Below are 230686 nucleotides of genomic sequence, written 5' to 3'. Positions count from 1 at the left end.
AGTAGCAATGCCATGGCTGAAATGGGTGTGTATTGTGTCGCTCATCCCGACTCCTTAATGAAATTGCGTTGTTAGTATTAAAATTTGTAAATAAACTAAGGCAGACTGCAGAGGCAAGCGTTAAGGCGAGTCAGCTTAGTCAAGTTCAGTTGCATGTGGTAGAGTGCGCGCCACTCTGGGCTGATGGGAGGTTATGGGATGCAGGGATGGTCCTTATTACGTTTCTTAGGCCAGTTTCCAGTAATTTTCCTAGATTGATTAATGAATGAAGACGAGGTTTTTACTTTCTTTGTTTGTTTTCAAAGAGTAAAAGATGGCTTAATTCTTTTTGCATTCGTGATAAAAGTAGCTGTGCTGATATGGTGTTTTGCCTTGCTGGTTTTCTTTGGATGCTCTTGCATCGATTTAAAGGCAAATTTTATTGTTAGGTTCTTTGATTCCTTGGTCCGATGCGAATTATATTTTGGTCTTGTTTGTTGAGTATGCTGGCTTTGCCTGTTCGGGCTGAGCGTGTACTCATTCCCGGTGCAGAAATCACCTTGTCTGCAAAATACCTTCCCCCTCCTTTTCCTGATGCTGGGCCTGCTGCCGCGGTTGTGCTTTTGCATGGCTGCAACGGTATGGGGCAAACAACAGGGCTAAATCCAAGGCCAGAGCGGATGGCGAGCCTTTTGCAGGAAAAAGGCTACGCCGTCTTGATGCTTGATAGCTTTGGCGGGCGGGATTTGCTGGAGCTATGCAGTGTGCCGCTCAGTAAGCGCACCTTAAGCCCTAAAATGCGTGCAGAAGATGCACGGCATGCGTTGGAATGGCTAAAAACCCGCAAGGAAATTGATGGTGATCGCTTAGGCGTGATTGGCTGGTCGCATGGCGCTAGTGCTGTTTTATCTTTGCTAGGGCAAAAGCTGCCATCGGTTCGCGTTGGCGTGGCGTTTTTCCCCTCATGTAGCTCTTATTTGCTACGCGATAAATACCAAGTCACCGCGCCCTTGCTGATGCTGGTGGGGGAAGAGGATGATTGGACCCCCGCCGAGCCATGTCGAGCCTTAGTGGCAAAAGCAGATCAACCCACTTTTCGTTTAATCACTTATCCAGATGCTTTTCATGATTTTGACAACGCCAGCTTAAAGCCTGATGTGGTAAAACGGATGGTGGTGGGCGCATCAAGGGTAGTGATTGCGTTTAATCCCGATGCTAGCTCAGATGCATACAGACGTACCTTTAAGTGGTTATCGCCTTGGCTGGATTTAAATCGTATGCCGGTGGTCACACCCTCTTTGTTTCGCCATTCTGGTACGGGTGTAGGAAAAAACACTGGGCCTTAGTGATTCAATGATTTCAAATTATCTTAATTTACAGGGGTGAATATGAATTACTGCATGGAAGACTTAGCTTTAGGATTAAGTGCTGAATATCGTAAGACCATCACTGAAACGGATGTGGTTTTGTTCGCTGGTATTTCTGGCGACAATAATCCTATGCATATCGATGAAGAGTACGCGGTAAAAACACGCTTTGAAGGCCGGATTGCCCACGGCATGCTGAGTGCCAGTTTGATTTCTACCGTCATTGGAACGCGCTTGCCGGGTGCTGGGGCCATTTATATGGGCCAAAATTTAAAGTTTTTAAAGCCAGTTAAAATCGGTGACACAGTAACGGCTTTAGTGACTGTTTTAGAGTTGTTTCAAGAAAAACAACGTGTGCGTTTAATGACTGAATGTTGGGTACGGGGCGAAAAAGTGATTGATGGCGATGCCTTGGTGTGGGTGCCGCGTCGTCCACAGTAGCCACTGGCTATGGGCGTACTGAATAACAAGGAGTTTATCTATGCAAGCAAATCTGGCCACCTTGTTGGCGGCTATCCCTGAAATCAGTTTGTGTTCCTCGGTCGATTTATATGGGGGGAAGAGCCTGGCTTGCCATTGCTGCAAATTGAAGGTGAATTAGGCTCGGCAGTGATTGCTTTGCAAGGTGCGCATTTGCTGTCTTTTATTCCTAAAGCTAAAGGCGGGCGTGAGCTGCTATGGCGCTCACCCAAGGCGGTATTTGCACAAGGTAAAGCGATCAGAGGGGGGGTTCCACTTTGCATGCCTTGGTTTGGTGCTCATCCTTCCGGTTTGCCTTCGCATGGTTTTGCGCGGGTGTCTAATTGGGATGTGTTAGAGGTAGAAATCCTTAGCGATGGTGCGATTAAAATTGCGCTGGAGCTGGCTGACTCTGCCGCAACCCGTGCGCTATGGCCGCATGCTTGTTTGTTCCGCTTAGAAGTGATCGTTGGCCGCACGCTTAGTTTGCAGCTAAGTGTTGAAAATCGTAGTGATACCGCCGCGCTCTTTTCGCAAGCATTCCACAGCTACTTAGCCGTGCCTGATGTACAAGATGTTGTTATTAGCGGCTTAGGCCTGTGCACTTACGTGGATACCTTGCTAGATGGCCGGCCACGCTTACTGCAAGAGGGTGATTTAAGTGTGCAAGCGCTGACTGATCGGGTGTATCTAGATGTGCCTGCTGAACAAGTGATAAAGCATAGCGCTGGGCAGATTAAAATAGTCAGCGATACGCACTCGGCGATTGTTTGGAATCCTTGGGAAGGTGCCGCTAAAATGGCGGATGTAGGGGCCGAGCATTATCATGGTTTTGTTTGTGTTGAGCGTGGCGATGTTTTAGATAATGCAGTATCCATTGCTGCTGGCGGTGTTTATCGCGCCTCAATGACGCTATCCGAGTAGTGGCTGTTTTTTTATAGGTTTCTTTATGCAATACCGTGATCTGCGTGATTTTATTTCTCAGCTGGAACAAAGGGGCGAATTAAAGCGGGTTACCGTGCCGGTTTCTCCCTATTTAGAAATGACCGAAATTTGTGATCGTACTTTGCGCAGCGAAGGGCCAGCGATATTGTTTGAAAACGTACCTGGCCATAGCATGCCGGTACTGGCCAATTTGTTTGGCACGCCTACTCGGGTGGCAAATGGCATGGGGGCTGTGGATATTAGCGCCCTACGTGAAATTGGCAAAACCTTGGCCTATCTAAAAGAGCCAGAGCCACCTAAAGGCTTGCGCGATGCTTGGGATAAGCTGCCGCTCTTAAAACAAGTACTCAGCATGTCGCCTAAGGAAGTCAAGCATGGCCCATGCCAAGAAGTAGTTTGGGAAGGGGCTGATGTAGATTTAGCGCGTATTCCCATCCAACACTGCTGGCCAGAAGATGTCGCCCCGCTGATTACTTGGGGCTTGGTGGTGACGCGTGGCCCTAATAAAAAGCGCCAAAATCTAGGCATTTATCGCCAGCAGGTGATTAGTCGCAATCAGGTGATTATGCGCTGGCTAGCGCATCGCGGCGGCGCTTTGGATTTTCGTGAGCATGCGCAGCAAAATGCTGGCCAGCCTTTTCCGATTGCGGTGGTATTAGGCTGTGATCCTGCCACGATCCTTGGTGCGGTAACACCTGTGCCCGATACCTTGTCGGAATATCAATTTGCTGGATTGTTGCGGGGTTCAAAAACCGAGCTAGTGAAGTGTATAGGCTCTGACTTGCAAGTGCCTGCACGGGCAGAAATCATCTTAGAAGGGCATATTCAGCCTGCAGAGCTAGGCTTTAGCGGCGTGAGCGAAGCGGGTATTCCGCTAAAAGAAGTGGGTGGCTATTTATATGCGTTGGAAGGCCCGTATGGCGATCACACCGGTTACTACAATGAAAAAGACTGGTTCCCCGTATTTAGCCTAGAGCGCATCACCACGCGTAAAGATCCTATTTACCACAGTACCTATACCGGCAAGCCACCAGACGAACCTGCAGTGCTTGGCGTGGCTTTAAATGAAGTGTTTGTACCCATTTTGCAAAAGCAGTTTAGCGAAATTGCTGATTTCTATTTGCCGCCTGAAGGATGTAGTTATCGGATGGCAATTGTTTCGATTAAGAAATCCTATCCTGGGCACGCTAAACGGGTGATGTTTGGGGTGTGGTCGTTCTTGCGGCAATTTATGTACACCAAGTTTATTGTGGTGGTGGATGACGATATTGATATTCGGGATTGGAAAGAAGTCATTTGGGCAGTGACCACCCGTATGGATCCAGTTAGAGACACGACTTTGGTAGAAAGCACGCCGATTGATTACCTAGACTTTGCTTCGCCGATATCGGGGCTAGGTGGCAAAATGGGCTTGGATGCCACTAACAAATGGCCAGGTGAAACCAGCCGTGAATGGGGTAGAACGATTGCGATGGACGATGCAGTTAAATCACGTATCGATGCCATTTGGCCTGATTTGGGGCTATAACGTCTTATTGTTTTTAAAGAAATTAAGCTTAAAGGATGACCATGCTGCCTACACCTTCTCGTGAATTCCAATTTACGGAGCAAGACTTCGAAAAGGTGCGTAAGTTAATTTATAACTACGCAGGTATTGCCTTATCTCCTGCTAAGCAAGATATGGTTTACGGCCGTTTAGCCAAACGCCTACGGGCGTTGGGTATGCATACTTTTAATGAATATTTGCAGGTTTTAGAGCGCGGCAATAGCAAAGAATTTGAGCTATTTACTAACTCTTTAACAACTAATCTCACTTCGTTTTTCCGGGAATCGCATCATTTCCCGATTCTGGCTGAGCATTTATTGGCTCATCGTAGCGCTGGCACCTTAAATGTTTGGTCTTCGGCTTCCAGTACCGGCGAAGAGCCATATAGTATTGCAATGACGGCCTGCGAAGCGTTTGATAGCATGCATCCGCCAGTCAAAGTCATCGCAACCGATTTAGATACCAATGTGCTAGAAACGGGGCGCTTGGGGATTTATGTAGGGGAAGAAGTTGAGCGTTTAGGCCCACAAAGAGTTAAGCGTTTTTTTGATAAAATGGCAGATGGTCACTATCAGGCCAAACAAGAATTGCGCGATATGATTACATTTAAGCGGCTGAATTTAGTTGAAGCCACATGGGCAATTCGTGGCCCCTATGATGTGATCTTTTGCCGCAATGTGATGATTTATTTTGATAAGCCAACCCAGTTTAAAATCTTAGAGCGCTTTGCTCCGCAAATGAAATCATCGGGTTTATTGGTAGTAGGCCATTCGGAAAACCTATATCACGCTGCGCAGCTGTTTAAATTGCGTGGTAAAACGGTTTATGAGCTGGTGTAATGAGCGAAAACAATAAAAACCCACAAGCATGTTGTGGGTTTTTTTACGATGATTGCTTTAGTGTTGATATTACAGAAGGCAGCGCGGCCACAGCAAGCAATCCTCTGTACTAAAAATGCAATATGCATGGTTATTGTTCTAGGGTCTGTTGACGTTTCATTCGCGGCTGCGTTTGGCCCAGTTTTGGGGCTGAACAAGGAGAAAATGGCGACATGGTACGAGTACCATGAGCGATTTTTAACGCCGTGCAGCCCCAAAAATGGGCTAAACCCGAAGGGCTGAGCCGGAAAATGGCCATTCACTGCGTTATGCTCCTCGACAATAACCCGTTATTGCCTTCGTCACATGCCTTGTGCCTGGCCGTTTTCCGACTCAGCGCAATGGCGAATGAAACGTCAACAGACCCTAGTGTGGTATCTATTCGTGATTTTTATGTGTTTTGTGGGCTGTGCCTTATTTTATTTTGCTGCATAAATATACGTTTAATCAAATAGCATTTCTGTGCGCAGTGCTTGGGAAATGGCTTCGTCTTTAATTTGGCGGACCAGCTCAAAAGCAAATGCAGCAGCCGTACCAGGCCCGCGAGATGTGGTGATAAGACCATCTACAATGACATCGCCGCCACTAATGATGGCTCCTGCAGCGAGCAATGGGGCTTCGCAGCCGGGAAAACATGTGGCTTTATTTTCTCTAAGTAGGCCTGCTTTGGCTAACACCATTGGGGCCGCGCAAATAGCGGCAATGGGGCGGCCTGCGGCAAAATGGGCTTTAAGCCGGCTGATTAACTCTACAGAGGCCATCATTGCCTGTGTGCCAGGCCCACCGCCGGGTAGCACTAACATCTGTGTGTCATTGTCGGCTTGAGCCAGTGTTATGTCCGCTTCTAAGGTGATTTGGTGTGCCCCCATAACTGCGGTATGGTCTGCCACAGCAATTAGGCGGGTATTGATATTGGCTCTGCGTAGAATATCAACCACCGTTACTAATTCTATTTCTTCAAAACCTGGGGCAAGAAAAATATCGACTTGATGCATGGTTTTTTACCTTTATAGAAAATGTAAGTGCTCTGCTATTTGCTTGATCATCTTCCGCTTGCGCAGAACAAGGCGTGGGTTTTTAATATGGGATTATTTATGTTGCCAAGAATTGTATTTTTAGACAGAGATTCATTACCCCTCACTTTACTCCCCTTAAAAGCCAAACATCAATGGCAGGAATATGCCAATACGGCTGCTGCTGATGTGGCGGGGCGATTACAAAATGCAGAAATTGCGATTAGCAATAAAGTCCCCATTACGGCGGCAACGATTACAGCCTGCCCAAATTTAAAAATGATTGCGGTTGCCGCAACCGGTTATAACCAGATTGATTTGGCAGCGTGTAAAGCGCGGGGTATCCGTGTTTGTAATATTCGTGATTACGCTTTATCTGGAGTTCCTGAGCATGCCTTAATGTTGATGCTGGCCTTGCGCCGGCAATTACTCACTTATCGCATTGATGTACTGGCAGGTAAATGGCAACAAGCGCAGAGTTTTTGTCATTTTTCTGCGCCGATACAAGATTTGGCGGGCAGTACTTTGGTGATTGTGGGTTCTGGCGCATTAGGGCAAGCCATGGCGGGCTTGGCGAGGGCCTTGGGCATGCATGTGTTATTTGCCGAGAGAAAAAATGCGAGCGTAACGCGTGAGGGTTATATTCCCTTTAATCAAGCCTTGGGGCTGGCTGATATTGTTAGTTTGCATTGCCCGCTCAATACAGAAACACGGCATTTAATTGCTGAGGCTGAATTAGCGTTAATGAAAAACGATGCGGTATTAATTAATACCGCAAGAGGCGGTTTGGTGGATGAGGCGGCGTTATTAAAGGCTTTGCAGGCAGGATATATAGGTGGGGCGGGCTTGGATGTGCTGATTGAGGAGCCACCACGAAATGGTAATATTTTATTAGATATTGAGTTACCTAATTTAATTATTACCCCGCATATTGCATGGGCAGGGCGCTTTACCATGCAGCAATTGGCCGATCAGCTGATACATAATATTGATGCTTTTTTAGCGGGTGAGCCAAGTAATACTTTGGTTTGATTTTATTTTGCTATGGGGATTGCCATAGGGCAATCCATGCCAAAACTTTTTCTTCAGGGATAGGTCTGCTAATAAAGTAGCCTTGGGCAATATCGCAGCCCAAGGCGGATAATTGATTCCAATCTTCTTCTGTTTCAACGCCTTCTGCGACTACTTTTAGATTAAGGCGTTGGCTCATAGAAATAGCCGAAGTCAAAATAGCAAGTTTCTTTGGGCGATGTACTGTGTCATGCACAAATTCTTTATCAATTTTTATTTCGGTAAAGGGGCAGCGGGATAATTGTTTCATGGAAGAATAACCTGAGCCGTAATCATCCATCGCTACGCCAAAGCCTTTTATTCTCAGCCTTGCTAAAGCCCCTAGAGAGGTGGCTAGATTTGACATTAAAGTGGTTTCGGTGACTTCAACAATAATGAATCTGCTCTCAATGCCTTTGGCTTCAACAATTGACTGCATTTTATCTACCAGCTCTGGGCGATCTAATAAAGGAACGGGTAAATTAATAGAGCAATGAATGCCGCCGGCCACCGTATGCAATTTTTTTAACATATCGCAGCTTGCGCCGACTAAGTCATAAAAAAAGCGCAGGGCTAATTCTCCATGTTCCACATGATGAATAAAAGCAATCGGTGGCAGTACGCCGTGTATTGGATGTAGCCAGCGGGCCAGCGCTTCAAATCCTATGAGTTTTTTATTAACAATTGTGACCTTGGGTTGAAAATAGAAATGTAATTCGTGCGCATCCAGCGCAAGAGAGACTTCATCAGTGCTAAAGTTAAAAAGTGGCCAAATGGTGTTACTGGTTTGTAAGTTTGGGTTGGATTTTTTGAGTAGGGTACAGATCGATTCAGGCGTGAGCGGCTTTTGCATCACGGCTAATAATTCTAGGCTGGAGGCATCTGCAATGCCCTGCACGGTATCTAGCACATCGCGTGGTACTTCGCTCATCACAGAAATAAAATACTGTTTGGATGCCTTAGCCAAGCAGCCCAGAAATTCAATGCCATCCATGCCAGGCATTCTTAAATCGGTCAAAATAAAGTCAACATGCTCAATTGTTTGTAAGATATCTAAGGCTTCTTTGCCGTCTTGCGCAACATAGACGTGGGCAAAACCAATATCTGTGAGGTATTCAACGGCCGCCAGACAATGGCTTGGGGAGTCATCCACCACTAAGGCAATACGGTTACGCCATTTTTCTAAATGAGGCATGGTGGTGTTAACTCCGTTGCGCTGCCAGTGTTTGCCCAATTTGTGCTAGAGAAACAACTTCATCCACGCCGCCATGGGCAATGGCTTCTTTGGGCATGCCAAATACGACGCAAGTTTTTTCATCTTGGGCCAAGGTACGTGCGCCAGCATCGTGCATTTCACGCAGGCCGCGCGCGCCATCATCCCCCATCCCCGTCATAATCACTCCTAGGGCATTGCTGCCTGCGCTAATGGCAACAGAGCGAAATAGTACATCCACTGATGGGCGATGCCGAGAAACCAGCGGGCCGTCTTTTACCTCGGCGATATATTGTGCGCCGCTGCGTTTTACTAGTAAATGTCGGCCGCCAGGCGCAATCAATACAAGGCCAGGCATCAGTCTTGCGCCATCTTTTGCCTCAAGAACTTCCACCTCCGAAATACGGTTTAAGCGTTCGGCAAATGCACGGGTAAATTGCTCAGGCATATGTTGTACCACCACCATTGCAGGGCAATTGGTGGGTAATTTAGGGAGTATAAATTCCAGCGCTTGTGTGCCGCCAGTAGATGTACCCACTGCGATCAGTTTATCGGTAGTACGAAACATCGTTTTACCCGATGGTGCTTCCAGTATGGCATCCGCAGTGAGTTTTGGGCCGGGCATGGATCTATCATGCTGGGTCTTGAATGGCCGCATCGAGCTCATTCTGGCGGCGGCAGCGGCACGCACTTCTTGTACTAAATCATTGCCCGCACCTTGCAAAAAGGTTTTGAGATTAAGGGTAGGTTTTGTGACGATAGAGACTGCACCCGCTGACATCGCATCCATAGTGATATCGGCGCCTTGTTCTGTAAGAGATGAGCAGATCACAACGGGGGTGGGGCGCTCGCCCATAATGCGGCGTAGAAAGGTAAGGCCATCCATACGCGGCATTTCAATATCAAGCACAATCACATCAGGCCATTGTATTTTCATTCTTTGCATGGCAAAAATTGGATCTGGCACGGCGGCAAGCACCTTAATATCACTCGCAGCATCCAGCACCTGAGTCAGGATCTCTCGTACTACAGCAGAATCATCAACGATTAAAACATTAATGCCCATAGGGTCACCGGTGTGGGTTAAAAGGTTGATTTACGCAGTAACGTGAAGGGCCATCCATAAATAAGGGTAGTTCTTTATTACGTATTGTTTCAGCATGGCTAATTAATAAATGGCCGCCATTTATAATCTTAGGGCATAAATTGCCCAATACTTTTAATTTTGTCTCTTCATTAAAATAAATAAGCACATTACGTAAAAAAATAATATCAAACCCAGATTGCTGATACGCATCGCTTTGCAGTAAGTTTAGATTGAAAAAATTAATTCGTTTGATTAATTGGGGAACCATGCGAACTTGGCCGCTGTATTCATCGCGGCCACGTAAAAAATATTTTTGCCATAGATGAGGCGGGGTTTTCTTGGCGCGCTCTAATGGGTAAACGCCTCTTTTGGCAAACGCGGTAACGCGTGTGTTGATATCAGAGGCAAAAAGTTGCCAATTGCCATTGATGCCAAGTGCTTCGGCTAGCACGATTGCAATCGTATAGGCTTCTTCCCCTGTAGAGCAGGCTGCGGACCATATTTTAATATGCCGATTACCATGTTTGGATAGCTCAATAACGTGCTGCTGTAGCCAAGTGAAATGATCGGGTTCGCGGAAAAAATAAGTTTCATTGGTAGAAAGCAGATTAATGGCTTTTTGCCGTTCAGCTGCGCCACTGGGGTGTTGTAACTTTTGCCAATAAGCGCTGAAGCTATTGAGCTCTAGCTCGCGTAATCTAACCGCCAATCTAGATTGAATGAGCGCCCGCTTGCTGGGCGGCATATCAATGCCCGCCTCAGAAAAAATAAAGTGGCGAAATTGCTCGAACTCCATCTGATTAAGAGTAGGACCTGTATCAAATTGATGCTGGTCTTTCTTTGAAGCGGCATCTGTCAATTAAGCCACCTCGGTGTCATCGGCAAAATGCAGCTGCATTACGGATTCGGCCATGGCGCTCAGTTCGGCCACCGATAGCGCACGTTGCACATTCAGTAAAATGGCAAAACGCTCCTCAATGGTGGCGATGCCTTGAATAAAATCGCCACGAATGCGCGCGCCAAAAGTGGGGGTCGGGTCAATATCCTCCATAGGAATCTCTAATACCTCGCACACCGCATCTAGCAAAATGCCCACCTCAGAATAGCCTTCCAGCCCCGGTAAAGAGAGAATCGCCACGCAGGTAGAGGGCTTAAGCACGGTTAGCTCACGGCCAAAACGCACGGAGAGATCAATCACCGGCACCACCGAGCCACGTAGATTAATAATGCCCCTTACAAAATTAGGCATCATTGGGACGTGGGTAATCCCTTCAAATTCGATGATTTCACGGATGAAATTAATCTGTATCCCAAACAGATCTTCCCCCAAAATAAAGGTGACGCAGTGAAACTTGTTGGTGTGCTTTGCATCGTTAGCATCAAGACGCTCTTTCATGGTTCTTCTCCTCAGCCCTTCGGGTTTAGCCCCAAAACTGGGCCAAACGCAGCTGTGTATGAAACGTCAACAGACCCTATCAGCCTGTCGGACTTAAGACTGATCTACTACGGAAAAGCCGGATTTGGCCATATTTCACGCATTTTCTCGTTGAATAGCCAGCTATTCGCCTCAAAAATTCGCTAAATCTGTCTCAAACCGGTCTTTCCCTCGCTACGATCGCTTAAGGCCGACAGGCTGCTAGTATTTGCTGAACTTATCGTCATCTACATCATCATCCAAGTCTTCATCGTAGTGATTGGAAGGAATAGGTACGACCGCTCGACGGACGAGAGTGTGAGCGCTGCTACGCCGGGTACTTTTGCTGCCACGTAAATTAAATTGCTGTAGTAGCTCCTGCAATTGCATGGCCGTGGCGCTGAGCTCTTCTGAGGTAGAGCTGAGCTCTTCGGCGGAAGCTGCGGAAGATTGCATGCCGCCATTGATTTGGGTAACGGCCACATTAATCTGATCAATGCCGCCACGCTGCTCGCGCGATGCGGCGGAGATTTCCTGCACCAGTGTGGCTGTTTGATCAATACCCGGCAGCATTTCTTGCAGCAAAGTCCCTGCACGTTCGGCAACGCCAACGGATCTACCGGCTAAATCGCCGATTTCTTTTGCGGCCACTTGTGAGCGCTCGGCCAATTTACGCACTTCAACGGCCACGGTGGCAAAGCCCTTGCCATGCTCGCCTGCGCGGGCGGCTTCAATCGCGGCATTGATGGCAAGTAGGTCGGTTTTGTTGGCAATATCATTGATAACGGTGATGCGCGAGGCGATTTCCTTCATGGCGTGCACCATATCGCTAACGGCCTTGCCGCCTTCGGTGGCGCTACCGGCAGATTTAGAAGCAATGCTTTCCGTTACCCTTGCGTTGTCGGCATTTTGGGTAACGGTGGCGGTCATTTGTTCGATCGAAGCGCTGGTTTCTTCTACGCTTGCGGCTAGCTCGGAAGAGGTTTGCGATAAAGAATTGGCCGAGGATGAAACTTGTTCCGAGGCGCTGGTAATGGCATTGGCCATCGAGCCAATTTCTGTAAGCGTGCCAGATAGCCGGTGGGTCATGCCCTTGATGGAGGCCAGCAGGCTGGAATCATCATTGGCGCTTAGGCGGATCGGCACGGCTAAATCACCATCAGAAACACGGGCCACAATACCCATAGCGTAGGATGGATCGCCCCCCAATTGGCGCTGGATGCTACGGGTGACTAAAAGGGCTAGAAATATCCCAAGCAAAATGGCCACGCCAGAGACAAAGGCAATTTCCTTTACCGTGCCTTCAAAGGTTTTTTTGCTTTGGCCTAGTGCGTCGTCTGCTAGTTTTGAATTGATCTCCACCAGCTCGGTAAGGATGTCATCTGATTTATCAAATAAGGGTCTGGCTTTTTTGGTCAGGATATCAAAAGCGATTTTGTTTTCTTTGCCATCCCCGTTATCTGCATAGGAGTGTTGCATCACTTCTTTGGCGGCTTCTTTAGTGGGAGGCCATGAGGCATCAAAACGCTTCAGTGCATCGATTTCTATGGGGGTGAGCTCAGTCTTGCGGTATTTATCCAGCAGCCGAACCATCTCCGTTTCAAACTTCATCATGCGTGCTTCGGTGGCTTCCATATCGCTGCGGTTGGTTTCTAATACGTAGCGGTAAAGCGCGCGGTTGATGTAGATCGCCTGCATATTTGCATTGGCGATATCTTTAATGGGGGTGAGTTGATTGGCGTACATCTCGCCAATCAACTCGTTGGTTTTACTGGTGGATGAATAACCCAGAAACGCCACCCCCAGCAGTAGTGCTAGCACAGTAATAAATGAAACTATGAGCTTGCTGCTTACTTTCCAACTATGAAACCAGTTCATGATGATCTCCTAACGAGATTAAATAACGTGGGGCAGGGTTTAATGCTTTTCCAAAACGGCGGCATCGGTGTGTTGACGGATAAAGCGTCGCTCACGCCGCCATGCGTGTTGAATAAGTTGGGGGATATCCAGTACCAGTGCGGGTTTGCCACTGCCCAAAATGGTGGAGCCACTGATACCACGTAGCGATTTAAAAATATCGCCTAAGGGCTTGATGACGGCTTGTAGCTCGCCAATCAGGCGATCCACCACAATGCCCGCACGGTTTTCGCCGTAATGCACAATCACGATAAATTCTGGGGTATGCGCTGTGGGTAAGCCAAATAGCTCACGTAGTGAGATAAACGGCAGCCAGTCACCGCGTAGATTGATTTGTCTGGTGTTGTGATCCATGGCTTCTGGCGGTAAATCAACGCACTCAATCATCATATCTAGCGGCATGACTAGGGCTGAGTTCTCTACTTCAACGTGGAAGCCATCGATAATGGCTAAGGTGAGTGGCAGCCGCAGCCGGAAAGTAGAGCCTATTCCTGGGCGAGAATGGATTTCTATTTCGCCGCGCAAAGATTCGATATTGCGCTTCACCACATCCATGCCCACGCCACGGCCCGATAAATCGCTGACGGCATCGGCGGTTGAAAAGCCGGGTAAAAAAATCAGCTGTAAAATTTCTTGATCGGAAAGCTGGCGTTCATCATTGATGAGGGAGCGCTCAAGCGCTTTGGCGAGTACTTTTTCGCGATTAATCCCTGCACCATCGTCGCTGACTTCTACCACCACCGAGCCTGCATCGTGATAGGCATTGAGGGTGACCGTGCCTACTTCTGGTTTATTGGCGGCAAGGCGTTGCGCTGCGGGCTCCAAACCGTGGTCTACCGCGTTGCGAATAATGTGCATCAGTGGATCGGTGAGTTTTTCTACCATCGATTTATCGACTTCGGTTTCGGCTCCTTTGATTTCAAGATGAATGGCTTTGCCGAGTTGTTTGGAGGTTTCGCGCACCATGCGTGGAAAGCGGCTGAAAATCTCGTCAACCGGCACCATGCGTAAGGTCAGTGCGTCATCACGAATGCTTTCTACCAAGGTATTGATGATGGCAACCGATTCAATCAGCTCGGCATCGCCGCGTTGCTGTGCAATCAGCTTGGTGCCGGATGCGGCAATCACCAGCTCGCCTACGCGATTAATCAGCCGATCAAGCTTGGCGGTTTCAATGCGGATGGATTGGCTTTCGGTTTTAGGGGCTTTAGCGGTTTTGTTGTTGGTAGGGAGCTGGTCTGCGCTGCTGGATTTAGTTGGCTCTGCGCTGCTGGTATTCGCTTGCTCTGTGCTGCTATAGCTCGCAACGGGCTCTTCAGCGATAGCGAAGCTGCCACTGCGGACGTGTATTGCTTCTGTGTTATTTAAGGCCCCCCTTGCGCACCAGCGTGCAAGCTGATCGGCAATGTCTTCGCCTCTTTGTGCGTGCAGCTGCTCGGCCAGCTGACGATAAAGCGCTAATGGGGCGTGAGGAGGCAGGATGCCGATGAGGCTATCATCACGCACAAAATCAAAAGTGCCACTGATTTGATCGGCTGTGGCATCCGATTCCAGGCTGATTTCAAAACCAATAAAGCATTCTGTGGGGTCGAAAAGCTGCATGGCGGGCCAAGTACGCCAGACCGGTTCAATATGCTTAATTGAACAAAACCCTTGCAAGTAATGTAAAAAAGAAAGCGGGTCGAAACCAAATCGAAAGGTATCAGGATGAAAACGTAAAGAAAGCTGCCACAGCGGTGAAAGGGCATGGGGTGAGTTTTGCGGGGCAAGCGGTTCATTTGGAGGCGCTACGATCTCAGAAACGCTGCGGGCTGTGGGTTGTACGTCTTGATATTGATGCAGGCTTTCTAGCAGCGGTATGCCTTCGGGCAGATCCACTAAGGCCATTGCTTCACTGCCCGCGCTGGTTAACAGCAAGCGGCGTAGGTGATCATTGCTGGCGAGTAGGAGCGAAATTAACTCATCGCTTAAGGCCAGTTGATTACTACGTAAGCGCTCTAATACGTTTTCGACAACATGGGCAAATCTCACCAAGGCTTCCAGCCCAAAGATGCCGCCAGAGCCTTTAATGGTATGGGCGGTACGAAATAATAAGTTATAAGTTTCCGTGCTGGGTGGGTAGGCAATAGGATCGAGCAGGGCGGTTTCTAGCGCATCGCATAGCTCTTCAGCTTCTTCAAAAAAGATTAGCCTTGCTTTGCTAAGATCCATCATGGTGGGCCTCTGTTGGTAACTTTGAGCACACCATTACGCCTAGATTTTGGAAGGTGTGTTTCATGGCGGGGTCTAGGGTGAAGAGCGCAATACTTTTGCCTGTGTTTATCGCTTCAGCCTGCAAAATAGCCAGTAATTGCGCGCCACAGCTATCTAATTCACTGACTTCAGACAGATCAATGATCACTTCATCGTGATTGAGCAGGTTGAGTAAATCATCTTGGGCTTCGGCTACATTGAATATCGTAAGCTCGCCTTGTAGCCGTGCCAAAGTTTGGCCATTGTGGTGTTCTAGCAGCAGTGACATGGTGTGCTCGCTTAGGGTTGAATCAGCTTGGAGACCGCGTCGAGTAATTTGGCGGGTTCAAATGGTTTAACAATCCAAGCTTTTGCCCCTGCCTCCTTGCCTTGTTGTTTTTTATCATCGGCTGATTCTGTGGTCAGCATAATCACCGGCACATAGCGATGCGCCGCTTGCTCTTTTAGTTTTTTTAGAAAAGTGATGCCATCCATGCCGGGCATATTAACGTCAGAAATAATCAGATTGACGCGTAGCCCAGAGAGCTTGCTTAGCCCTTCGTTACCATCTTTGGCCTCAATCACCTCGTAGCCCGCTCCGTTTAAGGTAATGGAGACGGTTGCTCGCATGCTGGCCGAGTCATCCAGTATCAAAATCGTTTTTTTTGCCATGGTAGTTAAGCCATCGTAGTAAAAAGCGGGTAGACAAGATTGGTGTGATTGTATGTAAGCTTTATTTGGGCATGTATTCGTAAGTGCTTAAATAATCATTACATTGATTAGGTTTAGCACTTCATGAGCTTTGTTGCACAAATCAATTTAAGAACGATTAGCCCCAAACGCCATACGGATTTACGTCACGCACATCGTCAGTGGCATACCCAATTGCGTGAAGCGATTTAAGATCGCAACACGCATTGGTAGTTTTGCCATCCGCGTTTTTTTATTAGGAGTGCGTGCCATTGCATGTTTTTATCAAACCAAACCGGCAGTGAACCGCACAATTTAAGTGCGGCGTGATAGGCGTTCTAATGGGTGGGGTACTTGCTTGGTTCAGGCTTACTCATGCGTTTGTAGCGAGGTCTGGCTAATTTGTGCAACAAAGCCTCTGTCAATTAAGCCGCCTCGGTGTCTTCGGCCAAATGCAGCTGCATTACGGATTCGGCCATGGCGCTCAGTTCGGCCACCGATAGCGCACGTTGCACATTCAGTAAAATGGCAAAACGCTCCTCAATGGTGGCGATGCCTTGAATAAAATCGCCACGAATGCGCGCGCCAAAAGTGGGGGTCGGGTCAATATCCTCCATAGGAATCTCTAATACCTCGCACACCGCATCTAGCAAAATGCCCACCTCAGAATAGCCTTCCAGCCCCGGTAAAGAGAGAATTGCTACGCAGGTAGAGGGCTTAAGCACGGTTAGCTCACGGCCAAAACGCACGGAGAGATCAATCACCGGCACCACCGAGCCACGTAGATTAATAATGCCCCTTACAAAATTGGGCATCATTGGGACGTGGGTAATCCCTTCAAATTCGATGATTTCACGGATGAAATTAATCTGTATCCCAAACAGATCTTCCCCCAAAATAAAGGTGACGCAGTGAAACTTGTTGGGGTGCTTTGCATCGCTAGCATCAAGATGTTCTTTCATGGTTCTTCTCCTCAGCCCTTCGGGTTTTGCCCCAAAACTGGGCCAAACGCAGCCGTGTATGAAACTAGTATTTGCTGAACTTATCGTCATCTACATCATCATCCAAGTCTTCATCGTGGTGATTGTAAGAGGTAGGTACAACAACTCGGCGGGCGGGGGTGTGAGCGCTGCTGCGCCGAGTACTTTTGCTGCCGCGCAAATTAAATTGCTGCAGTAGCTCCTGCAATTGCATGGCTGTGGCGCTGAGCTCTTCTGAGGTAGAGCTCAGCTCTTCGGCGGAAGCTGCGGAAGATTGCATGCCGCCATTGATTTGGGTGACCGCAGAATTAATCTGATCAATGCCGGTGCGTTGTTCGCGCGATGCGGCGGAGATTTCTTGCACCAGCGTGGCTGTTTGATCAATACCCGGCAGCATTTCTTGCAGCAAAGTCCCTGCACGTTCGGCAACGCCAACGGATTTGCTGGCTAAATCGCCGATTTCTTTTGCGGCCACTTGTGAGCGCTCAGCCAATTTACGCACTTCAACGGCCACGGTGGCAAAGCCCTTGCCATGCTCGCCTGCGCGGGCGGCTTCAATCGCGGCATTGATGGCAAGTAGATCGGTTTTGTTGGCAATATCATTGATAACGGTGATGCGCGAGGCGATTTCCTTCATGGCGTGCACCATATCGCTAACGGCCTTGCCGCCTTGGGTGGCGCTACCGGCAGATTTAGACGCAATGCTTTCTGTTACCCTTGCGTTGTCGGCATTTTGAGAGACGGTGGCGCTCATTTCTTCGATCGAAGCGCTGGTTTCTTCTACGCTTGAGGCCAGCTCGGATGAGGTTTGTGATAGGGAATTGGCCGCAGATGAAACTTGTTCCGAGGCGCTGGTAATGGCATTGGCCATCGAGCCAATTTCTGTAAGCGTGCCAGATAGCCGGTGGGTCATGGCTTTGATGGAGGCCAGCAGGCTGGAATCATCATTGGCGCTTAGGCGGATCGGCACGGCTAAATCACCCTCAGAAACGCGGGCCACAATCGTCATGGCATAGAATGGATCACCTCCGAGCTGGCGTAAAACACTGCGGGTAATTAATACGGCGAGCAAGATGGTGACGGCTAGTGCTATTCCACCTGACAGCAGCATCAAACTACGTGTACTCACGGCGCTTGCTTTTGACTCCTTGCTAAGCGCCAGCATCCTTTCTTGTTGGAAGCCGCCAAATTCATTTAATGCTTCTGTGTAGGCGGTATTGCTAGGGGCAAATTCTTTAAGTAAAAAATCAATTGCGGGTTTGCGATCTTTTTGTGCTGCTAAGCCATAAAAGGTGGTGTACTTCTCATTTAATGTGTTTCTTTGTGCCATTATTTTGTTGTATCCCTCTCTCCCTTTTGTGGTGTTGATGGTTTTGTCTAGCTGATCAAGCAATGCTTTGTTTTCGGCTCGGCGTTTTTCAATATCAGCTTTGTGTTGTTCTTGCTGAGCAGGCTCGACCAAAACCATATTTCTAATTGATCGGCCGTTATTGAGTGTGTTGTTAATAATGCTATTAGACATATCAACTTTGGCGTATCGATCATCCACAATTTCTTGTGTTTGATCGCTCATAAGCCCCAAGCTACTGATGCCTACCCAGAGAATGCCAGCCATTAGCAGCAGAATGACACCATAGCCGATTGCAAGCTTGATTTGGATGCGGATGTTGTGGAACCAGTTCATTTTGATTTCCTTTTTGACAAACGGTGGTTGGTGCTAATGCTTATCCCTGACGGATGCTTCAGTGTGTTGACGAATTAGCTTACGTTCACGCCGCCACGCGTGTTGAATAGGTTGGGGGATATCCAGCACCAGTGCTGGTTTGCCACTGCCCAACATGGTGGAGCCACTGATATTCAAGTCGTGTAAAAAAGAAAGTGGGTAGAAATCAAATCGAAAGGTATTAGGATATAAACGTAAAGAAAACTGCCGCAGCGGCGAAAGGGTAAGCGGTTCATTTGGAGGCGCTACGATGTCAGAAACGCTGCGGGCTGTGGGTTGTACGTCTTGATATTGATACAGGCTTTCTAGCAGCGGTATGCCTTTGGGCAGATCCACTAAGGCCATTGCTTCACTGCCCGCGCTGGTTAACAGCAAGCGGCGTAGGTGATCATTGCTGGCGAGTAGGAGCGAAATTAACTCATCGCTTAAGGCCAGTTGATTGCTACGTAAGCGCTCTAATACGTTTTCGACAACATGGGCAAATCTCACCAAGGCTTCCAGCCCAAAGATGCCGCCAGAGCCTTTAATGGTATGGGCGGTACGAAATAATAAGTTATAAGTTTCCGTGCTGGGTGGGTAGGCGATAGGATCGAGCAGGGCGGTTTCTAGCGCATCGCATAGCTCTTCAGCTTCTTCAAAAAAGATTAGCCTTGCTTTGCTAAGATCCATCATGGTGGGCCTCTGTTGGCAGTCTTGAGCACACCATTACGCCTAGATTTTGGAAGGTGTGTTTCATGGCGGGGTCTGTTGATGTTTCATTCGCCATTGCGCTGAGCCGGAAAACGGCCAAGCACAAGGCATGTGATGAAGGCAATAACGGGTTATTGTCGAGGAGCATCACGCAGTGAATGCTCATTCACCGGCTCAGCCCTTCGGGTTTAGCTCCTTTTGGGGGCGGAACGAAAGTTAAAAATCGCTGATGGTACTCGTACCATGTCGCTAAGCTTTATTTGGGTATGTATTCGTAAGTGCTTAAATAATCATTACATTGATTAGATTTAGCACTTCATGAGCCAGTGTCAATCAGGATTTAATATTTGCTGTCAAGCTGCCGGATTGGTAAAGGGGCGTAGCAAGCAGCGCCCCTACATGGTGTGCGGTTTTATTATGTTTTGAGCGGTGGCCATCGAGTAAAACGGCACCATTGCAGTGCCGATAGCTTTAAAAGAACTCGGGCTCCCCTGCTGCTGTGCTCGGCTTGCTTGGTAAGCCGCCATGCAATGCCGCTTGCTCTTGAGTGGAGTAAGTGCTGCGTAATCGGGCTAGCCAGTCTGCTAGAGATAGCGGGGGTGGAGAATCGATGGGGGCACTGATTAGAGCGGCTAAGTAATCTTCTAGGTGGCTTAAGTCTTGTTCAACATGCGCCATCATCTGGCACACCCTATCTTGAAACTGAAGAGCAACTAAGGTTTGATTCAGCTCTTGTTCAACTTTATTGCCCTGAGCTTGTAAATTGCTATTGGTCTGTGCCATTTGCTGTGTGGCACTGGTGAAATCAGAAAGAGATTCATTGAGTAATTGCAAGGCCATCCCTATTTGCTGAGATTCGCTGGTGCTGATATTGGCGGCTTTTTGGCCTGCGTCCCGTAAGGCGTGATCGATGTCGGCTACTTTGATGGACATCTGCTTGCCAGTTTCAGCCGACATCGTAGAAAGCTTGCGAACTTCATCGGCAACTACGGCAAAGCCTCGGCCCGATTCACCTGCCCGCGCAGCTTCAATAGCGGCATTGAGTGCAAGTAAATTGGTTTGGTTGGCAATGACCGCTACGCCTTTTGCCATTGAATCTAACTCGGAGGAGAAATTGGCAAGACTGGTGACTTGGTTAATTAGCTCTTCACGGTGGCTAGATGTTTGCGCAAGGATGTGGGTAAGGCTGTTGGTGCGCTCACGTACATGATCAATCAATTGGCTCAAGTTGTGCTGGCCGTTGTGATTGTCGTCAGATTCTCCGCGTGATTCACGAATCGTGGCGCGTAAATCCACGGCTATATCTCTTAGTGTTTGGCCTAGTTGATTACCTGCTTCTTCAGATTGCCGCCTAGCTAGCTCGATATTGCCACGCCATATTGGGGCCACTGCGGTCAGCAATTGAGGGAGGGGCGCGGGTTCAGCATCGTCCTTTTGAGTGAGGGGCTCAATTGCAGTGGGTGGTTTGGCGTGGGCGAGGCGATTAAATAACATACCTATAGGGAAATAAAGGGCGGCTAGCCAAGGTAAATTGAGCATTCCTGCCATCACAATAGCCAGCGTTGCGCTGAGCAGATTGCACCCATTCCATAAATATCTGTGCGTTTTCATCGGTTAATGGCCTTGATATTGGACTTCCCTTAGAAATTCAATATAGGGCGGTGCTGTGTATAAAACAAAAAAGGACTTGATTATGTCGCTGGTTCCTTTTTTGTGGTGCGTCTGAGTTTATTCGCGTGAAGGGGAATCGCTTATAGGTGGGGCTGTTTGCTACGTCTCTATGGTATGGCGATGAAGGCGCGGAGGGGGCTGGGGTTTCTGTAAATGGATTAAATTTTTTGCTGGGCCTTAGTCTGTCTTTGATTTGGCAGGCTAAGGCGTAAGGTTTACTGGGCTTGTGTGAGTAAATCTCTTGCGTCACTCAGGGAGCTTAAAATCGGGATGTTGAGCGCTAAAGAATGCCGCGAAGGGGGGCGTAGATCGGGGATCATCATGACTTTGCAGCCAGCTTGATGGGCCGCTTGTACGCCAAAATCGGAATCCTCTAATACGAGGCACGATTCAGTAGGGAAATTAAATGCGGCAGCGGCTTTTTGGTAAATTTCTGGTGCGGGCTTAGGGTGGGTGACTTCATCCCCGCAGATGGCAAACTGAAAACGCGGCCAAAGGCCCGCTGCGCGTAAATGATGCTCTGCAATGCTACGCCGTGTGGATGTGCAAACGGCTTTAGGGATATTGTTTTCTTCAAGCCAGCTTAAAATATCATTCAGCCCAGGGCGGTGTGCTATTGGCGCTTGTGTGCGCTCCATATATAGCTTGTGGCAAGCTGTACGTAACTTATCTATTGGGGCTGCTGAGCCGAGATGCTCAAGGAGATAAGCGTCGGTTTTGCTGTAATGCATACCAATCATGCCAATGACTAGGGTACGTGGCATATCCACACTGAGCGCAGCCGCCGCTTCAGTCCAGCATTCAATACCGATGCTTTCCGTGTCTAACATCAGCCCATCCATATCAAAAAGGGCGGCAAGTGGTTTAGAAGTTAAATACATGCAGTGGCCGATAGAAGAGCTGAAAACGCTTATTTTACGCCATCGCCTCGCGTTGGTCGCTGCATTATTACGCTAAGTTTCATTCGCTATTGCGCTGAGCCGGAAAACGTCAACAGACTCTAACTTCAGTATGATGCGAGGCTTTCAAATGTGATGAGTGCAGGTGTGTGAATGCTAAAGAATAAGAGCTGCCCTTGTGAAAGCGGGCGTGAGTACGCTGATTGCTGTGCCCCTTGGCATGATGGCGCTGCGGCTACAACGCCTGAGCAGTTAATGCGCTCGCGCTACAGTGCTTTTGTATTTGGCTTGCATGATTATTTATTGGCCACTTGGCATGCTACAACGCGGCCAGAAGCCATGAGCGATGAAGAGCCAGTGCGCTGGTTGGGTTTAAAAATTAAACATGCGCAGGCGGCGGGTGTTAATGGCGAGGTGGAATTTATTGCGCGTTATAAAATAGCGGGCAAGGCTTGGAAATTACACGAAAGAAGCCGCTTTATTTATGAAGAGGGGCGTTGGTATTACTTAGATGGCGAGATGCTAAATAGTTAATACGCGAAGGACTTCAGCACAAAACAAGGGCTGAAGTGTTGCATTGTGAGGCGGAAGCTCTAGGGGTTTTCCTCTATTTTTACGTCTTGGCTTGACAATAAAGTCAACTTCTTATAATTTCAAACGGTCGTTTGAAATTGTTTTAAATCAACTACACCCAGCAGGAGTTGCAACGTGGTCGAATCGGTCAAGGCGCAAGATACAGCAAACCGCATTTTAGATGCAGCAGAGCCTCTTTTTGTGGAGCACGGCTTTGATGCCACCTCGATGCGCATGATTACGCAATCGGCCCGAGTCAATATTGCGGCAGTTAATTATTATTACCACTCTAAAGATGGTTTGTTTCGTGCGGTATTTGAACGCCGCGCCGAGCCATTTGCCAGATTGCTATTAGGCAAGTTAGAGGAATTAGAGCAAAGCGTCGCTCAGCCAACAGCAGATCAAGTAGCAGAAGCATTTGTAATGGCTTCTTTAGAAATGGGAAGAAATCCAGAATACGGTGGTTTATTGTTTGTTCGCTTAGTAGCTCGAACATTTGTTGAGCCGCATCCAGAATTAAAAGCGACTATGCCACAGCGATATGGTGAATTAACTCGGCGGTATTTAGCGGCATTAGGGCGGGCTTTACCACATCTGTCTGAATTAGAAGTGCAATGGCGTTTTCATTTTTTATCCAGTGCTATGTTTAATGCATTCGCTGGTAATAATGTTTTACGTTTATTTACCGAAAGCTCACTCGTCAATGCCCGCGATCCTGCATTGGTGGTTCGAATGTTAATGCCTTTTATCCGTGCTGGCTTAAATGCGCCAGCTGCCCAATAACTGGAGACGGTCATGACTAACGTATTGCTGCATATTTTGCCAATTTTTGGCGCGTTTTTGCTCCTCGCTTACTGGCGCGCCCCGCTTTGGCTTAGCTCCCTATTATTAGTAGTAGCGACAGCTGTTGGGGTTCAAACCTCCGCGATGCCTGCCAGTGTCTTGATTGTGGTTGTTGTACTGCTGGCTTTGATTAATATCAAGCCGATTCGCCGCGCTATTTTAACCGGCCCAATTTTTGGAGTGTTCCGCAAAATCACACCTGCCATGTCGCAAACCGAGCAAGAAGCGGTTGATGCGGGCACGGTTTGGTGGGATCGCGATTTATTTTCAGGTAAGCCAGATTTCGATCGTCTGCATGCGATTCCGCAAGCAACGCTAACTGCCGACGAGCAAGCCTTCCTAGATGGCCCAACAGAGCAGCTCTGCGCGATGCTGGATGATTGGAAAATATCTACCCAACATAAAGATCTGCCGCCTGAAGCTTGGCAATTTATTAAAGACCAAGGCTTCTTGGGCATGATCATTAAGAAGCAATATGGCGGTAAAGAATTCAGCAATACCGCTCATGCTCGTGTTGTGACTAAGATTGCGACGCGCTCCGGCTCAGCAGCGGTTTCGGTCATGGTGCCAAATTCACTCGGGCCAGGCGAATTACTGCAACATTACGGTACCGATGAGCAAAAAAATTACTACCTGCCACGCTTAGCTAAAGGGATTGATATTCCTTGCTTTGCATTGACTAGCCCTGATGCTGGTTCAGATGCGGGTGGTATTCCTGACTTTGGTAAAGTTTGTCGTGGCAGCTACACCGATCCGCGTACCGGTGTTCACCATGAAAATGTGCTGGGTATTCGCCTTTCTTGGGAAAAGCGTTACATCACATTGGGCCCAATCGCTACGGTGCTGGGTATGGCATTCAAGTTATATGACCCAGAACATCTTTTAAGCGATAAAGAAGACATCGGTATCACTTGTGCGCTGATTCCTACTGAGCACGAAGGCGTACATATTGGCCGTCGCCATTATCCGGGTACAGCGGTGTTCCAGAACGGCCCGAACTGGGGTAAAGATGTATTTATTCCTATGGATTGGGTCATTGGCGGTAAAGATTACGTGGGCCAAGGCTGGCGCATGCTGGTTGAATGTTTGTCGGTAGGTCGTTGTATTTCTCTGCCAGCGATGTCGGTAGCATCAGGTATGGTGTCTTCTTACACCACCGGTGCGTACTCACGGATTCGTAATCAGTTTGGTTTATCGATTGGCCGCTTTGAGGGTGTGGATGAAGCACTGGGCCGTATCGGTGGGATGACTTACCAAATGGATGCTGCGCAGCGTTTGGCTTTAGCAGGGCTGGATATGGGTGAGAAGCCATCCGTTTTGTCCGGTATCTTGAAGTATCACAACACCGAGCGTATGCGTAAGGTGATTAACGATGCGATGGATGTACACGGTGGTAAAGCGGTATGTACTGGCCCGCGTAACTATCTGGCTGGGGCTTACGGCGCAATTCCGGTAGCCATTACGGTTGAAGGTGCAAACATCTTAACCCGCAGCATGATTATCTTTGGTCAGGGCGCAATTCGTTGCCATCCGTTTGTACTGACTGAATTACGTGCGGCAATGAATAAAGATTTACCTGCTTTTGATACAGCAGTGATTGGCCATATTGGCTTTGCAATATCAAATGCGGTGCGTGCTTTTGTAATGGGCTTGACTGGCGCTAAATTAGTTGCCTCGCCAAAATCAGGCGCAATGGCTCAGCGTTATCGCAATGTGGTGCGTTTCTCTTCAGCTTTTGCATTCTTAGCTGATATGGGGATGGCTTCATTGGGCGGCAGCTTGAAGTTTCGTGAAAAACTATCGGCACGTTTAGGCGATATGTTGTCCGGTCTTTATATTGCGACGGCAGCGTTGAAGAAATTCAATGACGATGGTGCACCAAAAGAAGATTTGCCACTTGTGGCTTGGGCGGTTGATTCGGCGCTGTATGATTGCCAGGTAGCAATGGATGGCTTTATGGCCAATCACCCAAGCCGTGCGTTGGCCTTCTTGATGCGCGCTCTGGTGTTCCCATTGGGCTTGAGCTTAAAGGCTGCAACAGATACGGATGGTACAAAGATTGCACGTCTGTTGATGGAGCCATCGGTAGCACGTGATCGCCTGACGCAATATATGTATCGCTCTAAAGACGAAAATGATCCTGTTGGTGTGTTAGAGCATGCCTTGAAAGCGGTGATTGAAACTGAAGCGTTGGAAGGTAAGCTGCGCAACGCACATCGCCAAGGCACTTTAAAAAGCATCACTGCGGGTGAGCGTTTGGCTGAGGCACTGAGCACAGGTTTGATTACAACGGCTGAATTTGCTGCTGTAGAGCGTGCTCGTCGCTTACGGCGTGAAGTGATTATGGTGGATGATTTTGATGCCACGCTGACATTCTCTGATGACAACGCCATTCATCGCGATATTTTAAATCAGCCTAAAGCTTTGGATGTTGTGGCAACGGCCAAGGTGAATATGGTGGAAAGTGTAAAAATAGCAACAGAAACACGTCCAGTGTCATAAAAAAAGAGGGATTTCATCTGCGTGATGAAATCCCTAATGCGCTGAAACAGGTGTTTGAATAAAAATAAGCTTGCACCCACTTAGTATCCTAAAATCGATGAGGCCCAAATGCGCTAGATGAGTAAGGGCAGCTTACCATCTGCGAAAGTACCAAAGAGTACTTGGGGTTTGTTGCATTTTTATTGTTTAGGATAAAATCATAGGCCACTGGCCACAGTCGGAGATAAACGATGTCTGGAACTATCCGTATGGCAATTCGTACATTAGGTGTAGCAAGCTTATTTATTGCCGGTAATGCCCTTGCTTCTGGTTATCACTTTGGTGTGCAAAGTGTTAGCTCGCAAGGCGTTGCTAATTCAAACGCTGCCGAAGCAGAAGATGCATCTGTATTGTTTTACAACCCCGCAGGGATGACTAATTTACGGGGCACTAATATTTCGGGTGCTTTGGTTGTAGTCGATCCGCACATCAGCTTTTCTAATTTGAATGCGACCAATAGCCGCGGTAAGCCAGTAACAGGTAATGATGGCGGTACGGCGACTAAACCTGTTTTTGTTCCACAAACTTATATCACTCATCAAGTCAATGAGCAGTTATTTATGGGCTTGGCGATGTTTGTGCCATTTGGCGACAAAACCAATTTTGATGATAAATGGATTGGCCGTTACAACGGCACTGATCTTGAACTCATGACTTTGGCTCTAAACCCTTCGGTAGCCTACAAAGTTAATGAGCAGTTTTCTGTTGGTGCAGGTGTTACTGCCCAATATATGAAAGCACGCTTTAAGAAAATGATTGATCTGGGTGGTCAAGCAACTGTTGGTGGTAATTCAACACCGGCACTTGATGGCTCGATGGATTACGAGGGCGATAATTGGGCTTATGGTTTTAATTTAGGCGTGACTTGGAAAGTAGATGATAGTTTGCGTTTTGGTGCAGCATATCGCTCTAGTTTGAGCCATAGTCTGCAGGGGGATACCAAGTTTTACGTGCCAGGTGCTTTTCCTCCTGGCTTAGCTAATTTGAAGAAACTGCTTAATTCAAATGGTACAGTTGATTTAGAAACACCTGATTCATTTGCGATTAACTTTTATAAAAAGTTAAATGACCAATTCGCCATAACAGGCGATTGGACGCATACTTGGCATTCTAAGTTTCAAGATTTAAATTTGGACACAGACGCTGGTTTTAATGCAGATATTGAACAAAAGTGGCGCGATACCGATCGTTTCTCTTTGGGTTTGAGTTATCAATATAACGATCCTTTGAAATTGCGCTTTGGTTTGGCTTACGATCAATCACCGGCTGATGAGGCAAAATATCGTATTGCTAATTTGCCAGACAGCGATCGTTATTGGTTCTCGACTGGGTTTAACTATGCAATCGATAAAAATATGTCGGTTGACGTGGCTTATACCTATGTGAAATTTAAAGATTCAAGTATGTCGAATATTGATATTAATAGTAATGCTGTTACGACTAACGCAGATATTTCTGCTTACGCCAATGTATTTGGTGCGCAGCTGAATTACCGCTTCTAATTTTTTGTTTAACCCTCCCCCTTGCGGGGGAGGTTTCGTTTGACTCTGGGCGGCTCTCGCCGCTCTTCCTTTCCATTTAGCGAGGCTAAACATGGCCAATACCGTGCATATCCGTCAGGTTGCCGTTCTCGGCGCGGGCGTTATGGGAGCGCAAATTGCTGCCCATCTTGCCAATGCGGGAATTAAAACCGTTTTATTTGACTTACCGGCTCCAGCCAAAGAAGGCGATGCAAATGCCATTGCAACAAAGGCAATTGCCAATCTTAAAAAAATGAAACCATCGCCATTAGCCTCGGCAATGCGTGCGGATCATATTGAGCCAGCCAATTACGGTTCTGATTTAGAAAAATTAAAAGATTGCGATTTAATTATTGAGGCGATTGCTGAACGCCTTGATTGGAAACTCGATCTTTATGCCAAGATTGCGCCTTTTGTAGCACCACACGCTATTCTGGCGTCCAATACTTCTGGCCTATCCATTAATTCATTGGCTGGCGGTGTACCTGAGCAATTGCGCAGCCGTTTCTGCGGTATCCATTTCTTTAACCCACCACGCTATATGTATCTGGTTGAGTTGATTGCCGATTCCCAGACTGATCCTGTAATGATGGACGCGCTGGAAAGCTTCCTTGCTACCCGCATGGGCAAGGGCGTAGTACGCGCTAAAGACACCCCTAACTTTGTTGCCAACCGCATTGGTGTGTTCTCCATGCTGGCAACGATTTATCACGCCGAACGCCTCGGCATCCGTTTTGATGTGGTTGATGATCTGACTGGCCCACGCTTGGGTCGTCCGAAATCAGCGACTTTCCGCACTGCCGATGTGGTTGGTTTGGATACCTTTGCTCATGTGGTTAAAACCATGACTGAGCAATTGGCAGCAGATCCTTGGCATAAATACTTCACTGTTCCGGCTTGGATGCAAAAGCTGATTGAAAACGGTGCTTTGGGGCAAAAAACCAAGGCGGGCGTATTCAAGAAAGTAGGCCGCGATGTGTTGATGCTGGACCCAAGCACTGGGGACTATATTGCTGGCGGCCAGAAGGGAAGCGATGAAGTGAAAGCGCTGCTGAAAATTACCGATCCAGCAGCACGCTTTAAAGCCTTGCGCGAATCGGCTCACCCAGAAGCGCAATTCCTCTGGGCCTGCATGCGTGATGTATGGCATTACATCAGCTATCACCTCGATACCATTGCGGACAACGCACGCGATGTGGACTTTGCGATTCGTTGGGGATTCGGCTGGAATCAAGGCCCGTTCGAGCAGTGGCAAGCCGCGGGTTGGCAAGAGATTGCTGCGGCCATTGCTGCGGATTCAGCAGCAGGCCAATCCATGAGCGATGTGGCATTGCCAGCTTGGGTATCGGCGCGTGATGCTGTGCATACACCAGAAGGCTCGTTCAGCGCGGCAGATAATGCCCTGAAACAACGCTCTAACTTGCCAGTTTATAAGCGCCAGCTCTACCCGCCAACCGTGGTGGGTGATGCAGCGCCTCTTTATGGCGAAACGATTTTTGAAAATGACGGCGTTCGCCTCTGGGCGCAAGCCGGTGAAGATGTCGCTGTTCTAAGCTTTAAAACCAAAGCACATTGCATCGGCCCAGATGTACTGGCTGGCGTAAATCAAGCGGTTACGATCGCTGAAGAGCGCTACGCTGGTTTGGTGGTTTGGCATCCAGAAGCACCGTTCTCGGTGGGGGCAGATTTGATGAGCATGGGCCCGGCCTTTATGACTGGCGACTTTGCTTCGATCGAAAACATGGTGGCCGAATTCCAAAAAGCCAGTATGCGCATCAAATATGCAGCTGTGCCGGTAGTTGGCGCGGCTCAGGGTTATGCCTTTGGTGGCGGTTGCGAATTCTTAATGCACTGCTCACGCGTTGTGGCTTGCCTAGAGACTTATATCGGCTTGGTTGAAGTGGGCGTAGGCCTCTTGCCAGCAGGCGGTGGGTGTAAAGAATTTGCACTGCGTGCCTCGCAAGAAGCAAAAGGCGATATCGTTGGCGCGCTGAAAGACTACTATCTGTCGGTAGCGATGGCCAAAGTGGGTACGAGCGCGGAAGAAGGCCAGCAAATTGGCTATCTGCGTAGCTCAGATATTATTGTGTTTAACCCGAATGAATTGCTCTATGTGGCTAAAGCGCAAGTACGTGCCATGAGCGAATCAGGCTACAAAGCACCGCTTAAGCCAAAATCCTTTGCTGTAGCGGGCCGTGCAGGCGCTGCAACCATCAAAGGCCAGCTGATCAATATGCTGGAAGGCGGCTTTATCTCTAAGCACGACTACCTGATTGCTGGCCATATTGCCGAAATCATGACTGGTGGTGATGTCGATGCGGGTACGCTGGTGGATGAAGAATGGATCCTCAAGTTAGAGCGTGAGCGCTTTATGAAGCTGCTCAAAACCGGCAAAACGCAAGAGCGCATCATGTATATGCTGGAAAACAACAAGCCGCTGCGTAACTAAACAGAAAAGTTCTGTAGACACAGAGATCGGGGAGAACACAGAACATACCAAGTAAAACGAGCTAAGCATCGTCGCACTATCTCTGAAACTAAACCGCTACGTCATTCCCGAATGCTGTTATCGGGAATCCAGTGGTACTACTGGATCCCCGACAAAAACACTCGGGGATGACGGTTTTAAAGTTTTTTGAGCGGTTCAGTCTGTGACGTGACAATAGATATTATTGGCGTGTTTTTACTCTGGTTTTCTCCGTGCCCTTTATGTGCTTTGTGTCTACAGCTTCTTTTGGTTTACGGTTGATTCTTGGCTTTAGCGAATACCCCATATTTAGGAGCTCAAAATGAGCAGACAGATTCAAGAAGCTTATATCGTCGCTGCGACACGCAGCCCGGTTGGTAAAGCACCGCGCGGTATGCTGCGCAATGTTCGCCCGGATGATTTGCTAGCCCATGTATTAAGAAGTGCGCTGGCGCAAGTGCCTCAGCTTGATCCTAAGCTGATCGAAGACGTGATTGTGGGCTGCGCCATGCCAGAAGCCGAGCAGGGGATGAATATTGCTCGTATGGCTGTGCTACTGGCCGGTTTGCCAGATACGGTCGGTGGTGTAACCATCAATCGTTTCTGCTCCTCAGGCGTGAATGCCATTGCTATGGCAGCGGATAAGATTCGCTTGGGCGAAGCAGATGTGATGATCGCGGCGGGTACGGAAAGCATGTCGCAAGTGCCGATGATGGGAAATAAAATCTCCCTGAATCCTGAGATTTTCACTAAAAATGAAAACCTCGGTATTGCTTTCGGCATGGGCCTGACGGCAGAAAAAGTAGCGGATCAATGGAATGTATCCCGTGAAGACCAAGACGCGTTTGCAGTTGAATCAAACCGTCGTGCCTTGCATGCGATTGCCACGGGCGAATTCAAAGACGAAATCAGCCCGCTAGAAGTATTTGCACGCACGCCCAATTTAGCGACTGGTGAAGTTGAAGTCACCAGCAAGATTTGTGATACCGACGAAGGCCCGCGTGCTGGCACTACGATGGAAGGCTTGGCTAAGCTTAAAACCGTATTCGCGGCTAAGGGCTCGGTTACTGCCGGTAATAGCTCGCAAATGTCCGATGGTGCAGGCGCGGTGATTTTGGTTTCCGAGCGTATTCTGAAGCAATTTAATCTGGTGCCTTTGGCGCGTTATGTGACCTTTGCCGTAAAAGGCGTTCCGGCACATATCATGGGGATTGGCCCGAAAGAAGCGATTCCGGCGGCACTGAAGTTAGCAGGTCTGACGCTGGATGATTTGGGTTGGATCGAGCTGAACGAAGCCTTTGCCGCGCAAGCACTGGCTGTGGCGCGTGATCTTAGTCTGGATATGAGTAAAGTTAATCCACTAGGCGGCGCAATTGCTTTGGGCCATCCACTGGGTGCAACCGGCGCGATTCGCGCGGCAACGATCGTGCACGGTATGCGCCGCCACGGTATGGCAGGCAAGTACGGCATGATCTCGATGTGTATCGGTACAGGTATGGGCGCTGCAGGTATTATTCAGTCGTTGTAAGCCTGTAAACCATCTCTCCTTTAAACCCACGGCATAGTCTGTGGGTTTTTTCGTAAGGAATACCATAGTGAAAAAGCTCTTAATGACCGCCTCTTTTGTACTGGCCACTCAAAGCTGTATGGCTTTGGAAGTGGCGGGGGTTAGCTTAGCTGACCGTACTGAATTATCCAGCCAGTCTTTGGCGCTTAATGGTGCGGGGGTGCGTAAAAAAGTGTTCTTTGATGTGTATTTGGCTGCGCTGTATGTGCCAAGCAAAACGCAAGATGCGTCAGCGGTTGTCAATGCGGTGTCGCCACGCCGGATGGAACTGCGGATGCTGCGTGAAGTATCTGCTGCGGCTATGCACGAGGGGTTTGTTGATGGTTTAAAAGCCAATCAGAGTGAGGCCACTTTAGCGACACTCTCGCCAAAAATTATTGAGCTGGAGCAGGTATTTAAACAAGTTAAAACTGCTGCTAAGGGTGATGTGATTCAGCTTGATTTTATGCCAGGCCAAGGTACGCGGGTTACAGTGCGTGGAAAGACTTACGCAGTGATTGCTGGGGATGATTTTGCTGCGGCGATGCTATCCATCTGGCTAGGGCGTGTGCCAGTAAATGACGGTTTAAAAGCGGCACTATTAGGTAAGTAAGTAAATAGTTTTAAAGCATTTAAGACAAGCAATAGACGATATGTAAATGGGCCTTGGTTTTTTGGTCGTTGTGTATGGTTTATTGCTTTTTTTTGTAGGCTGCAAATGCGTGAAGGTGTTTTTTTTGTGTAGTATTACTACTTGTTGATTTTATTTTTTTAAATTTTATTACACGTTAATCTATTGATATTTATAATATATTTATTATTAAATGTAGTTGTTTATTGTGTTTTTTTGTATCTATCGAGTAGTTTTACTACAAATGTACTTGCATGCGTTTTGTAGTTTTGTTAAAGTATCGTCATTGCTTCATTGGGGGTAGATGCCTAACCTCGCTCACTAAGGCGCTTGTTATGCGTACCTTGCAAAGTATTTTTAAGAACATCGAAGCTGCTCAAAACTTGTTGATGAAGTTGCAAGGTTTGATTCGTTGATCTAGTGGTTTAGTAGTATGTAGTTGTTGTGGTAGTAAGTTGTTGTGTGTGTAGTGTGTTTTGATTCTTCATCTAGTCTTTTTTTGCCCAGTTCTGTTCTGCGTTTTTGCGCAGCAGACTGGGCTATTTTTTTGCCTACAATTTGGGCGTTTTATCTTTGTAAAAATACACCTAGGTATTTTTTGCTTGATCTCATGTCTGAAACAAATGCCATCAGTGCTTGCCATGCGGTAAAGTAGCGGCCTTGATCCTATTGAATATTTTGCTTATGTTTGCTCGTTCATTGTGTGCTTTAGCTCTTGTTGTTCCCGCTGTGGTATATGCCGACGTGGAAGCGCCTGCTGAAGCAGAGCAAAACGTCTCATTTCCCTACGTTTTAAAAATAACCACTACCAATAATTTTCATGATTTGCTAGAAAAAAACTTAGATTTAGCGCGTTGGCAGCGTGAAAGGCGCGTTACCCGAGAACAGCTTGAGCGGCTTTTGGATTCGGTTGCGGAATCGGTATCGGGCTTGCTGGCTACAGAAGGGTATTTTTCGCCGGTGGTGAGTGCCAAATTGGATGAAACGGTGCAGCCTGCCGTGGTGAGCTTAGATGTTAAAGCCGGTGAACCAAGCCGCGTGCGCGATATTGATGTGAATTATATGGGCGCGATTGATGAAGATGAGGTGCGAGTACAGCGACTGTTTGAGCGGCGTGAGCAAACGTGGTCTTTGCCAGTAGGAAGTATCTTTAAGCAAAGTGCTTGGAATGATAGTAAGCGCCGTGCATTAAGCGCTTTGCTTAACCGCCGTTACCCAGCGGCTAAAATGGTTCGCTCTGAAGCCAGTGTAGATCCGCAGGCTTTAACGGTGGATTTAAGTATTGATTTGGATAGTGGCCCTGCTTATACCTATGGCCCATTAGAAGTGAGTGGATTATCCCGCTTCACAGAAAAGCTAATTCGCAATAATGTTGAATTTCATGAGGGGGAAGAGTATCGCCGTAAAGATCTAGTTGACCTGCAAACCGATTTACAAAACCTACCGCATTTTTCTTTGGTCTTGGTGGATGTAGATTTACCTACAGATCCGCCTTTTATTGCGCCGGTAAAAGTTACAGTACAAGAATCTCCATTAAGCAAAATTAGTACGGGTTTGGGCTACAGCACCAATACCGGTGTACGCGGCTCGTTTAATTATCGCTACTTAAATTTAATGGATAGGGCATGGGTTTTTGATAGTAGTTTGCGCTTAGAACAAAAAGAGCAGGCGCTCAGTGCAGGGGTTACCTTCCCTCGTTTTACCTCGGGCTATGAGCATAGGGTGTATGCCAGCTATACCCGTGAAGATATTCAAAGCTTAGCCATTGATAAATGGAAGACTGGGGTTTCTAGAAGTATCACATCAGAAAACATTGATCGCTTAATTAGGCTGGAATACCAAATCGAGCGTAGTGAACTCAATGATGGCACGGTGTTTGATCCACAGTCTTTAACCGCCAAATATCAATGGGTGAGACGCAATGTGGATCGCCTCAGAAACCCTCGTTCAGGTAATGTGATTACCTTGGAGGGGGCGGGGCAATTAAAGGGGTTTTATCTGATGAAACCTTCGCACAGCTTTACGGGCGCGGTGTGCAATATTTTCCGATTGGCAAAAAAAGCGTGTTTGTTGGCCGCCTAGAGCTAGGTCAAACGTTTACTAAAGAAGTGACAAATGTGCCAACTGATTGGTTGTTTCGTACTGGTGGTTCATCTTCAGTGCGAGGTTATGATTATCAAAGTTTAGGTATTTCCTTGGGCGGATCAACGGTGCCTGGGCGAGTGTTGGCCGTGAGTTCTTTAGAGTATCAACAGCCAATCTACAAAGATTGGTTAGGGGCGGTGTTTGTGGATCATGGTGGGGTGGCGGATCAGTGGAAAGATTGGAAAGGTTCTACAGGGGTCGGTGTGGGCGCGCGTTGGGTGAGTCCTGTTGGCATGATCGGTATAGACGTGGCCCATGCTATTGAAGCGAAGCAATTTCGAGTGCATTTCACGATGGGAGTGACATTCTAAATGGAGCCCAATAGCCCCGAGCAGACTGCTCCCGCTGAAATCCCAAAATCTAGATCCTCATTATTACGTAGATTAGTTGGTCTGTTGTTATTTGCTCTCATTGTGCCAGTCTTTGTGTTAACGGCAACTTTGGCCTTCTTTGATTCACAAATGGGCCGTGATTGGCTGGTTAAGCAGGTGAACCACAGTGGTGTGGTCAAGTTGCATGCCATTGATGGCTCTTTATGGTCTGATTTTGCCCTACGTGGTTTGGTGGTTGATACCGCAGAGATGAAGCTGGCGATCGATAAGGTAAGCTTCGCGTGGAGCCCGTATAGCTTATTGGCGCGGGATTTATCGCTGGATGATTTAACCATTGGGCATTTGGAGCTGAATATAAAGCCTAGCCCGCCAGATAAGCTTCCTTCGCCTCCACCCGAGAGTATGACTCTGCCGATCGGCTTACATATTGAGCGGGCCAGTATTGATCGTCTAAGTATAAAGGGCTCACCTGACATCGAAAAAATCCGTTTAAAACTAGCCAGTAATGGTCGTTTTCATCAGCTTTTTTTGGATCAGCTTCGGCTGAAATTACCGCAGGCAGATGCCACAATAAAAGGCGATTTAGCCTTGTTAGGGACTCAACCTTTTACGACTTCAGGGCAATTGTCGCTGCAGGGTAAGGTTGAAAATAAGCCTTTGAATTCGCAAGTCAAACTCAGCGGTGAGCTGCGTAAATTGCAATTGCAGGGTGACATTAAAAGTGAGCAACTTAAAGCGCTGATTAATGCGCGTTTAGACGTGTTTGCGCCTTACACCTATCAATTACTCAGCGAGGGCAAAATTGAGTTGCAGCAGCTTAATCCTGCGGCGCTTATGCCTAGCTTGCCTAAGGCAATGCTGGATGTGTCTTTGACGATGATTCCGCTGGGGGAGCAGGCGGGTAGTGGCGTGCTGGAAGTAAAAAACGCCATGCCTTTGACGATCGATCAAGGGGGACTGCCTTTTACTCAAATTAGCAGCAAGCTAAGCTATTTAAAAGAAGCGCTGACTATTAAATCTGCGGTACTTAGCTTACTGGGGCAAGGCCAGATTAAGGGCTCAGGGCTGGTGAGCCAAGGGCAAATGAAGCTGCAGTTTGAATTGGCCAAAATCGACCCAGCAAAACTATGGTCGCACCAGCCCCTGCGTCTTTAGGTGGGACAATTCAGCTGCACGGGCCCTGGTTGGCCCCTGATGTGCTGGCAAAATTGGAAGACCAGCAGCGCAAAGTGGCGTTTGATCTGAATATGGGCTGGTTAAATCCTAAGCACGAGCGCCGTATTGCACTGCGTAGCGCTAAATTATCCCGCGCTAATAGCCGCGTATCTTTACAGGGGGAGTTTGGCTTATTAGATAGCAAAGGCGTTGCCAGAAACGATTTCAAACTCAATGGTGAATTTGCTGGGATTAATCCTGCTGAATTTGTGAATAGCCCTAAGGGTGTGATCACTGGGCAATTTAAACTAGCGGGTGCTTTGCTGCCGGTGATGCGGGCGGATGTGGATTACAGCCTACAAGATAGCCGTTTTAACGGTGAAGTATTGAGTGGAAAAGGGCAATTAAGGCTAGAAGAAACCCGCGTCTCCAATGCCGATTTATGGTTAGCATTGGGCACAAATCGAGTCGATGTCGATGGGGCTTTAGGGCGCGCTAATGACACACTTAAACTTAAGCTTAACTTGCCACAACTCCAGCTGTTTGGCCCTGGTTTTGCGGGTAAAGCCAGTGGCGATGCGCAGTTAAAGGGCGAGCTACTTAATCCGCAGATTGCTGCGCAGTTGTCGCTGCATAGCTTGCAAACGCCATTTGGGGTGTCGGTTAACCAAGCTCAGATCGATGCGCATTTGCAATCTGATCTAAAAGGCCCATTTCAGCTTCATGCCGAAGTTATTGATGCTAAAGCTGCGGGTGTGCTGCTACAAAAGCTCAGCTTTAAGGTGGATGGAAGCCGTGCTAAGCACCATGCCACTTTGCAGGTACAGGGCAAAAAAGAAGAGCAACTGATTGATCTTTCCACCACCTTAGATGGCGGGGTAAACGAGCAGTGGGCATGGCGTGGCATGATGCAGTCTTTGCAGGTAAGGCAACCTCTTGAGGTGAATTTAGCTGATCCTCTACCTTTAGAGGCGGGCGCAGGCTTATTGCGTCTTGGTGATGCTCGTTTACTCATGGGGGATACACGCTTACACCTGCAACACTTCTCTTGGAATGATGGCGCTTTGGATACCGCAGGCGATCTTGAGCAGCTTTCTGTAGGGCAATGGTTGCCGTTACTTGGGCAAAAAGACCTGATCGGTAATTTAATGCTGGGTGGGCGTTGGAATCTACAATCCAAGGGGGGCCTCAATGGGGCGCTGGAAATCCACCGCCAATCGGGCGATTTAAAATACGTCAACGCGAGTATCGTGCCACAAAAATTTCATTTGCAAGATTTTAAGCTCCAAATCAATGCTAAAAAATCTGTGATTAAGCTGGAAAGTAGTCTTAGCTCAGACCGTTTTGGACAGGTGCAGGCCAGTGGCAAAGCGTTAGTGGATGCGGTGAATTGGCGTTTGGTTGAGCACTCTCCCGTTGATATTTTAGTGAAAGGTGATTTGCCTAAGCTGGCCATGCTTGGCCCCCTACTTGGGCCTGATTTAAGCTTGGGCGGTAAGGGGAGCTTTGAAGTGCGCCATTCTGGTTTGCTCGTAGATCAGCAGTGGGCGGGCTTTGTGAATGGCGATAATTTATCGATTCGCGACTCTGCAACAGGCCTTGCCTTGCAAGACGGTAAGGTGAGAGTCGCTCTGGATAAGCGGCAGATCGTTTTGCAGCAATTCCAATTTAAAGGGGGGCAAGGCAACTTAGAGGCTAAGGGGAGCTTTGATTTATCTGGTCCTAGCCCAAGTGCTACGGCACAAGTGACTGCTAATAAGCTCACTTTGATTAGCAAGGCTGATATGTTGGTGGTGATGTCAGGTCAAGGCGATATTAGTCTTAGAGACAAAGCACTGAGCGTGAGCGGTAGGTTAAGGGCAGATGAAGGTGATATACGCTTTCAATCCAATGATGTGCCGCGTTTATCCGATGATGTGGTGATCAAGGGTAGGGCAAAAGCGCCGGTTGAAGCAGGGCCTAAGCTTACGCTGCAGATGGATCTTGATCTAGGTAATAGCTTTCGCTTTCGCGCCTATGGCTTGGATGCCCGCCTAACAGGTTTGCTCCGTTTGCGCACACAGGCCAATCAAGCACCAACGGCCACTGGCGTGGTGCAAGTGGCCGAAAATAGCGGCAATGTGCATAGCACTTACAGCGCTTATGGTCAGAAGCTAGATATTGAGCGCGGTATTCTCGCGTTTCAGGGGCCAATCGATAACCCTTCCCTTGATATTCTCGCTATGCGCCGTGGGCAAGAGGTTGCCGCAGGGGTGCAAGTATCTGGCTCCGCGCTAAGGCCACGGGTACAGCTCTATTCAGAGCCAGGCATGCCAGATAATGAAAAACTAAGCTGGCTCTTGTTTGGGCATGGCTCAGATAGCATGGAGAAATCAGATAGCGCTCTTATGCTGCAAGTGGCCAATGCCTTACTCACCTCTGGCGATGGTGGTCCTAGCTTTACCGAAGGGATTTTAGGGCAGGTTGGCTTGGATGCTGTGGGCTTTAGTAGTCAAAAAGAAAAGGATGGTACCTCTACCCAAGTGGTGTCGGTGGGTAAACAGCTCGGCAAAAACGTAAGGGTCTCGCTAGAAAAAAGCGTGAACGGCCTACGTGATGCGGTGAAGTTTACTTGGCAGCTCTCTAAAGGCTGGTCCTTGGTGTCTAGGGTGGGAACAGATGAAACAACCGGTGATGCTTATTACACCTTTACGTTTGATTGAGGTTTAAACGGTGTTTTTTTAAAGCAAAGGCCACCTACATTAAAGATGGAGGTGGCCTTTGCTTATTGCCAGTTAAAATAAGTCTGCTTTAATTTTTAGGGGTGATTTAGGTTAATCCGTTTAAATTTTGTGTATGTAGGTTAAATTAAATGCCTAAGACAGCACTTATATTTTTTTTAGCATAAGATATTCCTCGCTCCCCTTGATATTTTCTACAATAGCTTCTCTTTCCATGCCTTTGCTGAGTTGTGTTTTATAGTGAACAAAGCCGTCGTGGTCTGGTTTTCTTTTTAGTAATTGCATAAAAGCGGAAAATAAGAAGTCGTCGTCTTTTTCAATATCAATTAGGCCATCGTGTGTAGGGTTTTGAGTTTTGATGGCTTTAACATTAAATAACCAACCGTCTAGAGGTTCTAAGCTGGTGGTGGTAAAGCCTGCATCAAGTAGAGCACTTTTTATGGTGATTTCAGTGAAGCCAATAAAGTGAAAGTCGCCGTTATAACACTGTGTGCCAAATAGGCAGCGCAATAATTCTTCGTGTTTTTCAAGCGTTTGATTTTCTGGCTTTTTGAGTAGGCTTAATAAGCCGATTACATCTGGAATCTGTAACTCTAGCGTGCCCCCGATATTTAGTAATCGGCTCCATTCCCTTAGTGTGCTGCGGGTTTTTAAACGAGGAATATGCTCGAGTATGTCATTAGCTAAAATATACTGATAATAGCCGGTGGGTAGACATTCAAGCCGAGTACAGTCGGCAACTAAATCAGGCTGGTGATAAGCGTTTAAATCAATATTCAGAAAGCCAATTTTTAAATCATATCCACAGCCGATATTGATTTTATTGGGATATTTCTGGTAATCAAAATCCATACTGCCTCCTTAATGCGGAAGAAAACGTATAGTGTCTTATCGGATAGAGTGCTTTTTTTATCAATTTAAGATGGAAGCATCGTTAGTAGTATGGGTAAGAATTGCTTACCCTACCAACACTTAAACGGCAGGATTGACAGCGTGCTCTATACGCTCAAAGATTCATTATAGGAAAGTTTTTTGTGTGATTCTGACTATTTTGCTGCAGTGCAGAATGTTAGTCACTGCTGGTTTTATATTCGCCATTTCAAGGTAAATACACCAGCAGCTTAATCCTAGCAGCCTGTCGGACTTAAGACTGATCTACTACGGAAAAGCCGGATTTGGCCAGATTTCACGCATTTTCTCGTTGAATAGCCAGCTATTCGCCTCAAAAACCCGCTAAATCTGTCTCAAACCGGTCTTTCCCTCGCTACGATCGCTTAAGTCCGACAGGCTGCTAGGGTCTGTTGGCGTTTCATTCGCCATTGCGCTGAGCCGGAAAACGGCTATGCACAAGGCATGTGACGTAGGCAATAACGGGTTATTGTCGAGGAGCATAACGCAGTGAATGGCCATTTTCGGGCTCAGCCCTTCGGGTTTAGCCCATTTTTTGGGCGGAACGAAAGTTAAAAATCGCATGGTCGAGACCAGATTTTTCCGGATTTGCAGCGCCAATAACGAGTTATTGGTCAAAAATCTGGTGAAATATAGGCCGATCAGGTGATTTTGCAGCTGACTGATGCTAAGTCCGACAGGCTGCTAAGGTTTAAGGATAAATGTAAAATCGTCCCGCTCTAGCATGGTGTCGTTAAATACCGCCAGCAGCGCTTCGTAATCTTCCCTTCCCAGCGCCACTTTTGCTTCTTCTCCATCTTGCCAAGTGATTTGGATCGGGCCTTCTAGATTGCCACTTAGCTCGTCGTAAAGCGCATCAAGGTTGTTCACAAAATCAGTAGGGAAATCGAGCTGCTCGGCCAGTTGCTGATAAACATCGGCCTGCTTGCTGAGATGCTTGAGAACGACTTTCTGAGTTATTGACATGCTGCCACCTCGGTAAAGGTTTGATAGTGATCGACGGTAATAAAACGCGGGCCGTTTTTGTTGAAGACAATCCGCTTAGCGCCGCGTTTACCGCCTTGATAGTCTAAATCTGCTTCTTGATACTGGCTGCGTGGCAGACGATTTTCACGGTTACCAAAGCGGTCCCCGCCGATCGATTTGCCAGGCAGGCTTTGCCAGAGAGAAGAGCCTGGCCGCCAGCCAGCCGCTTGAGCATCTCTTTTTTTAACAAATTTGGCGGGTAGCTGGCCGGTTTGATTGAGGCTTTTTAGGATGTTGGTGAGCTCGTTAGCGTTGGTTGCTGGGCGTAGCTGGCGGTTTAAATTTTCTGCCACACTCTGGCAGGAAGCCGCGTTAGCCAGACCACAGCTCAGTAGCAGCAAGGCTATTAATGATCGGTGCATTAAATTTCCTTTTCAGGGTTAAATTTTAATGTGTTTATTTAAACTGCATCAGCATAAGTCTTGCTTACGCGGTTGTGGCAAAGTGCCTTCTATGCTAGTTTCTTAGGCCCTGACTTTTTTGATGATTGCCATGGCTCAGACACTTTATGACAAACTTTGGCACTCGCATGTCGTTCGCACTGAGGACGACGGTACTTGCCTTATCTATATAGATCGTCACCTGGTGCATGAAGTGACCAGCCCACAGGCTTTTGAGGGCCTAAAGTTAGCGGGTCGCGGCCTGTGGCGCAAGTCTTCTATTGTCTCGACTGCTGATCATAATACGCCAACTAATGACTGGGATAAGGGGATTCAAGATCCCATCTCACGTCTACAGGTGGAAACGCTGGATGCCAATATCAAAGAATTTGGCGCGTTGGCTTATTACCCGTTTAAAGATCAGAAACAAGGTATCGTGCACGTGGTTGGCCCAGAAGTTGGCGCAACCTTGCCAGGCATGACCGTGGTTTGCGGCGATAGCCATACCTCTACGCACGGCGCATTTGCCGCCCTTGCACACGGGATTGGTACTTCTGAAGTTGAGCATGTGATGGCCACCCAAACGCTGGTGGCTAAAAAATCCAAGGCCATGTTGATCCGTGTTGATGGCATGCTGGGCCGTGGTGTCACAGCAAAAGACGTGGCGCTGGCGGTTATCGGCAAGGTGGGTACGGCAGGTGGCACCGGCTATGCCATTGAATTTGGTGGTGAAGCGATACGCTCCTTGTCGATAGAAGGCCGTATGACGCTATGCAATATGGCGATTGAGGCCGGTGCGCGTGCCGGTATGGTGGCCGTGGATGTAAAAACGATTGATTACCTAAAAGGCCGTCCTTATTCGCCGAATGCCGAGCAATGGGATGCCGCTGTGGCACACTGGAAAACACTGGTGTCGGATGAAGGCGCAGTGTTTGATGCGCTCGTTACACTCGATGCCGCCGAGATCGAGCCGCAGCTGACATGGGGAACCTCCCCTGAGCAAGTATTGGGCATTTCTGGCCGTGTGCCAGATCCAGCAAATGAGCCTGACTTAGTTAAGCGCGGTAGCTATGAGCGCGCGCTGCAATATATGGGCCTTGCTGCCAATACGCCGCTGACCGATATTCAGATTGATAAAGTATTTATCGGCTCCTGTACTAACTCACGCATCGAGGATTTGCGCGCCGCCGCAGGCGTGGCCAAGGGTAAAACCAAGGCTGCAAATGTCAAGCTGGTGCTGGTCGTGCCAGGTTCGGGACTTGTTAAGGCACAGGCCGAGGCCGAAGGGCTGGATAAAATCTTTATTGCGGCAGGTTTTGAATGGCGAGAGCCAGGCTGCTCAATGTGTCTTGCAATGAATGCTGACCGCCTAGAGCCAGGTGAGCGCTGCGCATCCACAAGCAATCGCAATTTTGAAGGCCGTCAGGGCCAAGGCGGTCGTACGCATTTGCTAAGCCCAGAAATGGCGGCAGCGGCGGCGATAGCTGGTCATTTTATTGACGTGCGCCAGCTGGCTTAAGGAGAAATCACCATGAAACGAATCACAACGCTGCTATTGATGTTTCTTATGCTTGGGCTGACCGCATGTAATACCGTGTCGGGTATGGGTAAAGATATTAAAAAAGGTGGCGAAGCCATCGAAAAGGCGGCCAATAAATGAAAGCATTTACGCAACTAAATGGTTTAGTTTGCCCGCTGGATCGGGCTAATGTTGATACCGACGCGATTATCCCCAAGCAATTTTTAAAATCGATCAAACGCTCGGGTTTTGGCCCAAATTTGTTTGATGAATGGCGCTATTTGGATCACGGCGAGCCGGGTATGGATAACAGCCAGCGCCAACTTAATCCTGAATTCGTGCTGAACTACCCGCGCTATCAGGGTGCAGAAGTACTGCTGGCTAGAGATAATTTTGGTTGCGGATCAAGCCGTGAACACGCACCGTGGGCGATTGATGATTACGGTTTCCGTGTGGTGATTGCTCCCAGCTTTGCTGATATTTTCTTTAATAACTGCTACAAAAATGGCCTACTGCCGATTGTACTGGATGGCGCGTTGGTGGATCAGTTGTTTGCTGAAAGTGAAGCCAGTGTAGGCTATCGCTTAAATGTGGATTTACAGGCTCAAACCGTAACTAGCCCATCTGGTCAGGTGTTTAGTTTTGATGTGACTGGCCACCGTAAGCATTGTCTGCTGAATGGCTTGGATGAAATTGGTTTGACTTTACACCATGCTGATGAAATTAAAGCCTTTGAGAATCAGCGCCGTATTGATCAACCTTGGTTATTTGCCTGATTTATTGCTTTTGGCATGCTTTACATCAACAACTGCCATCAATCTGCGTATAGTATCTAGGGTCTGTTGGCGTTTCATTCACCATCGCGCTGAGCCGGAAAACGGCCAAGCACAAGGCATGTGACGAAGGCAATAACGGGTTATTGCCAAGGAGCATAACGCAGTGAATGGCCCTTTTCCGACTCAGCCCTTCGGGTTTAGCCCCTTTGGGGGGCGGAACGAAAGTTAAAAATCGCTCATGGTACTCGTACCATGTCGCCATTTTCTCCTTGTTCAGCCCTAAAACTGGGCCAAACGCAGCCGTGAATGAAACGTCAACAGACCCCAGGTTGTTTTACTTATTTCGGAATACCTACAATCATGATTTTGCATAAATTTAAAGATCAAAGTGAATTAAACCGCGTTGGTGCAGATTTATTACTGTCTGTTGTGCGATCAAAGCCGAATGCTATTTTGGGAATGGCAACGGGCAGCACCCCGGTAGGTATTTATCAGGAAATCGTAAAAAGCTACCAGAAAGGTTTGGTCAGTTTTAAGGAGGTGACAACCTTTAATCTGGATGAATACGCTGGCTTGCCAGTGACGCATCCAGAGTCATATCGTAGCTTTATGCAAAGCCATTTATTTAATCATATCGACATTAAGCCAGAAAATACCTATGTGCCAAATGGCAATGCTGAAGATTTAGATGAAGAGGGTCGTCGTTATGATGAGCTGATTTATCAAAAAGGCTTGGTTGATATGCAAATTTTGGGTATTGGGCATAATGGGCATATTGGTTTTAATGAGCCAGATGAAGCTCTATCTCGTTTTACCCATAAAGTGACTCTAATGCTAGAGACTCGTGAAGCAAATAAACGCTTTTTTAATAGTATTGATGAAGTGCCAACCCACGCATTAACTATGGGTATGGGCTCTATTTTGCACGCAAAATCAATTCTATTAGTGGTAAAAGGTGCTGAAAAAGCGGATATCCTTGATCGCACTTTAAATGGCCCAATCACAACCCAAGTACCTGCTTCCTTTTTGCAGACGCATCCACGGGTAATCGTATTAACGGATTGCGACGTGCATTATAAGCGTTCACATTCTTAATTTTGTCGTAGTCTGGTATATAAAACACCAAGGGTTTTAGTCCTGAGGTGTTTTTTTTATTTGAATGTGAATGGAATAAAATATGCAGGTGGTTTCTTGCAACTATGCTCAACATGCAGAGCAAATACTGAATATTTTTAATGAAGCTATTGCAAACTCTACGGCGCTGTATGATTACACGCCAAGACCATTGGCCAGTATGGTGGCTTGGTTTGAGGATAAACAAAGTAACCAATTGCCTGTGGTGGGAATTGAAAATGATGCGGGTGTTTTAGTTGGATTCGCGTCATATGGTGCATTTCGTGTACGCCCCGCCTATAAATACTCGGTTGAGCATTCCATTTATATTCACCCAGAGCATAGAGGGCAAGGCCTAGGTAAAAAACTATTGCTGCTTATTATTGAACAAGCCAAAGCTCAGGGATATCACACCTTGATTGGCGGAATCGACAGCGATAATGCCGCTAGCATTGCTTTGCATGTGCAGCATGGTTTTATTCATGCGGGCACGATTAAAGAATCTGGTTTTAAGTTTGGCCGTTGGCTAGATCTGGCATTTTACCAACTTATTTTGGCAACACCGGAATATCCTATTGATGGTTAATCAAGGGAGGGGTTGAGTTTGAAAAAGATTCTATTGCTGGCGATTATATTTTTAAGTGCGTGCAGTAGCACGCCACAAAAAAATAAAACGGCTTATCCCGTATCTAAATCACTGAATAATATTCAAGCGCAAGGTGCTGGATTGGAAGTGGTGATGTATGCCTTGGGCTTATTAGATGTGAATTATCAATTTGGTGGGAATAACCCTGAAGCAGGTTTAGATTGCAGCGGCATGGTGAGTTTTGTGTATAAAAATGCCGTGGGTGCAGTGCTGCCCCATAATGCTGCACAAATTGCGAATTTAGCGCGCCCAGTTGCCATAGATCAATTGCAAGCAGGGGATTTGGTGTTTTTTAATACCTTAGGAAAATCTTTTTCACATATGGGGATTTACTTGGGGGATGGTCGCTTTATTCATGCGCCATCATCCAAGGGGAAAATCAGAGTGGAATCTTTATCTAGCCCGTATTTTGCTCAGCGTTTTGAAGGTGGGCGTAGCTTGCTGGCGCAAAACTAGCATTGTAATGGCTGCTATGCAGTATCGCGCCGTTGGCCTTGGGGCAAGGCTGTGAGCTTGCCATCTGGTGAATACAGCGGGCTATTGTGGCTGGCTTCAAGTAGCTGCTGCATAAAGGCATTGATTAGATGCTGACGGGTTTCTATAAGCTTGCCATTGCTGCTATTAAAAGCTGAGGCTTGGCGCGAGGTTTCTATCAAGGCTTGCCACTCAATTAGTGCGCTAGGCAGTTGCGTGCTAAACCATGCGCTTATATCACTATTTGGGCTAAGGCCTTGTTTGGCAAAAAAATGGCTTAGCGCTAAGCCGGCTTGCTCAGCCTCGAGTGCGGTGCTTTGTTTTTTTTGGGTGAGTGACATCAACTGATCCAGCTGATTGCCAATCAAAAATTCTTGCTCTTCTTTCAGTAGGCCAAGCATTTCTTCCATGCTGCACTTTGCCTGATCCAAAAGTGGGATCAAGGTATCTAACGGCAGTGCCGTATTTAATGTCATTTTACTTGCCTAGTAGTTCTTGTGCGCTCTGAATGATTTTGCCAGCAATCGCTTCGGTACGCACGGTAAAACGCCCTTCACTAATTGCTTTTTTGAGCGATTCAACGCGTTCCGCATCAAAAGAGGGCTTAGCACTTTGCTCAATTTGACTCAGCTTTGCCGCAAGTGGGTTGATTGTTACGTTATCTACACTTGCGCTATGCTCTGTACTACCCGCTCCGCTATTTGGAACGCGATCATTATTGCGGTTGAGTGCTGGGTTGAGTGGTTTTGATGAGTCGATTTTCATGGTATGTCTTCCTTCGTCACCGGCCAGTGTGACTTGCTATTACTGTCATTATGCCTAGTATCGACGCAAATCGTAAAAACTTTAGTAATCTTCCTGCATATAAGGCGTCTCTGATGTATTTTTATTGTTTTTTATTGATTATCTTTCACGTTCGGACAGGCTTAGGGCATTATATGCTTTAGATTACTTAAACTAATTATCATGCAAAGCTTTTAAATAAGCCGATGTGTCCATTGATGGGGATTTTGAATGAAACGAAAATTTGTTTTAACCCTTATTGCCGCCGCTTTGGCATTCGGTGCACAAGCAGCATCTCGTTCTGGTTTGGATGTTGAGCGCTTTGATAAAAATGTCCGAGTGCAAGATGATTTGTATCTTGCCGTAAATGGTAATTGGTTAAAAAATACTGAAATTCCTGCGGATAAATCATCACATGGTTCTTTTTTAATTCTAAGAGACCTTGCTGAATCACAAGTTCACACTGTTGTAGAAACGGCCTCAAGCCAGAATGGCGCAGCCGGATCTGCCGTTAAAAAAGTGGGGGACTTGTATCAAAGCTATATGAATGAAACGCTTATCGAGCAGCGTGGCTTAGCACCATTACAAGCAACCTTATCTATGGTTGATGGTGTTAAAAGCCATAAGGAGTTAGCCTCAGTATTTGCGTCATTTACATCCTTGGGTATTGGCACGCCTATTGCTTTATATATTGGGCAAGATGAAAAAAACTCAGCAAACTACATTGTTAATGTCAATCAATCTGGATTAAGCCTACCAGACCGTGATTATTACTCCAAGCCTGATGCTAAGTTTGTTACAGCACGGGCTGCACTAAGCCTTTATGTTGAAAAATTACTGAAATTATCGGGTGAATCAACGGTTGATGCGACAGCTTTATTGGCGTTTGAAACTGAATTGGCACAAGCGCAATGGACTAAAGTTGAAAATCGCGACCCTCATAAAACCTATAATAAAAAAACGCAGCTTGAATTAACTCAGCTTGCCCCTCATTTTGCATGGGTGGAGTATTGGCAGGCGATGGGCGTGACAAGTAAAGCAGAGGCTGTCATTGTTTCTCAGCCTAGCTATATTAGGGAAATGGGTGATATTTTAGCTAATACACCTATTGCTACATTAAAGGTTTGGTTGAAATTTAAAGCATTAGATCAATATGCCAATGCCTTGCCAAAGGCCTATGCGGACTTAAACTTTGATTTTTATGGTAAAGCATTATCAGGGGTGCCAGAGCAAAAGCCTCGTTGGAAAAAAGCCATTGCGGCCACCAATAGCAGTTTGGGTGAGGCTGTGGGTGAGTTATACGTCGCTAAATACTTTAGTCCTGATGCCAAAGCTAAAATGGATGTGATGGTTAATAATCTGTTGGTCGCTTATCGTAATTCTATTAAAGATCTCACTTGGATGAGCCTGGCAACCAAGGTGAAAGCTCAGGAAAAGCTGGCTAAATTTACGGTGAAAATAGGCTATCCAGAAAAATGGGTCGATTACTCCAAGCTAGAAATTAAAGCCGATGATTTGCTGGGTAATTTGCAACGATCACAACGTTTTGAATTTGCGCGTAAAATTGCAAAACTAGGTAGGCCTATTGATCGTAAAGAGTGGGGGATGACGCCGCAAACGGTAAATGCTTATTACAATCCAAGTATGAATGAGATTGTATTTCCTGCGGCCATTTTACAAGCGCCATTTTTTAATTTTTTCTCCGATGATGCGGTTAATTACGGTGCCATCGGCGGCGTCATTGGACATGAAATTTCGCACGGTTTTGATGATCAAGGTAGCCAATTTGATGGCGATGGTAATTTAGTCAATTGGTGGGGAAAGCAAGACGGTGATGCTTTTAAAGCGCTCACCAATAAATTAGTGGCTCAATACGATGCCTACGAGCCTATTGTAGGTAAGCACGTGAATGGGCAACTTACCTTAGGTGAAAATATTGCCGATCTATCAGGCTTGGCAGTGGCATATAAAGCTTATCAGCTGTCCTTGGGGGGCAAGCCCTCACCTAAACTTGAGGGGCGTACTGGTGAGCAGCGTTTTTTCCTAGGCTGGAGTCAAGTATGGGCTAGCAAAATGCGTGAGCCGATGACTTTGCAATTACTTTTGAGTAACCCCCATAGCCCTGGTGAATTTAGAGCCAATGGCGCAGCAGTCAATAGTGATGCTTTCTATGAGGCATTTGGTGTGAAAGAAGGTGATGCGATGTACAAGCCAAGCTCGGAGCGGATCCGCATCTGGTAAAAGTAGATCAATAAGGCATCAGAATTCTAGAGGCCTTATTGATGGGGGATTAGATGTTACTGCGGCGGCAGATCCTGTTTTAAAAACAGGACCTGCCGCCGTTTTTATTGCTTAAAAAAATTGCAGCGTGCGTTGTTGTATTCTGGCTGCCTGCAGTTTTTTTACAATTGATTAGCCTTGAATGCGGAAAGTACGGGGGAAAGGAGTGCTAGTTTGTGGCCCAAACCAGCGATTAAAGATTTGCTCTGCTTCGCCGGTTTTTTCTGACTCAATTAATAATTCGTTCACGGTGTTCATTAGGCGTTTTTCTCCTAATTTAGTCGCAATGGCTAGAATTTCGGTGGCGTTAGAGAAATTTGAAATCTCGTACTGCGATCTGTTTGGCATTTTGTTTAATGCCGCAGCCAAAGTTGGCTCGTCATTCATGACTGCGTCGATAGTGCCTTGATCTAGTGCGCGAGTAGCCTCAGGTATGTCCGCAAAAGTGGTCATGCTGGCATTAGGGTAAAGCTTACGTGAGATGCTTTCGCCTGTTGTCCCTTTGGATGCGCCAAGGCGGGCATTGGCAAGGGAGTCGGACGTTGGATACCGGCCTTTACGGATTAATGCTTTTTGTGCAGCTACAAAATAGCCCAAGCTGCAACTTACTTCGCGCTCACGCTCAGGCGTTTTAGTAAAAGCAGCGACTAAAATGTCTACTTTGCCAGCTTTTAAGCTTGGTATGCGATGGCTAGGGTCTAAATCCAGTACTTGTAGTTTAACGCCCATTTTTTTTGCAATGAGGGATGCATAATCAATGTCGTAACCGGAAAAGGTTTGATTGTCATTTCGTCTGGCAAAGGGAGGGTTATCAGGCAATATACCTACGACTAAAACCCCACGTGTTTTGATGGTGTCGAGCAAATCGGCATGGGCCATCAGGCTGATGGCGCTTAATAAACTTGCGATAAATATACGTAGCATAAATAACCTTGATCACCGTTTATTGAGTCAGCGATGATATTTTTCAAAAGTTGAATGGGCCAATAGTAGGGAAATGGCCATATTTATTTAGAAAAACAGTGAGCCATTAGGAATGACAACTTGCTTATCCTCTGAGAACTCTCTCATTTTATACATGAATTGGTAAAAAAATGAAGGTTTATCTTGTTTCTTTGATGCGCATGTGATTTTTATTGCACACAACTTGTGTTTGTTTAAAGGTAAGGCATAAATGATTAGGTTTGCTTATCAATTGGGTTGTTTTTGCGGTGATAATTACGCTGTTGCCGTTCAGCGTTCCATCTATGCTTGATTGATGGGGTGATGTAAGCAATGAGGCTGTTACCAATGGCGAGTAAGCTTTATTTGAATGGCATGTTGTGGTGGCGTTTTCTTCTTGAAAGGAAAATATATTATTGAGGATCGCTGTCATTGGTGCTGCTTATATAAAGATGACTTATAAAGAATAAGCCACTACCTCGCCTGTAATAAGCACTTGCTTCCGGCTCAGCGCAATAGCGAATGAAACGTCAACAGACACTAGCAGCCTGTCGGACTTAGACGGTCGAAGCGAAAAATCGCCTGATTGAGACCAGATTTTGCCGGATTTGCAGCGCCAATAACGAGTTATTGGTCAAAAAGCTGGTGAAATATAGGCCGATCAGGTGACTTTGCAGCTGACTGATGCTAAGTCCGACAGGCTGCTAGTGTCTGCCCTGCACTATGTAATGCGCAGACCTCTCAATATAATGGTTGCTAGGGGTAAGATGGCAGAATAAACCAGCGTAGTTACTGCGCTGGTTTTTGCTATGTAGGTCTATTTTTTAACGTCATATAGGTTGAGATCATGCAAACATTAAACACGCGTTTTGGCGAGATAGATATCGATCCGGAAACGGTGCTGACTTTCCCTCAAGGTATGCCAGGCTTTGAAGATTGCACACGCTATAAACTGCTACATGAAGAACAGCCCAATCCTCGAGTACGCTGGCTGCAGTCTTTGGATGACGCGGATTTAAGCTTTAGTTTGGTGCAGGTGGAGCATCTTGGCCTGAATTATGAGGTAGAACTGAGTGATGAAGAATGTGCTTTGATTGAACTTGAGCATGCTGAAGATGCGATCTTACTATTATTATTGTCTCGCCCGTTTGAAGAAGGGCGTGAGATCACGGCTAATACCCAGGCGCCGGTGGTGCTTAATATTAAAAGTCGTAAAGCACTGCAGAAAGTCGGCATCCGGGCGGATATTGTATTTCGCAGCTGATTTGTATAGCTCTAAACGCTTGTTTGGGCGCTTAGAACTGGCCAATATGATGCATTAGAGCTTTGATTTGCAGATGGATTTTATGAAAGCAAGGCGATTTATTCCTAAGCTGGTCTAAACAAAGTTGCTATATGAAACAAAGGACTAGCGCGGATGTGATGAATTCAGAAAATATTCGGGGCGCGAGCATCTTGGGTGCTTGCTCTGCTTGCTGTATGATCCACGAATTTTTTCGGTAGCCTGTTAATTAAGGCTGCATTAGTCGCGCGCAGCAGGAGAGCAGCATGAAAACGACCTTTCTCGATTTCGAGCAGCCGATCGCGGAGCTTGAGAACAAAATCGAAGAATTGCGCTTCGTTCAAGACGATTCCGCCGTTGATATCTCTGTAGAGATTGGCCATCTTGAAAAAAAGAGCCAGGAATTAACCAAAACGATTTATTCGAAACTGGCTTCTTGGCAGATTTCGCAAGTGGCCCGCCATCCGCAGCGGCCATACACGCTTGATTATATTAAGGCGCTGTGCACAGATTTTGAAGAGTTGCACGGTGACAGAAGTTACGCCGATGATGCGGCGATTATCGGCGGTCTAGCTCGATTTAATGGCCAATCGGTGATGGTCATTGGGCATCAGAAAGGCCGTGACACCAAAGATCGTCAGTACCGTAATTTCGGTATGCCACGCCCAGAAGGCTATCGCAAGGCTTTGCGTTTGATGAAGCTGGCGGAAAAATTTAATATCCCGCTGATTACCTTTATTGATACGCCAGGTGCATATCCTGGGATCGGCGCTGAAGAGCGCGGGCAATCCGAGGCGATTGGCCGTAATTTATTTGAAATGACCAAGCTGCGAGTACCGGTGATTTGTACGGTGATCGGTGAGGGCGGCTCAGGTGGCGCTTTAGCGATTGCGGTGGGGGATGTGGTGCAGATGTTGCAATACGCTACTTACTCCGTGATTTCGCCAGAAGGCTGCGCGTCTATTTTGTGGAAAACCGCAGAAAAAGCCCCTGAGGCGGCTGAAGCTTTAGGTATTACCGCCAACCGTTTAAAAACGCTGGGTATTATTGATAAAGTGATTACTGAGCCTTTAGGTGGTGCGCATCGTGACTATCAGCAAATGATGGTGACCATGAAGAAAAACCTCACCGATGCTTTGAAGCACTTGCAATCTAAATCTCTCGACGAGTTATTGGACGCAAGGTTTGAAAGAGTGATGAGCTATGGCAAGTTTAAGGAAGAGTCTGTTTCCTGATGCGTTGTCTCTGCGGGTAGAGCAAATACTCGAACGCCGTTTGTTTTCTATGAGCCCATCTGATAAGCCCATTCTTTGTGTGGGTTTGTCGGGTGGGCTCGATTCCGTTGTGCTATTGCATTTGCTTGCTGCCGTATGCCGCGAGCGTTTTCTGCTGCGCGCCATTCACGTACACCATGGCTTATCGGTCAACGCAGATGCGTGGGCACAGTTTGTACAAGTGCTATGTAATCGGCTGGGGGTGGAGTGCGCGGTGGAGCGGGTTACACTCTTGCCTTATAAGGGGATGGGCGTGGAGGGCGCGGCGCGGGCCGCAAGATATGCTGCATTTGAGCGGCAAGCTTGCGATGTGCTGCTTTTGGCTCAGCATAAAAATGATCAGGCAGAAACGGTGCTCCTCAATTTGCTACGCGGGAGTGGCTTGCGTGGTTTGGCGGCTATGCCTGAGTGGCGCATGCAAAATACTCAGATGGGCATTTTGCGGCCTTTATTGGGCTCTACTCGTCAGGATTTAGCTGATTACGCCAAGCAGCATGATTTGGAGTGGGTTGAGGACGAGAGTAATCAGGATTCGCGTTACGACCGAAATTTCTTACGCAATCAAATTATTCCCCAGCTAGAAACAGTTTGGCCTAGTGCAAATGCTACGTTGACCCGTGTGGCGTTGCATGCGGCAGAGGCCGATGATTTGCTACAGGAGCTTGCTGCTGTGGATTTAGTGCATGCCGTGCAGGATGATGTATTTGATTTGCGCGTGGCTTTATCGCCGCTGCGTTTACGTAATGTTTTACGGTATTGGCTGGCTCGCTACGGGCTGCAGCTGGATACGCGGGCGTTTGAGGAATTACTGCGGGTGGCGTTTGATGCCGATGAGGATGCTCAACCCGCTTTACTTTGGCGCGATCGTGCGATTAGGCGCTATCAACACCAGCTCTTTATCACACCAGCGCAAATTCTAATGGGTCAGAGGCTTGCATTGCCTTGGGTCATGGAATCTAAGGTGGATGCGTGGCATGGGGTGCTTAGCTGGCAAGCAAGTGAGCAGGGCATCGCGGCAGAACGGCTTAGTCAAGCGATGTTGGAATTACGCCCACGCGTGGGAGGGGAATCTTTGCGCCTAGTTAAAGATGGTCCAAGCCGCGCATTAAAACAGCTTTATCAAGAAGCAAAAGTGCCGCCATGGCAAAGACAGGCTTGCCCGCTTATTTATTTGGATGGGGTGTTGGCTGCGGTGCCCGGTTTGGGTGTGGCCAGCGAGTTTAAGGCCGATAAAGGCGAAGCTGGGTTTCTTCCTTTGTGGCGTGAGCAGCAATGAAAGATCTCAAAAAAGCCCTAAGTGTTTAAAGACGTGGGGCTTTTTTGAGTAGATACGATTTAAGTGGCTGCGCCTTCAAAGATAATTTTCCACGCGCCATCCTCTTGTTGCCAGTATTGCCGCTTCTTCATCTGATTATCTAGGTTGTTGCTGCGATAATCTTGCTTAAAGCTGGTGGTTAAGCGCGGATTAGGGCCGCCGCTAGTGAATATGCTGAGCTCATCAAGGTGGACTTTACTCCAGCGTTTGCCTGCACTTACCAAGGTTTTTTGGTGGCTCCAAGTGGCAAGGTCTTGCCCATCATCACTCTTAAATTGCTTAGCGTAGCGGTTTAAATAGGGCTGAGTTTTAAGTGATTCCCATTCTTCGCGCCAGCCGTCAATCAGGCTAAGCGCGGCATCGTGCCTTGATTGCCATTCCACTTTACTTACCCATTCTGCTTTGGGAACGATCACCACAGGTGTTTGGCCAATTTGAATGTATTGTGCAATATCGAGCATTTCTTCATTGGTCATGGCCACACAGCCATTGGATGCCCAAGGCGCACGTGCGTAAGTATTGGCGGGAACGCCATGCAGCCAAATGCCAGAGCCCGTGCGGCCTTCGCTTTTATCGATCTCATTAGGGAAAGAAATAGGCCAAGCGCCTACACCATATAAATCAGCCTGAGCGCCACGGGTTTTATCCAAATATGAGCGGGTAAGGTGGCTAGTCACAAAGTACACGCCAAGTGGTGTGCGCTGGTCGCCTTCTTTAAATTTATCCGCACCTAATTTGCCAATGGTGGCGTAGTGATCAGTCACGTAGCTAGGCACGCCATCGACATTTTTAAATACGTAGATACGAGATGCTGCAGCATCAACCAAAATGGCGTATTGCTGACTAGGGGCAAATACCAGTAAATGAGCGGGTAACAGTGCTTGAGGCTCTTTAGTTTTGCGATTGGTTATTCGTGCAAGCGCTTCTTTGCGCAGATCGTTAAGCTGATCCGTCGCAAGCTTACCCGACCCTGCGCCAATGTTATTCAGTGGCATGGTACGCATCGCGTATAGATCGCCAGAAAGCAGGTGGGCGAGGCGATAATTGGGCTGTTCTAGTAGTAAAGCATTGACGGTAGCGCGGGCATCCGCAAGTCTGCCATTACGAATATGGTCTATCGCGGCCAAAATCCTTTGTTCAGGTGAGCCAATGCTCGCGCTACCTATTTTCTCTTCCAAAAATTGGGGTTTGGCTGGGTTAGAAACAATGGGGCGAGCAGGGGGAGCAAGCATCAGTAGGGCAAGTAGGCAAGTACTACGCTTGCCCCAGATAAACAAACTACGCATACGTGATTAGGAGCCTGTTCGCTCTTCTCGGATTAGCCAGCGGCCACCCGATTTTGCAAGAATTAAAGTTTTACCAGTCGTGCTAGATAAGTGACTGGCCTTATATGACTGGCGAAAGCGTGCTTTTGCTGTGTTGTCAGCATTGATTTCTATTTTTAAATCTGAGATTTTGACTTCGATCGATTTAGGGCTGCTAATGCGATTATGGCGTTCTTCGCCCCATGTGCTAAATTTTTGCCCACCAGGGGTTTTAAAATCACTACCATAAGCGGCGAGATAGCCGTTTACATTTTTTTTACTCCATGCCTGCGCCCAGCTTTCAACTGCAGCGGCAACTTGTTGCTTGTCAGTATCATGTGCTTCTGGCTTAGGAGCTGGAGTAGGTGCCGGCGTGGCTTTAATGACAGGTGCAGGCGTGGCCGTGGGGTTGGTTGGGGCAGGGCTTGGCGTAGCCAATGTTTTTGAGGTTGGCGTGACTAAAGCAACGTTTGCTGGTTTAGTCGTTGGAGTGACTGTTGCTACTTTTACGGTAGAAGCTTTGTTTGGGGCAATTGGGGTGCCAAAGAGGCTGCCAACCATTTTTAATTTGGTTTGTACGGCTGGATTGGCACCCTCTAATTGCAGTGCTTTATCGTAAGCTTGAGAGGCAAGACGAGCGTATAAGTCACCCAAATTTTCATGCGCAGTGGCATAGGCTGGGTTGGTTTGTATGGCCATAAGTAGTGCCGCACGTGCTTTATCTAATTGGTTTTGCTGAGCGTAAATCACGGCTAAATTATTATAGGGCTCAGGGAGCTGTGGATTGTCTGCAGAAAGCTGAGTAAAGGCCTTGATGCCTTCATCGGTTCTGCCCATTTCTGTCAGAATAATACCGCGCAAAAAGCGAATGGATGGCTCTTTGGGGGATTTAGCAAGGGCTTTGTCTGCACGATCTAGCGCTTGTGGTAGTTGCTTGGATTTAAGTAACTGCTGAATATCCTCAGCATCCCCAGCGAGTACGTTTAGAGATAAAAAAAGAGGCACAAGGGCTAAGGCAATGCTACGCAGTGTCATATGTGTGTCCAAAACAGTGAGTCAGGCGCTAACTTGGGCGAGTTTAACAAAAAATGAGCATCCTTGCCGTAATGAACCTGCCCCTATCTATTATATCTATCCTGCTTTTGATTCTATCAATCTGCTCATGACAGTAGCGAGCTAAGCATATTTGAAATACGCCCACAGCAAACATTGGTTATTGGCGGTGCTGTTGAGTTTAGGATCGCTTTATTAGAATATTTATTACTGGCGGCCAGCTCATCGAATCGCTCTTGGTGTTTACTTTTTGCTTTGGCTGCAAATTACTCAAGAAAATATGAGTTTATTGGTCTTTGCCTCGGTTCTGTATTTTTTATGAATCAAACACTTATGCTGGATTGTCTGTGGATGAGATTGTGTTTATTAGGGATAGTCTATGTTATGTTTCGTGGTGCTTGATAGGTCCATATTTATTGTTTGATATTAAAGCCTAGTGGAGTGAAACGATTTATTCTGTATGCAAGTTGTATTTTCACCGATGCGCTTTTGTGTAAGGAGCGCTACACTGAAATGTTAATATTTGTTTTTTTGGGCGTCGTCATGCAAATTACCGTTGTAAAACATCCCTTGGTTCAACATAAACTGGCTCTGCTTCGTGCAGAAAACGTCAGTACAAATAAGTTCCGATTACTTACAGAAGAGCTGGCTCGTTTATTAGCCTATGAAGCAACGCGTGATTTGCCATTAGAAACCACCATGATTGCCGGCTGGTGTGGCCCTGTAGAAGTTCAGCAGGTCAAAGGTAAAAAGCTCACTGTTGTACCTATTTTGCGTGCTGGAATTGGTATGCTCAATGGTGTACTCGATTTAGTCCCTTCAGCCAAAATCAGTGTAGTTGGTTTGGCGCGTAATGAAGAAACATTGCAGCCTGAGCCATACTTTGAAAAATTTGTAGGCAACCTAGAAGATCGCCTTGCTTTGATTATTGATCCCATGTTGGCAACGGGTGGTTCTTTAGTGGCGACCATCGATATGCTTAAACGCAATGGTTGTAAAGATATCAAAGCGATTGTAATGGTGGCTGCCCCTGAGGGCGTGAAGCTGGTCAATGATGCTCACCCTGATGTAGAAATTGTGGCTGCTTCTTTGGATAGCCATTTAAATGAGTTGGGTTATATTATTCCGGGCCTTGGGGATGCCGGAGATAAGATTTTTGGCACAACAAAGTAGTCTGAATTTTAAGTTTTAAATCATCCCCCTCGAAGAAGGGGGATTTTTGTATCTAGGGGAGCAGTTTTTATGTGGTTTGCCTTAAAGCAGTTTGTTTCGGGAGCACAGATTTTATTTGTAGCCTTTGGTGCTTTGGTCTTGGTGCCTTTACTAACTGGCCTTAACCCAGCGATGGCCCTATTGGGCGCTGGTGTAGGGACTCTCGTTTTTCAGTGGATCACTGGCCGTAAAGTGCCTATTTTTTTGGGCTCTTCCTTTGCATTTATTGGGCCGATTATTTTTGCCATGCATACCTGGGGGCAAGCTGCGACTCAGTTTGGCCTGTTTGCGGCTGGTTTTATGTATTTTGTGATTGCGGGTTTGATTAAATGGCGTGGCATGGGTTTTATCCATAAATTGCTACCACCGGTAGTGATTGGCCCCGTAATTATGGTGATTGGTTTATCGGTTGCGGTGGCGGCGTCGGGTATGGCGATGGGACAGGGTGGCGGTAAGCAGTTGGTTGCGTACAACACGTCTTTATTCTTGGCGGCTATTTCTCTGGGTACAACGATTATTGTGTCGGTCTTTGCTGGTGGAATGTTGCGTCTAGTGCCGATCTTATCTGGCGTAGTTGTGGGTTATATTTCCGCTGTTTTTGTGGGCGTGATTGATTTTACGGCGATTGTTGCTGCGCCATGGTTTGCTATGCCGCATTTTGTTACACCAGAAGTAAACTGGGCTGCGGCGTTATTTATGCTGCCAGTAGCAATTGCACCAACGATTGAGCATATTGGTGCGGTGATGGCGGTAGGGCAAGTGACGGGGGATGATTATACAAAATCACCTGGTCTGCATCGCACTTTGGCGGGGGATGGTTTTGGTGTGTGTTTTGCTGGGCTAATTGGTGGCCCGCCGATTACAACTTATTCAGAAGTAACCGGCGCGCTGATGATTACCCGAAACTTTAACCCGGTCATCATGACTTGGGCAGCCATTTTGGCGGTGATTTTGGCGTTCTTCGGTAAATTTAATGCGCTGTTACAGTCGATTCCGCTACCGGTAATGGGAGGGATTATGGTGCTTTTATTCGGTACGATTGCGAGTATTGGCCTAAAAACCTTGATTGATGCAAGGCTAAACCTGATGGCTCCGCGCAATTTGGTGATTGTGTCCGTGGTGCTGACTTGTGGAATTGGTGGCTTGATGCTGAAGATTGGTGATTTTAATCTGGCAGGGGTAGGTTTGGTGAGTGTCTTGGCTATTTTGATCAATTTGCTGCTGCCTGCTGAGCAAGAGGCGATTACATGATAGGGGCATAAAAAATTGGCGTGGGCTTGGGGCCCACGCTATTGATTGTTACAGATTTGAATGCAAGCTGTGTCGAAGTTTGATGGCCGCTTCTACGCCTTCTTCAAGCTCGGGGATGGTGTCAAACTGGACTACACAGTAAATTCTCCAGCCACCATCTCCACGCTTAACGTGATAACAGGTGCCGTATTGCCAAGGATCCATATTTAGTCGCGTAACTGACCAAATTAGGTTGACGCTGGCAAAATCATCGCTGATATAAAGTACATCTTTGATTTTATAGCTGGAGCTAAGAAATCCCTGCTGCTCAAACCAGTCTAGTAAGCTTACGGTTGCAGGGTGTAATAAATCCATTGTTTCCCAGACGGTGCCTTGGCCTTGATGAATCGTCATAAAGGGGAGGGCAAACATGGATGAGGTTGCGTTTGCATCTAAGGCTGAATAAGCCTCGCCATACCGTTCAAAAAATAGTTCTAATCCTTGGTCCACTTTCTACTCCGCAATCTGAATGCCATTGGTTTTATTATTCTATACATTACATAGCTCTTAAGATTGATATATTTTTTTTGTGTTGGATTTGAGTGGGGAAATAGTGCGCTTTAAAAGCTTTCTTTCCCCTTGCTTTCTTACGCAGCATAAATTAACGCACTTTAATGCTGGTCCAATATCGGCTTAATAAGCGACGTTCATTGGCATTATAAGCACGCATTAATGTCCATTTAGCAAAGTCTTGGGGTTTGGGGTTGAGTACGGGGTGTTGGCTGAGCTCTGGATCAAGGAAAGGCGCTGCAGTGCTTACGGGGCTAATGCCGCCGCTGGCTTTCGCTTGCGCCGCTGCCGTTTTGCCTTCTAGCAAAAAATCGATAAATTGATGGGCCAGATCTGGCCTTGGTGCATCGCGCATAATGGCGGTGGTATCCATCCACCATTCATTGCCTTCTTTTTGTGCGGTAAATTCCAGTTGAAATTTGCGCTTGGTTTCTTTGACTTCGCGGCGCGCCTGAAATAAATCTGAGCTATTCCCCATCGCCAACCAGATATTGCCATTGGCCAGCTGGCGGCTGTAACTATCATTATTAAATGCCGCCCAATATGGTTTGGCTTTGCGAATTACTTCGCTGGCGGCGGCAAGGTCTTCTTGCTTGCCAGAATTAGGGTCTTTGCCAAGATACATCAGCGCAGCAGCAAATAATTCGCGCGAGCTATCTAATACAGTCACTTTATTGCGGATTTTTTTGAGCTGCTCAGGGTCAAAAATAGCGGCCCAGCTGCTGGGGTCTACACCCGCTGCTTTGAGTTTTTCTGCGTTATAGCCCAGTAGGGTTACGCCTATCATAAAGGGCTGATGGTAGGTGTTGTTGTTATCGTAAGGTACGCGTAAAAAAGTAGGGAGGATATCTTTGCTGTGTGGTAGCTTGTTTTTATCCAGCGGCATGAGCTTATTGGGGCCAATCAGGGCGGGTAAAACAAAGGTGGAGGGAAAAATAAGGTCGTAGCCCTTAGCGCCAGCGGCCAGTTTTGCGAGTAGCTCTTCATTATCGCCATAAAAGCTTTGCTCTACACGGCATTGGCAACGTGCTTCAAACGCTTTGATGGTGCTGGTTGGCATGGAGTTGCTCCATACATAAATTGACAGTTTGTCTTCAGCATTTGCCCAGGACACATGCAGTAAAAAACCTAAAAATAACCATTTCCACATTGCTTTGATTCCTCTAAATGGAGTGAATGATGGGGCTGCTGCTGCCTTTATCCGAACTTGAGTGTGTTAGTTTTAATGAATAAGCAGCAAAAAGGGCGCAAAGATAGCATGCAAGTGGTAATCGTAGCACCCAGTACCGCTGCGGCTAGCAGCCTGTCGGACTTAGACGGTCGAAGCGAAGAATCGCATGATCGAGACCAGATTTTGCCGGATTTGCAGCGCCAATAACGAGTTATGGGTCAAAAATCTGGTGAAATATAGGCCGATCAGGTGATTTTGCAGCTGACTGATGCTAAGTCCGACAGGATGCTAGACCCCAATTAGCACGCGGTTACGGTAGAATAGAACTTGTCCAAATACCATTGAACCCTATTCAAGATATGAGCAAAGAAGCCTCGGTTCCTACTGTCAGTAATTTTATTCGTAGCACGATTGAAAGCGACCTTGCCAGCGGCAAGCATTCGTCGATCCAAACGCGCTTTCCGCCTGAGCCAAATGGCTATCTGCATGTAGGCCATGCCAAGTCGATTTGCTTGAATTTTGGCGTAGCTGAGGATTATCAGGGTCAATGCAATTTGCGTATGGATGACACCAATCCCGAAAAAGAAAATGAAGAGTTTGCTCAAGCCATCGCCAGCGATGTGACGTGGCTGGGCTTTGAGTGGGCGGGTGAAATTCGCCACGCTGCAGATTATTTTGACCAGCTTTACGCTTATGCGGAAGAACTCATCTTAGCGGGAAAGGCTTTTGTTTGTGAACTAAATGCCGAGCAAATGCGGGAATATCGTGGCAATTTTGAAGTGCCGGGTAAAGACAGCCCGCACCGCGATCGCTCGATTGAAAAAAACTTAGATTTATTCCGCCGCATGAAGGCGGGCGAGTTTGCAGATGGTAGCAAAACGCTGCGTCTTAAAATTGATATGGCTGCGCCTAATCTGAATTTGCGTGACCCGGTGATCTATCGCATCAAACGCGCGCATCATATCCGCACTGGCGATAAATGGTGCATCTACCCGATGTACGATTACACCCATTGTATTTCTGATGCGCTGGAAGGTATTACGCACAGCTTGTGTACACTTGAATTTGCCGATCATCGCCCGCTCTACGATTGGGTGCTGGATAACATCACCATTGATTGCCATCCACAGCAGATTGAATTCTCACGCCTAGAGCTGCTCTACACCATGACGTCCAAGCGTAAGCTGGCGGCGCTGGTAAATGAGGGCCTAGTTTCAGGCTGGGATGACCCGCGTATGCCTACCGTGGTCGGTATGCGCCGCCGTGGTTATACCCCTGAGGGCATTAAATTATTTGCCCAGCGCGTAGGCGTGTCTAAATCAGAAAACGTGGTTGATTTAAGTATTCTGGAAGGCGCAGTGCGCGAGCAATTAGAAAGTAGCTGCCCGCGCATTATGGCTGTGCTTCGTCCGCTGAAAGTGACGCTGACTAATTATGAGGAAGGCGTCACCGCTTCACGTGCCGCACCTTATCATCCACAGCACCCAGAGTTTGGCGAGCGCAATGTACCAATTAGCCGTGAGATTTGGGTGGAGCAAGATGATTTCGCCGAAGTCGCTCCAGCGGGCTGGCAACGCTTGACCGTGGGTAGCGAAGTACGTTTGCGCTACTCCTACGTGATGAAGTGCGATGAAGTAGTGAAAGACGCGAGTGGCAATGTGATTGAGCTTAAATGCAGCCTTGATCCAGATACGCTGGGCCAAAATCCAGTTGGCCGTAAGGTAAAAGGTGTGATTCACTGGTTGTCTGCCGAGTACGCAGTATCCGCTGAAGTGCGTTTATACGATCGCCTATTTACTGAAGCTCGCCCAGATGCAGTTCGTGGCGCAGATGGTGAGTACGTTGATTTCCGTCAGTTTATTAACCCAGAATCGCTGGAGGTGGTTACCGCTTTTGTAGAAACCATTGCGTGTGATTTGGCCCCAGAAACGCGCTATCAGTTTGAACGTTTAGGTTATTTTGTGACGGATCGCAAAGACCATATCGCGGGCGAAAAGATTGTATTTAATCGCGCCGTTACACTTAAAGACACTTGGAAAAGCGCATGAAAAAATGGTTAGTACTGCTTCTATTACTGTGTAGTGGCACAGTGTTTTCTGCTTCACTACCTGCGCCGGCTGCCGTCGTTTATAAAGGTGAAGCAGGCCAGCCTCCGGTGCAAGTGGCTTTGGCTTATCTGAAAGATAAAATCAGTAACCCTGCTGGGCAGTTTGAATATCAAGGTTTGGATATTAAGCAGCGCTCGCAGGGGGAGGATTTTTCCCATACCAAGCTAAGCGTAGAAATGAAAGGTTTGATGGACGATAGCGTGGCGAGTGAGCGCTATCGCTTTAAAATGGCGGTGGTTGATTCTGTGTGGGTGATTACGGCAGAGCAAAAAGATCAGCGCTGTCGTCGTGGCATAAAAGGCTATACCCAAAAGCTTTGCCCTTAAGCCTTTGTATTTTTGTGTCTTGTGGGCGGCCTTGCCCGCCCTATTCTTCTGCAAATAGCCTTAGCCGCCTGATGGGCTGCGAGGGCTATTGTGCTTTAAAGGAAGCCTAATTTAATGAGCCAATTACAAAACGATACGTTCTTACGTGCGCTATGCCGTGAGCCTGTTGAATACACCCCTGTTTGGCTGATGCGCCAAGCGGGGCGTTACTTGCCTGAGTACTGTGCCACTCGCAAAGTGGCGGGGTCATTTTTACAGCTGTGTAAAAATACTGAGTTAGCCACTGAAGTCACCTTGCAGCCGCTTGAACGCTATCCGCTAGATGCCGCGATTTTATTTAGCGATATTTTAACCGTGCCCGATGCAATGGGCTTGGGGCTATATTTTGCAGAAGGTGAAGGCCCTAAGTTTGAGCGCCCGTTGCGGGAAGAGCGCGATATTTTGGCGCTGACGGTGCCAGATGTGGGGACTGAGTTGCGTTACGTTACCGATGCCGTTTCGTCGATTCGTAAAGCTTTAAAGGGTAGCGTGCCTTTGATTGGTTTTTCTGGCAGCCCGTTTACTTTGGCTTGCTATATGATCGAGGGCGCAGGGTCTGCTACCTTTAGCCGCGTTAAAACCATGCTTTATGATCGGCCAGATCTCTTGCATCACATCTTGGATGTGAATGCTCGTACCGTGATTGATTACTTAAATGCGCAAATTGAAGCCGGTGCGCAAGCGGTGCAAATTTTTGATACCTGGGGTGGCGCGCTGGCCTATGGCAAGTATCAGGAATTTTCGCTGAACTATATGAAGCAGGTGATTGCAGGCTTAAAGCGCGAGCACGATGGCCGTAAAGTGCCGGTGATTGTGTTTACTAAGGGCGGTGGCCTGTGGTTGGAAGATATCGCCACCAGTGGCTGCGATGCGGTGGGCTTGGATTGGACGGTGGATTTGGCCGATGCACGTCGTCGTATCGGCAATAAGGTTGCTTTGCAGGGTAATTTTGATCCCAATGCGTTGTTTGCTAATCCAGAGGCGATTGAGTTGGAGGTCGATCGCTTGCTGGCGAGCTTTGGGGCTGGGGAAGGGCATGTGTTTAATTTAGGGCACGGCATTTCACAATTCACTAATCCTGAACATGTGACAACATTAGTTAATAGTGTACATAAGCTTTCACGAAGCTATCATAGAATAAGTAAATAAATCAAGGGCTTATGTCGGTGTTGTGTATTGATTTTATCGATATAAGCCTGAGTTATACACACGAAAATGGTTAAGAAGTACGGATTGTCAAGTGTTAAAGAAAAATTAATTCATTGTTGTGTGTTTTTGTAAGTCATTGATTTTAAATGAATTAATTTAAAGTTCAAAAAATAGGCAAGCTAAGCACATCCCCGATTCTATTGGGGTTTTGCCACTTATTCGCAGTTAATCCACAAAGTTATCCACACAATCTGTGGGTAGTCTTGTTTGGCTCATGTTTGCAGGATACGTATGACCGGAATATTAAAGAATAGTTGCTATTTAACGGTCGCTCTTGATGTTCCGCTTACACGTTTTTTTGAATATAGCTTTACAAGTGAGATTGTGCCAATGGTGGGTGATAGGGTGATTGTGCCCTTTGGCCCACGCAGTTTGGCTGGCGTGGTGCTGGGCGTATCGTCCGCAACTCAGTTGGATCGCAGCAAAATTCGCGAAATCACAGCCTTGCCTAACGATATGCCACCCTTGCCTGCCGATGTGTTGGCGCTGAGCCGGTTTTGCGCTGAGTACTACGGCCATCCCTTGGGGCAGGTACTTGCTACGGCTTTGCCAGTGGCTTTACGCCAAGCTAAGGTGTTTATTTCCCCAGAGCCTAGTGGTGTGTACCAAGCGAGCGATGTAGGGCTGCTATTGGCTAATATATCGGCTCGCGCACCTTTGCAAAGGCGGCTGGCCGAGATGCTGGCTCTGCCTATGGCGCGCGCCGAGCTAGCGGCAGTATCGCCAAGCGCCATGAAGTGGTTAAAAACATGGTTGGAGGCGGGCTGGGTAAGCTTTACTGCCGCCTTGCCTGATGCGATTCCTCTGCCGTTGGCGGCGGCACTTGCCAATAAGGATCAACAGGCTGCGATTGATCAGATTGTGGACACTGCAGGCTTTGCTGCTTTCCTTCTGTTTGGGATTACCGGTAGCGGCAAAACTGAGGTTTATTTGCAGGCGATTGCCCATTGCTTAGCGCAAAGTTGCCAAGCATTGGTGCTGGTGCCTGAAATCAACTTAACCCCACAATTAGAGGCGCGCTTTAGAGCGCGTTTTCCAACTGCTCGCATCGTGGCTTTGCATAGTGGCTTAAGCGATAAAGAACGGGTGGTGAATTGGCTTTCAGCCAGCCGTGGCGAGGCGCATATTGTGCTGGGCACGCGGCTTGCGGTATTCACCCCTATGCCAAGGTTGGGCGTGATTGTGGTGGATGAGGAGCACGATGGCTCGTTTAAACAGCAAGAAGGCCTGCGCTATTCGGCGCGTGATGCGGCGGTGTATCGTGCGCATCAACGGCAGGTGCCCGTGGTGCTCGGCTCGGCCACTCCCGCCTTAGAGACTTGGCATAATGCTCGCCAAGGGCGCTATCGCTTGATTACCTTGCAACACCGCGCGGTGGGTGGGGCAATGCCTCCGAAAATTGAAATTATCCCGATGCACCGAGCCAAAACGGTGGAAGGGCTGCATCAGGCCACATTAAATATTATGCGGGATCATTTGGCATCGGGGCAGCAGGTGCTGGTGTTTATTAACCGTCGTGGCTATGCGCCGGTATTGTCTTGCGGTGAATGTGGTTGGTTGGGGGAGTGCAAACGCTGCTCAGCTAAGCTGGTGTTGCACTTAAAAGAGCGCCGTTTGCGTTGCCATCATTGTGGTTATGAAGAGCAGATTCCTGCTGCTTGCCCAGATTGCGGTAATCAAGACTTACGCCCGCTAGGGCAAGGCACGCAGCGGGTAGAAGCGGCGCTAGAGGGCTTGTTTCCAGACGCCAAGATTCTACGTATTGATCGAGATAACACACGACGTAAAGGCAGCTTGCAAGAAATGCTGCGCCAAGTGAGTGCGGGCGAGGCTAATTTACTTGTTGGTACGCAAATGATGGCAAAAGGGCATGATTTTCCATCGCTCAATCTAGTTGTGGTGCTTAATGCTGATGCGGGCCTGTTTAGCGTGGATTTTCGCGGTGAAGAGCGTATGTATGCACAGCTTTTGCAGGTGGCTGGCCGTGCGGGGCGGGCGGGCACGCAAGGCCGAGTGTTGATTCAAACCGGCTATCACGATCATCCTTTTTACAGTCAACTTTTGGCACAGGATTATGCGGCCTTTGCCGATAGCCAGTTAGATGAGCGGCGCAGTATGCAGCTGCCGCCCTTTGCTGTCTATGCGCTGTTACGGGCTGAAGCGGAAGATGGAGCCTTGGCAAAGGCATTTCTTGTCGAGCTACAAAGCGTTTTAGCCGATGCACCCAGCGTGCAAATGTTTGAACCCATCGTAGCAAGCATGCAGCGCAAAGCGGGGATGGAGCGCTGGCAGCTCTTAGTGATGTCTGATACACGCCACCCTTTGGTGAATGCACTGAAGCGGGTTATGCCCATGCTGGAGACGCGCAATAACAAGGTGCGTTGTATTTTGGATGTGGATCCGATCGAGCTTTAAAAACCCCCAAGCTGTATTGAGCATGCTTACGTACAAAAGGCCTTCCACTGTGTGAAAAGCCTTTTGTAGCTGGGCTAGCAGTCTGTCGGACTTAAGACTGATCTACTACGGAAAAGCCGGATTTGGCCATATTTCAGGCATTTTCTCGTTGAATAGCCAGCTATTCGCCTCAAAAACCCACGAAATCTGTCTCAAACCGGTCTTTCCCTCGCTACGATCGAAGTCCGACAGGCTGCTAGGGCTTAATGAATGCCGCCGCTCGCTTGGAAGTGTTTCTCTAGTTTATTGACCCCTGCAGCCATAAGTAACGTAAGGATTAAATACAGGAAAGAAATGGTCAGGTATGGCTCCCAATAACGTGAGTAGGCCCCAGCCACGGTTCGGGCTGCATAGGCCAGCTCAGCAAGGCCAATGGCGGAAACCAGCGAGCTATCTTTAAGTAGCATAATCGCTTCATTGCCTAGCGGTGGCAACATGCGTCTAAAGGCTTGTGGGATAATCACAAAGCGCATGGTTTGCCAGTAGTTCATGCCTAAGGAGCGGGATGCCTCAAATTGACCTTTGGCTATCGACTGAATCCCCGCACGGAAAATCTCGGTGATATAGGCGCCAGCATTAAGGGTTAGCGCTACCAGGCCAGACATAAATGCGCCGTAATCTTGGCGCAAAGTAGAGGCTAAATCTCCACTAATAAGTAAGCCATCTGAGGGATGGACCAACATTGGCATAACGGCAAAGTGGGTGAGTAAAATCTGCACAAATAAGGGAGTGCCTCGAAAAAATGTGACGTAAGCGGATGACGGCCAGCGAATAAGGAAGCGCACTGGGTATTTCCAGATTCCATGTTTAACATCAGCAAGGCGGGCCATTCCTGCAAATAGGCCGATTAAAGTACCAAAAACCACCGCAATAAGAGTGATACCAATGGTCATTTGCATGCCATCGATAAACAGTGAGCGATATTCCCAAACAATCTGTAATTGAAAGTTAGATAGAAGGGGAACTGTGGTTTGCATCTGTTGCCAGAATGTTAGGAAGTCCATTGTCATGCCATATTCAGATTGCAGAATAAAAAAGCGCAAGCCCGCAGGATTGCGCTTCTGAAAGATATAAGCCCGATTTTAAATGATTAAGCTCAGTTTCCGAAGTACTTCTTGTGGATTTTGTCGTAAGTACCATCGGCTTTAATGGCAGCGATTCCTTTATTTAGCTTTTCTATCAGTTCTTTATTGCCCTTCTTTACAGCAAAGCCGTAATATTCTTTTGCGAAAGTTGCATCATCAATGATTTTTAGGCTGGATGATTTATTATTAGCAATAAAGTTAATCACCACGCCATTATCAGCGACTACAGCATCAACACCGCCATTTTGCAGCTCTTTAATCGCCAATGGGGTAGATTCAAAGCGCTTGATATTTGGATTTGTTTTGCCGAGCAGCTTTTGTACAATTTCGTCACCGGTAGTGCCCGTTTGTACACCCACTTTTTTATCTTTCAGTGCTGTAAAGTTAGTAATGCTACTTTTCTTGCTAACCGCGATGAGCTGTTTTGCTTCAAAGTAGGGATCAGAAAAATCCATACTTTGTTTACGCTCAGGCGTAATGGTTACGGCAGAGGCGACTAAATCACGATCGCCAGAGCTAAGCGTTGCAAAAATACCTTCCCAAGGGGTGTTATGCAGTTTAACTTCAATGCCTGCTTTTGAGGCTACAGCCTTGATCACGTCCATATCAAAGCCAACGATTTCTTTCTTTTCGTTTACAGATTCAAATGGGGCATAGGCAGCATCTGTTGCAACTTGGTAAACTTTGGCTGCGTGGGCTTGCGTTGAGAGGAGTGTTGCACTGGCAAGCAATAGAATTATATTTTTTTTGCTGAACATATTGTGATCTCTCTGCATTGAGTGGTTTGCCGATTCTGTGACGTAACGCATTCGGTAAGACAAGACTAAGTGCTGGGTTCTTATTTGAATATCAGGCTATTCCCGCATTTTAAACGGCATGAATAGCTTGTTTAAGTTTTGCTTAAAGGCAATAAAAAACCGGCTACGTGGCCGGTTTTTTATTGCCTTCTATGTCATTGATCGTATTAGGTGATCATTTCTTCCATGCCAGAACCAAGGTCATTGATTTCTTCTAGCTGCAGGCTGAATGCGGCTTGATCTATGCCTAAGTAGGCAAAGGATGTCGTCGGTAAACTTGCCATCCACTCTTCATTGGTGCTGATGTCGGCTTCTTTGTGGGCAATATGCAGGGCAATATGCAGCACATGGCTTAATTTAGAGGGTGGTTCTTGTGCATTGGGCATATTTTGGTATTTCACTGCCATCTGGATATCTACTGGAAAATTCCAGCGCTTAGCCAGTTCTTCGCCAACCATGACATAGTCAAAACCGATGTTGTTGGTTTCTAGTGCCACGCGATCAGCCGCACCATTTTCGACATATTGATCGATTTTTGCAGCTAACTCAGGTGCCACAATATGGATGAGCATTTCACCAATGCTATGAATCATGCCAGTGGTAAATGCAACCTCACCATTAAATTTGGCAGATTTAGAAATCCATTTTGCCAGCGTTGCCACGCGCAAGCTGTGTTTCCAAAATCGCTTGCGATCAAAGCCAGGCGTGGTAATGAAAGCACCCGTTACACCCGAGGCCACTACCAAAGTACGTACTGTATTAAAGCCGAGCACAACAACGGCATCGTTGACAGAAGCGATTTGTCTAGAGGCGCCAAAGTGCGCAGAATTGGCTAAACGTAGCACTTTAGCGGTGATGACTTGATCAAGTGCAATTTTTTTTGCAATTGTTTCGATATCAATATCATCTTTGCTAAAGCTATCAATAAGTTCTTGCACAACTTTGGGTATGGTGGGTAATTTGTGTGTTTGTTCGAAAACTTCTTCAAGTTTCATGCCGCTCTCCCGTATTCCCTGCATTTTATATTCATGCCGTCTTCATCCTAGAACAAGCCTAGGTTCTTCGCTAGCAGCTGCTTAGACTTAAACCGCGATTGCTTTGTCATTTAAAAAAGGCGACGTAAGGGTCGCCTTTTTTGATGACATCAAGATGAACGGTTAATGTTACTTAGCTTCGCCTGCCACTACTTCGATCACTTCCCACTTACCGCCCTTAACTTGATAGACCGTGATAGGGCCGTTTTTAATATCGCCTTTTTCATCAAAACTGATTACGCCGGTTACGCCTTTGTATTCAATTTTTTGCAATTCAGGTAAGTATTTGGCGGGCTCGGTAGAGCCTGCTTTTTTCATAGCCTCAATCATTACTTTGGTGGCGTCGTAATTGTAAGGAGCGTATAGATTCACTTCTACACCAAATTTAGCTTTAAATTTGGCTAAGAATTCCGCGCCACCTGGCATGCTTTCTTTGGATTGGCCTGGGCTTGAAGAAACCATACCTTCAGAGTCAGCGCCCGCTAATTTAATAAACTCTGGGGTTTGTGTGCCATCGCCACCCATGATTTTGGCTGAAATACCTAGTTTTTTAGCTTGTTTTTTAAGGGGGGCGGCTTGAGCATCCATCCCCCGTAAAACACTAGATCAGGTTTGGCACCTTTAATGCTGGTTAAAATAGCGTTAAAGTCGGTTTCTTGGTTGGTGGTGAATTCACGTTTTACTACTTCCGCGCCTGCGGCTTTGGCGGCTTTTTCAAACTCATCAGCGAGGCCTTGGCCATAAGCGGTGCGGTCATCAATGATGGCTACTTTTTTTGCGGCTAGCTTTTTAACTGCAAAGTCACCCAATACCTTGCCCTGCTGTGCATCATTGCTCATTACGCGAAATGCTGATTTAAAGCCTTGCGCGGTATAAGCCACAGCGGTGGCAGAAGGGGAGATTTGTGGGATGCCCGCGTCAGCATAGATTTTGGAAGCGGGAATGGTCGTGCCAGAATTCATATGGCCAATAATTCCTGCCACTTTCATATCGACAAAGCGCTGAGCCACGGTAGTGGCTGTTTTAGGATCGGCTTGATCATCTTCTGAAACCAATTCAAATTTGACTTTTTTGCCGCCAATATCAGCACCGCCTTCGGCGTTAATTTCGTCAATGGCCATGCGGGTGCCATTTTCGTTGTCTTTACCAAAGTGGGCGTTATTGCCAGTAAGCGGTGCAGAGTGGGCGATTTTTACGGCGTCGTCGCTGCTAGTGGTGGGCTTCGCTGTTTCAGCTGCTGCTTGGCTGGCGACTTCCTTAGGGGCTTCTTGTTTGCCACAGGCGCCTAAAGTCAAAATGGCTGCCGCGATAAGGCTGTAACGTGCAAAAGTCATATCATTTCTTCCTTGGTGTGAATGATTGCGTCGCAGGCCGATGCCTGCCTTATTAGAGGCTATTCGCTATTGGGCTCGCAATCGAATTTAGGTAAATAGTGGTGAGCTGTGGCTAAGGCGCAACAGATTTTTTTTGAGCTGTATTGAGATAGCCAAGAGCCTGTGTGCGCGGCGGGTGTAGGCTAAATATGGGGGCGGTGGGGGCTTAGGTATTGAGGTCGATTTGTTGCATGCTACCCCCTGTGCCGTTTTCTCTTAGGTATAAACCTGAGGCACGAATTTGGCCTTGTTGATTATTCTGCTGATCATTTAAGTCAAAATTGGCCTTGGCATTACCAAGAAATAGTGCGCCTATTCCTTGCTCGTTTAAATTGATGAGTTGATCGTGCCCAGCATCGTCTTTTACCCATAATTTGAGTTGGGAAAAAATGGAATCGTGCTCATCAATCCAGCCATTTTTGTCTTCATCAAGCTTGGCTAAATCAGCAAAACCATCTCCATTTTGTGTCCCAAATAACTCGCTTCCTTGTGTGATTTTGCCATCGTGATTGCGATCTAAGGCTAAAAAGGCACTGCCTGGCTTGAGTAGGCTGATTGGTTGTGGCTTGTCATTGCTGCCTAAATCGAAGCTAAATTTTTGTTGTGAAAGCGTGGCGGCGGGCGCTGCGTAATTAAGGACCAGTGGGTCTTTTTTTTGCTTGCCCACATTGCCAGAGTAAATTCCTTCTGTGAGGGCTAAGTGATAATTGCGGCTTAAAGACAACTCGGCTGAAAATTGAATTTCACGCCCATCGGCGGTTTTAACTGTGCCAGTGGCTTTAAATTGTGTACTTTCACTTTCATTATAGGTGAATTGTGATTCAATCGAAAAAGCTGAAGCGGGGTTGGGGCTATCTGTCTTGCTGGTGTTACTTGGGGTGGTACTGCTTTCTTCCTCAAAGCCCCAAAATTTAATTTTATAACCCAGCATGCTTTCTAATAAGCTTTTGATCAGTGCGGTGCGCTGATCGAGTTGGTTGTATTGCTTGAGCGATGCGGCAGAAAGACTTACCTGGGAGCTAGATGAGGGGGTATCTGGTGGGTTAACGCTAACTTTTAGTGATTGTTGTTGGTTTGAGTAGAAATGATGCTCAGCCAATAGGCTGACATGGCTTTGGGTGATATGCATGGCCGTTGCTCCAGAGTATGGCTCTGTTATCGACCCTGCGGTTTGCTTATTTAGAGTAGGCCCTGCTCTGCCATGGAAATGACCTGATGTGCGGCAACAATGCAGTGGTCGAGTAAGCTAACATCGATAATTTCTAAAGTATTGCGTAATTGTTGGGTGATGTGGATGTCCGCATCTGACGGCTTGGGGCTGCCTGAAGGGTGGTTGTGCGCTACGATCACCGCAGCAGCGTTTAGCGCCAACGCGCGCCTTGCCACTTCTCGTGGGTAGATTCGCGTTTCAGATAGTGAACCTTTAAATAAGGTCTCCGCACTGATTAACTGGTGGGCGGTATTTAAAAATAGGGCATGAAACTCTTCATGATCTAGCCCACGTAAACGCAGCTGCAGAAAAGCTTTGACCGATGCCGGCGAGGTAAATGCATCGGCCGTGCGTAGCTTTTCACTTAAAGCGCGTTTCGCCATTTCTAGCACGGCTTGTAATTGGCAGTATTTAGCAGCGCCCATGCCGTGTACTTGGCAAAGTGTATCTAGCGGCGCTTGGAATAGTTTTTCTAATGAGCCAACGTGCAGCAGCAAATCTCTGGCTAAATCCACCGCACTTTTGCCTTTTACCCCAACGCGTAGAAACAAAGCCAGTAACTCGGCATCGCTGAGGCTTTCAGCACCATGCGCTAAGAGTTTTTCTCTGGGGCGCTCATCTTCGGGCCAATCGGTAATTGCCATTACTCAAACGCCGTTATATCAAGCGCTTAGTGTAGTTGCTTAAATGAGTTACTGCGCCAGTGCTCTTTATCTAGAGTTGAGTATGCAGCGATCGTTAGCCTTTTCTATCACGTGCTGACTAAAGCTTTGCGTAGCAAAATATTATTACGGTTAATGTCATGGTCTATCCTCAGTTAAACTAATGGCTGTATATAATTGAATAGGTGCTTACTTATGAGCCAAAAACGCATCGTACTTGGGGTAACGGGGGGCGTTGCTGCGTATAAATCGGTTGAGCTGGTGCGCTTGCTCACTCAAGCGTCTTATGACGTGCAGGTGGTGATGACGGAAGCGGCAACCCAATTTGTGGGGCCAGTGACGTTTCAAGCGGTATCGGGCCGCCCTGTGTTTGTGGATTTATGGGATGGTCGTGTGCCAAATAACATGGCACATATTGACTTAACCCGTGGCGCGCACGCTATTGTGGTGGCCCCAGCGACGGCTGATTTTATGGCCAAGGTGGCGCAGGGCTTTGCTAATGACTTGTTGTCTACGATGGTGGCTGCAAGAGATTGCCCATTATTGCTGGCCCCTGCTATGAATCGGCAAATGTGGGAGAACCCACCTAACCAGCGCAATGTGGTGCAATTGGTGGCGGATGGCGTGCAAATTTTAGGGCCAGGAGAGGGCGAGCAGGCTTGTGGTGAGGTGGGGCTTGGGCGAATGCTAGAGCCTAGTGATTTGCTGCAGCATATTGAGGCTTTTTTTCAGCTTAAATTATTGGTAGGTAAGCGAGTGTTGATTACTGCTGGGCCTACGTTTGAGCGGATTGATGCAGTGCGAGGCATTACTAATAGCAGCTCTGGTAAGATGGGCTACGCTATTGCGCGTGCGGCTTGGGAGTCTGGCGCAGACGTGGTGTTGATTTCAGGCGAAACTGCCTTAGCTACGCCTTTAGGCTGCCGACGGATTGATGTGCAAAGTGCTGAGCAAATGCTGCAAGCGGTGGATGCTGAGGTGGATGAAGCGGATATCTTTATCAGCGTTGCGGCGGTATCTGATTACTATGTGTTAAACCCATCTGAGCAAAAGATAAAAAAAGACGCACATATCTTGACGTTGGAGCTAGGGCCAAACCCAGATATATTAGCCAATATCACTGCCAGAGATAATCCACCTTTTTGTGTGGGCTTTGCTGCCGAATCTGAAAACCTGTTGGAGTACGCTGAAGCTAAGCGTCGGCGTAAAAAGCTCCCACTGCTTGCTGCAAATTTAGTGCAAAACGCAATGGGTGCGGATGATAATGAAATTATTTTGCTTGATGATGACGGCGAAACCCGTTTAACTCGCGCCCCTAAGCTGGATGTGGCGCGTCGTTTGATTGCTCATATCGCACGGTTGTATCAAAAAAGGTAAAAACATGTCCGTTATCGATGTAAAAATTTTAGATGCGCGGTTGAAAGAAAATCTGCCGCAATATGCAACCAAAGGTTCGGCCGGTTTGGATTTGCGCGCTTGCCTTGATGTACCTATGGAGTTAGCGGCAGGTGCTACTCAGCTGGTGCCAACGGGTATGGCGCTTCATCTTGATGATCCAGGTTTGGCGGCAATGATTTTGCCTCGCTCTGGTTTGGGGCATAAGCACGGAATTGTGCTGGGTAATTTAGTGGGTTTGATTGATTCAGATTATCAAGGGCAGATTTTTGTCTCGGTATGGAATCGTAGTCAGGTGCCTTTCACTATTCAGCCTATGGAGCGGATCGCGCAGTTGGTGATTATTCCAGTGGTGCAGATGGATTTTAATCTAGTTGAAGAATTTGCCGAATCCGATCGCGGTGCGGGTGGTTTTGGTAGCACGGGTAAACATTAGTTTGTTGTGAAGCATAAAAAAACGGGCGCAAGGCCCGTTTTTTTATGCTTGAAAGGATGTCTTATTGCTGGGATTGCAAATAATTAGGTAGGCCAATTGCCTCGATTAGGCCTAGTTGTTGCTCTAGCCAATGCGCATGATCTTGCTCGGTATCATCTAAGAGCTTGATTAGCATATTACGGGTGACGTAATCTTGCTCTAGCTCGCAGATTGCGATAACGCGCTTGAGTGCGGTAGCTACATCGTATTCGGTGAGTAGGTCATTATGCAGCATGGCAGGTACATCTGCGCCAATGCGTAGCGCATCACGGCCTGCCACATCAGGGATGCCGCCTAAAAATAAAATACGAGCAATAAGCAGGGTGGAGTGGCCAATTTCGTCTTGGCGCTCGTGATCGATGCGCTCATAAAGCTTGCTATAGCCCCAGTTGTGATACATCTGGCTATGCACAAAGTATTGGTCGACGGAGCTGAGTTCGGTAACGAGCAGCTCTTTTAAGCCCGCGATTACATTTTTTTTCCCTTGCATGATGATCTTCCTTAGGCGTCGATTTGTGATTGGAGGTAATTTGCTAAGCCTAAAGACACTTGTAGTTCGGCTTGGGTTTCTAGCCAATCAACGTATTCTTCTTCATCTTCAAGGAGATCTTCTAGGATATCGCGTGAAACGTAATCTTGCTCTAGCTCACAGGTTTCAATGGCTTGACGCAAGGTGGTAAGGTGGGCGCTGACGAGTTTTAAATCACACGCTAGCATTTCTGGTGTATTTTCACCGATATAGAGTTTTCCAAGCTGCTGCAGATTTGGTAGACCTTCTAGCATCAGGATGCGCGTAATCAGTTTGTCTGCGCGTTTCATGGCATCAATCGATTCGTGATAGACGGCGTCATTGAGCTTTTTTAAGCCCCAGTTACGGTACATGCGCGCGTGTAAAAAAAATTGATTGATGGCGATTAATTCATTGCCAAGCACGCTATTGAGCGAGCTTAAGACGAGTTTGCTACCTTGCATCGTGTATTCTCCAAAGTATCAGATCTAATTAATTCTTAATTAGATCTGATTTGATTTTAGGGGTTTTCTCCCTTTTATATGAAATATAATTTTTTATATTTGTGTAGTTGGATAGCGTATTTTATTCTTTTTTTAGTTTTTTGCCACTGTTTATTGTGCCGTTAAGCTTTTGATTTATGTATTAAGAATTATTATAATTTGATATCAAAAAATAGTGGGTTGGGTCGTAAGTTATTAATTAAAAATTAAATAAGTGATGTTTAATTTTTTTGAATAAAAACCATTATTATTCCGGCATGGTTTATGTTATTTTTTGTGCCTACTAATGATTGCTTTGGAGTCGAGATGAGCGTGCCTGAAGAAATGATTGCTCTTGCACAGCAGTTGGCGGAGTTGAGTGCTGCGGTGATTCGCCCTTATTTTCGTCATGCTTTGGTTATTGATGATAAAAATGATCACAGCCCTGTGACAATTGCGGATCAAGAAGCCGAGCGAGTTATGCGTGAGTTGATTCAAAAAATACGCCCGCAAGATGGCATTATTGGCGAAGAGTTTGGTCGTGAGCGTGAAGACGCAGAATGGGTGTGGGTGCTAGACCCGATTGATGGCACCAAATCATTTACCGTGGGGCGAGCACTGTTTGTGACGCTAATTGGTTTGCTGCATCACGGTAAACCTGTACTGGGCGTGATTAATCAGCCTATTCAAAATGAGCGCTGGCTGGGGATTACAGCACAAGGTGCATGGTTTAATGGTGTGCCGGTGGTGGCAAACCAAACATCGCAGTTGCAAGCGGCAAGGCTAGGTACAACAGGGCCACAATATTTGGATGTGGGTGCGGCGGCTTTTGCGCGCCTATCGGAGCAATGTCGTTTTAGCACCTATGGCGGTGATGGCTATTTATATGCGCAGGTGGCCAGTGGCTGGTTGGAGCTGGTGGTGGAAGAGGGCTTAAAGCTGCATGATTTTGCGGCATTAGCGCCGGTAGTGAATGGCGCAGGGGGTAGAATGAGCGATTGGCAGGGTAAAGATTTGGATATTTATAGTGAAGGGCGGGTGTTGGCGGCGGCAAACCCAATATTACATGCGGCAGCGCTGCCATTTTTTCTGAACGCGGTATAATAGATATATCCGTCACACTAACGTGGATTACCATGTTTAAGAATACACAGTACGTTTCAGATTTTACGCAATTTATGCAGGGCTATTTGGGCGCTAATCCTGAAATTGCTCAGGGCCAGCTTGAAGGTCGTGCGCTCTTGTGGGACAAAGCACCATTGGATTTGGATGAGCGTGCGCGCTCTGCAGAATCTAAAGTGCAGCAAAAGCCTTATCCTTATCAGGCTGACTGATTTTTTAGTTTTAATAGCAAAAAACACCGCTGTTTGCATAAACGGCGGTGTTTTTTTATGGGAAAATATGCTGGAGATTAGGTGTGGTATTGGCTAATTAAAGAATTGAGCGTAATGGCAATCTGGCGCAGATCTTCGGATAAAACGCTGGTGCTGCTTGCCGTGGCGTGATTTTCTTCGCTAGCTTGGGCAATCTTCTCGATATTATTGGCAATATCTTGGCTGGCGGCGCTTTGCTCTCCAATGGCATCTGCCATCTGGGCAATATCGCTGACCGTGTTTTTGGATTGCTGCTCCAGATTTGCTAATGATTCCGCTACGCTTTGTGTGTTGCGTACGCCACTTTCAACCATTCGGCTGGCGTGTTGCATGCCCTCGGAGGCGGTGCCGGTGTCTCTTTGCACGGCTTCAATCTTGGCGGTGATTTCACTGGTGGCTTGCGTAGTGCGCTCGGCCAGTTTTCTGACTTCATCGGCAACTACGGCAAAGCCACGGCCTAAATCCCCTGCGCGTGCGGCCTCAATGGCCGCATTTAGCGCCAGCAGATTGGTTTGGTCGGCGATATCTTTAATCACCATCACGATGCTACCAATTTCACCTGAACGCTGGTTGAGTTGATCGATCACAGAGGCGGAGCGATTGATATTTTCGGCGATTTGCCGTATTTCATCTGCTGTGCGGTTGGCAGAAAGCGCGCCTTCGGCAGCGGTGGATGCGCCTTGTCTAGCCTCGGTGTTTAAGCCTTCTGCGCTGGATGAAATCATATTGACACTAACAGATAGCTCTTCAACTGCTGCGGCCGTTGCGCTCGATGCGGAAGATTGTACTTCAGACGATTCCGTCATTTTTTTGGCTGCGGTTGATAGCGTTTCGGCCGAGCTAAGTAGCTGGCTAGAGTTTTTGCGTGATTCACTAATCACTTTGCTCATATTGATAAGTAGACGATTAATCACTGTAGAAGATTGGCTAATTTCATCAATCCCTGCTTGATCAAGCCTGAGCGTTAAGTTGCCAGTTTGATCGATTTCTGTAATGGTTGCTTGTAAAGCCGCTAGGGGTTTGCGGATGCTACGAATAATAACAAAGGCGCTGGCTACACCAATTAATATGGCAATAAACATCAGGGTTATCGATGTGCTAATTGTGGCAGTGGTAATGGTGGCGAGTGTTTTTTCCATGCCTTTTGCTTTTGCGATGGCTTCATCAGCTAAGGTGGTTAGTCCTTCTTGCATGGCGCGAACAGGCTCTTTGTATTTTGAAAACTCTGCATTAATATCCGCAGCTTTTTGATATTTTTGTGCTTCTACGTCATCGGATATACGATTAAAGCCTTCGGTATACACTTTTAGGTGTTGTGATAGCTCATTTAATTTTTGTACATCCCCAGCGCTGGCATTAGCCGTACTGTTTTTGATGGCGGCATTCGCTTTTTCTAGTGCGCCATGCCATTTTTGATCGTACTCTTTAATTTTTTTAATATTTTCAAAATTCAGAAAAATATCTTTTTCATAACGCCTTAAGTCTGTGACTTGATGTCGGGCTTCGATTAGATCGAGTGAGTAGTTTAAATCATGTTGTAACATATTTTCGGTGAGGCTTGCTTCTCGATTAAGCCCCCATAGGCCGACCGCTCCCACGCCGATCAGTAAAAAAAGCAGTAGAGTAAATCCAGCTACGAGCCTTGCTGCGATTGTAAATTTAGATAACATGGGGAGCTCCAAAGCAATGCAGTTGTTTTAGATTGTAGAGCTGATTTAGCGTATTGCTAGAAAAAACAACATGAAGACGATAAATAATTAAAGCGGGTATTTTTTGTATTATTGAGCGTAAAGAAAAATACCGTATTCAATTGCTTGAATACGGTATTTGCAGAGGCGCACGGCGTTTATCGGGTGTTAATTGCAGATGAATCAATTAAATGGTTGTATTGCATGTTCGGTTAGTAATAGCTTGGATGGTTTTTGTTATTTATTACGCATAAAGTCGGCCGTTCGATAAAAGGCGTCTTCTAAGTGATCTCGCAAAGCGTCTTCCATCTGTGTCTCTTCCATCGCCTGAAACATACACATTAGCCACTGATCACGCTCCTCCTCGCCAATCGCAAAAGGCATATGGCGTGCACGCAGCATGGGGTGGCCGTATTTTTCAATAAAACGTTGCGGCCCGCCTAGCCAGCTAGATAGAAAATCAAAGAATTTATCTCGGATTGGGCCGCTGTCGTTTGCGTGCATGGCGCGTATGCCGCTGGCGCGTGGGTCGGTATACATAATGTCGTAAAAACGATCAACCAGCTGGCGCAAGACTGCATCACCGCCTAATAGCTGGTAGGGCGTTATGCTGGCTACTTCCTGCATGCTTTAACCCTTTACCGGTTTAACTAAACGGGCTGCCAGTTTGGCGCGCTCGCGTGCTTCATCTGTGTTTAATCCTGCAGCTAAAGCCACGCCCATGCGGCGGCGGGTAAAGCTTTCTGGTTTGCCAAAGAGTCTTAAATCTGCACGGGGCACGGCCAGTGCTTGCTCGATGCCTTCAAAGGCAATGCCGGCTTCTTCCAAGCCGCCATAAATGACCGCACTGGCTGCTGGCTCGCGAAGGTTAGCATCGATCGGTAAATTTAAAATGGCGCGGGCGTGTAGCTCAAATTCTGAAAAACGCTGGCTGGATAAGGTAACAAGACCAGTGTCGTGCGGGCGTGGGCTGACTTCAGAAAACCATACCTCGTCGCCTTTTACAAAGAGCTCTACACCAAATAGGCCACGACCACCTAGATCGGTGGTGATTTTTTGCGCAATATCGCGGGCACGCTCTAGCGCGAGTGGGCGCATGGCTTGGGGTTGCCAGCTTTCTACATAATCGCCATTTTTCTGGATGTGGCCGATGGGCTCACAGAAAAAAGTTTCGATTTCCCCGGATTGGCCTAAGGCGCGTACGGTCAGTAGGGTAATTTCATAATCAAAATCTACGAAGCCTTCCACAATGATGCGGCCTTGATTCACACGGCTGCCACTGGCGGCGTATTCCCATGCCGCATCGATTTCAGTCGCTTCGCGGATAAAAGACTGCCCCTTGCCTGATGAAGACATCACTGGCTTGATCAGGCAGGGTAGGCCGATTGCGGCTATGGCTGAACGCATCTCAGCTAGAGATGAGGCAAATTGATAGCTTGATGTGGGCAAGCCCAGCTCTTCGGCAGCAAGGCGGCGAATGCCTTCGCGGTTCATGGTGAGGTGGGTGGCACGGGCGCTTGGGATGACGGTGGCGAGGCCATCCGCTTCAATTTCAAGTAGGGCGCTGGTGGCAATCGCTTCAATTTCTGGCACGATTAAATGTGGGCGTTCAAGTTCTACCAGTGCGCGTAGAGCGATAGGATCGGCCATATTGATTACATGGCTGCGATGAGCCACTTGCATGCCGGGTGCATCGGGATAGCGGTCGACGGCGATCACTTCCACGCCTAGTTTTTGTAAAGCAATGATGACTTCTTTGCCAAGCTCGCCGCTGCCAAGTAGCATAACTTTAGTGGCTGAGGCTGAAAGAGGTGTGCCGATCCGCATGGTTTTTTCCAGAGCATTGAATGCGGCGGATTTTAGCATGTAGTGCTGTTTGGGGTGGTTTGGAAGTGGTGGTGTGTAGGTTAATGAGCTCTGACTAGCCTTCAATTATTCTTGGGTTTGAGTTGGTTTTTTGCTGTCATTGAGAATTAAAATGGCGCGTAATAAATAGGGTTATTAATTTATTGCAATTATTTTTATTTAATATTTGCATTAATTTTGATGTCATGTTATTGGTTTTTACTGAGGTAATAATCCACATTTCTTATGTTTTATCAATAAAATTCGCAGCAAAATCAATTAATCTGGTTTTTGAACGTATTTTATTTACTGGCGTAAATAAACTCGTTATGCTGCGCTTCCCTGGTTGGCTTAGGGGATGCGTATCTACAGATTCCTATTGAATTAATGATGAGCTTATTATGAAACTTCGCAATATCTTAGTCGGAGCCAGCATTTTGGCTACTCCTGCCGCCTTTGCTGGCAATGACTGGTCATTTAAAAATGTCAGTGTCAACTACTTAGACTGGTCTAATGGTACTGAGCAACGCACAAATGCAGGTGCATTTGCCGGTAAAAAAGACTTTACCTTGCTAGAAATTGAGGGTGGTTTTGGTGGCGATTGGGGCGAGGCATATGGTTTTTTTGATGTAGAAAACCCAACAAAGGGGACTGACGAAAGAGACTCACGTGAGAATCGTCGTCTTGTTGCAAAGGCAGTGGGTCGTTTTAATTTAGTGCAGTTAGGTTCAGTACCGCTTCAGGCTTACGTACATATTTATGATTTGCGTGATACTGGTTCATCATTCTTTAGCCAAAATCGCGTACTGGGCTTAGGAACTAGTCTTTCAAATGGCAATTTCTGGATTAAGCCGTTTATTGGTGGTCATCAGCAGTTTGAGAGCAATATTGGCGCGCACGCTAATGGCGTGATGGCGGGTTATGTTGCTGGCTATAGCTTTCAAATGTTTGGTCAATCATTTATGGCTACACAATGGCATGAAACAGAGTTTAATCGTGATGATAAATACTTGACCATGGGTAGCCCCGCAGGTGGCGTAACGAAGGGTAATGCGACCGGCCAAAATGGTGCGGTTTCACTTTGGTGGAATGTCAGTAAAGAATTTACCACGGGTGTGCAATACCGTTATGCCGATCAAAAGCTAGGTTCAGCTTCTTACCAAAATGCTATGATCTACACAGCAAAATACAATTTCTAATTCGTGTTATTGCAATAGAAAAAACCCGCTGCGGCGGGTTTTTTCTTGTCTAAATATAAAGAATAGCTGCTGTTTTTACTTAGAATGCCAGCGAAAGCGTGGAATGCGTTCACCATCAATGATCAGTATTTCAGTAAACATGGTTAAAGGCCGCACCCAAAGATCAAAGTCGCCATAAAGGCAGCGGTAAACCACCATTTCTTCCTCGGTTTCGCTGTGTTTAGCTAGGCCAATCACTTGATAAAGCGGGCCTTTATAATGCTGGTAAATGCCGTTTTCGATGTTGCTCATGATCTCTACTTTTGTTTGGTGCTTGTAAGGTGGCACGGCATGACTTCTTGGCGTGTCAGGGGATAGCAGGTAAGATCCAAGGCGAATCTTTACGCGTATTGTATTTCGCTTTGCTGCATTTGTAATTGGGCTTTATTTGCAGAATGCGGCAGTGGGGCAGGCGCAGGCCAGAAAATTGACGCGAATATTGGGTAGCGTTGATCATCCATTTAAATGATTAGCAGAGGTTGATTGTATGAAGATTGCAGTATTGCCAGGCGATGGCATTGGCCCAGAAATTATCAGAGAAGCCCGCAAGGTATTGGAAGTGCTGCAGCAAGAAGGCCTAGCGATGGAGCTGACCGAAGCGCCGCTGGGCGGTGCCGCCTACGATCAATACGGCTCGCCTTATCCAGAAGCCACCCAAAAACTAGCACGGGAAGCCGATGCGGTGTTGCTGGGGGCGGTGGGCGGCCCTGCTTACGACAATTTGGATCGGCCTTTGCGCCCAGAGCGCGGCCTACTGGCGATTCGTAAAGACTTGCAATTATTTGCCAATCTACGCCCAGCTATTTTGTACCCAGAGCTGGCGAATGCCTCTACGCTTAAGCCTGAAGTGGTGAGCGGCCTAGATATTATGATTGTGCGCGAGCTGACCGGTGATATTTACTTTGGCCAGCCCCGTGGTATTCGCACGAATGAAGCCGGTGAGCGTGAGGGCTTTAATACCATGCTCTATGCCGAGTCTGAAGTGCGCCGTATCGCGCATGTGGCATTTAATATCGCCATGAAACGCAATAAAAAATTGTGTTCGGTGGATAAAGCTAATGTGCTAGAAACCACTGAATTTTGGAAAGAAATCATGATTGATGTGGCCAAGGAATATCCTGAAGTTACGCTTACTCATATGTATGTAGATAACGCAGCTATGCAGCTGGTGCGTAATCCTAAGCAGTTTGATGTGATGGTCACCGGCAATATTTTTGGCGATATCTTAAGTGATGAAGCCTCTATGCTAACTGGCTCGATCGGCATGTTGCCTTCGGCGTCTTTAGATAAAAATCACAAAGGTTTGTACGAACCTAGCCATGGCTCTGCACCGGATATTGCGGGCAAAAATATTGCTAATCCACTGGCGACTATCTTATCGGTGGCCATGATGATGCGTTACAGTTTTAATCTGGACGCGGTTGCCTTAAGAATTGAAAGTGCCGTGAAAAAAGTATTGGCCGATGGTCTGCGCACGGCCGACATTTATGAAGAAGGCACCCGTAAAGTCAGCTGCTCAGAAATGGGCGATGCCGTGGTGGCGGCACTGTAATTATTTAGCACGCAGACGTAACGGCACAAGGCTTGTAAAATAGGCCGCTGGACGCATTTATAAGCAGGGCGCATATTGCGCCCTGTTTGTTTTATCAGAGCCATCACTGTCTTGCAGGGTGCTCATTAAGCTTTTGTAAATTAAAGGACTGGATCATGGCAACAAAACCACTTTCTCTGGCGGTCATCGGCGCTAATAGCACTTCAGGTGAAACCTTATTGGAGGTGTTGGGTGCAACGTCCCAGTCATTCTCTACTTTTTTCCCTTTAGCGCTTGAAGATGAAGGCGAGATGGTGGAGTTTCGCGGCCAAGATTTCCCTATCCTTGCCTTAGACGAATTTAACTGGCAAGTGCCAGATCTGGTGGTGTTTTGTGGCGAAGATACTGCTGCCGCAGCGCAATACGCCGCGATAGCGGCCGAAGCCGGTGCGGCCGTGGTGGATTTAAGCGGTGGCGCGGATGCGCCATTGGCAGAAGCAGATGCTCGATTAAAGAAAGGTGGCGTGGCACGTTTGCCGCATCAAGTCACCACCATTTTGTTGCCGGTGCTCAAAGCCTTGGCTAAAGCTGCTCCGTTCTCAGGCTTAACCGTTACGGCAATGCTATCGGTTTCTCAAGACGGAAAGCCTGCAATTGATGAGCTATCTGAGCAGACCCGCGCCCTGTTTGCCCAAAGTGAAGTGCAGAGCCATGTTTATCCAAAACGTATGGCGTTTAATTTGCATCCCGTAGCGGGTGCTGTCGATGAGTACGGCGCAAGTGTGGAAGAGCAGCGCATTATTAATGAAGTTGCCAGCGTTTTTGCTGATGTGCCAATGTCCTTAACTTGTGCCCGCGTGCCGATGTTTTTTGGCCACGGTATCAGCTTAAATGTACGTTTTGCTGAAGATATCAGCTTAAATGCCTTAAAAGAGGCATTAAGCAATGCAGAAGGTGTGTACTTCTTAGAAGCGCAGGGCGGCGCTGGCCTTGCTACACCACAGGACGTAATTGGTGGCGATAAAGTTTGGGTAAGCCGCGTGCGTGCCAGTGGTCAAGGGGTGTCCTTGTGGTTAGCTGGGGATAATACTCGTCTCGGGGCAATGGCAGTGCTGCGTTTATTAGGCGCAGCGGCTTAATTAAATGGATTCGGTATAAGGGCTATGTGTGCAGGCTTAGTCTGTTAGTTTTATTAGATCGCAGTGTCTCTTTATATGGCACTGCGATTTTTTTATATGAGTAGATGTGTTTGGATTTAAAAATAAAGATTTAGCCTGATGAATGGGGTAAAGCCATAGTGTACTTTGCTTGGGCAGCAGGCTTAATACCATTTGAAACTAGGAAGTTACTGATTTTATAGATTGAGTTTTTTAAAAAATAAACAGATAAAAATGCAGATAAATATATTGCTGTGAGTTTGTGAATTAAGTGGGATACTGATTTTCATGGATTTTAAAAGTAATTTATTAACACTTATACAAATAATGCCTCGGTTTATTTGGGTCATGTTGGCTGGGCTGATTTTTTATTCTTTGGTATTTAATGCGAGCTTGATTTTTAATAGATAAATTAACTGGATTCAACATGAAATTGCCACAGAATACGCTTTGCCTTAGTGCTTTGTTTTTTTCTACGGTGGCTTGCAGCAGCTTGGCTCAAGTTGAAGCAACAACGGTGGGTGATTGCAGAAAGATCACAGGCAGAGTAGAGCGCTTGGCTTGTTATGATTTATTAGCGGAGCGTTTTGATAAGCCAGAGGCTTCTGCTGCGGCTAGCTTAGTGCCTTCTTTAAATGTGGCGGAAGCGCCTAAAGTGGAGCTGAAACGCGCTGACCCAAGTGCCGTGTCAGCGATTGATGCCGCTTGGGGTTTTGATCCTTTATCTGACCCATATAAAATATCATTTTTTAGAGAGAATTATTTTCTGCTTGGGCGTTACTCAAATAACCCTAATAATGCTCCTTATCGTGCTTCTTTTAATGAGCAATATGATTTAGATCAGGTTGAAGCAAAGTTTCAGTTGAGTTTTAAAAATCGCATTTGGACGACGGACGATAGGCGTTGGGGTTTATGGGCGGCGTATACTCAACAAAGTCATTGGCAATTGTATAATAGCGAAGTTTCACGTCCATTTCGTGATAGCAATTATATGCCTGAATTAATTGTGAGCTACCGACCAAATCTAGATTTAGGTGCGGGCTTTAAATGGATGCTATTAAATGGTGGGGTTATCCATGAATCTAATGGCCGCTCAGACTCCGTTTCACGTAGTTGGAACCGGCTTTATTCTGAAGTGGGCATTGAAAAAGGCAATCTAGCTTTGTTTGGTACGGTTTGGTATCGGGTCAAAGAAAATGCTGATACCGATGATAACCCTGATATTGTTGATTATTTAGGGCATGGAAAACTAAGTGCAGTTTATCGTTGGCAGGGCAATAGTTTTACGGGTGAGCTGCGGGGCAATCTAAGTACCGGCAAAGGGGCTATTAAGGCTGGCTGGTTTACGCCTCCGGTGATTGGGCCGTTACGTGCTTATGTACAGATTTTTAGTGGCTATGGCGAAAGCATGATTGATTACAATTGGAAGCAAACCACAATTGGCGTTGGATTTGCAATTAATGATGGCTTTTAAACTCAATAATGTGGGTTTTAGTCCGCTGAACTAAAAATACATTAATCATTGCCTGATTAAATAGCGCCGCAAATAAACCATCGCTTGCAGCGCTATTTTTTTGCCAAAATTAGTGATTAGCACAACTTAAAGTAGCGGCAAGGCCAAGGGCTTGGCAAAGCACCATAAAGCGTTCGAGTTTATTGCTGCGAACCAGTAGGATTTGCATTTCGCTGCTGACGCTTTTGCTGAAATTAATCAATGTATAGGCTGGTGCAAGCTCGTTTTGGATGCGGTTAATTGCACCGGCTGTAGTCAGTGCAGTGAGTGCATCAGCGCTAAGTTCTAGCTCTCCTTCGCCAAAGGCATCTTCAATTTGCTTGTACAGTTGATCTGCTTGGGAAGCCTTAAAAATCAGACCATCTTCAAGTTGCTCAAGCAAGACCCATTCCCATACTGGAAGAGCAAATTCTTCTTTGTATTGACTTGCCGGATCATTGGCAAGGTAGGTCTGTGCATCGGCGTGCGCTTTGATAACTTCAGCGCTCATTGCGGCGATGTCGTTTGTTTCTAGGCCGCCGTCGGCGATGATGTCGAATAATTCAGTGATATGAGCGTGATTCATTGGGTAATCCTGATAAAGAAATACGGTCAAGCTAGTTTTTGTGGATGTTTACAACAGCTGCTAGGCACAGATTGGCTTTGACGCTTTGCGGCCAAGAAAAGCAAGGCTGCTATATGCGCTGGTGGCAGATGATAAAGGGATTTACCTGCCAGCGTTATCACTTATGTGTTTATTAATGCCGCTTGACTGGTGTTTGTGATGCTTTGATCTGCTTTAAAAGCGATTGGCCTTTGCCCTAAGCCATGTGTTGAACCGTTTAAGTCTTGGCTTTGGTCTGTGTCTGTATGCGTTAGCAGAATTTTTAAATACTAAATAAGAGAGCACGCGGTGATAGCCGTGCTCTTTCGCTGTTGACGTCATCTCCCTCGCTTTGCGCGAAAGATAGCTACTCCCCAATGGCAGGAAGGCAAAGCTGGGCAGATATGGTGAGGCTGAGCAAGGTGCTTGTTTACACTTTTTTGGCTCGGCGCTTTTTTACTACTGTTTAGTGTCTGGGCTTGATTTGCGGGCTGCAATCACGGGGCTTGAGAGTGAAATCATGCAGTTACTGTCTGTGTTCTGACTAATTTTCCATTTTTCGTTATTTTTTATGCATATCGTTTGTTTTTGTATTGTTGTAACATGAAATAATTTAGAAAGAATTATGCAAGTAGTGTGATCTCACTTAAAATAAAGGAAGTTAAATCTAGGAGCGTTATTTCATGAGTATTAAGACTGAATCCATAGGCAGTATTCCGCGGTCGGCCAAATTACAACGCGCTCTGGTTTTGCACGCTAAGGGTGAGCTGGGCGATGCTGAAATGGAGGTCTTTTACGATGAAGCCGTTAAAGAAACGGTGAAGAAGCTAGAGGCCATTGGCTCTCCTGTGCTGGGCGATGGTGAACAGCGTAAAACCCATGGTTTTGCCACATATGGGGTTGAGGGCAATGAAAATATGGCCCCAGATGGTTTGTGTATTCCTTTTCATGACGGGCACATTCGCCAGCTGCCACGCTTAACCCGTGGGCCTTTTCGTTTTGCGCGTTTTGCGCACGAAACCATCGCTCTGGCTCGTCAATATACTCAAAAGCCTTTTAAGCAAGCCATTATTTCGGCCTCGGCACTGAGCCTGCTTTATCCCGCTCAGGGGCTCGCTGATTACCCACGGGATGAGTTTGTAACTGATTTATTGGCAGAACAAGAAAAAGAAATTCGCGGCTGTTTTGCCCAAGGCGCAAGTAAAGTACAGCTTGATTTTACTGAGGGGCGGCTCTCAGTAAAGCTAGATCCTAGTGGGCATATTTTGCGTAGCTTTATTGATATCAATAATATGTTGCTTGATCGGTTTAGCCCTGAAGAGCGGCAAAAAATTGGCATTCATACCTGCGCCGGCAGCGATCATGATTCCACCCATAGTGCTGATGTGGATTACGCCGAATTATTGCCTGGCTTATTTGAAATTAAAGCGGGGTGTTTTTATATTGCGCTGGCTTGTGAGAAAGATCCTGAAAGAGTGCTGAAAATTATTCAGCAGTATCGTAAGCCTGATCAAGTGATTTTTGTGGGAGTGATCGATGTGATTGATCCGCAAATTGAAACCCCACAAATGGTATGCGACAGAGTCTTGCAAGCTGCGCGTTACATCCCGCACCCTTATCTGGCAACGACCGATGATTGTGGCTTTTCGCCATTTTGCGATGACATTAGCACCAGCAGGGAAACCGCTTTCGCAAAAATTGCCGCCCGTATTGAAGGCACCGCACTTGCGGCGCGTCAGCTAGGCTACGCCTGAGCCCATCGTGATTCTGCATAGCTATTCATTGTTTGATAAAGCCGGGCATTTGCAGGAATGGAATGGTGCGTTTGCCGAAGAGTTTTCCGCAGCACCATTGCACTCCGGCATGAGCATTGATGCCATTCTTACAGAGTGTCAAACTGCGGTTTTATCCAGTGATTTAGGCTCATTTTATTACGCCAATGCTTTGTTTTCAGCAGAAGGTGATGTGCAGCTAACAAGCAAGGGCCTATTTGTGCGCATGGCACGGTTAAGCCGAGTGATGGTGGTGGATGAAGTTAGTTTATTGCGCTCGGCCGCGATGCAAATGTCCAATACCATTGTGGCCGAACGGGCTAGTCAGGAAGAGGCTTTGCGGCGGGCCAAAAATGAGTCTGACGCGGCAAATCACGCAAAAAGTCAGTTTTTAGCCACCATGAGCCATGAAATCCGTACCCCACTTAATGGCATTTTGGGTATGGCGCAGCTGCTTTTGTTGGATGATCTGGATAAAGATGAGCGGCTGAGTTATGCGCAAATTATTTTAAAATCAGGTCAAAGCTTATTAACGCTACTTAACGATATTTTGGATTTATCTAAGGTAGAAGCGGGTAAATTTGAGCTTAATATGTCTTGTTTTGAGCCAGAAAAGCTCATAGACGATGTACTGTCTTTGTTCGCCTACAGCCTTACACAAAAAAATATCAGCGTGAGCCGCAGCTGGACTACGCCAGAGGATAAGCCCCGTTATCTGGGCGATGCATTACGTTTACGGCAGATGTTGGCTAATTTGCTGGGTAATGCGGTGAAATTTACAGAGTCTGGCACGGTGACGGTGGAGGCTTACGAAAGCCGCCGCGAAAACGACCGCGCCATGCTGATGTTTAAAGTTTATGACTCGGGTATTGGCATTAACCCAGAGCAGCAATTGGCACTATTTTTGCCTTTTTCTCAGATTGATAATAGCAATACGCGTAAATACGGTGGCAGTGGGCTGGGGCTATCTATCGTGCGTGAATTGGCTAGGTTAATGGAAGGTGAGGTAGGGGTGGAAAGCGAGCTGGGTAAGGGCTCTTGTTTTTGGTTTTGCATCCGAGTGGCGCTGGATTTTACCGAGCCCGCCAGCGTATCCCCTAAGGCGGGCCATGAAAGCCCTGCTGCAAAGCGCTCGCTGCCTATTTTGGTGGTCGACGATAACCCACTCAATTTAACCGTTATTAAAATGATTTTATCTAAGCTGGGCTTTGCGCTGGAGCTGGCTCAGAATGGCCGCGAAGCGATTCAGCTGCTTGCCGATGACGTGATGCCTGCTCTTATTTTTATGGATTGCCAGATGCCTGATATTGATGGCTTTGAGGCAACACGGCAGATTCGGCAAATAGAAATCGCGAAACATCGCCCCCGCATCCCTATTATTGCCTTAAGCGCGGGTGTGTTTGAGCAAGATCGCCAACAGTGCATAGACGCAGGGATGGATGATTTTCTTGCCAAGCCTATTAATATCGAGGCACTGCAAGTTACGCTCAAAAAATGGTTGACGGAATACTAGTGCGCTATTAAAAGCCTACTTTGTTTGATCAATTCATTTTAAATATGCACGGATTAATTCAGTTTTCTTTTGGAGGGGAGGTGTCTTTTTGCGCTCCTTTAGAGCTTTGAATTCTGGCGTAATTGGCGGGCAGCGTGGTATAAGCTCAATGATCATGATCTTACAGTCAACATAATGAATTTGCGGGAATTGGCTCTGCTATTGAACTTATCGCCAACAACGGTAAGCCGCGCCTTAAATGGCTTTTCTGATGTGAGCGAAAAGACACGGCAGCGGGTGACGGCAGCGGCGGAGCGGCATGGTTATCAGCCCAATAGCACGGCCAGAAAGCTGGCGCTGGGTCGCACCGATTGCGTAGGCATGATTTATCCGCTGCAACCTAATGATTTAAACGATCCTGTTTTTCACGCCATTGTTGGCGGAATGACCGATCAGTTTAATGATGCAGGCATCGATCTGATGCTGATTTCGGCAGATAACCACAATGAGCTACAAACCTACCAACGCATTACCGCTGGGCACAGGGTAGATGGGCTGATTGTGGCGCGTACCTGTGTATTTGATGAGCGATTACGCTATTTGCAATCGTGTCAGTTCCCTTTTGTAGCGCATGGCCGCTCGCAAATGGATACACCTTATCCTTGGTTTGATTACGATAATGATGCGGGCACGCGTGCTGCAGTTGAGCGCTTGCTGGCCTTGGGCCACAAACGCATCGCCCTGATTTCTGCACCCCTAGCGCTTAATTTTGCCATGCAGCGTAAGCAGGGCTTTGTGGCGGCGATGCAGGCAGCAGGGGTGACGGTAGAGGCCAGCTTATTGCAAGAAGGCGCGCTGACTGCGCAAATGGGCGAGGCGTTAATGCACCGTCTGCTTAAACAAAGCCTGCGGCCCACCGCCGTGGTGGTCGATAATAATCTAGCCGCGATGGGCGTGCTGGCCGCTTTGCGCCAAGCTGAACTAAGGGCAGGCACGGATATCTCCTTGATTGTATTTGGTGGCGTAGCGCCAGAGCTGGCGATGGGGCAAAACATCACTGCCATCCGCCAACCAGATCCACGCGAAGCAGGCGTCACGCTGGCCTCGTTAATGCTGGCGCGCTTACGGGGAGAAGACACTGCATCCTTACAAGTGCTCTGGCCAACGCTATTGCAACCGGGCACGAGCGATCAGGTTTGTTTGGTTTAACGCTGCCGTTAAACTCAAATCTTAAAATGCTGGGAAAACCACGCTGGAGTAAGGAATAAGAGGGTCGGGGGATCGCTTGGGAACGAGTAACGAGGCAATTGCTTTGCCGCTGACTCGATTGTCCGTAGCGAAGGGGGAGGCGTGTTTCGTGGGGTGGCCGTCTTTTCTTACTTTCTTGGCCGTTCAAGAAAAGAGTGCCCTCGCGGTGGCGACTGCTCCGAAATCAACGCGCCGAAGACACTGATTTTTTTGACTGTGCTTAGCAGGTATAGGGTGAAGCACGAGTATTTTTCAGCATCGCTAAAGGATTGTGGCTTTTTTGTGAATTGCTCCTAGTTCACTGGGTTTGTAATGTAAATCCCATTTTATTTTTTGCCCGTCTCTCTTGTAAGGAGGCGGGCATTTTTATTGCCTTGTGCTTACCTTCCGGTTTGAATGAATGGTCAGTTTGATGGTTTTTGAATATTGTAAATAGGGTTATCAATGTAGTTTACATCATGTAGTCCCGTGGATTAACTTACGAAAAACAAATCCAAACCGCTTTGGAAACTGTGGTTAGATTTGTTTTTATTGTCTTAAAACCGCTTAAAACAAATAAAAAAATGGATTGAAAGCGCTTTTGATCAGCCTTGGCAATATGATTTGCTATTTTGTAGCGATAAATTTATTTACTACAAGATGGCTTAGTCGTTTTTTGTCCTATTTAGGGAAGAGATGAGATGAAATTCAGATCAGTAAATCAGTTATTTGCACCGGCTCAAATAGCGCTAGCCGTTTGTGGCTTAGGTTTGGTGAGTAGTGCCATGGCCATGCCGGTGGATTTTCATGGCTATGCACGCAGCGGTATTGGCTCTAATGCTACGGGGGGTGGATCGCAATCTTGTTTTCAGCTGGAGGGTGCGGGTTCTAAATACCGTTTGGGCAATGAGTGCGAGACTTACGCCGAATTTGCAGTTGGCGGCAATGTGTTTGAGAAAAAAGAAACTGGCACGCGTTTTAGAATTGAATCGCGCCTCGCTGTTTCTGCCAAACAGTTTCAGGATTGGGAAAGTGATTCAGGCAAATCTGCCGAGTTTGCTTTCCGTGAAATGTATGTCACAGCCGAAGGCGTAGGCTTGGGTGAAAGTAAACTGTGGGCGGGTAAGCGTTTTTATGATCGCCAAGATGTACACATTAATGACTTTTATTTCTGGGATAACTCCGGCCCCGGCGCTGGGATTGAAAACGTAGACGTGGGTTTCGCCAAATTTGCCTACGCATGGCGTCAGAACACCGTAACCACATCCGACACTAGTGTTGAAAATCTGGATCGCAAAATCGGCGTATCCGGTCATGATTTCCGCCTCTCTGGCATTAAAGTGAATCCCAATGGTGAGCTGACGGTAGGTATTGATTTGCGCTTTGCCAATAAAGCAGACAAAGATCAGGGCAAGGCCACCGATGGCTTTGGTTTGAATCTGATGCACACCCAAAATGGTGTATTGGGTGGCTTTAATAAAATTGCCCTGCAGTACGCCAAGGGCAATATCTCTAGTTTTGCTGCAGGCTACCCAAATGTGAACGCTGATTCTGGCGATAAAGCCTACCGCGTGGTTGAGCAGCTGATGTGGCAGCCAGAAAACAGCCGCTACTCCGGCATGATGGCGGCCGTCTGGCAAAAAACTGATCCGGCTGCAACAGGCAAGGGGCAAACTTGGATGTCGTTTGGCGTGCGCCCAACGTATATGTTTACCGATAACCTGGGGGCGGCGATTGAAGTGGGCTACGACCGTGTTAAGCCAGAAGAAGGCGATGCACGTAATCTGTTAAAAACCACAGCAGCATTTTTGGTGCAGCCAGAAAAAGGCTTTTGGAGCCGCCCGCAATTACGCTTTTTTGCTACCTACGCCAAGTGGGATCAAGCGGCGCAGGATGCGGCTGGTCTAAAAGCGGTGAACAACCCGCTATCGGCCAATGGGCCGTTTGGTAATGACCGCAGTGGTTTCACCTTTGGCGCTCAGGCCGAAGTGTGGTGGTAAGTTGTGCTAGTGCAGTCTTAATTGATATTAGACAACCCAAATCTTGAAACACGCAGGCCACAGAGAACACAGAGTTTCACGGAGAAAAGCGTTTATAAATCTGGCTATTTAATTTAAGTTTTTTCAATTTAAAAATATAGATTTCAACCCCTGTCTAATATTAGACAAGGCCTACGAGCTAAGTCTCGAAATAACTTCCTGAAATGGTTCACACAATAAAATCGTCATTCCCGAGTGTTTTTGTCGGGAATCCAGTGGCTCTGCTGGATCCCCGATAAAACCATTCGGGGATGACGGGAGTGTTATTTCAGGAAATGAACCAAGAGCTAAGTTAGCCCAAGCGTTTATCTGCTGATGTTCAGGCTGGCTTAGCGTGTTTAACCCCTCTGGGCCTTGCCCATAATTTTAAAATGGATTGAGTCATGCTCAAGACAGATCGTGAATGGTGGCGTGGTGCTGTCATCTATCAAGTTTATCCACGTAGTTTTGCAGATGCCAATGCCGATGGCGTGGGTGATTTGCAGGGCTTGCTCGGCAAATTGCCCTATATTGCCGCGCTGGGGGTGGATGCGGTCTGGATTAGTCCATTTTTTAAATCGCCCATGAAAGACTTTGGCTACGATGTAAGCGATTATTGTCAGGTTGATCCGCTATTTGGCACGCTGGCCGATTTTGATGCCGTACTGGCAAAAGCGCATCAGCTGGGCTTAAAAGTGATGATCGATCAGGTGCTCTCGCACACCTCAGATCAAAACACTTGGTTTACTGACAGCCGACAAAGCCGCACTGGCGACAAAGCCGATTGGTATGTATGGGCAGATGCTAAGGCGGATGGCTCTGCGCCAAATAATTGGTTATCTGTGTTTGGTGGCCCCGCGTGGACGTGGGATACCCGCCGTTGCCAATATTATTTGCATAATTTCTTAAGTAGTCAGCCGGATTTAAACTTCCATTGCCCTGCCGTGCAGGACGCCATTTTAGAAGCGATTCGTTTCTGGCTGGCGCGTGGCGTAGATGGTTTTCGCTTTGATGCGTGTAATTTTCATTTTCATGATCGCAAGCTGCGTAATAATCCGCCCGCTAAAAGTAAAGATACCAAAACAGTTAGCCCGGATAATCCTTACGGCTTTCAGGCGCATGTGCATGATAAATCCCAGCCAGAGAATATCGACTTTCTAAAACGTGTGCGTCTGCTGCTGGATGAATACGGCGCAATGAGCGTCGGGGAGGTGGGGGACGACGATAGTCTGAAAGTGATGGCCGAATACACCACAGGCGGCGATAAGCTGAATATGGCGTATAGCTTTAATTTGCTGACTAAAGACTTTACGGCGGCGTATATCCGCAAGCAAATTGAAGACCTTGAAAAACGCATTGGCGATGGTTGGGGCTGCTGGTCGATTGGCAATCATGATGTGATGCGTGTGCTGAGCCGCTGGGGCAATAACAGCCAGAACCCACGATTTTCGCGCAGTATGCTGGCGATGCTGCTGTGTTTCAGAGGCTCGGCCTGCCTATGGCAGGGGGACGAGCTGGGCCTGCCCGAGGCCGATATTCCGTTCGAGCTATTGCAAGATCCTTACGGTATTGCCATGTGGCCAGAATTTAAAGGCCGCGATGGCTGCCGCACACCCATGCCTTGGCAGCATGATGCAGCGGCTGCGGGTTTTAGCAGCGGCGCACCTTGGTTGCCGGTGCCTGAATCACACCAGCAACTGGCCGTCAGCACACAAGAGCATGACACTAAATCCACCTTAAACTTTTATCGCCATTTTATTAGCTGGCGCAAGACGCAAGCCGTACTTTGGCAAGGTGATATTCAGTTTATGGATGCGCCTGAGCCGCTGCTAGCCTTTAGCCGCAGCCTGAATGGTGAGCGCTGGCTGTGCGTATTTAATTTATCTGAAAGTTGTCAATTGCTGCCGTGTAAAGAAAATCTCACGCTACTGGTTGATGCATGCCTGAGTGGTGCAAGCATTAAGTCAGGTATGATTGAGTTTGATCATTGGGGCGCGCTGATTGCCCGCGTAGAGGCTTAAGGTATGGCTACAGTTTCATTAAAAGGCATTAAAAAAGCGTTTTCTTCGGTATACACCCTGCACGGCATCGATTTAGAAATCAAAGATGGTGAATTTATCGTGTTTGTTGGGCCATCGGGCTGCGGTAAATCGACCCTGCTGCGCACTATTGCGGGCTTGGAAGACATTACTGATGGCGAAATGTGTATCGATGGCCTGCGTGTAAACGAGCTGCCGCCAGTAAAACGCGGTATTTCTATGGTGTTTCAGAGCTACGCGCTGTACCCGCATATGGATGTGTTTGAAAACCTCGCTTTTGGCCTCAAGCTGGCAGGCATGAAAAAAGCTGAGTACACGCCGCTGGTAGAGCGGGTGGCTAAGGTGTTGCAAATCGAGCCTTTATTGCGCCGCAAGCCGCGTGATATGTCGGGTGGGCAGCGGCAGCGGGTGGCGATTGGCCGCGCCATTGTGCAAAAGCCTAAGGTGTTTTTGTTTGATGAGCCGCTGTCTAATCTGGATGCCTCGTTGCGGGTGCAGATGCGTATCGAAATCGCCCGTTTGCACCGCGAGTTGGGCAGCACCATGATTTATGTGACCCACGACCAAACTGAAGCGATGACGCTGGCCGATCGGATTGTGGTGCTGCGTGCTGGGCAAGTTGAGCAGGTCGGTACGCCAATCGAGCTGTATTACCAGCCCGATAATCTGTTTGTAGCGGGCTTTATTGGTTCGCCAAAAATGAATACTTTAAGCGCTAAAATTACCGCCATTGAACAGGGCCGTGTAACGGTTGCTTTAGCCGATGGCAGCCAGATAGCGGTAACGGTAGAGGCGGCAAGTGCAAATATCGGTGATGAAGTCACACTGGGTGTGCGTCCAGAGCATTTAAAAATGTCATCTGTAGCGAGCACTAATGTGTTGGCTGGCATAACACTGGCGCTGGAGCATCTGGGTGAAGCGTCGATGTTGTATTTAGAAGTACCCGGTATGCGGGATACCTTTGTCGCCCGAATGCCTGCGCTGTTTAGCTCAAAACCGGGCGAGCGCAGTGTGCTGCACTTTAAGCCGGAGCACGGTTTTTTGTTTAATGCCGATGGCAGCGCAATGCGCCGTCTTCACCCACTGGCCGAATAATCATTTGGCTTTTTAAAAATTGCAGCTTTATTTTGCCTGCGCTGGGTATTTCTCTGGCAAGGGCTTTGCTCAGGTTTTTTTGGAGGGTTTATGAATACAAAACGCCGCCAGTTTGGCAAGTTTGTCGTTTCTTCCATCGCAGCAGCCGTCGCGATTTCTTTTGCTGGGCCTGCTTTTGCTGCGGATAAACTGGTGATTTGGGTGAATGGCGATAAGGGTTATAAGGGCATCGAGCAGGTTGGCGCTGCTTTTACCAAGGCCACTGGGGTAGAGGTGGTGGTAGAGCATCCCGAAGATGCGCCTTCTAAATTTCAGCAGGCGGCCGCTGCGGGCAAAGGCCCAGATATTTGGATTTGGCCGCATGATCGCCTTGGCGAATGGATGACAGCGGGCTTACTTAGCCCGATTACGCCATCCAAAAAAGTGCAGGCCGAGATCGACCCGCTGGCTTGGAAAGCTTTTACCGTGAATGGTAAGCAATGGGGCTATCCGATCGCCATTGAAGCGCTGGCGCTGATTTACAACAAAGACCTCGTACCCGTGCCGCCTAAGAGTTTTGATGATGTGATGGCGCTAGATAAAAAACTGGCCGTACAGGGCAAAAAAGCCATCCTGTGGGATTACGGCGAGCCTTATTTTAGCTGGCCATTGCTAGCAGCAGGCGGCGCGTATGCCTTTAAGCCTAAGGCCGATGGTACTTACGATGCTAAAGATGTCGGTGTAAACAACGCGGGAGCGATTGCGGGTTTAGAAACCATTAATAAAATGATTAAAACCGGTGTAATGCCAAAAAGCGCTACTTATGCCGATATGGAAGCCGGTGTAAATCAGGGCAAAATCGCCATGATGATTAACGGGCCGTGGGCTTGGGATAATCTGAAAAAGAGCAAAATCAACTGGGGTGTCGCGCCGATTCCATCGATTAATGGTCAGCCGGGCGCGCCATTTGTGGGTGTATTGGGTGCGATGCTGAATCGCTCATCCAAGAATAAAGAGCTGGCGGTGGAGTTTTTAGAAAACCATATGCTCACCGTGCAAGGCCTTAAAACCGTCAATGCCGATGTGGCCTTGGGTGTGCCTGCTAATAAAGCCTTTTTTAATGAGCTGAAGTCTAATCCGGCCATCAAAGCCTCAATGGAATCCGCTAAGGCGGGACAGCCTATGCCTAATATCCCCGAAATGGGCCGTTTCTGGGCTTCATTAAAATCAGCATTGCAAAATGTATCGCAAGGCCGCCAAACCCCTAAGCAGGGCCTGGATGCTGCGGCGGCACGGATTAGCAGTAAGTAAGGCGCTTTCCTCAAGTTAAACCTTGAACCACAGAGTAAAAGGAGGACACAGAGCTCCACAGAGGAAACCTAAAACATGCCTTTGGATTTTCTCTGTGGCCTCTGTGTTCTCTGTGGTTCGGGGTTTTGCTCTCTCGGTAGTTAATCTGATGGTATGAAGTGCCTGTAGGGCGGGTGAACACCGCCAGATTTTGGTATGCAACAGCATCTGGCAAAACGATAGAAAACGGCGGGTTTCACCCGCCCTACGATGATTCGATGTTTGAAATATCTAATAGCAAGGGCGCAGCCAGTTTATGCGACTAAGGAAAAATATGATGGGCGGATTTAATATGCGCTGGCTGCTGGTTACGCTAGGTGGGGTGCTGCTCATGGCGGGTTTGTGGCTGCTGCTTGGCGTTTATCAGGCAGGTCATACGCTGAGCGCAGTGGGTGGTTTGGTGGTGCTGGCCGCGAGTGCTTGGGTGTTTTTATCGCCCAAGGCTTACGCTTACCGCTATCTTTATCCCGGCGTGGCGGCTGTGCTGGTGTTTATTGTTTTTCCTGCTGTGTATACCGCAGGGATTGGTTTTACCAATTATAGCTCGACCAATCTGCTGAGTTTTGATCGGGTAACAGCCTATATGCTGAGCGAAACCACCACCGCCGATGGCCAAGGCATGGGATTTTCTTTGCATCAATCTGGCGAGCAGTATCGGCTTAAGTTAAGCGATGAAGCGGGCCAGAGCTGGGTTTCCCCACCGATTAAATTACAAGACAACAAGCCGCAGCCGCTGCAATTGCAAGCGCTGGGCACTGAAAACCTACCCGAAAAAGAATCTATCAAAACGGTGATTGCTAAACAAGCCGCTTTAAAAGCGCTGCGCCTGACTTTGCCCAATCAAGCACAAACTTGGCGTTTAAGCAGCCTGAGCCAGTTTTCGCCCACCCAGCTTTTATATCAAAAGAACGCCGACGGCACATTGCTTAATACCCAAGATGGCAGCCTAATTAAGCCTAATTTTAAAACGGGCTTTTATGAAACAGCTGCAGGTGAAAACTTGATTCCGGGTTTTAAAGTGAATGTGGGTTTTAGTAATTTCACACGGATTTTTGCCAGTGACGACTTCCAAGGGCCAATGTTTAAAATCTTTGGCTGGACGGTCTTATTCGCTTTTCTAACCGTGGTGTTTACCTTTGTGGTGGGCATGGTGCTGGCGGTGGTGCTGAATTGGGAAGCGCTGCGTTTTCGTGGGGTGTATCGCACGCTGCTGTTTTTGCCTTACGCCGTGCCGGGTTTTATTTCGATTCTGGTGTTTCGAGGCTTGTTTAATGAAAGCTTTGGTGAAATAAACATGGTGCTCAATGGCCTGTTTGGCTTGCGGCCCGCTTGGTTTTCAGACCCGTTTAACGCCAAGGCGATGATCTTAATTGTAAACACTTGGCTGGGTTACCCTTACATTATGCTGCTGTGCTCTGGGCTGATTAAATCGATTCCTAGCGATTTATACGAAGCATCGGCCATCAACGGCGCTGGCCCGCTGACAAATTTATTTAAGATTACCTTGCCGCTGATTCTTAAGCCGATGATGCCGCTGCTTATTGCCTCCTTCGCGTTTAACTTTAATAACTTTGTACTGATCAGCCTGCTCACCGATGGCAGGCCGGATTTTATTGACAGCAAAGTGCCTGCCGGTACTACCGATATTTTGGTTTCATACACCTATCGTTTGGCGTTTCAGGATTCGGGGCAAAATTTTGGTTTGGCCGCGGCTATTTCTACGGTGATTTTTGCGCTGGTGGCCGTGTTGTCGCTGATTAACTTAAAGCTCACCCGCGTCAATCAAGAGGAGAAACGATAATGGCCATGGTGCTGGATCGCTCACATAAATGGCGGGTGCTGGGCGCGCATCTTGCGCTGATCGCCTTTTTGTTACTGATTTTATTTCCGTTTTTTATGATTATTTCTATTTCGCTGCGGCCGGGCAATTTTGCGGCTGGCAGCCTGATTCCTGACACGATTAGTCTGGAGCACTGGAAGCTGGCGCTGGGCTTTAGCTATGTGGATGGCGATGGTGTGCTGATTAAGCCGCAATTTCCTGTACTGCTATGGCTGTTTAACTCGGTGAAAGTGGCCTTTATCAGCGCAGGGGTGATTTTGCTGCTGTCTACCAGCTGTGCCTATGCTTTTGCCCGGCTTAAATTCCGTGGCCGCGTGTTTGGCATGAATGCCTTGCTGCTCTTACAAATGTTCCCCGCTGTGCTGTCGCTAGTCGCCATTTACGCCATCTTTGATGAAATCGGCAACTATGTGCCGTGGCTGGGTATCGACACCCATGGTAGCTTAGTGCTGGCTTACGCCGGTGGCATTGCCTTGCATATTTGGACTATTAAAGGTTATTTCGACACTATTCCGGTCGAGATCGAAGAAGCCGCCAGAGTCGATGGCGCTACCGCGTTTCAATCTTTCCGTTACGTGCTTTTGCCGATGGCCGTGCCGATTTTATTTGTGGTGTTTTTGCTGGCCTTTATCAGCGGCATTATCGAATACCCAGTCGCATCTGTGCTGCTGCACGAGCAAAACAAAATGACGCTGGCGGTTGGCTCCAAGCTTTATCTATATACCCAAAATTATCTATGGGGTGATTTTGCCGCCGCCGCCATTCTTTCTGGCCTGCCCATCAGCTTGCTGTTCCTATTCGCCCAGCGCTGGATGGTATCCGGCCTGACTTCGGGCGGGGTAAAGGGCTAGATGTGGCAGGGTGGTGCAATCGTTCCTATCTAGCTTATGAGTAGAGAAGTTTTCTATTGCCCTATTTGAAAGTCCTATTTTTTGTGTTTTATCAGGCTACCTGAAGCAATAGGTGGCCTGTTTTTTTGATAAGTTACTAGGGTCTGTTGACGTTTCATTCACCATTGCGCTGAGCCGGAAAACGGACAAGCACAAGGCATGCTACTAGGCAATAACGGGTTATTGTCGAGGAGCATCACGCAGTGAATGGCCATTTTCCGGCTCAGCCCTTCGGGTTTAGCCCCTTTTTGGGGCGGAACGAAAGTTAAAAATCGCTCATGCTACGTGTACCATGTCGCAATTTTCTCCTTGTTCAGCCCAAAACTGGGCCAAACGCAGCCGTGAATGAAACGTCAATAGACCCTAGCAGCCTGTCGGACTTAAGACTGATCTACTACGGAAAAGCCGGATTTGGCCATATTTCACGCATTTTCTCGTTGAATAGCCAGCTATTCGCCTCAAAAACCCGCAAAATCTGTCTCCAACCGGCCTTTCCCTCGCTACGATCGCTTAAGTCCGACAGGCTGCTAGAGTAGCTATAAGAGGGTTTTCAAGACGTTAAATAATTGGGGGCGAGCGTTTGATTTCGCAAACTAGTTAAGATCAGTGGCTGATCGCCCCTCCACCTAACGTAAGCTTAGATATTGCGCCAACGATGGAGGTTAATTTACGTAAGCTTCAGCTTGGCCACGTTGATTTAGTATTGGGCGATTTATTTGCGACGCAGGCGGCGCTTTATGATTTAAAACTAGCCGACCAGATTGTACCTCTGGCTCAGGAATGGCCCACACAAGATGCCCACTTTGCCTTTTGCCGCATCAGCGTGGGCGAGCCGGTATTTCAGGCTTTTCAGCAGGCGCTCGATGGCATGATGAAAGACGGGGCTTTAAAGAAAATTCAGCGTCGTTATCATGTGAATACACGCTGATTCTGCCTTGGTTTACTCCAATTTAAATTGCGAAACAAGCCGGTCTAGCTCTACAGCGCTGCGTTGCAGATCGGTTGAGAGTGCTGCGTTCTGGTCGGCGCGGGCACTGTTGTCTTCAGCCATGCGGGCGATTTGCTCAACGCTTTGGGCGACGGTTTGGCTGGCTATTTTTTGCTCGGCCATGGCGGTATTGATTTCAGTGGCGGCATCTAGCTCGGCCTTACTGCTGTCTTTGATATGGGCAAAGGCTTGCGTGGCTTTTTCTACACGCTGGCTACCGCGCTCCATTTCTTGACGGGCAACATCCATGCCTTTGGCTGCGGCATCAGTATCGCGCCGGATGGTGGCAACAAGGGCGGTGATTTCACCGGTGGATGCGGCGGTTCTTTCGGCGAGTTTTCTGACTTCATCGGCCACCACGGCAAAGCCTCGGCCTTGTTCCCCCGCACGTGCGGCTTCAATGGCGGCATTAAGCGCTAGCAAATTGGTTTGTTCGGCAATTTCTTTAATCACCTGCACAATATTGCCGATTTCCCCTGAATGCACTTTCATGCTATCCACATTGCCACCTAGCGTTTCTAGATTGGCCGATAACTCGATAATCTCGTGTAAGACGTCTTGCATCAGCTGCTGGCCCTGATTTACTTCATCTTGGGCGGTGTGTGCTTGCTGCTCGGATGAGGCGGCATGCTCTGATACGGCAGAAATACTGACCGACATTTCTTCGATGGCGGCGGCCATTTCTCCTGAGGCATTCGCTTGGGATAGCGAGGCTTCAAGCATGGCGTTGGCGTTGCCATTGAGTTGCTGCGCGGCACTCGCTACGGCCTGCGTATTGTGGTGGATATGTTGAATAATCTGCCGCAGGCTTTGGGCCATAGTGTTAAAGCTGTCTCCAACTTCGGATAGCTCGTCTTTTACATCGAGTTGCACCAAACGGGATAAATCACCCCTAGCAAAAGCTTCGGCCTCGTGGCGCAGTTGTTTAACCGCACCGTGAATAGAGAGATAAGTGCCGATAAAAAGATAGACTCCAAAGATCAGCATAAATGTCGCAAGGCCGAGCATCATTTGTCGATCGGATTGAATTCTTTGCTCACGTTTGATTAATGAGGCTTTAATTGATTCGAAAATATGCGTGGTTACGCTGTTCATTTGCTCAATGGAGGCGGTCAGGCGGGCAAAGTGTGCTTTAGGCTCTACACTGATTTCGCTACTTGAAAATTCTTTGAGTAAATAGGCATGATCGGCGTGCATCAGCTCGGCCAATGCCTGACCCTCGGTTTGAAGGGCGGTTGAGCGGGTGCGGGCCAGTTTTTCTGTCATGGGCGTAGCCGTGAGCGCCACGATGGCACCCAGAGTATTCATTTGCGTGATCTCCTCTGCCTTTGCGAGCTTAGCCGTGGCCAGGCGCGCACCCATTCCCCTTGCCTTGGCGAGGGCTTCGGATGCAGGAATTAACTGAGAGAAATACACATCTTGCAGATAGTAGCTCTCTGCCTCTGGGTCGAGTGTTAGCCCGGAGGTATGGGCTAGATCGCCCGTGATTTTGATGGTTTGATTGATCGTCTCGGTATGGCTTGCAAAGTTTTCTGCGGGCTTACTTTGTTTCCAACCGCTGATAAGCGCTTCTAATTGCGATTTTAGCTGCGTCCAGGGGCTGCTTAAGCTAGGAAAATCGTTTTGTTTGATTAAGGCATCCGTGCTTTGAATGGCCGTGGTCAGTTTTTGTTCGGTGGCCTCAATATCAGGGCCAAAGTCTGTTTTGCCCTGCAAATAAGATGAGCTTAGGCCGCGATGGCTTTGTGCCAAGCTCATGACTTCCCGTAGTGCAGAGGCATATTGTAAGCCTAGATGCTCGGTGCGGGTGGTGGCGAGTTCTCGGTTAAAGCCCAGTACAATCAGGATCAGCATATAAATCGTGGGGATGGCTAGAACAAAAGCAATCAATGTAAACTTTTGGGCGAAGCGCAGTTTGGATACAAAGCGAACCACAGGTGTAAAAAGTGCTTTCATCGCAATGATCCCACAATAACAATATCTTAATTGTAGTTGACGAATTTGCTTGTAAAGCGGATGGTTTATTTTATTTTTTAAGATGTTTTATGTCAGTTTTGACGTAAATTGAGGTGGGGCAGGGCGTAAGCACATCAAATCAATTGATTGTAAAGCGATGATTTGCGTAGGCAAAAGGGGGCATGTCGGGTGAAGTGTTGCGGGCTTCACCCGGTTTGGAGTGTGATCAGGCTTGGCTTACTGTATTGCCTGATACTTTCATCTTAACGGTGGCACCGCCTTTACGGCTGGAGACTTTATTGGCTTCTGTGCGCAAAGAGGCTTTCATTTGACTCTCCATATGGCCGTTAACAATACCCAGAATGGTGCCGTTGGCCGAATCAAATAAGAGATTAAGCTGGGCATTGCCGCCAACGTGGATATGGTTGATGCCACTGGTGCCGGGGGCTGAACGCCCATCTGCGGTATTGTTAAAAACCATGCGCACCGCTTGGGCCATTTGAGGGCTGCTCCCTTCGATTTCTGCAACGGCTTGCGCGTGAACCTGCCCCAAAGATTTTACCGGCGCACGGTAAGCGTCACCCCATGGGGTGTCAACTTCTGTGGCAACCCACTTGATATTGTCTTCGGTGGCTCCGTCGGGATAGGCTGAGCGAATCGCTTGCTCTATTTTTAATCTGATGGTGTTCTGATGAATTGCACGGCTTGAGGTGGCATGCTGGCGTAGCCAATCCAAATTAGGATGATTCTTAAATCGATTAAACTGAGCGTGAGTAAATGCCATGGGAATAATTCCAGAAAGAAATGCAATTGAAACAGAGAAAAGTCATCAGTAAAGAGGTGGCTAATTACGCTTACTTGCAGGCTTTGCATGATTTAATGCATTTATTTTAACGGCTAGAATAATTTGATGTAATTAATGCCTTTTCGCTAGGGTTTTAATTTATTGTTTTTTAATGAAATAAAAAAGTTTTATTTAAAAAGAAGAACGATAATAAAATTATTAAATAAGACTAAATGAAATAAAAATGTAAGGCAAGGTGCAAATACTATTTTTACCGCTAAAGTAAAATGCCAATCCTCTCAACTGAAGCCGTTTAACTGAGCGAATCCCAAATCTTGAACCCGCGATGCCTTATTTTTTGCGCGTGCTTTTTTCTTACAGCATGAGGTATTTTTTATGCCTTGTGGATAAAGAACGACGCTATATTGGGGTAGGTGTTTTGTATTTGTAAAAAAATTGACTCTATTTAATGTAAGAAAATGGCGATGGCATATTGCTAAATGTAATGCAGATCCAGATCCTAAGAAATAAATAGCTAATATATTTTTGCTTAATTTAGAAAAATACCTTCATTCATCCACATTTTTGCCTAGGCTGGATGCTATGGCCTGATTGGGATTAAACGCATGGATCAACTGCACTTCTCGCACGCGAAAGCTTGTCAGCTTTTATATCTACACCATTTGCAAACGCGGCGCGAGGCTTGGCATGCGTTTAGCCAATCGGGGATAGGCTGGTTTATGTATCGGCGTGATGGCGAGGGGGTGATTCTTAATCCGCAGACGGGTTTGATCTGGCAAGAAATCACCGAGCTAGGGCCGCAGCTGGATTCATCACGCGCTCACGCTAAAGTGCGGCAGCTGGAATGGGCGGGGCTGGCCAATTGGCGTTTGCCTACTCGAGCCGAGCTGATCGATATTGCCTACGCGCCGGGCTTTCCGCTTTGTGAAGAACACGCTTGGTTTGATTGCCCGCTCTGGCTTTACGACAAAGGCTGTGTGTACCTTGATCAACCCGATGAATTTATGGGCCCGGATGGCGCGGCCAATATGATTGCGGTGGACGATACCCTTTGCGCAGATTGGCCGGGTAGCTATCCGCAGGGCTTGTTTGAGTTGGGCTGGACTTGGTTGGGTGCATGGACGAGTAATGCGCGTTTTCCAAAATCTAGCAAGTTTGATGCGGCGCTCACCGCGTGGAAAAGATGGCGTTCCTTAGCGTCGTCAGAAAACGATGGCTTTCATGCCGTGGATAGCAATGCCACCGATTGGCCTAGCTTATTGCGCAAATTAGATTACATCAGTACCCGCCTGCCGGATATCGATAGCAGTACTTTTACTGACGCAGCCAAAGGCTTGTGGGAGCTATGGCCGGTGTCAGATGCCAAACACGCCAGAAGAATCGCTTTAAGCAATGATGGGCAGATGCGGGCGCGTAACCCTGAGCTGGATATTCGAGACGCCAATGTGGCGATTGATTTTGGCACCAGCAGTACGGTGGTGGCGTTTAGAGAAGGAGCACATGACCGCCTGCTGCGTATTGGTGAAAGTAATTTATGGGAGCAGCCGCAGGCCAGCGATTACGAAAACCCAACGGTGCTAGAAGTCATGGATTGGCAGGCGCTGATGGCGGCATGGACATCCGAGGTGTATCGCCCCTTGGTGGATTGGCGTGATATTCATTGCGCCCACGAGGCGCGCGATCATTTGCGTGATAACCATACCGATCCCAAACGCATCGCCAGTATTTTTAGCCGCATGAAGCAATGGGCGCTGGATGAGTTTCCTACCCTGATCAGCGATCAAATCCATCAGGAAGAGCGCATTCTGCCGCCATTTAAGCAGTATCCAAGCAAAAAAGTGGACGATGTTTATGCCGATTTCAACCCGATAGAGCTATACGCTTGGTTTTTGGGAATGTTTATTAATTGGCGGCAACGCGGGATTTTTTTGCGCTATTACATGACGTTTCCGGTGAGCTTTCCGCATGACACCAAGGAAAAAATCCTTAGCGCTTTTCATCATGGCTTGCAGCGCAGCCTGCCCGAAAGCCTCGTTTACGGCCCTCATTTTGCTCAATTTAGGGTTGAAGAGCGTGGCTCAGAGCCTGCTGCCTACGCCGCGTGCGCGCTAAAAGCCTTGCAGTTGGCTCCCAGCGCGGCCGGTGTGGGGCGGGCATTTGCGGTGTTTGATTTTGGCGGAGGCACCACTGATTTTGATTTTGGCTATTACCGCCTGCCTGATAAGGCCGAAGCCGAGGCAGGTTGGGAAGAGGTGATCGAGCACTTTGGCGCGTCGGGGGACAGAATGCTGGGCGGCGAGCAATTGCTAGAAAATCTAGCTTACATCAGCTTTCGCCATAATCTGCCGCAGTGCCGAGAGCATAAAATCGCGTTTCTATTGCCGCAAGACGCCGAAGATTTTGCTGGCTCGGATATGTTCTTAGAAAAAACACGCTCGGCGCAAACCAATAGCATTGTCATGATGGGGCGTTTGCGCTCTTTTTGCGAAACCGGCAATTTGGAGGGGCTAGTGGAAGGCGATATTTGCAAAATGCCGCTGTTAAATCGGGACGGGCTAAAAGTGGATGTGGCGTTTCAGATCCCGCAAAACGAGCTGCGCGATTATCTGCGAGCACGGATCGAGCGCGGTGCAATGGCTTTTTTTGCCGCCATGCAAGCCGCATTTAAAAGCCACGGCGGCATGCCCGCTGCTGTGGATGTGTTGCTGGCAGGCAATGCCTGCCGATCGCCTTGGGTGATGGAGTTGTTTGGCTTAACAGGCTCGCCCATAGGCGCGATTATGGCGTTTGAGCAGTTAGAGATCGTAGTGCATCCGCCACTCTTGGCCGACCCAAGCAACCCATGGCGGCCCACGGCCAAAACCGGCGTGGCACTGGGTCTGCTGCGGCTTTGCCCAGGAGAGACGCTGAAAGTGATTAATCTATCCTTACTTAAAGACGACGCGCCGTTTTTATTCTCAGTAGGCAAATTGCTCAATGGCGAGTTCGACCCCTGCCTACCCTCGCATGGCTCTTATGGCCTGTGGCATGAAGTAGGACGTCCATTGGATGGGGTGTTTAATCTGGCCTATACCCACTCACCCCGTGCCCGTACCGATCAGCGTATGGACAGAAGCGACCCCGATTTACGCTATAGACGTATTGATTTTCCTGATAGCGGCGAAGGGCAAAAAGTTTACTCCCGCGCGATCGCCCCCAACCTCATCGAAATCTGTCTAGCCCATGATTTAAGCCTTACAGGCCAGCCAGAGCCAGCGTGCCATTTTTTACAGCTGGCACTGGCCTGAGGAGGAAATCATATCAATGTAAGCTCAAACCCATGATTTATAAACTATGAAAGCATGTGGTATTTTTTGGGGGTGGGGCTATCTTGTTTTGCTTGAGGGTCGAAGTAAATCAACGCTTTGCATCGTTCAGTCAGGGCCAACTTTAGTTGAGTAATCGCCCGTGGTTGAGTAGCACAGCAGGAAAACAGCGCTTTAAAATCGATAATGCGATTGATCTTGTAGCAACAATTATTATCTGCTGCTGAAGTGTAAACGCCTTTGCAGAAAAGAGCTGGCGAGCCTTAGAGAAGGCTTATTTGCTGACTATTTTAACCAAGTTGACTTGGTTATTGAGGTTGGCAAAAAAAGCCATTAATTCAGCGTGTACATTGCTGATTATCTTGTATTTATAAATCAGTGTGTTGTGATCGATTAAAGATATTGCCGCATGCCTTGAATAAAGGCATGCGGCTTAAGTTGATATGATTGGCTTTGGTGGCGTCATTTAACTTTTAAAAAATATATGTTTCTTTCTTGTTTAGATATTTAATTTTTTATCTAAACCATTTATATTTTTCAGGGATACTTGGCTGTGGTGCATTTTCTGGCAAGAGATTACCCTCGATTGGGCTGGAAGACCAAGCTGTTAGTGAACGCACGATATTTTCTAATGGCACTCCTAATTGATTAGCTGCACTAATTGAGTAAGGTAGCCATTCTATTAATGTTGAGCGTGGCGAGTCAGCCCACCAATAATTATTGTACATAAATACGTTGCCATAGTTTAAGTTTGATTTAGGTACAATATTACTACTAATTTCAGTACCTGCTGATGGGGTCCATAAAAAATCAGGATGGCGTTTTTGATGCCATTCACCACCAACTATTTTACCTGTTTGGCTATTTAACTCTAGATCATAATAATATGTTACTTGAGTGACTGCATCATTGGCTGCTGAGTCGCTATCTTTAGTTGATGGTTGTGTTTCTAAAACATAGTCCATGGTCATTTGTACACCAACGATGCTATCTCCTTGACTAGAACGATATTTTTTAAACTTATCTTTACTATGTTTTTCTTTTGAAATCATTACATCTTGAATTCGTTTGCTAACATTTCCTGTTTCTGGATTGAAGTATGTGATGTTATAGGCTGAAATAGGTTGATTCCAAACTTGATAGTCATAAGTAGCATCAAAAACAAGGCTACGTTTATTAATTCCAACTTGGTTGATTAGTGCTAAATGAAATGCCCCTGGATTATTATCATTACAATCTTTATCTAAAATTCTACCGTTTACATCGGTTTGAGGGTCTTTAATATTACAACGTCCACCAATAAATTTTGTCTTATAACTGAGGTTGGACCAAAGTAGAGTATTAAGTGCTTTGATGTCGCTGGGTTTAAAAGTGATGGGAGTGCCAGCCGCATTATATAGAGTAATGCTTCTAGATGGTCTTTGATACATATAGGCGGCAGGGGCCCAGCCATGGCACAGACCTTCCCAGGCTTCAGGGTTTGCATTTCTTAATCGTGTTTTTTCTAAAATTTTATTAGTGAGTGTGAAATTTTTATCATTCATTAATAAATCATACTTTTCAGATGGCGACATCAAATGCGTTTGTTTATTTTTTATTAAATTTATAGCAGGGTTTGTTTTGGTTAAATAGTTGTCATAATCTTTAAAGTTATTGGATCTTGGCATTTTGGTATCCGCATACCGGTGTGCGATAGATCCTTGGTAGGTGGGCCAATAGCTATCTGACCATGGCGAAAATGGTAATTTTGCTTGTGATAAATTCATTCTATCTAATTCGTAGATATTATCTTGAAATTTTTCAGGAAAATCCACTAAATTTCGTGGATTGTCATTGTATTCAATTGGTGATCTTTTTACTCGTGAATTTGAATCTTTTTTAGGAAAAATTTCAGACCTAGTTTGTTCTTTTTTGTAAATAAAATCTAGAGATTTTATTTCTTCCTCTGAAAATCTACTGGGCACATGATTGCCCTCAATTTTCATTTTTTTCATTGGAATTCTGTTCATCATTTCTTTTGTATTTTTATTAAAATCTGAAATGTATTGTTGTATTTGATTCGCATCATCAATGCTCACAGTTTCTGCATAAGCTGAATGACAAAGTACGAGCGAGAGCGAAATCATATTTATTTGAAAGTAACGCATAAAACCTCTGTAGTTTGTTTCTTGTTGTGTAATGTTTGAGTAACTTATTGTAATAAAACACCAGCTATTGAGTCAACGTATATTTTCATGGCTTTGTTGCATAAATCGGTACCGCCTTCTTGCGGTTTGAATGGTGGCATGAGCAAACTGGAACCGAGCAAGTACAAAACCACCTATTGGAACGCCTATCACGCAGCTCTGAAATCGCGCGGTTCACTATTGGTTTGATAGAACATGTAATGGCATGCGCCCTCAACAGGAAAACGGGGACGGCAAGCTGAATTAAGCGATGCGGTCATACAGTTTTGCTTAACATACAAGTGCCTGACTCCAGCAAGATCTGCCGACGAAAAGAACGCCTTAAGGCTGTCATCTCGGTACGAAAAAGCATGGGTGGTCTGCAATGATTGGTCGACAGTACGGGGATTAAGATAGGGGGCGAAGGCGAGTGGAAAACCAAAATAACATGGCGTTGAATATCGTCGAAAATAGCGCAAAGTCTACATCGGCATTGATGCTGAAATCCTTGAAATACGTGCTATTAAGGTGACGAGCAACGCCGAGGGCGATGCATAAGTTTTACCTGATTTGATTGAAGATACCGGAGGATGAAGTACTGGTTTCCGTGCATGCATACGATACAAAAGCTTGTTAAGCGGCGATAGCTTAACGCAATGCGGCCGCCATCATTCCGACGCAAAAAAACGAGCAACCGTGGAAAGAAAATAAGTCGGATGCAGGCGAGAAATGAGATGGTGCGCGCCACGAAGTACTTAGGCCGAACGCTATAGAAAACTGGAATGGCTATTATTGCCGGAGCTTGGTTGAAACCAAGATGCGCTGTTTCAAACTGCTTGGCGAGCGAGTGATGGCCAGAGATTTTGATCGGCAGGTGGCAAAACTACAAATGCGTGTTGCGATCTTAAATCGCTTCACGCAACTTGGCGCGTCAACGACGGTGCACTTGGCGTAAATCCGTATGATTTTTTGGAGGGAGGGACGCTTTAAAACTGATTTTTGCAACAAAGCCTGAGTAAGCATGAATAGTTTGTGGAGGCTGTTATCTAATTAAAAAACCACCAAAGATTCGTGGTTTTTAGGTTTAGCGATGGGCTTAGGGTGCTGTGTCAGGTGTTTCGTTGGATGATCCATTTGGCGCTGCATCAGGAGGCGATATTCTGCGGCTGGGGGCAGAAGCTTGGTTAGAATTGGGGTATCTGGGTGAGTCCGCCCTCATCTCTGGCACAGGAGGGGTACGTGCATCAGCGTACATTTTTGAGGTCTTATTAAGAGCGTTGTAATCAGACCACTTGGATATATCTCCCCATGTGGCAGTGGCCGCAAAGCTGGCAATCATGGATGCAATCAATAGATACTTGTTCATAGAGAACTTTCCTCGTGAGTAGAAAACCAATCAATTATTTCTCACTGATAGTATTAGCAAGTGTCGTGCCAGCTTGATGTTTTCAATTTATTCAATGACTTATGCTTTGATGGAGTAGTCGCTGTCTTTTATCTATTTTCTGAACTGCAGCCATAAAAAAACCACGAAACGTATTCGTGGTTTTTTTTATGGGCAGTGATGCGATTAAACAATACGGGCGCTGGCCGGTGCAGAGGCATCCGTTGTTGCATCAGCACGCAGGCTAGTTGGAGCAGAAGCATCGTTAGCATCAGCACGCAGGCTAGTTGGAACCGAAGCATCGTTAGCATCAGCACGCAGGCTAGTTGGAACCGAAGCATCGTTAGCATCAGCACGCAGGCTTGTTGGAACCGAAGCATCGTTAGCATCAGCACGTAGGCTAGTTGGAACCGAAGCATCGTTAGCATCAGCACGTAGGCTAGTTGGAACCGAAGCATCGTTAGCATCGGCACGTAAACCAGCTGGCTCAGAAGCATCGGTACCGGCAGGCGCAGAAGCGTCTGTGGAATTAGCCCACACAGCAGTTGCAGCGCAAGTAGCAAATAGGGCGGCGATAAGAAGATTCTTTTTCATGGTGTATTTCCTTTAAGTGGTGAGTCTGTTTTAACGATTTCTCGTTGGGCTTGACTACCATGTAGCAAACACCATGCCAGTTTGTTTATTTGTTTATATTCAATGACTTATGGTTTTGTTGCGGGAGTGTGAGAGTAGGTGTTGTCGCTAATTAACGACGTTAATGCTGTGGTTTGTGTAAGTGATTGATTTGTATGGATATATATTGTTGCTAAAACACGACGATTTGGCCTGTGCCCAGTTTGGCACTGTTATTTCAAGGCTTTACTGGCTAATTCCTAGTAAAAAGCCTAACGAAGGCGGGCTTAGTTAGGCTTTAGGCGTAATGCTGCAATATGATATTTAGTTAAGTCTTGCTTATGGAGCAAGACCCGTCTTAAAGGTGGCTGGGGCAAGATCGTGCTTTTGTAGTAGGCGATAAAACTCGGTGCGGTTGCGATCGGCAAGACGGGCGCAATCACTGACATTGCCTCCGGTAAGGCGCAAGAGCCGCTCTAGATAATCTCGTTCAAATAGCCGTTTGGCTTCTGCCAGCGTTAGGATAGCGGCGGCGTCGTTAAGCATTGCTTTTTGTACTTGGGCTAGCGTAATTATGGGGCCGGTGGCCAATACGCAGCATTGCTCAACCAGATTAGACAGCTGGCGAATATTGCCCGGCCAGTTGGCGGTGCTTAAGAAACTGAGTGCATCGGCGGCAAAGTGGCAATCGGTTTTGGCGTAACGCACCACCACTTGGGCTAAAAAATGGCGGGCAAGTAGCGGGATATCTTCACGTCGCTCGATCAGTGCGGGCAGGGCGAGCGACACTACATTTAGCCGGTAAAATAGATCCTCTCTAAATGAGCCGTCTTGCAACAAGGAGGCTAAATCTCGGTGGGTGGCGGAAAGCACTCGCACATTCACGGGGATGGCGCGTCCTGCGCCAACGGGGCGAATTTCGCGCTCTTGCAGCACCCGCAGTAATTTAACTTGCAGCGGCAAGGGCATATCACCGATTTCATCTAAAAAAATCGTGCCGCCATCGGCTTCTACAAACAAACCATTTTGCTTTTGGCTGGCGCCGGTAAATGCGCCTTTTTCATGGCCGAATAATTCGCTTTCTAATAAATTATCGGGAATCGCTCCACAGTTTACGGCGATAAATGGCTTAGCCGCGCGTAAGCTGGCGCGGTGAATTGCTTGGGCCAATACCTCTTTACCGGTGCCACTTTCGCCTCGAATCAGCACGCTAGCATCGGTAACTGCCACTAAGCGTGCTTCGGCGAGCAGCTCATCCATCACGGGGCTGCAGCTGATAAAACCTGAGCGCCAATCATCGGCATCGTGTTTTAGCGGGTTGGGAGGGCTGCTTAGTAGCAGCGCTTGGTTGACCTTATCTAGCAGGGCTTTGCCGTCAAAAGGCTTGATTAAGTAAGCAAACATGCCGTGGCTGATGGCCTCAATCGCATCGGGAACGGTGCCATGTGCGGTCAGCATAATCACTGGTAAGGCGGGGTAGCGGCGGCGGGCTTCTTCAAATAAAGCCATGCCATCCATGCCAGGTAGTTTCCAATCGCTCAGCATTAAATCGGCGCGTTGCACGGCCAGCGCGTTTAAGGCTTCTTCGGCGCTTTCTACCGCGATGACTTCAAAACCCGCTGCAATGAGCCGGATGGAGACGAGTCGTAAGAGATCTGGATCATCGTCTACGAGTAAGATTTTAGCACTCACGGTTTTTTACTCCTCTCTAACAGCTCTTTTTCCATTTCTTTTAAAGCGTCTAGCTTGGCGGCCAAATCATTGGCACGTTTTTGTTGCTCTTTGGTGGCGGCGGTTTGCTTATCTAGTAAGTTATTTAGGCGTTTACGCTCGCTTAGTTGGCTGGCCAAAATAAGGGCAAAGCTGCGGTTGGCTGGTTCTAACTCTTGCGCAAGCAGTGCATCGAGCTGGCTTTGTACGCGGTTTATATCGCTATGTGTATTCATCATTTGCTGGGCTAGATTCAGCAAGCGATCACTGGCGCAAGTGCTGGCAGTATTTGGGGCGCTGAATTTGCTGAGACCAACTGTTAGGCTACATACAGGAGTCTCAGGGCTTGGTGTAGCGGTAGGAGGGGCAATAGCAGGTACAGGGATGGCGACGGGTGGAGCGGGAAGGCTAGTGCAGGCGCTGAGCATAAGCGTTGCCATAGCCAACGGTTTTAGAGTGAATTTCATGGTTTGCCTTGTGCTAACTGCCAGTGCAAGCGAAAGCATGCACCGCTTGGGCAGGGAATAAGTTCAACATCACCTTGCATTAATTGGGCAAAACTTCTGGCCATGGTCAGGCCAATGCCCGATCCGGCGCTCTCACCTGCTGGCGCTGCGCCACAGTGAAAAGGCTCAAAAATAGCTTCTGCATCATGCTCGGCCACGCCTGGGCCTTGGTCTTGGATTTCTAACCAGCTTTGTGAGTGATCTCTGCCGTAGCGAATCAATAATTCGCCCTGTGGTGGGCTAAAGCGGATGGCATTAAGTAGCAGGTTGTCGAGAATAATACCCAGCTTGGCGTGATCGGCATAGCCAAACGGCTCTTGACCGGATTGCTTAACCTGTAGTGATTTTTTTTCGAGCAGTAAGCGCCACTGTTTTAGGCGCTGGGCTAAAAAGGTCTCTAGCACTAAGGGCGTGATTTCTAGCTCGGCCGAGAGCCAGCACCCTGCGTCGTGAGCCAAAAGCGCATCCACGCGTTGGCGTAAGGTGTGAACATTACTTTGCACCATGCTGCTGATTTCTTTTTGCTGGTTATTTAAGCTGCCCAGCACTTCTTCTTGTAATAAAGAGGAGGCCTCATGAATCACCGCCAACGGGGTTTTTAATTCATGCGATACATGGCGAAAAAACTGGGCTTTTTGAGCCTCTAGCTGCACCAAACGTAAATCCAGCTCTGCCAATGATTTGGCGAGCCCTTGTAAATCAGCAGGGCCAGCCATATGCCAGCTTTGGCTGCGTTGCCCCTGTGCCAGCAGAGTGATCTGCCGTTTAAGCTGCCCGATTGGCCAACTAAACAGCACCGCCATCAGTAGCGCTAAGGTAAGCGCGGCAATAGGGGATAGAACAGCCAGCAGATCAGCCTGCTTTTGCTTACGGCCAACTTGCTCTAGCCATTGCTGGCTTTGCTGGGCTAATTGCTGCTCGATTAAGTGTTTCTGTTCTTTTAACTTTGCATCCAGCTGTGAAAAAAGCTGGTTGAGTTGGGGCTTTTTTAAGCGAGGGCCTGCGTGGTTAAGTAGCTGGTAAATATTTTCGCTACTTTGCTCTAATGTGGGGTTTTTGCTTTGGCGCAACACGTCTTGTGACATAAGGAGCTGTGCTCTAGCGCTATGGGCGGCATTTATAAACGCGGTTTCCGGCAAAATGAGTAATTGTCGGCTGGCACGTTCAAAATACAAAGCCTGCTCTTGGGCATGCTGCGCCGCATTCGACCAATCTTTGGCTAAAACCTGCTGTTGTTGCGCCTTAATGGTGAGCTCGGCCAAATCATAGCGAAGCTGCACCAAAGCCGCTGAAGGCATCAAAGCCACTAAGGCAAAGCCAATCATCAATAGGGTACGGAAAGAAAAATAACGCAGCATGGGTCAGCAATCAAGCAAGGAGGAAGGGCTATCCTCCTTGGTAAAGGCCGTCAAATCAAAGTAATAAATTGGCGGGTGTAGGCTGGCAACAACATCCAGCACTAATGGGCCTTGAATTAAGCAAGGGTTAGGCGCTTGTCGGACTTAGGCGGTCGAAGCGAAAAATCGTATGATTAAAGACCAGATTTTGCAGCCGACTGATGCTAAATCCGACAAGCGCCTAGGGTTCAGTGATATGGATCAATGAGGCGGCTATTGGCATGGAGGAAAAGCTTATTTCCTCATGAAATATGACACTAAAGAGGCAGATGTTTTTGTGTCTTAGGTTTAAAAAAAGGGCAATGCTTAGTGATCTAAAAAGAGACTTTTTGCTACCGATTCATCAATCAGCTGGAGCCTGTAAATCTTTTTTTGTAAAAAAATAGATGTATTTTACGGAGGAGAACGAAAGTTTTTAAGATCTAGTGCTTTCGTTTTGGTTTCATTGTCATTGACTTTCATCTTTTTAGCTTAGCTGACAATTTATGTAGTTTTATTTCTTTTTTATATAAATATTTCCGTGATGTTCTTTGTTTTATTCATGATTTTTCTACTTTCCCCTTATTTTTCTGTTCTTTTTTACGTATTAATCCTACATTTTTTGTACTTTATTCACTATCCACCTTGCGATAACTAGAAAATATCCGCCTTTTAAGTCGCAAATTAATTGATTGACACGCTTTAGAGTGAAGGAATAGATTGTATTTGCTTTCTGCCTGATCTTACTTTTAGCCGCTCAGTAAATGGGCAATAGAGATTGCAATGTCGGATAAAAAAATACCCGTGAAACGGATGCAAACACGGCATGAAAAAATAGTGGATTTATTACGCAAGTACGCTAGCTGCAATGTCAGCGTGCTGGCCAATGAATTGGGTGTGTCAGCCGTAACCATTCGGCATGATTTAGATGAATTAGAAAAAAGTGGCTGTATTAGCCGTTCTTATGGCAGGGCAACGCTTTCTCATAATTTTTCTTTTGAGCTTGAATTTAGAGAGAAAGAAAATATTCGCTCAGAATCAAAACAATTAATTGCGAAAAAAGCAGCAGAGCTAGTGGAGGATGGCGATTCAATTATTGTGGATTCAGGCTCTACCGTGGCTTTATTAGCCCGCTATATTGCCAGCAATAAAAAAATTACTTTAATGACCAATGCTTTAAATCTGGCCAGTGAATTAGTTGCCGATACGCGTTTTACTGTCATGATGACGGGAGGCACGCTGCGGGCAGATTCTTATTCGCTATGCGGGCCAGAGGCTGAGCAGGCCGTTAGATTACATCACTTTAATAAATTATTTATTGGTGCAGATGGTATTGATTTTCTTGCTGGTGTAAGCACCACCAACGCTCAGGATGCGCAATTAAACCGCGCCATGTTGGCGGCTTGTGATCAGATTATTTTATTGGCGGATTCTAGTAAATTTGGCAAGCGTAGTTTTTGCGTCATTTGCAAAATGCCACAGGTGGATATTCTGGTTACAGATAATGGAATCAGCGATGAATACCGGCAGGCACTGATAAAAATCGGTGTGACCGTCATTGTGGCGGAATAAAGTTTTTTAAAGGAGTAAGCCTTTATGTCTTATTTAACAGAATTAATTAGTCAGCATGTTCACGCCGATTGAAATTTGACCCACCCTGCCGATCGAATTTTGACCCAGGGCCGAGCGTTGCTTTTTATCGGAGCAACTGTGCATAAGTCTAGCAAATAGCGGGCCACTCACCCGCTATTTTTACGCCTTCAGGTTCGGCTTAAAACCGCTCAGCCTCGGTACGCGCTTCCTCCTTTCTGCTTTGCTCCCTTTGTTTTATCTTCGTTTTTGCTGCTAAGCTGCTGTGCTGGAAACGGTAGGAGTCATTCCCCGTTTCTACAATGTGGCAATGGTGCGTCAGCCGATCCAACAACGCCGTCGTCATCTTGGCATCGCCAAATACACTCGACCATTCCGAGAAGTTCAGATTCGTGGTGATGATGACGCTGGTGTGCTCATAGAGCTTCGACAACAAATGAAACAGCAATGCGCCTCCGGCCTGACTAAAGGGTAAGTAGCCCAGTTCATCCAAAATCACCACATCCACTCGCATCAGCGCGAGTGCAATACGACCTGCTTTGCCTTCACGTTTTTCTTTTTCCAGTAAATTGACCAAATCCACGGTCGAATAAAAACGGCCGCGCTTGCCGTGATGCGTGATCCCGCCGATCGCTAACGCCGTGGCCAAATGTGTTTTACCCGTGCCTGGGCCGCCAATCAGTACGGTATTTTGTGCCGTGTCGGTAAAGGCCAATGTCGCCAGTTGATTGACCAGTGCTTGATCTGCCTTGCTCGCGCTAAAGTCAAATCCCGCTAAATCACGATGCACGGGAAACTTCGCTGCGCTCATTTGATGCTGAATCGAGCGCACCTTACGATCGCTGTGTTCTGCTTGCAATAAATGCTCAATCAGCCAGCCACACGTTTCCATACTCTGGCCGCCCTGGCTCTTCAGATCCAGCCAAGCGGCCGCCATCCCATGCAAGCGCAAGGCTTTGAGTTCAACACTCATCTCATGCATGGCTCGACTCCTCGTGGTCGCTGTCGAACTCGCTCGCTGCACGCAAGCCGTCGTAACGCTGGGTGTTCGCCTGCGGTTCTTCTACTAATTGCAGCTGCGTTTCAGCGCTAATAGCGGACGGTGGGTCATTCAATCGCGCCACTACATTTAAAATGTGTTCAATGCTGATGACGCCTGACTCCAGTACCAACTCAACCGCAACCAGTACTGCATCCAAACCCGCCACCGGAACCGTGGCCAGCACTTGCGCCATCACCTTGTCTCCCCGTTACGCCGTAACAACCTTTCCTTGAGCTGCAATAAGGGCGCAGGCATCGACGTAAAGGGCGCACCATTGCGTAAGGCCCCCGGCTTACGGGCAATCAGCGGAATATAGTGCAGCCAATCAAAGCTCACCTGCTGTTGCCCCGTCAGCCGCTGATGTCGGGCCATGATTTCATTATTCGCCACCACCACAACTTGCGTGGGATACAAGCGCACACTCACACGCTGCCGCGACCATTCACAAGGCACCGAGTAACGATTGCGCGCGACGGTGATTAAACAGGTGCTGGAAACCCGAGCCAGATGCTCAACGTAACCATCAAACGGGGTCGGCATCGGCATCATTTCTAAACGCTCTTGCTCCAACATCTCGGCAATGCTCAGACCTTTGAATTCGGGATGCCTGAGCACGCCCCATAAGACGCGACAACGCTCGGCCAGCCACGCATTCAATGCGTCAAAGGTACTGAACTTGATGCTTTGCGCCTCCAGCCAGATTCGCCGCCGACTATCTTGGACATTCTTTTCAACCACGCCTTTTTCCCAGCCAGAGGCGACATTGCAAAAGTCGGGATCAAACAAATAATGGGCGCACATCACCGAGAATCGGGCATTCACGATCCGGCCTTTGCCTTTCAATACCTTATCAACAGCGGTCTTCATATTGTCGTAAATGCCTCGGCGCGGCACACCCCCTAAAGCCGCAAAGGATCGAGTATGCGCATCGAACAACATTTCATGCCCTTGACTGGGATAGGCCACTAACCAGAAGGCGCGACTGGCACACAATTTCAGATGGGAAACTTGAATGCGCCGATAAATACCACCAATAAGTAGATGCTCCTCACTCCAATCAAATTGAAAGGCTTCGCCCAAAGCAAATTGCAAGGGCACAAAACCCTGTGGGGTCTTACCGGCTTTGCCCCGCCAAGCACGAACGAAATCAGTGACGCCACTGTAAGCCCCTGTATAACCCTCAGCTTGAATCTGCTCAAACAAGGCTTTGGCGGTGCGACGATTCTGCTTGGATCGGAAGGAGTCGGCAGTCAGGGCTTGTTCTAGAGTGGCATGATAGGGCGTCAGTTTGCCAGGCTTACGCTGCCGTACGTATTGCGGCTCAGCCTTGGCAGCGGGTTTGCGAACCCAAGCGCGAATAGTGTTACGCGCCAGCCCCGTGCGCTTGGTGATTTCGTGCAGCGACAGATTATCGCGAAAATACATCCTGCGGATTTTGCCCATCATTTCCATGGTGATCACCTTTTATCCTCTGCTCAAGAGTTAAGCAGAATAAGTAAAGCACCTGGGTCAATTTTGGATCGGCAGAACTAGCTGTGGTGGGTCAGTTTTCGGTCGGCGTCAACAGTCAGCATAAAAAAGGGCGGTTAAATGGTATTTACTCTATTTGCTCGGCCCACCCGCTGGTTCTAGAAGCGGCACTGCGCCAAGGCTTGCAGGACGATAGTTATATTTTAATTGAAGCCACTTCAAATCAAGTGAATCAATTTGGTGGCTATACCGGTATGAAACCGGCTGATTTCAAAGAATATGTATTTGCAATTGCTAATAAAGTGGGCTTTGCAAAAGCACGCATTATTCTAGGCGGGGATCATTTAGGCCCTAATGCATGGCAGAAAGAGCCTGCCGCGCAGGCGATGGCAAAAGCTGCCGAAATGGTCAGTGCCTATGTGCTGGCTGGCTTTCGCAAAATCCATTTAGATTGCTCGATGTCTTGCGCTGGCGATCCGGTGCCGCTAAGCGATGCCACGGTGGCAAAACGTGCCGTAGCTTTATGTCAGGTCGCCGAAGGCGCATGGCAAACAGCGGGAGGGGAAGCGCCTGTTTATGTGATTGGCACCGAAGTGCCCGTTCCGGGCGGCGCGCAAGAATCATTAGAGGGGGTGGAGGTGACTTCGCCTGCGGCGGCTGCGCAAACACTCAAGGTGCATCAGCAGGTATTTGCTGATGCAGGCTGTGCAGCGGCTTGGTCTAGGGTGATTGCCATGGTGGTGCAGCCGGGCGTGGAATTTGATAACCATAAAGTGGTGCGTTATCAGCGTGAAAGGGCCGCTGCGCTGAGTCATTTTATGACTACCCAGCCTATGGTCTATGAAGCGCACTCTACAGATTATCAAAGTGAAGCGTCTTTACAGGAGCTGGTGCAGGATCACTTTGCCATTTTAAAAGTAGGCCCAGGCTTAACGTTTGCACTGCGCGAAGCTATGTTTGCATTAGATGCGATCGAGCGTGAGGCGATCGGCGAGTTTGCTGCGTCGCACCTAAAAGACACGCTGAGCCAAGTCATGAAAGAAGAGCCAGATTACTGGCTAGCTTATTACGAGCAAGCTGGGCATCAGCAATATCTGGATCGCAATTACAGCTTATCAGACCGGATTCGCTATTACTGGCCGCACCCAGAAGTGAGCGCTGCCGTGGCTAAGCTGTTTGATAATCTGCGCCGCCAGCCGCCTCTGCCCACCCTCATCAGCCAGTATTTGCCCGAGCAGGCTAAAAAAATTAGCGCAGGATTATTATCGGCAAGCCCCGAGGCATGGGTGGTGGATAAGATTATGGAAGTCACAGGCCTCTATGCCCGTGCCTGCGGTATGGCGCAGGAGGTGAAGGCATGAAGTACCTCGCTTATGAGCAAAGTAGCCTTGCAGATCTTGGCGCTTTACATACCGCCCGTGAAATTAGCCAGCAAGCTAGGCTCTGGCGTGAGCTAACAAATGGGCTGATCCAAAGCAAGCTGGAATGGAAAAGCTGGATGTTGGATGTGCTTTCTACCCCTAGCCTGCGGATTATTTTATGTGGGGCGGGCACCTCTGCTTTTGCAGGCCGCGCTTTAGAGCCGTGGTTACGCGCCAGCTTTGGCTTGTCTGTGGAGGCGGTATCGACCACCGATATTGTGAGCAAGCCGCTAGCGTTTCTAGACCCCTCGCGGCCAACGCTGATGGTGTCTTTTGCGCGCTCCGGTAATAGCCCAGAAAGCGTAGCTGCCGTAAAGCTTGCCGATCAGTTGCTGCCGTATTGCCGCCATCTGGTGCTGACGTGTAATCCAGAAGGCGAGCTGGCGCGTTATAGCGAGGCTAATCCTCATGCTTATTGTGTGCTGATGCCAGAGGGCTCTAATGATCAGAGCTTTGCCATGACCTCCAGCTTTAGCTGCATGTTTGTGGCTGCTGCCATGATGCTTTCGCCAGGGATATTGCTAAGCCGGGCGAAAGAGCAAATTGAAAGCGTGGCGGCTTTTTGCGAAGCGCAGTTGGAAGGCTGGGCCATGCAAGCGAAAGCGCTAGCGGGTCAAGGCTTTAAGCGGGTGATTTATCTGGGCAGCGCCGAGATGGCAGGGCTGGCAGAAGAATCCGCGCTCAAAATGCTGGAGCTCACCGCTGGCCGTATTGCTACCCGCTTTGATTCCACGCTTGGCGTGCGTCACGGCCCTAAATTTATGATCGATGCCCAAAGCTGCGTGGTGATCTTTATGGCCCCAGCCCAATCGGAAACCCGCCGCTACGACGATGATTTGCAAACAGAGCTCATCACCAATGGTATCGCGCAGCAGGTGCTGGCTTTAGGGGCAAAAAGTAGCGCAAATCTGCCGCTGCTGGAAGTCGATATTGCTGGGCTAGATGATATTTATTACGCCTTGCCTTATCTACTCTTTGCTCAACTCTTTGCCTTTGAAAGCGCGCTGGCGCTGGGTTTAGCCCCAGATAATCCTTGCCCAACAGGTGAAGTCAATCGCGTGGTGCAGGGGGTAAAAATCTACCCTCATGCGGTCTAAAAAATCAGGAGAAAAACATGGCTGGGCCGAATATTTTACTAACCCGTATTGATAACCGTCTTGTACATGGCCAGGTCGGGGTGACTTGGGTAGGTAGCCTTGGGGCTAATTTGTTGTTGGTAGCGAATGACGCTGCGGCTACCGATCCTATCCAGCAAAATTTAATGGATATGGTGGTGGCAGAAGGGGTGCAAACCCGTTATTTCACGCTGCAAAAAACAATCGATGTGATTCATAAAGCGGCGAGTCACCAAAAGATTTTGCTGGTGTGTAAAACCCCGCAAGACGTGCTGATCCTGATTAAGGGCGGGGTGCCGGTTAGTGCGGTAAACGTAGGCAATATGCATTTTGCTGAAGGAAAACGGCAGATTCATAAAACAGTATCGGTCGATGATGCTGATGTGGATGCATTTCGCGAGCTTGCTGCGCGGCATGTGATTTGTGAGATTCGCCGCGTACCGGATGAATCAGGCGAACTTATTTCTAAGCTGCTGTAACCATCAGGGGATTGAAATCATGTTATTCGAAGCCTTATTGATTGCGCTGTTGGCAGGTGTGGCGGGGGTCGATTTATTCGATGGCCTGACGCATATGCACCGGCCTGTGGTGATCGGCCCCCTTGTGGGGCTGATTTTGGGTGATGTGCAAACGGGTTTGCTGGTCGGTGGGACTTTAGAGCTGGTTTGGATGGGCATGGTGCCGCTGGCGGGGGCGCAGCCGCCTAATGTGGTAATCGGCGGCATTATTGGCACGGCTTTCGCTATCTTAACCAAGGCAGAGCCAACGGTCGCAATTGGCGTAGCGGTGCCGTTTTCTATTGCGGTTCAAGGCTGTATTACCGTGTTGTTTACCGCCTTTTCACCAATGATGCATAAGTGCGACAAGATGGTGAAAGAGGCTAATTGGCGGGGCATTGAATGGGTGAATTACCTAGGTATGCTCACCCTGTTTGTCTTTTATTTTGTGATGGCTTTTTTACCGATTTACTTTGGCGCAGAAGCGGCCGGTGCCGTGGTGCAAAAAGCACCTAAATGGGTGCTCGATGGCCTAAGTGTGGCCGGTGGCATGATGCCCGCGATTGGTTTTGCACTGCTGATGAAAATCATGTTGAAAGTCAATTACATCGCCTATTTCATTATGGGTTTTGTGGCGGTGACTTACTTAAAAATGCCGATTCTGGCCGTGGCATTAGGCGCTTTCGCGATCGCAATGGCAGATTACTTTAATAATAATCGCGCACAGCCTCAGGCTGCCCGCAGTGTGGAGGTGGATGATGGGATTTAATGATACCGAAGCCGCCAGCGCGGCCAAAGCCGAGCTACGCATGCAGCAAGCGTTGGCCAGTAGCCATGTAGAGCGTGATGATTATATCGACACTACCCCCGCCGAGCCTTTAAGTAAGCGAGATATTAATCGCATGGCGTGGCGCTCCCTTGCTCTGCAGGCCTCTTTTAATTATGAGCGGATGCAGGCGGGTGGCTGGTTGTTCACGATTTTGCCCGCTTTACGCAAAATCCATAAAAACCCTGACGATTTGCGCAACTCGGCGCAAATGCATATGGAATTTTTAAATGTGCATCCCTTTGATGTGACTTTTTTATCTGGCCTTGTGCTGGCTATGGAGCAAAATAAGGAAAAAATCTCCACCATTCGCGCGGTTAAGGTGGCGCTGATGGGCCCCTTGGGTGGGATTGGCGATGCGATGTTCTGGCTGACTTGGTTGCCCATCTGTGCGGGGATCGGCGCAGCGCTGGCATTAGAGGGCAGTTTGTTTGGCCCTGTGGTGTTTTTATTACTATTTAATGCCCTGCACTTTGGCTTGCGATTTGGGCTGGCGCATTACGGCTACCGCGCTGGCTTGGGGGCGATCAGCGCCTTAAAAAATAGCACCAAAAAGATATCGCATGCCGCATCCATTGTTGGGATGACGGTGATTGGCGCGCTGGTGGCCTCTTATGTGCGGCTTGCTACCCCTTTAGAGATTCATGCGGGTAAGGCCAAGATTTTGCTGCAGACCGATGTGCTGGATAAGCTGATGCCTAATCTGTTGCCGCTGCTGTTTACTTTATTGATGTATGGCTTGATGAAAAAAGGTTATTCACCCGTGAAGCTGATTGGTGTGACGGTATTGTTTGGTCTGGCCGGTAAATTGCTTGGCTTTTTGTAATCGACGTTTGATCTAGGCGTTGGCTCTGTATGGGTTAACGCCTGCTTTAAAAGGAAGAGAAAATGATTGCCTTAATTTTAACGGGCCATGGCCGTATCGCCAGCGGCATGCAAGAAGCCATTGTTCAGGTATTTGGCGAGCAGGCGGCCTTATGTGCGATTGATTTTCCTGAAGGCAACAGTACGGCTGTGCTGGATGCAACGTTGAGGCAAGCCATCTTCAGTGTGGATCAGGGGGAGGGTGTGGTATTTGTGGCTGATCTGCTGGGGGGCTCGCCGTTTCGTATCGCGGCAACCATTGCTCAGGAACGCAGTGATATTGAGGTGGTGACTGGGCTTAATTTACAAATGTTTGCTGAAATGCTGTTTGAGCGTGATGAGATTCACGATGTGGCTGAGTTTCGCCAACGGCTGGTGGCAGCAGGAAAAAATGGCGTAACCAGCCTTGCAGAGCGCTTAGCCCGCAAACGGGAGGGGGCTGCTAATGCCTTGTAAAACGCAGCGTTTACGCGCGGCAAGGGTTTTAAGCGAGCACGGCTGGCTGGAAAACGCCGTGCTTGAGATTGCTGCCGATGGCAAGATCGCTGCCTTACTCACGGGGGGCGATTTTGATCTTGATCTGGGTGACAACTGGCTGATGCCCGCACTGATTGATAGCCATGTGCACGGTGCGGCGGGGTTTGACACGATGGATGCCAGCAGTCATGCGCTGGATGAAATCTCCATGCACTTTGCTCGCTTTGGTGTGGGAGCCTTTTTGGCCACCACGGTAACTGCGCCTGTGCCAGCCATTACTGCAGCTTTAACTGAAATTAGCCGCAGCCGCGAGCGGGGTTTGCCAGGGGCAGAATTACTGGGTAGCTATTTAGAAGGCCCGTATTTTACCGCCAAGTGCTGTGGTGCTCATCCGGTGCAATGGATGCGGTCCTTGGATATTGGCGAGTTGCAATCTTGGTTGGATATTGCGGGTGATTCCCTGCATACGGTTGCGCTGGCACCAGAGTTGGCAGGCTCAGATGAAGCCATTGCATGGCTGCGCCGCAAGGGGGTGCGGGTGCTGATTGGCCACAGCGATGCCAGCTACGATCAAACCCTGCACGCTTTGCAGGCTGGCGCACAGGGTATTGTGCATTGCTACAACGGCATGCGTGGCTTACATCATCGTGATCCTGGTGTGGTTGGCGCGGGGCTCACCACCGATGGCTGCGATGTAGAGATGATTGCCGATGGCCATCATGTGCATCCTGCGGCAGTTAAAATTGCCCTGTCTTGCTGTGGAGAAGAGCGCCTACTGCTGATCACCGATGCCATGCGCGCCACTGGCATGAGCGACGGCACGTATCAGTTGGGTGAAATGCAGGTGAATATGCAAAATGGCGTGGTGCGTACCGATGTGGGCGGGCTGGCAGGCAGCACCCTGCATCTGATCGACGCTGTACGCCATGCCCAAAAATGGTTGGGTTTACCACTGGAGCGCGCGTGGGCGCTTGCCAGCCGAAACCCCGCCAGATCACTGGGGCTGGCTGATCTAGGCAGCATCGCCATCGGCAAAAAAGCCAGCCTAACACTGATTAGCCCAGATTTAGCCGTGATGGGCACATGGGTGCAGGGGCGGCAGGTGGTCTAAAGCGGCGTGACGTCTGTGCTAGCCCGCTGCTAGTATAGTGATCTTGCAGTAAGCCAAAACCAGATTTAGGGTCTTGGCTTGGGTGACATGTAATCGTTGCAATGGAAAAGCGAGCAGGGGGCTGACTCGCCTGCTCCTTAATTCTATGTAATCTATTTCCGGTAAATTTAGCATCCCTGTATGGAAATTGTAGTCATACACCTCGCCATAACGGCCCCAATCCACAGCTACATCTAATACTTCGCGAGCATGGCATGAGACATTCGCTTATTTAACGTGATTGATGATTTTAATTGGGAAGGATTAGGTATTGAAGTCGATTTTTCTTTACCAGCAGAGCGCGTAATACGCAGCCCGAATCAAATCATTGAATGGCGCGGCAAACCTAAGAGAATTCAATCAGATAATGGGCCTGAATAATATTAGCCATCTGCCAAAGAATTGGGCAGAGCAACAATCGGTTGAATTGGCTTATATTTAGCCTGGCAATCCGCAGCAAAATGCATATATTGAGCGCTGGAATCGCACTGAGCTTTATGAATGGCTGGTCTGCGGTGATTTTTAAAGCCTTACCAAAGTGCAAGAAACCGCAACGCAATGGCTTTGGGCTTACGATAACGAGCGCACACACATGGGATTGGGCGGCATCACCCCGAAACAAAAATTGGCATTAGATGCCTGACCTCTACTTTTAAGTGAGCTTAAAAATGGGGTGCTCGGGGGATTGCCGTTAATGTATTGCATGCAATATATCAAAGGAGCCTAAAAAATAATTACTGCGCTCTTTTCACTGTAATTTGTAAATTTTTGATCCCATGTTTTTCCAATTCAGCATTACTTAATCCCCTCTCTACTGATCGAGTAGATCGAGTAGATCTCGTGGAGAGTGGGATGGATGGCCCATACACAATGGATGACCCATATGCTGAGTTTGCAGTAAAAACACCTGTTATTTTTACTTTCAAAGGTTGAATCACTTGAGCTAAAGTATTTTCAATCACTTTCTTACTGTAACGATCAATCATCCAACGCCAATCCCAATAGTCGCCCGTATCTCCTAAGCCTGGGTTGCTATACTGATAAACGAGGTTTGTCAGTGAATCACTGGCTCGACCTATCGTATATTTTTTATTGATCGTGGGCCGAGTTGGGTCATGGCTAAGCAAAGCATTTCCCTCCCACCGCATAAACCCAGAAAAGTTAACGTCATAACTCACATCCGCATCAAATGTATAGGGATACTCAATATTAGAAACATATGTTTCCATAAAAACTTCTATTTTACTGTGAGGGGGGACGGAAACAGAAACAGTATCTGTTACAGTTTTAGAATCGCCCCCCCTTTTAATGATGCCCAATTTTGGTTTGCACTAACCTCAATAGCAAGCTCAGTTTCACCAACAAATGGCCATTTAAATTTATTTTTTGATGTCACTTTCTGGCCATAAGCATATGAATCTGTTTTAGACCAATTTGATAAGACAATATAAGACAATGCGACTGTACTAGTTTGCTGAGTATCGGAGTTATTTGTTATAAAAACAGATTTACTTGCTATTCTCTTCTTCTCCGAAGCAGTAATCGAGCCAACGTTAAATTTACCCGAATCAATCAAGTAATTAAAATTATCAACTTCTATCGATAATCTGTCTTTACAGCGATAACCATCGCATGTGCCCTCATTATACCCTTTAATCAGATATTCACCTGGCTTAGTTGACCGACTAATAATCATTCCTTGACCAACTTTGTCTACATAATTTCCCGATGCCCAACCATATCCAAAGTAATGGGCCAATAGGGAGAGAGGCTTAAAAAAACTTTCTTTATTGACCAAAAACCACTCAAAAATAGCATCACTACTTTCAGGGTAAAATACCGGTGGGAGATTTGGAATCATAGGCTTTAATGAAGGGGTTACAGGTGTGCACCACGCTTGTATAGGAACAGTGTTGTCGACTTTAATTTGACCTTTATGTCCCGAACCACTAATAGTCCAACCATCAGCTAAAGCCGTAATCTCCCATACACCCATTCTATTTACCAACCAATTCTGCAATGCCCTTGCATTATCAGCGGTCAATAGCTTATAGCCGGGAAAGCAGTTTCTCGCAGGAAAAAATGGTTGCTGATACACTTCATACATATTAACATTTTCAGAAAAAACGTTACCTGCATAAATTGCCATTATCATAGATAAAATATTTTTTTTGATGTGATAAGCCAAAATATCCACCTTTCATTTAAAGTTAACAATATATAAATTAATTAACACCTACACTAATAAAAAATGTAATCACCTTGCAATAAAACATTAAAAATAATCTGATCATAATTCTGGCGCACTCAGCTCAAAATGCTAAAAGTGAGCGAAGGCTCTATCTATGGAGGATCATCATCGCATGCAAGCAAACTTAGATGTAATAACGCGAAGCAGATAGTCCTTTATTCACTCAGCGTACGCCTAGCAGGGGGGCTTTAGGTAAATAAGAAAAACTGCTTTTGTGACTTAGTGAAAATGTGTAATCACTTACCAGTCTGGGTGTAGTTTGATTTCGTAAGCGGCTTCTCATTTACCAGATTACCCCGTAAATTAACCATGTTTTATGGCAAGGCAGCGCTATCACTCTATTGTGAGGGGTTCATGTTTAAGTTTTATGGCTATTTGGTGATGATCCAAATAAACCTTAAAACGACAAGATTGTGCAAACCCTGCCCACAAGAAATAAAGGGGGTTAGATATCTGCCCAATGTAACCACATTGTTTGCTTATCTAAAATAAAGCCGCTCATTTTAAAATAAGCGGCTTTATTCTTCATACACGCAACTGGAAGCTTGAATTTAGATCAAATAGGTCCGTATAACGTCCTGGGGCAAAATAATGGGATTGGTCAGGTTTAGTGATTTGGAAAATATACCATTTTGAGTGTTTATTATCCGCAGGTTGAGTATGTTCACCCTGACGACATAACTTTCTAATGTTGTTAAAGCTTTCTTCAGAAATACTGAAATAGTAGAAGTAGGCACCGGAACTAGGAAACGCTCGTTCCCATGTTCCGGAAACCTGCACTAAATTTTCGTTTTTATCTTTAGCCCAATACCAATAATCGCCATCAGCTGCAGCACAAAAAACATTGGTGGTTTCTGCTTGAGCGCAGATTGCATATATAGAAAAAATAAGGGGGAAAATAATTTTTTTCATTTAGTTATCCTCACTGCTCTTAGCGCTAAAAGCTTAAGTCCAGTTTAAAAAGATCTATTCAACAGCCCAGAGTGAAAAATTGGGATGGACCATATTTTTTATTTAAAAGTTATATCATTTCGAGTGTTTATTGTCTGCAGGTTGAGCTGTTTCCCCCAAAAAGCATAGTCTTTGTGTGTTGTTAAAAAATTTCTGCAGAAATACAGAAATACAGAAATACAGAAATAGTAGATGTAGATTCTTTAGTGGTGAATGACAAGCTCCCACATTCTATAAACCTACATATTATTATTGTTGTGTACATCACAGCCCAATATAAATTGTTGCCATCGGGCGCATATGGAAAGCACATTTTGGCATTCTCTCTGAACACAGAATAAGCTGCCAGATATAATAAAAATGGCAAGTCAGCAACAATTTATTTCATTACATTTTCTTATTTATTTGTAAAGGGAATGGATATGACAAACAAGTTAGCACGATATATTGATTATCATCAACATATTTTTAATAAAATTAATTTTTTGTATTTAAAAATGGTTTGTAGGTAAATTTACTTAGGTAGATTTACTTAATTGATCTTCTTGTTAAATTTCAGCGTATTGCCTCCCATCTATACAAGGTTTTTCCAATATAATCATCTTAATGAGCCGAAATCATCAGACATAAATCCATTCACCGTTTAAAGCGGTATTGCGCCTAGTACGATATCCTACGCCCACATTTCCACCTACATGCTGTCTCTCGCTCTCAACAGGAAAACGGGGACGGCAAGCTGAGTTTAGCGATGCGGCCATTCAGTTTTGCTTAACGATCAAGTGCCTATTTAAGCTCCCGCTACGCCAAACAACAGGCTTTGTAGAAAGCTGGCTTCGACTCGCTAATTTAGATTAGAAAGTGCCTGATTCCAGCACGTTCTGCCAACGAAAAAATGTCTTAAGGCCGTCATTTCGGCATAAAAAAGCATGGGTGGTCTGCAAGTATTGGTCGACCGTATGGGCCTTGTCGACGTCATGTGAGCGCCTTTATCAAAATCCACCTCTGAATCGCACCGGGTTTCGCGGAGGCTGTTTGGTTTGAGTCAGACCAACATGGCCTGCTCGCTTTGATTACGATAATAATTTGCTTCTGCTTCCGCAGGTGGGATATGACCAATCGACCCAAGCAAACGATGGTGATTGAACCACGAAACCCATTCTAATGTCGCTAGCTCCACAGATTCTAGGCTTTTCCAAGGCCCCAAACGATGAATCACTTCCGCTTTGTAGAGTCCGTTAATCGTCTCAGCGAGTGCATTGTCGTAACTGTCGCCGGTCGTACCAACCGATGGCTCGATGCCTGCTTCAGTCAATCGCTCGGTATATCTAATCGATACATACTGCGATCCACGGTCGCTGTGATGAATCAGCGCTTCTCGCTCCGGTTGCCGCGCCCAAAGGGCTTGCTCTAACGCATCCAGCACAAACTCGGTTTGCATATTGCGACTCACTCGCCAGCCCACGATATACCGAGCGAATACATCAATCACAAACGCCACATACACGAAGCCTTGCCAAGTCGATACGTAGGTAAAATCCGAAACCCAGAGCTGATTCGGTCGTTCGGCGACAAATTGTCGGTTCACATGATCGAGTGGGCAAGCAACGGCAGGGTCTGGGCGTGTCGTGCGCACCGCTTTACCACGCGATATTCCGCGCAAACCTAGGCTGCGCATCAAACGCTCAACGGTACACCGCGCCACAAGATGCCCATCGCGCTTGAGTTGCCGCCAGACTTTGACGGCACCATACACCTGATGATTCTCTTGCCAGACGCGCGTAACTTCACCGCTCAGTTGCTCGTCACGAATGGCACGTTGGCAACGTAACGCGGGATTGCGCTGTCGAGCGACATAACGTCGATAGGCAGACGGAGCGACCTGTAACAGTTTGCAGATCGGCTCGACCCCGTGCTGACCACGATGGGAATCGATGAATGACCTTACGATTTCAAGCGGCGGTCGAGCTCCGCCTGTGCGAAATACGCGCTGGCTAGGCGCAGAATTTCATTGGCCTTTTTAAGTTCGCGTACTTCTCGTTCCAGCGCTTTGATTCGTTCGTTCTCTGCTGAATTTTTGTTGGCTTGAACGGTATCGCCGCCTTGTCGACGGCACCATGTGCGCAGTGTTTCGGGCGTGCAGCCTATTTTGCTGGCAATTGAAACGAGGGTAGCCCATTCGGATGGGTATTCAGCAAGGTGTTCAATGACCATGCGAACTGCTCGTTCACGGACTTCGGGGGAAAAGTGAGTTGATTTCTTCATGGCGCCATTCTCTCAAGAATTGGAGCCTCCGCGAAACCCGGTGCGATTCACCATAGCCGAGCCGGCTATAGAGCGCTTGCGCGGCTAAGTTTTGGCCGAAAACATGCAGGCCAATGCTGGCTAGGCCAAGATCACTGACGAGTACTTCTATCGCTTTGAAAGCTTGCGTGGCATATCCCTGACGACGATAAGACGCTTTGATCTCTAAATCATAAACAAAGGCGAGGCGGACCCCTTTATCTAGGACGACGGCAAACCAAATAAAACCCACGGTAGTCTGGTTATCGTTGCCGATGATTTCAAATAAATATTGATCGGGCGTGTCTGTGCCCTGTGGGAGGAGCTTGTGAAATTCATTACGAGATTGCTCAAGCGCATCTTCTTCACGCCAGCGGCCCGATGAGGTATTTGCTTCGGCATAGCTAAGGATGGACGACTCGAGGTAGGGCTCGTAAGTCTCTCTTTGCATAGGCAATAGGAAGGTCATGAGTTTGTATTTAATGGATTTGAGTAGTTGCTTAGCATATCTACTTTTTCGATTTTTATGGTGATTTATTGGCTCATAATGAAAGTAAATATGTTTTTTAAGCTAATTATTTTGATTAAGTAACAATTTTAGGCTGAAGGAAGATTTGAAAAATGGCGGTAATGCTCATGCTTTTTGCAGAAATAAGGGCACAAAAAAAGCCCAGGGAAACTAGCTCTCTGGGCTTTTATATATTTAATTGTGATTAAATACCGCGGAGTAATTCGTTGATGCTGGTTTTAGCGCGTGTCTTGGCGTCTACCTTTTTAACAATCACTGCGCAGTACAGGCTGTATTTTCCGTCAGCAGAAGGCAGGTTGCCTGATACTACTACGGAGCCAGCTGGAATGCGGCCGTAAGTGACTTCGCCGGTTTCGCGGTCATAAATCTTAGTGCTTTGGCCGATATAAACGCCCATCGAGATCACTGAGCCTTCTTCAACAATCACGCCTTCAACCACTTCTGAACGCGCACCGATAAAGCAGTTGTCTTCGATGATTGTTGGGTTGGCTTGCAGTGGCTCAAGTACGCCGCCGATGCCTACGCCACCGGATAAATGCACGTTTTTACCGATTTGCGCGCAGCTACCTACGGTGGCCCAAGTGTCGACCATCGTGCCTTCGTCTACATAGGCACCGATATTCACGTAAGAAGGCATTAACACCACGTTTTTACCGATAAAGGAGCCACGACGCGCTATAGCATTTGGCACAACGCGAAAGCCGCCTTCGCGGAAGTCTTCGGTGGTGTAATCGGCAAATTTTGAAGGCACTTTGTCAAAATACTGGGTGCAGCCGCCATCCATAGGGACATTGTCGTTAATGCGGAAAGACAGCAGTACGGCTTTTTTTAGCCATTGATGAGTATGCCATTGGCCATTGATTTTTTCCGCAACACGGTACTGGCCTTTGTCTAAGCCTAAAATCACGCTGTTGATGGTATCACGCAGCTCGGAAGTGACTGTGGCTGGGGTGATTTCAGCACGATTTTCAAAGGCAGTTTCGATGATTTGTTGCAGTTGGCTCATGGTGTTTCCTTTTCAGTTAAACAGCTTGGGACGTGCCCAGCGTGGCAGAGTGCTTACGACAAAAACGGACAATCCGCTCTGCGGCGGCAATACAATCATTTAAAGGGGCCACAAGGGCGATTCGAATATAGCCAAGACCTGGGTTTGCGCCATGGGCGCTACGCGCAAGGTAGGAGCCAGGCAATACCGTGACGTGTTCTTCTGCAAATAGTTTGCTGGCAAACTCGGTATCGTTACCGTTGATTTTTGCCCACAGATAAAATGCGGCATCGGGTTGGTGAACCTCCATTACGCTCTGTAAGAGGGGCGTTACTGTGGCAAATTTTTGCCTATAAAGTTCACGGTTTTCTTCCACATGCACTTCATCATCCCAAACTGCGGCGCTAGCGGCCTGCACCATCTGGCTCATGGCGCAGCCGTGATAGGTGCGATAGAGCAAAAACTGCGCAAGTAATTTAGCATCCCCCGCTACAAAGCCAGAGCGCAGCCCAGGTACATTAGAGCGCTTAGATAATGAAGAGAAAATCACCAAGTTATGATAGTCACGTCCTAGCTGGTTGGCCGCTTCTAGCGCACCTAATGGCTTTTCAGTGCCAAAGTAAATTTCTGAGTAGCATTCATCAGAGGCAATCACAAAGCCGTATTGATCGGAGAGGGTAAATAATTTTTTCCAGTCTTCTAAAGAGGCTACTGCACCCGTGGGATTACCTGGCGAGCAGGTAAATACCAGCTGAGTGCGCTGCCAGATCTCTGCAGGAACGGCACCCCAATTGGGCTGGAAACGATTTTCTGCATTGCAATTTACAAAATAAGGCTCGGCTCCAGCCAAAAACGCCGCGCCTTCGTAAATTTGGTAAAACGGATTAGGGGATAGCACAATGGGCTGGCCCTCGCTGTTATCAATAATGGTTTGCGCAAAGGCAAAGAGCGCTTCTCGGCTACCATTCACTGGAATAATTTCTGTGGCAGGATTTGGTGCCGTAATTGAGTAACGTCGTGCTAGCCAGCTGCTGATGCTTTGCCGTAAGTCATCAGAGCCTAGTGTGGCAGGGTAGGCGGATAAACCATCAAAGTGGGCGATCAGCGCATCGGTAACGAGTTTTGGCGTGGTGTGTTTAGGCTCGCCGATAGATAAATTAATATGTGCCAGCGCCGGATTGGTTATCACACCTGCAAAAAGTTGCTTTAGTTTTTGGAATGGATAGGGCTGAAGCAAGGATAGTTGCGGTGACATGGATATCCGAGGTGGCTGGGGAAAGCCCGATTATAGCAGCAGGCTTTCATACGCCCGTGCTTAGTAGATGTTTTTTTACGGTGCTAGGGTCTGTTGACGTTTCATTCGCCATTGCGCTGAGCCGGAAAACGGCCAGGCACAAGGCATGTGACGAAGACAATAACGGGTTATTGTCGAGGAGCATAACGCAGTGAATGGCCATTTTCCGGCTCAGCCCTTCGGGTTTAGCCCCTTTTGGGGCTGCACGGCGTTAAAAATCGCTGATGGTAGGTGTACCATGCCGCAATTTTCTCCTTGTTCAGCCCCAAAACTGGGCCAAACGCAGCCGTGAATGAAACGTCAACAGACCCTAGGGTAAGTTGTTTGCAACAACCACCAATGAGTAGGGCGCAGCAAGCAGCGCCTCTACTCATTGGTGGTTGTCTTAATTTGTGTGCTGCGTATTTTTAATCTTGCCGCGCAATATCGCTTACTTCAGCAGATTTCCATACTCTTGAACCAACTTACGTACTTTACCTGCTACAACGGCAGAGCAATAAGGCTGCTCTGGATTTTGCTCGAAGTAGTCTTGGTGGTAGGTTTCGGCTGGCCAATAGGTGACGGCAGGGGTGACTTCTGTGACGATAGGATCGCGATAGTCACTGGCTAAATCAGCAATCTTTTTGCGAGCGTCAGCGGCTTGCTGCTCGCTATGAAAGAAGATGCTGGAGCGGTACTGCGTGCCAACATCTCCACCTTGGCGGTTGAGAGTGGTAGGGTTATGCAGGGCAAAAAACAGCTCTAAGAGCGTGGCGTAGCTGATAATGGTGGGGTCAAAGGTAAGCTGAATCACCTCGGCGTGGCCTGTGTCACCAGTACATACGGCTTTGTAAGTGGGTGCTTCAATACGGCCTCCCATATAACCGCAATCCACTTGGGATACGCCACGTAAACGTGCAAAGGTGGCATCTAGGCACCAGAAACAACCACCCGCTAATGTCGCAATTTCACTCATTTTTATCTTCCGACTGTTTTAATTAATGCTTTGTTTGATGGGCAAAAACCTGTGGTGTAGAGCAGGGGAATATACCAGTGTGCACTGGGAAACTAAGTTACGAATTCATCTTTACATTCAAAAATGAGGTAGTAGAACATTTCTTTGCTTAGTGCGCGCTCTGATTTTTTCTCTGCTCTGTGTTTACAGATTTTTATCGAGTATTTATTTACTTGCGGGCTTATTGCCTTGCTCCACGTAAATTAGTCGGCAAGGGGGCGCTAAAATTACAGCGGTAGGGATTAATATCTAAGCCACCGCGGCGGGTGTAACGGGCGTAAACAGCCAGTTTCAATGGGGCGCAATCTCTTTGAATATCCACAAAAATACGTTCTACGCATTGCTCGTGAAATTCATTATGATTGCGAAATGAAATTAAATAACGCAGTAGCGATTCACGATTAATAGGCTTGCCGGTATAGCTAATCTGAATACTGGCCCAATCGGGTTGGCCAGTGACTAAGCAATTTGATTTTAGCAAATTAGATGTCAGCGATTCGCTAATGGTGGTTTCACCGCTATCGCACTTTAATAAGCCTGCTTGAGGCGAGTATTGATCGATTTCGATATCTAGATTGTCGATGCAATAACCGTCTAACTCAGCCAGACGCTGCTGATAGAATTGCTCTGGGCCAATGAGCTGAACGCCCACAGAGGCCCCAGCTGCCGCAGATAGATCGGCTTGCAGTACGTTTTGTAGGGCTTCACGTGTTTCTAGCTTGGTTTGGTTAAAGCTATTTAAATACAGTTTGAACGATTTAGATTCAATGATGTTTGGGCTACTAGCGGGAACAGTAAATACGGCAATGGCGACCTGTGGTTTGCCATGGCTATTGAGCCAAGAGAGCTCGTAGCCATTCCAGATATCGCTTCCCATAAAGGGCAGTGTTTCACTTAGGCCAATCTCAAGGCGTTTGCCTACGCGGGGAATAGGGAACAGCAGGCTTGGATCGTATTCGGTGATGTAACTGACCGTTTTGCCTAAAGGGGATAATTCAGCTTCGCTCACAAATGCTCCTTAATCAGGTTTGGATGCAAGGGGGAAATTGCCTGAGGCAAGTTGCAGCTCTTGATCTATTGCTTGCTATTTTATCTTTAAGCACCCATTTGATGCTTGGCAATTATCGGTATTTTCTGATGAGTCCAACCATTACGCCATAAATCTCTAGGCCTTCTTTAGGGCGAATGGGTTCGTAAGCGGGGTTTTGTGGCATCAATAGGTAGCCTTGTTTATCTCGGCTTAAGGTTTTAAGCGTGTATTCGCCGTCCACAATGGCAATCACTACATCGCCCACATTGGCACTGTGACGTTTCTCAACTACGGCAATATCACCATCGTGGATGCCCGCGTCAATCATGGAATCACCTTTAACGCGCACCATCACCGATGCGGATGGGCGATCAATGAGGTAGTCATCAATGCTAATAGCTTCGCTCATTGCATCATTGGCGGCGGCTGGAAGGCCTGCGGGCACGGGGAAATCAGCCAGTTCGCGCTCAAAAAAACGCTTGGTTGGGGCGAGGCGTTTATCTGGGGTGATGTCGACATAACCCGCAAGCAGCAAACGTTTAACCAGTGCCGAAACGGCTGATTTGGAAGCAAGGCCCAATAAATCTCCAATCACCGAATAGGAGGGTAGATTACGGTAGTCAGAGTAATAGTCTTGTAGCTTGCCTAGGTATTCGGTATCGCGATTGGGATGTGCCATTGGGGTAACCTTTTTAGAACAAACGTTCTACGCTAGCGTAGTGAACGCTCGTTCTGTTGTCAAGCGGTGGAGCCTTGGCTGTTGTTTTCTGCTGGATATACGGGATGAAGAGGGTGCAGCGCGCATGGGTTACAATAGCGGCCTTTCTGCTTTGGCTATATGAACTGTGAAGATTTTACTTGCCCCAATGGAGGGGCTACTTGATTTTGTGCTACGTGATGTGCTGACGCGGGTGGGGGGCATTGATATGTGCGTGACGGAGTTTATCCGCATCAGTGGTTCCTTATTGCCAAATAAAACTTTTCTGCGGATTGCACCAGAGCTGCTGAACGGCAGCAAAACGGTGGCTGGCGTGCCGGTTAGCGTGCAGTTGCTTGGCTCAGACCCCGTATGTATGGGGGAAAACGCAGCGCGCTTGGCCGAGCTTGGCCCTTATGAGATTGATTTAAACTTTGGCTGCCCGGCTAAAAGTGTGAATCGCCACCGTGGCGGAGCCGTGCTGTTACAAGAGCCCGAGTTGATCGAGCAGATTGTCGGTGCGGTGCGTCGTGCGGTGCCCGCGCATATCCCCGTGACGGCCAAAATGCGCCTTGGCTATAACGATAGTAGCCAAACGATTGAATGCGCACAGGCAATGGCCAGTGGCGGTGCAGCCCGGGTGGTGGTGCACGCGCGAACCAAGCTCGATGGCTATAAACCGCCAGCTTATTGGGAGCTGATCCCTAGCGTGCGTGAGGCACTGGCGGCATCAAACGTACCTGTGGTGGCAAATGGTGAGATTTGGACTGTGGAAGAATTTCACCGCTGCGCAGCAGTATCTGGCTGTGATCAAATTATGCTGGGGCGTGGGATTGTTTCAAATCCAAGTTTGGCGTTGATGGCCCAAACGGGCCAAGCACAGCTGCCGTGGGAAGCATTGCAACCCTTGTTCCTTTGTTTTTGGCAGCTCATTCAGGCGCAGCATATTATGCCTAAGCACCGTGCAGGGCGTATGAAGCAGTGGTTGACTTATTTACGTCGAACTTATCCCGAAGCGGAAGCATTATTTACGCAAGTCCGAACCTTAACGGAGCCTGCCGATGTGGCCGCGGTCTTGCTAGCAGCCAGTCGGACTTAAGCGATCGTAGCGAGGGAAAAACCGGTTTGAGACAGATTTTGTGGGTTTTTGAGGCGAATAGCTGGCTATTCAACGAGAAAATGCGTGAAATATGGCCAAATCCGGCTTTTCCGTAGTAGATCAGTCTTAAGTCCGACAGGCTGCTAGGGTCTGTTGACGTTTCATTTTCCGGCTAAACCCGAAGGGCTGAGCCGGAAATGGCCATTCACAGCCAGCGATAATAAAAGAAGAGGAACTATGCAGGGATATTACGAGAGACTAGCCGCAGCGCTTTTGCCCATGCTGGCAGATAGAGCGTTGATCCGCGATGCGATTATTTCTGCGGTATTTATTACAGTGTTAATGATTTGCCGGTCTTTAATGCGTCGCGCTATTTTACGTCGGCATGATTTAGGGCCAGAGGTTCGTCGTCGCTGGGTGGTTTATCTTAGGAACACTGCACTGGGTGTTTTTTTTCTCGGCATGATTTTTATCTGGGGGCATGAGATCCAGACCTTTGCGGTATCCTTGGTGGCGATTGCTGCCGCCATTGTGCTGGCAACGAAGGAAATGATTCTTTGCATGCTGGGATCTATTTATCGCAGTAGCAGTAATGCATTTACGGTGGGGGATAGGGTTGAGATTGGTGGCATCCGCGGGCAGGTGATCGATATGAATATTGTATCGACAACGCTAATGGAGTCTAGCCATGCTTTGCAGCATCAAGGCACGGTGGGGCGTAGCATTACAGTGCCTAACTCTTTACTATTAAATCAGCCAGTATTTAATGAAAGTATGTTGGGTGATTATGTATTGCAGACGATTCATATTGCCATTACTCGGGTTGATGATTGGTTGAAGGCGGAGCTGGTGTTGCTAGAAGCGGGGCAGATCATCGCCGCTGAATATGCGCTCGATTTATCTAGGCATGCCCGTGAGCTGGAGCGCCGCTATGCACTGGAGTCCCCCATGATAGAGCCACGTGTAAGAATTTTTTTAGATCGCTATGAAGAGATTGGTCTGCAGCTGCAAATAGCGGTGCCGCTGGGGCAAAGGGCTAAAATTGAGCAAAGGGTGCTGAGGATGTTTTTGCAGGGTATGGAAAAGTAAATCACGCGAGGGCGGGCTTTGCACCCGCCGCGCTCAAAATATTACGCTTACTGCAAGCCATCTTTCGATAGTCTTAATACTCGTCCGCATTTAGCGGCCAGATCTGGGTCGTGCGTCACAATCACAAAGCCTGTGCCTGATTCGCGGGCTAACTCCAGCATCAGCTCAAATACTCCCGCTGCCGTTTCCCTATCCAGATTACCCGTTGGCTCGTCGGCCAGCACGCAGGCGGGGCGGGTAACGAGCGCACGGGCGATGGCAGTGCGCTGGCGCTCTCCTCCAGACATCTCACTTGGTTTGTGGTGGCTGCGCTCGCTTAAGCCCACGCGCGCCAAGATGGCTGCTGCCTCTTTCAATGCAGCGGCCTTATCCATGCGGCGGATGAGTAGTGGCATGGCGACGTTTTCTACGGCGCTAAACTCTGGCAGTAGATGATGAAACTGATAAACAAAGCCCAGATGTTGATTACGCATTAGCCCACGTTCAGTTTCATTGCATGCCAGCGGGTTTTTGCCCATTAATTGGATTTGTCCGCTACTTGGTGCGTCCAGCGCGCCAAGGCAATGCAGCAGGGTGGATTTGCCAGAGCCAGAGGCCCCAACAATGGCCACTGTTTCGCCACGGTGTAAGGAAAAATCAATATGCGCTAAAACTTGGGTTTCAAGCGTGCCGGTTTTATAACTTTTACTTAAGCCTTGCGCCGCTAGTACAGGGGCTTGATCTAAATTACTCATAACGTAAAGCCTCAGCAGGATTGACGCGAGAGGCGCGCCAGCTAGGGTAAAGAGTGGCCAGTAAGGCGAGCAATAGGGAGATGCCCCCGATGCTGCTTACATCGCTCCACAACACGCGGGATGGCAACTCGGAAATCAGATAAATATCGGGGGATAAAATAGTGGTGCCCAAGATACGCTCAATAAAGGGCACAATCACATCCAGATTTTTAGAGACGAGAACCCCAGCTAATACCCCTGATCCCGTGCCAATCACACCAGATAAGGCCCCTTGAATCACAAATATTTTCATAATCGAAAACGGTGAAGCGCCGAGGGTACGCAAGATGGCGATGTCGGCTTGCTTATCTGTGACCACCATGACTAAGGTTGAAACAAGATTAAACGCTGCTACTGCTACGATCAGCGTCAGAATAATAAACATCATGCGTTTTTCGATTTCAACGGCACGGAAATAGGTTGGGTTTTCTTGTGACCAATCGGATGCAATCAGCTCAGGCATTTCTTGATTAATTTCACGCGAAACGCGGCGGGCTAGATTTAAATCATCCAGCTTTAGCCTTACTCCAGAAACGGCGCTGCCGGTGCGAAACAACGTCTGAGCGTCTTTGATATCTACCATCGCAAGGCCAATATCATAAGGCGCGTAATCTGCCTTAAATATCCCAGCAACAGTAAATTGCTTCATCCTAGGGATGAGCCCAGCAGGAGTGACTTGCCCTTGCGGTGTAATCATCGTGACCCGATCACCAAGGCGCACCGATAGCTCGTTGGCGAGTGAAATACCTAAGATAATCCCAAACTCACCTGAGCGTAAGGAGTGCAACTCGCCAGCCACCAGCTTGCCAGCCACTTCATTCACCTTGCTCTCTTGTTGTGGATCTATCCCGCGCACCAATGCGCCTTTAACTTGGCTGCCATTAATCAGTAAGCCTTGCCCCAGCACATAGGGCGCGGTGGCCAGTACATGTGGGTTTTTCTTGGCAATAGTGGCCGTTGTTTGCCAATCTTGCAGCTGATTGCCTACCCCGCTGATCTGTACGTGCGCTGCCATTCCTAAGATGCGATTACGCACCTCTGCCTGAAAACCATTCATCACCGACAGCACAATAATTAACGCCGCCACACCGAGCGCAATACCCACGACGGAGATCAGAGAAATAAACGAAATAAAACCATTACGACGGCTGGCACGCGTATAACGTAGGCCGATCAGAAGTTCATACATGGGAGGCAATATTCAGCAGGGGCAAAAGGGCGCTCAGTTTAGCATGCTTCATTTACGCTGGCGGCCTTGCTTATTAAAGATGTAATTATATTTGCTTTGATGGGGGCCTCCTCAGTATTGGAGAAGTGAAGCGTTGGTGCCAAGCGGGTCATTTTAGGCTCAATATAGGTCATGAAGGCTTGATAAGGCGGGGTTTAACCCGCCTTATCAAGCTCAGGCCTATTTTGATCAAGCGGATGCTCATTAACGCAGACACTAGGCAGACCCTAGCCTGCAATCAACAGGTAAATATTCCACGTGCCCTAAATTGTTCTCTTACACGCTTTACTAGCTCAGGGGGGGGAGTGGAGGTATCGCTTAGCTCGTATTTCATGCCCAGCTCAGCCCATTTGCTTTCGCCCATTTTATGAAAGGGCAGTACTTCAACGCGCTCGATGTTTTTCATTGGCTGTAGATAATCGGCCAGTTTTTCTACATCCGCAAAGTCGTCGCTGATGCCGGGGATCAGTACGTAGCGAACCCAGACCGGTTTGCCCATCTTTTGTAAGCGCTCGGCAAAGTCGAGCGTGGGTTGGAGTGGTTTGCTGGTAAGGGCTTCGTATTTGACCGGATCGCTGTGTTTGATGTCGAGCAACACTAAGTCCACATTATCAAACCATGCATCATCGAGGTGGGCGGCTAAAAAGCCTTGGGTATCAAGTGCCGTGTGTAGTTTCAGGTCTTGCTTGGCGCGGCGGAAAATTTCGCCTACAAAGTGCGCTTGCATCAAAGGCTCGCCACCGGAAATCGTGAGCCCGCCTGCGATACGCAAAAAGCTGGCATATTTTTTAAGCTCGGTCATGACTGCTTCAACGGTGTAGCTTTTACCGTTATGCAGCTTCCATGTGTCTGGATTATGGCAATACAGACAGCGGAATTGGCAGCCGCTTACAAAAAGGGCGAAGCGCATGCCGGGCCCATCAACGGCTGCACCGGTTTCAATGGAGTGTACAAATCCCTGTTGATGATGTTCGGTATCAAACGAGATCGGGATGATTTCCCCTAGTGGCTTGGTCGGTTTCATGTTTTTTCCAGTGGGGCTTATTTTATTGTTTTACGTTAAAACGGATCATTAGGCCTGCGCTTAATGATCCGTTTTGGGTGGTTCTACTTCGCACTAATGCGCAAAAGCTTACGTTTTTTCGTGGAAAGTACGGCTAATCACGTCCATTTGCTGCTCACGAGTGAGCTTGACGAAATTGACTGCATAGCCAGAAACACGCACGGTGAGTTGTGGGTAATTATCTGGATTTTCCATCGCGTCAATCAAGGTATCTTGGTTTAATACATTCATATTGAGGTGAAATAGTTGTGCCATGGGCTACTCCTTGGGTGAGTGTGCTCGTCAGTTTTTGATTCGGATTAATCTGCCAGCCCCTCAGGGCTGACAGATCACAAAGCATTACTTCTTAACACTTGCCGTGGAATGTGCGGCTGATCACGTCCATTTGCTGCTCACGGGTCAGTTTCACAAAGTTCACTGCGTAGCCAGAAACACGCACGGTCAGCTGTGGGTAGTTTTCTGGGTGTTCCATCGCATCGAGCAGAGTGTCACGGTTTAATACATTCATGTTTAGATGGAACAGTTGATCCATTGTTTCATCAACAGCATCTTTATCTAGGCAAGTAGAACATTCTTCGCCGTGAGGCCCAAACAAACCGTCGATCGAAGCCGCTAATGTTTTAACGCGATCTGCTGCGTTGTGACCCAAGGCATCTGGTGTCATGGAGGCTGTCCAAGAAACCCCGTCCAAAGCCGCTTCGTATGGGATCTTCGATACAGAGAAGCCCGCAGCGATAAAGCCATTGGTGTCACGGCCATTCATTGGGTTAGCACCTGGGGAGAATGGTGCGCCTGAGCGGCGGCCGTCTGGGGTGTTACCTGTTTTCTTGCCGTAAACCACATTAGAGGTAATAGTCAGTACCGATTGAGTTGGCATTGAGTCACGATAGAACACAGGCTGAGCCTTGATCTTATTCATGAATGTTTCTGTCAGCCAAACTGCAATATCATCCACGCGATCATCGTTGTTACCGTAAGCAGGGTAATCGCCTTCGATTTTGTAATCGACAGCAATACCTTTTTCGTTACGGACCACGCTCACTTTTGCGTGTTTGATGGCAGAAAGTGAATCTGCAGCCACTGAAAGACCTGCAATACCGCAAGCCATGGTGCGCAGAATGTCGCGATCGTGCAGCGCCATTTCGATGCGCTCGTACGAGTATTTATCGTGCATGTAATGGATCGAGTTCAGCGCAGTCACGTATGTTTTTGCTAACCAATCTAGCATCACATCGTATTTAGCCATTACTTCATCGTAATCGAGTACATCGCCTTTGAGTGGCTCAAAACCATTGGCCACAACTTTGCCGGTTTTTTCGTCCACACCACCGTTGATCGCATAGAGCATGGCTTTGGCAAGGTTGACCCGTGCGCCAAAAAATTGCATTTGCTTGCCAACGGCCATGGCTGAAACACAACATGCGATGGCGTAATCGTCACCCCATTTTGGATTCATCAAGTCATCGTTTTCGTACTGGATGGCTGAGGTATCAATCGATACTTTCGCGCAAAATTCTTTAAAACCTTGCGGGAAAGAAGTCGACCACAATACAGTCAGATTAGGCTCTGGAGCCGGTCCAAGATTGTACAGGGTATGCAGAACGCGGAAGCTGGTTTTGGTGACCAGAGTGCGGCCATCAAGGCCTGTACCACCAATAGACTCGGTTACCCATGTTGGGTCGCCAGAGAATAGGTCATCGTATTCTGGTGTGCGCAAGAAGCGAATAATGCGCAATTTCATGACCATATGGTCAATCAATTCTTGGGCTTGTGATTCGTTAATGCGACCTTCGACCAAATCGCGTTGGATATAAACGTCAAGGAAGGTTGAAGTACGGCCAATCGACATCGCCGCGCCGTTTTGCTCTTTTGTTGCAGCAAGGTAGCCAAAGTACAGCCATTGGATGGCTTCTTGAGCGGTAGTGGCTGGCTTAGAAATATCAAAGCCATAAGACTTAGCCATTTGTTTGAGTTCACCCAGCGCTTTGATTTGCTCGGACAACTCTTCACGCAGACGGATTACGGATTCAGTAAACGGAACATCATTGAGCTCTGTTTTTTCGCGTTTTTTGTCAACGATCAAAAAATCAACGCCGTAAAGTGCTACGCGGCGATAGTCACCAATGATACGGCCACGGCCGTATGAATCTGGCAGACCGGTAATGACGCCTGAGCTACGACAAGCCATGATTTCTGGTGTGTAAGCATCAAATACGCCCATATTGTGATCTTTACGATATTTGGTAAAGATATCTACAATTTGTGGGTTCATTTCAAAGTGGTAGGCTTCAAGGCCGTTTTGCACCATGCGTAAACCGCCGTTCGGCATAATGGCGCGACGCAGTGGTTTGTCGGTTTGAACACCGACGATGGTTTCTAAATCTTTATTAATATAGCCAGGGCCGTGCGCAGTAATCGATGCGCCAACATGGGTAGATACTTCTAATACGCCACGCTTACGTTCTTCTTTGAGCTGAGCAGATAGCTCGGTCCAAAGTTGAGTGGTGCGTTCGGTCGGGCCAGCAAGGAAGCTATCATCATCTAAATAAGGCGTGTAATTGAGCTGAATAAAGCCGCGAGTGTCGACTTTATCTTGCCATTCGCCGGTTTTAAACCCACGCCACGCGTCAAGTTTTAGGTGGTTTTCTGGTGCGTTCATAGCTGATGCTCCTATAGGCCTCATGGCCCTGTTGCCGTGCACTTTTTTGTGCACTTAATAGATAGGCAGATGTTGTTCTGCTTAGTTCATGCAACTATCGTAGTCTGATACGTTCAACAAAAACTTAATATAAATCAAATTCTTGTTTTTGTAGTTTGTATAAAGTGAACTACTTTTTTTACAAAAAAAAGAGCACAAATTACGAAAAAAAACAGCGCCATATTACGGCGCTGTTGGTTTGAATATTTACAAGGTAACTGAATGTTCCCTAGTTGCATGAAACACTATTTTGGGCCAGCGCTCCTGAGTGAGCTGTAAATTCACACGACTAGTGGCTAAATAAGCAAGGCTATTTGCTGCATCGCGGCCTAAGTTATTAATGAGTTGCCCTTCAAAATCGTCGAGCATCTTCTCATCATCGCAACTGACCCAACGGGCGGTGTATATAGTGGTTGATTCAAACACCGCTTCTACGCCGTATTCATTGGCAAGGCGCGAGGCTACAACCTCAAACTGCAGCACACCCACTGCGCCTAAAATCAAGTCAGAGCCATTCAGTGGCTTAAATACTTGTACCGCACCTTCTTCCCCCAACTGCTGCAAGCCTTTATGCAGCTGCTTTACTTTTAGTGGGTTTTTAATGCGTACGATGCGGAACATTTCTGGCGCAAAGTAAGGAATCCCAGTAAAAGCCAGTAGCTCGCCTTCGGAGAAGGAATCACCAATCTGGATATTGCCGTGGTTAGGTAGGCCAATAATATCGCCAGCGTAAGCTTCTTCTACTTGCTCACGGCCTTGTGCCATAAAGGTCACCACTGAATTGGCGGCAATTTCACGGTTTAAGCGCAGGTGCTTAAATTTCATACCACGGGTAAATTCACCCGAACAAACGCGCAGAAAAGCAATGCGGTCACGGTGTTTGGGATCCATATTGGCTTGAATCTTAAATACGAATGCTGAGAATTTTTCTTCTGTAGGGTTAATCTCGCGCACCGTTGCATCGGACGCGCCCGGAGCCGGAGCCCAATCTACCAGCGCGTTTAAGATTTCGCGAATACCAAAGTTATTAATCGCCGAGCCAAAGAATACTGGGGTTAAATCACCGGCAAGAAATTCCTCTAGCACGAATGGATGCGAAGCGCCGCGTACCAGCTCTAGCTCCATACGGGTATTGCCAATTTCCAGTGGGAAGAGGGTATCAAGGCGCGGGTTATCTAGCCCTTCGATTACTTCTACTTCATCTAGCGGGCCTTTACCTGGCGTAAACAGCAGCACGGTATCGGTGAGAATGCTGTAAACCCCACGGAAAGTCTTACCCATACCAATTGGCCAAGTAATGGGCGCGCAGCGAATCTTTAGCACGCTTTCAACTTCGTCTAGTAGCTCGAGCGAATCACGAACTTCGCGGTCGTACTTATTCATCAGCGTAATAATCGGGGTATTTCGCAGGCGGCAGACGTTGAGTAGCTTAATGGTTTGCTCTTCCACGCCCTTGGCCGCGTCAATCACCATTAAGGCGCTATCTACGGCTGTGAGTACGCGGTAAGTGTCTTCAGAGAAATCTTGGTGGCCGGGGGTGTCGAGTAGGTTAACCACATGATCGCGGTAATCAAACTGCATCACGCTGGACGCTACCGAAATGCCACGTTGTTTTTCGATATCCATCCAGTCGGACGTGGCGAACTTACCGCCTTTTTTACCTTTAACCGTGCCGGCGTTTTGAATGGCTCCCGAGAAATAAAGCAGCTTTTCGGTGAGCGTCGTTTTACCCGCATCAGGGTGGGAGATAATGGCGAAGGTGCGGCGACGGCCTACTTCGCGTGCTAAATCAGTCATGTAAGGGCTACAAAAAAAGCAAAAGAGGGATTTTACGTTAAATAGCCGCTATAAGCACGGCTGATGGGCTAGGGAGAAGGACTCAAAAACCCCACTTGAAGAAAAAGCAGTCACAAAATCTAACTTTTCATACTAAGCAAAGTATTTAAATCTCATTCTTAATGCGGCCAATGCTGCCGATTAGTCTTGAGTATTAGGGCTAAACATCTCAAAGGCGCGAGCGAAAATGAGTACTTGTTGTGGTTTTAAGTGCAGAGTCGTACTTAACGATCTTGAATGCGGTAAACATTTGATGAAAGCTGCAAAGTGGCGTCAAAGCTCACTGGCGGGCGATGCGGGTGAACTTTTAAAACGGCATCTACCCTAAAACGCAGATGGCGTTCAAGTTCTCTTGGCGCGTCAAGGCTGATGCGCACCCGAATCAGCCTTGGCTCGTGCCGCTCAATGGCGCGGCGCAGACGCTCCCGCAGCATTTCCCTATCATCCGGATTAAGCAGGCTAATGCCGGATAAGTCAGGAATGCCAAACTGCAGCATGGATTCGCTGGCCATGGGGTAGAGCTCAAATAACTCGGGCATATCCATAATGCGGGTGTTAAGCAGCGACTCTAAATCACGCGCCAGCGCCCGCCTAAACTGCGGCAGCTCATAGAGCATGGCAGAAGAGGCGCGGCTGATATCGGGCTCATCGTCTAGTAGACGATCCAGTACAGATGGCAGGGTGAGTGTCTGGCGGCGGGGCGTACTCATTAGCCAAGAACTTTGCTGATTTCCTGCGCTAGCAGTAAGCGGTAGGCAATGAAGAGCCCCGCGCCAACCAGTGCTAGTAGCGCAAAGTACAGCCAGAGTGGTAATTCATGTCTTACAAACGCCTGAAAGCGCTGTGGGAGCTTCCAGTTGGGCGCAAATTCTGCCTTGCCGCCGCGTACCTGCTGAATTTCTTGGCCAACACGGGCGGTTAAATAGCCCAATTTTTCTTGGCCTTCCAGTAGATACTTACCCTGAAAACCTAATAGTAGACAGGTGTGGAATACTTCCATCGGTTCAAAATTATTATTTGGATCGCGGCGTAGCACTTCCAAGCGGTCAAAAAAGCCTTCTCCAGCTAGATGCTCGCCAAAAATACGCAGCTGTAGCGGCATACGTTCCCATTCTTCGCGCAGGCTAAATTCGGATGAAAGAATAATTTCATCCATCAGCGCACAAAATGCGTATTTAGCTTCGCCTATGCCAGCGACTTCCTTGCCAAAATTGCGAGAGTTTTTTTCAAACTGTGCAAGAAAATGGTCAACACGGCGGTTAAATTCGGCTGCACTGCTAGGCGCGTTGCCGTCTTTGAGTAAAAACAGCAGGTAAACGCCGTCTTCAAGTAACTCGCGCAAGCTGGGCGCTGCCGGTTTGGCAACGGCCAGTGGATGGGCTTCGGTGGTTGTGGCTTGGTTCATTGTTTAACTCTCAGCGAAATACGGCAATTAGCTCAAGTTTTAAATCAGATAGCGATTGCGGGATGTAAATACAAATACTGCGCGACTGCAGCATGCGTTGATAAATCTCGCCGCGCGGTTCAAATGCAAAATAGTGATTGCCCACGCGGATCGGAATCGCAGAAGGCGTTTGTGTTGCATAAGATATGCTGACCCCGCGCATGGCTGAGTTCAAAATCTTATCTACATCATCGGGCGCACCAATTTTGAATTTCAGTGGAACGGTTTCGATAATGGCGGAAGCAGGCTGCTCGCTCTGAATCGACAGGTAGAAGTCGACATTGTCGAGGAAACGATCGCTTTCTAGTCGGCCAATGTGGAATGACGGCTTAGGTGATGTGAGCGGGATCACAGCATAACGCGCAGAAATCACGGTATCGAGCAACTCACGGATCTGCGTGTCCAGCACAATCAAAGAATCATGCAAGGATTCATGACTATAGACAGGAATATCGGCCAGTGTGTAAACCGAAGAAAATGTCTGTAATTCACCACAAAATTCGGCCAAAGAGCGATATAACTCTTCAGGGTGAAGTGGCTCACACTTCACCAAGTGATTGATGCGGGCAAAGTTGCGGTTTACGGTATGCAGTAGCCAAAACGAGGCAATATCGGTCGTGCCGTACTCCATTACATTTTTAGCGCGTTCGCGGTGAGCGCCAGCCAATGCTTGGCTTTTAACCAACAAAATATCCAGCAAGCGGCGTAGGTTTTGGCTGAGCTCAGGAATCGCGCTGACAGTAGTCGATGGTGGGTAGAAGCCCTTACTTACTGACCACTGGCCAGTAGCGTCCTTGCTTAAACGTCCCAGTGGTACTGATTCATAACCATCGCGGTTTTCTTCGTCCACCATCAGGCGAACATCCAGCTCTAGCGTGGTTAAATCCGCTTCTAATGCTTGGGTGAATAAATCGGCTACGCCGTGACTGGCGTTTTTGAAGCGAGTGGAGCGCGATGCTTGATTGTCATTATTTTGGGTGTTGCCGCCATAGGGCTGTAGCTCAGATAGGCATGCGTAGAGCGTGGTGCTCACCCCTAATCCAGGAATGTCGTTTAAATCACGGGAGAGGGGGAGGGGCTCGCACTGCGGAGCCTGAAATAAGCAGCCATCTCTAAATAATAGCGAAAGTGAGTCTAGCCTAACTTGACCGCCCCTGAGTGCTACTTCATCGATCTGAAACTTTTGTAGGCCCCAGCTATGGCGGCTGAGTAGCTGGCGGGTTTCTACCTGCTGATAGTCCTGCAATAACGACTGCTGCTGGAAGTGCTGCGGGCGAAGGAACATTCCTTCGCCCCATAAGACACGTTTGGCTTTCAACATTGATGATTACTCCGGCTTGGCTTTCGTCTGCAGCGCCGGGCGTCTACAGTGCAAGCTATGATTCATAACAAGGGGGGGTTATTTAGATTTTGGCGCGGCTTTTTTAAATGCAAAGCCGCAGTCTGCTTTAAACACAGCTGGCTGGCCTGGGATGGATTGTGTCTTGGGCTGAATCACCTGCAAAAAGCAATCTTGAGCTTTAAAGCTCAGCTCCTTGGCATCGCGGATATCTTCAGCGCTGACTAAGACGCGCCAGAACTGCGGATCAGGCTTGCGGAAAAAACCAACGATGCCAACGTATTTGGCTTCCTCAGCAATTTTGTCGTCTAGGGCCAGCGTTTTGCCAGGCAATAACATAAATTCATTTTGCGAAAGCATGGAGGTGCCGAGTAACTCTGCATCAGATTTGCCGCTGACCAGCGAGTCAAACGTGAGCCGGTTAAATTCATCCGGTGTTTTAAGCTGGTAGAGGCGAAGCACCAATGACAATGGTTTGCCACTGCTATCTCTATTCAAGGAAGGGTCTGCTTCGCCATGGATCTTAAATGGCTTAGGGCCGCTGCTGGCACAGGCGACTAGAAGGAGGGCGCATGATATCGCCATAAATTGCTGTGCGTGTTTCTTGATTGAATTGATCTGCATATGGCTTAATTTTTTAAAAAAACGTTTAAGAATAGGCTTAAATACAGAGGCGAACAAGGTGCCTCTCACCGCAGTTTATAATGAGATGTATAACACGAGAAAAGCCCTAGTGCATGGGGAATATGGCCGCTTGATAAAATTCACCCATGAGTTATGCTTTTGTTTTGCTTAAATGTAGAATAACTGGTTAGTAAGCATTCGGAGTTATTGTTTTGTTGGCTATCTACTTGATTTTATTGATTGTATTTTTGGTTTTGATGTGGATTGGATGGCGTTTTTTTGTCTATGTGCCCCGTGTTGAAGCGGTTTCTGACGAAAGTAAGATAAATGGCATAGGTTGTGTTGCAGCAACAAAAAACAAGAGAAAAGTTGCAGTAAGTGTTTTACCTAATCCTCCTGCAGATGGTTTTTCAATAAAACCATCTCCTTTTAAAAGTAAAAAATTAAAGCGGCTGCTATTGCCTCTGGCAAGTTTGTGTTTGGTTTTGCTGGTGGTAGGGGTAACGCTGCATTTTAATTCTTTGCATGTTATTGCGCCTTTCTTGCCTAAAGAATATAGCCAGGTTGCTCATATCCAAGGGACATTTACTGAGGCGAAACTTGAACCTCCACCTGCTTTACCTCCTGAGGTATTTATTAGTGCAGCTGCCATTGCAGCTCGCCCTGGTATCGCAACAGCAGATCGTGATTGGAGCAAGTTAGATCCTCAGTTTGTTCAGGTTGTATTACAGATCATGAAAAAAATGAAAGAGCGTGGTTATCCGATGGTTTTGCTAGAAGGGTATAGAAGTCCTGAAAGACAAGATGGCTTAGCTACGCAAGCAACGGTGGTTACTAAGGCAAAAGGCGGGCAAAGCAAGCATCAGTATGGCTTAGCGGTTGATTTGGCCCCGATGAAAGATGGAAAAATTATAATTTCTGAGCGCGATAAGTGGGCATTTGAAGCCTATCAGGCGCTTGGGGAAGAAGCGGTTGCTGCAGGTTTAACTTGGGGCGGTGTTTGGTCATTTAAAGACTATGGGCATATTGAAAAAGCAGGCTCGCTGGCTGCTTTGGTGCGAAGTAAGTAAATGCAAGATTTCAATTGGTATGGAGATTCATTTTCATGAAACATTGGCTGCGTAACGCCAAAGTCACATCAGCCATCGGGTTTTTGATCCTGATCGGCTTGATTTGGTTTTTAGGGCCGTGGTTTGGTCTGAAAACGGCTGAAGTCCGCTTTGGCTGGATCTTCGCTGTGATGTTGCTTTGGGTCTTTACCCTGATGGTTGGCAAAATTATTGCTAACCGAGCCGGTGGCTTGATTGAAAAAATGCTGCTAAAGCAGGCTGACGATGCAGTCATTGGTGCGAGCGTAGATAAGCGTGCTGAAGTAAATTTGCTGCGCCAGCGCATGCTGGGTGCCATTGATACGCTTAAAACCTCGCAAATGGGTAAGTCGCGAGGTAATGCTGCTTTGTATGAATTGCCTTGGTATATGATTATTGGCCATCCGGCGGCAGGTAAAAGTTCAGCTATTTTACAATCTGGTCTGACTTTCCCTTTTAGTGATAAAGCGGGTGTGCAGGGTGTGGGGGGAACACGTAACTGTGATTGGTTTTTCTCTACCGAAGGCGTGTTGCTCGATACCGCTGGCCGTTACGCTACACAGTCTGAAGATCGCATTGAGTGGCTGGAGTTTTTAAAGCTGCTTAAACGCCATCGCTCTAAAGCACCGGTTAACGGAATTTTAGTGACAATTAGTTTGCCAGAGCTTGCCCAGCATCATTCAGAAGGTTTTGCGCTCTATGCAAAGCAGATTCGTGAACGCATCCATGAAATTGAAGCGACCTTTGGTCTGCAAGTGCCGATTTATCTGATTTTTACCAAGCTTGATTTATTGGGTGGTTTCTCGCAGTTTTTTGAAGAAATGCCAGAAGAAGAGCGTCACCGTGTTTGGGGCGCAACGCTGAGCGCTGAGCAGGGCACAAGTTTTGATGCAAGCCAAGTTGTTAGCACGCAATTTGATGCTATGTATCGCGGCCTAGTGCAAATTGGTGAAGAAAAGCTGGCAGAGCATCGTGGTAATTTAAATAAGCCTGCCTTCTTTGCTTTCCCGATTGAATTTCATGCTTTAAAAGAAGCCGTTACTAAGTTTGTAAAACTGCTACAAGAAGAAGATCCTTATCACGCACGCCCTTTGCTGCGCGGCTTTTATTTCTCAAGTGCTTTGCAAGAAGGCATCCCAAGGATTGGGGCGGCAACGCATGTATCTAAGCAATTTGATCTAAGCCGCCCAGGCTTTGATGCTCGTCAAGTACCCGCCTCTTACAGCTACTTCCTGCGTGATCTATTTAGGGAAGTGGTTTTTCCAGATCAACATTTGGTTTCACGTCAAACTCGCCCAGCGGGCAGTCGTTGGCGTTTGGTTGGTATGCTGGCTGGCCTGTCTGCGATGGCGCTTTGCGCAGGGCTTTGGACCTGGTCTTATATTGGCAACCAAAAATTAATGGCCAATGTAGCGAGTGAGCGAGTTGCCGCCAAGAAACTAGCGTCGTCAGGTGAGCTATACGACAAGCTAATGGCGTTGGGTGTACTGCAAAAGCGTATCGAAGAGCTGCAGTCTTACCGTAAAGAAGGCCATCCTTGGCAAGTTGGCTTGGGCTTGTATCAGGGTAGAGAGCTAGAAGTAGCGCTGCGCAAAGAATATTTTGCTGGTTTGCAAGAATCCATGCTGGTGCCGGTTAAAAAGAGTCTTGAAACGTCGCTGACTCAACTTGCATCTAATCAGCCCGCAGACCCTGCACCTACTCCAGTGCCTGCTCCTGAAGAAAAAAAACCTGAGCCGACACCGCCACCTACGCCAGCACCAACCCCCTCGCCAGAGCCAGTTAAAAAGCGTGCCCCAGTGCCGCATAAAAAAGGCTTGCCGAATATCCAATTGGGTATGTGGCAGATTCCTCAGCGTGCAACCGCTCTGACTGTAAAAACCGAAGAAGCAGCACCTACTGGTAATGCTCAGCCTAAGCTCGATCATGGGTATAACGCGCTGAAGACGTACCTGATGCTGCACGATCGTTCCCGTATGGACGAAGCGCATTTGACGGATCAAATTCCCCGTTACTGGCGTAGCTGGTTGGAAGCTAATCGTGGCAATCGCAGTAACGAAGAAGTGATCGCTGCGGCCGAACGTTTAGTGGCTTTTTATGTGAGTCAGATTAAAGAGCCTGACCTGCCTTTAATTACTAATGATGAAAAAACCGTTGGTGCTGCTCGTGAAGTCCTACGTGCATCCCTAAAGCGTTTGAGCGCCACAGAGCGGGTTTATAACGAAATCAAAGCCCGTGCAAATACACGTTTCGTACCGCTTACTGTGCCACGCATTTTAAGTAACAAAAATAGCGACGTGATTGCGGGTAGCCAGATGGTGGCCGGTGCCTTTACCCGCGAAGCTTGGGACAAGTTTGTTCATAATGCGATTGACGAAGCCAGTAAGGGCGAAGTTAAAAGCGATGACTGGGTACTGGCCTCTTCAGTGCAGGACAACCTAGGGACAGATGGCAACATTGAAAAAAATCGCAACGACCTTGAAGCACTGTATCGAGTTGAGTACGCAGCTGAATGGAGTAAATTCCTGCAAGGCGTGGTGATCCGTGATTTCAATAATATCGCTTTTGCGGGGAATGCAGTCGCGCAGCTGGCTGATATGCAGAACTCGCCAGTGAAGCTGATTTTGGCCCGTGCTGCATTTGAAACGGCATGGGATAACCCATCTGAGTTATCTCGTAAGCTAGAAAATGCCAAGCAATCGGTGTTGGAAAAAACTACTGCGTTGTTAAAAGGAAGTAATCAGCCTGCTAACGCAAATGCTGCGGAGCTAGGAGAGGTAGGTAAGCAATTTGCTGGTGTTACTCGTCTTGTGCAGACTGATTCGGCGGGGTTTGCTCCGATTAACGCTTACCTCGAGCAGCTGGGTAAGCTCAAAGGCAAGATGAATCAAATTGCTAGTAGCGATGAGCCAGGTGCTCAAGCCCGTCCGCTGGTGCAAGCCACATTAAACGGCAGTGGTTCAGAGCTAGCAGATACCTTGCAGCAGGTTGATAACTCGCTCTTGAGTGCACTCACACCCGAAGCCCGTGAAATGATCCGCCCGATGCTGGTTCGCCCATTGATTCAGACTTACGCAGTGCTATTAGGGCCGGTGGAAAATGATTTAAATCAGGCGTGGCAAAAAGAAGTGTATGGGCAATGGAAAAGTTTATCGGCTAAATACCCATTTAGTGATTCCGCCAATGAAGCGCCTATGGCCGATATCGCTAAATTTGTTAAACCCAAGGAAGGGACTTTAGATAAGTTTACTGAAAAGTATCTAAATGGCTTGGTGACACAAAAGGGCGATAGTTTAACGCCACGCACTTGGGCTAATTTAGGTATCCGTTTTAATCCGGCCTTTCTAGCAGGTATGGGGCGTTTAAGTAGCTTGGCTACCAGCCAACTGGCGGATTCATCTAATGCTAAGTTTGAATTGCAGCCAATTCCTACGCCAGGTCTTTCTGAAATTGTGCTTGAGGTGGATGGGCAGGAAATGCGTTATCGCAACGGCCCACAACCTTGGCAGTCATTTAACTGGCCAGGCAATGGCAATACTCAGGGCGCACGCATTCAAGTAGTTGCGTTTAATGGGGCGAGTGCTGTGATCAGTAACCAGCAGGGCCGTATGGGCTGGATGCGTTTATTGGCTCAGGCGCAGCTTGAACAACATGACGGCGACTCTGCAACGCTGAGCTGGAAAATCCGCAAGGGTGATGCTGGAGATGCAGAATATGTTCGTTTTAATTTCCGTGCCGTCAGCGGTGTTAACCCATTGCAATTGTCGGGTTTGCGTAAGCTTTCGTTGCCGGACCGTGTGACAATGTAAGGTAGGCCATGCTAAATAATTTTAAACGCGCTCAGGATTTGCCACTCCAATTCGCTATTTTTGGCAAATTGCCACGGCGTGCAGATTTTATTCGTATCAATGCTACGCATCCCGTCGCCTTAGATATCGATCAAAAATTTGCAGATAGTCTGAAAATACTGGCATTTCAGCCCGACTGGCAGGATGCTTATATGCAAGCCTCCGCCAGCGAGTTTATGTTTCACAGCCGTGATTTACGCGGTGCGTTTTTGGGAGTGGCTTTACCTAGTCATGATGAGGCGGTGCGTTATTACCCGCTGGTGGCAGGGGTGTGTATTGCAAGTGATGTGCTGACGGGCAATGAAGCCGAGTTTTTGCTAGCGAATGAGTTGTTTTTTTCTGGTTTAAAAGATCAGCTTAAAAGCGCGGCAGATAACTCGGTAGAAATGATTGCCTGCCGGCAGTTTATGGAAGAACAGATGTCGTTTAGTAGCCGGGCCGTTGCAGATCTTGGCCTTGCTGCGCAGTTGCTAGAAAGGCATATGGCCAACACGCCTGCTGCAGTGCTGGAGCAAGCCTTGCAGCGCTGCGCAAAGGGAGATCTTGAATCAACCCTGCTGGCTTTTGCGTTTTATCTGCAACTGGCGCGTCGTTACGGCGGCAGCATGGCTTCTCAAGTGTTTTTATTGCCTTTGCCTACTGGTACAGGTGAAGAAATTCTTGGGGCGGCTGTTTGGTTGTCTTTATGTCGCGCTGCCATACATGCGCAGGGGGTGAATCAGATCCACTTTGCTTTTGTGAATCAGTCTGGTGTGCGTTACCTCGCGTTGTCACTTAATCCGTTTACGGATAAACAATTGACTATGCTGTGGGGGCAGACGATTGACCCAAATCAGCTGGTTAATGTTTGTGACTTGCAATCTCCGTGGCGCAGTCATCAATCTTATGCGGAGGCATCGTATATTTTAGGCCGACAATTAAGTGATCCTACATTGTCTTTATTAAAATTGCGTGAAATTGTCGTCAAAATTACTTACGGAATAAGTTAATTCCGTGTTTAAGTTGTGTAATTCATTTATTTAGGAATGGCCATGGGCAAGGAAAGTACTCAGAAAAAACTATCGCGCGTTCGTCCTCCTCGCGTTCAGATTACTTATGACGTTGAAATTGGCGACGCAATTGAAAACAAAGAGCTGCCATTTGTATTGGGCGTAGTGGGCGATTACACCGGCAATACGCCGCAGGCCAAATTGAAAGAACGCAAGTTTATTCAAATTGACCGCGATAATTTTGACGATGTACTCAAAGGCATGGCACCTAGCCTTGCGATGAAAGTAAATAACAAATTACAAGATGACGATTCGCAAATGTCGGTGTCTTTGCAATTTGAGTCATTGGCTGATTTCGAGCCACAGAATGTGGTCAATCAGGTCGAGCCATTAAAAAAACTGCTAGATGCACGCAGAAGACTCTCTGATCTGCGTAATAAGGTAGTGGGTAATGACAAGCTGGAAGAACTGCTGGATGAAGTGGTTCGTGATACCGAAAAATTAAATCAAATTAGCCAGGCTAGACCAGCCTCTGCAGAGGAGTAATTGCTATGTCAGATCTACAGAAGCAGGAAGCTGGCGTTGCCGAGCATAGCGAGGCCAGTAGCCTACTTGACTCGATTATCGATAACAGCCGTATTGCAAGCAATGAGCAAGAAAAAGACCGCACTCGCGATCTAATCAGTGAGCTAGTTGATCAAGTGTTGGCAGGTACCGTCACTATCTCACGCGATTTAAGCGCCAGCATGGACGTGCGTATTGCTGAGATTGATGCACTGATTTCAGAGCAGCTGAACGAAATCATGCACCACGCTGATTTCCAGAAGCTGGAATCCTCATGGCGCGGCCTGAAGTATCTGACCGCAGAATCAGAAACCAGCACCATGCTCAAAATCAAAGTGCTGAATGCGTCTAAGAAAGACCTGCTAAAAGACTTTAAAGCGTCGGCAGAGTTTGACCAAAGCGCTTTGTTTAAGAAAATTTACGAAGAAGAATACGGCACCTTTGGTGGCGCGCCTTATGCGGGCTTGGTGGGTGACTTTGAATTTGGCCGCCATCCAGAAGACTTCTACCTGCTGGAAGAGCTATCTCATGTGGCCGCTGCCTCGCACGCGCCACTGATTACTTCCGCCGGTGCAGGTTTATTTGGCCTAGAAAGCTTTACCGATATCGGTAAGCCACGCGATCTGGCTAAGATTTTTGATACCGTTGAATACACTAAGTGGAAGGCATTCCGTGAGTCCGATGATTCGCGTTATGTAGGTATGGTATTGCCACACGTATTGGGCCGCCTGCCTTATGGCCGCGATACCGTGCCAGTTGAAGATTTTGATTTTGAAGAAAACGTGGATGGCACCGATCACAGCAAATATTTGTGGACCAATGCCTCTTACGCCTACGCTGCCCGCCTGACTGCGGCCTTTGCTGAATACGGCTGGTTGGCTGCGATTCGCGGTGTAGAGGGCGGTGGCTTGGTAGAAGGTTTGCCAGCACATACCTTTAAAACAGATGACGGCGAAGTGGCACTGAAATGCCCAACCGAAGTCGCCGTAACTGATCGTACTGAAAAGCTTTTGTCTGACTTAGGCTTTATCTCGCTGGTGCATTGCAAAAACACCGATTACGCGGCGTTTTTCAGTGGCCAGTCTTCACAAAAAGCGAAAAGTTACAACACTGATTCGGCTAATGCCAATGCGCGTTTATCGACTCAGCTGCCTTATATTTTCTCGGTTTCCCGTATTGCGCATTATATGAAATCGATTATGCGCGACAAAATTGGTAGCTTTGCTTCTCGTCAGAATGTGCAGGATTTCTTAAACACATGGCTTGCACAGTATGTGTTGCTTGATGATTCCGCCAGTCAAGAAGCCAAGGCGAAATACCCATTGCGTGAAGCGCGGGTAGATGTGGTTGAAGTACCTGGTAAACCAGGTGTTTACCGTGCCGCCGCGTTTTTGCGCCCACACTTTCAGCTCGATGAGCTAACTATTTCCTTGCGTCTAGTGGCTGAGCTACCTAAGCCAACCCGTTGATGCAGTGAAGCGTAGCAGTAAATTTTTTAATAAAAGGAGTTCTGAATTATGGCTTTTGATGCATTCTTGAAAATTGATGGTATTCCTGGCGAATCAACAGATGACAAGCATAAAGACTGGATTGAAATCCAATCTTTCTCACACAAAATTGAGCAGCCAGCTCAAGCGACTGCCAGCTCTGCCGGTGGTGCAACTGCTGAACGTGTAAACCACGCTCAGTACGTTATTACTCACTTCTTAGATAAAGCTAGCCCAAAGATTTACGAAGCTTGCTGCACGGGTAAGCACATCAAAGAAATCACTATCGAACTTTGCCGTTCAGGTGGCGATAAAGTGAAGTACATGGAAATCAAAATGGAACAAGTTTTGATTTCTAAAGCAGAGCCACATGGTTCCGCCCAAGACGAAGGTTTCCCAAGCGAATTGGTTAGCTTTAGCTACGGTAAAATCAAGTGGACTTATACTCAGCAAAAACGTACCGATGGCGCTGGTGGCGGTAATGTGAGCGCTGGTTGGGATCTGACAGCCAACAAAACGATTGCTTAAGTGATTTAACTATCACCATTCGGGTGATGAGCAATAAGTAGCAAACTGATCTGCTGCAAGGCAGATCAGTTGTTTTAAAAAAAGGGATTTAACAATGATACGTTCAGGATTTGTTTGTGCTGCATTACTGGTAATTGCTGCTGGTGTAACTGGATGCGCTGAAAATCCAAGTGCAGAAAGTGCCACGCCTGCGACAACTGCGTGGAAATCTGCTCCAGTAGCTGCCACTTCAACAGCAACTAAAGCTGCAGAAAGCGCCGCCGCACAAGTTGTTGCGGATCCGGGCTTCCTTAAGTTTGACAAAATGTCCGCCAAGCTGACACCTGAGCATGAGGCACAGCTTTTGAGCCTTTTGCCTAAATTAAAAGATGCTAAAGCGATTACATTACGTGGTTTTTGCTACAAGAAAGATATCGGTAATGCCAAGTCTGCCGCACTGGCGCGCGCTGTAAGTGTTGAGAAATTCCTTGTTAAACAAGGCGTCTCTAAAAAGAAACTGAGCCGTCGCTACAATACCGAAGATGCGGAACACGCTGTGCGCGTTGAATTCAGCAATTAATTTGCATTTTGTCATTCACTCGCTTGACCTGGACTGCTCATGATTTTCCCTATGCCTTTGTCACAAATACTGAGCAGCTTTGCCGCTGCGTTTAATCAGAATCAACGATTAATCTCTTTACAATTAGGCGATGGATCAGCATGGGGTGGGCAGCTTTTACCACAGCGGGTGCTTGGCTCGGAAGGAATTAGCCAAGCTTACCGCTATCAAATTGAGTGTTTATCTGCCGATACGGCCCTAGAGCTTAAGTCTCTATTGGGCCTGCCGCTGGTCTTATCGGTGGCCGATGCGTCTGGCAGTGAAATTGAGCGCTGCGGGGTGATTACCCAGGTGCAGCTGATTGGCTCAGATGGCGGTTTTGCCCGCTACGTGCTGATTGCAGAGCCACCCTTTGCACTACTGCGTTACCGCCGTACTTCACGTGTGTTTCAGGACATCAGTGTTCCCGATATCATCAAACAGGTTTTAAGCGAGCATCAGGCAAAAAGCTCGGTGTTTGCTGCCGTGCAGATGTTGGATTTCAAACTATCCGGCCCGCACGCACCACGCTCTTACTGCCTGCAGTATCGTGAATCTGATTTTGATTTTTTAGTGCGCTTAATGCATGAGGAAGGCTTGGCTTGGCGCTTTGAGCATCTATCAGGTGATTCACCACAGGTGCAGTTAGTGGTATTTGATGATGCTTACGCCTTGCCCGAAGCCAGCGAAATGCAAGTACGCTTTCATCGCGCTGACGCTACGGAGGAGTCAGATGCACTCACCGAATGGACTAGCCAGCGCCAAGTGGGCAGCGGCAGTGTATCGCTCGCCAGCTTTGATTACAAAGCAACTAACACCAGCCAAAGTTTTGAGACCAGCCGGATCGATCAGGGTGATGGCGGATCGCAACTGCAGGCCAGTCTAGAAGACTACGATCCACAGGCGCATTATTACGCCAGCGATGCAGAAGGCCTTAGCCACTATGCACAGCTGCGCCAGCAAGCACACGACAGTCAGAAGAAAACGTTTAACGGCTCTGGCACCTTGCGTGCCTTACAGGCAGGGCAATGGTTCCGGCTAGAAGAGCATCCCGCCCATGAGTGGGACAGCGCTGAGCAGCGGGAATTTGCCGTTACTGACCTAAAATTTACAGCTAACAATAATCTGCCTGCTGATTTAACGCAGCAGCTGCTACAGATAGCGCCCAGCTTACTAGGGGCTGCGGGTAATGCAAGTGCTAAGAGCGATGCCGCACCCTATCAAGTAGAATTTACCGCCCAAAGACGTGGCCAGCCGATTACACCTCATTTTGCTCATGCAGCACACAGCAAACCCAAAAGTCGCGGCGTACAAACCGCCACCGTGGTGGGCCCCCAAGGCAGCACTGCCGACTCTAGCCAGCAAGCAGAGGTGCATACGGATGAGCACGGCCGCATAAAAATAGAATTTCACTGGCAGCGTGCCGCAGAACACCCAGAATTTGGCGCAAACCTCGATGATAAATCATCTTGCTGGATACGTGTTGCTTATCCATCGGCAGGCGCAAGCTGGGGCCACCAGTTCATCCCACGCATCGGCCAGGAAGTTTTAGTCGATTTTATTGAAGGCGACATCGACCGCCCCATCATCACTGGCGTAGTCCACAACGGTAGTCATCCTGTGCCAGCATTTAGCGGTGCAGGTGCTTTGCCCGCCAACAAAACATTATCTGGCATCAAAACCAAAGAATTTGAGGGCGGCCAATACGGCGAGCTGTTGTTTGACGATACCAAGGATGAAGTGCGCACCAAGCTATCCAGCGAGCACGGTAAAACCCAGCTTAATCTTGGCTATCTGATCCACCCGCGCACCGATGGCAAAGGCGAAGCACGCGGCGAAGGCTTTGAATTACGCAGCGACAAACAAGGAGCCATTCGCGCCAGCGGCTTGCTGATCAGCACCGAAGCCAAAGGCGGCGCTAGCGGCAAGCAGCTAGACCACAGCCCCGCCCAAAGCCAGCTTGAATCAGCATTTTCACTGGCCCAAAGCCTAGGCGAAACGGCCACCAACCAGCTTGCTGACAGCATCGAAACCGGCGGCGAAGGCAAAACCGTTGAGGCGGATAATAGCGCAGGCAGCGCAGCCAGCTCTGGCCATCTTTACCACCACGTGCACGCCAGTAAAAGCCTTGAAGCGGGCAGCAATACGGATAAAGACGGCAAAACAAAATCTAAAGACCAAACCGGCCAGCAAAAAATTATCCTGCTGCACGGGGAAGACGGCGTAGCCATCACCAGCCCGCAAAGCCAGACGCACACCGCAGGCACTAACTTAGATTTGGTCGCCCAAAGAGACACCAACCAAACCTCTGGCCGCCGCTGGATTCACAACGTAGGCCAGCACATCAGCCTATTTGTGGCAGGGGTAAAAGATAAAGTCGCGCTGAAGATCATCGCAGCCAAAGGCAAAATCCAGCTGCAAGCCCAAAGCGACGATATTGAAATCACCGCTGATAAAAACGTTAAAATCACCGCCTGCAAAGAAAAAGCAGAAATCGCAGCAGGTAATGAACTGCTCTTTACATCCGGCGGCGGCTATATCCGGATAAAAGACGGCAATATAGAAATTCATTGCCCGGGGGAAGTGAGTATTAAGGGGGCTAGTCATGAGTTGAGTGGGGGGCAAAAAATAAATTTCCGTATGCCAGAGTTTAAGTCCTCGTACTCAGGAATATTTCAACTTAAGGATGATCAAGGCTCTGCTGTGGCTAATCAGCCTTATATGATGGAATTTCCAAATGGGAAACAAATATTTGGGCGAACAGATGGAGAGGGGTTAAGCATGCCAGCTCACACATCAGAATCATCAGAAGTAAAGTTCACACCAATATTTATGAATGAGTGGGATGAAGATGAAGTAAATCTTGATCGCATTGGGGCTAATTTTTACTGGGAAGAAGAATGAAACTTGCACCTTTAGCTTTTCTATTAATATCTTGTGGAATATCTGCGGCTAATTTGCCTTGGCAAACCAAATCAAGTTGTGGTGGGCAGGAAGTAATTTATTCAGTTAGTTGCAAAGCGGTTCAAGGAGATTTGAATGAGTGTGTTTCAAAATCACAGGCTTTAAAATATGGTAATGTGGTAATGAAGTTGCCTTTTTTTAGTGAAAAAGATTTAGTCAATTATCGTAAAGCAGGAACAATTGAGGATCTTTTTGTAAAGGATTGGTCATGTGTTAAATACGAAAATAAGCATTATTTAAGAATTTATTATATGACTTATGGTGGCCATGGCGATTTTGATGAAAAAATAGATTACTTTGCTGATGGTGCTGTAGTAGAACACATTGCTAACAATAAGAATATACTAACTACGCTTGAACGCAGTTATGTTGTAGATGTGAAAAAATATAGTTTAAATGAAATTAATGGAAGATTTTCGATAAAATGAGTAATCTATTTGAATTGTTGCGTTGTAAAAAAGGGGCAGCATACAGAGAAGATCAAATTGTTGATACTTCATATCTAAGTGTGTGCCCAAATATAGATAAACCAATAGGGGCTTTAGCTGGACACTCACGCATTGTTGGTGATGTTAGCTTTGAAGTACAAAAGCGTATTATTGAAAAAATCATTGAAATTGGTGTTCGCTATCAATTATCTTATCACGATATAGCAATGTTACTGTTAATAGCTAAAGTGGAGTCTGGACTTAATCCTGATGCAGCCGCTGGTACAACATCTGCTGCTGGAATATCTCAATATGTGAATGGATTGGCCAATGATGTTGCTAAGGGGAAAGATGCAAATAGGATACTTGGATTTCCTTTGGACCTTATTTTGCCAAGAGACCGCTTTGATGCTGAGAAAGGAATATTTGGATTATTTGTTTCATATATAGTTTGTAAAGAAAAAGCTGCTAAGTTTGATGCAAGTAAGGCAAGTGAATATGCCTATATTTTTCATCATGACGGTTGGTTTTCTAATTTACATAAAAAAGGGCCAGAAGCCCGCGATAGCTATAAGATATATTTAAAAAAAATAAAACCTTTACTGCCTAAAGTAGAGGCAGCACTTAAAGTTAATGCAGGGCTTCAGTTTGAGCTGAAAGACGCAGATGGTGCTTTTAAAGCTGGGCAGCCATATGTACTTGTGCTGCCAAAAAAAAACTCTAGCCAGCATCCAGGAGTGACTCAGAAAGCTGACACTGTTCGGGTAATTAAAGGCGTAACAGATGGTCAGGGTCGAACTAAGCCAGTTCAAATTAGTGGAATTGGTGAGATTGTTTTAGGGATACTTAGCCCTTTTATAATTAGTAAATTAAAAGGAAAGAATGAGATAGATCGCGCCGAGAAATACACAGTTAAACGGGGTGATTCATTAGACAAAATTGCTAAAGCGAATAATAGTTCGGTTGAAGCTATTGCGAAAGAAAATAGTATTAAAGACATTAATAAAGTATTGGTTGGACAGGAATTAGTCTTGCCTGCTCGTCCTGTTAGTCGAAAACCAGATCAAAGTTTGATAGCGGATGTACTTTGTGCGTTAGGGCTTGATTATGCTGATGAACATGCACTTGAATATGTTCGTAGTCATGTAGTGCAACCTAAAGGGGGAGTTGTTCAAGCTAATGCAATTGCTCCAATTACCGCGCTCAAGAAGACAGTAAAGCCAGCGACCCCAAAGCCACAACCAAAAGAAACGCAAACATCGAAAGAAAAGCCTATTCCTAAGGTTGTTCCTGTTATTCGTACGAATGGTAAGGTAGTAGTTGAAATACTCCCTGATGTACTAAAACCTGAGCTGATCTCTGAACATACAAAGAGTTTATTACAACAAATTGGAGATGAACTTGGAATTAATAAATTAAATATAACGAGTGGATTACGCCCTCCTAAGCGTCAAGCTAGTACTATGTATGACAATATTAAACAAAAAGGAGTTGCTTCACAGAAAGATATGTACGCTGCTACTGGTGATGCGATCGTTAATGTTTATGTCCGGTTGAATGCTGCGGGTATGTCAAAAGGTGAGATCTTAGCTGCTATGGAGGCAGAGATAATTAGCTTAAGTGAAAAAGGCCTGCGTGTTTCCAAGCATTGTGTTTCTGAGGCTCAATATAAAAAATTAAACGTTATTGATGTTTCTCCCCGTACTATTCCACAGTCTTTGCATAAAGCGATGAAGACTAAGTTAGTAAATTTGAAAGCCCAAGGATTATTAGAGAAATTTATTATTCCGGGGGAAGTAAAAGGCGAGCCTGCCTACCATTTAGAGATCCCACAGCCATGATATTTAAATATACAAAAATCCATCTAGTTGCATGTAGTGCTCTGTTGTTGTCCGTTACTTTTTTTGCTGAAGCTGCATGTGGGCCAATTGCTGATGGTGTTTATGTCACTGATAATAATGCAAGTGTAATAGGCAAAGATGGCAATTATGCTAATGTACTTGAAAGCTTGAAAAAATCAGATTCAAAATGGGCAGCAACAACTTTGGGGTTTTCTGTTGCTTTTATGAAAAAAAATGACCAAGTGATTTTTAGCAGAACTATTGGTAATGGGCTTGATGATCAATATGAGACTTTGTCTATAAGGGCAGAATCCTCTTATTCTGCTGCTTGTAATGCAAATGGTGGCTGGACTTTGCTAACAACACAATACTATCCAGATTATATTAATTTTTTTGGAAAACCTCGCGGAAAAGCGAGAAAATTATCTGAGCCTATTCGTGTAAATCTTACCTTGCAGCCTGTTGAAGTAAATACATTACGAATTATTGCTTGTAAATCAGAAGTCCAAGAAGGTGGCCGATGGCGTGCATATAGTGAATATGATTCTGTCGATTTATGTACTAATTTGAAAATGAGGAAATTATTTAATATTCGCCCTGATGTGATTGGTCGAAAAGAGTGGAAAGGGGCATTTGATTAATAGTTGAATAAATTAAAATATATTTGTTCGGGAAGAAATAAATAGTCGTGTAGGGCGGGTATTGAACCGCCCAGAGTTGTCGATAGTTTAAGCATATTCGTATTGTGTTCTCTGGGCTTCGTAACTGAAAAACAACCTATGGGGTCAGGTCTTAAATTTGACATTAAGCAATCAATTTAATCAGCATTTAAAATCACTGTAAATTTTATCTCATGTAAAATGTAAGACCTGCCCACATGCTTTTGAAGGCTAAGGAATATATTGCGAGCATAGTTAAATGAAAGGTTTGTTAAATAATGTAAAACCATTTTTTCTATTCTTATAGTAGTGGTTTTATATCAAGCATTTTGTATTGTTGGTGGAGTTGCAATATTGCATAAATATACAGGAGAAACGCCCGAATTTAGTGGGTTTTTTTTAGTTGTTTTATTTTTTTTAGTTTGTATTTTTGGACTGGCTTATATTTACTTTTGGATGAAGCGTGAAACTGGTGCTTTTAATATATATATTTTAAAGGCCCTTTCTGGAGTGGCATTGATTTGTCCTTTTCTTACTCTCGCAAGTCCTGCTATTTATACGTACTCGTCAGGTACGAGTATTGGTCTTATGTTGCGAATAACGTGCGGTATTTTTTTGTTTTTTGGTGTACTAAGAGCGGCTTATTTTTTTATAAAGAATAATGAAAAATTTGTTCAAATAACAATGGACAACACATACAATAAGTCATTATTGCAGGAAGGAGACTTACTTTCTTTAATTCCCGATAAATATATAATATATCTTAAGCCTGTGACAATTCTGGGGCCTGTTGGTATTGTTTTAATGTTGGCAGGGCTTAACTTAAGGAATATTTATCCGGTTTTTTCTGCGCTATCAATTGTGTTTACCGTTTTTTTATTGATTATTTTTTTATTTGATCGATGTTTAATGATGATTGGTCTTGCTTTTGTAATTAAACAAGCACAATTACAAGCGGGAGTAGTATTGTTTTTTGATGAAAAAAAGAAAAATGTATCAAAACGAAGGGCTAAAAAATAAATTAAGGCCGACCACGAAATATTATTTATAAAGGCGGTATGGTAAAGGGCTTAATTAATCAATATGTCAAATCTAGAGTGGTTTACAGGGGCCGGTCTTACATTTGACATGAAGTAATTAATTTAACCAGCCTTGCAAACTACTATAAATTTTATCTTATGCAAAAATTTTACCTATAGTTTTACTAAAAAACTTTCTGTAGCGTTTGAGTAACCCAATTACCTTCCGGAACCCATCCCATGTCTACCCCCCTTAAAGCTCTTATCTCCCGTCTTACCCCTACAGCCCGCCGTGCGGTGGAGGAGGCGGCTAGTCGTGCTTTGTCGCGCACTCATTTTGAGATTGAAATTGAACACGTTGTGCTGGCGATTTTGGCTCAGGACGATAATGCGGGGGTGGCGGCTTTGCATTCCTTGGGTTTGAGCCTCGATCAGCTGGAAAAAGAGCTGGATGCGGCGCTAGATCGTTTTCGCACGGGCAATACGCGCAATCCGGTGTTGTCTACTTGGCTGCCAAAGTGGCTAGAAAAAGCATGGATGTTGGCGAGTGTAGAGCTGGGGCAGGATTCGGTTTCTACTTTGGATTTGCTGCTGGCGCTGGTGCAGGATGATGCTTTGCGCGCCACCTTACAGGGCAGCTCGGCCACGCTGGCTAAGATGGATGGCAAGCGCGCTTTGCAGGGCTATGTGGCTTTGCGCCAGCATGGTAATGAAGCGGCGACCAATTCAGAGAACCTGCCTTCTGATGAAGCGCCGGATATGAATCTGGATCAGCCTGCGCCGCGCCGTGGCAGCCCAGGGCTGGATAAATATACGATTGATCTCACTGCACAAGCGCGTTTAGGCAAGATTGATCCGGTGCTGGGGCGCGAAACAGAAATCCGCCAGATGATCGATATTTTGCAACGCCGCCGCCAGAACAACCCAATTTTAACCGGCGAGCCGGGCGTGGGTAAAACCGCCGTGGTAGAAGGCTTGGCGCTTAAAATAGTGAGTGGCGAAGTGCCGCCAGTGCTGAGTGGCGTAACTTTACGCACCTTGGATTTGGGCCTGCTGCAAGCGGGTGCCTCGGTTAAAGGCGAGTTTGAAAATCGCTTGCGCCAGGTGATTGATGAAGTTAAAGCCAGCCCTGTGCCAATTATTTTGTTCATTGATGAAGCGCACACGCTGATTGGTGCGGGCGGTGCAGCGGGGCAAAATGATGCGGCTAATCTATTAAAGCCTGCTTTGGCGCGCGGCGAATTGCGTACGATTGCGGCGACCACATGGGCTGAATATAAAAAGTATTTTGAAAAAGACGCCGCGCTGGCGCGACGTTTTCAAGTGGTTAAAGTGGACGAGCCAGCGCCAGACATTGCGGTGCAAATGGTGCGCGGCCTGACCGATGCGATGGCTAAGCATCATGAAGTGGTGATTATGAATGAGGCGGTAGTGGCCGCGGTGCATCTATCCAGCCGCTATATCACTGGCCGCCAGCTTCCAGATAAGGCGATCAGCGTGCTCGATACCGCCTGCGCCCGCGTGGCCTTATCGCGCTCTGGCCGCCCTGCACCGATCGAAAATGTGGAAGTGCTGATCGCCAATATTGAGCGCGAAATCAAGGCGCTGCAAATAGAAGAAGGCCATGCCGAAAGGATTGCCGAGCTGACTGGCCAGCGTGAAATCTTAGAAGGCGATTTACAGCAGTTGCAAGCCGCATGGGCGGTGCAGCAGCAGGTGATTATTGAAATTGAAGCACTAAAAGTTCAGTCTGCTGACGCAAAGCCTGCCAAGGGCAAGAAGATTAGCCCGCTGCAAGCCAAGCGCACCGAGCTGCGCGAGCTGCAAAAGCAGCATCAGCTGGCTTACGAATGCGTGGATGAAAGCGTGATTGCCGATGTGATTTCTGGCTGGACGGGTATCCCGCTGGGCCGCATGGTGAGCAATGAATTGGTACAGGTGCAAAAGCTGGCGAGCTTGCTGGCAGAAAGGGTGATTGGTCAGGATCATGCCTTGGAGCAAATTGCCGAGCGCGTGCAGATTGCTAAGGCCAATCTGGATGATCCAAGCAAGCCTAAGGGCGTGTTTATGCTGGTTGGCCCTTCTGGTGTGGGTAAAACTGAAACTGCGCTGGCGCTGGCTGAATCCTTATACGGCGGCGAGCGTAATCTGATTACGATTAATATGTCAGAATACCAAGAGGCGCATAGTGTGTCGGGTCTAAAAGGCTCACCTCCGGGTTATGTGGGGTATGGCGAAGGCGGCGTGCTGACAGAAGCTGTGCGCCGTAAGCCTTATTCGGTGGTGTTGCTGGATGAAGTCGAAAAAGCCCACCCCGATGTGATGGAGCTGTTTTTTCAAGTGTTTGATAAGGGCCTGCTGGAAGATAGCGAAGGGCGCGAAGTCGATTTTAAAAATACCATTATTCTGCTGACATCTAATACGGGTACCGATCTGCTGATGCGCGCATGCGAGCATGGCGTAACGGTTGAAGATGTAACACGTGATCCAACGGCGGATGATCTGATTGAAATTCTGCGCCCAACCTTACAAAAAGCCTTTAAACCGGCGTTTCTGGGCCGCCTGACCATCGTGCCTTACTTCCCGATTTCGGATGAAGTATTGCGTAAGATTGTGGCGCTGAAGCTTGCAAAAATCGCCCGCCGTATCGCGCAAAACCACGGTGCAGTGCTGGAATATCCGAGCGAGCTGGTTGAATCAATTGCCAACCGCTGCATGGATGTAGATAGCGGCGCGCGCGATGCAGATGCTATTTTGGTTCGCACCGTGCTGGCGCAAATATCGGCTGATTTGTTGGCTAGAATGGCCAGCGGTAAGCCAGTGAAAAAAATAGCGCTAACGCTTAAGAATGATGAGATTAAAGTGAAAATTAGTTAGAGCTCATTGGCGTTTGATTCACAATTGCGCTCAACGCTTCGGGTTGGTGGTATTTTGGGGGCCGCATAAGGGTGAAAGACGCTTGGGGAGGCTTATACCACCTTGCATCTTTTGCCTTATTTAGCCCCAAAGCATGCAGGCCATGCCGCCGTGAATCAAATGCCAATAGACTCTTGTTTTTATCCATGAAATAGACGTGAGTGTATTTTGTGGATGACGCATACAGTAATCTTGCGACATCACATCTAGTTAAGGAATTTAATATGTTGGGAACAATGGGTCTGTTTGGCGGGCTCTTTGCGGGTTGGTGGCTACTGTTGTGGTGGGGCTTACCGATTAGCTTTCAAAAAATGAGCCCAACAGCCATGTTGCTTACCCATCTGGCCCCGCCTGTAATTTTGGGGGTGGCATGGCGCATCTGGCAAAAAGTGCGGGAATCACGGATTGTTCAAGTGCAAGCCGCAGGGCAAGAGGCCGCAGAGGCAGATCGTATTGCTCAGCGTGAGGCGGCGCGGCAGCAGCATTATGCTGCTTTAACAGAGCGGCAGATTAAAGTGCAGTGCCGTGGTGTGTGGGGCCAAGCATTGCCGGTTAATGATAATCCCGCATGGTTGGAGGAGCTGCCGGATGGCGCTTACTGGACAGCACTGGAGCGCGATGAGTTAGCAGAAAGTGGTGAGGACGATGTATTTGGCTCCTTACAGCTGGTTGTGCAGCAGGTGTTGGGTGAAGTTTATCTCTCTGCGTCGGGAGCCGCATGGTTGCCGCATTATTTTGAGGTTAACCCGCAAAGCGAAGGGAGAGAGCAGCTGGCAATGCTAAAGCAAGCGCAGTTGCAAGCCATGAATGCCCAAGACCATGCCGTTTTACCTGAGGCAGAGCCAAAGTTCTTTCCTGGTTCTGGTGCGCTAATGAGCAGGGTGCAGCAGTTGTTTCAGCAGGATTCTGGTCTACCGGGTGTGGTGATTTACGCGGCAGATGCTCCGTTTTTAGTGCGTGGGATTCCAGATGGCGAATGGGATGAGTTAAAGCAGCAAGATGAGCCGCAAAACACATTGCAGGGCAAGCCTGGTTATGCCGCAGTGGCGATGGTGTTTTTGAGAGAAAACCTGCCCAAACCAGTGCAGCTGCCCCCCAAGAAAAAGGTGAGGGCGATACTTACACGCCTTACTGGGAAAAACAGCAGCAGTATGGTGATGAGCGCTGGGGGCGTGTGCCGCTACAGTGGCAAGATTCGCTGGTGCAACTGCCGATACTGGCCGAGTTACGCTTGTCTGAGCAGGCCACCATCGAGCAAAAGCAATTGTTGCCCATGACTCGGCAAATTCATGCCCTGTTTGATAATGCTTTAGTCAATGCAAGCTTACGTGATTATCCCTTTAGTAATGAAGATAAAGATGAGGCAAAAGATCAAGCAGAAAGCATCACTTGGCTAGTGCATAACTGCGGTGATCTGGGGGTGAGCGGCACGCGGTTGGCTGCGGTGTCTTCGGCGCTACAACAGTACGCCGTGCCTTTGAATGCCATTGATGACGCCAGTAATTGCGTGCGTGAATGGGGTGATGTGGGCTCGGCGCGCTCCATTTTGCAAACGGCTATTGCGGTGATTCACAGCGCTAGGTTGGAAGCCCCAGCTGTGTTGGTGGAGTTTGAACGGCTTAATGAAACTGAACATTTTAGTGTGGCCATTATTCGGCCACAGGAGCAGGCAGCATGAAACGCGTGATTCGTATCGGCGATCAAAGTAGCCATGGCGGTGTGGTGATTAGCGGAGCATCTAAAACGATGTTGTTTGGTAAGGCTGTGGCCTTGCTGGGGGATCAAGTCAGCTGCCCGATCAAAGGTCATGGCGTCTGCCCAATTGTGGAAGGTGATCCTAATTGGCTGGTTGATGGTAAACCTGTGGCTTTAGAAGGCCACATAACCTCTTGCGGCGCGGCGTTAATTTCATCGATGCCTGAGCTGGGTAAGGGTTAAGTTTTTTTGCATCAAGTTGCTTAGTCTTAGTGGGGTTGGCACCTATTTTATTTTATTTTATGGTTATTTTCAGCTAAGTGTCGGCGCTTTAACTGCGGTAAAATAATTCCGGTGTCTTTTACTTACTTTTATTCTAGGGCATGTGCTAGTCATAACCTTCCGTTTTGCGCGCGCAGGTATGGCTATGGGCAATGCAGGATGACGATAGGGCAGCTTTGTTGCGTTAAAAAAAGGATTTTATCGATGAAATATTCAGGTTTATTGTTAAGTGCGTCAGTTTTACTGGCTGTGGGAGTGATGAGCGGATGTGCCACAGATCAGGCAGCTCAGGTGGAGAATGCTTCTGCTACATCGTGGGTTAAGCAGCCTGTATCTGTAACAATTGCTCTGGGTAAGCCTTATACGCTGCAGTTTGACAAAATGGCAGCAAAATTAACCCCGCAGCAAGAAGAAATACTGACTAGCTTAGCGCTGCAAATGAAAGATGCTAAATCCATTATTTTGCGTGGCTATTGTAATAAAAGAGATATTGGCAATGCGAAGGATTCGGCTTTAGCGCGTGCAGTGAATGTGCAGAAATTCTTAGTAAGCCAAGGTATTGCAGATCAGAAAATGAGCTTGCGCTATAACACCGATGATGCAGAGCATGCAGTAGAGCTTGAACTTGGTAATTGATTTTAATCTGCTTTAGAAACTAGATTCTAACGAGGTGGCAGGCCGTACTTGCTGTACAGCTTGCCACCTCGTTCGTTTGGCTATTTAGCAGATGGGCAGATTGCGTGGCTGCGTAGTGGAGATTGGAGCTTAAATGTGGCTAAATCAGTCGCGTTTAATATCCAGCAATTCATTGAGCTGCCCGAGCGTTGCGTCATCTTTGATCACCGCACCCAGCCATTCTTCTAAGCTCATTTCGGCCCATTTAGCGGCGCGCTCTGCAAGCAGGGCGACGGGGCTATGCGGCTCGTTTTGGCGGAAATAACGTGCCACTTCCACGAGCTGACGAACGGCATCCTCTCGGCTTTGTAGCGGGCCTTGCCTAACTGTGGTGGCTGGGGCCGCTGGTGTGCTGGTATGGGCGTAGTTTGGAGTGCTGGCTGGCATAGCGGCATGCTCGGTATGGATGACGGGGGCAGATGGCTCGCCCCATTGTTGGCGTAAACGGCCAACAACTTCAAGGCAGGCATTCAGTGCATTGCGGCATTCGGCAAAATTAGGTGAGGCGTGGCCAAAACGCTCTTCAATACGGGCGTCGAGTGTTTGATAAATTTGCTGGGTATGTTCCAGCTGCTGGTGCAGTTGTTTAAACCAGCTGGCTCCGCTGGCATTCACACTTTTATCAAAGATTTCGCCTGCCAGTTTGCCCTCTGCAATGGCGGCTTCTTTGGCTTGAGAGTCTTTTAGGCCGATATTGTCAACTTCGCGAGATTCTTGCCATTGTTGCCAGTTATAGCCGCCATGTCGAGGGTCGGTTAGTGCTACTTCGCGCAGCGCCATGCCCATCTGGTTGTTAAACCATTCAAGCTTGCCCACTCGCTCATCCAAGTCATGTGCGTCATACTCAGGGTAGCCAGTTTCCCAGTATTGCTCTAGCAGGCCATCAAGCAGGAGCAGAGCAAGTTGTGCGCCGCTAAAGCCATTGGTTTTAACCAGTGCTTCTCCATACCAAACGGCGAGTTGCAGATCTTTACTTTGTTTGCTAATAGCTTGCTTGCATAGCTGAGTCACTTTGCTCCAGTCGGCGGTTTTGAGCTGCTGAGCCCAGTCCCCTTGAGAAAGACCGGGATCATCGGCACGGCGTGCTTCGCGAATCTGGTCAAATAGGATTGAGTAGCCTAAGTCTTCACCGGCAGGCTGATCTGCAGAAATAGGGGCTAGTAAAGTGGCCAATTGTTCGTTAATAGTCATTGTTTCAAAAGCTCTCGTCAAAAATCAGGGTATAGGGCTAATTTACTATGCTTGTATAAGTAGTAATATCTATATGGAAGTAAGGAGAATAATTGCTTTCAATCTTACTCAGTATTGGCCGATAATGTCTGCTTTTATGTAGGCCATTGACGTATTTTTTACGTGAATTGTTCTTCTGCCTATCTCTATTCACTCTGGAAAAACAGTGTCCGCATGCTAGATTCATTACTGCCGTACTACGAACGTGAGCTGAGTTTGCTGCGTGAATTGTCAGGTGAATTCGCCCGTCGCTATCCAAAAATTGCAGGACGCCTGCAGTTGGAAGGGGATCAGTGCGAGGACCCGCACACCGAACGCCTGATCGAATCATTTGCTTTTCTTGCTTCCCGCATCCACAAAAAATTAGACGATGAATATCCAGAAATTGCCGCAAGCTTTCTGGATGTGCTTTATCCACATTATTTGCGGCCTATTCCTTCGTCAAGCATCGTGCAGTTTGAGTGCGATCCAAAGCGACCAGAAATCGCCAAACGTTATGTGATTGATCGCGGCCAGCCTGTGCATGCGCCAGCCATTGGGGGGTGACCTGCAAGTTTCGCACCTGCTATCCGGTCGATTTATACCCGCTGGCGTTGTCTGAGGCCAAGCTGGAGTTGACCAGTAGCTCCGCCAATTTGCGCCGAATTGCCCCTGATGCAGCAGCCGTGCTCACGTTAGAATTTAATACGCATGGCAATTTACCGATTAGCGGGATTAATCTACAGTCGCTACGCTTGTTTTTGGATGGCGAGCCAGCACTGATGCATCTGGTGTACGAGCTGCTACTTTCCGGGACGATTCGTTTGCGGGTGGGGGATGGTAGTGATGATCCGGGTAGAACGCGCTCGCTGCCTGCCTCCGCTATTTCACCCGTCGGCTTTGGTCGCGATGAGGGTGTTTTGGAGTACGACGAACGGTCATTTCTTGGTTATCGTCTGCTCACCGAGTATTTCAGCTGTCCAGATAAGTTTTTGTTTGTTGATATTCAGCAGTTGCAGGATGTGGCTTTAAAAATTCACGGTAGCAAACTGGTGGTGCAGTGCTTATTGCAGCGCTGGCCAGATACTGAGCGCCATGCCCGTCTGCTGCATCACTTGCAGGCTTCGCACTTTAAATTGGGCTGCACACCGATTGTGAATTTATTTGTGCAGGCCGGTGAGCCGATACGTGTGACACACCAAAAAACCAGCTATCCCATTGTGGCCGATGCACGTAAGCAGCAGGCATTTGAAGTGATGCAGCTGCGGCGGGTGGTGAGGGTGGAAAAAACAGGTAGCCAAGAAAGTAGCGAAGAAGTGCTGCCGTTTTATGCGATTCGCCACGGCGTAAGCAAGGAAGGGCCTAAATTTTATTGGCACGCCAGCCGTGAAGCTTCGCCGCGCCAAGAAGATAAAGGCACAGATTTAGAATTACATTTGGTCGATCTAGATTTCAATCCAGTTCGCCCAGGGGCAGAAGTACTCAGCCTTGAGTTGTTATGCAGCAACCGTGATCTACCGGAAATGATTCCCTTTGGTGGTAGCCAGTCTGGGCAGCATACCGATTTTACTTTGCCTGGCCACTCAGTCGTGAAACGGGTAAAACTGCTGCGTAAACCGAGCAATAGCTTGCGTCCACCACAAAAGCGCGGCCTGCAATGGCGACTGGTTTCTCACTTATCTCTTAATTATCTCTCCCTCATTGAATCTGGCCGCTCGGCGCTGCAAGAAATGCTGGTTTTATACAATCAATCTGATTCGCCGGTGAATACTCGGCAGATTCAGGGTATTGCCGCCATCAGCAGTGCCCCAGCGGTAACGAGGGTGTTGGGGCGTGATTTTGCTGGTTTTGTTCGCGGCACAGAAATCACCCTAACTTTGGACGAAGAATATTATGTAGGTGGCAGTATCTATTTGTTTGCCAGCGTATTAGAGCGCTTTTTTGCGCTCTATTGCTCACCAAACAGCTTTACCCGCTTACGCGTTAAAACAAAACATGAGGAGATTGCCGCATGGCCAGCACGCGCCGGGGAAGCCCTCGTCATTTAGAGCAAGAGCTGTTAGCTAACCCTACGGGTTATGGTTTTTTTCAGGCAGTAAGGTTGTTGGGGCTGGCCGCCAGAAAGCGTGGCGACCGGCGCGGCCCTCTGCCGGCTGGCTTGCGCTTTCGCACGCTGGCCAACTTGGCTTTTCCTGCCAGTGAGTTAACCCGCTATAGCGCGGTGCAGACTGAAGACGGTGAAATTAATGAGTTAGAAGTCGCATTTATGGGGCTGACTGGCCCAAGCGGCGTACTGCCTAATTGCTACACCGAGCTACTGATCGAGCGTCGTCAGCAGTTTCGTGATCCTACTCTGCATACTTTTTTAGATATTTTTAGCCATCGTGCCATTTCTTTGTTTTACGGCGCATGGAAAAAATATCGCTTTTGGTTGCAGGCAGAAAGTGGTGAGCAGGATGGCTTTAGCCGCAATCTGCTTGATTTGGGCGGGATGGGGCTCAGCGCTTTGCGTGCACAAATGGGCAAGGGCGCGCTGCAAAATGAAAACCTGTTTGTCTATTATGCAGGCCTTTTAAGCCAAAAGCCGATGTCCGGTCAGGCTTTGACCACACTGATTGAAGGTTTTTTTGGTTTTAGAGCTGAGCTAGTGCAGTTTGCTGGGCAGTGGATGAGTTTACCCGAGTCAGAACAAAGCCAGCTTGGAGGCAGTAGCTGTGAGCTGGGGGTGTCAGCCTTTGCGGGTGATCGAATTTGGGATAGGCAAACTAAGCTTAATCTACGGCTGGGGCCGCTACGCTTGCCGCAGTTTTCGGCTTTGCAGCCAGACGGTGAAGCCGCCAACTCTTTAAGAGAGCTGCTGAAGCTTGCGCTGGGCCACGGGCTGGCTTGCGATGTTACGCTGATCCTCGATAAGCAAGATGTGCCCGATCCCTCACTGGCAGGCTCGCTACGCTTAGGGGGTAGCTGCTGGTTGGGCAAGCCAGAGCAAAATCCAGAAGATATGGTCTATTGTTTGGTGGAGTAATTATGCAATAGGGGGCTGTTCTAGTGGGAGTAGAATACTGAGAATGGCTCCTCCGCCTTCAGCATTGCGAGCATAAATCTCCCCACCGTGATCACTCATAATCTGACGGCTAATCGCTAGCCCCAACCCTGTGCCGCTGGCATGGTTATTTAGCCTGCTGCTCTGAATAAATTTATCAAAAATAAGCTCAAGCTCGTCCTCTGGAATACCAGGGCCGTAGTCTCTTACGCTTAGGCCCATTGCGGCTTGGCCATTGGCAAGCTGTGCTTTTTGAATAAAATGGATATTAATTTCTTTGCCTTCAGGGCTAAATTTAATCGCATTAGAAAGCAAATTGATAATGACTTGGGTAATGCGCGCTTTATCAAAGCAAAGCATGAGCTGCGGCAATCCCGCATCTAAATTGAGATGAATATGCCTACTAAACAATAGAGTGGCAAGCTCGGTACTTGCTTGCTTAGCAATGGTTTTTAGATCGTGATCCATTTTTATATAGCGCATTTTATTGGCTTCAAGCCGTGACATATCTAGCAAATCATTCAGTAAAATCAGCAGGCGATTGCCGCTAGAATGAATGCGTTCAAAGTAGCGGCTTAGATTAGCGCTATCGCTTGTTCCCACTTTGGATTGGCCAATTTCGGAGAACGATAATATAGCGTGCATCGGTGTGCGTAATTCATGGGACATATTGGCAAGAAACAGTGACTTTGCCATATTGGCGGCTTCTGCCGCTTCTTTTGCCTCAAGCAAATTATGCTCAACTTCTTTTAATTTAGAAATATTAGTTAAAAAAGCAAAAGCGTATTCTAATTGTTGATTTTCGTCACTAATGCAGGCGGAATTAATTAAAAAGGGTCGGTTTTTGCCATCTACAGAGCGCAGCGTCACCTCGCCTACGTGATTGCTGCTGCCATTATGTGCAGCCAAATCCTGCGGAAAAATGGCACCGGCCTTATCTGGCCAGAGTTGATTAGGTTGTTGCCCAATAAGGTTTTCGCGCTTTAAGCCGAGTTGTTGGCAAAAGGCTTGGTTGATATCCACAATTCTATTTTTATTATCAATAAGAATAAAGCCATCGGCCGTACCTTCAATAATGGTGCGTTTAAGGCGCTCGGATTGCTTGAGCGCGTGTGCGGCAATTCGGGCGGCGCTAACGTCTTCAATCACGCAAATAAGCCCCTTGCTGATGTCGCCAGTAATCAGCTCTTTGGCGTAGACCATGGCCCAAAAGCTAGAGCCATCGTGGCGAAATAGCTCCATTTCCCCTCGAAATATGCCCTTGTTTTTTATGGCTTCACGAATAGGGTGATTGTAAGAGCTAAATTGATGTGCTGATGCATGTAGCGTATCGGTCGGCATATCGGTTATTTCACTGCCGCTATAGCCAAATAATGCTTCAAAAGCAGGATTAACTAAACGGATCGTGTTTTTAACCGAAAGCATAATCGCCAAGGGGCTGGCATCTAATACGCTGCGTACTTCGGTGGTACGCTCTTTAACTAAATCTTGCAAATGATCGCGATGGCGGCGTAACTCACGCTCGCTATTTTGCTGCTCGGTCATATCCCGTACCGTGGCGCATAAATAGGCGGCATCATGAAAAGTGATATGGCTAAAGGTGATTTCAACCGGCAGCTGCCCATTCTGTTGATTAATTTGGTATGTGGGGTAAAGCAAGCGTTTTACTTGCTTGAGTGTTTGCCAAAATCCATGCCATTCTGAGTGCTTTATTTGCGGAAAAATATCAAAAAAGCGTAGTTTTAATAGCTCTTCGGCTTGATAGCCAGTGCTGATTGATGTGGCGCGGTTGGCATAGCAAATTTGGCCAGAAAAATCAGCCCAAACAATAATATCGGGCGCTTCATCCACGGTAAATTGCGTTAAATGTAGTTTAGCTTCAATGCTTTCTATGCGGCGTAATTGCTGCAAAAGTAAATAAAGTAGACAAGAAATAATCAGTAAAAAACCGATGCCCGCTATGGAGCGAGTAATTAAATTGTTAGTGAACCGATTTAATAGAATATTGCGGTCAGTTGAAATTAAAATAATAAGCGGCAGGGTGCTTTGGCTAGTATGAAATGCGGTAAGTTGCTTCACATTGTTTTCGGTGCTTGGATAGACACTAGAGCCTTGCAGGCGGCGCTGTTCAAACAATAGCGGGTCTGTTTCGCGTAGGTTGCGGCCAATTTGTGCTTCATCAAAAGGGTAGCTCAGTAATATAACCCCATCGCTACGCAGTAAGTGGACTTGGCTACCGTGAGGCAATTTAAGTGATTGATAAAACTGAATAAAATACTGCGGCTCTACGCCCGCTAAAACCACGCCACCAAATTGTCCATCTGGTTTTTGAATGCGTTGGGTAACTGGAATGAGCCACTTTCCATCACTACGGCTGAGTACGGGGTTACCAATCATAGGGTGGGTGTCTTTGAACTGCTGGTGATACAAAAAATAGCTGCGATCGGCTAAGTTAATGTGTCGGGCAGGGTATTCCAAGCCATGGCTTTGTATCAGACCTTTGCTATCTATGGTGATAATGCCGCGAACTTGTGGAGTAAGTTTTACTTTATCTTGTAAAACCAAGTGCATTTGCAGCTCGTCAGCACGCTCTGAGCCGCCAAACTGGTTGAGATTTTCCACGATATTTTGCATGGCTTGCTCAACAGAAACCATGGTACGGGTGGTGTGCTCGTCTAAGGAGCGTGCTAAGGACAAGCTGCCCCGTTCGGCTTCTTTGATGGTTTCTTGATAGTCTCTGGTGGAAACCCACACCAAGGCAAGCAGAGTAACGATGGTTAGTACGGTGTAAAGCAGAATGAGTCCACCACGTAGCAGGCTAAGCGAGGAGGTAGAGCCGTTGGTGCGAAGTAATCGCGAGGAAATCCAGTTCATAGCTTTAGCAGGTCGTCGGCAAGGGCTGTAAATTTGACTAAGTCATCGAGGGCTTAGCGCCAACTAAATGAAACCTCAAGGCACCCTTGGTTTAATCACGCAGGCGCGCTTGAAGTACTCTGCACAAAAGGCATTGCGCCGAGTAAATTAAGCACGCCTTGCCATTTAAAAAAAAGTGCTTGAGGCAAGCTAAGCGCATTATTAAGGCGAGCGCTTAGGTCTTAAGACTTAGCGTCTAGCTCTTCCCAGCGATTCATTTTTTCAAGAATCAATGCATCTAGTTCTTCAATACGTAGTTGCATTTGATGAGCCAGCTTTGGGCCGTTGCGATAAATGCTGGCATCGAGCAACTGCTCTTGGATGTCGGTTTTTTCCGCTTCAAGCGCACTAATCTGTAGGGGTAATTGCTCTAAAAGGCGCGCATCGTTAAACGATAGTTTCTTTTTAGCGGGTTCAGCAGATTTTGTGGTGGCAGGCGCAGAGTTTGTCGATTTTTTTGGGCTAGCGTTCACTACTGGTACAAGGCTAGCCATGCGTGCTTTGGCTTCCATCCAGTCGGCATAGCCACCCGCGTTTTCAACCAAAACACCATTGCCTTCAAACGCAATCACTTGGGTGACCACGTTATCTAGGAACTCACGATCATGGCTCACTAAGAATACCGTGCCCGTGTAATTAGACAGTAATTCTTCTAATAGCTCTAAGGTGTCGATATCCAAATCGTTGGTTGGCTCATCCAAGACCAACACATTGGCTGGGCGAGTAAACAAACGGGCCAGCAGCAAGCGATTACGCTCGCCACCAGACAGCGAGCTTACAGGGCTGCGTGCACGAGCGGGTGCAAACAAGAATTCTTCTAAATAGCCAATAACGTGCTTGCGTTGGTTACCAATTTCAATGAAATCGTTACCTTGGCTAATGGTGTCGATTACGGTGGCGTTTTCGTCGAGCTGTTCACGGAATTGATCGAAGTAGGCAACTTGCAAATTGGTGCCGAGGTTAACGACGCCGGTATCGGGTTGTAGTTCACCCAAAATCATTTTTAGCAGCGTAGTTTTACCAGCGCCATTCGGGCCGACTAGGCCGATACGATCGCCACGGATCAAGCGTGTGCTGTAGTTGTTCACCAAGGTGCGGCCGTTATAACCCTTAGTGACGTTTTCTAGCTCGGCGACCAACTTACCCGATTTATCGCCAGCATCCACCTTAAAGCTAACATTGCCAACGCGTTCACGCCGCTCGCCACGCTCAATGCGCAGCGCTTCTAGGCGGCGAACACGGCCTTCATTGCGGGTGCGGCGGGCTTTAACGCCTTGGCGAATCCATACTTCTTCTTGAGCTAAGGCTTTATCAAATTTCTTGTTGGTAAATTCTTCTTGCTCGATCAGCTCTTGTTTTTTGACTTCATAGGCTTTGAAATTGCCTGGGAAGCTAGTCAAATTACCGCGATCTAACTCAATAATACGGGTAGAAATATTATCCAAGAAGCGACGATCGTGGGTAATAAACAACACGCTGCCGGCGAAGTTTTTGAGCAGTTCTTCAAGCCATTCAATGGCGCTGACATCCAAGTGATTAGTTGGCTCGTCTAATAGCAGTAGCTGCGGTTCTGAAACCAAGGCTCGGGCTAATGCCACGCGCTTCTTCCATCCGCCTGATAACGCACCAATCTTTGTGTCTGCAGGTAAATCTAAATGCGACATAATCGATGCAATTAAGGAGTCGAGCCGCCAGCCGTCTTGCGCTTCTAGCTCATGCTGTAAATCCATTAAGCGGGTTAGACTTTCTTCGGTGTCGTCGAGTGTGAGTAAGGCTGCATGGTAATCCACTAAGACCTGGCGTACAGCACCCAGCCCTTCTGCAACGGCTTCGTAGACGGTTTGCTCCATGTCAAAAATCGGCTCTTGCGAAACAAAAGCCATTTTTGCGCCATTCTCGATGCGAATAATACCGTCGTCTAGCTTGTTTTCGCCCGCAACGGTTTTAAGTAAGGATGATTTACCTGCACCATTACGACCAATGAGGCCAACGCGCTCGCCGGGATCAAGATTAAAGCTGGCACCATCCAAAAGTGGGACGTGGCCGTAGGCGAGATGGGCGTTTTCTACAATGAGTAATGGCATTTGGTACCTTGTTAACGTTTAGGCTTGCTACTTAATATATACGGCAGATATTGCACGCTGGATTTATCAGGCTGTTGAAAAACAACGACGAAGCGCCAATAGGGTGTAAAGCTGGCAGTCATCCTGATTTACGCACGGTAAACTGCGGGTTAGCCATTCTTTACTTTTTTCCCGAGATTTTCGCTCAGTTTTCAATGGGCTGTGACATAGTTTGCCATTTAAAAGACGGCGATTATTGATTTGCCAAGCAACTAAAGATGCGATTATACGGCTAGACGGGCATGGCCGATACCTGCAAGTGTAGGAACAATCATGCTTGCGCTCTGAGTGTTGAGCGCATATGCAAGCTTGCTTGTGCTTAATTTGTCCAAAAACGCTTTTAAGCAAACTCGGATAACGCGAATGATAAGACCCTTGATGCGCTGTTGCTTATTAATAAGCTTGCTGCTTGGGACACCGCTATGGGCTAAGCCAGTGGCGAGTGTAAAAAGTACGCATCCTACCTTAAGTAAGCCAACGCAATTGGCGGCAACAGGCGAAGATTTTGACCCAAGTAACCCACCTGAGCGGCTGCGGGTATTGGTGGCGCTGGGCCCGTCGACCTTCTTTATTAAGAACGGTCTCCAATACGGGGTGGAGTACAGCATGCTCATCGAGTTTGAAAAATTTCTCAATCAGGGGCGGGCTAAAAGTCAGCCGCCACTTCGTTTACAGTTTATTCCAGTGGATACAGGTGAGCTTATCCCCGCACTTCGAGCTGGGCGGGGTGATATTGCTGCGGGTTTAATGCCTGTGACTGAAGGAGCAAAGCAGTTGGTGGCTTTTTCAACGCCTTATTTACAAGATAGATGGTGCACCGTTGGCGCAGAAGATAGACAAAGCTTAGTTTTGCCATCGGCCAGCTATGCTCAGCGCCTGATAGCAGATTTTAACGAATCAAGACGTAAAGCAGGGCATGCGGAGTTTGAGGTAGAGAGTGCGGGGCCAGGTGTCAACAGCGAAATGCTCTTGGCTGAAATCAGTAAAGGCGCTGAGAAAACCACGTTGGCAAGCCGTTTTATTGTTGATCTATGGGGTAAAACGCTGCCTAAACTTAAAGTATCAGCGAGCTGTGTAGAAGAACGTGTGCCGGTTGCTTGGGCGGTGCGTAAAGAGGACAGCGCTTTGCTCTCTACTTTGAATCACTTTGCAGACAAAGCAGGGCTGTTAGATCGTGCGACGAAGGCGACGCGGCGCTTTTTGGTGGCAGACGGCAAGGTGCAGTCTACTGAGAAGCTCAGCTCTTTAGATAAATTGGCCTTTTTTGCACCGGTGTTTCAAATTGTGGCAGCTGCAAATAATCTAGATTGGCTGCTGCTGGCTGCAATTGGGCAAAAAGAAACGGGTTTGAACTCTGTGGTGCGAAAAAAAGGCCCCACGGGCGTGATGCAAATCAACCCGACTACGGCGCGCAATATGGGGGTGAAAAACCCACATGATGCCGAGGGTAATGTCACTGCAGCGGCGCGCTATTTAGGGCATTTGCGTGATTTCTTTAATAACCCCGGCATTAATGACGAGGATCAGCTGTATTTTATGATTGCTGCATACAACGCAGGCGAGGGGCGTGTACAGCAATTGCGTAATCAGGCGGCGGCTCAGGGCTTGGATCGCAACCGCTGGCTGGGGAATGTAGAAAAAGTGGCTTTAAAGTCGGTCAGCAAAGGCATGGTGGATTATGTATCTGCAGTGAGCCGTTATTATATTGCCTATCAGGCGGCCGAAAAAGCCCGTAAAAAGCAGGGCCCAGTGGTGGCTAGCGAAGTGAAATAAACCAAGCGATAGAGCAAGCTGCAATGATGGGCTTGCATCCTAGCGGCTGTTTTTTGCAGTTTAATTCATGAATCAAACGCTTGGTCTCAGTGCTATTTAAGTCTGAAATTGAGTCGGCTACAGTGGCATCATCTTAACTTGCTGAGAGAATGTCATGAAAGCTTTTATCTTTACTGCTGGGTTAGTCGTTTTTTTTATCTCCAGTATTTGCACAAGCCACTAAAAGTGATGAGCAAATCATTAAATTACCAAGGATTGAGGTTGTAGCAAAAAGAAGATCGGTTCTGCTGGCAGGCCCTTTCACGCTAACTTTAGGCAGAAAAATAAATCTTCTTATGCCCTATGGCGCATAATTATAAATGCATTGTTTAAATGGGTAATAAATAAGTAAACTCTATTTACGGTGTAGTAGGCTTTTGTGCGCGGAGGGGTTTAGGCCGCAATTAGATAAAAATGGTGTTATGAATGAGTAATACGAAAAATATCCAAGATAAATTTAAAATTGCGTTTGAATGTTCAAAATTAATTTTTGATCGCTTGGCAGTGTGGGTGATACAGCTGAGTTGGGCTAAATTTGTTTTTTTGGTTATTTTCCTATTTATTTTAGGGGGTGCGATTGGCGATGGAATTAAATTGTTGGTGAGCGTTGATCATACCCCTCCTCAGCCCCCTGCAAGTGTCCATATTAATATCGACATGGATGCGGAACAAAAAGATCAAATTAAAAAACAAATCAAGGAAAGAATACTAGATCTTGATGAGCTGAATGGTCTGCCTATGGATAAAAGAAATCGCTTGGTTGATGATGTTTGCGATATTTTAGATGTTTTATTTGTCTTCGATCAATTCAAAAAAACAGATGATAAATTGATCCATGCTGAACCGCCAAGTTTAGAAGCACACATTGATATCAATGATTTTGTGGCTCTATTTGTGCTTTTGATGCTGGGTATTAAAGTATTAATGGGGGGTAAAAAACGCGCGGAAGCGTTAGCCAGAGAATCGCAAAAAGAAGCCGAAAGAGAGTCCTTATTAAGGCAAGTGGCGGAAGCGAAAATACAAATGATGCAAGCGCAAATTGAGCCTCATTTTTTATTTAACACCTTAGCATCAGTTGAGTATTTAATTGAAACAGATCCGCCACGCGCTGCGGCAATGCAGCATCGCTTGATTCAGTATTTGCGCCAAGTCTTGCCCAAAATACGTGAGCATGCCTCAGGTAATGATCTTGGGCGAGAGGCAGATATGGTGCAGGCGTATTTAGATTTATTAAAAATGCGCATGGAAGAGCGTTTAGAATTTAAGATTAATATCTCTGAAGGGCTACGTTCTGCGGCTTTTCCACCGATGATTTTGCAAACCTTAGTCGAAAATGCAATTAAGCATGGCTTAGAGCCAAAAACGGAAGGTGGCTTATTAATAGTTAGCGCTGAAGTGGCGCATCAAAAGTTGCGTATTACAGTCGTAGATAATGGCTTAGGTTTTGGTATGGCAAAAAGTAGCGGTACTGGCTTAGGTTTGCAAAATGTGCGTGAGCGATTAGCTTTTCTTTATAAAGGACAGAGCCAATTTTTAATTGGTGAAAATAAACCAAGTGGTGTTTATATTACGATTGAAGTGCCTTATACTTTGGCTGCGGTTTAATAAAGTAGCTATTAATATAGCGCCAGATAAAAAATATAATATCAATGTAATATAATGCTTGAAGCGAAGAAAAACCTAACATTCTTTATCGGATGCTTGGGTCTTGTTTTGCTCAGTGTGAATTTTCTTGGGGAGTTGAGCTATGCCCACTGCGCTGATTGCCGACGATGAGCGTTTAATGCGAGATCAATTAAAGCGACGCTTGGCACAGGTTTGGCCAGAATTAGATATTATTGCTGAAGCCAAAAATGGTGAAGAGGCGATTAGCCTAACTCTGGAGCATAAGCCTGATTTTGCATTTTTAGATATCCGCATGCCAGGTACCACAGGTTTGGAAGCGGCTCAGGCTATTTCACAATCAACGCATGTGGTTTTTGTAACGGCTTATGACCAATATGCGGTTGAAGCATTTGAGTATGGCGCAATTGATTATGTATTAAAGCCTGCCGATGCCGAGCGCCTTACTTTAACCGTAGAGCGATTAAAAAAACGCTTAGTCAGCCCGCCCAATGATATGCAGGCCTTAATTGCTAAAATTGCGAAGCAAGTAACGAAAAAGCCCGCGTATTTACAGTGGATACAGGCATCTATTGGCCAAGAGCTACGCTTGATTCCCGTGGACGATGTATTGTTTTTTCAATCAGATGAAAAATATACACGGGTACAAACAAAAAACTATGAAGCTTTAATTAGAAAACCTGTGCGTGATTTGCTAGAAGAATTGAACCCAGACTTATTCTGGCAAATACACCGTGCTACTTTGGTTAATAGCAAAGCCATTGAAGGCGTAGTGAAAGATTTACGTGGGCGCTTATTAGTAAAAGTAAGTGGTTTAGATGAAAAATTAGAAGTGAGTCGCAGTTTTACGCATTTGTTTAAACAGATGTAATTACCAAGTTGGCTGGTGGCCTACATCAGTAGCGTTCTATCATTAAAAATACCCCTACAGCTATAATGAGCCCGTAAATCTTTCTGTGTAAATGCCTTTGGAATTGCTGATGGCCGTTCTGCCGGTCACCAAATTCTATAAAGAAACGATTCAGCACCCATCCGCCAGTTTTGAATCGGCATCGTCCATTTCTTTGAAGCCTCTTCGATCGCAAGGTAAATCACTTTCTTCGCCGATTCTTCGCTGGGAATTTCTTATTCTTTCGTTCACTTTGAGTGCTCACCTAGGGTCTGTTGACGTTTCATTCACCATTGCGCTGAGCCGGAAAACGTCAACAGACCCTAGCAGCCTGTCGGACTTAAGACTGATCTACTACGGAAAAGCCGGATTTGGCCATATTTCACGCATTTTCTCGTTGAATAGCCAGCTATTCGCCTCAAAAACCCGCGAAATCTGTCTCAAACCGGTCTTTCCCTCGCTACGATCGCTTAAGTCCGACAGGCTGCTAGATGTTTGGCTTAAGCTTTGATAAGAGAGGCATGGCTCGGCGCCGGTACATGTTCTCTCTAGTGAAGGGCTAGCAGCCTGTCGGACTTAGCATCAGTCAGCTGAAAAATCACTTGATCGGCCTATATTCCACCAGATTTTTGACCAATAACTCGTTATTGGCGCTGCAAATTCGGCAAAATCTGGTCTCGATCATGCGATTTTTCGCTTCAACCGCCTAAGTCCGACAGGCTGCTAGGCTTCAGGTGATGGCTTACGCAGACTCTTTTTCATAAAGTAACGCGAGAACCCAGTTGGGTAGTTTGGAAGCTCTGCGAAGCAGGTGTACCCAATGCGTTCGTAGAAGCCTCTCGCTTGAAACTCGAATGTATCTAGCCATGCGCCGGTGCAGCCTCTATAAATGGCTTCTTCTTCTGCCATGGAAAGTAGCTTCGATCCGATGCCCATTCCTCGGTGCGATGCTGGAACCACCAAGAGTTGCGTGAACAGCCATTCGTACCCTGTATGGCCCCAAAGGCCGCCGACGATCTCACCTGCCTCGTCTGCTATCGTGATGACTAAGGGGCTGCTGTTTCTAGCGCCAGCTTGGCTTGTATTGTACTCAGTAAGCGGGCCAAGGATCGCTTTGCGTACTTGTTCATCTGCTATGTCGGTGAGTGAGAGTTTGTAGTTCATTGTGCCTCTGGCAACGGTTGTTTGTGTTTTTTGTGAATGTAATGGAACACTGACTTCATGAATGGCGTGCTGATCAGCTTGACCAGCGCAGGCATAGTGCGCATGTACTGATTTGGCTGAACGGATAGTGAGGATTTCCGGTTCGATTTAGCGCTGTAGTTTTCGTGAGTGTTTTAATGCCAATCTCAAATTTTTGTTGGATTCGCTATTTTCTTCGGTTCCATTACTTACGGTTTACAACAAAAATAGCTGTGGATACGTTGGTTTGTTGCCCTGCCCATTTTGTATAGAAAGTAATGTGTCAGTTATAATTTATAATTATACCGATTTTGCTTTTTTATTTCTTTCTTATCCAGTATTAATTTCGTATTTCCCTTGGATAAGTGGGGTGGCGCTGCTTGAAGCGCCTAAGCGTTTGTTGGTGGTTTTATCTGAATGAAACAGCAGTATTACGTGAGTTTCATTTTGGTGAGATTGGCTTATTTGTGTATTTGCTCTATGGCACTGTGTGCGGTGAGTGGAGGCACGCTTGAAGTGTGTGGGGGAGGCGAGGCAGGTTGATTGTTGAGGGCAATGAAATATTTCAGAGGGGGCGTTAAGTGCAAGAGAAAATAACGGTAACTTTGGGGTAATTTCCCAGTATGTAGGGGCCGGTGTTTTCTGCCGCTGAAACCAGTTTCATTGTTTTTCCTAAGGCCGAGCACTTGGTGTTGGCTTCAGTTAGCGCTTCAGCTAATAGGGGTTCTCTTCCACTTGGAAATGCACCCGCTTGCCTCGATACTACGAACATATCCGCGCCAGCTGAAAGAGGGCCTGTACTTGATGTGGCGCAGCCCATAAGTGTGATTGTAATTAGCACTGAGAATAAAAAATTCATCGATTTCACCGGCGGATTTAAGGCGTGTTTCTGTCGTTGCTCAATCATCGACTGACATAAAACAAGTGACACCCTGAAGCGCTGCGCATGAGCGATTTACATCGCAAAACAAAAATTTAGGAGATTTTTTCTCGGCTTGTACATAATCAACCCGATAAATTAGTAGACCTTTGGCCTCTTCTCGCCTTTCTTTTAAATTTCATTTAGCAGTGATTTTAGGCTAGACGAGCAGGGGTAGTTGTGGTGCTTGAAGGTTAATACCCTGCCGGGGATGACCGAAACCAGCTTGTTCCCGCAGGCCGCTGCCGCAGCAGGGATTAGCTTTTCGGCGCTCTGTGAGCAAATTTGCCAGTTGGCTATCCGTCACGTTAAGTGATTTTGCAGGGTGGGCATAGGGGCCAACCTGCGGCTGTGTAAGTCGCCATTCATATATGGATCACTGAGTAGTAAATCGCTCAGTGGTTTATTGCTGTTCATCAAGCTAGAGTGCGAGCAATTTAAGGTTAGTTTCCACGCACAACGGGGGAGATGCCGAGGCGTTTTAATTTAACTGCAGCGGCATCGGCAGAAGCTTTGTCTTTGAATGGGCCGATTTGTACGCGTGTTTCTAGATAAGCGGGTACGCCGGCGGTTTTGAGCTGAGCTAGTAATTTGCCTGCGTTTTCTGCCTGCAAAAAGACCCCCGCTTGCACGGTATAGCCATTGTGGGTGTATTGGCTGCTTGGGTATGGCGCAACGGTGGCGGCAATGTTGCGAGGGCTGGTTGTACGGTTTGGGGTGGGGGTAACAACGAGTGGCTCAGGTGTGCGCTGAGCCGTAGGGGTGGGCGGCAGCGTTGCTAAAAATGTGCTGCTTGTGCTGATGCCTTCGAGCTTAAGCGTTGGTTTTGCGCTTGGGTGGGGTGATGGCGTATTAGTTGGACGATGGCTTGCCCCTTCAATAATGCCTGATGCAGAGCTGGGCGCGGGAATGCTTGGGATCTCTTCTTTACTGGTCGCGCTGGCTTGGCTTGCCACGACTTGTTCTGCCGCAGTAGGTGGCGTAAGGGGGGCTACGGTAGGCGGGGCAATGATAGGAGTGGGGGTGCTTGCGGTTGGTTTTGCGCTTTGTTGGCGATCTAACCAGCTAATTCCAAATAGTGCAATCACAATTAATGTGGCGGCAATACCAAGCCGCCATGCTAGTTGCACTTTTAGGCGGCGCTGTGATTCTTGTTGCAAGATAGGGTCGAGTGGATCGTTCATCTGCCGGTTTCACTTGTTTATTAAATTATGTAAGGTAAAAAGATCTTTAGGGTCTGTTGACGTTTCATTCACGGCTGCGTTTGGTCCAGTTTTGGGGCTGAACAAGGAGAACATTGCGACATGGTACGAGTACCATCAGCGATTTTTAACGCCGTGCAGCCCCAAAAATGGGCTAAACCCAAAGGGCTGAGCCGGAAAATGGCCATTCACTGCGTGATGCTACTCGACAATAACCCGTTATTGCCTTCGTCACATGCCTTGTGCCTGGCCGTTTTCCGGCTCAGCACAATGGCGAATGAAACGTCAACAGACCCTAGGTGATGGATTGTTGGGGACAATTTTGTTTACTTATCAGTGCCTGCCGGGCTTCAATTTTTGCAGTGCTTTCACTGAGGTAGCAGTTCATCAGCCGGTTTCTCTTGAATTTGTTATAATGTTCGGCTAATTCAATTTTTGCGGGCTAAAGCGCGGTTAAATGTCGCTGTTTTAGGCTCGCCGCAGATTGTATTTACGGATAAAAAATGAATCGATGCCGTTTTGGGCTTACGCAGCTTGCGTCGCTGACAAAGAGGCTAGCCGAGTTTTTTGTGCGCTGCAAACGTTTTACCTATAAAACCACTTTTCTGGAGAATTACATGACTATCGAACGTACACTTTCTATTGTTAAGCCTGATGCAGTTGCTAAGAATGTTATTGGTAAGATCTACGATCGTTTCGAATCAGCTGGCTTAAAGGTTGTAGCCGCTAAGATGAAACAACTCTCACGCGCAGAAGCTGAAGGCTTCTACGCTGTGCACGCAGCACGCCCTTTCTTTAACGACCTTGTGAACTTTATGATCTCAGGTCCAGTCATGATTCAAGCGTTGGAAGGCGAAGGCGCTATCTTGAAGAATCGTGATTTGATGGGCGCAACTAATCCTAAAGAAGCGGCTGTAGGCACTATCCGTGCTGATTTCGCTGATTCTATCGATGCAAATGCAGTGCACGGTTCTGATTCTGCTGAAAACGCAGCCATCGAAATCGCTTACTTCTTCGCATCTAGCGAAGTTTACAGCCGCTAATATAAATAGCCCCTTAACGTGCGCTTTTTGCTACCGAGGGGCTGTTTTAGTAGTTTGTTGTGAGTGCTGTGCCATTTGTATAGTGTTTGCTTGGCACAGTTTCACAGCTGTAGGAGCCCTCGAAAAAGTTGTCTATTCAAGAGTGTAAGGGGCGTATTGAAAATGATAACGCTGAAGCTAAAAGATAAGTTTTTCGAGTTTTCCTGCGGTGGCAGAGTGGGTGGGTTTTTTAAGTGAGTAAAGTAATGTCAGTTAATTTGTTAGATTATGATGCGGCGGGTTTGGCCGAGTTGATGGCGCAGTATGGTGAAAAGCCGTTTCGCGCTAAGCAGCTGATGAAATGGATTCATCAGCGCGGCGAGCCAGACTTTGATGCGATGACCGATATCGCCAAATCTTTTCGGCAAAAGCTGGCCTTAGATGCGGCGGTGACTCCGCCAGCCCTGATGGCAGAGCAAATTGCCAAAGACGGCACGCGTAAGTGGCTGCTGGATGTGGGTACAGGCAATGGCGTTGAGGCGGTGTTTATCCCTGAGGATGATCGTGGCACCTTATGCGTGTCTAGCCAAGTAGGCTGTGCGCTGGATTGTGGCTTTTGCTCAACGGCGCGCCAAGGTTTTAATCGTAATTTAAGTACTGCAGAGATTATTGGCCAGCTGTGGTGGGCTAATCGCCGCATGTCGCTGGATGCTTCGCGCTTGGGGGACGCCGGCTTGGTGGATAATCGAAATGGTGACACCCGCATTGTGTCTAATGTGGTGATGATGGGTATGGGCGAGCCGTTGGCTAACTACGATAACGTGGTGGCTGCGATGAAACTGATGCTTGATGACAATGCTTACGGTTTATCCCGTCGTCGTGTTACGCTGTCTACGTCAGGTATCGTGCCTGCGATCGATAGATTGCGTGAAGATTGCCCAGTGGCATTAGCCGTGTCCTTACACGCGCCTAATGATAGAATCCGTGATGATATCGTTCCTATTAATAAAAAATACCCGCTGCATCAGTTGTTGGCAGCATGTACGCGTTACTTAGAAAAAGCCCCGCGCGATTTCATTACTTTTGAATATGTGATGCTCGATGGTATTAATGATTCGGTAGAAAACGCGCGTGAATTAGTGGCTTTGGTGCGTGATGTACCATGTAAATTTAATTTAATTCCGTTTAATCCATTCCCTAATGCAGGCTTTAAGCGCTCAACAAGGGATGCGATTTTACGGTTTCGTGATATTTTGATTAATGCAGGCTACGTTGCTACTGTGCGAAAAACACGTGGTGATGATATCGATGCAGCTTGCGGTCAATTGGCTGGGCAGGTGTTGGATAAAACTCGCCGCGTTGAAAAACGCTTGGCGGGTGATGCTCAAGCCATTATTTTCCATCCACAGAATGGCGACAATCCATGAAATTACGCGCGTTAGTAATGACAACAGCTTTATTATGCTCATCGATGGCCTTGGCTGTAGAGGGGGAGGAGAATAGGGCGTCGTTGCGAACGCAGTTGGGCTCGGAGTATTTAAAGCGCGGGCAATATGCCGTTGCTATTGAAGAAGTTAATAAGGCTTTGGCGGTTAATTCATCCTACGCCCCTGCGTATAATGTAATGGCGCTAATTCATGCGGAATTAGGCGAAGATGACGCGGCCATGCAATCATTTTCACGCGCAATTCAGTTGTCACCCAATGACGCGGATATTAATCATAACTTTGGTTGGTATTTATGCCAAAAAGGCCAGCATAAAGAAGGGATTCAATACCTGCTGGCGACTCAAAAAAATGCGTTATATAGTACACCAGATAAATCATTGCTAGCAGCAGGGCAATGCGCATTAAAAAGTGGTGATGAAGAGGGCGCGCGTACTTATTTTGAGCGCGCTTTACGGATTCGCCCAGATAGCTTAGCGGCCAGAGCTAAGTTGGTTGAATTTGGCATGCGTAATAAAGATGCTGTACTGGCTAGGCGCTACTATTTAGAATTACAAAGATTATCACCAGCCACGCCTGAATTACTATGGTTGGGTGTGCAGTTAGAACATCAATTTGCGAATAAAGACGCTGAAAATAAACTGGCAGAGCAATTACGTAAGAAATTCCCCGATTCGCAAGAAATGGCCCGCTTATTAAGCGGTTCGTATGATTGATTAACGGATGTGTATGACCGAAATAATTGATTCTTCTTCTGCACCACAAAGCGCCGCTGTATCTGCGGGTGCCACATTAAAAGCGCGCCGTATTGAGCTGGGTTATACGCTTGATAAGGTGGCGAGCCAGCTTAAGCTGACACATCGTCAGATAGATGCCATTGAAAATGAGCGTTTTGATGAGTTGCCAGGCAATACCTTTGTGCGTGGCTTTGTGCGTAATTACGCAAGGCTGCTAGATTTGCCTTGGCCACCTTTACAAGCTTATTTGGAGGCGTGCCTGCCAGTAGAGCGCCAGCAGGCAGCCTTGCCTCGGGTTAATGAGGAAACCGCCGTGCCATTTATGGGCGGAGGCAAGGCAAACACTTGGCTACTGGGCTTGGTCGTGTTGATTGGTTTGGCGGGTGGCGTGGGCGGAGTGATGTGGTATTTGCAGCAGCCTGCACAGCCAGAGCTTTTAGCTTCTGCTCCGGCGGTGGTCTTGCCTCAATTAGTGGTGGTTGATACCGCAAGCGAAGTGGCTGCGGCTAGCCAAGTGGCGAGTGCTGTTGGAGCAAAAATGCCGGTATTGGCAAGTGAACCGGTGGCAAAAATAGTTGCAAGTGTGCCCGCAGCAAAATCAGCAAGTACTGTACTTGCGCCAGCAACGGCAGGCGATCTAAGTATTACCGTGCAGAAAGACTCTTGGGTACAAGTGCAAGACGCTGCTGGTGCTAAATTGATCAGTGAACTGCTAAAACCTGGTGTGGCGAAAAGTGTTTCTGGGGTGCCACCTTACCGCTTTAAAATTGGCAATGCACCGCATACCCAACTTATATATCGTAATCAAGCCGTGGATTTAACTTCTTATACTCGCGGCGATGTCGCTACTTTTGAGCTGAAATAAACTAATGACAACGATTTCAATCCCCCGCCGCAAAACACGCCAAGTCCAGATCGGCAATGTCTGGGTGGGTTCAGACCATCCGGTTGTGGTGCAATCCATGACCAATACCGATACTGCTGATGCTGCTGCTACAACCAAGCAAGTGTATGAGTTATGGAAGGCGGGCTCTGAATTAGTTCGTATCACGGTAAATAGCCCTGAGGCCGCGGCTCAAGTGGCCACCATTCGTGCCAATTTAGATGCGATGGGTTGTGATGTGCCGCTGGTGGGGGATTTTCACTTTAATGGTGATCGCTTGCTGCGGGATTACCCAGACTGCGCGCAGGCCTTGGGCAAGTATCGAATCAACCCTGGTAATGTTGGTAAGGGCAGTAAACGCGACGAAAAGTACGCATTTATGATTGAGCAGGCGATCAAATATAAAAAACCAGTACGCATTGGTGTGAACTGGGGCTCTTTAGATCAAAGCGTTGTCGTTAAACTGATGGATGCCAATGCGAAGCTGGCTCAGCCTTTGTCTGCGGATGCGGTGATGCGTGAGGCATTGATTGTTTCTGCGCTAGAATCCGCAGATCAGGCAATCAGCTGGGGGTTGGACCCAAATCAAATTCTATTGTCGTGCAAGGTATCGCATGTGCAAGATTTGATCTCGGTTTATCGCTCTTTGGCCGCACGCTGTGATTATCCGCTGCATTTGGGCTTGACCGAAGCAGGCATGGGCTCGAAAGGTATTGTTGCCTCCACAGCTGCTTTGTCGGTACTGATGCAAGAGGGGATTGGCGATACGATACGCATCTCTCTTACGCCAGAGCCGGGAGGGGATCGCTGTACTGAAATTATTGTGGCACAAGAAATTTTACAAACGATGGGTTTGCGCTCGTTTACGCCACTTGTGACCGCCTGCCCAGGCTGTGGACGCACTTCTTCAACAGTATTCCAAGAATTAGCATCCAGTATTCAAAGCTTTTTGCGTGAGCAAATGCCAATTTGGCGCTTGCAGTATCCAGGCGTAGCCGATATGACGGTGGCGGTGATGGGGTGTGTCGTGAATGGGCCTGGCGAATCTAAGCTGGCCGATATTGGTATTTCTTTGCCAGGAACGGGAGAGATCCCTGTGTGCCCTGTTTATGTGGATGGTGAAAAAACCGTGACCTTAAAGGGCGATCACATCAGTACCGAGTTCCAAACCATTGTGCTTGATTATGTGCAGACCCGTTATGCCGAGGGTGGTGCGAAGCGTCAGGAAATCAAGCCTAAGGTGATTGCACTGAAGGTAGTTTAAGTCAGTGTGGTGTGTAGGCATGGGAAGGTGTTTTTGCCCATACTTGCAAGTGTATATAATTTGCCGAGTGGGTATGAATAAGCTGCCCATCATCCGAAACTGCGTGGGCAGTTAAAATATGCCCACCCTACATAGTAAATTCAATGTCAAATCAGATTCAAGGTATTCGCGGCATGAACGATGTTCTGCCGGATGCGTCTCCTGCATGGCTTTATTTTGAACACGTGACGCGTGATTGGCTGGCTGCGTATGGCTATAAAAATATTCGGATGCCGATTGTTGAATCGACGCATCTATTTGTACGTGGTGTTGGGGAGCATACCGATATCGTTGAAAAGGAAATGTATTCCTTTGAAGACAAGCTCAATGGTGAAAAGCTAACGCTGCGCCCTGAAGGTACTGCGGGTTGTGTACGCGCTTGTGTAGAGCATGGCCTGCTTTACAATCAAACCCAGCGTCTTTGGTATATGGGCCAGATGTATCGCCATGAACGTCCACAAAAGGGCCGCTATCGCCAGTTTCACCAAGTTGGTGTTGAAGCTTTTGGTATGGCGACACCTGATGTTGATGCCGAAGTAATTTTGATGTTAGCGGATCTTTGGGCGCGATTTGGCTTAAAAAATGTTAGCTTAGAAATCAACTCCTTGGGCGACAAAGAAGAGCGCGCCGCGCATCGTGAAGCTTTGATTGCCTATCTAGAAACCTTTGTCGACATCTTGGATGAAGATGGTAAGCGTCGTCTGTACACCAATCCGCTAAGGGTACTGGATACTAAAAACCCTACCCTGCAAGAAATGGCAGAAAACGCCCCTAAATTAATCGATTTCCTGGGTGATGATTCACGTCAGCATTTCGATGGCGTGAAAGCCTTGCTTGATGTTGCTGGGATTACTTATAAGGTGAATTCGCGTCTAGTGCGCGGCCTTGATTATTACAATCGCACCGTGTTTGAGTGGGTGACTACAGATTTAGGTTCACAAGGCACTATTGCTGCCGGCGGCCGTTACGATTTTTTGGTGGAAATGTTAGGCGGTAAGCCTTGCCCAGCGGTGGGCTTTGGGATGGGAATTGAGCGTATTTTGTTGCTGCTTGAAGAACAAGCTCTACTGGTTCCTGTTGCTGCTCCTGATGCTTATATTGTGCACTTAGGCGACACTGCAGGGCGTTTGGCTTTTGTAACTGCTCAGTTACTGCGCAGCACTGGGCTTAATGTGCTCTTACATTGTGGTGGTGGTAGCTTTAAATCTCAGTTTAAGAAAGCGGATGCTAGCCAAGCACGCTTTGCTGTGGTGATTGGTGAGGCAGAAGCCGAGACAAATACTGCAAATCTAAAAACACTAAATGGCGAAGGCGCGGGCGAACAACGCACGGTTGCTTTGGCTGAACTTGCATTTATTATCTCAAGTAAAGGAAAGTAAAAAATGGCTTTCGATCTACAAGAACAAGAACAAATTGCCGAAATTAAAGCCTTTTGGGATGGTTGGGGTAAGTCTATTGCAGTGGGTCTGTTGATTGTTTTGGTGGCTTATTCTGGCTGGAAGGGCTGGAATGCTTACGTAGAGTCTCAATCTGCGAAGGCGGGCGTGTTATATGCAGAGCTAGACAAGCTGGTCGAGGCAAAAGACATCGCTAAGCTTAAAATTGCCGTTGAATCCTTGAAAAAAGAGTACGCCAGCTCCGCTTATGCACCACGTGCCGCTCTCTTGCTGGCAAAAGCTAGCCTTGGCGCTGGTGATGCAGCTAGCGCAATTGCTCAATTGCAGTGGGTGATTTCCAGCTCTAAAGAAGCGGGTTTGCGCGACGCCGCGCGTTTACGTTTAGCTGCCGTGCAATTAGATCAAAAGAAGTTTGACGATGCATTGTTAACACTCAAAGCCAATGAGGAAAATGGCTTTGCTGGTTTGTTCTTTGAAGCTAAGGGCGATGTATTGCTTTTAAAAGGTGATAAAGCAGCAGCGCGTGAGTCTTATAAGCAAGCTCTGGCTAAATTGCCAAAAGATGCGCCAAATGTGAAATTCGTGGAAGTGAAACTGGAAGCTTTGGGGAATTCTTAATGCAAGCTCTTTATCGCATTGTTGTAGCGTCTTCTTTACTCGCTTTATCTGCTTGTGGCACGGTTAGCAATGCACCAGAGCCATCCCCTCTGCCAGTTGTGGCACAAACCTTACCAGTGGAAACACAATGGCGTGCATCGGTAGGAGATAAAACTCAGTTTCGCTTTGTACCGGCTGTCGATGCTGAGCTGCTAGTGGTTGCTGGCGCGCCAGATAAGTTACGAGCTTTGGATGCAATCACTGGTCAAAGTCGTTGGCAGATTAAAACTGAGCAAGCCATTGCTGGTGGCGTTGGTTTAGGTGCAGATGTGGTGGCAGTAGGCTCAATCAAGGGCGTTGTGCTTACTTATGATCGTACAGGTAAATTTCTTTGGAAGGCGCAAGCTTCCAGCGAAATCATGGCGCCGCCGGCGGTTAGTAATGGCATCGTGGTGGTTAAAACCGGTGATGGTCGAATCAGTGCTTTTGCCGCGGCAGATGGCAAGCAACTGTGGCAGTATCAAAAACAATTGCCATCATTGATTTTACGTAATTATGCCGCAGTCACTATTTCTGGCAATGTGGTTTATGCTGGTATGTCGGGGGGCGTTTAGTTGCTCTCTCATTGCAAGATGGTCGCGTAAAGTGGGATAGCCCTGTGGCCGTTCCGCGTGGTGCGACTGAGCTTGAACGGGTCACCGATGTGGTGGCACCTCCTGTGGTAGATGGTCGCTTGGTTTGCGCGGTTGCCTATCAGGGGCGTGTTGCCTGCTTTGATGCAGCAAGTGGCAGTGCCGCTTGGACACGTGAATTATCGAGTTGGTCTGGTCTGGCGATGGATTATCGCTATGTCTATGCGGTAGATGCTGCGGGTAATGTCAACGCCTTTGAGCGTGACAGTGGCCGAAGTGTTTGGCGTCAAGATAAATTGGCCGCTCGCTCAGTCTCGGCTCCGGCCTTGCTGGGTAAATATTTGGTTGTGGCTGATTTTGCAGGCTATAGCCATTATTTAAATACGGAAGATGGTAGTTTTGTCGCTCAACTGGCTACAGATGGTGCACGTATCGCTGTTTCTCCGCTTGTCGCTGGCGAGCATTTGATTATACAAACGCTCGCTGGTAATGTTTTTTCAATAGGCCTAAAGCAGGGCGCTAAATAAATGAAACCTACAATTGCGCTGGTTGGTCGTCCCAACGTCGGAAAGTCCACGCTATTTAACCGACTGACCAAATCGCGCGACGCACTTGTTCACGATATTCCAGGCCTGACGCGTGACCGTCACTACGGGCACGGTTTGGTTGGCGAAAAGCCTTACCTAGTTGTTGATACGGGTGGTTTTGAACCCGTGGTTGATGAAGGCATTATGTTCGAAATGGCGAGGCAAACGCTGCAAGCCGTGGACGAAGCCGATTGCATTGTCTTTATTGTGGATGGTCGTAACGGCATTACCCCGCAAGATAAAATTATTGCTAATCGCTTACGCCAGTCCACCTGCCCAGTTTGGGTTGCGGTGAACAAGGTGGAGGGGATGAATGCCTCCGTGGTTTGTGCCGATTTCTTTGAATTGGGCTTGGGCCACCCCGTTGCGATCTCCGCATCACACGGCGAAGGTGTGCGTCTTTTATTCAATGAAATTCTTGAAGATTTTCCAGAGCCTGAACCAGAAGAAGATCTTGATCACCCCAAGTTTGCCGTTATTGGCCGCCCTAATGTGGGTAAGTCCACCTTGGTGAATGCCATTTTGGGTGAAGAACGTGTGATTGCATTTGATCAGCCAGGTACAACTCGGGATTCGATTTACATTGAATTTGATCGTAATGATCGCAACTACACCATTATTGATACTGCAGGTGTGCGTAAGCGCGGTAAAGTCACGGATGTGATCGAGAAATTCTCGGTTATCAAAACTATGCAAGCGGTTGAAGACGCTAACGTGGCGGTTTTGGTATTAGATGCAACTCAAGAAGTCTCTGATCAAGATGCACGTATTGCTAGCTTTGTGCTAGAAACAGGGCGCGCCTTGGTCGTGGCGATCAATAAGTGGGAGTCCACAGATCAGTTCCAAAAAGATATGATCAAGCGTGAAATTGATCGTAAATTGGGCTTTTTGGAGTTTGCTAAATTCCATTATATTTCAGCGTTAAAAGGTCAAGGCGTGGGTGATTTATTTGCCTCAATTGACCAAGCTTATGCTGCTGCAATGATTAAAATTCCCACGCCTAAGCTTACGCGTGGTTTAGAAATTGCACTTGAGCGTCAACAGCCACCACTTGCTGGCAAAATTCGCCCTAAAATGCGTTATTGCCATCAAGGCGGTACTAATCCACCAGTGGTGATTGTTCACGGTAATGCTTTGGAAAAAGTGCCAGACTCTTACTGGCGGTATCTTGAACATCATTTTATGAAGATGTTTAATTTGCAAGGCACACCGTTGCGTGTGCAGTTTAAAAAGAATGTTAATCCTTACGAGCATAAAAAACCGACGGGTGCTAAGGCAATGCCTATGCTGCATTTGAAGGGTAGTAAACCTAAAAAATACGGTAAACGCTGATAAAGTCTGAAAGTATTTCGGAATTTGTGCACTTGGCATAGAATGTATTTTGTACTATAACAGTCCGTTGAAAAACGAAGCAGGAAGGCAAATAAGTAAGAAATAAGGGTTAAATTCAGCTATTTATAGCGAATAGATATGGTTTTTTTCTTTGTGGCTTAGGTTTTTTGTGTTTTTTGCTAACTTTTCATCGGACTGACAAGCGTAAGACCCAACTGTCTCTATCAAGATATAACAAGAATTTGGAGAAAAAAATAATGAGCGCTAAGGGGCAAATGTTGCAAGACCCATTCTTGAACGTACTGCGTAAAGAGCATGTGCCTGTTTACATTTATTTGGTGAATGGGATTAAATTACAGGGGCAAATCGAGTCTTTTGACCAATACGTTGTTCTATTGCGTAATAATGTAACGCAAATGGTCTATAAGCACGCTATTTCAACTGTTGTGCCATCTCGCCCTGTTTCTATTCCGCATGAGCACGCAGGGCAATTGTCACCTGCTGATGTTGTGGTTGATGCTGGATAGATTTTTGAATCTATTAGTTAGAGGCAGCAGTACAGTTTAAAAACCCCGATTGACTGGGTCTTTCGGGGTTTTTTGTGTTGGGCCAAACGGCTTTACACGGTGTTTTTGATTAAAAGGTCATGCATGTTTGAGCGCCATAAGGGTGGAGACAGGGCTGTCTTGGTTTGCCTTGACTTTGGTGAGGTGGATTATCAAGATGGTGCTGAGGAATTCGTTCAGCTGGTAGAAAGTGCGGGTGCAAATATTCTTGCAACCGTTGAGGGTAAGCGCAGTAGGCCAGATCGTGCTTATTTTGCAGGGACGGGTAAGGTTCAAGAAATTGCTGAAGTAGTTCGTGCTCATGAGGCAGAGTTGGTTATTTTTAATCACGCTCTTTCCCCTTCGCAAGAACGTAATTTAGAAAAAGTATTGCAATGTCGTGTTGTCGACCGTACTACGCTGATTTTAGATATCTTCGCCCAGCGAGCGCGTACTGCAGAAGGTAAATTACAAGTTGAATTGGCGCAGTTGTCGCATATTTCGACTCGGCTTATCCGCGGTTGGACTCACCTGGAAAGACAAAAAGGTGGGATTGGCATGCGTGGGCCAGGTGAGTCTCAGTTAGAAACAGATCGCCGTTTGCTTGGTGCTCGGGTTAAGCGCCTAAAAGATCAATTGGCAACGGTACAAAAGCAGCGTGCTACTCAGCGCCGAGCGCGTGAGCGTAATCGTCAATTTAGTGTGGCAATTGTGGGCTATACCAATGCAGGAAAGTCGTCTTTATTTAATGCATTAACTAAATCGAAGATTTACGTTGCAGATCAATTGTTTGCAACATTAGATACAACATCAAGAAAGCTATATCTTGATCCAGAGCATTCGATTGTATTGTCGGATACAGTGGGTTTTATTCGGCAATTGCCGCATACTTTAGTCGCGGCATTTCACGCTACTTTAGAGGAAACAATTCAAGCTGATTTGCTTTTACATGTGGTGGATGTGAATCATCCATTGCGTGATATGCAGATTATTGAGGTGAATAAAGTATTAAGTGAGATTGGTGCGGAACGTATTCCACAATTGATGGTCAATAATAAGATTGATCTGCGCGACATGCCTCCGAGTGTTGATCACGACGAGTATGGTAGAATTTGCGCAGTGCGTTTGAGTGCTACCCAAGGGACAGGGCTTGATGCACTTCGTGCCGCGCTGCTTGAGGCTTTAAGCCATCCACTAAAAACAGCTGAGTTAACTAATGAGTCAAAATGACCCGCAATGGGGCGGTCGCCGTAATGGCCCGCCTGATCTGGATGAAATTATTAGAAATATCACAAGCAAAATCTCTCGCCTATTTGGCGGAGATGGCTCACCCCAGCAGCAGGGGGGTGGCAATAGCCGCGCCGGTGCAGGTGCTGCTGTTGTAGTTGCTGTTGCAGTAGCCGTGCTTTGGGCCGCATCTGGGTTTTATGTGGTTGATGAGCGTGAAAATGCGGTAATCATGCGTTTTGGTCGTTATGTAGAAACGGTAGAAAAGCCGGGTCTGCATTGGCATTTGCCATGGCCGGTTGAATCACGCGAAATCGTGAATATGACGGAAATTCGTAGCTTAGAAGTCGGAACACCTGGTAGTGAAGGTCGTGCAGGGGACGAATCGATGATGCTGACTGGGGATCAAAATATCCTCGAAGTGCGTCTGGAAGTGCAATACAACCTGAAGTCTGCTCATGACTTTGTATTCTTTAACCGCACAACAGACCGTGATGCTAAAGATTTAGTTAAGCAGATTGCTCAAACTGCGATTCGTGAAGTCGTAGGTAAGAATAAAGTCGATTACGTGCTCAATGAAGGGCGCGGCAAAATCGGTGAAGATACTAAGGAAATCGTCCAAAACCTGCTGGATCGTTACGGCGTAGGGGTTGCGGTTTCTCGTGTGAACATCTCTGATGTACAGCCGCCTGATCAGGTGCAAGCTGCATTCTCTGACGCGGTAAAAGCGCGTCAAGATAAAGCGCGTTTGATTAACGAAGGTACGGCTTACGCGAATGATGTGATTCCTAAGGCGGGCGGTATGGCAGCACGTCTTTCGGAAGAATCTGAAGGTTATCGCTCACGCGTTGTTTCGCAAGCAGAAGGGGATGCATCCCGCTTTAAGCAGGTGGCTGCAGAGTATGCGAAAGCGCCACAAGTGACGCGGGACCGGATGTACTTTGACACGATGCAGCAAGTGTTCCAAAACACGACAAAGTTGTTGATCGATCAAAAATCGAGTGGCAATTTGCTTTACCTGCCTTTGGATAAATTAATGCAAATGACAACGCCAGCGGCGGCTCCTGCGCCTGCAGACGCGGCTAAAATGGCTGAGCCTAGTGCAGCAAATGATGCTGCCAATCGTAATGTTCGCGCTTCAACGCGCGACGGCCGCTAAGGGGAGAGCAGCATGAATCGAATTCTTTCTACTTTAGCCTTGGTATTGTTGGCTTTGTTTGTGTTCTCACTGTCATTCTTTACTGTTGATCAACGCCAATATGCGGTGGTGTTTCAGTTTTCTGAAGCAGTGCGAGTGATTACAAATCCAGGTATTAATTTCAAAGTGCCTTTGTTACAAGAAGTGCGTTATTTTGATAAACGTATTTTGACTATTGACGAAGAAGCGCCTGCGCGTATTCAAACTATCGAAAAGATGAACGTAAAGGTCGATAGTTTTATTAAGTGGAAAATCGTTGATGTAGAAAAGTACTACAAAGCGGTGGGTGTTGATCAGCGTAAGGCAGTAGAGCGTTTACGCAATACTGTTAATAATATGCTGCGCGATGAGTTTGGTAAGCGCACGGTGCAAGATGTGATTTCAGGCAAGCGCGATGAGGTGATGGATACGGTACGCAAAGTGGCTGATTCTGATGCTGCACGGATTGGCGTGCAAGTGATCGACGTGCGGATCAAGCGTGTTGAGCTAGAAGACGCTACGCTCAATTCTGTGTACGAACGTATGCAGTCAGAGCGTAAAGCGGTGGCGAATCAAATGCGTGCTGAAGGCTCGGCTGAAGCTGAAAAGATCAAGGCTGATGCAGATCGCCAGCGTGAAGTTACTTTGGCAAATGCTTACAACAAAGCTCAGCAAATTAAGGGTGATGGCGATGCAAAAGCTGCTGCTATTTATGGCGAAGCTTATGGGCGTAATCCAGAGTTCTACTCGTTCTATAAGAGCATGGATGCCTACAAGCAAAGTTTTGCGAAGAAGACTGATGTGATGGTGGTTGATCCTAGCTCAGAATTCTTTAAGTATATGAAGAATCCTAAGGCTAAATAAGTGGTTTATGGATTGGTTTTTTGCACTGACTTTGCTGTTTGTTAGCCTAGTGCAAAAAACGTTGGTCTTAATGGTGGTAAAATAGCTTTAAGTTAGCTCTTAGGTTTAGCTTTGTTGCTTGGCTAGATCTCTCTTAATAGATTGTTTGAAAAGCATCATGGCGCTACAAGTCATTTATCTGAAATGACTTGAGGTGCTTTCAAATGGTCGATGCTTGTGCCCGCACCGTACACCAAGTACGGGCGGGCCTTTGTTTGAAGAAAACTAAATGCGTAATTGGATACTACCCGAGTATATTTCCGATGTTTTGCCTTCAGAAGCTCGGCAGATTGAGGCATTGCGCCGTAAAGTGTTGGATCTATTTGCCTGCTATGGTTATGAGCAAGTTGCCCCACCTTTGATCGAGTATGTTGAGTCTCTGTTTACACAAGATGACAGTGCGCTTGATTTAAAAACATTTAAATTGGTCGACGAATTGACGGGTCGACAAATGGGCTTGCGTGCAGATATCACCCCGCAAGTCGCTAGAATTGATGCACATATTTTGAATCGTCAAGGTGTTACGCGGCTTTGTTATGCAGGGTCTGTGGTGAATACTCGGCCAGATGGCGTGTTGTCCACGCGTGAACCTCGGCAAATTGGCGCGGAAATTTATGGTTGTGCAGGCGTTGCTGCTGATGTAGAGGCTGTGGAGTTGATGTTTGCCGCTTTGGCTTTGGCGGGCTTAAGTGAGCCGCGTCTAGATATTGGGCATATTGGTTTGTTTGATGCTTTAGCAGATGCTGCAAATTTACAGGGTAATCAGCGGGCAGAAGTATTTGCTGCTATTCAGCAAAAAGATGTCGCCACTATTCAAGAAACAACGGCTGGCATTCCTGCTGATTTACAGGCTGGATTATTATTGCTACCAACATTCTATGGAAGTAGCGAGGTACTGGCTCATGCGCGAGCAAAATTACCTCAGCTACCAAGGGTTTTGGCTGCACTCGACAGTTTGGAGTTGCTTACCTTGGCCTTGCAGTTGCGTGGGATTGTTGCGCACTTTGATTTATCTGAATTACGCAGTAGTTATTATCATACCGGCTTAGTTTTTGCTGCCTATGCAAAGGGCTTTACCAATGCTGTGGCCCGTGGTGGTCGCTATGATAGCGTAGGGGAAAAGTTTGGCCGATCGAGGCCAGCGACAGGTTTTAGTATGGATTTGCGCGAGTTTTCTGCGCTACCTTTTCCTTCTTTACGGGCTGGGATATTGGCACCAAGTGGAGATGATGCAGCTTTGCGGCTTGCGATTCATGAATTGCGCGATGCAGGCGAGATCGTAATGATAGATCTTGGTGTAGTGGCATCTGAAGTCAGTATTGATCGCATGCTTAGCTTGCAGGATGGGCGGTGGCAGCTCGTTCCCATTGTAAAAGTTTAGGGATTTTAGTTTTTGAGTATGTTTGCCCCAGTAATGGGGCGGGCACATTTAGTGCATGGCGCGTTAATTATTTAAGCGTGTTTTGCTTACTTTGGTTTTAATAGTGAGGTTTGGCATGAGCAGAAATGTGGTCGTGATTGGTACCCAGTGGGGTGACGAAGGTAAAGGCAAGATCGTTGACTGGTTGACTGATCACGCACAAGGCGTGGTTCGTTTTCAGGGTGGTCACAATGCCGGTCATACCCTGTGGGTGGGCGGCAAAAAGACCGTCTTACGTTTAATCCCATCTGGTATTTTGCATGTGGGTAAGGCTTGTTTTATTGGTAATGGCGTGGTGATTTCGCCGGAAGCATTGCTAAAAGAAATTGATGAGCTAGAAGCAGCAGGTGTTGATGTTGCTAGCCGCTTGCGTATTTCAGAAGCTTGCCCTTTGATTTTGCCGTATCACATTGCCATCGATCAGGCGCGTGAAGCAGCAAAAGGCGAGATGAAAATCGGCACAACAGGTCGTGGTATTGGCCCTGCGTACGAAGACAAAATTGCTCGGCGTTCTATCCGTTTGCAAGACTTGTATCATCCAGAGCGCTTTGCTGCCAAGTTAAAAGAAAATCTCGACTGGTACAACTTTGCTCTAAAAAATTATTTCAAAGCTGCAGAAATTGATTTTCAAACGGTTTATGACGAAGCACTGGCCTACGCGGAGCGTATTAAGCCGATGTTGGCCGATGTTTCCCGTACGCTTTATGATATGAATAAAGCTGGCCAGCCACTGTTGTTTGAAGGTGCACAGGGTACTTTGCTGGATATCGATCACGGTACTTATCCTTATGTTACATCCAGCAATTGCGTAGCCGGTGCGGCTTCGGCAGGGGCTGGTGTTGCGCCACAAATGCTGCAGTATGTTTTGGGTATTGTAAAAGCGTACACAACGCGAGTAGGTTCTGGCCCTTTTCCAACTGAGTTGTTTGATGAAGTAGGTGCGGGTCTTGCATCGCGCGGGCATGAGTTTGGCTCGGTTACAGGTCGTGCCCGTCGTTGTGGTTGGTTTGATGCGGCAGCATTGAAGCGCTCTATCCAAATTAACGGTGTGTCTGGGCTTTGTGTAACAAAGTTAGATGTGATGGATAGCATCGAGACTATTAGTATTTGCACAGGTTATATGTTGGATGGTCAGCTGATCGATATCTTGCCAATTGGCGCGGAGCAAATCGCTCGTTGTGAGCCGGTTTATGAGCAAATGCCAGGTTGGTCAGAGTCGACAGTTGGCGTAACAACTTTAGAGGGCTTGCCAGCCAATGCGCGTGCTTATTTGAAACGCATCGAAGAAATCTGCGAAGCGCCAGTTGATATCATTTCGACTGGCCCTGATCGGACGGAAACCATTGTATTGCGTCATCCATATAACGGCTAAAAGGGCATTCAAAGGTTTATACGGCTTGAGTCATTTGCTGGCTTGCTTAATTAATTAGCTTAGTGTCTACCTAAAAAGGGTGGGGTTCTGTGAGGTACAGAGCCCCGCCCTTTTTTTATTGAATTTTAGCCGATGGCTTGGTTAGGTAACTTGCAGTGTTCGCATCTTAGCTACGGAGTTTGTGGTTAAGTGGTGTTGTTCAGAGGTGCCACGATGCGCAGTAATGAATTTGCCACATTTGGTGCGAGAAGCTAAGTAGATGTGTTCATTTGCTGTTGTAAATGATTATTTGTTACTTGATTGGTAAAATTTTTTATGCATATTCTGCGTAATGTTGTGGATTTATAGGGTGATTACCTTGGTGTTTTGTGGTACTTTGTATCTTGATTTTGTCTGTGTTTGATGATCCTTTTGGAGTGTTAAAAAAAAACAACACCATGTGACTAGGGGTTTTTTGGTATTTTTTGTGTTTTTTTTTATTATGTTTATGGAAACTAAGCTGATCGGCGGTGGATAATCGCGTTTACTTGGTCTTGTATTTATGTTTTTTTGTGATAGTTGGTGGTTTAGCTGCGGATTTTAAATCTTCGCATAGGTTGTGTTTTCTCTTTTTAGCACTATTTTGGTGCGTTTTGATTGTTTGCTTGCTAATGCTTAGTGTAATTATTCCCTTGTTGTGTTTGTGGTTTCGTAAGAAATACCTAGCTGTTGCTATGTATGGCTATTTTGGGTTTGCACCAAAATAGGGCGTTTATCTGGTATTGATTTTTAACACAATGAAATAAGCATTGATTGCAATAAGTGTTTTCATTCCTGATTTTGTGGGAGCTGTGGTGAAAAAAATGGTAGGTATACCTGCGCTAGGCAGGCTATAGGAAAAAAGCATATCTTCTTAAGCACACAAGGCAGGTCTTGTTGACCTTAAGGAGAATTTGAAAATGACTGTTAAGAAAATTTTGGCAATTGCCGTAGCTAGTTTGTGCGTAGTTTCATATGCCCAAGCAGATGTAACACTTTATGGTATCGCACAAAAATCACTTGATTACGGCAATGCTGTAAGCGGCACAGGTGAAGCAAATAAATTTTCCCTGCAAGATATTGGTAGCCGTGTTGGTTTTAAAGGCACTGATAAGCTGGATAACGGCTCTAATCTACTGTGGAAGATTGAGTCAGATGTTGGTGGCAATTTTGGCACACGTGAAGCGTGGATTGGTGTTGAAACAAAAGATGCGGGTACTTTGCGTTTTGGTCGAAGCAAAGGTGCTTATGACCTGCTGGTAGAAGCTTTTGATTTGTTTGAAAGCAATACAACCCTAGCTAGCACCTTTAAGGACGCAACTTACCGTACACGCCATGAAAGTGCGGCTTACTACACAACACCAACATGGGGTGGTTTTTCTGCCTCGGTAAATGCGGTGATTGATAACCGCGCTGACATTGCCGGTAGCCAAAAAGGTTACGATGCGACTGCTAACTACACACACAGCAAGTTTGCAATTTATGGTGGCGTGAATAGCCTGAAAAACCAAGCACGCACTAGTGAAACTGGTGGTATTTCGCTTAAGGGCGATGGCAAGATGACTTCATACTTGCTGGGTGCAAAAGTATTCCCAATTGAAGGCCTGCAAATTGGTGCGTTATATCAAAACACTAAGCAAGATATGCTTGCTGGTGGCGAGTTCAAGCGTGATAGCGCTATCGTAATGGCTCAGTACGAAATTGGTAAGTGGGTTCCACGTGTTGGTTATGTTTACCAAGGTGAAGGTAAGGTTGGTGGCACTAAGGTAGTTGCTAAGGCCAATCACTTTGAAATTGGTACTGATTACTACTTAACTAAATCTTCATTATTATATGTTGAAGGTGCTGTAATTCAGAACAAAGATCAAAATACATTCTCTACTAGCATCAGCGATGGTTTAACAAAAACACCTAAAGTAATCAGTGCAGGTATGATTATTTTATTTTAAGTAGTCGTTTTATCTGATGTAACACGGGTTTTTGCCGTGTATCTTTATCTAAGCCACTTCTTTTAAACGGGGAAGTGGCTTATTTTAACCGCCACAAATGGGTATCGCCCTTTAAGGAGACACAATGAACTGGACCATGAAATCAGTCACATTCGCGCTTTCAATTGCATTAGGCGGCGCGGCATTTGCGGCGACGGTGCCTGCTGGCGTTAAGCTTAGCGATAAGCAAGAAATGATTCGTAATAATGGAACAGAAGTAGAATCACTGGATCCTCACCTTGCGGAGACTGTTGGTGCGAATAATATTAGCCGTGATTTGTTTGAAGGCTTAACGACAACAGATAATGAAGGGCGTTTACAGCCAGGCGTAGCAACAAGCTGGAAGCAAACTGACCCAACAACTTGGGTATTTACTTTGCGTAAAGACGCTAAGTTTTCTAATGGTGACCCGATTACAGCGGCTGATTTTGTATATGGTTGGCAACGTTTTCTTGACCCTAAGCTTGCCTCACAGTACGGCACAGCCTATGGTATTTTTGTATTAAATGGACTTGAAATTGCTGAAGGAAAAAAAGCGCCTTCAACGCTAGCTATTAAAGCGATTGATAAATATACGCTCGAAGTAAAAACACCTAACCCAATTACCTACTTACCAAGTGTTTTATCTAATTCACAATTTGCGCCTGTGCATAAGGCAACGGTTGATAAATTTGGTAAGGATTGGACTAAGCCTGGCAATATGGTTGGTAATGGTGCTTATGTACTGAAAGACTGGAAAGTAAATAGCAAAATTGTGATTGAAAAGAATGCTCAATACTGGGATGCCAAGAACACAGTTTTAACACGTGTGACGTATCTTCCAGTAGAAGCGGGCAATGCAGAGTTAAAATTGTATCAGTCGGGTGACAATGATTTCCTTTACCAATTGCCAGCAGGGCAATACGAAAAGCTTAAAAAAGATTTCCCTAATGAAATTAAAAATGGCCCAATGCTGGGGCTGCGCTATTATTCATTAAATAATAAAGATCCAATGATGAAAGATATGCGCGTGCGTAAAGCGCTGTCTATGGTATTGGATCGTGATATTCTGGCGCAAAAAGTGACTGTTGATGGCCAAGTCCCTGCGTATGGTGTGACTATTAAAGGCCTAGAAGGCGCTGATGTCACGACCTACGATTGGGTCCAATGGCCAATGGCGAAGCGCGTAGAAGAAGCCAAGAAGTTATTGGCTGAAGCAGGCGTGAAACCTGGTACAAAAATTAAGTTTACTTATAATACCGATGATTACCATAAAAAAATGGCTTTGTTTGCTTCTTCCGAGTGGAAAAACAAACTGGGTTTAAATACTGAATTAGATAGCCTTGAATTTAAAGTACTATTGAAAAAACGCCACGATGGTGATTTCCAAATTGCCCGCAATGGTTGGGTTGCTGATTACAACGATGCCACCACCTTTCTGACTTTGGTTCAGTGCGGCTCATCGCAAAATGATAATGCTAACTGCAATAAAAAAGCAGAAGAGCTGATTAAGCAGGGGAATGATCAGCAGGATGCTGCTAAACGTAAAGCATTGCTGACGCAAGCAGCAAAAATGATCATGGATGATTACCCAATGATTCCATTGCTGCAATATACCTTGCCGCGTTTGGTTAAATCTTATGTAGGTGGTTATTCAACTAAGAACCCAGTAGATCGCTATTTGTCTAAAGAGTTCTACATTACTAAGCATTGATCTTCTTAAAATTAAACTAAAGAGCGGCCGCTTTGGGTTTTTAACCTAAAGCGGCGTTGTTTTGTATAAGCAGGGCTGCCATAGAGTGGCCCGCATATACGATGTTTATTGCATGCGCAATAAGCGAGAGGGGATGCATAATGTGGTCTTATACATTTCGCCGGGTTCTGGCGACAATTCCTACAATGCTGGCGGTTATTACCGTTTGCTATTTATTACTTCATTTAACACCAGGTGGCCCATTTGATTCAGAGCGCAAAGTATCTGAAGCGGTGCTGGCCAATTTACAAGCCAAATACCATTTGGATTTACCACTTTGGCAGCAATATCTCTATTATTTAAAAGGTTTGTTGCATGGGGATTTAGGTGCTTCTTTTCGCTATGCCGATTGGAGTGTTAATGACCTTGTTTCCGCTGCGCTGCCTGTTTCCTTGACTATTGGTGGTGGTGCTATCTTGCTCTCCATTATTATTGGTGTAGGTTTAGGTATTACTGCTGCGTTAAAACAAAATAGTTTTGTTGATTATTTTGTGATGCTTATTGGTAATATTGGTAGCACCATTCCATCCTTTGTTTTAGGGCCTGTGTTGATCCTGGTCTTTGCTATTTGGATTCCTATCTTGCCGGCCGGTGGTTGGGATGAATTTAATCTGCGCTTTATTATTTTGCCACTTTCCTTGTTAACGTTTATTAACGTATCAACCATTGCTCGTGTGATGCGCGGTAGCTTAATCGAGGTAATGAGTAGCAACTTTATTCGTACCGCTCGTGCTAAAGGCTTGCCATTAAAAACCATCGTATTTCGCCATGCGATTAAGCCTGCCTTATTGCCGGTGGTTTCGGTATTAGGGCCTCTGGCTATTTCCTCTATTACGGCGGCAGTGGTGACTGAATCAGTATTTTCTTTGCCTGGAATTGGTAAATTAATCGTCAATGGGGCAAGTAACCGAGATTACACCTTGGTATTAGGTTTGGTTGTTTTGGTGACCGTGGTTGCGGTATTACTTAATTTATTGGTTGATTTAGCCTACGCGCTACTTGATCCTAAAATTCGTTATTAATAGGCGGGGTTGTCATGTTGTTTCGAAATAAAAAACTCGCCGCAGCTTTAGAAGGTCTGCCGGTAGAAGGTCGTAGCCCGTGGGCGGATGCGCGTCACCGCTTCTTTAAGAATAAAGCAGCAGTAATCAGTGCCATTATTTTGCTGATTATCACTGCAGCCTGTGTTTTTGGACCAATGGCCTTGCCTAATTCTTATGAGGATACTGACTTTGATGCGATGGGCTTAGCACCAACATTACATAATTGGCATCTATTTGGCACCGATGAACTAGGGCGTGATTTATTGGTGCGTAGCCTAATTGGTGGCCGTATTTCGCTGATGATTGGTGTGTTGGCTACCTTAACCTCGGTGGCAATCGGGGTGATATGGGGCGCAACGGCAGGCTTTTTGGGTGGTAAGGTTGATTCGGTGATGATGCGTATTGTCGATATGATGTACGCCATTCCTTATTTATTGATTGCTATTTTGATGGTGACATTATTAGGGCGTGAATTTTATTTGGTCGTGCTAACCATCACCGTATTTGGTTGGATGGATATGGCACGAGTGGTGCGTGGTCAAACATTAGCCATTAAATCTAAAGAGTATATTGAAGCAGCCCATGCGATTGGCGTGCCAACATGGAAAATTATTTTCCGACATGTGGTGCCTAATTTATTAGGTATTGTGGTGATTTACACCACGGTAACGGTGCCAGGTGTGATTCTCACTGAATCTGTACTGTCATTTCTGGGCTTAGGTATTCAAGAGCCTATGACCAGCTGGGGTGTCTTGATTCATGATGGTGCAAGTGTAATGGAAACCACGTCGTGGTTGCTGCTGTTTCCTGCGGCTTTGTTATCTACCACTTTGTATTGTGCCAATTATATCGGTGACGGCATGCGCGATGCACTTGACCCGAAAGACCGCTAAGGAAGCCTCATCATGAGTTTATTGTCAGTAAAAGATTTAGGTGTGCAGTTTGCTACCAATGATGGCTTGGTTAGCGCGGTAAACGGTGTGTCGTTTGAGTTAAATCGTGGCGAAACGCTGGGTATTGTGGGCGAATCCGGCTCGGGCAAAAGCCAGACTGTTTTAGCCTTAATGGGTTTGTTGGCCAAAAACGGTAAAACCCAAGGCAGCGCGATGTTTGATGGGCAAGATTTACTTAAGTTGCCTGCGCAGCAGCTCAATAAGATTCGTGGCAATCGCGTGGCCATGATTTTTCAAGACCCAATGACGTCTTTGAATCCTTACCTTACTGTTGAGCGTCAAATGACCGAAGTGCTCGAGTTGCACAAGGGCATGAGCCGCCGCGATGCCAAACGGCGCTCTATTGAGCTACTCGATGCAGTAAAAATCCCCGAGGCTACTCGGCGCGTGATGATGTATCCGCACGAGTTTTCGGGGGGGATGCGTCAGCGGGTGATGATTGCAATGGCGCTATTGTGCGAGCCTGAGTTATTGATTGCGGATGAGCCAACAACCGCCTTAGATGTCACCGTGCAAGCGCAGATTATTGCGCTGTTAAAAGATCTACAGCGCGATTTTGGTACGGGTATTGTGATGATTACCCACGATTTAGGCGTGGTTGCGGGCCTTTGCGAAAAAGTACTGGTGCTGTACGGTGGCCGAGTCATGGAGCAGGGCAATGCCAGCGATATTTTCTACCGCGCAACGCATCCGTACACGATTGGTTTGCTGGGGGCATTGCCGCGCCTAGATCATGACGATAACGAAAGCTTGATTTCCATCCCAGGTAATCCACCCAATATGGCGCATATGCCGCCGGGCTGTCCGTTTGGCGAGCGTTGTGAGCATGCCTTCGCCCGTTGCCATACAGAATTGCCTTTGCTGCTGCCCGTTACTGCGGGTGGTGTATTACGTGCTTGTCATAAGCCGGTAGCTGAAACAACGTTGGAGGCGGCTCATGTCTGAAACACGTCAACCTATCCTGTCTATTCGCGATTTAAAAGTGCATTTCTCCGTGCGTCAGGGCGTGACATGGCCTTGGCAAGCCAGTAAGCAGCTTAAAGCTGTGGATGGTGTGTCGCTGGATTTATACGCAGGCGAAACGCTTGGTGTTGTGGGGGAGTCAGGTTGTGGTAAATCAACACTGGCTCGCGCTGTGCTTAATTTAATCCCAGCCACCAGCGGTAGCATTGTCTGGATGGGTAAGGAAATGAGGGGTGCCAGTAGCGGTGAGTGGCTAGAAGCACGCAAAGATATTCAGATGATCTTTCAAGATCCGCTGGCGTCTTTAAACCCCCGCATGACCGTGGCGCAAATTATTGCTGAGCCACTAAAAACGCATTACCCAGATATCGCTGAGGCTGAAGTAATGGCCCAAGTCAAAGCGATTATGGTGCGTGTTGGCTTACGCGAGCAGCAAATTAACCGTTATCCGCATGAGTTTTCAGGCGGGCAATGCCAGCGTATCGGTATTGCGCGGGCGCTGATTATGAAGCCTAAGCTGATTGTGTGTGATGAGCCGGTTTCTGCGCTAGATGTATCCATTCAAGCGCAAATTGTAAATTTGCTTAAAGAATTACAGCGTGAAATGGGCATGGCGCTGATCTTTATTGCTCACGATTTAGCCGTGGTGAAGCATATTAGCGATCGTATTTTGGTGATGTATTTGGGCCATGAAATGGAGCTGGCTAAAAAAGCAGCACTGTATGCTAGCCCAAGTCATCCTTATACCCAAGCCTTGCTCTCGGCGATTCCTATCCCTGATCCTGAGCGGGAAAAAACCAAGGTGATTCAGATCTTGCAAGGCGAGTTGCCAAGCCCGATCAATCCACCTTCGGGCTGTGTATTCAGAACGCGTTGTCCAAAGGCAGAATCGCAGTGTGCGGATAAAGTGCCAAAACTGCGTGAATTAAGCCCTGTTACACAGGCTGCGTGTTTATTGGCTTAGTTTTTTAAAAGAACTTTAGGCTTTAGGGGTGTGGCATGCCGTGCCCCTTATTTTATAAGGCCCCAATAAAATCCATTTGTCGCCAAGCTTCAAACACCGTAATGGCCACCGCATTGGATAAGTTTAAGCTGCGGTTATCTGGCATCATGGGTAAGCGGATGCGCCGATCGGCGGCAAACTCAGCACGGATTTCTTCGGGTAGGCCGCGGGTTTCTGGGCCAAACACAAAAACGTCATCTTTTTTATACACAATACGGTCGTGCCGCGTTGAGCCTTTGGTTGTCATTGCAAAAAAGCGATGACCTTCTAAGGCTACTTTGCAGTCTGCCCATGACTCATGAATTTTCATGGTAGAAAACTCGTGGTAATCCAAGCCTGCACGGCGCATGCGCTTATCTTCGAGCTCAAAGCCAAGTGGCTTAACCAAGTGCAGGGAGCACCCTGTATTGGCAGCAAGGCGGATCACATTGCCGGTGTTCGGCGGGATTTCTGGCTGAAATAGTACGATGTGGAACATATAGTAAGCTGATCGGTGGCAGGCGAAATGCCTTGTATTAAACAAATGGAAACCCAGAATAAAGAATGTACTGTTTTTTTTCTGGGGGAGCGATGGACTTCATTCACGAAGAGATTTTACTTGCTGCGGCACGTATGGCAAGTTTAGATAAAATGAGCGCAGAAGAAACCATTGCCGTTATTTTTAGGGCAATCGATCACGAGATGATGGGGCCAGATGGACAATCTTTCAACCCTGCTCGTATTGATGGGGTGGGTATGGCGATTTATGCCGCAATGTTTGACTATCCGTTTTCTCTGATAGAAACCCCTGATGATGGTTTGTTTTGGCGAGCAAGAATACCTAAACACGGCTTTAGTCCACCTTTTGAGCAATTACTCAATGCCGGAAAAACAAGGGTTGAGCTTTGCCGCAAAGAGCAAACAAAGCGTTTGGAGCCGCTTTAATCGATTAACATCACCCCAGAATGGGGAGGGGTGATGTTTTCAGAGCAGTGTTGCTGTTAGAATTAGCTATAGATTTTACTTGAGTCACTGAATGAATACCGCAACATTACTGATCAGTTGTCCAGATCGAAAAGGTTTATCCGCAGCAATCGCTAATTTTCTGTATACCTATAACGCCAATATTGTTCATGCCGATCAGCATCAAGATGAAACAGAAAATCTGTTTTTGATGCGAGTAGAGTGGGATGTGACTGACTTTACTTTAGATATGAACGCGTTTGAGCCTGCATTTCAGCCTATTGCCGATCGCTTTCAAATGACATGGTCGGTGGCTTTGTCAGCATGTCGCCCCAAGGTTGCTATTTTTGTGTCTAAATATGATCACTGTTTGGTCGATTTATTGCATAGGCATAAAGGCGGTGAGCTGCGTTGTGATATCCCTTTAATTATCTCTAACCATGAAGATTGCAGTGGTTTGGCTGATTACTACGGTATTCCTTTTCATGTGATTAGTGTGAATAAAGATAATAAAGTTGAATCTGAGCAAACCCAGCGTGCTTTGCTAGAAGCCAATCACATTGATTTAATTGTGCTTGCTCGTTATATGCAGGTGTTAAGTCATGAATTCACTGCTGCTTACCCACAGCGGGTGATTAATATTCATCATTCATTTTTACCTGCATTCGAAGGCGCAAAGCCTTATCATCGTGCATTTGCTCGTGGGGTAAAGTTAATTGGTGCAACCAGCCATTATGTAACTGAAGTATTGGATGATGGCCCAATTATCGAGCAAGACGTGATGCGTATTTCGCATCGTGATGATGTTGATATGTTGATACGCAAAGGGCGTGATTTAGAAAGAATGGTGCTTTCTCGCGCTGTGCGCGCTCATTTGGAAAATCGCATTCTGGTTTATTCTAAGAAAACGGTGATTTTTTCTTGATTAGACGACGTTAAAGAGGGCAGAATTAATGTATTAAAAATAAGTTTAGATGCTTGTTTCAATACATATATTCTGCTTTTCTCTACGTGGTTTAACTCTTTATTTAGTGCCTTTAAAATAATAATAAAATGCTCATTCCCGCTCGCTCAATTAGGTTTATAGGATCTTTGCTATGACGGCTTTTCGTTACCGTGCAGTGAACGAGAGCGGCAAGGCTGCGCGTGGTGTTGTTGAAGCTGAAACATCCCGTTTGGCTAAGGGCATTCTGCGCCAACAGGGTCTGTGGGTTTCTGATTTAGAAGAAATCGCCTCCAATGGTGCAAAAGGCGAGCGTGGCCTGGGCACGGCTAAGCTCTCTTTGCTGACCCGTCAGCTGGCTACTTTGCTTGATGCGGGTTTGCCGATTGAGCAGGCGTTATCTGTGCTGATTGAGCAAAGCGAAGTCGAGCGTGAAAAGCAGCTCGTAGCCGCGCTGCGTAGCGAGATTTTGGCTGGCTCATCGCTATCGCAAGCCTTATCGCGCCACCCAAGAGTGTTTCCAGAGTTGTATCGCACCATTGTCAGCGCGGGTGAGGAGTCTGGTAAGGCGGCTGCAGTCATGCAGCGCTTGGCCGATTATTTGGAATCCCGTGCCTCTTTGGCGTCTAAAGTAGGCTTGGCGTTTATTTATCCCGCCGTGGTGATGTTTGTTTCGGCACTGGTGATTGTGGGGCTGCTGACTTGGGTTGTGCCGCAGATGGTGACGGTGTTTCAAAGCGCCAAGCAAACTCTGCCTTTACTCACCCGTTTGCTGCTGTGGGCTAGCGCCTTTGTGCGGGATTGGGGGCTAATATTTTTTGGTCTTTTGGCTATTTTTGGCGCTGGTGGCTGGCATGCTTTAAAAAAACAAGCCGTGCGCCGACAGTTTGATGCTTGGCGTTTAAAGCTACCGCTGATTGGGCGTTTTGAGCGCACGGCTAATACCGCGCAATTAGCGTCTACCTTGGCCATTTTGGTTGGCAGTGGCGTACCCCTATTGAATGCAATGCAGGCCGTGAGTGGCGTTTTGGGTAGCTTGCCACTGCGCGATGCGGTGGCTGAGGCGGCAAAGCAAGTGCGCGAAGGGATGACCTTATCTAGGGCACTGGCTGTGAGCAAAATGTTTCCGCCGGTGCTGATTCATTTGATTGGCAGCGGCGAGGCAACAGGGCGGCTAGAGCATATGCTAGAAAAAGCCGCCGCGCAGCAAACCCAAGAATTAGAAAACCGTGTTTCAACCTTTACTGGCTTGCTTGGCCCCTTAATGGTCTTATTAATGGGCGGCGTGGTCTTGGTGATTGTATTGGCGATTTTATTGCCGGTATTTGAAATGAATCAATTAGTAAAATAATCGTAGTAACAAGGCATGCCGTGCCTTGAGTCTGCAACCAATTCAATATTCAAAGGGGATCATAAATAATGAAAAAAATACAAAGCGGTTTTACTTTAATTGAAATTTTGGTGGTGATTACCATTCTGGCTATTTTGGGCGCCTTGGTGGTGCCTAAGATTATGAATCGCCCGAATGAAGCGCGGGTGGTGGCGGCTAAGCAAGATATTCGCTCGATTGTGCAGGCTTTAAAGCTTTATAAGCTGGATAACGGCCGCTATCCAAGCACCGAGCAGGGCTTAAAGGCCTTGGTAGAAAAACCAAACGCCGCACCTTTGCCAAATAACTGGAAAACAGGCGGTTATTTAGAAAAATTGCCTAAAGATCCTTGGGGTGGTGATTATCTGTTCTTAAGCCCAGGTATTAAGGGCGAAATTGACGTGATGAGCTACGGCGCTGATGGCGAGCAAGGCGGCGAAGGCACAGACGCAGATATTGGCTCTTGGGATAATTAATGCGTAATCAAGGCTTTACGCTGATTGAAATCCTCGTGGTGCTTGCCATTATTGGCATCATCATGGGCTTGGCCGTGGTGCGTCTGGATTTATCAGATGGGCAAAGGGTTGCGCGTGAAGCCAGTCGCCTTGCCGCGTTGTTTGAATCGGCAAGAGATGAGGCGATTACGGGTGGGCAGGCGATTGCTTGGTCATCCGATGGCCAAGGCTATCAATTTTGGTTGCAAGATGCGCAAAACAATTGGCAATCCATTGCGGCGCACGATTTGCTTAATCCTCGGGTATTAGAAGAGGTAAGGGTAGATGGGTTTTCTGTTAATTTGCGCGAGCGGCGTTTAGGTGAGCGTTTAGTATTTGAGCCTTCTGGCGTTAACGCCCCATTTACTTTGCAGCTGCGTTTAAATAATAGCCGCTTAAATTTAATTGGCGATGTAATGGGGCGGGTTGAAGTGCACCAAGCCGATGCTTCTGCGCCTGTCGTTGCGCCACATGCGTAAACGTTTAGGCTTTACCTTAATTGAAGTGCTGGTGGCGCTGGCTGTGATTGCCATTGCTATGGGCGCAGCAATGAAAGCCACTTTAGCCAGCACTAATAACGCCATCGAGTTAAAAAGCCGCACCGCTGCGGGCTGGGTGGCACAAAACCGTTTAAACGAGCTGGCAGCACTAGGCGCTTGGCCTGAGATTGGTTCTACTGAAGGCAAAGAGTCACAAGCGGGGATGGATTTTGTGTGGCGAGTAGAAACGGGCGGCTCGCCCAACCGCAGTTTTCGCCGAGTTGAAATAAAAGTATTTAGTAGCGATGATAATCAGCACGCAGTGGCCACGCTGGTTAGCTATCTTGCGCATGTGTCTCATTAGAATCCATTAGCAACGGGTTGGTTGAATGAACACGCTGATCTGATCATCTGGTTGGATTTGCCGCTGTATTGGTGTTCACGGCGTGGCCCACGGATTAAAATCAAGCAGAAGATTGATACTCAAAGCATGATTGATAAGATAGATACTTTATGAGCCAGCCAGTACGCTAAGCAAGCATCGCTAGATTTGCTGCACACAATGCCCTGATCGGTAGCCGTGTGTAAATCAATCCCCTAGTCTTGGATTTCGTGGATCAAATCTCTTTTAACTGTATTTTAAGTGAGCTGTTCAGTGCCAAACCCTAAGCAGCACGGCTTTACCCTGCTGGAAATCTTGATTGCTTTGGCGGTGTTTAGCGTGGTTACGCTGATTTCCTACAAAGGGCTAGAGTCGGTGGCGCAAACACGTACCGCGCTCGATGCCGAAGCCAAACGGTGGCGAGATTTATCCCTCGTGTTTGATCGTATGGAAGAAGATATCAGCCAAGCAGTGGATAGACCGTGGCGAGATCAGGGTGGGGTAGAGCAGGCGGCGCTGCGTGGCACCAACAAACCAGAGCGCAAGGGGGATTGGCCTTTAGAGCTTATCCGCTTAGATCGTAACCGTGATGCTTTTCATGTGGCTTACCGTTTGCAAGATGGCCGCTTAGAACTCCTGCTGTGGGATGCCCTTGATTTGGGGCCAAGGACAGAGCCTCAGGTGCATAGTTTGCTTGAAAATATAAGTGGGTTTGAGGTGTTTTTTTTGGATACAGCCAGCCAGTGGCAAGCCAGCTGGCCCCCTGCAGGCAATAATAAAACCCCTCCACGTGGGGTGAAAATCAAGCTTACCCTGGGTGATAACAGTAGCGTTGAAAGGATTTACACTTTGCCATGATGCATAAACAACGTGGCATTGCCATTATCACCGCAGTACTCACCGCAGCATTGGTCACGACTTTGGCTGTCGCCATTGCTTGGCGGCAGCAGCTGTGGTTTAGGCAATTAGAAAATCAATTTGATCTGGCCGAGGCACGCGGCATTGCACGGGCCTCGATCAACCTTGCACGGCTTACTTTAAGAGATGACGCACGCAATAATCAGATTGATCATCAGCTAGAGCCTTGGAATATTCCTATTCCTGCGATTCCCGTTGAGGCGGGCAAGGTGGGCGGGCGTTTATTAGAGCAGCAAGGGCGTTTTAATATCAATAATGTAGTGCAAAACGGTGTCTTGAATGAGGCTGGCTTTGCCGCGTTTCAACGCCTCTTGCAAAACCTGGGTCTGCCGCTGGATATCGCCAATGCCTTGGTGGATTGGCAAGACGCGGATAGCTTAACGCGTTATCCCGGTGGCGCAGAAGATGTGGAATACCTAGCGATGCCAGAGGCGTATCGGGCCGCAAACCGCAGCTTGTTAGATATTCAAAGCCTATCGCGCATTCGTGGTTTTACCCCAGAGCTGATCGCCAAGCTAGAGCCGATGATTAGCGTCTTGCCGCAGGCAACGCCCATTAATGTTAACTTTGCTGGCGCTGAAGTGCTTTCGGCGATTATTCCCGGCCTGAGCGTTTCTGCTGCCGGCGGCGTGGTTGCCAAGCGCTCGGGCAAGTATTTTAAAAGCATCGAAGAATTCAAACTTGCCTTGCCGCAACCCTTACAAGCGGGCATGCCTGCTGATGTGGTATCGGTGCAAAGCCGCTATTTTATTAATGAAGTAGACGCTCACTTTGGCCGCGTCAATATGAGCTTTCAAGCGCTGCTGGAGCGTAAGACCGATCAAATCCCGCGAATTGTGTGGCTGAGAAGGAAGTGAGCTTTGAACGCATCGTATTAGATGCCGCCTGCGTGAATGCATTACGCCATGCCGAACAGGAGCGGCGTGGTGGAATGCTTACGTTATAATCAGCACCTAAAGCGGACGTGATAGCCTGTTAAGAAAGTATTACCCTTCCTTAGACCGTGACCGAGTATAAAAGCCATGTTTGAAGACGAATCCTTGCACCCAGATACGCTGGCCGTTCGCGCTGGCACAACACGCAGCCAGTTTGGTGAGCACTCAGATGCCATGTATCTTACTTCCAGCTTTGTGGTCGGCAGTGCAGAAGAAGCCTCGCTTAAATTTACCGGCCAAATTCCTGGCTTTATCTACTCCCGCTTTACCAATCCTACCGTTAGCGCTTTTGAAGAAAGACTAGCCGCCTTAGAAGGCGCAGAGCGCGCCGTGGCTACGGCCTCAGGCATGAGCGCGATTTTGTCGCTGTTTATGGCGCACTTAAAATCTGGCGACCATGTGGTGGCCTCGGCTAGCCTGTTTGGCTCCACCATTCAGCTGCTCAATGTATATCTAAGTAAATTTGGTGTAAGTGTTACTTATGTTTCAGCGACAGATACTACTGAGTGGGCAGATGCTTGCCAGCCGAACACCAAGCTGCTGTTCTTAGAAACACCATCCAATCCGCTGACTGAAATTAGCGATATTCGCACGATTGCCGACATCGCCCATGCGCACGATGCCCTATTGGTGGTGGATAACTGTTTTTGCACGCCTATCTTACAAAAGCCATTAGCACTAGGCGCGGATTTGGTCGTTCATTCGGCGACTAAATATATTGATGGGCAAGGCCGGGTCTTGGGCGGGGCGGTGGTCGGCTCATCGGTACTTGTTGAGCCAGTGTATTTATTCCTACGCACTGCAGGCCCTAGTTTGTCAGCATTCAATGCTTGGGTCTTACTCAAGGGCTTAGAAACCCTGCCTATCCGCATGCGCGCCCATTCAGAAACCGCCTTAAAACTAGCCACCTACCTAGAAGCGCATCCTGTTATTGAGCAAGTCTACTACCCCGGCCTGCCTTCGCACCCACAGCATACGCTGGCGATGACCCAGCAAAACGCCGGTGGCGGCATGGTGTCTTTTGTGGTGAAAGGTGGCCGCGAACAAGCATGGAAAATCGTCGATGCAGTGCAACTCATCAGCCGCACCGCCAATCTAGGCGACACCCGCAGCACCATCACCCATCCGGCCAGCACCACCCACGCCCGCATCACCCCCGCAGCAAGAGAGGCCGCAGGGATTACTGAAGGGCTGATCCGTATTTCGGTGGGGCTGGAATATATTGATGATTTGATTGCTGATTTGGAGCAGGGGTTGGCTTAGTACTTTTGTTTGAATTATGAAAGCCCAGCTTTGTTAAGCTGGGCTTTTTGTATGTCAGAGCTTCGTCAGGATTGTTTCACAAAATTAGAAAACGTATGCAGGCAAATTTTAATCAATTTTTGACTTTGATAAGGGCACAGCACATGGTGGAGAAGGCGTTGGTAAAAGTGGGCATACTTTTCGGCGGGAAGTCGGTCGAGCACGAAGTATCATTACTGTCAGCAAAAAACGTGATGGATGCACTCGATTTAGACAGATTCGAGCTTGTCCCTATCTTTGTCGATAAAGCTGGGCGATGGCTGCTGGTGGACTCTCTGGATTCTTTGCTTGAGGAAACGGAGTCAGGCGGCGCAGTGATAAACCATGGTCAATTGGTTTCGTTTTTTCCGGGCGGCAAGGGGAGGTTAGTACATCTTTCCGACATGGCGAGCAGCACGTATGTTGACGTTGTGTTTCCTGTGCTGCACGGCTCGTGTGGCGAGGATGGCAGTATTCAGGGTTTGTTGAAGCTCGCTGGTGTTCCTTATGTTGGATCGGAAATTATTGGATCCGCAATTGGCATGGACAAGGATGTAAGCAAGCGATTATTACGCGAGGCTGGTATTCCTGTTGCTCCCTTTTATGCGTTCAAACGGGGTGACGTGATCGACTGCCGCAAAGTGCTGGAAGAGCTTGGATTACCTGTGTTTGTTAAGCCGGCGAGCCTTGGATCGTCGGTTGGCGTAGCAAAAGTGGAAGATGTGTCCGGGTTGCAAGCGGCGATAGACGCCGCCTTTAAATTTGATGCTAAGGTGTTGGTGGAAAAGTTTATTGAAGGGCGAGAAATCGAGTGCGCCGTGTTAGGGAACGACGACCCAATTGCATCTGTCGTTGGTGAAATAAGTAGCAGCCATGATTTCTATTCGTATGAGGCAAAGTATGTCGATAAGAAGGCTGTGAAATTAACGGTGCCCGTAAATATAGACCCGACGATTGCTGATCGAGTCAGAGCGTTGAGTGTGCAGTCTTTTCATGTGCTGTGTTGCACGGGTATGGCTCGAGTCGATTTTTTCCTGAGCAAGGATGGCAGCCTTCTTGTGAATGAAATTAATACGATACCGGGATTTACCAGTATGAGCATGTATCCACTTTTGTGGCAGGCCACTGGCTTGGTATATAGAGAGCTTATCAGTCAGTTGATCGAGCTGGCCATGCAGCGCTTTGCAATGAATGAAGAATTAAAAACGTCTTTTTGATACCGTTGTGTAGGGCGGGTTAGTTTCATCAACCCGCCCTGACTGCCCATTGTGATATCAGAATCAGATTGGCGGCCTACGCCCTCGGCTAAAAGCCAATATCCCTCGTATTTACTTAGTTAAAAAAACAGCCAATAGCCTGTAAATAAATTTTACAGTCTACAATCTGTTTTATTGATTTACAGCGTATTAGCTGTAATAATTAAGTATCTCGAAGGAGCCTGCTGTGAACTATCCTCTTCAAACCCTTTCTCAGTTGCGGCCTGTTTTACAGGGGTTTCGCAAGGCGAATAATCTGACGCAAGCGGCTTTGGCGGAGCGCTTGGGGATTACTCAGCAAACTTATGCCCAGCTAGAGGCAAACCCGGCATCGGCCAGCGTAGAGCGCTTATTTAAAGTGTTGCGTGCTTTGGATGTGGAGTTGTGGCTAAGCCACGCTTCTGTTACAGAGCCAGATGTGGCAGATGCCGTGGTGATGGCGAAAGAGACGCAATTGGCTGATCCCGCTCAGGAAAACTGGTAGTGGGGCGGCTATTGCAAAAGCAGCGGCTGTGTATCTGGATGAATGGCGTGCTGGTGGGCGAGTGGTCCAGAGCGCCAGATGGCGAGCGCCTTGCGTATTCGCCTTATTGGGTAAAGTACCGCAAAGGTCGGCCTTTATCTTTGTCTTTGCCGTTTACGCCGGGTAATCAGGTTTATAAAGGCGAGCTGGTCAGCGCTTTTTTTGACAATCTTTTACCCGATAGTGATGCCATACGCAGGCGCTTGGCATTGCGTTATCAATCAGCCAGCCTAGCACCATTTGATTTGCTGGCCGTGCTGGGGCGGGATTGCGTAGGGGCTATTCAGCTGCTTGTGCCTGATGAGTCCCCCGATCATTTGTTTACGATTAAGGGCGAGGTACTTACTGAGGCCGACATTGCCCGCTTGCTTCGTAATTCAACGGTCAACGGGGCGCTGGGGCCGACTGATTTAGAGGGTGATTTGCGGCTATCTATTGCCGGTGCTCAGGAGAAAACAGCACTGCTTTATCATAAAGGGCAGTGGTTATTGCCCGAAGGCAGCACACCTACCACGCATATTTTTAAGCTGCCTATGGGCTTGGTCGGCAATATGCAGGCCGATATGCAAACATCGGTGGAAAACGAATGGCTATGCGCCAAGATTGTTGCCGCTTATGGCTTGGATGTAGCGGCCTGTGATATTGGGCGTTTTGAGGATCAGAAAGCATTGATTGTTCGGCGCTTTGATCGAAAATTATCGAGTGATGGCCGTTGGATTATCCGCTTGCCGCAGGAGGATATGTGTCAGGCCAGCGGCACTCATCCTTTAAGGAAGTATCAGATTGATGGTGGCCCCAGCATGGGGCAGATTATGGATATCTTGCGTGGATCAAGCCGCGCGGAACAAGATCGGCGTGATTTTTTTAAAGCGCAATTGGTATTCTGGCTGCTGGCCGCAACCGATGGCCATGCCAAGAATTTTAGCGTGTTCCAAATACCCGGCGGGCGATTCCAATCCACGCCCCTTTACGACATCCTTTCTGCGCACCCGATTATCGGCACAGGCCGCAATCAGCTAGCACCACAAAAAGTAAAGTTAGCCATGGCGGTGCGGGGCAGTAGCAATCATTACTTGCTGGATAAAATACAGCGTAGACACTGGTTGGCTCAGGCACGCCAAGCAGGGCTGGGGAGTAATGTGGCAGAAGCAATCATTGCTGAGCTGCTTGCTGCTACCGCTGAAGTATTAAAGAGTGTGAGCGCTCAATTGCCCACCGATTTTCCACCGAGCTTGGCAGATGCCATCTTGGATGGTGTGCAGCGGCAATGTAATAAGCTCGCAGCAATGACGGCTATCTAATCTTCTTTTTTTTAAAATCAACTCTGCGTCCCAAGTGCCTATGCTCATGTATAAGGCTCGGGTACTAAGATCGTCATTCCCAAGTGTTTCTGCTGGATTACCGATACAACCATTCGGGAATGACGTGCATGCTAACTGGGGAAATGAACCAAGTTTTTAATCCAAATACTGCGCCGCGCGCCCGCTCATTTGCGCGGTGATGGCTTCTTTGATGTCGGCAGAGAGCAGCATGCCGCCGTTCCAAGTAGCCACGTATTCTAAGCCATCGCTTACGCTATGATCGCGGCTGTAGTTCAGTACCTGCTTGCTGCCGCGCACGGCCAGTGGCGATTGCGCTGCAATGACGCTGGCGGTGCGCATAGCGGCGGCAAGGCATTCTTCTGGGCTAACAAACACTTGGTTAACCAAACGCACGCTAAGCGCATCGTTGGCGGGCATATCCATTGCGGTGAAGGTCATTTCACGCGCTGTGCCTTCGCCTACTATGCGGCCTAAGCGTTGCAAGCTACCTACGTCGGCCACCAAGCCCATCGCCACTTCATGCACGCTAAAGCTGGCGTCTGTGCTGGCGTATCTAAAATCTGCCGCCAGCACCAAATCTAAGCCGCCGCCCACACATGCGCCATGAATCGCGGCAATCACGGGTTTGCGGCAGTGTTCTAGGCTGCTGACCGAGGATTGCAGGTTTAAAATCAGGGCGCGGATGGTTTCGCGATTACGCGCTTCGCATTCGCTCGTCAGGCTGGTTTGGATTTCAGCCAGCATCATTAAATCAATCCCTGCACAGAAATTACGCCCAGCGCCATTGATCACCACGGCGCGCACTTCGGCGGTTTGATCGCACCAGTTCAGCGCTGCTTTAATCTCTTGCCACATCAGGGCGTTGAGCGAATTGGCTTTTTTAGGGCGATTAAGCGTGACAAGGGCGATGGCGTTGCTGACATTCACTTCAATCGTTTCGCATTGCATGGCGCATCCTTGGTGAGTAGAAGCTTGCAGTGGTATTAAATTGATGTGAAAGGCTTAATCGCGCTTTTTAGGCAACCATGCCCAGACCATTTCGCACTGAATAGGCGCTTCGTCAGATTCATCGCTGACCTCTACATTTACCGCAAAGTTGCCTTTTTCTGTGCTGTGTAATAGCTCGATTTGCTCAGCACTTAATGTGGCTACGGCGCGCATATTGCCTTGTGAGCGTTTTTGGTAATCCACATGCATAGATTTAAGCAGCAGCAGTTTATCGTCCGGCACATTCATGGCCATTACAAAGCCGGTGCTGGTTTCGGCCAGCAGCGCCATCGCCGCAGCGTGTACGCCCTTAATGTGGTTTTGTACTTTGCGGCGGTTTTTAATTGAAACCACTAGCCGAGCCGCGCTGACTTCCTCAAACTGCACGCTGGTCGTCGATAAAAAGGGCACGATACGGCCAAAGAGCTTGGTCAGGATAAAGCTGCGTAAGCCTTGGGGCAGATTCGCAGTCTTGGCTGCAATACGGCTCATTTTGTTCAGTGGGCGGGTCATCATTTCTTGCCTTATCTTGCTGGAATATAAGACAAAATAGCAAGATATGGTCCCTTGCGTGATCGGAGTATCCCGACTTTACAAACGATCGTTTTAATGCCGTGTTTTATTTTAACAATACTGAAAGAATTTCGCTCCGTTTCAAACACTACGCTTACAAGGCTGTTAAATGTAAAGAGGCTTCTTGTGCGGGCAGTACGCGCCTGCCAAAGGCAAGCACCGCATCGCTGATGCGCTTGGCTTCTTGTGTTTGTTTTTGCCAATGGTGCCAAAACAAGGGTGTATAAATGCGCTCGGATTGGGCTAGCTCAATAATTTTCCCGCTGGTAATGGCTGGCTTGGCTTGGGCATAAGGAATAGCGGCATAGGCCAGCCCAAAGCACACAGCATCAAATAGGGCGTGGCTTTCAGGGATCTGATGGCAGGGGAAGTGATCATCCATAATGCCGTAGCGCTCGCCAAGCCAGCGCCGGTGTAATGAATCCCGATTGCCAAATACCGCCGTGGGAGCGTGCATCAAGGCGGTTTGGGTAAAGCCTTGGGCAAAATAACGCTCGGCAAAAGCGGGCGTTGCCACAAATACATAGGGCATGCTGCCCAGGCTTTGCACCGCGCAGCCCGTGACCGCGTTGGCTTGGGTGCTGATGCAGCCCGCCACATCGCCCGCACGCAGTAAATCCAGCGTATAGCCTTCGTCATCAATCACGCATTCCAGCAGTAAGCGCTCACTTTCTAAGAGTGGGGCGAGGGCATCTAATAAGCCAATGGCCAAGCTATCTGCATTTACGCCAAGGCGCACGCTTTGCCAATCTTGCTCTTTAAAATCAATTTGCTCGGCCAAGGCCGCTTCTAGCTGGCGGACGTGCCGAAAATGCACAATCAGCATCTCACCAGCGCGGGTGGCGTGCACGGGGCTATCACGCACCACCAAGACTTTGCCGAGCTTTTCTTCTAGGGATTTAATCCGCTGCGATACGGCTGACTGGGTTAAAAACAGGCGTTTAGCGGCCCGCTCAAAACTACTTTCCTTTACCACCATTTCCAGCGCTTCTAGTAATTTATAGTCAAGCATCAGTTTGGCTTATGCAACATAAGAATTGCTTGTTTTACCACAAATCAAGCTTGTGTTTGAATGTTAAGCATCAAACAAAGTATGACATCGAATTAAATGATTGCCTCGCCAAGCGCTGCGATTTATCTGGATAAAAAAATGAATACCTTATTAAGTGATGGAAGCACACTGACTATTCGCCAAGCTAATCTAGATGATCTGCATGAAATCTGGCGTTTATGGGGGGCATGGGCTTTATTTGATGAGTATCGTCAGCATTTTAATCAAGCCACAGATTTAGAAGCAGGGCATCAATTTTTAATTGAACGCCTAAAAAGTGGTGACTCGGTATTATTTACCGCATGTGAAGGCACTAAAACGGTGGGCTTTGCTCAGCTGTATTGGAATATCTCTTCATTGCGTATGCAAAAAACTTTATTGCTGAATGATTTATATGTAACTAAAGAATCACGGCATCGTGGTGTAGGGCGTGCGCTGATTAAAGCCACCGAAGATTTCGCCGCCCAGCAGCATGTGGTCTATATGGAAATGGAATCCGCTGCTAGCGAAAAAGATGCCTTATCTTTATATAAAAACGCAGGTTGGCAGCCTAGCCGTGATTATGTAGTTTATGAGCGTAAATTACTGGCCGCTTAGTGATTGTTGTTTGTTCAATAAAAAAGCCACGATGCTTAAATCGTGGCTTTTTTGTATTATTTTATATCTTCTAAGTAATCTAATGCTTTCTCTGCTTTGGCGGCGGCACGATCTGCCAGCTCGTTGCGTATTTGACGCCTCGCTTCAAATTGTTGCCGGTGAAGCCCCATCACGACGATTTCCATATTGCGCTGAGATTGCTCCAGCTGACGGCGCTGGCGAGGGGTTTTGAACGTAGAAGGCAGAGTCATGGGAGTACCTTTTTTGAGGGTTACCGTTTGATCACTGAGACTCCTGATAAAGGAGCCGGTCACATCGCCTAGCATCGCTGTTATTGATTACAGTTTAAAGATATTACGCCAATTCTTTGTGTATGCAATATTACATATTGCCCGTGGCTTGGCTGGCTTGAGGGTAAGGCCACTTTAATAAAGTGGCCTGATGCTTGCTCAGGCTAGCCAAGCTAGTTTAGTTGAATTTTATTGCAATGCAATATAAGTCGTGTTGTTGCTTAAGATTTGGTTTCAGCTAAGAGCTCTTTACGCATTTCTTCTGGGATATTAGATAGCACCAGCGTATCGTTTTCTGGGTTGTAATGCACCGCGCCCGAGCGCAGGCTGCTGCGATCGAATTCTAGCTTCCAGTGCGGGGCCTTGGTTTTAAAGGTGCGTAGCGGTTTAATGGCGCGGCGATCGGGCACAAAGCCATCGCTGATTTCAACGGCTTGATTATCCAGTACATTCTGTAATTGCTGCGGTGCATCAGGCCAAGCTTGTTCTGCGACTTGTGCCCGTGTTACTGGGCAACTGGCATTACCTAGCTCGTCTAGGTATTGATGCGCACGCTCAAATAGCTGATCGCGTTCTGTGGCGGGAAGCTGTTGCTCTTCTGCAAATTGGCTAAGGCCTTGCACTAGTTTTTGAGTTTCTTTCAGCGCCACCACCACATCATTACAGCCTAAAAATGATTTAAAGTAATGGGCGACATCGCCTCGGCCACGTAAAAAGCTGATATAGCGTTCAGTGCCATTTTGCCAAGCTTGCAGATCAATCTTACCTGCCACTTTTAAATTGGCGGTATCTAGATAAAGGCTATCGGCAATGTCTAAGTCTTCGTTAAGCTTGGTGCCCATGACTTCAGACAAGATGGTGAAGAGTAAATAATCGCTGCCATCGGCTTTTACTCGTGCAATCAGCACGTAGCCGCCACTGGCCAGAGGCTCTTGCTCTAGCCGCGTTTGCAGGTGCTGCATCATTTGGCACGATAGCGTGTAAAAATCGACGCTAGCATCGTTTAAATGGCGGCGAATCATGGCTTGAATGGGGAAGCTTTCCTCGTCAGTCTCGAAGCTCCCAAATCCTTTGCCCATGCGCTGCACATACAGCTGGCTGAGCTGGTCAACCAGCCTTTGCGCGGCAGGTGTTGGGCTGATTTCCTTGCTGCTTAAACGCAGGCTAACGGGGCCGTGCGCTTCTTTATTGATCTGGTGGCTAATTAGGTTGGCAATGGTGTTGCTGCTCATGTTGGTTCTCTGTGATGGCTTTGGGGCGCAGTTTACTATTCATCGGGAGTTGGCAGGCAAAGATGCGTGGTGATTTTTTGTGCGAACACGGCCAGCTGTTGCCAATCCGTGTATTCCACACTACAGCGACCATCGCTGGGGCCGCCGCTTAAATACATGATGAAACGAATCATTTGCCTATCTAGCCAGCTATAGCGCGGGTAATCAAGCTTGCCAGCTAAGGCAATCACCGCAAAGGGCGTTAGATTAAATTGTGAAATGAGTTTTCTTAAGTAGTTATTGGGGGCGCCATTGCCCTTGCGGGCGCTTAGGCTAACCGATGCAATGGCCAATGGGATATGTTGAATCTGGCGGGGTGCGCTACGCAAAAACGTGGCGACCTCTGGCAAATGCCGCCCATAGCGTACTGCAGCAACCATAATGATGGCGCTGCAATTATCGTATTGGCTAGGCGGTTGTTTTATATCACATAGCTCAACAGCTAGAGCGTGGTGAGAAAGATAAAGTGCGAGTGTTCTAGCGATCCGCTGGGCTTGGCCATCATAGCTGGCATATAGGATAAGGACTGGTTTCATCCCCTCAGTGTAAAACGCCTGCGGGGATGTGCGTTGAGCTGGGTCTAACTACCAATCAATAAGCTGGCCGCACGGCTGCGATAAGCGCAATAGCCTGGGCGAGGGCCAATACGCGGATGGTTACGACAGGTGTTGGGACGCTGCTCGTAGATCGTGCATAGCCGGGTTTTTAGATCTAAATAGCGGCAATCACCATTGGATTTGCGCTTCAGCGTGTAAATGCTGTTTTTAAAATTAAAGTGATCAATGATGCCCGCTTTTGTTAAGCGCTTGGCGATTTGCTTAGGTGGCTCGCCTTCGGCTTCAAAAGCATCAACCAGATTCATGCGCACTAAATCGCTTAGTTTTACTTCTACCGGCATGGTGCAACAGGATGATTGGCAGTTTTGGCATAAATCATCCCGAAATTTAATCCAAGTGGCTGGGTTTTCGGGGTGAGCGTGATAAATCAAAGGGTTTGTCATAGGAGTCTATTTGGCAGGCTACTGGCGATCGGGGGCGTATTCTGCCTGTTTTTTCTATTCATGGGCTTATTAACTGACTTAATGCCAGATGATCGTGATTTATTCTGATCAATAGAGCAGATAGCGGATAAAACAGCAGGCTGTTTTTGTATTTTTACTTTTGTGCCTTGCTTCGATCGCAAAAACACCGCATTCTTCGCCCTTGGTTTTTTTATCTTGGCGCTCGTTTGTGTTTGAACTGGCTACTGGATGGGTTACGGTTATACTTAAGTGCTTAAAAAAATGATCACGAGTCATAGCTGTAGAATGAAAGAGGGTGCAAATGTTAAGTAAATTTCAGTTGTATAAACTAGACGGGTTTAAATCCGACGAACAAAATCGAAAAGAACGGACTCCGGGACGTTTTGGTCAGGAAGCGGCAAAAGTAATGGATAAACGCGAACAACGTAAATTAGATCAAGCAGCAGGTTTGGTGCCATTTGCAGTAAAGCTGAACGGCGATCTGATTAAAGAATTGCACGCCACAGCAGAAAAACGCCAAATTACTTTGGCTGAGCTGGTCACTGAATTGCTGCAAAAAGGCTTGGTATAAGCTTTAGCATTACTCTAAGTGGTTTTTTAGAGTAGATAAATAAAAAGGGGAAAGCCTAGGCTTTCCCCTTTTTATTTGCATTTACGCACGGCCTTTCCATTTTGCATTGCAGCGTTGCTGCAAATATCGGAGTGCGCGCTCCATGTAAAGATCTGGATATTGAGGGTCTTTGTTGGCGAGGGCGGCTTCGGCTTCGGCTTTTAAATCATTTTGCCAAAAATCGTTGATTTCCTCACGCTGGCTCATTGGCACGTGGTTATCAATAAACTTTGCAAGGGCTTGGGCGTTAAAACCATGATCCCGAACATATTGAGTAATGGTGATGGCTTCCCGTTTAAGCATGGCGGCTTTAAAGGGGAGCTCACAAGCACTAAATAGCAATAATGTGGCAAGCGTTTCTGAATCTGAATCAAGGCCAGTGAGCCGCTGCCAATTATCTGCAATAGCTTGGTCATATAGGCTGATTTCATTATGCCCACCACGCAAATAATAAGATTCAACATGCTGATTGCCTGTTTTTATTTTTGGCAATTCATTTTGAATAAAGGCATTCATCTCGGCTTGGGCGCTGGTTTGAATCGCCGTAGGGGTTTCTTTAAAAAAAGCGGCCAGATGCTCAGCATTTAACGTGGTCGATTTTTTCTTTGCTATTTTAATATAACGATCATAGTCGGCGCGGCGCAGTGGTTTTTCATCACTGCCCTTGGCGTAAAGCATGAGCATGCTGCTTAAAATTAATGATTCAGCATCGCAAATATCATCGCTGGCTAGTTTTAGCTTTTTTGCTAGCCAAAAGCCTAAATCAATCTTGCTTTGTAATAGTTGGCCTTCGCGTAAATCGGCTTGATATTGTGGCCAAGAGATACGCTCTTGTGAGCTCATGATGTTTAAATAAGATTGCTGCTCATCAAGCGATATACCGCCCGATTTAATCAGTAGGGTATTTTGTGCCTGCCCCGCAATATTGCGCAGTAAATCAGCGCCTTTTTTGGAGTGGGATAGCAGGGTATTGTTTTGTAATGATTGTGCGGCGATATGGATATCGCCCTTAGATAAATCTTCTAAATAGAGGCTAATTAAATTGACGGTACGAATCAGCGCGAGCTCTAAATCTGGACGTAAATAAGCTGTGCCAAAATAATTGGCGATTTGCACGACGCCCTTGGCTAAATCGGCTTGGATCGTGGTGCAACGCTCAGGCGAAATAAGACCTTGTGCTACGCCGTAGCTCAAGGCTTTGTCAAAAAAACGGCGCTGGTCAAAAGTTGAAATTGCAGTGGAAGCTGTACCCATTAAATTGCAGACTCTTCAATATCGTCGTTGCTACTGTTGCAGATGGCTTGCAATAGTTTATCCAAGGCTTCAGGGTTGATCTCGGTTTTTTGTGCTGCGCGTTGGCAGGCTGCCAGCATCCGGCTTTGTACTTCATCGATAAGATGATCGAAAGCATCGGGAACCTCGTGAAATAAAATCCACAACGTTTCTTTCCAATCATTGTCAGCAAGTTCGGTGCGGGAGTAGCCCCAGTCAACCTTGTCCATGATGTTTTCGCTGGAGTAAAAAACCTCAAAAAACGCACTGATTTCTTCTGGATCAAGGATATTTTCGTCGTCTAAAAACGGCAATGGCGTGGTTTCTAAGTGGGCGCGCAGAATGAAATTGAGCGCAACTTCATAATGTCCCTCAAAATAATCGGCCAGAATACCTGCGCCGCCTTTTTGCTCAAAAATGGCTTCTAGATAATCCGGTGCGGTATCGGCGTGCTTGTAAATTACCGCATTCATCATGCCGCGCAGCTTGTCTTTATTGCGCTCACCATAGAGCTTATCCAGCACTACTGCTCGGGCAAATTGCTCGGGAGAGACGACTAGACTGAGCACCGTTTCTTTGGCTGAGTCATATTCACGCAAGATGGCCAGCAAATCCTTAGGAGCAACATCTTCTAAAATAACGGACAAAGCATGATCGCCATGCTCGTCAGCAATGTCAGAT

General features: G+C 47.4%; 206 protein-coding genes, 7 pseudogenes and 1 other annotated feature (2 of these 214 only partly in view). Of the genes and pseudogenes, 128 read left to right on the top strand and 85 right to left on the bottom strand.

Features of this window, described 5'->3' with window-relative positions:
• Positions 1-45 carry the 5' portion of an enoyl-CoA hydratase-related protein gene (locus C1H71_RS01330; RefSeq protein WP_130104964.1) on the bottom strand. 768 nt of this gene lie to the left of the window's left edge, so 45 of the gene's 813 nt are visible here — the first part of the coding sequence; its start codon is at positions 43-45; its stop codon lies off the left edge, out of view.
• Positions 46-449: 404 nt separating this feature from the next.
• Between C1H71_RS01330 and C1H71_RS01325 the strand changes: the two genes are divergently transcribed.
• From C1H71_RS01325 to C1H71_RS01305, 5 genes are all read left to right on the top strand, one after another.
• Positions 450-1325: a dienelactone hydrolase family protein gene (locus C1H71_RS01325; RefSeq protein WP_130104963.1), complete on the top strand. Its 876-nt coding sequence runs from the start codon at positions 450-452 to the stop codon at positions 1323-1325.
• Between the two features lie 42 nt (positions 1326-1367).
• Positions 1368-1787 (top strand): MaoC family dehydratase, encoded by a 420-nt coding sequence (locus C1H71_RS01320; RefSeq protein WP_130104962.1) that lies wholly within the window; start codon positions 1368-1370, stop codon positions 1785-1787.
• 129 nt (positions 1788-1916) lie between these two features.
• Positions 1917-2729, top strand: a complete 813-nt coding sequence (locus C1H71_RS01315; RefSeq protein ID WP_188053480.1) for a D-hexose-6-phosphate mutarotase — start codon at positions 1917-1919, stop codon at positions 2727-2729.
• A gap of 25 nt (positions 2730-2754) precedes the next feature.
• The gene (gene ubiD / locus C1H71_RS01310; protein WP_130104960.1) at positions 2755-4278 is read left to right on the top strand and encodes a 4-hydroxy-3-polyprenylbenzoate decarboxylase; all 1524 of its coding nucleotides are present in this window, start codon (positions 2755-2757) and stop codon (positions 4276-4278) included.
• Between the two features lie 41 nt (positions 4279-4319).
• On the top strand, positions 4320-5135 hold the full coding sequence (locus tag C1H71_RS01305; RefSeq protein WP_130104959.1) for a CheR family methyltransferase: 816 nt from the start codon (positions 4320-4322) through the stop codon (positions 5133-5135).
• 482 nt (positions 5136-5617) lie between these two features.
• Here the strand turns inward: C1H71_RS01305 and C1H71_RS01300 are convergent, their stop codons facing one another.
• Entirely contained in the window at positions 5618-6169 is a 552-nt protein-coding gene (locus C1H71_RS01300) for a DJ-1 family glyoxalase III (RefSeq protein ID WP_130104958.1), read from the bottom strand.
• Positions 6170-6268: 99 nt separating this feature from the next.
• Here C1H71_RS01300 and C1H71_RS01295 point away from each other — a divergent pair, with 99 nt between their 5' ends.
• Positions 6269-7219 carry a D-2-hydroxyacid dehydrogenase gene (locus tag C1H71_RS01295; RefSeq protein ID WP_130104957.1) on the top strand — a complete coding sequence of 317 codons (951 nt, stop codon included), beginning with the start codon at positions 6269-6271 and terminating at the stop codon, positions 7217-7219.
• Positions 7220-7229: 10 nt separating this feature from the next.
• On the opposite strand, the gene C1H71_RS01290 is transcribed toward C1H71_RS01295, so the two are convergent.
• The 13 genes from C1H71_RS01290 to C1H71_RS01230 all read right to left on the bottom strand — a co-directional run bounded on the left by C1H71_RS01290 (position 7230) and on the right by C1H71_RS01230 (position 21735).
• Positions 7230-8432: an EAL domain-containing response regulator gene (locus C1H71_RS01290; protein ID WP_130104956.1), complete on the bottom strand. Its 1203-nt coding sequence runs from the start codon at positions 8430-8432 to the stop codon at positions 7230-7232.
• Positions 8433-8439: 7 nt separating this feature from the next.
• The gene (locus C1H71_RS01285; protein ID WP_130104955.1) at positions 8440-9516 is read right to left on the bottom strand and encodes a protein-glutamate methylesterase/protein-glutamine glutaminase; all 1077 of its coding nucleotides are present in this window, start codon (positions 9514-9516) and stop codon (positions 8440-8442) included.
• 4 nt (positions 9517-9520) lie between these two features.
• Positions 9521-10396, bottom strand: a complete 876-nt coding sequence (locus C1H71_RS01280; protein ID WP_262488367.1) for a CheR family methyltransferase — start codon at positions 10394-10396, stop codon at positions 9521-9523.
• Complete coding sequence (locus tag C1H71_RS01275) at positions 10397-10933, bottom strand: chemotaxis protein CheW (protein ID WP_130104954.1); 537 nt, start codon at positions 10931-10933, stop codon at positions 10397-10399.
• Between the two features lie 240 nt (positions 10934-11173).
• Positions 11174-12829 (bottom strand): methyl-accepting chemotaxis protein, encoded by a 1656-nt coding sequence (locus C1H71_RS01270; protein ID WP_130104953.1) that lies wholly within the window; start codon positions 12827-12829, stop codon positions 11174-11176.
• Between the two features lie 39 nt (positions 12830-12868).
• On the bottom strand, positions 12869-15082 hold the full coding sequence (locus C1H71_RS01265; protein ID WP_262488366.1) for a chemotaxis protein CheA: 2214 nt from the start codon (positions 15080-15082) through the stop codon (positions 12869-12871).
• Complete coding sequence (locus C1H71_RS01260) at positions 15069-15389, bottom strand: STAS domain-containing protein (RefSeq protein ID WP_130104952.1); 321 nt, start codon at positions 15387-15389, stop codon at positions 15069-15071. The genes C1H71_RS01265 and C1H71_RS01260 overlap by 14 nt, the downstream gene beginning before the upstream one ends.
• Positions 15390-15400: 11 nt before the next feature.
• Positions 15401-15772, bottom strand: a complete 372-nt coding sequence (locus tag C1H71_RS01255; RefSeq protein ID WP_130104951.1) for a response regulator — start codon at positions 15770-15772, stop codon at positions 15401-15403.
• A gap of 443 nt (positions 15773-16215) precedes the next feature.
• Entirely contained in the window at positions 16216-16752 is a 537-nt protein-coding gene (locus tag C1H71_RS01250; RefSeq protein WP_130104950.1) for a chemotaxis protein CheW, read from the bottom strand.
• 64 nt (positions 16753-16816) lie between these two features.
• The gene (locus C1H71_RS01245; protein WP_130104949.1) at positions 16817-18454 is read right to left on the bottom strand and encodes a methyl-accepting chemotaxis protein; all 1638 of its coding nucleotides are present in this window, start codon (positions 18452-18454) and stop codon (positions 16817-16819) included.
• Positions 18455-18487: 33 nt separating this feature from the next.
• Positions 18488-19165 carry an Hpt domain-containing protein gene (locus tag C1H71_RS01240; RefSeq protein ID WP_262488365.1) on the bottom strand — a complete coding sequence of 226 codons (678 nt, stop codon included), beginning with the start codon at positions 19163-19165 and terminating at the stop codon, positions 18488-18490.
• A 489-nt stretch (positions 19166-19654) separates the two neighbouring features.
• On the bottom strand, positions 19655-20794 hold the full coding sequence (locus tag C1H71_RS01235) for a methyl-accepting chemotaxis protein (RefSeq protein WP_130104948.1): 1140 nt from the start codon (positions 20792-20794) through the stop codon (positions 19655-19657).
• 275 nt (positions 20795-21069) lie between these two features.
• Positions 21070-21735: an HAD family hydrolase gene (locus C1H71_RS01230; protein WP_130104947.1), complete on the bottom strand. Its 666-nt coding sequence runs from the start codon at positions 21733-21735 to the stop codon at positions 21070-21072.
• 171 nt (positions 21736-21906) lie between these two features.
• Between C1H71_RS01230 and C1H71_RS01225 the strand changes: the two genes are divergently transcribed.
• From C1H71_RS01225 to C1H71_RS01175, 11 genes are all read left to right on the top strand, one after another.
• Positions 21907-22287: a YchJ family protein gene (locus tag C1H71_RS01225; protein ID WP_130104946.1), complete on the top strand. Its 381-nt coding sequence runs from the start codon at positions 21907-21909 to the stop codon at positions 22285-22287.
• A gap of 174 nt (positions 22288-22461) precedes the next feature.
• Positions 22462-23109, top strand: coding sequence for a TetR/AcrR family transcriptional regulator (locus C1H71_RS01220; protein WP_130104945.1), 648 nt, complete (start codon positions 22462-22464; stop codon positions 23107-23109).
• Positions 23110-23121: 12 nt separating this feature from the next.
• Positions 23122-25671, top strand: a complete 2550-nt coding sequence (locus tag C1H71_RS01215; RefSeq protein WP_130104944.1) for an acyl-CoA dehydrogenase — start codon at positions 23122-23124, stop codon at positions 25669-25671.
• 230 nt (positions 25672-25901) lie between these two features.
• Positions 25902-27212 carry an OmpP1/FadL family transporter gene (locus C1H71_RS01210; RefSeq protein WP_130104943.1) on the top strand — a complete coding sequence of 437 codons (1311 nt, stop codon included), beginning with the start codon at positions 25902-25904 and terminating at the stop codon, positions 27210-27212.
• A 91-nt stretch (positions 27213-27303) separates the two neighbouring features.
• Positions 27304-29679 (top strand): 3-hydroxyacyl-CoA dehydrogenase/enoyl-CoA hydratase family protein, encoded by a 2376-nt coding sequence (locus C1H71_RS01205; RefSeq protein WP_130104942.1) that lies wholly within the window; start codon positions 27304-27306, stop codon positions 29677-29679.
• Positions 29680-30019: 340 nt separating this feature from the next.
• Positions 30020-31225 (top strand): acetyl-CoA C-acyltransferase, encoded by a 1206-nt coding sequence (locus tag C1H71_RS01200; RefSeq protein WP_130104941.1) that lies wholly within the window; start codon positions 30020-30022, stop codon positions 31223-31225.
• A gap of 67 nt (positions 31226-31292) precedes the next feature.
• Positions 31293-31856 (top strand): chalcone isomerase family protein, encoded by a 564-nt coding sequence (locus C1H71_RS01195; RefSeq protein WP_130104940.1) that lies wholly within the window; start codon positions 31293-31295, stop codon positions 31854-31856.
• A 702-nt stretch (positions 31857-32558) separates the two neighbouring features.
• The gene (locus C1H71_RS01190) at positions 32559-33956 is read left to right on the top strand and encodes an autotransporter assembly complex protein TamA (RefSeq protein WP_130104939.1); all 1398 of its coding nucleotides are present in this window, start codon (positions 32559-32561) and stop codon (positions 33954-33956) included.
• A complete protein-coding gene (locus C1H71_RS01185; protein WP_262488364.1) occupies positions 33908-34330 on the top strand; it encodes an autotransporter assembly complex protein TamA in 423 nt (140 codons plus the stop codon). Before C1H71_RS01190 ends, C1H71_RS01185 begins: the two co-directional genes overlap by 49 nt.
• Complete coding sequence (locus C1H71_RS01180; RefSeq protein ID WP_130104937.1) at positions 34331-35506, top strand: hypothetical protein; 1176 nt, start codon at positions 34331-34333, stop codon at positions 35504-35506.
• Positions 35479-38208 (top strand): translocation/assembly module TamB domain-containing protein, encoded by a 2730-nt coding sequence (locus C1H71_RS01175; RefSeq protein WP_130104936.1) that lies wholly within the window; start codon positions 35479-35481, stop codon positions 38206-38208. The genes C1H71_RS01180 and C1H71_RS01175 overlap by 28 nt, the downstream gene beginning before the upstream one ends.
• Positions 38209-38373: 165 nt before the next feature.
• Here C1H71_RS01175 and C1H71_RS01170 read toward each other — a convergent pair whose 3' ends face one another.
• The 3 genes from C1H71_RS01170 to C1H71_RS01160 form a co-directional block, all read right to left on the bottom strand.
• The gene (locus C1H71_RS01170; RefSeq protein WP_130104935.1) at positions 38374-39078 is read right to left on the bottom strand and encodes a DUF4214 domain-containing protein; all 705 of its coding nucleotides are present in this window, start codon (positions 39076-39078) and stop codon (positions 38374-38376) included.
• 741 nt (positions 39079-39819) lie between these two features.
• Entirely contained in the window at positions 39820-40101 is a 282-nt protein-coding gene (locus C1H71_RS01165; protein ID WP_130104934.1) for a barstar family protein, read from the bottom strand.
• On the bottom strand, positions 40092-40523 hold the full coding sequence (locus C1H71_RS01160; protein ID WP_130104933.1) for a ribonuclease domain-containing protein: 432 nt from the start codon (positions 40521-40523) through the stop codon (positions 40092-40094). The genes C1H71_RS01165 and C1H71_RS01160 overlap by 10 nt, the downstream gene beginning before the upstream one ends.
• Before the next feature lie 121 nt (positions 40524-40644).
• Here C1H71_RS01160 and leuC point away from each other — a divergent pair, with 121 nt between their 5' ends.
• From leuC to C1H71_RS01130, 6 genes are all read left to right on the top strand, one after another.
• Positions 40645-42060, top strand: a complete 1416-nt coding sequence (gene leuC, locus C1H71_RS01155) for a 3-isopropylmalate dehydratase large subunit (RefSeq protein WP_188053478.1) — start codon at positions 40645-40647, stop codon at positions 42058-42060.
• A 12-nt stretch (positions 42061-42072) separates the two neighbouring features.
• Complete coding sequence (locus tag C1H71_RS01150) at positions 42073-42201, top strand: entericidin A/B family lipoprotein (RefSeq protein WP_130104931.1); 129 nt, start codon at positions 42073-42075, stop codon at positions 42199-42201.
• A complete protein-coding gene (leuD, locus tag C1H71_RS01145; protein ID WP_130104930.1) occupies positions 42198-42836 on the top strand; it encodes a 3-isopropylmalate dehydratase small subunit in 639 nt (212 codons plus the stop codon). The genes C1H71_RS01150 and leuD overlap by 4 nt, the downstream gene beginning before the upstream one ends.
• A gap of 306 nt (positions 42837-43142) precedes the next feature.
• The gene (gene nagB / locus C1H71_RS01140) at positions 43143-43931 is read left to right on the top strand and encodes a glucosamine-6-phosphate deaminase (RefSeq protein ID WP_262488363.1); all 789 of its coding nucleotides are present in this window, start codon (positions 43143-43145) and stop codon (positions 43929-43931) included.
• Positions 43932-44013: 82 nt separating this feature from the next.
• Complete coding sequence (locus C1H71_RS01135) at positions 44014-44535, top strand: GNAT family N-acetyltransferase (RefSeq protein ID WP_130104929.1); 522 nt, start codon at positions 44014-44016, stop codon at positions 44533-44535.
• Between the two features lie 18 nt (positions 44536-44553).
• On the top strand, positions 44554-45051 hold the full coding sequence (locus C1H71_RS01130; RefSeq protein ID WP_262488362.1) for a C40 family peptidase: 498 nt from the start codon (positions 44554-44556) through the stop codon (positions 45049-45051).
• A 14-nt stretch (positions 45052-45065) separates the two neighbouring features.
• On the opposite strand, the gene C1H71_RS01125 is transcribed toward C1H71_RS01130, so the two are convergent.
• Positions 45066-45545, bottom strand: a complete 480-nt coding sequence (locus C1H71_RS01125) for a flagella synthesis protein FlgN (protein WP_130104927.1) — start codon at positions 45543-45545, stop codon at positions 45066-45068.
• Position 45546: 1 nt separating this feature from the next.
• Positions 45547-45834 (bottom strand): flagellar biosynthesis anti-sigma factor FlgM, encoded by a 288-nt coding sequence (gene flgM / locus C1H71_RS01120; protein WP_130104926.1) that lies wholly within the window; start codon positions 45832-45834, stop codon positions 45547-45549.
• 249 nt (positions 45835-46083) lie between these two features.
• Here flgM and C1H71_RS01115 point away from each other — a divergent pair, with 249 nt between their 5' ends.
• Entirely contained in the window at positions 46084-48093 is a 2010-nt protein-coding gene (locus C1H71_RS01115; RefSeq protein WP_130104925.1) for a M13 family metallopeptidase, read from the top strand.
• Positions 48094-48264: 171 nt separating this feature from the next.
• Here C1H71_RS01115 and C1H71_RS01110 read toward each other — a convergent pair whose 3' ends face one another.
• Together C1H71_RS01110 and C1H71_RS01105 are read right to left on the bottom strand one after the other, a co-directional pair.
• Positions 48265-49056 carry a transporter substrate-binding domain-containing protein gene (locus C1H71_RS01110; RefSeq protein WP_130104924.1) on the bottom strand — a complete coding sequence of 264 codons (792 nt, stop codon included), beginning with the start codon at positions 49054-49056 and terminating at the stop codon, positions 48265-48267.
• A gap of 178 nt (positions 49057-49234) precedes the next feature.
• Positions 49235-49507, bottom strand: coding sequence for a hypothetical protein (locus tag C1H71_RS01105; RefSeq protein ID WP_130104923.1), 273 nt, complete (start codon positions 49505-49507; stop codon positions 49235-49237).
• Positions 49508-49921: 414 nt separating this feature from the next.
• Here C1H71_RS01105 and fliW point away from each other — a divergent pair, with 414 nt between their 5' ends.
• From fliW to tilS, 3 genes are all read left to right on the top strand, one after another.
• Entirely contained in the window at positions 49922-50338 is a 417-nt protein-coding gene (gene fliW / locus C1H71_RS01100; RefSeq protein WP_130104922.1) for a flagellar assembly protein FliW, read from the top strand.
• Positions 50339-50622: 284 nt separating this feature from the next.
• Positions 50623-51591 carry an acetyl-CoA carboxylase carboxyltransferase subunit alpha gene (locus C1H71_RS01095; protein WP_130104921.1) on the top strand — a complete coding sequence of 323 codons (969 nt, stop codon included), beginning with the start codon at positions 50623-50625 and terminating at the stop codon, positions 51589-51591.
• Positions 51560-52906 (top strand): tRNA lysidine(34) synthetase TilS, encoded by a 1347-nt coding sequence (tilS, locus tag C1H71_RS01090; protein ID WP_130104920.1) that lies wholly within the window; start codon positions 51560-51562, stop codon positions 52904-52906. Before C1H71_RS01095 ends, tilS begins: the two co-directional genes overlap by 32 nt.
• Before the next feature lie 59 nt (positions 52907-52965).
• On the opposite strand, the gene C1H71_RS01085 is transcribed toward tilS, so the two are convergent.
• Together C1H71_RS01085 and C1H71_RS01080 are read right to left on the bottom strand one after the other, a co-directional pair.
• Positions 52966-54231, bottom strand: coding sequence for a L,D-transpeptidase family protein (locus tag C1H71_RS01085; RefSeq protein ID WP_130104919.1), 1266 nt, complete (start codon positions 54229-54231; stop codon positions 52966-52968).
• A 6-nt stretch (positions 54232-54237) separates the two neighbouring features.
• Positions 54238-55284, bottom strand: a complete 1047-nt coding sequence (locus tag C1H71_RS01080; RefSeq protein WP_130104918.1) for a nuclear transport factor 2 family protein — start codon at positions 55282-55284, stop codon at positions 54238-54240.
• 561 nt (positions 55285-55845) lie between these two features.
• Here C1H71_RS01080 and upp point away from each other — a divergent pair.
• Together upp and C1H71_RS01070 are read left to right on the top strand one after the other, a co-directional pair.
• Entirely contained in the window at positions 55846-56475 is a 630-nt protein-coding gene (gene upp / locus C1H71_RS01075; protein ID WP_130108091.1) for a uracil phosphoribosyltransferase, read from the top strand.
• Between the two features lie 69 nt (positions 56476-56544).
• The gene (locus tag C1H71_RS01070; protein WP_130104917.1) at positions 56545-57765 is read left to right on the top strand and encodes a uracil-xanthine permease family protein; all 1221 of its coding nucleotides are present in this window, start codon (positions 56545-56547) and stop codon (positions 57763-57765) included.
• A gap of 48 nt (positions 57766-57813) precedes the next feature.
• Here the strand turns inward: C1H71_RS01070 and C1H71_RS01065 are convergent, their stop codons facing one another.
• Together C1H71_RS01065 and C1H71_RS01060 are read right to left on the bottom strand one after the other, a co-directional pair.
• Positions 57814-58254, bottom strand: a complete 441-nt coding sequence (locus C1H71_RS01065) for a hypothetical protein (RefSeq protein WP_130104916.1) — start codon at positions 58252-58254, stop codon at positions 57814-57816.
• Between the two features lie 151 nt (positions 58255-58405).
• Entirely contained in the window at positions 58406-59374 is a 969-nt protein-coding gene (locus C1H71_RS01060) for an ABC transporter substrate-binding protein (protein WP_262488361.1), read from the bottom strand.
• Between the two features lie 165 nt (positions 59375-59539).
• On the opposite strand from C1H71_RS01060, the gene C1H71_RS20520 reads away from it, so the two are divergent.
• From C1H71_RS20520 to C1H71_RS01040, 5 genes are all read left to right on the top strand, one after another.
• Positions 59540-59692: a hypothetical protein gene (locus C1H71_RS20520; RefSeq protein WP_188053476.1), complete on the top strand. Its 153-nt coding sequence runs from the start codon at positions 59540-59542 to the stop codon at positions 59690-59692.
• A gap of 152 nt (positions 59693-59844) precedes the next feature.
• Positions 59845-61533, top strand: coding sequence for a glutamine--tRNA ligase/YqeY domain fusion protein (locus C1H71_RS01055; RefSeq protein ID WP_130104914.1), 1689 nt, complete (start codon positions 59845-59847; stop codon positions 61531-61533).
• Positions 61530-61919, top strand: a complete 390-nt coding sequence (locus C1H71_RS01050) for a hypothetical protein (RefSeq protein ID WP_130104913.1) — start codon at positions 61530-61532, stop codon at positions 61917-61919. Before C1H71_RS01055 ends, C1H71_RS01050 begins: the two co-directional genes overlap by 4 nt.
• Positions 61920-62033: 114 nt before the next feature.
• The gene (gene hemE, locus C1H71_RS01045) at positions 62034-63107 is read left to right on the top strand and encodes a uroporphyrinogen decarboxylase (RefSeq protein ID WP_130104912.1); all 1074 of its coding nucleotides are present in this window, start codon (positions 62034-62036) and stop codon (positions 63105-63107) included.
• A gap of 291 nt (positions 63108-63398) precedes the next feature.
• On the top strand, positions 63399-65582 hold the full coding sequence (locus C1H71_RS01040; protein WP_130104911.1) for a primosomal protein N': 2184 nt from the start codon (positions 63399-63401) through the stop codon (positions 65580-65582).
• 242 nt (positions 65583-65824) lie between these two features.
• Here the strand turns inward: C1H71_RS01040 and C1H71_RS01035 are convergent, their stop codons facing one another.
• The 6 genes and pseudogenes from C1H71_RS01035 to radC form a co-directional block, all read right to left on the bottom strand.
• Positions 65825-66625, bottom strand: coding sequence for an amino acid ABC transporter permease (locus C1H71_RS01035; protein ID WP_130104910.1), 801 nt, complete (start codon positions 66623-66625; stop codon positions 65825-65827).
• Positions 66626-66717: 92 nt separating this feature from the next.
• Positions 66718-67464 (bottom strand): basic amino acid ABC transporter substrate-binding protein, encoded by a 747-nt coding sequence (locus C1H71_RS01030; RefSeq protein ID WP_223145954.1) that lies wholly within the window; start codon positions 67462-67464, stop codon positions 66718-66720.
• 206 nt (positions 67465-67670) lie between these two features.
• Positions 67671-68498: an HDOD domain-containing protein gene (locus tag C1H71_RS01025; RefSeq protein ID WP_188053474.1), complete on the bottom strand. Its 828-nt coding sequence runs from the start codon at positions 68496-68498 to the stop codon at positions 67671-67673.
• Between the two features lie 168 nt (positions 68499-68666).
• Positions 68667-69871 (bottom strand): annotated as a pseudogene (locus tag C1H71_RS01020) (branched-chain amino acid ABC transporter substrate-binding protein).
• Between the two features lie 205 nt (positions 69872-70076).
• Positions 70077-71039, bottom strand: coding sequence for a VCBS repeat-containing protein (locus C1H71_RS01015; RefSeq protein ID WP_130104907.1), 963 nt, complete (start codon positions 71037-71039; stop codon positions 70077-70079).
• Between the two features lie 50 nt (positions 71040-71089).
• Positions 71090-71764 carry a RadC family protein gene (radC, locus tag C1H71_RS01010; protein WP_130104906.1) on the bottom strand — a complete coding sequence of 225 codons (675 nt, stop codon included), beginning with the start codon at positions 71762-71764 and terminating at the stop codon, positions 71090-71092.
• 213 nt (positions 71765-71977) lie between these two features.
• Between radC and coaBC the strand changes: the two genes are divergently transcribed.
• Together coaBC and dut are read left to right on the top strand one after the other, a co-directional pair.
• Entirely contained in the window at positions 71978-73159 is a 1182-nt protein-coding gene (gene coaBC / locus C1H71_RS01005) for a bifunctional phosphopantothenoylcysteine decarboxylase/phosphopantothenate--cysteine ligase CoaBC (protein ID WP_130104905.1), read from the top strand.
• A gap of 4 nt (positions 73160-73163) precedes the next feature.
• Positions 73164-73613, top strand: a complete 450-nt coding sequence (gene dut, locus C1H71_RS01000; RefSeq protein ID WP_130104904.1) for a dUTP diphosphatase — start codon at positions 73164-73166, stop codon at positions 73611-73613.
• Positions 73614-73674: 61 nt separating this feature from the next.
• On the opposite strand, the gene bfr (C1H71_RS00995) is transcribed toward dut, so the two are convergent.
• Both bfr (C1H71_RS00995) and bfr (C1H71_RS00990) read right to left on the bottom strand, forming a co-directional pair.
• Positions 73675-74142, bottom strand: coding sequence for a bacterioferritin (bfr, locus tag C1H71_RS00995; RefSeq protein WP_130104903.1), 468 nt, complete (start codon positions 74140-74142; stop codon positions 73675-73677).
• An 11-nt stretch (positions 74143-74153) separates the two neighbouring features.
• Positions 74154-74624 carry a bacterioferritin gene (gene bfr, locus C1H71_RS00990; RefSeq protein WP_130104902.1) on the bottom strand — a complete coding sequence of 157 codons (471 nt, stop codon included), beginning with the start codon at positions 74622-74624 and terminating at the stop codon, positions 74154-74156.
• 345 nt (positions 74625-74969) lie between these two features.
• Between bfr (C1H71_RS00990) and C1H71_RS00985 the strand changes: the two genes are divergently transcribed.
• Both C1H71_RS00985 and C1H71_RS00980 read left to right on the top strand, forming a co-directional pair.
• The gene (locus C1H71_RS00985) at positions 74970-75746 is read left to right on the top strand and encodes an inositol monophosphatase family protein (RefSeq protein WP_130104901.1); all 777 of its coding nucleotides are present in this window, start codon (positions 74970-74972) and stop codon (positions 75744-75746) included.
• A gap of 32 nt (positions 75747-75778) precedes the next feature.
• Positions 75779-75976, top strand: coding sequence for a DUF3460 family protein (locus tag C1H71_RS00980; RefSeq protein ID WP_130104900.1), 198 nt, complete (start codon positions 75779-75781; stop codon positions 75974-75976).
• A 77-nt stretch (positions 75977-76053) separates the two neighbouring features.
• Here the strand turns inward: C1H71_RS00980 and C1H71_RS00975 are convergent, their stop codons facing one another.
• The 3 genes from C1H71_RS00975 to purT form a co-directional block, all read right to left on the bottom strand.
• Positions 76054-77685, bottom strand: coding sequence for a methyl-accepting chemotaxis protein (locus C1H71_RS00975; RefSeq protein WP_130104899.1), 1632 nt, complete (start codon positions 77683-77685; stop codon positions 76054-76056).
• A gap of 255 nt (positions 77686-77940) precedes the next feature.
• Positions 77941-78330: a group II truncated hemoglobin gene (locus tag C1H71_RS00970; protein ID WP_130104898.1), complete on the bottom strand. Its 390-nt coding sequence runs from the start codon at positions 78328-78330 to the stop codon at positions 77941-77943.
• 3 nt (positions 78331-78333) lie between these two features.
• On the bottom strand, positions 78334-79569 hold the full coding sequence (gene purT / locus C1H71_RS00965) for a formate-dependent phosphoribosylglycinamide formyltransferase (RefSeq protein WP_262488360.1): 1236 nt from the start codon (positions 79567-79569) through the stop codon (positions 78334-78336).
• 380 nt (positions 79570-79949) lie between these two features.
• Between purT and C1H71_RS00960 the strand changes: the two genes are divergently transcribed.
• Entirely contained in the window at positions 79950-80747 is a 798-nt protein-coding gene (locus tag C1H71_RS00960; RefSeq protein WP_130104897.1) for an outer membrane protein OmpK, read from the top strand.
• Positions 80748-80822: 75 nt separating this feature from the next.
• Here C1H71_RS00960 and C1H71_RS00955 read toward each other — a convergent pair whose 3' ends face one another.
• Positions 80823-81038: a DUF1653 domain-containing protein gene (locus C1H71_RS00955; RefSeq protein ID WP_130104896.1), complete on the bottom strand. Its 216-nt coding sequence runs from the start codon at positions 81036-81038 to the stop codon at positions 80823-80825.
• 235 nt (positions 81039-81273) lie between these two features.
• Here C1H71_RS00955 and leuB point away from each other — a divergent pair, with 235 nt between their 5' ends.
• The 3 genes from leuB to C1H71_RS00940 all read left to right on the top strand — a co-directional run bounded on the left by leuB (position 81274) and on the right by C1H71_RS00940 (position 84948).
• Positions 81274-82338 (top strand): 3-isopropylmalate dehydrogenase, encoded by a 1065-nt coding sequence (gene leuB, locus C1H71_RS00950; protein ID WP_130104895.1) that lies wholly within the window; start codon positions 81274-81276, stop codon positions 82336-82338.
• 155 nt (positions 82339-82493) lie between these two features.
• Entirely contained in the window at positions 82494-83456 is a 963-nt protein-coding gene (locus C1H71_RS00945) for an Asd/ArgC dimerization domain-containing protein (RefSeq protein WP_130104894.1), read from the top strand.
• Between the two features lie 445 nt (positions 83457-83901).
• Positions 83902-84948 (top strand): phospholipase A, encoded by a 1047-nt coding sequence (locus C1H71_RS00940; protein WP_130104893.1) that lies wholly within the window; start codon positions 83902-83904, stop codon positions 84946-84948.
• Positions 84949-85057: 109 nt separating this feature from the next.
• On the opposite strand, the gene C1H71_RS00935 is transcribed toward C1H71_RS00940, so the two are convergent.
• Entirely contained in the window at positions 85058-85552 is a 495-nt protein-coding gene (locus C1H71_RS00935; RefSeq protein ID WP_130104892.1) for a hypothetical protein, read from the bottom strand.
• Between the two features lie 701 nt (positions 85553-86253).
• On the opposite strand from C1H71_RS00935, the gene C1H71_RS00930 reads away from it, so the two are divergent.
• The 10 genes from C1H71_RS00930 to C1H71_RS00885 all read left to right on the top strand — a co-directional run bounded on the left by C1H71_RS00930 (position 86254) and on the right by C1H71_RS00885 (position 100200).
• The gene (locus tag C1H71_RS00930) at positions 86254-87324 is read left to right on the top strand and encodes a 5-methyltetrahydropteroyltriglutamate--homocysteine methyltransferase (protein ID WP_130104891.1); all 1071 of its coding nucleotides are present in this window, start codon (positions 86254-86256) and stop codon (positions 87322-87324) included.
• A gap of 7 nt (positions 87325-87331) precedes the next feature.
• On the top strand, positions 87332-88855 hold the full coding sequence (locus C1H71_RS00925) for an ATP-binding protein (protein ID WP_130104890.1): 1524 nt from the start codon (positions 87332-87334) through the stop codon (positions 88853-88855).
• A 174-nt stretch (positions 88856-89029) separates the two neighbouring features.
• A complete protein-coding gene (locus tag C1H71_RS00920; protein ID WP_130104889.1) occupies positions 89030-90043 on the top strand; it encodes a substrate-binding domain-containing protein in 1014 nt (337 codons plus the stop codon).
• A gap of 719 nt (positions 90044-90762) precedes the next feature.
• Complete coding sequence (locus tag C1H71_RS00915) at positions 90763-92061, top strand: maltoporin (protein ID WP_130104888.1); 1299 nt, start codon at positions 90763-90765, stop codon at positions 92059-92061.
• A gap of 422 nt (positions 92062-92483) precedes the next feature.
• Positions 92484-94100 (top strand): alpha-glucosidase, encoded by a 1617-nt coding sequence (locus tag C1H71_RS00910; protein WP_130104887.1) that lies wholly within the window; start codon positions 92484-92486, stop codon positions 94098-94100.
• A gap of 3 nt (positions 94101-94103) precedes the next feature.
• The gene (locus C1H71_RS00905; RefSeq protein WP_130104886.1) at positions 94104-95213 is read left to right on the top strand and encodes an ABC transporter ATP-binding protein; all 1110 of its coding nucleotides are present in this window, start codon (positions 94104-94106) and stop codon (positions 95211-95213) included.
• 90 nt (positions 95214-95303) lie between these two features.
• A complete protein-coding gene (gene malE / locus C1H71_RS00900; protein ID WP_130104885.1) occupies positions 95304-96503 on the top strand; it encodes a maltose/maltodextrin ABC transporter substrate-binding protein MalE in 1200 nt (399 codons plus the stop codon).
• A 313-nt stretch (positions 96504-96816) separates the two neighbouring features.
• Positions 96817-98343 carry a maltose ABC transporter permease MalF gene (gene malF, locus C1H71_RS00895; protein ID WP_130104884.1) on the top strand — a complete coding sequence of 509 codons (1527 nt, stop codon included), beginning with the start codon at positions 96817-96819 and terminating at the stop codon, positions 98341-98343.
• Complete coding sequence (malG, locus tag C1H71_RS00890) at positions 98343-99233, top strand: maltose ABC transporter permease MalG (protein WP_130104883.1); 891 nt, start codon at positions 98343-98345, stop codon at positions 99231-99233. The genes malF and malG overlap by 1 nt, the downstream gene beginning before the upstream one ends.
• Before the next feature lie 694 nt (positions 99234-99927).
• Positions 99928-100200, top strand: coding sequence for a hypothetical protein (locus C1H71_RS00885; RefSeq protein WP_130104882.1), 273 nt, complete (start codon positions 99928-99930; stop codon positions 100198-100200).
• 12 nt (positions 100201-100212) lie between these two features.
• Here the strand turns inward: C1H71_RS00885 and C1H71_RS00880 are convergent, their stop codons facing one another.
• Entirely contained in the window at positions 100213-102216 is a 2004-nt protein-coding gene (locus tag C1H71_RS00880) for a methyl-accepting chemotaxis protein (protein ID WP_130104881.1), read from the bottom strand.
• A 226-nt stretch (positions 102217-102442) separates the two neighbouring features.
• Positions 102443-103000 carry a hypothetical protein gene (locus C1H71_RS00875; RefSeq protein ID WP_130104880.1) on the bottom strand — a complete coding sequence of 186 codons (558 nt, stop codon included), beginning with the start codon at positions 102998-103000 and terminating at the stop codon, positions 102443-102445.
• Positions 103001-103626: 626 nt separating this feature from the next.
• Here C1H71_RS00875 and C1H71_RS00870 point away from each other — a divergent pair.
• A complete protein-coding gene (locus tag C1H71_RS00870; RefSeq protein ID WP_130104879.1) occupies positions 103627-106308 on the top strand; it encodes a hypothetical protein in 2682 nt (893 codons plus the stop codon).
• 533 nt (positions 106309-106841) lie between these two features.
• Here the strand turns inward: C1H71_RS00870 and C1H71_RS00865 are convergent.
• Positions 106842-108473: a peptidase gene (locus C1H71_RS00865; RefSeq protein ID WP_130104878.1), complete on the bottom strand. Its 1632-nt coding sequence runs from the start codon at positions 108471-108473 to the stop codon at positions 106842-106844.
• A 138-nt stretch (positions 108474-108611) separates the two neighbouring features.
• Here C1H71_RS00865 and C1H71_RS00860 point away from each other — a divergent pair.
• Together C1H71_RS00860 and C1H71_RS20515 are read left to right on the top strand one after the other, a co-directional pair.
• Positions 108612-109446, top strand: a pseudogene (locus C1H71_RS00860) (IS5 family transposase).
• A 166-nt stretch (positions 109447-109612) separates the two neighbouring features.
• The gene (locus tag C1H71_RS20515) at positions 109613-109774 is read left to right on the top strand and encodes a hypothetical protein (RefSeq protein WP_188053472.1); all 162 of its coding nucleotides are present in this window, start codon (positions 109613-109615) and stop codon (positions 109772-109774) included.
• A 287-nt stretch (positions 109775-110061) separates the two neighbouring features.
• Here C1H71_RS20515 and C1H71_RS00855 read toward each other — a convergent pair whose 3' ends face one another.
• The 4 genes from C1H71_RS00855 to C1H71_RS00840 form a co-directional block, all read right to left on the bottom strand.
• Complete coding sequence (locus C1H71_RS00855; RefSeq protein ID WP_130104877.1) at positions 110062-110469, bottom strand: hypothetical protein; 408 nt, start codon at positions 110467-110469, stop codon at positions 110062-110064.
• Between the two features lie 357 nt (positions 110470-110826).
• Positions 110827-112179, bottom strand: a complete 1353-nt coding sequence (locus C1H71_RS00850) for a sigma 54-interacting transcriptional regulator (protein WP_130104876.1) — start codon at positions 112177-112179, stop codon at positions 110827-110829.
• Positions 112176-112664 (bottom strand): hypothetical protein, encoded by a 489-nt coding sequence (locus C1H71_RS00845; protein WP_130104875.1) that lies wholly within the window; start codon positions 112662-112664, stop codon positions 112176-112178. The genes C1H71_RS00850 and C1H71_RS00845 overlap by 4 nt, the downstream gene beginning before the upstream one ends.
• Positions 112661-114061: a sensor histidine kinase gene (locus C1H71_RS00840; RefSeq protein WP_130104874.1), complete on the bottom strand. Its 1401-nt coding sequence runs from the start codon at positions 114059-114061 to the stop codon at positions 112661-112663. Before C1H71_RS00840 ends, C1H71_RS00845 begins: the two co-directional genes overlap by 4 nt.
• An 801-nt stretch (positions 114062-114862) precedes the next feature.
• Here C1H71_RS00840 and agaR point away from each other — a divergent pair.
• Positions 114863-115651 (top strand): transcriptional repressor AgaR, encoded by a 789-nt coding sequence (agaR, locus tag C1H71_RS00835; RefSeq protein WP_130104873.1) that lies wholly within the window; start codon positions 114863-114865, stop codon positions 115649-115651.
• A gap of 199 nt (positions 115652-115850) precedes the next feature.
• Here the strand turns inward: agaR and istB are convergent, their stop codons facing one another.
• The gene (gene istB, locus C1H71_RS00830; RefSeq protein WP_130104872.1) at positions 115851-116651 is read right to left on the bottom strand and encodes an IS21-like element helper ATPase IstB; all 801 of its coding nucleotides are present in this window, start codon (positions 116649-116651) and stop codon (positions 115851-115853) included.
• Positions 116644-118163, bottom strand: a pseudogene (gene istA / locus C1H71_RS00825) (IS21 family transposase). The gene istB and the pseudogene istA overlap by 8 nt, the downstream one beginning before the upstream one ends.
• 83 nt (positions 118164-118246) lie before the next feature.
• Here istA and C1H71_RS00820 point away from each other — a divergent pair.
• The 8 genes and pseudogenes from C1H71_RS00820 to C1H71_RS21190 all read left to right on the top strand — a co-directional run.
• Entirely contained in the window at positions 118247-119542 is a 1296-nt protein-coding gene (locus tag C1H71_RS00820; RefSeq protein ID WP_262488359.1) for a D-tagatose-bisphosphate aldolase, class II, non-catalytic subunit, read from the top strand.
• Entirely contained in the window at positions 119539-120699 is a 1161-nt protein-coding gene (locus tag C1H71_RS00815) for an SIS domain-containing protein (RefSeq protein WP_130104871.1), read from the top strand. Before C1H71_RS00820 ends, C1H71_RS00815 begins: the two co-directional genes overlap by 4 nt.
• Positions 120700-120716: 17 nt before the next feature.
• A complete protein-coding gene (gene agaV / locus C1H71_RS00810) occupies positions 120717-121196 on the top strand; it encodes a PTS N-acetylgalactosamine transporter subunit IIB (protein ID WP_130104870.1) in 480 nt (159 codons plus the stop codon).
• Between the two features lie 19 nt (positions 121197-121215).
• Entirely contained in the window at positions 121216-121983 is a 768-nt protein-coding gene (gene agaW, locus C1H71_RS00805; protein WP_130104869.1) for a PTS N-acetylgalactosamine transporter subunit IIC, read from the top strand.
• Positions 121970-122866, top strand: coding sequence for a PTS system mannose/fructose/sorbose family transporter subunit IID (locus C1H71_RS00800; protein WP_262488358.1), 897 nt, complete (start codon positions 121970-121972; stop codon positions 122864-122866). The genes agaW and C1H71_RS00800 overlap by 14 nt, the downstream gene beginning before the upstream one ends.
• Before the next feature lie 62 nt (positions 122867-122928).
• A complete protein-coding gene (gene agaF, locus C1H71_RS00795) occupies positions 122929-123360 on the top strand; it encodes a PTS galactosamine/N-acetylgalactosamine transporter subunit IIA (RefSeq protein WP_130104868.1) in 432 nt (143 codons plus the stop codon).
• Entirely contained in the window at positions 123350-124492 is a 1143-nt protein-coding gene (gene nagA, locus C1H71_RS00790) for an N-acetylglucosamine-6-phosphate deacetylase (RefSeq protein ID WP_130104867.1), read from the top strand. The genes agaF and nagA overlap by 11 nt, the downstream gene beginning before the upstream one ends.
• Positions 124493-124753: 261 nt before the next feature.
• Positions 124754-125174: pseudogene (locus C1H71_RS21190) on the top strand (integrase core domain-containing protein); the annotation flags it as partial.
• Between the two features lie 91 nt (positions 125175-125265).
• On the opposite strand, the gene C1H71_RS00785 reads toward C1H71_RS21190, so the two are convergent.
• The 3 genes from C1H71_RS00785 to C1H71_RS00775 form a co-directional block, all read right to left on the bottom strand.
• Positions 125266-125850 carry an aerolysin family beta-barrel pore-forming toxin gene (locus C1H71_RS00785; RefSeq protein WP_130104866.1) on the bottom strand — a complete coding sequence of 195 codons (585 nt, stop codon included), beginning with the start codon at positions 125848-125850 and terminating at the stop codon, positions 125266-125268.
• Complete coding sequence (locus C1H71_RS00780; protein ID WP_130104865.1) at positions 125811-126719, bottom strand: aerolysin family beta-barrel pore-forming toxin; 909 nt, start codon at positions 126717-126719, stop codon at positions 125811-125813. The genes C1H71_RS00785 and C1H71_RS00780 overlap by 40 nt, the downstream gene beginning before the upstream one ends.
• 588 nt (positions 126720-127307) lie before the next feature.
• On the bottom strand, positions 127308-127694 hold the full coding sequence (locus C1H71_RS00775) for a hypothetical protein (RefSeq protein WP_130104864.1): 387 nt from the start codon (positions 127692-127694) through the stop codon (positions 127308-127310).
• Positions 127695-128438: 744 nt separating this feature from the next.
• Between C1H71_RS00775 and C1H71_RS00770 the strand changes: the two are divergent.
• A pseudogene (locus C1H71_RS00770) lies at positions 128439-128585 on the top strand (transposase); the annotation flags it as partial.
• A 190-nt stretch (positions 128586-128775) separates the two neighbouring features.
• Here the strand turns inward: C1H71_RS00770 and C1H71_RS00765 are convergent.
• From C1H71_RS00765 to C1H71_RS00735, 7 genes are all read right to left on the bottom strand, one after another.
• Positions 128776-129995 (bottom strand): IS3 family transposase gene (locus C1H71_RS00765; RefSeq protein ID WP_374704445.1). Its coding sequence is split into 2 segments (ribosomal slippage): positions 128776-129716 and positions 129716-129995, totalling 1221 coding nucleotides; the frame shifts between segments, so codons are not numbered across the junction.
• Positions 129604-129720 (bottom strand) — a sequence feature (AL1L pseudoknot). It overlaps the preceding gene by 117 nt.
• Entirely contained in the window at positions 129958-130482 is a 525-nt protein-coding gene (locus C1H71_RS00760) for a GNAT family N-acetyltransferase (RefSeq protein WP_130104862.1), read from the bottom strand. The genes C1H71_RS00765 and C1H71_RS00760 overlap by 38 nt, the downstream gene beginning before the upstream one ends.
• Positions 130483-130726: 244 nt before the next feature.
• Entirely contained in the window at positions 130727-131548 is an 822-nt protein-coding gene (gene dapD / locus C1H71_RS00755; protein ID WP_130104861.1) for a 2,3,4,5-tetrahydropyridine-2,6-dicarboxylate N-succinyltransferase, read from the bottom strand.
• A gap of 16 nt (positions 131549-131564) precedes the next feature.
• Complete coding sequence (gene dapC / locus C1H71_RS00750) at positions 131565-132782, bottom strand: succinyldiaminopimelate transaminase (RefSeq protein WP_130104860.1); 1218 nt, start codon at positions 132780-132782, stop codon at positions 131565-131567.
• A gap of 469 nt (positions 132783-133251) precedes the next feature.
• Positions 133252-133776 carry a peptide-methionine (S)-S-oxide reductase MsrA gene (gene msrA / locus C1H71_RS00745; RefSeq protein WP_130104859.1) on the bottom strand — a complete coding sequence of 175 codons (525 nt, stop codon included), beginning with the start codon at positions 133774-133776 and terminating at the stop codon, positions 133252-133254.
• A 220-nt stretch (positions 133777-133996) separates the two neighbouring features.
• Entirely contained in the window at positions 133997-134824 is an 828-nt protein-coding gene (queF, locus tag C1H71_RS00740; protein WP_130104858.1) for an NADPH-dependent 7-cyano-7-deazaguanine reductase QueF, read from the bottom strand.
• A 112-nt stretch (positions 134825-134936) separates the two neighbouring features.
• Complete coding sequence (locus C1H71_RS00735) at positions 134937-135524, bottom strand: LexA family protein (protein WP_130104857.1); 588 nt, start codon at positions 135522-135524, stop codon at positions 134937-134939.
• A 166-nt stretch (positions 135525-135690) separates the two neighbouring features.
• Here C1H71_RS00735 and C1H71_RS00730 point away from each other — a divergent pair, with 166 nt between their 5' ends.
• Both C1H71_RS00730 and C1H71_RS00725 read left to right on the top strand, forming a co-directional pair.
• Positions 135691-136641, top strand: coding sequence for a tRNA dihydrouridine synthase (locus C1H71_RS00730; protein WP_223145953.1), 951 nt, complete (start codon positions 135691-135693; stop codon positions 136639-136641).
• A gap of 237 nt (positions 136642-136878) precedes the next feature.
• Positions 136879-137730: a mechanosensitive ion channel domain-containing protein gene (locus C1H71_RS00725; RefSeq protein ID WP_130104856.1), complete on the top strand. Its 852-nt coding sequence runs from the start codon at positions 136879-136881 to the stop codon at positions 137728-137730.
• Between the two features lie 47 nt (positions 137731-137777).
• Here the strand turns inward: C1H71_RS00725 and lolD are convergent, their stop codons facing one another.
• The 10 genes from lolD to tssJ all read right to left on the bottom strand — a co-directional run bounded on the left by lolD (position 137778) and on the right by tssJ (position 148735).
• On the bottom strand, positions 137778-138464 hold the full coding sequence (gene lolD / locus C1H71_RS00720) for a lipoprotein-releasing ABC transporter ATP-binding protein LolD (protein WP_130104855.1): 687 nt from the start codon (positions 138462-138464) through the stop codon (positions 137778-137780).
• Positions 138457-139692, bottom strand: coding sequence for a lipoprotein-releasing ABC transporter permease subunit (locus C1H71_RS00715; protein ID WP_130104854.1), 1236 nt, complete (start codon positions 139690-139692; stop codon positions 138457-138459). The genes lolD and C1H71_RS00715 overlap by 8 nt, the downstream gene beginning before the upstream one ends.
• A gap of 277 nt (positions 139693-139969) precedes the next feature.
• A complete protein-coding gene (pflA, locus tag C1H71_RS00710; RefSeq protein ID WP_130104853.1) occupies positions 139970-140755 on the bottom strand; it encodes a pyruvate formate-lyase-activating protein in 786 nt (261 codons plus the stop codon).
• 108 nt (positions 140756-140863) lie between these two features.
• On the bottom strand, positions 140864-141049 hold the full coding sequence (locus C1H71_RS00705; RefSeq protein ID WP_130104852.1) for a glycine radical domain-containing protein: 186 nt from the start codon (positions 141047-141049) through the stop codon (positions 140864-140866).
• Positions 141050-141140: 91 nt separating this feature from the next.
• Positions 141141-143453: a formate C-acetyltransferase gene (gene pflB, locus C1H71_RS00700; RefSeq protein ID WP_130104851.1), complete on the bottom strand. Its 2313-nt coding sequence runs from the start codon at positions 143451-143453 to the stop codon at positions 141141-141143.
• A 246-nt stretch (positions 143454-143699) separates the two neighbouring features.
• Positions 143700-145289, bottom strand: coding sequence for a peptide chain release factor 3 (locus tag C1H71_RS00695; RefSeq protein ID WP_130104850.1), 1590 nt, complete (start codon positions 145287-145289; stop codon positions 143700-143702).
• Positions 145290-145552: 263 nt separating this feature from the next.
• Positions 145553-146038, bottom strand: coding sequence for a type VI secretion system baseplate subunit TssE (tssE, locus tag C1H71_RS00690; RefSeq protein WP_130104849.1), 486 nt, complete (start codon positions 146036-146038; stop codon positions 145553-145555).
• The gene (gene icmH, locus C1H71_RS00685) at positions 146038-146733 is read right to left on the bottom strand and encodes a type IVB secretion system protein IcmH/DotU (RefSeq protein ID WP_130104848.1); all 696 of its coding nucleotides are present in this window, start codon (positions 146731-146733) and stop codon (positions 146038-146040) included. The genes tssE and icmH overlap by 1 nt, the downstream gene beginning before the upstream one ends.
• 10 nt (positions 146734-146743) lie before the next feature.
• Positions 146744-148093: a type VI secretion system baseplate subunit TssK gene (gene tssK / locus C1H71_RS00680; protein ID WP_130104847.1), complete on the bottom strand. Its 1350-nt coding sequence runs from the start codon at positions 148091-148093 to the stop codon at positions 146744-146746.
• Positions 148094-148171: 78 nt separating this feature from the next.
• Complete coding sequence (tssJ, locus tag C1H71_RS00675; protein WP_130104846.1) at positions 148172-148735, bottom strand: type VI secretion system lipoprotein TssJ; 564 nt, start codon at positions 148733-148735, stop codon at positions 148172-148174.
• Between the two features lie 227 nt (positions 148736-148962).
• On the opposite strand from tssJ, the gene C1H71_RS00670 reads away from it, so the two are divergent.
• The 6 genes from C1H71_RS00670 to C1H71_RS00645 are packed head-to-tail and all read left to right on the top strand — an operon-like array spanning position 148963 to position 157239.
• The gene (locus C1H71_RS00670) at positions 148963-149805 is read left to right on the top strand and encodes a M15 family metallopeptidase (RefSeq protein ID WP_262488357.1); all 843 of its coding nucleotides are present in this window, start codon (positions 148963-148965) and stop codon (positions 149803-149805) included.
• A 35-nt stretch (positions 149806-149840) separates the two neighbouring features.
• Complete coding sequence (tssM, locus tag C1H71_RS00665) at positions 149841-153632, top strand: type VI secretion system membrane subunit TssM (RefSeq protein ID WP_262488356.1); 3792 nt, start codon at positions 149841-149843, stop codon at positions 153630-153632.
• An 8-nt stretch (positions 153633-153640) separates the two neighbouring features.
• Positions 153641-154660: a type VI secretion system-associated protein TagF gene (tagF, locus tag C1H71_RS00660; protein WP_130104845.1), complete on the top strand. Its 1020-nt coding sequence runs from the start codon at positions 153641-153643 to the stop codon at positions 154658-154660.
• A 42-nt stretch (positions 154661-154702) separates the two neighbouring features.
• The gene (tssB, locus tag C1H71_RS00655; protein WP_130104844.1) at positions 154703-155206 is read left to right on the top strand and encodes a type VI secretion system contractile sheath small subunit; all 504 of its coding nucleotides are present in this window, start codon (positions 154703-154705) and stop codon (positions 155204-155206) included.
• Between the two features lie 5 nt (positions 155207-155211).
• On the top strand, positions 155212-156693 hold the full coding sequence (tssC, locus tag C1H71_RS00650) for a type VI secretion system contractile sheath large subunit (RefSeq protein ID WP_130104843.1): 1482 nt from the start codon (positions 155212-155214) through the stop codon (positions 156691-156693).
• Positions 156694-156741: 48 nt separating this feature from the next.
• A complete protein-coding gene (locus tag C1H71_RS00645; RefSeq protein ID WP_046350038.1) occupies positions 156742-157239 on the top strand; it encodes an Hcp family type VI secretion system effector in 498 nt (165 codons plus the stop codon).
• A 12-nt stretch (positions 157240-157251) separates the two neighbouring features.
• Here C1H71_RS00645 and C1H71_RS20510 read toward each other — a convergent pair whose 3' ends face one another.
• The gene (locus C1H71_RS20510) at positions 157252-157554 is read right to left on the bottom strand and encodes a hypothetical protein (protein WP_188053470.1); all 303 of its coding nucleotides are present in this window, start codon (positions 157552-157554) and stop codon (positions 157252-157254) included.
• Between C1H71_RS20510 and C1H71_RS20505 the strand changes: the two genes are divergently transcribed.
• The 11 genes from C1H71_RS20505 to C1H71_RS00590 all read left to right on the top strand — a co-directional run bounded on the left by C1H71_RS20505 (position 157544) and on the right by C1H71_RS00590 (position 170256).
• The gene (locus tag C1H71_RS20505; protein ID WP_188053468.1) at positions 157544-157798 is read left to right on the top strand and encodes an OmpA family protein; all 255 of its coding nucleotides are present in this window, start codon (positions 157544-157546) and stop codon (positions 157796-157798) included. The two genes, C1H71_RS20510 and C1H71_RS20505, sit on opposite strands and share 11 nt — an antisense overlap.
• Positions 157799-157849: 51 nt before the next feature.
• Positions 157850-160720, top strand: coding sequence for a type VI secretion system Vgr family protein (locus tag C1H71_RS00635; protein WP_130104841.1), 2871 nt, complete (start codon positions 157850-157852; stop codon positions 160718-160720).
• On the top strand, positions 160717-161208 hold the full coding sequence (locus tag C1H71_RS00630) for a hypothetical protein (RefSeq protein ID WP_130104840.1): 492 nt from the start codon (positions 160717-160719) through the stop codon (positions 161206-161208). The genes C1H71_RS00635 and C1H71_RS00630 overlap by 4 nt, the downstream gene beginning before the upstream one ends.
• On the top strand, positions 161205-163049 hold the full coding sequence (locus C1H71_RS00625; RefSeq protein WP_130104839.1) for a LysM peptidoglycan-binding domain-containing protein: 1845 nt from the start codon (positions 161205-161207) through the stop codon (positions 163047-163049). The genes C1H71_RS00630 and C1H71_RS00625 overlap by 4 nt, the downstream gene beginning before the upstream one ends.
• A complete protein-coding gene (locus C1H71_RS00620) occupies positions 163046-163690 on the top strand; it encodes a hypothetical protein (protein WP_130104838.1) in 645 nt (214 codons plus the stop codon). The genes C1H71_RS00625 and C1H71_RS00620 overlap by 4 nt, the downstream gene beginning before the upstream one ends.
• 372 nt (positions 163691-164062) lie before the next feature.
• Positions 164063-164728, top strand: a complete 666-nt coding sequence (locus C1H71_RS00615; RefSeq protein ID WP_130104837.1) for a hypothetical protein — start codon at positions 164063-164065, stop codon at positions 164726-164728.
• Positions 164729-164967: 239 nt separating this feature from the next.
• Entirely contained in the window at positions 164968-167604 is a 2637-nt protein-coding gene (gene tssH / locus C1H71_RS00610) for a type VI secretion system ATPase TssH (protein WP_130104836.1), read from the top strand.
• A gap of 263 nt (positions 167605-167867) precedes the next feature.
• Positions 167868-168920, top strand: a complete 1053-nt coding sequence (locus tag C1H71_RS00605) for a hypothetical protein (RefSeq protein ID WP_130104835.1) — start codon at positions 167868-167870, stop codon at positions 168918-168920.
• Positions 168917-169321 carry a hypothetical protein gene (locus tag C1H71_RS00600; protein WP_188053466.1) on the top strand — a complete coding sequence of 135 codons (405 nt, stop codon included), beginning with the start codon at positions 168917-168919 and terminating at the stop codon, positions 169319-169321. The genes C1H71_RS00605 and C1H71_RS00600 overlap by 4 nt, the downstream gene beginning before the upstream one ends.
• Complete coding sequence (locus tag C1H71_RS00595) at positions 169318-169581, top strand: PAAR domain-containing protein (protein WP_130104833.1); 264 nt, start codon at positions 169318-169320, stop codon at positions 169579-169581. Before C1H71_RS00600 ends, C1H71_RS00595 begins: the two co-directional genes overlap by 4 nt.
• Before the next feature lie 243 nt (positions 169582-169824).
• Entirely contained in the window at positions 169825-170256 is a 432-nt protein-coding gene (locus C1H71_RS00590) for an OmpA family protein (RefSeq protein WP_188053464.1), read from the top strand.
• Positions 170257-170400: 144 nt separating this feature from the next.
• Here the strand turns inward: C1H71_RS00590 and tssA are convergent, their stop codons facing one another.
• Positions 170401-171486: a type VI secretion system protein TssA gene (tssA, locus tag C1H71_RS00585; protein WP_130104831.1), complete on the bottom strand. Its 1086-nt coding sequence runs from the start codon at positions 171484-171486 to the stop codon at positions 170401-170403.
• A 213-nt stretch (positions 171487-171699) separates the two neighbouring features.
• Here tssA and C1H71_RS21185 point away from each other — a divergent pair, with 213 nt between their 5' ends.
• The 3 genes from C1H71_RS21185 to tssG are packed head-to-tail and all read left to right on the top strand — an operon-like array spanning position 171700 to position 174529.
• Positions 171700-172071, top strand: coding sequence for a type VI secretion system baseplate subunit TssF (locus C1H71_RS21185; protein WP_262488355.1), 372 nt, complete (start codon positions 171700-171702; stop codon positions 172069-172071).
• Positions 172068-173552, top strand: a complete 1485-nt coding sequence (gene tssF, locus C1H71_RS00580) for a type VI secretion system baseplate subunit TssF (RefSeq protein ID WP_262488354.1) — start codon at positions 172068-172070, stop codon at positions 173550-173552. Before C1H71_RS21185 ends, tssF begins: the two co-directional genes overlap by 4 nt.
• Positions 173516-174529 carry a type VI secretion system baseplate subunit TssG gene (tssG, locus tag C1H71_RS00575; RefSeq protein WP_130104830.1) on the top strand — a complete coding sequence of 338 codons (1014 nt, stop codon included), beginning with the start codon at positions 173516-173518 and terminating at the stop codon, positions 174527-174529. The genes tssF and tssG overlap by 37 nt, the downstream gene beginning before the upstream one ends.
• On the opposite strand, the gene C1H71_RS00570 is transcribed toward tssG, so the two are convergent.
• Both C1H71_RS00570 and C1H71_RS00565 read right to left on the bottom strand, forming a co-directional pair.
• Positions 174530-177421: a PAS domain S-box protein gene (locus C1H71_RS00570; protein WP_130104829.1), complete on the bottom strand. Its 2892-nt coding sequence runs from the start codon at positions 177419-177421 to the stop codon at positions 174530-174532.
• A gap of 221 nt (positions 177422-177642) precedes the next feature.
• The gene (locus C1H71_RS00565; RefSeq protein WP_130104828.1) at positions 177643-179544 is read right to left on the bottom strand and encodes an ATP-binding cassette domain-containing protein; all 1902 of its coding nucleotides are present in this window, start codon (positions 179542-179544) and stop codon (positions 177643-177645) included.
• Positions 179545-179946: 402 nt separating this feature from the next.
• Here C1H71_RS00565 and C1H71_RS00560 point away from each other — a divergent pair, with 402 nt between their 5' ends.
• The 3 genes from C1H71_RS00560 (at position 179947) to C1H71_RS00550 (ending at position 183889) form a co-directional block, all read left to right on the top strand.
• Entirely contained in the window at positions 179947-181356 is a 1410-nt protein-coding gene (locus C1H71_RS00560) for an MltF family protein (RefSeq protein WP_130104827.1), read from the top strand.
• A gap of 465 nt (positions 181357-181821) precedes the next feature.
• On the top strand, positions 181822-183000 hold the full coding sequence (locus C1H71_RS00555; RefSeq protein WP_130104826.1) for a sensor histidine kinase: 1179 nt from the start codon (positions 181822-181824) through the stop codon (positions 182998-183000).
• A 142-nt stretch (positions 183001-183142) separates the two neighbouring features.
• The gene (locus C1H71_RS00550; RefSeq protein ID WP_130104825.1) at positions 183143-183889 is read left to right on the top strand and encodes a LytR/AlgR family response regulator transcription factor; all 747 of its coding nucleotides are present in this window, start codon (positions 183143-183145) and stop codon (positions 183887-183889) included.
• Positions 183890-183998: 109 nt separating this feature from the next.
• Here C1H71_RS00550 and C1H71_RS21180 read toward each other — a convergent pair.
• Together C1H71_RS21180 and C1H71_RS00540 are read right to left on the bottom strand one after the other, a co-directional pair.
• Positions 183999-184137, bottom strand: a pseudogene (locus tag C1H71_RS21180) (IS256 family transposase); the annotation flags it as partial.
• A 493-nt stretch (positions 184138-184630) separates the two neighbouring features.
• Entirely contained in the window at positions 184631-185071 is a 441-nt protein-coding gene (locus C1H71_RS00540) for a GNAT family N-acetyltransferase (RefSeq protein ID WP_130104824.1), read from the bottom strand.
• A gap of 298 nt (positions 185072-185369) precedes the next feature.
• On the opposite strand from C1H71_RS00540, the gene C1H71_RS20495 reads away from it, so the two are divergent.
• Positions 185370-185510 (top strand): hypothetical protein, encoded by a 141-nt coding sequence (locus C1H71_RS20495; protein WP_188053460.1) that lies wholly within the window; start codon positions 185370-185372, stop codon positions 185508-185510.
• Positions 185511-186195: 685 nt separating this feature from the next.
• A complete protein-coding gene (locus tag C1H71_RS00535) occupies positions 186196-186324 on the top strand; it encodes a hypothetical protein (RefSeq protein WP_223145952.1) in 129 nt (42 codons plus the stop codon).
• 127 nt (positions 186325-186451) lie between these two features.
• On the opposite strand, the gene C1H71_RS00530 is transcribed toward C1H71_RS00535, so the two are convergent.
• Complete coding sequence (locus C1H71_RS00530; RefSeq protein ID WP_130104823.1) at positions 186452-187192, bottom strand: SPOR domain-containing protein; 741 nt, start codon at positions 187190-187192, stop codon at positions 186452-186454.
• 635 nt (positions 187193-187827) lie between these two features.
• Between C1H71_RS00530 and ndk the strand changes: the two genes are divergently transcribed.
• From ndk to oppF, 22 genes and pseudogenes are all read left to right on the top strand, one after another.
• Entirely contained in the window at positions 187828-188253 is a 426-nt protein-coding gene (gene ndk / locus C1H71_RS00525) for a nucleoside-diphosphate kinase (protein WP_130104822.1), read from the top strand.
• Between the two features lie 245 nt (positions 188254-188498).
• Positions 188499-189659, top strand: coding sequence for a 23S rRNA (adenine(2503)-C(2))-methyltransferase RlmN (gene rlmN, locus C1H71_RS00520; RefSeq protein WP_130104821.1), 1161 nt, complete (start codon positions 188499-188501; stop codon positions 189657-189659).
• On the top strand, positions 189656-190393 hold the full coding sequence (gene pilW / locus C1H71_RS00515; protein ID WP_130104820.1) for a type IV pilus biogenesis/stability protein PilW: 738 nt from the start codon (positions 189656-189658) through the stop codon (positions 190391-190393). Before rlmN ends, pilW begins: the two co-directional genes overlap by 4 nt.
• A 13-nt stretch (positions 190394-190406) precedes the next feature.
• The gene (locus C1H71_RS00510; RefSeq protein WP_188053458.1) at positions 190407-191279 is read left to right on the top strand and encodes a helix-turn-helix domain-containing protein; all 873 of its coding nucleotides are present in this window, start codon (positions 190407-190409) and stop codon (positions 191277-191279) included.
• 4 nt (positions 191280-191283) lie between these two features.
• The gene (ispG, locus tag C1H71_RS00505; RefSeq protein ID WP_130104818.1) at positions 191284-192561 is read left to right on the top strand and encodes a flavodoxin-dependent (E)-4-hydroxy-3-methylbut-2-enyl-diphosphate synthase; all 1278 of its coding nucleotides are present in this window, start codon (positions 191284-191286) and stop codon (positions 192559-192561) included.
• A 143-nt stretch (positions 192562-192704) separates the two neighbouring features.
• Positions 192705-193979: a histidine--tRNA ligase gene (hisS, locus tag C1H71_RS00500; protein ID WP_130104817.1), complete on the top strand. Its 1275-nt coding sequence runs from the start codon at positions 192705-192707 to the stop codon at positions 193977-193979.
• A 3-nt stretch (positions 193980-193982) separates the two neighbouring features.
• Positions 193983-194615, top strand: a complete 633-nt coding sequence (locus tag C1H71_RS00495; protein ID WP_130104816.1) for a YfgM family protein — start codon at positions 193983-193985, stop codon at positions 194613-194615.
• Positions 194615-195456: pseudogene (gene bamB, locus C1H71_RS00490) on the top strand (outer membrane protein assembly factor BamB); the annotation flags it as partial. The gene C1H71_RS00495 and the pseudogene bamB, both read left to right, overlap by 1 nt.
• Complete coding sequence (locus tag C1H71_RS21850) at positions 195430-195753, top strand: outer membrane protein assembly factor BamB family protein (protein ID WP_374704466.1); 324 nt, start codon at positions 195430-195432, stop codon at positions 195751-195753. The pseudogene bamB and the gene C1H71_RS21850, both read left to right, overlap by 27 nt.
• On the top strand, positions 195754-197145 hold the full coding sequence (der, locus tag C1H71_RS00480; RefSeq protein ID WP_130104813.1) for a ribosome biogenesis GTPase Der: 1392 nt from the start codon (positions 195754-195756) through the stop codon (positions 197143-197145).
• 257 nt (positions 197146-197402) lie between these two features.
• Positions 197403-197672 carry an RNA chaperone Hfq gene (gene hfq / locus C1H71_RS00475; protein ID WP_130104812.1) on the top strand — a complete coding sequence of 90 codons (270 nt, stop codon included), beginning with the start codon at positions 197403-197405 and terminating at the stop codon, positions 197670-197672.
• Between the two features lie 123 nt (positions 197673-197795).
• Entirely contained in the window at positions 197796-198920 is a 1125-nt protein-coding gene (gene hflX / locus C1H71_RS00470; protein WP_130104811.1) for a GTPase HflX, read from the top strand.
• Positions 198907-200076: an FtsH protease activity modulator HflK gene (hflK, locus tag C1H71_RS00465; RefSeq protein ID WP_130104810.1), complete on the top strand. Its 1170-nt coding sequence runs from the start codon at positions 198907-198909 to the stop codon at positions 200074-200076. Before hflX ends, hflK begins: the two co-directional genes overlap by 14 nt.
• A gap of 12 nt (positions 200077-200088) precedes the next feature.
• Complete coding sequence (hflC, locus tag C1H71_RS00460; protein ID WP_130104809.1) at positions 200089-200958, top strand: protease modulator HflC; 870 nt, start codon at positions 200089-200091, stop codon at positions 200956-200958.
• A 268-nt stretch (positions 200959-201226) separates the two neighbouring features.
• Positions 201227-202378 (top strand): ATP phosphoribosyltransferase regulatory subunit, encoded by a 1152-nt coding sequence (locus C1H71_RS00455; RefSeq protein WP_130104808.1) that lies wholly within the window; start codon positions 201227-201229, stop codon positions 202376-202378.
• Positions 202379-202493: 115 nt separating this feature from the next.
• Positions 202494-203789, top strand: coding sequence for an adenylosuccinate synthase (locus C1H71_RS00450; RefSeq protein ID WP_130104807.1), 1296 nt, complete (start codon positions 202494-202496; stop codon positions 203787-203789).
• A gap of 938 nt (positions 203790-204727) precedes the next feature.
• On the top strand, positions 204728-205756 hold the full coding sequence (locus C1H71_RS00445) for a porin (RefSeq protein ID WP_130104806.1): 1029 nt from the start codon (positions 204728-204730) through the stop codon (positions 205754-205756).
• Positions 205757-205880: 124 nt separating this feature from the next.
• Positions 205881-207488, top strand: a complete 1608-nt coding sequence (locus C1H71_RS00440) for a peptide ABC transporter substrate-binding protein (RefSeq protein ID WP_262488352.1) — start codon at positions 205881-205883, stop codon at positions 207486-207488.
• 140 nt (positions 207489-207628) lie between these two features.
• On the top strand, positions 207629-208549 hold the full coding sequence (oppB, locus tag C1H71_RS00435; RefSeq protein WP_130104805.1) for an oligopeptide ABC transporter permease OppB: 921 nt from the start codon (positions 207629-207631) through the stop codon (positions 208547-208549).
• 14 nt (positions 208550-208563) lie between these two features.
• On the top strand, positions 208564-209463 hold the full coding sequence (locus C1H71_RS00430; protein WP_130104804.1) for an ABC transporter permease subunit: 900 nt from the start codon (positions 208564-208566) through the stop codon (positions 209461-209463).
• A gap of 12 nt (positions 209464-209475) precedes the next feature.
• Entirely contained in the window at positions 209476-210468 is a 993-nt protein-coding gene (locus tag C1H71_RS00425) for an oligopeptide/dipeptide ABC transporter ATP-binding protein (RefSeq protein ID WP_130104803.1), read from the top strand.
• Positions 210461-211450, top strand: a complete 990-nt coding sequence (oppF, locus tag C1H71_RS00420; RefSeq protein WP_130104802.1) for a murein tripeptide/oligopeptide ABC transporter ATP binding protein OppF — start codon at positions 210461-210463, stop codon at positions 211448-211450. Before C1H71_RS00425 ends, oppF begins: the two co-directional genes overlap by 8 nt.
• Before the next feature lie 52 nt (positions 211451-211502).
• Here oppF and trmL read toward each other — a convergent pair whose 3' ends face one another.
• Positions 211503-211967 carry a tRNA (uridine(34)/cytosine(34)/5-carboxymethylaminomethyluridine(34)-2'-O)-methyltransferase TrmL gene (trmL, locus tag C1H71_RS00415; protein WP_130104801.1) on the bottom strand — a complete coding sequence of 155 codons (465 nt, stop codon included), beginning with the start codon at positions 211965-211967 and terminating at the stop codon, positions 211503-211505.
• A gap of 92 nt (positions 211968-212059) precedes the next feature.
• Between trmL and C1H71_RS00410 the strand changes: the two genes are divergently transcribed.
• The 12 genes from C1H71_RS00410 to C1H71_RS00355 all read left to right on the top strand — a co-directional run bounded on the left by C1H71_RS00410 (position 212060) and on the right by C1H71_RS00355 (position 222312).
• Positions 212060-212413, top strand: coding sequence for a hypothetical protein (locus tag C1H71_RS00410; protein WP_130104800.1), 354 nt, complete (start codon positions 212060-212062; stop codon positions 212411-212413).
• A gap of 91 nt (positions 212414-212504) precedes the next feature.
• Complete coding sequence (purU, locus tag C1H71_RS00405) at positions 212505-213356, top strand: formyltetrahydrofolate deformylase (RefSeq protein WP_130104799.1); 852 nt, start codon at positions 212505-212507, stop codon at positions 213354-213356.
• A gap of 172 nt (positions 213357-213528) precedes the next feature.
• The gene (gspF, locus tag C1H71_RS00400; protein ID WP_130104798.1) at positions 213529-214725 is read left to right on the top strand and encodes a type II secretion system inner membrane protein GspF; all 1197 of its coding nucleotides are present in this window, start codon (positions 213529-213531) and stop codon (positions 214723-214725) included.
• A 68-nt stretch (positions 214726-214793) separates the two neighbouring features.
• Positions 214794-215219: a type II secretion system major pseudopilin GspG gene (gene gspG, locus C1H71_RS00395; RefSeq protein ID WP_130104797.1), complete on the top strand. Its 426-nt coding sequence runs from the start codon at positions 214794-214796 to the stop codon at positions 215217-215219.
• On the top strand, positions 215219-215716 hold the full coding sequence (gspH, locus tag C1H71_RS00390) for a type II secretion system minor pseudopilin GspH (RefSeq protein WP_130104796.1): 498 nt from the start codon (positions 215219-215221) through the stop codon (positions 215714-215716). The genes gspG and gspH overlap by 1 nt, the downstream gene beginning before the upstream one ends.
• On the top strand, positions 215709-216080 hold the full coding sequence (gene gspI / locus C1H71_RS00385; RefSeq protein ID WP_188053456.1) for a type II secretion system minor pseudopilin GspI: 372 nt from the start codon (positions 215709-215711) through the stop codon (positions 216078-216080). Before gspH ends, gspI begins: the two co-directional genes overlap by 8 nt.
• Before the next feature lie 291 nt (positions 216081-216371).
• Positions 216372-216956: a type II secretion system minor pseudopilin GspJ gene (gene gspJ / locus C1H71_RS00380; protein ID WP_188053454.1), complete on the top strand. Its 585-nt coding sequence runs from the start codon at positions 216372-216374 to the stop codon at positions 216954-216956.
• The gene (gene gspK / locus C1H71_RS00375; protein ID WP_130104793.1) at positions 216953-217873 is read left to right on the top strand and encodes a type II secretion system minor pseudopilin GspK; all 921 of its coding nucleotides are present in this window, start codon (positions 216953-216955) and stop codon (positions 217871-217873) included. The genes gspJ and gspK overlap by 4 nt, the downstream gene beginning before the upstream one ends.
• A gap of 165 nt (positions 217874-218038) precedes the next feature.
• A complete protein-coding gene (locus C1H71_RS00370) occupies positions 218039-219214 on the top strand; it encodes an O-succinylhomoserine sulfhydrylase (RefSeq protein ID WP_130104792.1) in 1176 nt (391 codons plus the stop codon).
• Between the two features lie 95 nt (positions 219215-219309).
• Positions 219310-220449: a D-alanine--D-alanine ligase gene (gene ddlA, locus C1H71_RS00365; RefSeq protein ID WP_262488351.1), complete on the top strand. Its 1140-nt coding sequence runs from the start codon at positions 219310-219312 to the stop codon at positions 220447-220449.
• A 226-nt stretch (positions 220450-220675) separates the two neighbouring features.
• Complete coding sequence (locus C1H71_RS00360) at positions 220676-220972, top strand: helix-turn-helix transcriptional regulator (protein ID WP_130104791.1); 297 nt, start codon at positions 220676-220678, stop codon at positions 220970-220972.
• A complete protein-coding gene (locus C1H71_RS00355; RefSeq protein ID WP_223145951.1) occupies positions 220972-222312 on the top strand; it encodes a type II toxin-antitoxin system HipA family toxin in 1341 nt (446 codons plus the stop codon). The genes C1H71_RS00360 and C1H71_RS00355 overlap by 1 nt, the downstream gene beginning before the upstream one ends.
• A gap of 156 nt (positions 222313-222468) precedes the next feature.
• Here C1H71_RS00355 and C1H71_RS00350 read toward each other — a convergent pair whose 3' ends face one another.
• The 3 genes from C1H71_RS00350 to C1H71_RS00340 all read right to left on the bottom strand — a co-directional run bounded on the left by C1H71_RS00350 (position 222469) and on the right by C1H71_RS00340 (position 224905).
• A complete protein-coding gene (locus tag C1H71_RS00350; protein WP_130104790.1) occupies positions 222469-223281 on the bottom strand; it encodes a crotonase/enoyl-CoA hydratase family protein in 813 nt (270 codons plus the stop codon).
• A gap of 54 nt (positions 223282-223335) precedes the next feature.
• On the bottom strand, positions 223336-223836 hold the full coding sequence (locus C1H71_RS00345) for a DUF4442 domain-containing protein (RefSeq protein ID WP_262488350.1): 501 nt from the start codon (positions 223834-223836) through the stop codon (positions 223336-223338).
• A 151-nt stretch (positions 223837-223987) separates the two neighbouring features.
• A complete protein-coding gene (locus C1H71_RS00340; RefSeq protein ID WP_130104789.1) occupies positions 223988-224905 on the bottom strand; it encodes a LysR family transcriptional regulator ArgP in 918 nt (305 codons plus the stop codon).
• Positions 224906-225043: 138 nt separating this feature from the next.
• Here C1H71_RS00340 and C1H71_RS00335 point away from each other — a divergent pair, with 138 nt between their 5' ends.
• On the top strand, positions 225044-225541 hold the full coding sequence (locus C1H71_RS00335; protein WP_188053452.1) for a GNAT family N-acetyltransferase: 498 nt from the start codon (positions 225044-225046) through the stop codon (positions 225539-225541).
• 56 nt (positions 225542-225597) lie between these two features.
• On the opposite strand, the gene C1H71_RS00330 is transcribed toward C1H71_RS00335, so the two are convergent.
• From C1H71_RS00330 to C1H71_RS00315, 4 genes are all read right to left on the bottom strand, one after another.
• On the bottom strand, positions 225598-225792 hold the full coding sequence (locus C1H71_RS00330) for a hypothetical protein (RefSeq protein ID WP_130104787.1): 195 nt from the start codon (positions 225790-225792) through the stop codon (positions 225598-225600).
• A 260-nt stretch (positions 225793-226052) separates the two neighbouring features.
• The gene (locus C1H71_RS00325; RefSeq protein ID WP_130104786.1) at positions 226053-227063 is read right to left on the bottom strand and encodes a nucleoid-associated protein; all 1011 of its coding nucleotides are present in this window, start codon (positions 227061-227063) and stop codon (positions 226053-226055) included.
• Between the two features lie 35 nt (positions 227064-227098).
• Positions 227099-227638 (bottom strand): flavodoxin domain-containing protein, encoded by a 540-nt coding sequence (locus tag C1H71_RS00320; RefSeq protein WP_130104785.1) that lies wholly within the window; start codon positions 227636-227638, stop codon positions 227099-227101.
• Between the two features lie 44 nt (positions 227639-227682).
• On the bottom strand, positions 227683-228102 hold the full coding sequence (locus C1H71_RS00315) for a YkgJ family cysteine cluster protein (protein ID WP_130104784.1): 420 nt from the start codon (positions 228100-228102) through the stop codon (positions 227683-227685).
• A gap of 322 nt (positions 228103-228424) precedes the next feature.
• Here C1H71_RS00315 and C1H71_RS00310 point away from each other — a divergent pair, with 322 nt between their 5' ends.
• Positions 228425-228694 (top strand): hypothetical protein, encoded by a 270-nt coding sequence (locus C1H71_RS00310; protein WP_130104783.1) that lies wholly within the window; start codon positions 228425-228427, stop codon positions 228692-228694.
• Between the two features lie 81 nt (positions 228695-228775).
• On the opposite strand, the gene C1H71_RS00305 is transcribed toward C1H71_RS00310, so the two are convergent.
• Positions 228776-229987, bottom strand: coding sequence for a hypothetical protein (locus tag C1H71_RS00305; RefSeq protein ID WP_130104782.1), 1212 nt, complete (start codon positions 229985-229987; stop codon positions 228776-228778).
• Positions 229987-230686, bottom strand: partial view of a hypothetical protein gene (locus tag C1H71_RS00300; RefSeq protein ID WP_130104781.1) — the 3' portion only. Its footprint extends 71 nt past the window's final position; only the last 700 of its 771 coding nucleotides appear in the window; its start codon lies off the right edge, out of view; it ends in the stop codon at positions 229987-229989. The genes C1H71_RS00305 and C1H71_RS00300 overlap by 1 nt, the downstream gene beginning before the upstream one ends.

The organism is Iodobacter fluviatilis, from assembly GCF_004194535.1.
Lineage (GTDB): Bacteria > Pseudomonadota > Gammaproteobacteria > Burkholderiales > Chitinibacteraceae > Iodobacter > Iodobacter fluviatilis_A.
This window is presented reverse-complemented; position numbering and strand designations above follow the sequence as displayed.

What these genes read in the sequence shown, in the direction of transcription:
- C1H71_RS01325 (WP_130104963.1), top strand. Translation starts at nt 450, where the DNA reads ATGCGAATTATATTTTGGTCTTGTTTGTTGAGTATGCTGGCTTTGCCT.
- C1H71_RS01320 (WP_130104962.1), top strand. Translation starts at nt 1,368, where the DNA reads ATGAATTACTGCATGGAAGACTTAGCTTTAGGATTAAGTGCTGAATAT.
- ubiD (WP_130104960.1), top strand. Translation starts at nt 2,755, where the DNA reads ATGCAATACCGTGATCTGCGTGATTTTATTTCTCAGCTGGAACAAAGG.
- C1H71_RS01305 (WP_130104959.1), top strand. Translation starts at nt 4,320, where the DNA reads ATGCTGCCTACACCTTCTCGTGAATTCCAATTTACGGAGCAAGACTTC.
- C1H71_RS01300 (WP_130104958.1), bottom strand. Translation starts at nt 6,169, where the DNA reads ATGCATCAAGTCGATATTTTTCTTGCCCCAGGTTTTGAAGAAATAGAA.
- C1H71_RS01295 (WP_130104957.1), top strand. Translation starts at nt 6,269, where the DNA reads ATGTTGCCAAGAATTGTATTTTTAGACAGAGATTCATTACCCCTCACT.
- C1H71_RS01290 (WP_130104956.1), bottom strand. Translation starts at nt 8,432, where the DNA reads ATGCCTCATTTAGAAAAATGGCGTAACCGTATTGCCTTAGTGGTGGAT.
- C1H71_RS01285 (WP_130104955.1), bottom strand. Translation starts at nt 9,516, where the DNA reads ATGGGCATTAATGTTTTAATCGTTGATGATTCTGCTGTAGTACGAGAG.
- C1H71_RS01275 (WP_130104954.1), bottom strand. Translation starts at nt 10,933, where the DNA reads ATGAAAGAGCGTCTTGATGCTAACGATGCAAAGCACACCAACAAGTTT.
- C1H71_RS01270 (WP_130104953.1), bottom strand. Translation starts at nt 12,829, where the DNA reads ATGAACTGGTTTCATAGTTGGAAAGTAAGCAGCAAGCTCATAGTTTCA.
- C1H71_RS01265 (WP_262488366.1), bottom strand. Translation starts at nt 15,082, where the DNA reads ATGATGGATCTTAGCAAAGCAAGGCTAATCTTTTTTGAAGAAGCTGAA.
- C1H71_RS01260 (WP_130104952.1), bottom strand. Translation starts at nt 15,389, where the DNA reads ATGTCACTGCTGCTAGAACACCACAATGGCCAAACTTTGGCACGGCTA.
- C1H71_RS01255 (WP_130104951.1), bottom strand. Translation starts at nt 15,772, where the DNA reads ATGGCAAAAAAAACGATTTTGATACTGGATGACTCGGCCAGCATGCGA.
- C1H71_RS01250 (WP_130104950.1), bottom strand. Translation starts at nt 16,752, where the DNA reads ATGAAAGAACATCTTGATGCTAGCGATGCAAAGCACCCCAACAAGTTT.
- C1H71_RS01245 (WP_130104949.1), bottom strand. Translation starts at nt 18,454, where the DNA reads ATGAACTGGTTCCACAACATCCGCATCCAAATCAAGCTTGCAATCGGC.
- C1H71_RS01240 (WP_262488365.1), bottom strand. Translation starts at nt 19,165, where the DNA reads ATGATGGATCTTAGCAAAGCAAGGCTAATCTTTTTTGAAGAAGCTGAA.
- C1H71_RS01235 (WP_130104948.1), bottom strand. Translation starts at nt 20,794, where the DNA reads ATGAAAACGCACAGATATTTATGGAATGGGTGCAATCTGCTCAGCGCA.
- C1H71_RS01230 (WP_130104947.1), bottom strand. Translation starts at nt 21,735, where the DNA reads ATGTATTTAACTTCTAAACCACTTGCCGCCCTTTTTGATATGGATGGG.
- C1H71_RS01225 (WP_130104946.1), top strand. Translation starts at nt 21,907, where the DNA reads ATGCTAAAGAATAAGAGCTGCCCTTGTGAAAGCGGGCGTGAGTACGCT.
- C1H71_RS01215 (WP_130104944.1), top strand. Translation starts at nt 23,122, where the DNA reads ATGACTAACGTATTGCTGCATATTTTGCCAATTTTTGGCGCGTTTTTG.
- C1H71_RS01210 (WP_130104943.1), top strand. Translation starts at nt 25,902, where the DNA reads ATGTCTGGAACTATCCGTATGGCAATTCGTACATTAGGTGTAGCAAGC.
- C1H71_RS01205 (WP_130104942.1), top strand. Translation starts at nt 27,304, where the DNA reads ATGGCCAATACCGTGCATATCCGTCAGGTTGCCGTTCTCGGCGCGGGC.
- C1H71_RS01200 (WP_130104941.1), top strand. Translation starts at nt 30,020, where the DNA reads ATGAGCAGACAGATTCAAGAAGCTTATATCGTCGCTGCGACACGCAGC.
- C1H71_RS01190 (WP_130104939.1), top strand. Translation starts at nt 32,559, where the DNA reads ATGTTTGCTCGTTCATTGTGTGCTTTAGCTCTTGTTGTTCCCGCTGTG.
- C1H71_RS01180 (WP_130104937.1), top strand. Translation starts at nt 34,331, where the DNA reads ATGGAGCCCAATAGCCCCGAGCAGACTGCTCCCGCTGAAATCCCAAAA.
- C1H71_RS01175 (WP_130104936.1), top strand. Translation starts at nt 35,479, where the DNA reads ATGGTCGCACCAGCCCCTGCGTCTTTAGGTGGGACAATTCAGCTGCAC.
- C1H71_RS01170 (WP_130104935.1), bottom strand. Translation starts at nt 39,078, where the DNA reads ATGGATTTTGATTACCAGAAATATCCCAATAAAATCAATATCGGCTGT.
- C1H71_RS01165 (WP_130104934.1), bottom strand. Translation starts at nt 40,101, where the DNA reads ATGTCAATAACTCAGAAAGTCGTTCTCAAGCATCTCAGCAAGCAGGCC.
- C1H71_RS01160 (WP_130104933.1), bottom strand. Translation starts at nt 40,523, where the DNA reads ATGCACCGATCATTAATAGCCTTGCTGCTACTGAGCTGTGGTCTGGCT.
- leuC (WP_188053478.1), top strand. Translation starts at nt 40,645, where the DNA reads ATGATTGCCATGGCTCAGACACTTTATGACAAACTTTGGCACTCGCAT.
- C1H71_RS01150 (WP_130104931.1), top strand. Translation starts at nt 42,073, where the DNA reads ATGAAACGAATCACAACGCTGCTATTGATGTTTCTTATGCTTGGGCTG.
- leuD (WP_130104930.1), top strand. Translation starts at nt 42,198, where the DNA reads ATGAAAGCATTTACGCAACTAAATGGTTTAGTTTGCCCGCTGGATCGG.
- nagB (WP_262488363.1), top strand. Translation starts at nt 43,143, where the DNA reads ATGAAACGTCAACAGACCCCAGGTTGTTTTACTTATTTCGGAATACCT.
- C1H71_RS01135 (WP_130104929.1), top strand. Translation starts at nt 44,014, where the DNA reads ATGCAGGTGGTTTCTTGCAACTATGCTCAACATGCAGAGCAAATACTG.
- C1H71_RS01125 (WP_130104927.1), bottom strand. Translation starts at nt 45,545, where the DNA reads ATGACATTAAATACGGCACTGCCGTTAGATACCTTGATCCCACTTTTG.
- flgM (WP_130104926.1), bottom strand. Translation starts at nt 45,834, where the DNA reads ATGAAAATCGACTCATCAAAACCACTCAACCCAGCACTCAACCGCAAT.
- C1H71_RS01115 (WP_130104925.1), top strand. Translation starts at nt 46,084, where the DNA reads ATGAAACGAAAATTTGTTTTAACCCTTATTGCCGCCGCTTTGGCATTC.
- C1H71_RS01110 (WP_130104924.1), bottom strand. Translation starts at nt 49,056, where the DNA reads ATGCTACGTATATTTATCGCAAGTTTATTAAGCGCCATCAGCCTGATG.
- C1H71_RS01105 (WP_130104923.1), bottom strand. Translation starts at nt 49,507, where the DNA reads ATGACAGCGATCCTCAATAATATATTTTCCTTTCAAGAAGAAAACGCC.
- fliW (WP_130104922.1), top strand. Translation starts at nt 49,922, where the DNA reads ATGCAAACATTAAACACGCGTTTTGGCGAGATAGATATCGATCCGGAA.
- C1H71_RS01095 (WP_130104921.1), top strand. Translation starts at nt 50,623, where the DNA reads ATGAAAACGACCTTTCTCGATTTCGAGCAGCCGATCGCGGAGCTTGAG.
- tilS (WP_130104920.1), top strand. Translation starts at nt 51,560, where the DNA reads ATGGCAAGTTTAAGGAAGAGTCTGTTTCCTGATGCGTTGTCTCTGCGG.
- C1H71_RS01085 (WP_130104919.1), bottom strand. Translation starts at nt 54,231, where the DNA reads ATGCGTAGTTTGTTTATCTGGGGCAAGCGTAGTACTTGCCTACTTGCC.
- C1H71_RS01080 (WP_130104918.1), bottom strand. Translation starts at nt 55,284, where the DNA reads ATGACACTGCGTAGCATTGCCTTAGCCCTTGTGCCTCTTTTTTTATCT.
- upp (WP_130108091.1), top strand. Translation starts at nt 55,846, where the DNA reads ATGCAAATTACCGTTGTAAAACATCCCTTGGTTCAACATAAACTGGCT.
- C1H71_RS01070 (WP_130104917.1), top strand. Translation starts at nt 56,545, where the DNA reads ATGTGGTTTGCCTTAAAGCAGTTTGTTTCGGGAGCACAGATTTTATTT.
- C1H71_RS01060 (WP_262488361.1), bottom strand. Translation starts at nt 59,374, where the DNA reads ATGCCAACCAGCACCATCAAAGCGTTTGAAGCACGTTGCCAATGCCGT.
- C1H71_RS20520 (WP_188053476.1), top strand. Translation starts at nt 59,540, where the DNA reads ATGAATAAGCAGCAAAAAGGGCGCAAAGATAGCATGCAAGTGGTAATC.
- C1H71_RS01055 (WP_130104914.1), top strand. Translation starts at nt 59,845, where the DNA reads ATGAGCAAAGAAGCCTCGGTTCCTACTGTCAGTAATTTTATTCGTAGC.
- C1H71_RS01050 (WP_130104913.1), top strand. Translation starts at nt 61,530, where the DNA reads ATGAAAAAATGGTTAGTACTGCTTCTATTACTGTGTAGTGGCACAGTG.
- hemE (WP_130104912.1), top strand. Translation starts at nt 62,034, where the DNA reads ATGAGCCAATTACAAAACGATACGTTCTTACGTGCGCTATGCCGTGAG.
- C1H71_RS01040 (WP_130104911.1), top strand. Translation starts at nt 63,399, where the DNA reads ATGACCGGAATATTAAAGAATAGTTGCTATTTAACGGTCGCTCTTGAT.
- C1H71_RS01035 (WP_130104910.1), bottom strand. Translation starts at nt 66,625, where the DNA reads ATGGACTTCCTAACATTCTGGCAACAGATGCAAACCACAGTTCCCCTT.
- C1H71_RS01030 (WP_223145954.1), bottom strand. Translation starts at nt 67,464, where the DNA reads ATGTTCAGCAAAAAAAATATAATTCTATTGCTTGCCAGTGCAACACTC.
- C1H71_RS01025 (WP_188053474.1), bottom strand. Translation starts at nt 68,498, where the DNA reads ATGAAACTTGAAGAAGTTTTCGAACAAACACACAAATTACCCACCATA.
- C1H71_RS01015 (WP_130104907.1), bottom strand. Translation starts at nt 71,039, where the DNA reads ATGCATATCACCCAAAGCCATGTCAGCCTATTGGCTGAGCATCATTTC.
- radC (WP_130104906.1), bottom strand. Translation starts at nt 71,764, where the DNA reads ATGGCAATTACCGATTGGCCCGAAGATGAGCGCCCCAGAGAAAAACTC.
- coaBC (WP_130104905.1), top strand. Translation starts at nt 71,978, where the DNA reads ATGAGCCAAAAACGCATCGTACTTGGGGTAACGGGGGGCGTTGCTGCG.
- dut (WP_130104904.1), top strand. Translation starts at nt 73,164, where the DNA reads ATGTCCGTTATCGATGTAAAAATTTTAGATGCGCGGTTGAAAGAAAAT.
- bfr (WP_130104903.1), bottom strand. Translation starts at nt 74,142, where the DNA reads ATGCAAGGGAAAAAAAATGTAATCGCGGGCTTAAAAGAGCTGCTCGTT.
- bfr (WP_130104902.1), bottom strand. Translation starts at nt 74,624, where the DNA reads ATGCAAGGTAGCAAACTCGTCTTAAGCTCGCTCAATAGCGTGCTTGGC.
- C1H71_RS00985 (WP_130104901.1), top strand. Translation starts at nt 74,970, where the DNA reads ATGAGCGTGCCTGAAGAAATGATTGCTCTTGCACAGCAGTTGGCGGAG.
- C1H71_RS00980 (WP_130104900.1), top strand. Translation starts at nt 75,779, where the DNA reads ATGTTTAAGAATACACAGTACGTTTCAGATTTTACGCAATTTATGCAG.
- C1H71_RS00975 (WP_130104899.1), bottom strand. Translation starts at nt 77,685, where the DNA reads ATGTTATCTAAATTTACAATCGCAGCAAGGCTCGTAGCTGGATTTACT.
- C1H71_RS00970 (WP_130104898.1), bottom strand. Translation starts at nt 78,330, where the DNA reads ATGCAGGAAGTAGCCAGCATAACGCCCTACCAGCTATTAGGCGGTGAT.
- purT (WP_262488360.1), bottom strand. Translation starts at nt 79,569, where the DNA reads ATGCTAAAATCCGCCGCATTCAATGCTCTGGAAAAAACCATGCGGATC.
- C1H71_RS00960 (WP_130104897.1), top strand. Translation starts at nt 79,950, where the DNA reads ATGAAACTTCGCAATATCTTAGTCGGAGCCAGCATTTTGGCTACTCCT.
- C1H71_RS00955 (WP_130104896.1), bottom strand. Translation starts at nt 81,038, where the DNA reads ATGAGCAACATCGAAAACGGCATTTACCAGCATTATAAAGGCCCGCTT.
- leuB (WP_130104895.1), top strand. Translation starts at nt 81,274, where the DNA reads ATGAAGATTGCAGTATTGCCAGGCGATGGCATTGGCCCAGAAATTATC.
- C1H71_RS00945 (WP_130104894.1), top strand. Translation starts at nt 82,494, where the DNA reads ATGGCAACAAAACCACTTTCTCTGGCGGTCATCGGCGCTAATAGCACT.
- C1H71_RS00940 (WP_130104893.1), top strand. Translation starts at nt 83,902, where the DNA reads ATGAAATTGCCACAGAATACGCTTTGCCTTAGTGCTTTGTTTTTTTCT.
- C1H71_RS00935 (WP_130104892.1), bottom strand. Translation starts at nt 85,552, where the DNA reads ATGAATCACGCTCATATCACTGAATTATTCGACATCATCGCCGACGGC.
- C1H71_RS00930 (WP_130104891.1), top strand. Translation starts at nt 86,254, where the DNA reads ATGAGTATTAAGACTGAATCCATAGGCAGTATTCCGCGGTCGGCCAAA.
- C1H71_RS00920 (WP_130104889.1), top strand. Translation starts at nt 89,030, where the DNA reads ATGAATTTGCGGGAATTGGCTCTGCTATTGAACTTATCGCCAACAACG.
- C1H71_RS00915 (WP_130104888.1), top strand. Translation starts at nt 90,763, where the DNA reads ATGAAATTCAGATCAGTAAATCAGTTATTTGCACCGGCTCAAATAGCG.
- C1H71_RS00910 (WP_130104887.1), top strand. Translation starts at nt 92,484, where the DNA reads ATGCTCAAGACAGATCGTGAATGGTGGCGTGGTGCTGTCATCTATCAA.
- C1H71_RS00905 (WP_130104886.1), top strand. Translation starts at nt 94,104, where the DNA reads ATGGCTACAGTTTCATTAAAAGGCATTAAAAAAGCGTTTTCTTCGGTA.
- malE (WP_130104885.1), top strand. Translation starts at nt 95,304, where the DNA reads ATGAATACAAAACGCCGCCAGTTTGGCAAGTTTGTCGTTTCTTCCATC.
- malF (WP_130104884.1), top strand. Translation starts at nt 96,817, where the DNA reads ATGATGGGCGGATTTAATATGCGCTGGCTGCTGGTTACGCTAGGTGGG.
- malG (WP_130104883.1), top strand. Translation starts at nt 98,343, where the DNA reads ATGGCCATGGTGCTGGATCGCTCACATAAATGGCGGGTGCTGGGCGCG.
- C1H71_RS00885 (WP_130104882.1), top strand. Translation starts at nt 99,928, where the DNA reads ATGGAGGTTAATTTACGTAAGCTTCAGCTTGGCCACGTTGATTTAGTA.
- C1H71_RS00880 (WP_130104881.1), bottom strand. Translation starts at nt 102,216, where the DNA reads ATGAAAGCACTTTTTACACCTGTGGTTCGCTTTGTATCCAAACTGCGC.
- C1H71_RS00875 (WP_130104880.1), bottom strand. Translation starts at nt 103,000, where the DNA reads ATGGCATTTACTCACGCTCAGTTTAATCGATTTAAGAATCATCCTAAT.
- C1H71_RS00870 (WP_130104879.1), top strand. Translation starts at nt 103,627, where the DNA reads ATGGATCAACTGCACTTCTCGCACGCGAAAGCTTGTCAGCTTTTATAT.
- C1H71_RS00865 (WP_130104878.1), bottom strand. Translation starts at nt 108,473, where the DNA reads ATGCGTTACTTTCAAATAAATATGATTTCGCTCTCGCTCGTACTTTGT.
- C1H71_RS00855 (WP_130104877.1), bottom strand. Translation starts at nt 110,469, where the DNA reads ATGAAAAAGAATCTTCTTATCGCCGCCCTATTTGCTACTTGCGCTGCA.
- C1H71_RS00845 (WP_130104875.1), bottom strand. Translation starts at nt 112,664, where the DNA reads ATGAAATTCACTCTAAAACCGTTGGCTATGGCAACGCTTATGCTCAGC.
- C1H71_RS00840 (WP_130104874.1), bottom strand. Translation starts at nt 114,061, where the DNA reads ATGCTGCGTTATTTTTCTTTCCGTACCCTATTGATGATTGGCTTTGCC.
- agaR (WP_130104873.1), top strand. Translation starts at nt 114,863, where the DNA reads ATGTCGGATAAAAAAATACCCGTGAAACGGATGCAAACACGGCATGAA.
- istB (WP_130104872.1), bottom strand. Translation starts at nt 116,651, where the DNA reads ATGCATGAGATGAGTGTTGAACTCAAAGCCTTGCGCTTGCATGGGATG.
- C1H71_RS00815 (WP_130104871.1), top strand. Translation starts at nt 119,539, where the DNA reads ATGAAGTACCTCGCTTATGAGCAAAGTAGCCTTGCAGATCTTGGCGCT.
- agaV (WP_130104870.1), top strand. Translation starts at nt 120,717, where the DNA reads ATGGCTGGGCCGAATATTTTACTAACCCGTATTGATAACCGTCTTGTA.
- agaW (WP_130104869.1), top strand. Translation starts at nt 121,216, where the DNA reads ATGTTATTCGAAGCCTTATTGATTGCGCTGTTGGCAGGTGTGGCGGGG.
- C1H71_RS00800 (WP_262488358.1), top strand. Translation starts at nt 121,970, where the DNA reads ATGATGGGATTTAATGATACCGAAGCCGCCAGCGCGGCCAAAGCCGAG.
- agaF (WP_130104868.1), top strand. Translation starts at nt 122,929, where the DNA reads ATGATTGCCTTAATTTTAACGGGCCATGGCCGTATCGCCAGCGGCATG.
- nagA (WP_130104867.1), top strand. Translation starts at nt 123,350, where the DNA reads ATGCCTTGTAAAACGCAGCGTTTACGCGCGGCAAGGGTTTTAAGCGAG.
- C1H71_RS00775 (WP_130104864.1), bottom strand. Translation starts at nt 127,694, where the DNA reads ATGAAAAAAATTATTTTCCCCCTTATTTTTTCTATATATGCAATCTGC.
- C1H71_RS00760 (WP_130104862.1), bottom strand. Translation starts at nt 130,482, where the DNA reads ATGACCTTCCTATTGCCTATGCAAAGAGAGACTTACGAGCCCTACCTC.
- dapD (WP_130104861.1), bottom strand. Translation starts at nt 131,548, where the DNA reads ATGAGCCAACTGCAACAAATCATCGAAACTGCCTTTGAAAATCGTGCT.
- dapC (WP_130104860.1), bottom strand. Translation starts at nt 132,782, where the DNA reads ATGTCACCGCAACTATCCTTGCTTCAGCCCTATCCATTCCAAAAACTA.
- msrA (WP_130104859.1), bottom strand. Translation starts at nt 133,776, where the DNA reads ATGAGTGAAATTGCGACATTAGCGGGTGGTTGTTTCTGGTGCCTAGAT.
- C1H71_RS00735 (WP_130104857.1), bottom strand. Translation starts at nt 135,524, where the DNA reads ATGGCACATCCCAATCGCGATACCGAATACCTAGGCAAGCTACAAGAC.
- C1H71_RS00725 (WP_130104856.1), top strand. Translation starts at nt 136,879, where the DNA reads ATGCAGGGATATTACGAGAGACTAGCCGCAGCGCTTTTGCCCATGCTG.
- lolD (WP_130104855.1), bottom strand. Translation starts at nt 138,464, where the DNA reads ATGAGTAATTTAGATCAAGCCCCTGTACTAGCGGCGCAAGGCTTAAGT.
- C1H71_RS00715 (WP_130104854.1), bottom strand. Translation starts at nt 139,692, where the DNA reads ATGTATGAACTTCTGATCGGCCTACGTTATACGCGTGCCAGCCGTCGT.
- pflA (WP_130104853.1), bottom strand. Translation starts at nt 140,755, where the DNA reads ATGAAACCGACCAAGCCACTAGGGGAAATCATCCCGATCTCGTTTGAT.
- C1H71_RS00705 (WP_130104852.1), bottom strand. Translation starts at nt 141,049, where the DNA reads ATGGCACAACTATTTCACCTCAATATGAATGTATTAAACCAAGATACC.
- pflB (WP_130104851.1), bottom strand. Translation starts at nt 143,453, where the DNA reads ATGAACGCACCAGAAAACCACCTAAAACTTGACGCGTGGCGTGGGTTT.
- C1H71_RS00695 (WP_130104850.1), bottom strand. Translation starts at nt 145,289, where the DNA reads ATGACTGATTTAGCACGCGAAGTAGGCCGTCGCCGCACCTTCGCCATT.
- tssE (WP_130104849.1), bottom strand. Translation starts at nt 146,038, where the DNA reads ATGAGTACGCCCCGCCGCCAGACACTCACCCTGCCATCTGTACTGGAT.
- icmH (WP_130104848.1), bottom strand. Translation starts at nt 146,733, where the DNA reads ATGAACCAAGCCACAACCACCGAAGCCCATCCACTGGCCGTTGCCAAA.
- tssK (WP_130104847.1), bottom strand. Translation starts at nt 148,093, where the DNA reads ATGTTGAAAGCCAAACGTGTCTTATGGGGCGAAGGAATGTTCCTTCGC.
- tssJ (WP_130104846.1), bottom strand. Translation starts at nt 148,735, where the DNA reads ATGCAGATCAATTCAATCAAGAAACACGCACAGCAATTTATGGCGATA.
- tssM (WP_262488356.1), top strand. Translation starts at nt 149,841, where the DNA reads ATGAAACATTGGCTGCGTAACGCCAAAGTCACATCAGCCATCGGGTTT.
- tagF (WP_130104845.1), top strand. Translation starts at nt 153,641, where the DNA reads ATGCTAAATAATTTTAAACGCGCTCAGGATTTGCCACTCCAATTCGCT.
- tssB (WP_130104844.1), top strand. Translation starts at nt 154,703, where the DNA reads ATGGGCAAGGAAAGTACTCAGAAAAAACTATCGCGCGTTCGTCCTCCT.
- tssC (WP_130104843.1), top strand. Translation starts at nt 155,212, where the DNA reads ATGTCAGATCTACAGAAGCAGGAAGCTGGCGTTGCCGAGCATAGCGAG.
- C1H71_RS00645 (WP_046350038.1), top strand. Translation starts at nt 156,742, where the DNA reads ATGGCTTTTGATGCATTCTTGAAAATTGATGGTATTCCTGGCGAATCA.
- C1H71_RS20505 (WP_188053468.1), top strand. Translation starts at nt 157,544, where the DNA reads ATGTCCGCCAAGCTGACACCTGAGCATGAGGCACAGCTTTTGAGCCTT.
- C1H71_RS00635 (WP_130104841.1), top strand. Translation starts at nt 157,850, where the DNA reads ATGCCTTTGTCACAAATACTGAGCAGCTTTGCCGCTGCGTTTAATCAG.
- C1H71_RS00630 (WP_130104840.1), top strand. Translation starts at nt 160,717, where the DNA reads ATGAAACTTGCACCTTTAGCTTTTCTATTAATATCTTGTGGAATATCT.
- C1H71_RS00625 (WP_130104839.1), top strand. Translation starts at nt 161,205, where the DNA reads ATGAGTAATCTATTTGAATTGTTGCGTTGTAAAAAAGGGGCAGCATAC.
- C1H71_RS00620 (WP_130104838.1), top strand. Translation starts at nt 163,046, where the DNA reads ATGATATTTAAATATACAAAAATCCATCTAGTTGCATGTAGTGCTCTG.
- tssH (WP_130104836.1), top strand. Translation starts at nt 164,968, where the DNA reads ATGTCTACCCCCCTTAAAGCTCTTATCTCCCGTCTTACCCCTACAGCC.
- C1H71_RS00605 (WP_130104835.1), top strand. Translation starts at nt 167,868, where the DNA reads ATGTTGGGAACAATGGGTCTGTTTGGCGGGCTCTTTGCGGGTTGGTGG.
- C1H71_RS00600 (WP_188053466.1), top strand. Translation starts at nt 168,917, where the DNA reads ATGACTCGGCAAATTCATGCCCTGTTTGATAATGCTTTAGTCAATGCA.
- C1H71_RS00595 (WP_130104833.1), top strand. Translation starts at nt 169,318, where the DNA reads ATGAAACGCGTGATTCGTATCGGCGATCAAAGTAGCCATGGCGGTGTG.
- C1H71_RS00590 (WP_188053464.1), top strand. Translation starts at nt 169,825, where the DNA reads ATGAAATATTCAGGTTTATTGTTAAGTGCGTCAGTTTTACTGGCTGTG.
- tssA (WP_130104831.1), bottom strand. Translation starts at nt 171,486, where the DNA reads ATGACTATTAACGAACAATTGGCCACTTTACTAGCCCCTATTTCTGCA.
- C1H71_RS21185 (WP_262488355.1), top strand. Translation starts at nt 171,700, where the DNA reads ATGCTAGATTCATTACTGCCGTACTACGAACGTGAGCTGAGTTTGCTG.
- tssG (WP_130104830.1), top strand. Translation starts at nt 173,516, where the DNA reads ATGGCCAGCACGCGCCGGGGAAGCCCTCGTCATTTAGAGCAAGAGCTG.
- C1H71_RS00570 (WP_130104829.1), bottom strand. Translation starts at nt 177,421, where the DNA reads ATGAACTGGATTTCCTCGCGATTACTTCGCACCAACGGCTCTACCTCC.
- C1H71_RS00565 (WP_130104828.1), bottom strand. Translation starts at nt 179,544, where the DNA reads ATGCCATTACTCATTGTAGAAAACGCCCATCTCGCCTACGGCCACGTC.
- C1H71_RS00560 (WP_130104827.1), top strand. Translation starts at nt 179,947, where the DNA reads ATGATAAGACCCTTGATGCGCTGTTGCTTATTAATAAGCTTGCTGCTT.
- C1H71_RS00555 (WP_130104826.1), top strand. Translation starts at nt 181,822, where the DNA reads ATGAGTAATACGAAAAATATCCAAGATAAATTTAAAATTGCGTTTGAA.
- C1H71_RS00550 (WP_130104825.1), top strand. Translation starts at nt 183,143, where the DNA reads ATGCCCACTGCGCTGATTGCCGACGATGAGCGTTTAATGCGAGATCAA.
- C1H71_RS00540 (WP_130104824.1), bottom strand. Translation starts at nt 185,071, where the DNA reads ATGAACTACAAACTCTCACTCACCGACATAGCAGATGAACAAGTACGC.
- C1H71_RS00530 (WP_130104823.1), bottom strand. Translation starts at nt 187,192, where the DNA reads ATGAACGATCCACTCGACCCTATCTTGCAACAAGAATCACAGCGCCGC.
- ndk (WP_130104822.1), top strand. Translation starts at nt 187,828, where the DNA reads ATGACTATCGAACGTACACTTTCTATTGTTAAGCCTGATGCAGTTGCT.
- rlmN (WP_130104821.1), top strand. Translation starts at nt 188,499, where the DNA reads ATGTCAGTTAATTTGTTAGATTATGATGCGGCGGGTTTGGCCGAGTTG.
- pilW (WP_130104820.1), top strand. Translation starts at nt 189,656, where the DNA reads ATGAAATTACGCGCGTTAGTAATGACAACAGCTTTATTATGCTCATCG.
- C1H71_RS00510 (WP_188053458.1), top strand. Translation starts at nt 190,407, where the DNA reads ATGACCGAAATAATTGATTCTTCTTCTGCACCACAAAGCGCCGCTGTA.
- ispG (WP_130104818.1), top strand. Translation starts at nt 191,284, where the DNA reads ATGACAACGATTTCAATCCCCCGCCGCAAAACACGCCAAGTCCAGATC.
- hisS (WP_130104817.1), top strand. Translation starts at nt 192,705, where the DNA reads ATGTCAAATCAGATTCAAGGTATTCGCGGCATGAACGATGTTCTGCCG.
- C1H71_RS00495 (WP_130104816.1), top strand. Translation starts at nt 193,983, where the DNA reads ATGGCTTTCGATCTACAAGAACAAGAACAAATTGCCGAAATTAAAGCC.
- C1H71_RS21850 (WP_374704466.1), top strand. Translation starts at nt 195,430, where the DNA reads ATGGATTATCGCTATGTCTATGCGGTAGATGCTGCGGGTAATGTCAAC.
- der (WP_130104813.1), top strand. Translation starts at nt 195,754, where the DNA reads ATGAAACCTACAATTGCGCTGGTTGGTCGTCCCAACGTCGGAAAGTCC.
- hfq (WP_130104812.1), top strand. Translation starts at nt 197,403, where the DNA reads ATGAGCGCTAAGGGGCAAATGTTGCAAGACCCATTCTTGAACGTACTG.
- hflX (WP_130104811.1), top strand. Translation starts at nt 197,796, where the DNA reads ATGTTTGAGCGCCATAAGGGTGGAGACAGGGCTGTCTTGGTTTGCCTT.
- hflK (WP_130104810.1), top strand. Translation starts at nt 198,907, where the DNA reads ATGAGTCAAAATGACCCGCAATGGGGCGGTCGCCGTAATGGCCCGCCT.
- hflC (WP_130104809.1), top strand. Translation starts at nt 200,089, where the DNA reads ATGAATCGAATTCTTTCTACTTTAGCCTTGGTATTGTTGGCTTTGTTT.
- C1H71_RS00455 (WP_130104808.1), top strand. Translation starts at nt 201,227, where the DNA reads ATGCGTAATTGGATACTACCCGAGTATATTTCCGATGTTTTGCCTTCA.
- C1H71_RS00450 (WP_130104807.1), top strand. Translation starts at nt 202,494, where the DNA reads ATGAGCAGAAATGTGGTCGTGATTGGTACCCAGTGGGGTGACGAAGGT.
- C1H71_RS00445 (WP_130104806.1), top strand. Translation starts at nt 204,728, where the DNA reads ATGACTGTTAAGAAAATTTTGGCAATTGCCGTAGCTAGTTTGTGCGTA.
- C1H71_RS00440 (WP_262488352.1), top strand. Translation starts at nt 205,881, where the DNA reads ATGAACTGGACCATGAAATCAGTCACATTCGCGCTTTCAATTGCATTA.
- oppB (WP_130104805.1), top strand. Translation starts at nt 207,629, where the DNA reads ATGTGGTCTTATACATTTCGCCGGGTTCTGGCGACAATTCCTACAATG.
- C1H71_RS00430 (WP_130104804.1), top strand. Translation starts at nt 208,564, where the DNA reads ATGTTGTTTCGAAATAAAAAACTCGCCGCAGCTTTAGAAGGTCTGCCG.
- C1H71_RS00425 (WP_130104803.1), top strand. Translation starts at nt 209,476, where the DNA reads ATGAGTTTATTGTCAGTAAAAGATTTAGGTGTGCAGTTTGCTACCAAT.
- oppF (WP_130104802.1), top strand. Translation starts at nt 210,461, where the DNA reads ATGTCTGAAACACGTCAACCTATCCTGTCTATTCGCGATTTAAAAGTG.
- trmL (WP_130104801.1), bottom strand. Translation starts at nt 211,967, where the DNA reads ATGTTCCACATCGTACTATTTCAGCCAGAAATCCCGCCGAACACCGGC.
- C1H71_RS00410 (WP_130104800.1), top strand. Translation starts at nt 212,060, where the DNA reads ATGGACTTCATTCACGAAGAGATTTTACTTGCTGCGGCACGTATGGCA.
- purU (WP_130104799.1), top strand. Translation starts at nt 212,505, where the DNA reads ATGAATACCGCAACATTACTGATCAGTTGTCCAGATCGAAAAGGTTTA.
- gspF (WP_130104798.1), top strand. Translation starts at nt 213,529, where the DNA reads ATGACGGCTTTTCGTTACCGTGCAGTGAACGAGAGCGGCAAGGCTGCG.
- gspG (WP_130104797.1), top strand. Translation starts at nt 214,794, where the DNA reads ATGAAAAAAATACAAAGCGGTTTTACTTTAATTGAAATTTTGGTGGTG.
- gspH (WP_130104796.1), top strand. Translation starts at nt 215,219, where the DNA reads ATGCGTAATCAAGGCTTTACGCTGATTGAAATCCTCGTGGTGCTTGCC.
- gspI (WP_188053456.1), top strand. Translation starts at nt 215,709, where the DNA reads ATGCGTAAACGTTTAGGCTTTACCTTAATTGAAGTGCTGGTGGCGCTG.
- gspK (WP_130104793.1), top strand. Translation starts at nt 216,953, where the DNA reads ATGATGCATAAACAACGTGGCATTGCCATTATCACCGCAGTACTCACC.
- C1H71_RS00370 (WP_130104792.1), top strand. Translation starts at nt 218,039, where the DNA reads ATGTTTGAAGACGAATCCTTGCACCCAGATACGCTGGCCGTTCGCGCT.
- ddlA (WP_262488351.1), top strand. Translation starts at nt 219,310, where the DNA reads ATGCAGGCAAATTTTAATCAATTTTTGACTTTGATAAGGGCACAGCAC.
- C1H71_RS00350 (WP_130104790.1), bottom strand. Translation starts at nt 223,281, where the DNA reads ATGCAATGCGAAACGATTGAAGTGAATGTCAGCAACGCCATCGCCCTT.
- C1H71_RS00345 (WP_262488350.1), bottom strand. Translation starts at nt 223,836, where the DNA reads ATGATGACCCGCCCACTGAACAAAATGAGCCGTATTGCAGCCAAGACT.
- C1H71_RS00340 (WP_130104789.1), bottom strand. Translation starts at nt 224,905, where the DNA reads ATGCTTGACTATAAATTACTAGAAGCGCTGGAAATGGTGGTAAAGGAA.
- C1H71_RS00335 (WP_188053452.1), top strand. Translation starts at nt 225,044, where the DNA reads ATGAATACCTTATTAAGTGATGGAAGCACACTGACTATTCGCCAAGCT.
- C1H71_RS00330 (WP_130104787.1), bottom strand. Translation starts at nt 225,792, where the DNA reads ATGACTCTGCCTTCTACGTTCAAAACCCCTCGCCAGCGCCGTCAGCTG.
- C1H71_RS00325 (WP_130104786.1), bottom strand. Translation starts at nt 227,063, where the DNA reads ATGAGCAGCAACACCATTGCCAACCTAATTAGCCACCAGATCAATAAA.
- C1H71_RS00320 (WP_130104785.1), bottom strand. Translation starts at nt 227,638, where the DNA reads ATGAAACCAGTCCTTATCCTATATGCCAGCTATGATGGCCAAGCCCAG.
- C1H71_RS00315 (WP_130104784.1), bottom strand. Translation starts at nt 228,102, where the DNA reads ATGACAAACCCTTTGATTTATCACGCTCACCCCGAAAACCCAGCCACT.
- C1H71_RS00310 (WP_130104783.1), top strand. Translation starts at nt 228,425, where the DNA reads ATGTTAAGTAAATTTCAGTTGTATAAACTAGACGGGTTTAAATCCGAC.
- C1H71_RS00305 (WP_130104782.1), bottom strand. Translation starts at nt 229,987, where the DNA reads ATGGGTACAGCTTCCACTGCAATTTCAACTTTTGACCAGCGCCGTTTT.